This is a genomic window from Methylomonas paludis (genome assembly GCF_018734325.1).
Classification (GTDB): Bacteria; Pseudomonadota; Gammaproteobacteria; order Methylococcales; family Methylomonadaceae; genus Methylomonas; species Methylomonas paludis.
The window spans coordinates 690,712-921,397 of sequence record NZ_CP073754.1 but is presented as its reverse complement, the minus strand read 5'-3'; the positions used below and the strand labels follow the sequence as shown (position 1 = coordinate 921,397).

Annotated in this window: 207 protein-coding genes, 4 tRNA genes, 1 pseudogene and 2 CRISPR repeat arrays (1 of these 214 cut by a window edge); of the genes and pseudogenes, 105 read left to right on the top strand and 107 right to left on the bottom strand. The window is 48.5% G+C overall.

Going from position 1 to position 230,686, the window contains the following annotated elements; genetic code table 11:
* The 7 genes from KEF85_RS04295 to KEF85_RS04265 all read left to right on the top strand — a co-directional run.
* On the top strand, positions 1-124 hold the end of the coding sequence (locus KEF85_RS04295) for a cytochrome D1 domain-containing protein (protein ID WP_215583487.1). 1,049 nt of this gene lie to the left of the window's left edge; only the last 124 of its 1,173 coding nucleotides appear in the window; the start codon falls outside the window, past its left edge; its stop codon occupies positions 122-124.
* A gap of 3 nt (positions 125-127) precedes the next feature.
* Positions 128-583 (top strand): Lrp/AsnC family transcriptional regulator, encoded by a 456-nt coding sequence (locus KEF85_RS04290; RefSeq protein ID WP_215583486.1) that lies wholly within the window; start codon positions 128-130, stop codon positions 581-583.
* Complete coding sequence (gene ahbB, locus KEF85_RS04285; protein WP_215583485.1) at positions 576-1,082, top strand: siroheme decarboxylase subunit beta; 507 nt, start codon at positions 576-578, stop codon at positions 1,080-1,082. Before KEF85_RS04290 ends, ahbB (KEF85_RS04285) begins: the two co-directional genes overlap by 8 nt.
* On the top strand, positions 1,075-1,518 hold the full coding sequence (locus tag KEF85_RS04280; RefSeq protein WP_215583484.1) for an AsnC family transcriptional regulator: 444 nt from the start codon (positions 1,075-1,077) through the stop codon (positions 1,516-1,518). The genes ahbB (KEF85_RS04285) and KEF85_RS04280 overlap by 8 nt, the downstream gene beginning before the upstream one ends.
* Positions 1,518-1,994: a siroheme decarboxylase subunit beta gene (gene ahbB, locus KEF85_RS04275; protein WP_215583483.1), complete on the top strand. Its 477-nt coding sequence runs from the start codon at positions 1,518-1,520 to the stop codon at positions 1,992-1,994. Before KEF85_RS04280 ends, ahbB (KEF85_RS04275) begins: the two co-directional genes overlap by 1 nt.
* A gap of 161 nt (positions 1,995-2,155) precedes the next feature.
* Complete coding sequence (gene nirJ / locus KEF85_RS04270; RefSeq protein ID WP_215583482.1) at positions 2,156-3,319, top strand: heme d1 biosynthesis radical SAM protein NirJ; 1,164 nt, start codon at positions 2,156-2,158, stop codon at positions 3,317-3,319.
* Positions 3,316-3,690, top strand: a complete 375-nt coding sequence (locus tag KEF85_RS04265) for a Dabb family protein (protein ID WP_246535035.1) — start codon at positions 3,316-3,318, stop codon at positions 3,688-3,690. The genes nirJ and KEF85_RS04265 overlap by 4 nt, the downstream gene beginning before the upstream one ends.
* 1,177 nt (positions 3,691-4,867) lie before the next feature.
* Here the strand turns inward: KEF85_RS04265 and KEF85_RS04260 are convergent.
* From KEF85_RS04260 to KEF85_RS04195, 14 genes are all read right to left on the bottom strand, one after another.
* The gene (locus tag KEF85_RS04260) at positions 4,868-6,619 is read right to left on the bottom strand and encodes a GtrA family protein (RefSeq protein ID WP_215583481.1); all 1,752 of its coding nucleotides are present in this window, start codon (positions 6,617-6,619) and stop codon (positions 4,868-4,870) included.
* 88 nt (positions 6,620-6,707) lie between these two features.
* Entirely contained in the window at positions 6,708-7,412 is a 705-nt protein-coding gene (locus tag KEF85_RS04255; protein ID WP_215583480.1) for an HAD family hydrolase, read from the bottom strand.
* Positions 7,409-8,401 carry a UbiA family prenyltransferase gene (locus KEF85_RS04250; RefSeq protein WP_215583479.1) on the bottom strand — a complete coding sequence of 331 codons (993 nt, stop codon included), beginning with the start codon at positions 8,399-8,401 and terminating at the stop codon, positions 7,409-7,411. The genes KEF85_RS04255 and KEF85_RS04250 overlap by 4 nt, the downstream gene beginning before the upstream one ends.
* Positions 8,402-9,043: 642 nt before the next feature.
* Entirely contained in the window at positions 9,044-10,147 is a 1,104-nt protein-coding gene (locus KEF85_RS04245) for a glycosyltransferase family 4 protein (protein ID WP_215583478.1), read from the bottom strand.
* Between the two features lie 725 nt (positions 10,148-10,872).
* Positions 10,873-12,510, bottom strand: a complete 1,638-nt coding sequence (locus KEF85_RS04240; RefSeq protein ID WP_215583477.1) for a lipopolysaccharide biosynthesis protein — start codon at positions 12,508-12,510, stop codon at positions 10,873-10,875.
* Positions 12,507-14,006: a hypothetical protein gene (locus tag KEF85_RS04235; protein WP_215583476.1), complete on the bottom strand. Its 1,500-nt coding sequence runs from the start codon at positions 14,004-14,006 to the stop codon at positions 12,507-12,509. Before KEF85_RS04235 ends, KEF85_RS04240 begins: the two co-directional genes overlap by 4 nt.
* Positions 14,000-14,209 carry a hypothetical protein gene (locus tag KEF85_RS04230; protein ID WP_215583475.1) on the bottom strand — a complete coding sequence of 70 codons (210 nt, stop codon included), beginning with the start codon at positions 14,207-14,209 and terminating at the stop codon, positions 14,000-14,002. Before KEF85_RS04230 ends, KEF85_RS04235 begins: the two co-directional genes overlap by 7 nt.
* Before the next feature lie 95 nt (positions 14,210-14,304).
* Positions 14,305-15,804 (bottom strand): hypothetical protein, encoded by a 1,500-nt coding sequence (locus KEF85_RS04225; protein WP_215583474.1) that lies wholly within the window; start codon positions 15,802-15,804, stop codon positions 14,305-14,307.
* A 16-nt stretch (positions 15,805-15,820) separates the two neighbouring features.
* Positions 15,821-16,828 (bottom strand): thioesterase domain-containing protein, encoded by a 1,008-nt coding sequence (locus KEF85_RS04220; protein WP_215583473.1) that lies wholly within the window; start codon positions 16,826-16,828, stop codon positions 15,821-15,823.
* A 9-nt stretch (positions 16,829-16,837) separates the two neighbouring features.
* A complete protein-coding gene (locus KEF85_RS04215; protein ID WP_215583472.1) occupies positions 16,838-20,131 on the bottom strand; it encodes a non-ribosomal peptide synthetase in 3,294 nt (1,097 codons plus the stop codon).
* Positions 20,132-20,609: 478 nt separating this feature from the next.
* Positions 20,610-21,833 carry a hypothetical protein gene (locus tag KEF85_RS04210; RefSeq protein WP_215583471.1) on the bottom strand — a complete coding sequence of 408 codons (1,224 nt, stop codon included), beginning with the start codon at positions 21,831-21,833 and terminating at the stop codon, positions 20,610-20,612.
* A 137-nt stretch (positions 21,834-21,970) separates the two neighbouring features.
* On the bottom strand, positions 21,971-22,864 hold the full coding sequence (locus tag KEF85_RS04205; protein WP_215583470.1) for a polysaccharide biosynthesis tyrosine autokinase: 894 nt from the start codon (positions 22,862-22,864) through the stop codon (positions 21,971-21,973).
* Positions 22,861-24,324, bottom strand: a complete 1,464-nt coding sequence (epsF, locus tag KEF85_RS04200) for a chain length determinant protein EpsF (protein ID WP_215583469.1) — start codon at positions 24,322-24,324, stop codon at positions 22,861-22,863. The genes KEF85_RS04205 and epsF overlap by 4 nt, the downstream gene beginning before the upstream one ends.
* Positions 24,325-24,350: 26 nt before the next feature.
* Entirely contained in the window at positions 24,351-25,169 is an 819-nt protein-coding gene (locus tag KEF85_RS04195; RefSeq protein WP_215583468.1) for an SLBB domain-containing protein, read from the bottom strand.
* A 1,140-nt stretch (positions 25,170-26,309) separates the two neighbouring features.
* Here KEF85_RS04195 and KEF85_RS04190 point away from each other — a divergent pair.
* The 4 genes from KEF85_RS04190 to KEF85_RS04175 all read left to right on the top strand — a co-directional run bounded on the left by KEF85_RS04190 (position 26,310) and on the right by KEF85_RS04175 (position 33,006).
* On the top strand, positions 26,310-28,505 hold the full coding sequence (locus KEF85_RS04190; RefSeq protein ID WP_215583467.1) for a TonB-dependent receptor: 2,196 nt from the start codon (positions 26,310-26,312) through the stop codon (positions 28,503-28,505).
* 11 nt (positions 28,506-28,516) lie between these two features.
* Entirely contained in the window at positions 28,517-29,428 is a 912-nt protein-coding gene (locus KEF85_RS04185) for a tetratricopeptide repeat protein (protein WP_215583466.1), read from the top strand.
* A 41-nt stretch (positions 29,429-29,469) separates the two neighbouring features.
* Complete coding sequence (locus KEF85_RS04180) at positions 29,470-30,150, top strand: Fe2+-dependent dioxygenase (RefSeq protein ID WP_215583465.1); 681 nt, start codon at positions 29,470-29,472, stop codon at positions 30,148-30,150.
* Positions 30,151-30,927: 777 nt separating this feature from the next.
* Positions 30,928-33,006 carry a multicopper oxidase family protein gene (locus KEF85_RS04175; protein ID WP_215583464.1) on the top strand — a complete coding sequence of 693 codons (2,079 nt, stop codon included), beginning with the start codon at positions 30,928-30,930 and terminating at the stop codon, positions 33,004-33,006.
* Positions 33,007-33,056: 50 nt separating this feature from the next.
* On the opposite strand, the gene KEF85_RS04170 is transcribed toward KEF85_RS04175, so the two are convergent.
* From KEF85_RS04170 to KEF85_RS04135, 9 genes are all read right to left on the bottom strand, one after another.
* Complete coding sequence (locus KEF85_RS04170; protein ID WP_215583463.1) at positions 33,057-33,287, bottom strand: TIGR02647 family protein; 231 nt, start codon at positions 33,285-33,287, stop codon at positions 33,057-33,059.
* Between the two features lie 53 nt (positions 33,288-33,340).
* The gene (locus tag KEF85_RS04165) at positions 33,341-34,417 is read right to left on the bottom strand and encodes an AI-2E family transporter (protein WP_215583462.1); all 1,077 of its coding nucleotides are present in this window, start codon (positions 34,415-34,417) and stop codon (positions 33,341-33,343) included.
* A 5-nt stretch (positions 34,418-34,422) separates the two neighbouring features.
* Positions 34,423-35,067, bottom strand: a complete 645-nt coding sequence (locus KEF85_RS04160) for a DedA family protein (RefSeq protein WP_215583461.1) — start codon at positions 35,065-35,067, stop codon at positions 34,423-34,425.
* A gap of 137 nt (positions 35,068-35,204) precedes the next feature.
* The gene (locus KEF85_RS04155; RefSeq protein WP_215583460.1) at positions 35,205-35,528 is read right to left on the bottom strand and encodes a cold shock domain-containing protein; all 324 of its coding nucleotides are present in this window, start codon (positions 35,526-35,528) and stop codon (positions 35,205-35,207) included.
* A gap of 24 nt (positions 35,529-35,552) precedes the next feature.
* Positions 35,553-35,675 carry a hypothetical protein gene (locus tag KEF85_RS16885; RefSeq protein ID WP_281413683.1) on the bottom strand — a complete coding sequence of 41 codons (123 nt, stop codon included), beginning with the start codon at positions 35,673-35,675 and terminating at the stop codon, positions 35,553-35,555.
* A gap of 49 nt (positions 35,676-35,724) precedes the next feature.
* Positions 35,725-36,084, bottom strand: coding sequence for a hypothetical protein (locus tag KEF85_RS04150; protein ID WP_215583459.1), 360 nt, complete (start codon positions 36,082-36,084; stop codon positions 35,725-35,727).
* A 110-nt stretch (positions 36,085-36,194) separates the two neighbouring features.
* A complete protein-coding gene (locus KEF85_RS04145) occupies positions 36,195-36,602 on the bottom strand; it encodes a ketosteroid isomerase-related protein (RefSeq protein ID WP_215583458.1) in 408 nt (135 codons plus the stop codon).
* Between the two features lie 130 nt (positions 36,603-36,732).
* The gene (gene cobO / locus KEF85_RS04140) at positions 36,733-37,269 is read right to left on the bottom strand and encodes a cob(I)yrinic acid a,c-diamide adenosyltransferase (RefSeq protein ID WP_215583457.1); all 537 of its coding nucleotides are present in this window, start codon (positions 37,267-37,269) and stop codon (positions 36,733-36,735) included.
* Between the two features lie 56 nt (positions 37,270-37,325).
* Positions 37,326-37,673, bottom strand: a complete 348-nt coding sequence (locus KEF85_RS04135) for a hypothetical protein (protein ID WP_215583456.1) — start codon at positions 37,671-37,673, stop codon at positions 37,326-37,328.
* Between the two features lie 161 nt (positions 37,674-37,834).
* On the opposite strand from KEF85_RS04135, the gene KEF85_RS04130 reads away from it, so the two are divergent.
* Complete coding sequence (locus KEF85_RS04130; protein WP_215583455.1) at positions 37,835-38,902, top strand: alkene reductase; 1,068 nt, start codon at positions 37,835-37,837, stop codon at positions 38,900-38,902.
* Positions 38,903-39,533: 631 nt separating this feature from the next.
* On the opposite strand, the gene KEF85_RS04125 is transcribed toward KEF85_RS04130, so the two are convergent.
* The 3 genes from KEF85_RS04125 to KEF85_RS04115 are packed head-to-tail and all read right to left on the bottom strand — an operon-like array spanning position 39,534 to position 42,307.
* Positions 39,534-39,806: a SemiSWEET family sugar transporter gene (locus KEF85_RS04125; RefSeq protein WP_215583454.1), complete on the bottom strand. Its 273-nt coding sequence runs from the start codon at positions 39,804-39,806 to the stop codon at positions 39,534-39,536.
* Between the two features lie 12 nt (positions 39,807-39,818).
* A complete protein-coding gene (locus KEF85_RS04120) occupies positions 39,819-40,007 on the bottom strand; it encodes a hypothetical protein (protein WP_215583453.1) in 189 nt (62 codons plus the stop codon).
* Positions 40,008-40,012: 5 nt separating this feature from the next.
* On the bottom strand, positions 40,013-42,307 hold the full coding sequence (locus KEF85_RS04115) for a DNA translocase FtsK (RefSeq protein ID WP_215583452.1): 2,295 nt from the start codon (positions 42,305-42,307) through the stop codon (positions 40,013-40,015).
* 483 nt (positions 42,308-42,790) lie between these two features.
* On the opposite strand from KEF85_RS04115, the gene trxB reads away from it, so the two are divergent.
* The 3 genes from trxB (at position 42,791) to KEF85_RS04100 (ending at position 45,244) form a co-directional block, all read left to right on the top strand.
* A complete protein-coding gene (gene trxB, locus KEF85_RS04110) occupies positions 42,791-43,747 on the top strand; it encodes a thioredoxin-disulfide reductase (RefSeq protein ID WP_215583451.1) in 957 nt (318 codons plus the stop codon).
* A 106-nt stretch (positions 43,748-43,853) separates the two neighbouring features.
* On the top strand, positions 43,854-44,546 hold the full coding sequence (gene aat, locus KEF85_RS04105) for a leucyl/phenylalanyl-tRNA--protein transferase (protein ID WP_215583450.1): 693 nt from the start codon (positions 43,854-43,856) through the stop codon (positions 44,544-44,546).
* Positions 44,507-45,244 (top strand): arginyltransferase, encoded by a 738-nt coding sequence (locus tag KEF85_RS04100; protein WP_246535034.1) that lies wholly within the window; start codon positions 44,507-44,509, stop codon positions 45,242-45,244. Before aat ends, KEF85_RS04100 begins: the two co-directional genes overlap by 40 nt.
* Positions 45,245-45,248: 4 nt before the next feature.
* On the opposite strand, the gene KEF85_RS04095 is transcribed toward KEF85_RS04100, so the two are convergent.
* Positions 45,249-46,082: an AlbA family DNA-binding domain-containing protein gene (locus KEF85_RS04095; protein ID WP_215583449.1), complete on the bottom strand. Its 834-nt coding sequence runs from the start codon at positions 46,080-46,082 to the stop codon at positions 45,249-45,251.
* A 133-nt stretch (positions 46,083-46,215) separates the two neighbouring features.
* On the opposite strand from KEF85_RS04095, the gene KEF85_RS04090 reads away from it, so the two are divergent.
* The 5 genes from KEF85_RS04090 to KEF85_RS04070 all read left to right on the top strand — a co-directional run bounded on the left by KEF85_RS04090 (position 46,216) and on the right by KEF85_RS04070 (position 47,939).
* The gene (locus tag KEF85_RS04090) at positions 46,216-46,740 is read left to right on the top strand and encodes a DUF4916 domain-containing protein (RefSeq protein WP_215583448.1); all 525 of its coding nucleotides are present in this window, start codon (positions 46,216-46,218) and stop codon (positions 46,738-46,740) included.
* A 670-nt stretch (positions 46,741-47,410) separates the two neighbouring features.
* On the top strand, positions 47,411-47,602 hold the full coding sequence (csrA, locus tag KEF85_RS04085) for a carbon storage regulator CsrA (protein WP_215583447.1): 192 nt from the start codon (positions 47,411-47,413) through the stop codon (positions 47,600-47,602).
* Between the two features lie 11 nt (positions 47,603-47,613).
* Positions 47,614-47,704, top strand: a tRNA-Ser gene (locus tag KEF85_RS04080).
* 65 nt (positions 47,705-47,769) lie between these two features.
* Positions 47,770-47,846 (top strand) — tRNA-Arg (locus tag KEF85_RS04075).
* Positions 47,847-47,863: 17 nt separating this feature from the next.
* Positions 47,864-47,939 (top strand) — tRNA-Asn (locus KEF85_RS04070).
* A gap of 373 nt (positions 47,940-48,312) precedes the next feature.
* On the opposite strand, the gene KEF85_RS04065 is transcribed toward KEF85_RS04070, so the two are convergent.
* On the bottom strand, positions 48,313-48,489 hold the full coding sequence (locus KEF85_RS04065) for a hypothetical protein (RefSeq protein ID WP_215583446.1): 177 nt from the start codon (positions 48,487-48,489) through the stop codon (positions 48,313-48,315).
* 59 nt (positions 48,490-48,548) lie between these two features.
* On the bottom strand, positions 48,549-48,758 hold the full coding sequence (locus KEF85_RS04060) for a hypothetical protein (RefSeq protein ID WP_215583445.1): 210 nt from the start codon (positions 48,756-48,758) through the stop codon (positions 48,549-48,551).
* A gap of 1,760 nt (positions 48,759-50,518) precedes the next feature.
* Here KEF85_RS04060 and KEF85_RS04055 point away from each other — a divergent pair.
* The 4 genes from KEF85_RS04055 to KEF85_RS04040 all read left to right on the top strand — a co-directional run bounded on the left by KEF85_RS04055 (position 50,519) and on the right by KEF85_RS04040 (position 57,598).
* Complete coding sequence (locus KEF85_RS04055; RefSeq protein ID WP_215583444.1) at positions 50,519-51,736, top strand: glycosyltransferase family 4 protein; 1,218 nt, start codon at positions 50,519-50,521, stop codon at positions 51,734-51,736.
* Positions 51,736-52,740 (top strand): NAD-dependent epimerase/dehydratase family protein, encoded by a 1,005-nt coding sequence (locus tag KEF85_RS04050; protein WP_215583443.1) that lies wholly within the window; start codon positions 51,736-51,738, stop codon positions 52,738-52,740. The genes KEF85_RS04055 and KEF85_RS04050 overlap by 1 nt, the downstream gene beginning before the upstream one ends.
* Positions 52,741-53,367: 627 nt before the next feature.
* Entirely contained in the window at positions 53,368-55,020 is a 1,653-nt protein-coding gene (gpmI, locus tag KEF85_RS04045; RefSeq protein ID WP_215583442.1) for a 2,3-bisphosphoglycerate-independent phosphoglycerate mutase, read from the top strand.
* Between the two features lie 532 nt (positions 55,021-55,552).
* Positions 55,553-57,598 (top strand): tetratricopeptide repeat protein, encoded by a 2,046-nt coding sequence (locus KEF85_RS04040; protein WP_215583441.1) that lies wholly within the window; start codon positions 55,553-55,555, stop codon positions 57,596-57,598.
* Here KEF85_RS04040 and KEF85_RS04035 read toward each other — a convergent pair.
* Together KEF85_RS04035 and KEF85_RS04030 are read right to left on the bottom strand one after the other, a co-directional pair.
* Positions 57,559-57,702 (bottom strand): hypothetical protein, encoded by a 144-nt coding sequence (locus tag KEF85_RS04035; RefSeq protein WP_215583440.1) that lies wholly within the window; start codon positions 57,700-57,702, stop codon positions 57,559-57,561. The two genes, KEF85_RS04040 and KEF85_RS04035, sit on opposite strands and share 40 nt — an antisense overlap.
* A 42-nt stretch (positions 57,703-57,744) precedes the next feature.
* A complete protein-coding gene (locus tag KEF85_RS04030; RefSeq protein ID WP_215583439.1) occupies positions 57,745-57,993 on the bottom strand; it encodes a hypothetical protein in 249 nt (82 codons plus the stop codon).
* A 380-nt stretch (positions 57,994-58,373) separates the two neighbouring features.
* Between KEF85_RS04030 and KEF85_RS04025 the strand changes: the two genes are divergently transcribed.
* Positions 58,374-58,919: a heme NO-binding domain-containing protein gene (locus KEF85_RS04025; RefSeq protein WP_215583438.1), complete on the top strand. Its 546-nt coding sequence runs from the start codon at positions 58,374-58,376 to the stop codon at positions 58,917-58,919.
* Positions 58,920-58,924: 5 nt separating this feature from the next.
* Positions 58,925-60,649 carry a response regulator gene (locus tag KEF85_RS04020; protein ID WP_215583437.1) on the top strand — a complete coding sequence of 575 codons (1,725 nt, stop codon included), beginning with the start codon at positions 58,925-58,927 and terminating at the stop codon, positions 60,647-60,649.
* Positions 60,650-60,767: 118 nt separating this feature from the next.
* Here the strand turns inward: KEF85_RS04020 and KEF85_RS04015 are convergent, their stop codons facing one another.
* The gene (locus KEF85_RS04015) at positions 60,768-61,463 is read right to left on the bottom strand and encodes a P-loop NTPase family protein (RefSeq protein WP_215583436.1); all 696 of its coding nucleotides are present in this window, start codon (positions 61,461-61,463) and stop codon (positions 60,768-60,770) included.
* A gap of 229 nt (positions 61,464-61,692) precedes the next feature.
* Here KEF85_RS04015 and KEF85_RS04010 point away from each other — a divergent pair, with 229 nt between their 5' ends.
* Entirely contained in the window at positions 61,693-61,833 is a 141-nt protein-coding gene (locus tag KEF85_RS04010; protein ID WP_215583435.1) for a hypothetical protein, read from the top strand.
* Positions 61,834-61,936: 103 nt separating this feature from the next.
* Complete coding sequence (locus tag KEF85_RS04005; RefSeq protein ID WP_246535033.1) at positions 61,937-62,158, top strand: hypothetical protein; 222 nt, start codon at positions 61,937-61,939, stop codon at positions 62,156-62,158.
* Between the two features lie 149 nt (positions 62,159-62,307).
* Here the strand turns inward: KEF85_RS04005 and KEF85_RS04000 are convergent, their stop codons facing one another.
* From KEF85_RS04000 to KEF85_RS16880, 3 genes are all read right to left on the bottom strand, one after another.
* A complete protein-coding gene (locus KEF85_RS04000) occupies positions 62,308-62,466 on the bottom strand; it encodes a DUF3309 family protein (RefSeq protein WP_246535032.1) in 159 nt (52 codons plus the stop codon).
* A 134-nt stretch (positions 62,467-62,600) separates the two neighbouring features.
* Entirely contained in the window at positions 62,601-63,305 is a 705-nt protein-coding gene (locus KEF85_RS03995) for a DUF3047 domain-containing protein (protein WP_215583434.1), read from the bottom strand.
* 290 nt (positions 63,306-63,595) lie between these two features.
* Positions 63,596-63,727, bottom strand: coding sequence for a hypothetical protein (locus KEF85_RS16880; RefSeq protein ID WP_281413679.1), 132 nt, complete (start codon positions 63,725-63,727; stop codon positions 63,596-63,598).
* Between the two features lie 332 nt (positions 63,728-64,059).
* Here KEF85_RS16880 and KEF85_RS03990 point away from each other — a divergent pair, with 332 nt between their 5' ends.
* From KEF85_RS03990 to KEF85_RS03960, 7 genes are all read left to right on the top strand, one after another.
* Positions 64,060-64,539: a copper resistance protein NlpE gene (locus KEF85_RS03990; RefSeq protein WP_215583433.1), complete on the top strand. Its 480-nt coding sequence runs from the start codon at positions 64,060-64,062 to the stop codon at positions 64,537-64,539.
* Positions 64,540-64,850: 311 nt separating this feature from the next.
* A complete protein-coding gene (locus KEF85_RS03985) occupies positions 64,851-66,104 on the top strand; it encodes an MdtA/MuxA family multidrug efflux RND transporter periplasmic adaptor subunit (protein WP_215583432.1) in 1,254 nt (417 codons plus the stop codon).
* Positions 66,101-69,235: an MdtB/MuxB family multidrug efflux RND transporter permease subunit gene (locus KEF85_RS03980; protein WP_215583431.1), complete on the top strand. Its 3,135-nt coding sequence runs from the start codon at positions 66,101-66,103 to the stop codon at positions 69,233-69,235. Before KEF85_RS03985 ends, KEF85_RS03980 begins: the two co-directional genes overlap by 4 nt.
* The gene (locus KEF85_RS03975; RefSeq protein WP_215583430.1) at positions 69,232-72,324 is read left to right on the top strand and encodes a multidrug efflux RND transporter permease subunit; all 3,093 of its coding nucleotides are present in this window, start codon (positions 69,232-69,234) and stop codon (positions 72,322-72,324) included. Before KEF85_RS03980 ends, KEF85_RS03975 begins: the two co-directional genes overlap by 4 nt.
* Before the next feature lie 69 nt (positions 72,325-72,393).
* Complete coding sequence (locus tag KEF85_RS03970) at positions 72,394-73,335, top strand: histone deacetylase family protein (protein WP_215583429.1); 942 nt, start codon at positions 72,394-72,396, stop codon at positions 73,333-73,335.
* 525 nt (positions 73,336-73,860) lie between these two features.
* On the top strand, positions 73,861-74,955 hold the full coding sequence (locus KEF85_RS03965) for an acyltransferase family protein (protein WP_215583428.1): 1,095 nt from the start codon (positions 73,861-73,863) through the stop codon (positions 74,953-74,955).
* A 1,133-nt stretch (positions 74,956-76,088) separates the two neighbouring features.
* Positions 76,089-77,483, top strand: a complete 1,395-nt coding sequence (locus KEF85_RS03960; RefSeq protein ID WP_215583427.1) for a right-handed parallel beta-helix repeat-containing protein — start codon at positions 76,089-76,091, stop codon at positions 77,481-77,483.
* A gap of 178 nt (positions 77,484-77,661) precedes the next feature.
* Here the strand turns inward: KEF85_RS03960 and KEF85_RS03955 are convergent, their stop codons facing one another.
* Positions 77,662-78,852, bottom strand: coding sequence for a glycosyltransferase family 4 protein (locus KEF85_RS03955; RefSeq protein WP_215583426.1), 1,191 nt, complete (start codon positions 78,850-78,852; stop codon positions 77,662-77,664).
* 515 nt (positions 78,853-79,367) lie between these two features.
* Here KEF85_RS03955 and KEF85_RS03950 point away from each other — a divergent pair.
* A complete protein-coding gene (locus KEF85_RS03950; protein ID WP_215583425.1) occupies positions 79,368-79,547 on the top strand; it encodes a hypothetical protein in 180 nt (59 codons plus the stop codon).
* Position 79,548: 1 nt separating this feature from the next.
* Positions 79,549-80,784: a glycosyltransferase gene (locus tag KEF85_RS03945; protein WP_215583424.1), complete on the top strand. Its 1,236-nt coding sequence runs from the start codon at positions 79,549-79,551 to the stop codon at positions 80,782-80,784.
* Between the two features lie 23 nt (positions 80,785-80,807).
* Here the strand turns inward: KEF85_RS03945 and KEF85_RS03940 are convergent, their stop codons facing one another.
* The 3 genes from KEF85_RS03940 to KEF85_RS03930 form a co-directional block, all read right to left on the bottom strand.
* The gene (locus KEF85_RS03940; protein ID WP_215583423.1) at positions 80,808-81,458 is read right to left on the bottom strand and encodes an HvfX family Cu-binding RiPP maturation protein; all 651 of its coding nucleotides are present in this window, start codon (positions 81,456-81,458) and stop codon (positions 80,808-80,810) included.
* A gap of 207 nt (positions 81,459-81,665) precedes the next feature.
* Entirely contained in the window at positions 81,666-82,715 is a 1,050-nt protein-coding gene (locus KEF85_RS03935; RefSeq protein WP_215583422.1) for a cation diffusion facilitator family transporter, read from the bottom strand.
* 147 nt (positions 82,716-82,862) lie between these two features.
* Positions 82,863-84,332, bottom strand: coding sequence for an NAD(P)H-hydrate dehydratase (locus tag KEF85_RS03930; protein WP_215583421.1), 1,470 nt, complete (start codon positions 84,330-84,332; stop codon positions 82,863-82,865).
* Between the two features lie 50 nt (positions 84,333-84,382).
* On the opposite strand from KEF85_RS03930, the gene queG reads away from it, so the two are divergent.
* Both queG and zwf read left to right on the top strand, forming a co-directional pair.
* Positions 84,383-85,453 carry a tRNA epoxyqueuosine(34) reductase QueG gene (gene queG / locus KEF85_RS03925; RefSeq protein ID WP_215583420.1) on the top strand — a complete coding sequence of 357 codons (1,071 nt, stop codon included), beginning with the start codon at positions 84,383-84,385 and terminating at the stop codon, positions 85,451-85,453.
* Positions 85,454-85,731: 278 nt separating this feature from the next.
* Positions 85,732-87,219: a glucose-6-phosphate dehydrogenase gene (gene zwf, locus KEF85_RS03920; RefSeq protein WP_215583419.1), complete on the top strand. Its 1,488-nt coding sequence runs from the start codon at positions 85,732-85,734 to the stop codon at positions 87,217-87,219.
* A 7-nt stretch (positions 87,220-87,226) separates the two neighbouring features.
* On the opposite strand, the gene KEF85_RS03915 is transcribed toward zwf, so the two are convergent.
* From KEF85_RS03915 to KEF85_RS03880, 8 genes are all read right to left on the bottom strand, one after another.
* On the bottom strand, positions 87,227-87,751 hold the full coding sequence (locus KEF85_RS03915) for a YgjV family protein (RefSeq protein ID WP_215583418.1): 525 nt from the start codon (positions 87,749-87,751) through the stop codon (positions 87,227-87,229).
* A 228-nt stretch (positions 87,752-87,979) separates the two neighbouring features.
* Positions 87,980-88,180 (bottom strand): (Na+)-NQR maturation NqrM, encoded by a 201-nt coding sequence (gene nqrM, locus KEF85_RS03910; RefSeq protein ID WP_215583417.1) that lies wholly within the window; start codon positions 88,178-88,180, stop codon positions 87,980-87,982.
* A 210-nt stretch (positions 88,181-88,390) separates the two neighbouring features.
* A complete protein-coding gene (gene nqrF, locus KEF85_RS03905) occupies positions 88,391-89,611 on the bottom strand; it encodes an NADH:ubiquinone reductase (Na(+)-transporting) subunit F (protein WP_215583416.1) in 1,221 nt (406 codons plus the stop codon).
* Between the two features lie 10 nt (positions 89,612-89,621).
* On the bottom strand, positions 89,622-90,230 hold the full coding sequence (nqrE, locus tag KEF85_RS03900; RefSeq protein ID WP_215583415.1) for an NADH:ubiquinone reductase (Na(+)-transporting) subunit E: 609 nt from the start codon (positions 90,228-90,230) through the stop codon (positions 89,622-89,624).
* Positions 90,230-90,901: an NADH:ubiquinone reductase (Na(+)-transporting) subunit D gene (locus KEF85_RS03895; protein ID WP_215583414.1), complete on the bottom strand. Its 672-nt coding sequence runs from the start codon at positions 90,899-90,901 to the stop codon at positions 90,230-90,232. Before KEF85_RS03895 ends, nqrE begins: the two co-directional genes overlap by 1 nt.
* A gap of 9 nt (positions 90,902-90,910) precedes the next feature.
* Complete coding sequence (locus KEF85_RS03890; protein ID WP_215583413.1) at positions 90,911-91,774, bottom strand: Na(+)-translocating NADH-quinone reductase subunit C; 864 nt, start codon at positions 91,772-91,774, stop codon at positions 90,911-90,913.
* The gene (locus KEF85_RS03885; RefSeq protein WP_215583412.1) at positions 91,767-92,966 is read right to left on the bottom strand and encodes an NADH:ubiquinone reductase (Na(+)-transporting) subunit B; all 1,200 of its coding nucleotides are present in this window, start codon (positions 92,964-92,966) and stop codon (positions 91,767-91,769) included. Before KEF85_RS03885 ends, KEF85_RS03890 begins: the two co-directional genes overlap by 8 nt.
* The gene (locus tag KEF85_RS03880; protein WP_215583411.1) at positions 92,967-94,316 is read right to left on the bottom strand and encodes a Na(+)-translocating NADH-quinone reductase subunit A; all 1,350 of its coding nucleotides are present in this window, start codon (positions 94,314-94,316) and stop codon (positions 92,967-92,969) included.
* A 312-nt stretch (positions 94,317-94,628) separates the two neighbouring features.
* Here KEF85_RS03880 and ispG point away from each other — a divergent pair, with 312 nt between their 5' ends.
* The gene (gene ispG / locus KEF85_RS03875; RefSeq protein ID WP_215583410.1) at positions 94,629-95,849 is read left to right on the top strand and encodes a flavodoxin-dependent (E)-4-hydroxy-3-methylbut-2-enyl-diphosphate synthase; all 1,221 of its coding nucleotides are present in this window, start codon (positions 94,629-94,631) and stop codon (positions 95,847-95,849) included.
* 274 nt (positions 95,850-96,123) lie between these two features.
* On the opposite strand, the gene KEF85_RS03870 is transcribed toward ispG, so the two are convergent.
* The 3 genes from KEF85_RS03870 to KEF85_RS03860 form a co-directional block, all read right to left on the bottom strand.
* The gene (locus KEF85_RS03870; protein ID WP_215583409.1) at positions 96,124-97,296 is read right to left on the bottom strand and encodes an NnrS family protein; all 1,173 of its coding nucleotides are present in this window, start codon (positions 97,294-97,296) and stop codon (positions 96,124-96,126) included.
* Positions 97,289-98,092 (bottom strand): ferritin-like domain-containing protein, encoded by an 804-nt coding sequence (locus KEF85_RS03865; protein WP_215583408.1) that lies wholly within the window; start codon positions 98,090-98,092, stop codon positions 97,289-97,291. Before KEF85_RS03865 ends, KEF85_RS03870 begins: the two co-directional genes overlap by 8 nt.
* A 104-nt stretch (positions 98,093-98,196) precedes the next feature.
* A complete protein-coding gene (locus tag KEF85_RS03860; RefSeq protein ID WP_215583407.1) occupies positions 98,197-98,586 on the bottom strand; it encodes a hypothetical protein in 390 nt (129 codons plus the stop codon).
* A 385-nt stretch (positions 98,587-98,971) separates the two neighbouring features.
* Here KEF85_RS03860 and KEF85_RS03855 point away from each other — a divergent pair, with 385 nt between their 5' ends.
* From KEF85_RS03855 to KEF85_RS03845, 3 genes are all read left to right on the top strand, one after another.
* Complete coding sequence (locus KEF85_RS03855) at positions 98,972-99,358, top strand: VanZ family protein (protein WP_215583406.1); 387 nt, start codon at positions 98,972-98,974, stop codon at positions 99,356-99,358.
* Positions 99,359-99,415: 57 nt separating this feature from the next.
* Positions 99,416-100,747, top strand: coding sequence for an acyltransferase domain-containing protein (locus KEF85_RS03850; protein ID WP_215583405.1), 1,332 nt, complete (start codon positions 99,416-99,418; stop codon positions 100,745-100,747).
* 90 nt (positions 100,748-100,837) lie between these two features.
* Entirely contained in the window at positions 100,838-102,424 is a 1,587-nt protein-coding gene (locus KEF85_RS03845) for a peptide chain release factor 3 (RefSeq protein WP_215583404.1), read from the top strand.
* A 60-nt stretch (positions 102,425-102,484) separates the two neighbouring features.
* Here the strand turns inward: KEF85_RS03845 and KEF85_RS03840 are convergent, their stop codons facing one another.
* From KEF85_RS03840 to hrpA, 3 genes are all read right to left on the bottom strand, one after another.
* Positions 102,485-102,808, bottom strand: a complete 324-nt coding sequence (locus KEF85_RS03840) for a hypothetical protein (protein WP_215583403.1) — start codon at positions 102,806-102,808, stop codon at positions 102,485-102,487.
* 301 nt (positions 102,809-103,109) lie between these two features.
* Entirely contained in the window at positions 103,110-103,820 is a 711-nt protein-coding gene (locus KEF85_RS03835) for a rhomboid family intramembrane serine protease (RefSeq protein WP_215583402.1), read from the bottom strand.
* A gap of 56 nt (positions 103,821-103,876) precedes the next feature.
* On the bottom strand, positions 103,877-107,770 hold the full coding sequence (gene hrpA / locus KEF85_RS03830) for an ATP-dependent RNA helicase HrpA (RefSeq protein WP_215583401.1): 3,894 nt from the start codon (positions 107,768-107,770) through the stop codon (positions 103,877-103,879).
* 340 nt (positions 107,771-108,110) lie between these two features.
* Between hrpA and KEF85_RS03825 the strand changes: the two genes are divergently transcribed.
* Together KEF85_RS03825 and KEF85_RS03820 are read left to right on the top strand one after the other, a co-directional pair.
* On the top strand, positions 108,111-109,382 hold the full coding sequence (locus tag KEF85_RS03825) for a metallophosphoesterase family protein (RefSeq protein WP_215583400.1): 1,272 nt from the start codon (positions 108,111-108,113) through the stop codon (positions 109,380-109,382).
* Between the two features lie 20 nt (positions 109,383-109,402).
* On the top strand, positions 109,403-110,014 hold the full coding sequence (locus tag KEF85_RS03820; RefSeq protein ID WP_215583399.1) for a hypothetical protein: 612 nt from the start codon (positions 109,403-109,405) through the stop codon (positions 110,012-110,014).
* 62 nt (positions 110,015-110,076) lie between these two features.
* Here the strand turns inward: KEF85_RS03820 and argH are convergent, their stop codons facing one another.
* Positions 110,077-111,468: an argininosuccinate lyase gene (gene argH, locus KEF85_RS03815; protein WP_215583398.1), complete on the bottom strand. Its 1,392-nt coding sequence runs from the start codon at positions 111,466-111,468 to the stop codon at positions 110,077-110,079.
* A gap of 130 nt (positions 111,469-111,598) precedes the next feature.
* Here argH and dnaB point away from each other — a divergent pair, with 130 nt between their 5' ends.
* The 3 genes from dnaB (at position 111,599) to KEF85_RS03800 (ending at position 114,252) form a co-directional block, all read left to right on the top strand.
* Positions 111,599-112,990 (top strand): replicative DNA helicase, encoded by a 1,392-nt coding sequence (dnaB, locus tag KEF85_RS03810; RefSeq protein WP_215584992.1) that lies wholly within the window; start codon positions 111,599-111,601, stop codon positions 112,988-112,990.
* Positions 112,990-114,075 carry an alanine racemase gene (alr, locus tag KEF85_RS03805; RefSeq protein ID WP_215583397.1) on the top strand — a complete coding sequence of 362 codons (1,086 nt, stop codon included), beginning with the start codon at positions 112,990-112,992 and terminating at the stop codon, positions 114,073-114,075. The genes dnaB and alr overlap by 1 nt, the downstream gene beginning before the upstream one ends.
* 86 nt (positions 114,076-114,161) lie before the next feature.
* A tRNA-Ser gene (locus tag KEF85_RS03800) sits at positions 114,162-114,252 on the top strand.
* A 170-nt stretch (positions 114,253-114,422) separates the two neighbouring features.
* Here the strand turns inward: KEF85_RS03800 and KEF85_RS03795 are convergent.
* The 6 genes and pseudogenes from KEF85_RS03795 to KEF85_RS03770 all read right to left on the bottom strand — a co-directional run bounded on the left by KEF85_RS03795 (position 114,423) and on the right by KEF85_RS03770 (position 117,915).
* The gene (locus KEF85_RS03795) at positions 114,423-115,712 is read right to left on the bottom strand and encodes a type I restriction enzyme subunit R domain-containing protein (protein ID WP_215583396.1); all 1,290 of its coding nucleotides are present in this window, start codon (positions 115,710-115,712) and stop codon (positions 114,423-114,425) included.
* Positions 115,699-115,911: a hypothetical protein gene (locus tag KEF85_RS03790; RefSeq protein ID WP_215583395.1), complete on the bottom strand. Its 213-nt coding sequence runs from the start codon at positions 115,909-115,911 to the stop codon at positions 115,699-115,701. Before KEF85_RS03790 ends, KEF85_RS03795 begins: the two co-directional genes overlap by 14 nt.
* Positions 115,908-116,150, bottom strand: a pseudogene (locus KEF85_RS03785) (PIN domain-containing protein); the annotation flags it as partial. The pseudogene KEF85_RS03785 and the gene KEF85_RS03790, both read right to left, overlap by 4 nt.
* Before the next feature lie 24 nt (positions 116,151-116,174).
* A complete protein-coding gene (locus KEF85_RS03780; RefSeq protein WP_215583393.1) occupies positions 116,175-116,402 on the bottom strand; it encodes a PIN domain-containing protein in 228 nt (75 codons plus the stop codon).
* A complete protein-coding gene (locus tag KEF85_RS03775; protein WP_215583392.1) occupies positions 116,383-117,453 on the bottom strand; it encodes a helix-turn-helix domain-containing protein in 1,071 nt (356 codons plus the stop codon). Before KEF85_RS03775 ends, KEF85_RS03780 begins: the two co-directional genes overlap by 20 nt.
* Before the next feature lie 42 nt (positions 117,454-117,495).
* Complete coding sequence (locus tag KEF85_RS03770; RefSeq protein ID WP_215583391.1) at positions 117,496-117,915, bottom strand: hypothetical protein; 420 nt, start codon at positions 117,913-117,915, stop codon at positions 117,496-117,498.
* Positions 117,916-118,429: 514 nt separating this feature from the next.
* On the opposite strand from KEF85_RS03770, the gene KEF85_RS03765 reads away from it, so the two are divergent.
* The 3 genes from KEF85_RS03765 to KEF85_RS03760 are packed head-to-tail and all read left to right on the top strand — an operon-like array spanning position 118,430 to position 119,123.
* Complete coding sequence (locus KEF85_RS03765; protein WP_215583390.1) at positions 118,430-118,567, top strand: hypothetical protein; 138 nt, start codon at positions 118,430-118,432, stop codon at positions 118,565-118,567.
* A 2-nt stretch (positions 118,568-118,569) separates the two neighbouring features.
* Positions 118,570-118,779, top strand: a complete 210-nt coding sequence (locus KEF85_RS17035) for a toxin-antitoxin system TumE family protein (protein ID WP_425515589.1) — start codon at positions 118,570-118,572, stop codon at positions 118,777-118,779.
* 5 nt (positions 118,780-118,784) lie between these two features.
* The gene (locus KEF85_RS03760) at positions 118,785-119,123 is read left to right on the top strand and encodes an HVO_A0114 family putative DNA-binding protein (RefSeq protein WP_246535031.1); all 339 of its coding nucleotides are present in this window, start codon (positions 118,785-118,787) and stop codon (positions 119,121-119,123) included.
* Here the strand turns inward: KEF85_RS03760 and KEF85_RS03755 are convergent.
* Complete coding sequence (locus KEF85_RS03755; RefSeq protein WP_215583388.1) at positions 119,107-119,526, bottom strand: tyrosine-type recombinase/integrase; 420 nt, start codon at positions 119,524-119,526, stop codon at positions 119,107-119,109. The two genes, KEF85_RS03760 and KEF85_RS03755, sit on opposite strands and share 17 nt — an antisense overlap.
* Before the next feature lie 545 nt (positions 119,527-120,071).
* Here KEF85_RS03755 and KEF85_RS03750 point away from each other — a divergent pair.
* Complete coding sequence (locus tag KEF85_RS03750) at positions 120,072-120,209, top strand: hypothetical protein (RefSeq protein WP_215583387.1); 138 nt, start codon at positions 120,072-120,074, stop codon at positions 120,207-120,209.
* Positions 120,210-121,194: 985 nt separating this feature from the next.
* On the opposite strand, the gene KEF85_RS03745 is transcribed toward KEF85_RS03750, so the two are convergent.
* Positions 121,195-123,438, bottom strand: a complete 2,244-nt coding sequence (locus KEF85_RS03745; RefSeq protein ID WP_215583386.1) for a heavy metal translocating P-type ATPase — start codon at positions 123,436-123,438, stop codon at positions 121,195-121,197.
* A 59-nt stretch (positions 123,439-123,497) separates the two neighbouring features.
* Complete coding sequence (locus KEF85_RS03740) at positions 123,498-123,707, bottom strand: heavy-metal-associated domain-containing protein (protein WP_215583385.1); 210 nt, start codon at positions 123,705-123,707, stop codon at positions 123,498-123,500.
* A 390-nt stretch (positions 123,708-124,097) separates the two neighbouring features.
* Between KEF85_RS03740 and KEF85_RS03735 the strand changes: the two genes are divergently transcribed.
* Genes KEF85_RS03735 through KEF85_RS03715 form a run of 5 tightly spaced genes read left to right on the top strand, consistent with a single transcriptional unit; the run spans position 124,098 to position 127,625 of the window.
* A complete protein-coding gene (locus KEF85_RS03735; RefSeq protein WP_215583384.1) occupies positions 124,098-125,306 on the top strand; it encodes an EAL and HDOD domain-containing protein in 1,209 nt (402 codons plus the stop codon).
* A gap of 58 nt (positions 125,307-125,364) precedes the next feature.
* Positions 125,365-125,778, top strand: a complete 414-nt coding sequence (locus tag KEF85_RS03730; RefSeq protein WP_215583383.1) for a rhodanese-like domain-containing protein — start codon at positions 125,365-125,367, stop codon at positions 125,776-125,778.
* A gap of 19 nt (positions 125,779-125,797) precedes the next feature.
* Complete coding sequence (gene hflD, locus KEF85_RS03725; protein ID WP_215583382.1) at positions 125,798-126,421, top strand: high frequency lysogenization protein HflD; 624 nt, start codon at positions 125,798-125,800, stop codon at positions 126,419-126,421.
* Between the two features lie 3 nt (positions 126,422-126,424).
* Positions 126,425-127,237 (top strand): bifunctional DNA-formamidopyrimidine glycosylase/DNA-(apurinic or apyrimidinic site) lyase, encoded by an 813-nt coding sequence (gene mutM, locus KEF85_RS03720; protein ID WP_215583381.1) that lies wholly within the window; start codon positions 126,425-126,427, stop codon positions 127,235-127,237.
* 40 nt (positions 127,238-127,277) lie between these two features.
* Positions 127,278-127,625 (top strand): DUF6164 family protein, encoded by a 348-nt coding sequence (locus KEF85_RS03715; RefSeq protein ID WP_215583380.1) that lies wholly within the window; start codon positions 127,278-127,280, stop codon positions 127,623-127,625.
* Between the two features lie 189 nt (positions 127,626-127,814).
* On the opposite strand, the gene KEF85_RS03710 is transcribed toward KEF85_RS03715, so the two are convergent.
* From KEF85_RS03710 to gshA, 6 genes are all read right to left on the bottom strand, one after another.
* A complete protein-coding gene (locus tag KEF85_RS03710) occupies positions 127,815-128,120 on the bottom strand; it encodes a hypothetical protein (protein ID WP_215583379.1) in 306 nt (101 codons plus the stop codon).
* A 127-nt stretch (positions 128,121-128,247) separates the two neighbouring features.
* Positions 128,248-128,439 (bottom strand): zf-HC2 domain-containing protein, encoded by a 192-nt coding sequence (locus KEF85_RS03705; protein WP_215583378.1) that lies wholly within the window; start codon positions 128,437-128,439, stop codon positions 128,248-128,250.
* Positions 128,432-129,019: a sigma-70 family RNA polymerase sigma factor gene (locus KEF85_RS03700; protein ID WP_215583377.1), complete on the bottom strand. Its 588-nt coding sequence runs from the start codon at positions 129,017-129,019 to the stop codon at positions 128,432-128,434. Before KEF85_RS03700 ends, KEF85_RS03705 begins: the two co-directional genes overlap by 8 nt.
* Positions 129,020-129,121: 102 nt before the next feature.
* Entirely contained in the window at positions 129,122-131,419 is a 2,298-nt protein-coding gene (locus KEF85_RS03695; RefSeq protein WP_215583376.1) for a hypothetical protein, read from the bottom strand.
* 409 nt (positions 131,420-131,828) lie between these two features.
* Positions 131,829-132,551 (bottom strand): phosphoadenylyl-sulfate reductase, encoded by a 723-nt coding sequence (locus KEF85_RS03690; protein WP_215583375.1) that lies wholly within the window; start codon positions 132,549-132,551, stop codon positions 131,829-131,831.
* A gap of 5 nt (positions 132,552-132,556) precedes the next feature.
* Entirely contained in the window at positions 132,557-134,143 is a 1,587-nt protein-coding gene (gshA, locus tag KEF85_RS03685) for a glutamate--cysteine ligase (RefSeq protein ID WP_215583374.1), read from the bottom strand.
* Positions 134,144-134,481: 338 nt separating this feature from the next.
* Between gshA and lnt the strand changes: the two genes are divergently transcribed.
* Both lnt and KEF85_RS03675 read left to right on the top strand, forming a co-directional pair.
* Positions 134,482-135,984: an apolipoprotein N-acyltransferase gene (lnt, locus tag KEF85_RS03680; RefSeq protein WP_246535030.1), complete on the top strand. Its 1,503-nt coding sequence runs from the start codon at positions 134,482-134,484 to the stop codon at positions 135,982-135,984.
* 183 nt (positions 135,985-136,167) lie between these two features.
* Positions 136,168-136,878, top strand: coding sequence for a VPLPA-CTERM sorting domain-containing protein (locus KEF85_RS03675; protein WP_215583373.1), 711 nt, complete (start codon positions 136,168-136,170; stop codon positions 136,876-136,878).
* A 53-nt stretch (positions 136,879-136,931) separates the two neighbouring features.
* Here the strand turns inward: KEF85_RS03675 and KEF85_RS03670 are convergent, their stop codons facing one another.
* From KEF85_RS03670 to KEF85_RS03655, 4 genes are read right to left on the bottom strand one after another with little or no spacing between them, the layout of a single operon-like run.
* Positions 136,932-137,828, bottom strand: a complete 897-nt coding sequence (locus KEF85_RS03670; RefSeq protein WP_215583372.1) for a 5'-nucleotidase — start codon at positions 137,826-137,828, stop codon at positions 136,932-136,934.
* A 4-nt stretch (positions 137,829-137,832) separates the two neighbouring features.
* Positions 137,833-139,254: an SPOR domain-containing protein gene (locus KEF85_RS03665; RefSeq protein ID WP_215583371.1), complete on the bottom strand. Its 1,422-nt coding sequence runs from the start codon at positions 139,252-139,254 to the stop codon at positions 137,833-137,835.
* Positions 139,255-139,297: 43 nt separating this feature from the next.
* Entirely contained in the window at positions 139,298-140,026 is a 729-nt protein-coding gene (locus tag KEF85_RS03660) for a class I SAM-dependent methyltransferase (RefSeq protein ID WP_215583370.1), read from the bottom strand.
* The gene (locus KEF85_RS03655; RefSeq protein WP_215583369.1) at positions 140,023-140,328 is read right to left on the bottom strand and encodes a DUF1244 domain-containing protein; all 306 of its coding nucleotides are present in this window, start codon (positions 140,326-140,328) and stop codon (positions 140,023-140,025) included. The genes KEF85_RS03660 and KEF85_RS03655 overlap by 4 nt, the downstream gene beginning before the upstream one ends.
* Positions 140,329-140,833: 505 nt before the next feature.
* On the opposite strand from KEF85_RS03655, the gene KEF85_RS03650 reads away from it, so the two are divergent.
* From KEF85_RS03650 to KEF85_RS03605, 10 genes are all read left to right on the top strand, one after another.
* Positions 140,834-141,376, top strand: coding sequence for a septation protein A (locus KEF85_RS03650; RefSeq protein WP_215583368.1), 543 nt, complete (start codon positions 140,834-140,836; stop codon positions 141,374-141,376).
* Entirely contained in the window at positions 141,376-141,678 is a 303-nt protein-coding gene (locus tag KEF85_RS03645) for a YciI family protein (RefSeq protein ID WP_215583367.1), read from the top strand. Before KEF85_RS03650 ends, KEF85_RS03645 begins: the two co-directional genes overlap by 1 nt.
* Positions 141,675-141,950, top strand: a complete 276-nt coding sequence (locus tag KEF85_RS03640) for a BolA family protein (RefSeq protein ID WP_215583366.1) — start codon at positions 141,675-141,677, stop codon at positions 141,948-141,950. Before KEF85_RS03645 ends, KEF85_RS03640 begins: the two co-directional genes overlap by 4 nt.
* A gap of 3 nt (positions 141,951-141,953) precedes the next feature.
* Positions 141,954-142,889, top strand: a complete 936-nt coding sequence (locus KEF85_RS03635) for a peptidylprolyl isomerase (RefSeq protein ID WP_215583365.1) — start codon at positions 141,954-141,956, stop codon at positions 142,887-142,889.
* A gap of 469 nt (positions 142,890-143,358) precedes the next feature.
* Complete coding sequence (locus KEF85_RS03630) at positions 143,359-143,835, top strand: formate dehydrogenase subunit gamma (RefSeq protein WP_215584988.1); 477 nt, start codon at positions 143,359-143,361, stop codon at positions 143,833-143,835.
* Positions 143,835-145,379, top strand: a complete 1,545-nt coding sequence (locus KEF85_RS03625) for a formate dehydrogenase beta subunit (RefSeq protein WP_215583364.1) — start codon at positions 143,835-143,837, stop codon at positions 145,377-145,379. Before KEF85_RS03630 ends, KEF85_RS03625 begins: the two co-directional genes overlap by 1 nt.
* Before the next feature lie 23 nt (positions 145,380-145,402).
* Positions 145,403-148,258, top strand: a complete 2,856-nt coding sequence (gene fdhF / locus KEF85_RS03620) for a formate dehydrogenase subunit alpha (RefSeq protein ID WP_215583363.1) — start codon at positions 145,403-145,405, stop codon at positions 148,256-148,258.
* A gap of 14 nt (positions 148,259-148,272) precedes the next feature.
* Positions 148,273-149,106: a formate dehydrogenase accessory sulfurtransferase FdhD gene (fdhD, locus tag KEF85_RS03615; RefSeq protein ID WP_215583362.1), complete on the top strand. Its 834-nt coding sequence runs from the start codon at positions 148,273-148,275 to the stop codon at positions 149,104-149,106.
* Between the two features lie 5 nt (positions 149,107-149,111).
* Entirely contained in the window at positions 149,112-149,330 is a 219-nt protein-coding gene (locus KEF85_RS03610; RefSeq protein WP_215583361.1) for a formate dehydrogenase subunit delta, read from the top strand.
* Positions 149,331-149,422: 92 nt separating this feature from the next.
* On the top strand, positions 149,423-149,839 hold the full coding sequence (locus tag KEF85_RS03605; RefSeq protein ID WP_215583360.1) for an MAPEG family protein: 417 nt from the start codon (positions 149,423-149,425) through the stop codon (positions 149,837-149,839).
* Positions 149,840-150,327: 488 nt separating this feature from the next.
* Here the strand turns inward: KEF85_RS03605 and KEF85_RS03600 are convergent, their stop codons facing one another.
* The 4 genes from KEF85_RS03600 to KEF85_RS03585 form a co-directional block, all read right to left on the bottom strand.
* Positions 150,328-150,621, bottom strand: coding sequence for a type II toxin-antitoxin system RelE/ParE family toxin (locus KEF85_RS03600; RefSeq protein ID WP_215583359.1), 294 nt, complete (start codon positions 150,619-150,621; stop codon positions 150,328-150,330).
* Positions 150,609-150,794 (bottom strand): hypothetical protein, encoded by a 186-nt coding sequence (locus KEF85_RS03595; RefSeq protein WP_215583358.1) that lies wholly within the window; start codon positions 150,792-150,794, stop codon positions 150,609-150,611. Before KEF85_RS03595 ends, KEF85_RS03600 begins: the two co-directional genes overlap by 13 nt.
* A gap of 169 nt (positions 150,795-150,963) precedes the next feature.
* On the bottom strand, positions 150,964-151,623 hold the full coding sequence (locus tag KEF85_RS03590; protein WP_215583357.1) for a pyridoxamine 5'-phosphate oxidase family protein: 660 nt from the start codon (positions 151,621-151,623) through the stop codon (positions 150,964-150,966).
* Positions 151,624-151,815: 192 nt separating this feature from the next.
* Positions 151,816-152,217 (bottom strand): winged helix-turn-helix transcriptional regulator, encoded by a 402-nt coding sequence (locus tag KEF85_RS03585; protein ID WP_281413675.1) that lies wholly within the window; start codon positions 152,215-152,217, stop codon positions 151,816-151,818.
* Positions 152,218-152,401: 184 nt separating this feature from the next.
* Here KEF85_RS03585 and KEF85_RS03580 point away from each other — a divergent pair, with 184 nt between their 5' ends.
* Positions 152,402-153,343 carry an NAD(P)-dependent alcohol dehydrogenase gene (locus KEF85_RS03580; RefSeq protein WP_215583356.1) on the top strand — a complete coding sequence of 314 codons (942 nt, stop codon included), beginning with the start codon at positions 152,402-152,404 and terminating at the stop codon, positions 153,341-153,343.
* A 104-nt stretch (positions 153,344-153,447) separates the two neighbouring features.
* A complete protein-coding gene (locus tag KEF85_RS03575; RefSeq protein WP_215583355.1) occupies positions 153,448-153,861 on the top strand; it encodes a DUF4260 family protein in 414 nt (137 codons plus the stop codon).
* Positions 153,862-153,892: 31 nt separating this feature from the next.
* On the opposite strand, the gene KEF85_RS03570 is transcribed toward KEF85_RS03575, so the two are convergent.
* On the bottom strand, positions 153,893-154,390 hold the full coding sequence (locus tag KEF85_RS03570; RefSeq protein ID WP_215583354.1) for a J domain-containing protein: 498 nt from the start codon (positions 154,388-154,390) through the stop codon (positions 153,893-153,895).
* Positions 154,391-154,474: 84 nt separating this feature from the next.
* Between KEF85_RS03570 and mobB the strand changes: the two genes are divergently transcribed.
* The 4 genes from mobB to KEF85_RS03550 all read left to right on the top strand — a co-directional run bounded on the left by mobB (position 154,475) and on the right by KEF85_RS03550 (position 157,881).
* Positions 154,475-154,993: a molybdopterin-guanine dinucleotide biosynthesis protein B gene (gene mobB / locus KEF85_RS03565; RefSeq protein ID WP_215583353.1), complete on the top strand. Its 519-nt coding sequence runs from the start codon at positions 154,475-154,477 to the stop codon at positions 154,991-154,993.
* A gap of 91 nt (positions 154,994-155,084) precedes the next feature.
* Positions 155,085-155,810: an elongation factor-1 alpha gene (locus KEF85_RS03560; protein ID WP_215583352.1), complete on the top strand. Its 726-nt coding sequence runs from the start codon at positions 155,085-155,087 to the stop codon at positions 155,808-155,810.
* Positions 155,811-156,027: 217 nt separating this feature from the next.
* Positions 156,028-156,384 (top strand): acid-shock protein, encoded by a 357-nt coding sequence (locus KEF85_RS03555; protein ID WP_215583351.1) that lies wholly within the window; start codon positions 156,028-156,030, stop codon positions 156,382-156,384.
* 141 nt (positions 156,385-156,525) lie between these two features.
* Positions 156,526-157,881, top strand: coding sequence for a cytochrome C (locus KEF85_RS03550; RefSeq protein ID WP_246535029.1), 1,356 nt, complete (start codon positions 156,526-156,528; stop codon positions 157,879-157,881).
* 88 nt (positions 157,882-157,969) lie between these two features.
* Here KEF85_RS03550 and KEF85_RS03545 read toward each other — a convergent pair whose 3' ends face one another.
* The 3 genes from KEF85_RS03545 to ilvA all read right to left on the bottom strand — a co-directional run bounded on the left by KEF85_RS03545 (position 157,970) and on the right by ilvA (position 162,105).
* A complete protein-coding gene (locus tag KEF85_RS03545) occupies positions 157,970-159,181 on the bottom strand; it encodes an argininosuccinate synthase (protein ID WP_215583350.1) in 1,212 nt (403 codons plus the stop codon).
* Between the two features lie 119 nt (positions 159,182-159,300).
* Positions 159,301-160,563, bottom strand: coding sequence for a lipid IV(A) 3-deoxy-D-manno-octulosonic acid transferase (waaA, locus tag KEF85_RS03540; protein ID WP_343222156.1), 1,263 nt, complete (start codon positions 160,561-160,563; stop codon positions 159,301-159,303).
* Positions 160,564-160,569: 6 nt separating this feature from the next.
* Positions 160,570-162,105 carry a threonine ammonia-lyase, biosynthetic gene (ilvA, locus tag KEF85_RS03535; RefSeq protein WP_215583349.1) on the bottom strand — a complete coding sequence of 512 codons (1,536 nt, stop codon included), beginning with the start codon at positions 162,103-162,105 and terminating at the stop codon, positions 160,570-160,572.
* A 108-nt stretch (positions 162,106-162,213) separates the two neighbouring features.
* On the opposite strand from ilvA, the gene rpiA reads away from it, so the two are divergent.
* Positions 162,214-162,873, top strand: a complete 660-nt coding sequence (gene rpiA / locus KEF85_RS03530; protein ID WP_215583348.1) for a ribose-5-phosphate isomerase RpiA — start codon at positions 162,214-162,216, stop codon at positions 162,871-162,873.
* Between the two features lie 184 nt (positions 162,874-163,057).
* Here rpiA and KEF85_RS03525 read toward each other — a convergent pair whose 3' ends face one another.
* Together KEF85_RS03525 and KEF85_RS03520 are read right to left on the bottom strand one after the other, a co-directional pair.
* Positions 163,058-163,672: a class I SAM-dependent methyltransferase gene (locus KEF85_RS03525; protein ID WP_215583347.1), complete on the bottom strand. Its 615-nt coding sequence runs from the start codon at positions 163,670-163,672 to the stop codon at positions 163,058-163,060.
* Between the two features lie 211 nt (positions 163,673-163,883).
* Positions 163,884-164,621 carry a thermonuclease family protein gene (locus tag KEF85_RS03520; protein WP_215583346.1) on the bottom strand — a complete coding sequence of 246 codons (738 nt, stop codon included), beginning with the start codon at positions 164,619-164,621 and terminating at the stop codon, positions 163,884-163,886.
* 30 nt (positions 164,622-164,651) lie between these two features.
* On the opposite strand from KEF85_RS03520, the gene KEF85_RS03515 reads away from it, so the two are divergent.
* Positions 164,652-165,194 carry a DUF1415 domain-containing protein gene (locus KEF85_RS03515; protein ID WP_215583345.1) on the top strand — a complete coding sequence of 181 codons (543 nt, stop codon included), beginning with the start codon at positions 164,652-164,654 and terminating at the stop codon, positions 165,192-165,194.
* An 81-nt stretch (positions 165,195-165,275) separates the two neighbouring features.
* Here the strand turns inward: KEF85_RS03515 and KEF85_RS03510 are convergent, their stop codons facing one another.
* Positions 165,276-166,394: a J domain-containing protein gene (locus KEF85_RS03510; RefSeq protein ID WP_215583344.1), complete on the bottom strand. Its 1,119-nt coding sequence runs from the start codon at positions 166,392-166,394 to the stop codon at positions 165,276-165,278.
* A gap of 152 nt (positions 166,395-166,546) precedes the next feature.
* Here KEF85_RS03510 and cas6 point away from each other — a divergent pair, with 152 nt between their 5' ends.
* The 16 genes from cas6 to cas2 (KEF85_RS03430) all read left to right on the top strand — a co-directional run bounded on the left by cas6 (position 166,547) and on the right by cas2 (KEF85_RS03430) (position 186,799).
* Positions 166,547-167,536 (top strand): CRISPR system precrRNA processing endoribonuclease RAMP protein Cas6, encoded by a 990-nt coding sequence (gene cas6, locus KEF85_RS03505; RefSeq protein ID WP_215583343.1) that lies wholly within the window; start codon positions 166,547-166,549, stop codon positions 167,534-167,536.
* Entirely contained in the window at positions 167,533-168,648 is a 1,116-nt protein-coding gene (gene csm6 / locus KEF85_RS03500; protein ID WP_215583342.1) for a CRISPR-associated ring nuclease Csm6, read from the top strand. Before cas6 ends, csm6 begins: the two co-directional genes overlap by 4 nt.
* The gene (gene cas10, locus KEF85_RS03495; RefSeq protein WP_215583341.1) at positions 168,645-171,329 is read left to right on the top strand and encodes a type III-A CRISPR-associated protein Cas10/Csm1; all 2,685 of its coding nucleotides are present in this window, start codon (positions 168,645-168,647) and stop codon (positions 171,327-171,329) included. The genes csm6 and cas10 overlap by 4 nt, the downstream gene beginning before the upstream one ends.
* Before the next feature lie 49 nt (positions 171,330-171,378).
* A complete protein-coding gene (gene csm2, locus KEF85_RS03490; protein WP_215583340.1) occupies positions 171,379-171,825 on the top strand; it encodes a type III-A CRISPR-associated protein Csm2 in 447 nt (148 codons plus the stop codon).
* A gap of 10 nt (positions 171,826-171,835) precedes the next feature.
* Positions 171,836-172,558, top strand: a complete 723-nt coding sequence (csm3, locus tag KEF85_RS03485; protein ID WP_215583339.1) for a type III-A CRISPR-associated RAMP protein Csm3 — start codon at positions 171,836-171,838, stop codon at positions 172,556-172,558.
* A complete protein-coding gene (locus KEF85_RS03480) occupies positions 172,558-172,803 on the top strand; it encodes a hypothetical protein (protein ID WP_215583338.1) in 246 nt (81 codons plus the stop codon). Before csm3 ends, KEF85_RS03480 begins: the two co-directional genes overlap by 1 nt.
* Positions 172,800-173,201 carry a type II toxin-antitoxin system tRNA(fMet)-specific endonuclease VapC gene (gene vapC / locus KEF85_RS03475; RefSeq protein WP_215583337.1) on the top strand — a complete coding sequence of 134 codons (402 nt, stop codon included), beginning with the start codon at positions 172,800-172,802 and terminating at the stop codon, positions 173,199-173,201. The genes KEF85_RS03480 and vapC overlap by 4 nt, the downstream gene beginning before the upstream one ends.
* Positions 173,202-174,188 carry a type III-A CRISPR-associated RAMP protein Csm4 gene (gene csm4, locus KEF85_RS03470; RefSeq protein WP_215583336.1) on the top strand — a complete coding sequence of 329 codons (987 nt, stop codon included), beginning with the start codon at positions 173,202-173,204 and terminating at the stop codon, positions 174,186-174,188.
* A complete protein-coding gene (locus KEF85_RS03465) occupies positions 174,185-175,906 on the top strand; it encodes an RAMP superfamily CRISPR-associated protein (protein WP_215583335.1) in 1,722 nt (573 codons plus the stop codon). Before csm4 ends, KEF85_RS03465 begins: the two co-directional genes overlap by 4 nt.
* Positions 175,907-175,940: 34 nt before the next feature.
* Entirely contained in the window at positions 175,941-177,230 is a 1,290-nt protein-coding gene (locus KEF85_RS03460; protein WP_215583334.1) for a TIGR02710 family CRISPR-associated CARF protein, read from the top strand.
* Between the two features lie 5 nt (positions 177,231-177,235).
* Positions 177,236-178,369, top strand: a complete 1,134-nt coding sequence (locus KEF85_RS03455) for a Card1-like endonuclease domain-containing protein (protein ID WP_215583333.1) — start codon at positions 177,236-177,238, stop codon at positions 178,367-178,369.
* Between the two features lie 66 nt (positions 178,370-178,435).
* A CRISPR array of direct repeats spans positions 178,436-178,814; the repeat unit is 37 nt; unit sequence ATTTAAACAAATGACCTTATTAAGAAGGGATTAAGAC.
* Positions 178,815-178,945: 131 nt separating this feature from the next.
* Positions 178,946-180,310 (top strand): IS1380 family transposase, encoded by a 1,365-nt coding sequence (locus tag KEF85_RS03450; protein ID WP_215580090.1) that lies wholly within the window; start codon positions 178,946-178,948, stop codon positions 180,308-180,310.
* A gap of 241 nt (positions 180,311-180,551) precedes the next feature.
* A CRISPR array of direct repeats spans positions 180,552-184,405; the repeat unit is 37 nt; unit sequence ATTTAAACAAATGACCTTATTAAGAAGGGATTAAGAC.
* 96 nt (positions 184,406-184,501) lie between these two features.
* On the top strand, positions 184,502-184,786 hold the full coding sequence (gene cas2, locus KEF85_RS03445) for a CRISPR-associated endonuclease Cas2 (RefSeq protein WP_215583332.1): 285 nt from the start codon (positions 184,502-184,504) through the stop codon (positions 184,784-184,786).
* 3 nt (positions 184,787-184,789) lie between these two features.
* Positions 184,790-185,764 (top strand): CRISPR-associated endonuclease Cas1, encoded by a 975-nt coding sequence (gene cas1, locus KEF85_RS03440; RefSeq protein ID WP_215583331.1) that lies wholly within the window; start codon positions 184,790-184,792, stop codon positions 185,762-185,764.
* On the top strand, positions 185,745-186,485 hold the full coding sequence (locus tag KEF85_RS03435) for a CRISPR-associated endonuclease Cas1 (RefSeq protein WP_215583330.1): 741 nt from the start codon (positions 185,745-185,747) through the stop codon (positions 186,483-186,485). Before cas1 ends, KEF85_RS03435 begins: the two co-directional genes overlap by 20 nt.
* Positions 186,485-186,799: a CRISPR-associated endonuclease Cas2 gene (gene cas2, locus KEF85_RS03430; protein WP_215583329.1), complete on the top strand. Its 315-nt coding sequence runs from the start codon at positions 186,485-186,487 to the stop codon at positions 186,797-186,799. The genes KEF85_RS03435 and cas2 (KEF85_RS03430) overlap by 1 nt, the downstream gene beginning before the upstream one ends.
* Positions 186,800-187,101: 302 nt before the next feature.
* On the opposite strand, the gene KEF85_RS03425 is transcribed toward cas2 (KEF85_RS03430), so the two are convergent.
* From KEF85_RS03425 to KEF85_RS03415, 3 genes are all read right to left on the bottom strand, one after another.
* Positions 187,102-188,217: an acyltransferase family protein gene (locus KEF85_RS03425; RefSeq protein ID WP_215583328.1), complete on the bottom strand. Its 1,116-nt coding sequence runs from the start codon at positions 188,215-188,217 to the stop codon at positions 187,102-187,104.
* Between the two features lie 228 nt (positions 188,218-188,445).
* Positions 188,446-190,299, bottom strand: a complete 1,854-nt coding sequence (locus KEF85_RS03420) for a glycoside hydrolase family 55 protein (protein ID WP_215583327.1) — start codon at positions 190,297-190,299, stop codon at positions 188,446-188,448.
* Between the two features lie 434 nt (positions 190,300-190,733).
* Positions 190,734-191,441, bottom strand: coding sequence for a TPR end-of-group domain-containing protein (locus tag KEF85_RS03415; RefSeq protein ID WP_215583326.1), 708 nt, complete (start codon positions 191,439-191,441; stop codon positions 190,734-190,736).
* A gap of 148 nt (positions 191,442-191,589) precedes the next feature.
* Between KEF85_RS03415 and KEF85_RS03410 the strand changes: the two genes are divergently transcribed.
* Entirely contained in the window at positions 191,590-191,898 is a 309-nt protein-coding gene (locus tag KEF85_RS03410; protein ID WP_215583325.1) for a DUF2288 domain-containing protein, read from the top strand.
* Between the two features lie 165 nt (positions 191,899-192,063).
* Here KEF85_RS03410 and KEF85_RS03405 read toward each other — a convergent pair whose 3' ends face one another.
* A complete protein-coding gene (locus tag KEF85_RS03405) occupies positions 192,064-193,278 on the bottom strand; it encodes an FAD-dependent oxidoreductase (RefSeq protein WP_215583324.1) in 1,215 nt (404 codons plus the stop codon).
* A gap of 390 nt (positions 193,279-193,668) precedes the next feature.
* On the opposite strand from KEF85_RS03405, the gene KEF85_RS03400 reads away from it, so the two are divergent.
* The 3 genes from KEF85_RS03400 to KEF85_RS03390 all read left to right on the top strand — a co-directional run bounded on the left by KEF85_RS03400 (position 193,669) and on the right by KEF85_RS03390 (position 201,673).
* Complete coding sequence (locus KEF85_RS03400) at positions 193,669-199,152, top strand: glutamate synthase-related protein (protein ID WP_215583323.1); 5,484 nt, start codon at positions 193,669-193,671, stop codon at positions 199,150-199,152.
* Between the two features lie 92 nt (positions 199,153-199,244).
* Positions 199,245-200,984: a diflavin oxidoreductase gene (locus tag KEF85_RS03395; protein ID WP_215583322.1), complete on the top strand. Its 1,740-nt coding sequence runs from the start codon at positions 199,245-199,247 to the stop codon at positions 200,982-200,984.
* A gap of 2 nt (positions 200,985-200,986) precedes the next feature.
* Positions 200,987-201,673 carry a M15 family metallopeptidase gene (locus tag KEF85_RS03390; protein ID WP_215583321.1) on the top strand — a complete coding sequence of 229 codons (687 nt, stop codon included), beginning with the start codon at positions 200,987-200,989 and terminating at the stop codon, positions 201,671-201,673.
* Positions 201,674-201,852: 179 nt separating this feature from the next.
* On the opposite strand, the gene smbP is transcribed toward KEF85_RS03390, so the two are convergent.
* The 4 genes from smbP to KEF85_RS03370 form a co-directional block, all read right to left on the bottom strand.
* On the bottom strand, positions 201,853-202,188 hold the full coding sequence (gene smbP, locus KEF85_RS03385; RefSeq protein ID WP_215583320.1) for a small metal-binding protein SmbP: 336 nt from the start codon (positions 202,186-202,188) through the stop codon (positions 201,853-201,855).
* Between the two features lie 163 nt (positions 202,189-202,351).
* Positions 202,352-203,215: a metallophosphoesterase gene (locus KEF85_RS03380; protein WP_215583319.1), complete on the bottom strand. Its 864-nt coding sequence runs from the start codon at positions 203,213-203,215 to the stop codon at positions 202,352-202,354.
* Positions 203,216-203,374: 159 nt separating this feature from the next.
* A complete protein-coding gene (locus tag KEF85_RS03375; protein WP_215583318.1) occupies positions 203,375-204,046 on the bottom strand; it encodes a TSCPD domain-containing protein in 672 nt (223 codons plus the stop codon).
* 11 nt (positions 204,047-204,057) lie between these two features.
* A complete protein-coding gene (locus tag KEF85_RS03370; protein WP_215583317.1) occupies positions 204,058-206,208 on the bottom strand; it encodes an adenosylcobalamin-dependent ribonucleoside-diphosphate reductase in 2,151 nt (716 codons plus the stop codon).
* Positions 206,209-206,680: 472 nt separating this feature from the next.
* Here KEF85_RS03370 and KEF85_RS03365 point away from each other — a divergent pair, with 472 nt between their 5' ends.
* On the top strand, positions 206,681-207,478 hold the full coding sequence (locus KEF85_RS03365; protein WP_215583316.1) for a GntR family transcriptional regulator: 798 nt from the start codon (positions 206,681-206,683) through the stop codon (positions 207,476-207,478).
* Here the strand turns inward: KEF85_RS03365 and KEF85_RS03360 are convergent.
* From KEF85_RS03360 to KEF85_RS03345, 4 genes are all read right to left on the bottom strand, one after another.
* On the bottom strand, positions 207,475-211,695 hold the full coding sequence (locus KEF85_RS03360) for a DEAD/DEAH box helicase (protein ID WP_215583315.1): 4,221 nt from the start codon (positions 211,693-211,695) through the stop codon (positions 207,475-207,477). The two genes, KEF85_RS03365 and KEF85_RS03360, sit on opposite strands and share 4 nt — an antisense overlap.
* 113 nt (positions 211,696-211,808) lie before the next feature.
* Positions 211,809-212,699, bottom strand: coding sequence for a succinate--CoA ligase subunit alpha (gene sucD / locus KEF85_RS03355; protein WP_215583314.1), 891 nt, complete (start codon positions 212,697-212,699; stop codon positions 211,809-211,811).
* Positions 212,700-212,708: 9 nt separating this feature from the next.
* Entirely contained in the window at positions 212,709-213,890 is a 1,182-nt protein-coding gene (locus KEF85_RS03350; protein WP_215583313.1) for a malate--CoA ligase subunit beta, read from the bottom strand.
* An 84-nt stretch (positions 213,891-213,974) separates the two neighbouring features.
* Positions 213,975-214,928 (bottom strand): HpcH/HpaI aldolase/citrate lyase family protein, encoded by a 954-nt coding sequence (locus KEF85_RS03345; protein ID WP_215583312.1) that lies wholly within the window; start codon positions 214,926-214,928, stop codon positions 213,975-213,977.
* Positions 214,929-215,107: 179 nt separating this feature from the next.
* Here KEF85_RS03345 and KEF85_RS03340 point away from each other — a divergent pair, with 179 nt between their 5' ends.
* The 3 genes from KEF85_RS03340 to KEF85_RS03330 all read left to right on the top strand — a co-directional run bounded on the left by KEF85_RS03340 (position 215,108) and on the right by KEF85_RS03330 (position 217,499).
* Positions 215,108-215,314 carry a hypothetical protein gene (locus tag KEF85_RS03340; RefSeq protein WP_215583311.1) on the top strand — a complete coding sequence of 69 codons (207 nt, stop codon included), beginning with the start codon at positions 215,108-215,110 and terminating at the stop codon, positions 215,312-215,314.
* Positions 215,301-216,464: an aminotransferase class V-fold PLP-dependent enzyme gene (locus tag KEF85_RS03335; RefSeq protein WP_215583310.1), complete on the top strand. Its 1,164-nt coding sequence runs from the start codon at positions 215,301-215,303 to the stop codon at positions 216,462-216,464. Before KEF85_RS03340 ends, KEF85_RS03335 begins: the two co-directional genes overlap by 14 nt.
* Before the next feature lie 63 nt (positions 216,465-216,527).
* A complete protein-coding gene (locus tag KEF85_RS03330) occupies positions 216,528-217,499 on the top strand; it encodes a 2-hydroxyacid dehydrogenase (RefSeq protein ID WP_215583309.1) in 972 nt (323 codons plus the stop codon).
* A gap of 364 nt (positions 217,500-217,863) precedes the next feature.
* Here the strand turns inward: KEF85_RS03330 and KEF85_RS03325 are convergent, their stop codons facing one another.
* The 5 genes from KEF85_RS03325 to gap form a co-directional block, all read right to left on the bottom strand.
* On the bottom strand, positions 217,864-218,178 hold the full coding sequence (locus tag KEF85_RS03325; RefSeq protein ID WP_281413706.1) for a type II toxin-antitoxin system VapC family toxin: 315 nt from the start codon (positions 218,176-218,178) through the stop codon (positions 217,864-217,866).
* Between the two features lie 77 nt (positions 218,179-218,255).
* Positions 218,256-218,474: a hypothetical protein gene (locus KEF85_RS03320; protein ID WP_215583308.1), complete on the bottom strand. Its 219-nt coding sequence runs from the start codon at positions 218,472-218,474 to the stop codon at positions 218,256-218,258.
* A 356-nt stretch (positions 218,475-218,830) separates the two neighbouring features.
* Positions 218,831-218,983: a hypothetical protein gene (locus KEF85_RS03315; RefSeq protein WP_215583307.1), complete on the bottom strand. Its 153-nt coding sequence runs from the start codon at positions 218,981-218,983 to the stop codon at positions 218,831-218,833.
* Between the two features lie 69 nt (positions 218,984-219,052).
* Positions 219,053-220,498 carry a pyruvate kinase gene (gene pyk, locus KEF85_RS03310; RefSeq protein ID WP_215583306.1) on the bottom strand — a complete coding sequence of 482 codons (1,446 nt, stop codon included), beginning with the start codon at positions 220,496-220,498 and terminating at the stop codon, positions 219,053-219,055.
* A 9-nt stretch (positions 220,499-220,507) separates the two neighbouring features.
* Positions 220,508-221,521 carry a type I glyceraldehyde-3-phosphate dehydrogenase gene (gene gap / locus KEF85_RS03305; protein ID WP_215583305.1) on the bottom strand — a complete coding sequence of 338 codons (1,014 nt, stop codon included), beginning with the start codon at positions 221,519-221,521 and terminating at the stop codon, positions 220,508-220,510.
* A gap of 15 nt (positions 221,522-221,536) precedes the next feature.
* On the opposite strand from gap, the gene KEF85_RS03300 reads away from it, so the two are divergent.
* Complete coding sequence (locus KEF85_RS03300) at positions 221,537-221,680, top strand: hypothetical protein (RefSeq protein WP_215583304.1); 144 nt, start codon at positions 221,537-221,539, stop codon at positions 221,678-221,680.
* A 123-nt stretch (positions 221,681-221,803) separates the two neighbouring features.
* Here the strand turns inward: KEF85_RS03300 and hemJ are convergent, their stop codons facing one another.
* The 5 genes from hemJ to pyrC form a co-directional block, all read right to left on the bottom strand.
* A complete protein-coding gene (hemJ, locus tag KEF85_RS03295) occupies positions 221,804-222,229 on the bottom strand; it encodes a protoporphyrinogen oxidase HemJ (protein WP_215583303.1) in 426 nt (141 codons plus the stop codon).
* 44 nt (positions 222,230-222,273) lie between these two features.
* Positions 222,274-222,552 (bottom strand): lipid-A-disaccharide synthase N-terminal domain-containing protein, encoded by a 279-nt coding sequence (locus KEF85_RS03290; RefSeq protein WP_215583302.1) that lies wholly within the window; start codon positions 222,550-222,552, stop codon positions 222,274-222,276.
* Positions 222,545-223,270: a glycosyltransferase family 2 protein gene (locus tag KEF85_RS03285; protein ID WP_215583301.1), complete on the bottom strand. Its 726-nt coding sequence runs from the start codon at positions 223,268-223,270 to the stop codon at positions 222,545-222,547. The genes KEF85_RS03290 and KEF85_RS03285 overlap by 8 nt, the downstream gene beginning before the upstream one ends.
* A 175-nt stretch (positions 223,271-223,445) precedes the next feature.
* A complete protein-coding gene (locus KEF85_RS03280) occupies positions 223,446-225,053 on the bottom strand; it encodes an ArnT family glycosyltransferase (protein WP_215583300.1) in 1,608 nt (535 codons plus the stop codon).
* 21 nt (positions 225,054-225,074) lie between these two features.
* Positions 225,075-226,109, bottom strand: coding sequence for a dihydroorotase (gene pyrC, locus KEF85_RS03275; protein WP_215583299.1), 1,035 nt, complete (start codon positions 226,107-226,109; stop codon positions 225,075-225,077).
* Between the two features lie 110 nt (positions 226,110-226,219).
* Between pyrC and KEF85_RS03270 the strand changes: the two genes are divergently transcribed.
* The 3 genes from KEF85_RS03270 (at position 226,220) to nadA (ending at position 229,713) form a co-directional block, all read left to right on the top strand.
* Positions 226,220-226,489, top strand: coding sequence for an FmdB family zinc ribbon protein (locus KEF85_RS03270; RefSeq protein WP_215583298.1), 270 nt, complete (start codon positions 226,220-226,222; stop codon positions 226,487-226,489).
* Positions 226,490-226,698: 209 nt separating this feature from the next.
* Positions 226,699-228,489, top strand: a complete 1,791-nt coding sequence (aspS, locus tag KEF85_RS03265) for an aspartate--tRNA ligase (RefSeq protein WP_215583297.1) — start codon at positions 226,699-226,701, stop codon at positions 228,487-228,489.
* Between the two features lie 126 nt (positions 228,490-228,615).
* A complete protein-coding gene (nadA, locus tag KEF85_RS03260; RefSeq protein ID WP_215583296.1) occupies positions 228,616-229,713 on the top strand; it encodes a quinolinate synthase NadA in 1,098 nt (365 codons plus the stop codon).
* A gap of 12 nt (positions 229,714-229,725) precedes the next feature.
* Here nadA and ylqF read toward each other — a convergent pair whose 3' ends face one another.
* The gene (gene ylqF / locus KEF85_RS03255; RefSeq protein ID WP_215583295.1) at positions 229,726-230,625 is read right to left on the bottom strand and encodes a ribosome biogenesis GTPase YlqF; all 900 of its coding nucleotides are present in this window, start codon (positions 230,623-230,625) and stop codon (positions 229,726-229,728) included.
* Positions 230,626-230,686 lie beyond the last annotated feature (61 nt).

Genomic DNA, 230,686 nt, shown 5'->3' with positions numbered 1-230,686 from the left:
GATCCGGGATGATAACCGGGTGGCGGTTTATGACACTGAAACGCTGAGTGAGATCGGGCAATTGCCGGCTGATAAACCCAGCGGGATTTTTTTTAGTGCCCGTGCCAATCAACTGGGTTTGTAAACCATGCTGCCACCGCTGTACAAACAGTTGCTGAATGATTATCAGCAGGATTTTCCGTTAAGCCCCAGGCCGTATCTGGACATCGCTGAGCAGTTGGGGGTGTCGGAAGCTGAAGTGCTGGCAGCGTTTGAGGCGCTGAGTGAACAGCAGCTGATCAGCCGCATCGGCCCGGTGATTGCGCCAAACAATATAGGCAGCAGTGCGCTGGTGGCGATGCAGGTGCCGCCGCCGGAACTGCAGCGGGTGGCGGATTTGATCAGCCGTTATCCTGAAGTGAATCATAATTATGAACGGGAAAACCGCTTTAATCTGTGGTTTGTGCTGATAGGCCGGGATGCCGATCATTTGCAGGCCTTGCTGGCCGATATTGAGCAGCGCAGCGGGCTGAAAACCATGCCGTTGCCGATGCTGGCGGATTTTTATATCAATCTGGGTTTTGAACTGAATTTGCATGATTGACGCAGTGGATTATCAATTAATTGCCGCCGTGCAGCACGGCCTGCCGATTACGGCCCGGCCTTATGCGGCGATAGCCGCGCAACTGGGCATCGGCGAAACCGAGGTGATCGAACGCTTGCAGGTGTTGCGGCAGTTGGGCCTGATTAAACGCTGGGGGGTGGTGGTGAAGCACCGGCAACTGGGTTATCAGGCTAATGCCATGATAGTGCTGGATGTTCCGGATCAACAGGTGGAAGCACTGGGCCGGCAAATCAGCAGTTATGCTTTTATTAATTTATGTTATCAGCGGCCGCGCCAGGGTGAGCGCTGGCCCTATAATCTGTATTGTATGATCCACGGTAAAAGTCGGGACACGGTGTTGCAGCAATGGGCGGAGCTGGTGACCGGTTGCGGCTTGGGCGGATTTGGCAAAGAAATTTTATTCAGCCGGCGCTGTTTCAAACAACGCGGCGCGGTGTATCAGTCGGCGGCGCAGCAACTGGAGCCGGCACATGGATGAGTTGGACAAGGCGATTATCAATCGCTTGCAAACAGGCCTGCCGATTTGCCCGGCACCTTATGCCCAGGTAGCTGTGGAATTGGGCATAAGCACCGAACTGTTGCTGGAGCGGCTGCAACAGCAGTTGGACAGCGGCTTGTTGACGCGGTTTGGCCCGATGTATCACGCCGAGCAAATGGGCGGCGCGTTGTCGCTGGCGGCCATGCAGGTGCCGGAAGCGCGCTTTGCCGAAGTGACCGATATCGTCAATGCTTTTGTGGAAGTGGCGCATAATTACGCCCGCGAACACAGTCTGAATATGTGGTTTGTGCTGGCTACAGAACGGCCGGAACAGGTTGGCGAGGTATTGGCGGCGATTAGCGCACAAACCGGTTTGACGGTGTTTAATATGCCCAAACTCAATGAATATTATGTGGGTTTGCAACTGGAGGCCTGATGCAGCTTGATGCGATAGACCGGCAGATTATCCAGGCTACTCAAGCCGGGTTGCCATTGGTGGCCGAGCCGTATCTGGCCTTGGCGGAAAGCTTGGGTTTGACGGCTGCCGAGGTGATGCAGCGGCTGACGGCGATGCTGGACGGGGGCGTGATCCGCCGCATCGGTGCGGTGCCGAATCATTACCGGCTGGGCTATAAGCATAATGGTATGACGGTGTGGGATGTGGATGATGCCGAGATCGACAGGTTGGGGGCGGCGGTGGCGGCGCTGAGCTTTGTCAGCCATTGTTACCGGCGGCCCCGGCATTTGCCGGACTGGCCGTATAATCTGTTTGCCATGGTGCATGGCAAGACGGCGGCTGAGGCCGAGGCGCAGGTAGCGCAGATTGCGGTTTTGCTGGGGGCGGATTGTCGGCGGCATGAGGTTTTGTATAGTAGCCGGATTTTGAAGAAGACTGGGTTGAGGTTATCTTGATGGATTGACGTTTTGGGGATAGTTTTGCTTTATTCTGAGGCTAGGCGGGTTACGATGTGCGGGGAGATGTTTGCAATAGTTTGGTTGTGTTACGCACATCTAACCCGCCCTACGGGCTGAATAAAATAACCTGAACCCATTTTCCATTTCCAGGAATTAATATGTTTCGATTAAGCCAGTATATGCGCGAAGTGTTGCACCCTACCCCGCTGACGCCGGCGCGGAAGCCGGCTGGGCCGGTGGTGATCTGGAATTTGATCCGGCGCTGTAATTTAACCTGCAAGCATTGTTATACCACCTCGGCTGATATTGATTTTCCGGGCGAGCTGAGTACGGCGGAAATTTATACGGTGCTGGATGATTTAAAGGCGTTTAAGGTACCGGTACTGATTTTTTCCGGTGGCGAGCCTTTGCTGCATCCGGATATCTTCACGATTTCCCAACGTGCCAAAGATATGGGTTTTTATGTGGCGCTGTCCAGTAACGGGACGCTGATTACGCCGGACAATATCGCCCAAATCGCTGCCATCAATTATCAATATATCGGCGTGAGCCTGGATGGTATGCAGGCTGCGCATGATAAGTTTCGGCAGAAATCCGGCAGTTTTGACGCGGCGCTGGCCGGTATCCGCTTGTGCCGGGAACACGGCATCAAGGCCGGGGTGCGTTATACGCTGACTCAGGACAATGCTGCGGATTTTCCGGCCATGCTGGAACTGATGGATGCTGAGGACATCGACAAGTTTTATTTGTCGCATTTGAATTATGGCGGGCGCGGTTATAAAAATCGCAAGGATGACGCGGCGTTTGTACTGACCCGACAGGTGATGGATGCTTTGTTTGAGCAGGCGCTGCGCTGGGAGCAGCAAGGGCTACAGCGTGAGGTGGTGACGGGTAATAATGATGCGGATGCGGTGTATTTTCTGCATTGGCTGCAACGGCGGTTTCCTGAGCGGGTGGCGCATGTACAGGCCAAGTTGCGGCAATGGGGCGGCAATGCTTCGGGGGTGAATGTGGCTAATATCGATAATCTGGGCTATGTGCATCCAGACACTTTCTGGTGGCATTATTCGCTGGGTAATGTCCGGCAGCGGCCGTTTTCGGCGATCTGGCAGGATGTGTCCGACCCGTTGATGGCGGGGCTGAAGGCTACGCCGCGGCCACTGTTGGGGCGTTGCGGCGCCTGTGCGCATCAAGCGATTTGTAACGGCAATACCAGGGTGCGGGCGCAGCAGTTGACCGGCAGTTTCTGGCAGGAAGATCCGGGCTGTTATTTGACCGATGCCGAGATTGGTTTGCATGAGTTGATAGAGGAGCCGGCATGAGCGTTTTGTTATTAAGTGTGATGCTGTTGTTGTTGAGTGGGCAGGCTTTTGCCGAGCCGTTACAGCATGTGGTGGTGATCTGGCTGAAGCAGCATGGGGATGCGGCGGCGCGCGCCCAGTATATTGAGGCCAGCCGGGGGCTGGCAGCGCTACCGGGGGTGTTGTCTTATCAGGTGGCGGAACCGGCGGTGATCAAGCGGGAACGGCCTAATGCGGCGGTGGATGAGTCGTATGATGTGGCGGTGTCGGCCAGTTTTGCCAGCCGGGCGGCTTATGAGGATTTTTTGAAAAATCCGTTGTATTTGCAGCCGGCTATGCAGGTGTTGAGGCCTTTGGTGGACAGGTATTTGATTTATGATTTTGGCGGGTAGTTGCCCTGTAAAGGCCTGAAAAGTAGAACTATATAGGAGACCACATTGAATTTTTCTGAAGCGTCTATTCTTGATAGCACTCTTTGCATCTTGGCTTGTTTGTTACGGTAGCCAGATTGTTTTGAATACTGACTCGGAAATCACCACGGTAAACTGATTTTTGCCGACCATAAACTGTACGATTTGAAAATCAGCGGCACTTTTAAAATCGCCAATCTGCAATTGCTATTGGAATCCCTGGAAGCCGGATTTTCCATCAAAGCCCAAATTATCGATTCTCAACACGTACGCTTGCAATGATCCCCCCATTCTGATGTGTGAACACCTTTCTGGACACACGGTTCAGCAGCTATTTGCTGCAATTCGTTACGAGTGTAGTGCGGTGGATTGCCTGCGGCGAATCCACCCTACCTGACACCCGCCTTACGAGCGTGGAAAAATGTAAGCTGACTCCATTATTTGGTTGGTTTGGTTCGGGTAGGGATTTTGGTGAGAGCAATGGCCGGACAGGTTTGAAGGTGGTGCGGTGGATTGCCTGCGGCGAATCCACCCTACCTGACACCCGCCTTACGAGCGTGGGAAAATGTAAGCTGACTCCATTATCTGGTTGGTTTGGTTCGGGTAGGGATTTTGGTGAGAGCAAAGGCCGGACCGGTTTGAAGGTGGTGCGGTGGATTGCCTGCGGCGAATCCACCCTACCTGACACCCGCCTTACGAGCGTGGGAAAATGTAAGCTGACTCCATTATCTGGTTGGTTTGGTTCGGGTAGGGCTTTTGGTGAGAGCACAAAGGCCGGACAGGTTTGAAGGTGGTGCGGTGGATTGCCTGCGGCGAATCCACCCTACCTGACACCCGCCTTACGATCGTGGAAAAATGTAAGCTGACTCCATTATTTGGTTGGTTTGGTTCGGGTAGGGATTTTGGTGAGAGCAATGGCCGGACAGGTTTGAAGGTGGTACGGTGGATTGCCTGCGGCGAATCCACCCTACCTGACACCCGCCTTACGAGCTGGGAAAATGTAAGCTGACTCCATTTATTTGGTTGGTTTGGTTCGGGTAGGGCTTTTGGTGAGAGCAATGGCCGGACAGGTTTGAAGGTGGTGCGATGGATTGCCTGCGGCGAATCCACCTTACCTGACACCCGCCTTACGAGCGTGGAAAAATGTAAGCTGACTCCATTATTTCTGACGCCATTTTTGGTCGATGTAGACGGCGCCGATGAGGAGGTAAAGCGGGGTGATGGGTAGCCTGAAGCGGGCGAGGCCGATTGTGCCGCCGGTGGCGGTGAAATAGGCAATACTCACGCTGAACAGGGCTAATATCGCCAACCGGCGTTGTCTGAACAGGGTATAAGATCCCATCAGGAAGGTGGTGTAATTTACCAGCAGCAAAACCAGTACGATCATTCCTGCCACGATTTCCGGCAGGCTCTTGGATTGGAAGAAGGTGGCGATGAGTTGGAACTGGCTCTCGGTGGCAAACATGGCTTCGCCCGGCAGGTGGGTGGGCGGCAAGCCTAGTCGCTTGATGATATCGGCGGTACCCAGATTGGCGTAGGTGTGCAGCACGCCGCTGATCAAGCTTGAGGCGTAAAGCTGGGGGTGGGTTTTTATATACTCGACGGCGATGTGCTGGGCAATGGCTTCGCTGACAAAAGGATTGCGGCTGCCGGTTTCCGAGTGTCCATAGTAGCCTGAATAACCCAACGCTTGGGCTTGTGCCAGGTATGCGGCTGTGATTACCTCGGCGGGCTGATGGGTTTCTTTGGCGCGGGCATAGACTACCTGCCAGAACAGCAGATTCTCACCCTGTACCGATGACAGCTTGACGGTATCGTAGAGTGTGTAATTTCGGTATAGCCACGGGCTGATTGTGATGACAAAGGCCAGCCCGAACAGTAGCGCGTATTTTGTTCTGAGCAGCAGGTTTTTTGTCGGCCACACCAAGGCGCATCCCAATAAAATGACAAAATAATACTGGGAGACTGGCTTGACTAAAGCTGTCAGCGCCAGCAGCAGCCCGGCGGAGAGGAAGCTGCGGCCTTTTCCCAGCTTTAGTGCATACAGGTAATAGTACAGGGCGGCGGCCAGGAGAGCATCATAGAGGCTTTCGCTGTACAGATTGGCGGCCCAAATGATGGCGTTGGCATCAATGGCAAACAACGCAGCGGCAATAATTCCGACCCGACTGGAGAAGAGCAGTTCGCCGATTTTGAAAACGTAATACAGCGTCACTAAATCGACAAATATCTGCGCGAACAAGACCACCCAGGGTTTAGTGCCGAACAATTGGTAGAAGACTGCGATGAAGAATGGATAACCCGGCGTTCTGAAGGTGTCGCCGCAGAAGCTGAAGTGATCGACTATGCATTGTGCGAGACTGTGATAGAGGGGGGAATCGCCGGTCAGGATGCTTTCGGTCTGCACTTGGATATCCCAAGGCCGAAACAGCAGGAACACGGTCAAGCGCAGCACAAAAGCCAACAGGAATATTAGCCATATCCGGTATTTTTTGATGGTATTCATGATTTTCCCCTCATGCTCAATATGGCTGAACGTATAGAGTCTGTTAATAGCGAAATTGCAGAACATGATGACGATGGTTGCCAGCATCTGTGCATAGATATAGGGCATTGACGCTCTCTGGGTCAAGGCCCAGAATAGTGCCGCGTTTACGCCCATCATTAACACGGTGACGATGATATAGCGGAGAAAAACCTGGGCATGTGAGCCTTTGGCTCTAAAGGTCAGGTGATACTGGAACAAGTAGTTAAATACAGTGCCTATGCAAAAACCCAGAGAAGTTGCCAGGGATGGATTGAAGCGATAAATTTCAACCAGGAACGCCAGCACCAGCAGATGGATGAGGGTGGCCAGCCCGCCACCAATAACATAGCGGATAAAGACGCGGAAAGCTGGGCTGATTTTCATTGCTTGATTTTATTATGGTTGATATCTGGCTTATATGCTTAGCCGACGGATCCGGTGATAATGCGGCGCGAACGTGTCGTCAACGGGATCAGCCCGACAGCAGTGGCGCAAACAGGGGATCAGTGTAGCTGGTAAATGTCTGCCAATCCTGGATGGGCTTAGACGACCGGATCAGGGAGCGCACCTCCGCCCGCCGGGCGGCAAGGCCGTCCCGTTCGCTGCGATCGCCGATCAGCACTGTGGTTGCCGCTGTGGCTCCCGCTTGGGTAATCAGAAATTCCAGACCACGCGGGTGCGGCTTAAGCAGCCCAATGCCGTCATCTCCGGCACTGACAACGATATCGGCGCTGAGCCCGAGTGCGGCAAGTTTGGCATGAGCAGGGTAATCGGAAAACACGCCTATGGTTTTGCCCTGGCGTTTCAATCCGGCAAACAGTTCAAGCAAGCCGGGGTAACGGCAGGCGCTGAGATAGGGCAGCGGCCTTTGCTCTATCCATTCGGTAATGATCTCCAGCACTTTTGGCTGCGGGCTGCCTGTGGCGGCGGCGGTTTGGGCGATCAGGAAGGCTTCGAAGTTGACGATTTCCTGTTCGCCCATGCCTTCGCGGAGGTGGCGATAAGTCCTGATCACTGACAGCACACTCAGATCCCGACGCAGAATGGTGTGAAACGCCATATCGCGAGCCATGCGTATTCGCAGCGGGCGTTGATCGTACAGGGTACCATCAACATCAAACACAACCAGATCGATACCGCTCCAGTCGGCCGGATGAATATTTTGTGGAACTGTCATTCGAAAACGATGTACTGCTGTTCAGTAAGGGTCTTGAGGATGGGGATGTCGACCAGGGTGGTGACTATGAACGATGCAATCAGTATGAGCAGCATGATCATCAGGCCGCGCTCACGGAACAGCTTTTCGGGTTTCTGGGCTGAAGATTCTGGATGCATGGCCAATGCCAGATACTGGCTGAAGAAAATTGATATCAAGGGCATCAGCAGGATATATTCAATCCGGTATTTGATCAGGAATATCGCCAGGAAAAAGCTGGACAGCATGGCATACAGGAAACAGGATACGGTCAGGGAAATATCGCTGTACCCGGCGAAGCTGGCCCGATATTGACTTAGCAGTTGCTTGCCGTGTAAGGCCATGATTTCGCGGTACTCGGACAGTCTTTTGGCCGACATCAGAAATGCCCCGCCCAGATAATAGGAGAGCAGGATAGAGGCGGGCGGCAGGGTTGTGGCGTCGATCATGGCCCAGCCTATCATCAGGCGTAGCGGGTTGTTGATGGACTCCGATATTACGTCCAGATAGGTTTTATCCTTCATGCGCAACGGCGGGACGTTGTACACCACACCCTGCAAGGCAAAGATGGCGGCAATCAGAAACATATTTTTGCTGGACAAATAGGCACAACCCAGGCCGATGACCAGGAAAATCAGCCACTCAAGCACTACAATCTCGCCACGTAAGTCGCGCAGTACGGCGGAACGTTGCGACTTGGTCGGATGGTATTTGTCGAAATCCCGGTCTAGCCATTCGTTAATGACGTAGTTGGCAGAGGCGATGCAGATTGCTGTTATCAAGCCAAGGACAATTTGGGTGGCTACGGATTCGGTGTGTATGCCGCGCAGAATATACGCAAACACGATGCCTGGAATGATGAAGATGTGTTTAGTGCTGTGATCGAAGCGCGCAATTGCCAAATAATCGGCAATGGTGGCGTTTTTCTTGGGTACACTTTCACTGCTTCGGCTATTTGACTCTGTCATCATGGGCATCCATAGAAAAAAATTATTGAAAACGGGTGATAGCTTGCGGGCTGGGCTATGGCTAAACAGGCTGTTCCCACGGACTCGATGCAATACAAGGAGCCAGAAAAAGGGTTTCCGTTCTTCAGCCTATTCTATCCACGCGCAATGCTGCGATCAGCTTATCCAGCCTGAAAAAGCCATCGTTTAATGTTGAGCGGCCCGGTTGCGCGAGTTGTCTAATGTTTTAGATGCCTGCTAGGCATAGTTTCCGGCTTCGATTAACAGGAAGGCGGAAGTAATATGTTGGGCAAATCTATAAATTGGTCGGTGTTATTATGATTTTTTTAAGACCATTACCGCTGTGCTTGAATTAGGGTGCTCTGTATATTCCTGAGCTGGGTATATTGCCAAAATGTAAAATCAGCCTAAAGTAGAGCCGGTTTCTGTCATTAAGGCTTTGTTCCGATACAGTAATTATAAATCATTTGTAATTATTCAGGGTAAATTTTGGATGTTCCTTTTTAAACAAGTAGTTAGCTGCGAATGATGCGCTGCGCTGCGTTTAGAGGCTTTGGTGGATTGCCTGGCGGCGAATCCACCCTACCTGATTGGGTTGGATTAGGGCTATGGGGCTTGGCAAGTTAGGTGCTGGGTAGAATAGGCTTAGCAGTAGTTGCTGAGAATATCTTTTGCCAGTTTAGTCCAGCAGTATTGTTCCTGAATCAGCTGCCGGCCCTGTTTGCCCATTGCTGCTGCGGTTTCCGGATTGGCCAGCAAATACAGAACTTGTTGCGCTAAGGCTTCATAATCATTGGGTTCGGCGTATAAGCCGGTTTCTCCGCTGATGACGATGCCTTCGTAAAACAGAAATTTCCATACCGCTACCGGCAGTTGCATGGCCATTGCTTCCAGACAGGTACCGGGCAGGCCTTCGTAATAGGAGGTGGAGGCGTAAACTTTGCTGCGTTGGTAATAATTGATCATTTCGCTAAACGGGGTTTTACCGGCCAGGGTAATATTATCCGGATAAGCGCCCAAATTCTGGTTGACCCAGGCATCGTCGTCACCATAGCCGACGATGACGATTTTGATATCGGGCTGTTTTTGGACCAGTAGTTTGCACAATTCAACCAGGGGCCGGCTGCCTTTACGCCGCTCGATGCGGCCGCAAAACAGTACATCGATATCTTTGCCTACACTGTCGCCCGGGGTAAACAGATTGATGTCCGCACCATTGGGAATCACGGCTATCGGGCCTTTGTAGCCGTAAGCCAGGACTTCCTGGCGGCCTTGTTCAGTTAAGGTAATGACTTTTTGCGCGGAGGCAAAAATGCGCCGCTCCATCCAGGATTTGACGGCCAGGGACAGATTGCTCCATTGGCTCTGGAACAGCTGTTCTTTATAAAAACGGCCCGACATGCCCAGATAGGTGGTGTGGGCGGTAAGCAGCATGGGGATGCTTTTGGGCAGCAGCAAGCCGGGTATCAAGGGCGGGAAGTGGAAGTTGACCCATTGAATTTTGTTGTCGCGATGTAGTTGCAGCAGCAGTTTGCGCACGGCCCAGCCCCAAGTGAACAGACTATAACGGGTGGTGGAAAATGGGATATCAATAATTTCTACCCCCGGATAGGCGCGCGGACTATGAAACTCGTCACCGGTGATCATGTAGATGGGCGGATGGTCGGCAGGCAGATTGGCCAGGAATGAATCCAGGTATCGGGCTATGCCGTGTACACCATAAAACTGAGGGGAAACTATAGCAATCATTCGGCTATCTCATGGTCAGGGCTAAAAAATCGGCTGAATTGGCAGCCGGTTAATATTGTCTCCAGATTTGCTGGGTATTAGAGACTGTTTTGTTATTACTTACTTGGTTTTTTAAACCAGCAGCCAGCTAAGATTGATGCGGTGCTGTACCGAATTTCTACCTTATCATCCGACTATTTATCTGGCGGTTAGTATAAGACTAGCAGCCATTTTAGAATAGGATTCTATATAAAATATAGCAGAGTCAATTTATTTAAAGTTAATAATTCTGCAATGTGGTCGTAAAATTTACGGGCTATGGGTTTGATTACGCTTGGCTGGATTGGGGACGGACTCGCCAAGTTATCTGCTGGGTGTGGCTTTGCTCTACCCAGCCTACGAACTTGGCAAAGTGTTTTTGCGATAGCAAAACGCCGAACGCTTGCGCGGCTGTTTGGTGGATTGCCTGGCGGCGGAGCCACTCTACCTTGATTACGGGCTTATTGTTTTGCGGTGTAATCGCGAAATAATAAGCCTACATCCTCGATTCCGCCTTGCTGCATCGAGGCTACGGGTCTTGCCATCTGCTGGGTGTGGCTTTGCCCTACCCAGCCTACGAACTTGGCAAAGTGTTTTTGCGATAGCAAAACGCCGAACGCTTGCGCGGCTGTTTGGTGGATTGCCTGGCGGCGAATCCACCCTACATTGATTACGGGGCATGGCGGCGGCACCCTGCGGGGATGGTCTTACCAGACAAAAATGTTGCGATGCAGGGCTTTGTTGATTTTTGCCCGCTCTACGGCCTGAAACGGTTTGATCAAATAGCCTATGAATAAAAACAAACCGGCGACCAGAATAGCGGTGACCAGCAGGTATAACCAGGGGTTGGCCGGTGCGGTGTTAAGCAGGCCGGACAGATAATTCAGATCCGGCGGTGTGGGGGCTTGCCGCCAGGCCTGGAAGTTTTCCTGAGTGAGTTGCGGGGCGCTGAGCCAAAGGATTTTGGCTGCGGCGCATAACAGGTAAGTAGAAATGGCGGTGGCAAACAGTCTAAGGTTGCCGGTCAGGTCGGTTTTGTAATCGGCACTGTATGTGATGCTGATCACCAGGATGCTGTTGTACAAGGTTTCGGAGCAGATCATGGCGATAATCACGCTCCACATGCCGAAATTGGATATCAGCAGCCAATAAGCCAGCGGCAGGGTGCAGATGGACACCAGACTGGCCCAGGTACAGACGCTGCTTTTGTGGCAGGCTACCAGCACGGTTTGCAGGATAGGCCGCTGACTCAATGGGATCAGGGTCAACAGTAAACAGGCAAAATACCAGCCGGAGGCTTTGACTTTGCCGCCACTGAGCAGTTCCAGTAATTCGGTACCGGTGAGCCAGATATAGGCCAGGATAGGTAACAGTACAAACAAACTGATTTTACCGACCAGATTGGCGTTAGCGTTTAATTGCTGAATGCTGCCTTCATCACTGACATATGAGGCGATAAGCTTGGGGCGGATCAGGCTGAATAACAGATGGGAAGGCAGATAACGGCAAATCTGACCATATAGATTGAATAGGAAACCGAATATGGCGGTGGCTTCTACGCCTAAAAAGCGTTGAATCAGAAAGATATAGACCTGACGGCTGCAGAGCATGGTGATCAGATGGCTTAAGTACATGTGCAAAGCGGTTTGCCAGATTGTCACCCAGTGCGGCTGCTGCCAACCTTCCTTGCCGGGCTGGTGGCGATTTTTACGCAAAAACACGATCAGGCCATAGAGGGCGCTGATGCTGCCCACTACTGTGCCGGCAAATTCGGCCAGTATGGCGTCATACAGGGTGACCTTGCCCTGGTAAAGCAGAATACCGGCCATGACCAGCAATAACACGATGCTGCGGATCACTTGACTGAATTGGGCATAGCCTTGTTGCAGCAGGGGTTCGAGAATACATTCCTGCAAATTGCGGCGCAAGCCCTCCATGACTAAAACCAGCAGATATAGCCTGGCCAGTTCCAGCAGACTGCTCATATCCAGCAAGGGCAATAACCAGGGCATGGTGAAATACAGGGCCAGCGATCCCAAACTGCTGGACAAGACGATACAGAGTAGGATCCGGCAGACAAATTTAAGCAGTTGAGCACCTTGGGCATGCAGCCGGTATTCCGGGATATAGCGCGAAGTCAACCAGGGTAAACCAAAGGCGATCACGGCCAGGGCAAATTCCAATCCGGCGACAAAGGTCACGTAATAACCGTATTCGGCTATGTCCAGCAACCTCACCAACCAGACCAGGATACCGATGGTGAGCAATGATGAGCTGAGTTTGCCGACCAGGAACTGCAGACCGGATTTTTTTAAGGCTTGATGGGAATAGGCTGTTGCGCTCATAAGGATTCCAAGGTTGATAACTTGTGTTGACGATACATCCAGGCCAGATAGCCAAACATGCCCATAGAAACTATCTGAAATACCACCACTTCAACCAGTCCCAAGGCGTAAACCAGGTGAAACAAGAAGACGATGATGGCAGCCTGAATGGCGGCGGCATCGGCTCTGACCCAGGCCAGACTGGATTGCCGATACAATATTGCCGCCGTGCGCCAGGCGGCGGCATAAATACTTAAATAGAGTAAAAAACCCAGCAGCCCCATTTCCCAGAGCAGAATGGTCACTGCGGTTAAACCGATGCCATAACCGGGGAAACGCATGGCCGAACTACCCCAGGCACTTTTGGGGGCAATATGAGCCGCGCCCAGTCCATTGCCAAAAAACAGCGAGACCGGATCGTGCCAGCCCTGCTGGTCATACCAAAAGGTGATGGCCGTAGTGCGATTCAGGGAATATTCGCCATAGCCGGTTTCGCCGACATTGTATTTCATGGTGTCGGATATCATGGCATCCATCGTCTGGTCGGTGATCTCCATATAAGCCATGCCCAATATCGCGGTGAACAAGGTACCGACCAGCAGTATCATGATGCCGACATGGGGGCGGGCGATAAATTCGCGATAATACAGACCCAAGATCATCAAGGGCAGCATGACGATGACGGCCTTGGTTTCGGCGATCATCAAAGGTGACAATACTACCAGCACCAGCCAAATCATTTTCTGGAAGGTCAGGGTATGCTGCATATAGCGCGACAGCAGAAAACCCACCACGATGACCTGAAAACCCGCCATTTCACCGCTATTGCCGCCACCATCATAGCTGGAACCGAAAGTACCGGCCACCACATCCATAGGCACCATGCCGGGCGAGGAGTTTTGCATACCTTTCCGGATCGGCACCCAGACGATTAATTCAAACAGCGCGAAAGGAAATTGCACCAGCGCACTAAGCATGAAAAAGTTCAGCCAGCTGCGTACCTGTTTTTGCTCGAACGGCAGCCAGCATAACGCAAACATCAGGCCCAGCATCTGAAAATAGCGTTTGAAAGAGGTGGCAAACTGATCGACGGTATAGAAACTGATGATGGATACCACGATGGCATAGACAAAGAACACCAGCGACAGCCAGATAAAGACCGGGGTGTACTGTTTGGCCCGGTCATCGGTGGCTACCCGGTACAAGGCCATGAACAATACCACAAAGCCGAGGATGGATACCCCCCAACCGGCTTTGGTTTCCATACTGCGTAAATACAGAGGTACCAGGCCAATCACCAGGATGCCCAAGGTGAAAATAATCCAGACCATCCAGGCCGGCCGCAATACCAGGAAGGTACCGATCAGCAGCGATGCCACCATGCTGATCATCAGCACATCGCCTTTTGAGGAAATCATGCCGAACATGGTGCCCATACCGATGCTTAACAGGATAATAGCGTAGGTTTTATACCGGTCAAGGATTTCGGCGGAGTGGCGCTGCTTGTATATCAGCATGATACCCGCCAGCCCCGTGCTGAAGCCCGGTCACGAGCCTGATGCAGTCCGGCGAGATGCTGGGCGGTTTGCCGGTTTTTTCCGGGTAATTTCCGCTCGGCAATTTCGGTATCCTGAAATCTGTGTAACCGGCAAGCGTATATCAGGTCATAAGTGTTTGGTGACTGAAGCAGCTGCATTTCAGCAATAGTGTGGGCAGCCATGACAAATACCGATAGTCAGCAGTAATAAACCGAGTTTGCCGGCCAGAACTTAAGGCCGGGGTTGTGCACACTTAAGAGGGGCAAAGGGTTTGTCCTCACCAGGGTTCCAGAGCTGAGCGGATGTGTTGGCGATACATCCAGGCCAGATAGCCAAACATACCCATAGAAACGATCTGGAATACCACCACTTCGACCAGACCCATAGTGTAAAACATGTGAAAAAAGAACACTACGATGGCAGCCTGAATGGCGGCAGCATCGGCTCTGACCCAGGCCAGATGGGATTGTTGATACAAGACTGCCGCCGTGCGCCAGGCGGCGATATAAATGCTCAGGTACAACAAAAAGCCCAGAAAACCCATTTCCCAGAGCAATATGGTGACAGTGGTCAAACCGATGCCGTAACCGGGGAAACGCATGGCCGAACTACCCCAGGCGCCTTTGGGGGCAATATGTGCAGCGCCCAAACCATTGCCAAAAAACAGCGACATCGGATCGTGCCAGCCCTGCTGGTCATACCAAAAGGTGATTGCGGTTGTACGATTCAAAGAATACTCGCCATAACCGGTTTCGCCGACATTATATTTCATGGTGTCGTCTATCATGGCATCCATCGTCTGGTTGGTGATTTCCATATAGGCCATACCCAGTATCGCCGTGAGCAAGGTACCGACCAGCAGTATCATGATGCCGACATGGGGGCGGGCGATAAATTCGCGATAATACAGGCCCAAGATCATCAGGGGCAGCATGACGATGACGGCTTTGGTTTCGGCGATCATCAAAGGCGACAATACCGCCAGCACTAGCCAAATCATTTTCGGGAAGGCCAGGATATTCTGCATATAGCGAGACAGCAGAAAGCCCACCACGATGACCTGAAAAGCCGACATTTCACCGCTGTTACCGCCCCCATCATAGCTGGAACCAAAAGTGCCGGCCACCACATCCATAGGCACCATGCCGGGCGAGGAGTTTTGCATGCCCTTACGGATCGGCACCCAGACCAGTAATTCGAACAAGGCGAAAGGAAATTGCAACAGCGCGCTGATGATGAAAAATTTCAACCAGCTGCGAAACTGCTTTTGCTCAAACGGCAACCAGCATAAGGCAAACATCAGGCCCAACATCTGAAAATAGCGTTTGAAACAGGTGGCAAACTGATCGATGGTATAGAAGCCTATGATGGATACCACGATTGAGTAGACAAAGAACACCAGGGACAGCCAGATAAAAGCCGGGGTATGCTGTTTGGCCCGGTCATCGGTGGCTACCCGGTACAAAGCCATGAACAACACCACGAAACCGAGAATGGATACCCCCCAACCGGCCTTGGTTTCCAGACTGCGTAAATACAAGGGCACCAGGCCTATTACCAGGATGCCCAAGGTAAAAATAATCCAGACCATCCAGGCCGGTCGTAAAACCAGGAAGGTACCGATCAGCAGCGAAGCCATCATGCTGATCATCAGCACATCGCCTTTTGAGGAGATGATGCCAAACATGGCGCCCATCACTGTGCCTAACAGGATGATGGCGTATGTTTTATAACGATCAAAGGTCTGGGCAGATCGATCCTGCTTGTAAATCAGCATGGTGGTTGGGATGTGCTCAGGCTTGGTTATGTGCCGAATTCAGGCATTCATTCAGTTTATCGGCCAGTGAGGCGATATGTTGCTCGGTAAAAATAGCATAGTGTTCGCCGGGAATGAGTTCGACCCGCAAATTTTCGCCCAACAGCTTGCGCCAGGCAAATTCCGGGTCTACATAACGGTGCAGTAAAAACTGTTTAGGCTGGGCGGCCTGGATCAGCGTGACTATTCCTGAATATATTTTGGGCTGATAATGGCGGCGGGCATATTGATCCGGTGCGGGGGCGTAGTCATGGGGGTCGAATACCGGTTTCTCATTGGTCGGCTTGACCCGATTTTGCAGTTTTAGCCATAATTTGCGGATAATTTTCGGGAAGTGTTTGACAATATTGCCCAGCAATGTCGGCCAGGGCAACAGGTATTTATCGTCATCCAGATAAGTATCCAGCAGCCCCAGAAATTTGACTTGCTGACCGCTCTGGGCTAGTTGATAGGCCATTTCATAGGCTATCAGGCCGCCAAAGGAGAACCCCATCAGAAAATAAGGGCCTTGTGGCTGTACCTGGCGGATTTCGCTAATATAATGCGCAGCCAGTTCTTCAACCGTCGGTAGATGAATTTTGGCTTCGGCAGCGCTGGCCGCCATGCCGTAACGTAAAAAATACAGGGGTTGATCCTTACCCAGCCGTTGCGGCAAATCCAGCAAGGAAATGGTATGGATGGAAAACAGCGGCGGCTTGCTGCCCTGAGTTTGAATAGGCACCAGCGAGTACATCTGGACTTGCTGATTTTTAAAAATTTCCACGGCCAGTTCGGCGATGGTCGGAGCCTGGTAAACCCGGCCCAGATTGATTTCCTGGTTAAACTGGTCTTTGATTTCCAGCGTCAATTCCAACGCGGTCAAAGAAAAACCACCCAGATCAAAAAAATTGTCGTGGATACCTACTTCGTCTATTTCCAGCAGGGTTTTCCAAATATCAACCAGCTGATTTTCGACATCGTTGCGAGGGGGGGTGTAGTTAGACATAATCGCTGCTCAAAGAGGATGGTTAACGGCTTTAGCGGAAGCTTGAGCCAGACAGGATTTTAAAGTATCGGCAAGCGTTCCGATATATTGCTCAGAAAAAATAGTGTAATGTTCGCCGGGTATGTTCTGAACCTCCAAACGCTCACCCAAAAATTTACGCCAGGCAACTTCGGGGTCCTTAAAACTGTACAACAGGGTTTGTTTGGAATCTTCAGCCTGAATCAGGGTGACATGGCCTGGATAGATGCCTGGCTTATAACGGCTGCTGGCGTATCTGTCAGGTTCCGGGGCATAGACATAGGGATCGAATACCGGGATTGCTGTGGTGGGCTTTTTGGATTTAAAGCGAGCCAACACGCTTTGCAGTTTGCTGTAAAATTCTTTGCCACTCAGTTTTAAGAGATTGCGCACAAAGCTAGTCCAAGGTAAGCGAGCTTTTTCGGTAGTCAGATAGGTATCCAGCAAGCACAGAAAATCGACTTGCTGACCATTGGCCACCAGTTGACAGGCCATTTCATAGGCGATCAGGCCGCCGAAAGAAAAGCCCATCAAATGGTAAGGGCCTTGCGGCTGCACTTGCTGCATTTCGGCAATATAGTGAGCGGCCAGTTCTTCTACCGAAGGCAAATATATGCTTTCTGTGCCGGCATTAGCCACCATGCCATAACGCAGGAAATACAAGGGCTGATCTTTGCCTAAGCGTTGCGGTAAATCCAACAGGGAAATGGTATGGATGGAAAACAATGGTGGTAGCTTACCCTGAGTTTGGATAGGCGCCAATGAATACCAGGGACTATGCGGCTGACTAAACATATCCACTGCCAGTTCGGCAATGGTGGGTGAGTGATAAATCCGGCCCAGTTCCAGTTCCAGACCAAAATCCTGTTTGATTTCCTGCAACAGGCTGACCGCCAGCAGGGAGTAGCCGCCCATATCAAAAAAATTGTCACGAATGCCGATTTTATCCACACCCAGCACATGCTTCCAGATGCTGACCAAGGTTGTTTCAATTTCATTACGCGGCGGCGCGTAATCTCTGGCATCGCTGTCGGTTGAGGGTTTGGGCAAGGCCTTACGATCCAGTTTACCATTACGGTTGAGTGGTATAGAGTCAATAAACACATAGCTGGCCGGCAGCATATAGGCCGGTAACAGTGGTTTCAGGAACTGATGTAAATCGGCTATGGCTGGGTGCTTGGCCGATTCGGCTATGCAGTAAGCCACCAGACGCTTATCCCCCGGCACCGGCTCATAAACATCGACAACCACCTCACGTAATTGCGGATGTTGGCGCAGCACGGTTTCGATTTCGCCCTGCTCTATGCGAAAGCCGCGTAATTTAATCTGGAAGTCATTACGCCCTAAAAACTCGATATTGCCGTCGGCCAGCCAGCGTCCCAAGTCGCCGGTTTTATACATCCTGGCATTGACATCGCCGCTATAGATGTCGGGCAGGAAGCGTTCGGCAGTTAATTCATCTTGTTGCAAATAACCCCGGCCTACCGGTACCCCGGCAATGTATATTTCACCGCTGACGCCGATCGGCACTAATTGCAGCTGTTGATCCAGTATGTAGATACGGGCGTTGGCGATGGGTTTGCCGATGGGGATGGGCCGGTTACGGTATTGCGCCAAATCGGCCACCGAAAAAACGGTGGCGGTAGCGGTACATTCGGTGGGGCCGTAGCAATTGACAAATGCCGGACGCGGTGCGGGCATTTCTAATAATTTATCCACCAAAATGGATTCGCCGCCCAAATAAACCCGTTGCAAACTTGCCAGTTCGCCATGTTTGGCAGCATCAATCAGGGCATGAAAACCGCTGGGGGTCAAATTGGTGATAGTGACCTGCTGTTTGGCCACCAGTTTAACGATGGCTTGCGGATCAAACGGTTCAGTGGCCAGTACCAGCCGCGCCCCTGACAACAGTGGCCCGAAAATTACCCGTTGTGACAAATCAAAGGCGTATGAGGTGACCAATAGCATGGCATCGCCGGGACCCAGTTCGGTGTGGCTGATATACCAGGGCAGATGATTAAGTAATCCGCGCTGGATAACCCCGGCTTTTTTGGGTTTGCCGGTAGAACCGGAAGTATAGATGGCATAAGCCAAATTTTCTGCGCTTAGGCCCAGGCTGTGCGGATCGGGATTTTCGCCGGTCGCACCTGAGTACGGCCACTGGCTGGCGGCTATGTCCAGGACAGTGGTAGTGCCGGTGATGTTATCGAATAAATCCGCCAGATGGTTGGGTACCAGCAAGGCGATGGGGATGCTGTCGGCCAGAATGAATGCCAAACGGTCTCTGGGGGTTTTGGGATCAATGGGCAAAAAAGCACCGCCGGCTTTCCAGGCAGCCAGCAAGGCCACCAGCATATCCGGAGAGCGCTCGGTGCAGATAGCCACCAGGCTGTCGGGTTTGACGCCGGCAGCTATCAGGCGATGGGCCAGTTGATTGGCGCGGCTGTTAAGTTCGGCATAGCTGACATGCCGGTCGGCAAAGCTGACGGCGATGGCATCCGGAGTACGCGCCACCTGCTGTTCAAATAAAGTCTGTACAAAGCTGTGTTGCGGGTAAGGCTGGGAGGTGTTATTCCATGCTTGCAGTTGCTGTTGTTCAGCTGTGCCGAGTAAAGGTAGATGCTGCGGTAGTGCCGCCGGATTGGCGCAAGCCCCAGCCAGCAGGCGTAAATAATGATCCAGCAACCGGCTGATGGTGGCGGCATCGAATAAGTCAGCGGCATAAATTGCTTTTATGGTTAAGCCTTGTGTCGATTGGCTGAGTTCCAGGCATAGTTCAAATTTGAATTCACCGGCCAGTTGGGTAAAACCGAGCGTGGTATTGAGGCTGAACAATAGGGGCAAATTGGTTAAATCCGCCTGGCTATTGGTGTGACCGGCGGCTTTTTCCAGTTGGATGTCACGCCGGCTTTGCTCTATTTGCAGCAATAAATCGGTAAAGCTGGTCTGAGCGCTGATAAGGCTGGGGATTAAGCTGAGCTTGGCGTACAGTGCCTGCTGATCTTGCAGATCAATGCCGAGCTGATCCGGGGCTACAACCGCCAACAGCAGTTCCGGCTCGCTGGTATAGCGATACAGCAATACCTGAAATCCACTCAGCATGACGCTGAGCAGGCTGACATTTTGTTGCAGACTGAGGGCGGTTAATGCTGCCGTTAAATCGTCAGGCACGACCAGGGACTGACTAGCCGCTTGATAAGCCGGTACGGCAGCACGCGGTCTGTCGGTGGGCAGTACAGCGACTGGGACATCTGTTTGTGATGTAGGCAGTTTTTCTAAAATCATTATTCAATGCTCATCTAAAAGTTCTGGGACATTGTCAGGCAAGCCCGCAGTTTTGTAAATCAGTCTGCACGTTAGTGTTTTTTATTAAGTCGTTGTACAGTCCTGACAGCAGTTATGCAAATTTAAGGCTATGTTGGCGTTAGTCGTTGCGGTTGTAGCGGCTTTCGTTAAATCCCACCTAAACCCCCTTTTGTAAAGGGGGGACTGGGTGGTTAGCTTAAATTAAGGATATTTTTTAAGCAAAAAGCAATATCAATTATTAACGCAAACATAACATTAATTTAAAGTTATGTGATTGTTCAGTGTAAATTCCATTTACCTTGTTTTTACAGGCAGTTAGTTTCTAAATGATGCGCTGCACTGCGTTTAGCACATCCTACAATTACTTCTAGGTTTGCGTTAAAGGCCATCTTTAAATCCCCCCTCCCCTTTTTGCAAAACGGGGGGGACTAGATGGTTAACCGGATTCTGCCGGATTCTAGAATGTGAATTTGGCATTAACCGCACTAATATAATCAGTATAACTCCAATCGCTTATACTGGAATGGCGGTTTTCGGCCGTTAAGGTCAAACCGATTTCAACATTTTTATTTGGCGCGTAAATGGCTTCGGTTTGTAGCTGTGTTACGTTATCCGTCCTGGTACTTGCGGTGCCGATGGTCTGCTGGACAAACGACGGCCCGGTGTAATTATCATGTCGGTTGAGATATTTTGCCTTGAAAGTCAGTTTGTTTTGGGCATTCCATTCCAAACTGGGGCTAATACCTTCTGAAACCACATAACTGCCATAACTGCCTTGCGAGGGATAAACATTTTTCCAGATCATAAAGCTCCAGTGAACTTTGGCGTTTACATCCCATTTGAAGGTTAAGCGGCCTATGGTATCGCTAAAATCCCGCACACTGAAATGGGAGTTTTTGAGTTGGGCCTCGCTTATTTCAGTGATCAAATGTAATTTTTTGGGACTGAGATACCAAAAAGATCTGATGCCTATAGTATCGATAGTATACTTGTTTTCCGCTTCAGTGACATAGTTTGGCCGCCGGTTGACGTTATTGACATAGCTACTAGTATATTCTATGGTTTGGGTATAATTGGTGCCGATCAGATAATTGAGGCTGATCACGGTCTTGGCAATTTGCCGGTCAAAGCTTACCCTTTGCTCATTGCTGTTGGCAGAATCCATAAACTCCATCCCCCCTTTCAGGGTCCAGCGTGGATGCCAGGTATATTTGGCATCGAAGTAAGCATTGTTAAAGGTGATAATGTTTTTTAAGGGTGTCTGATAATATATAAAGCTGTCCAGCACCTGTTGATATCCGTAGCCCATTTCTCCGTATAAGTGTTTGCCGGCCCGCCATTCCATAGACAGTTTATCGTCAGTACCCAGGTAATTTAACGGCTGGTTATTGGCATAGCGATTGTCCCTTACCGAGAAATCGGCATGGATCTTCTGGCGTTTATACGCGTAATCCAGTTTGGTGCCCAGCGTCAACTGGTTTACGATATCGGATCGGCTGGCGCCTGACCAGGTATATGCTCTGTTGTTTTTATCCGGCAGCAGTAATAGATTGCTGTCGAAATAAGATTTTTCGTAGATATAGGGTTGAAAATAATCTCTTTCACCGGCTACGGCCAACCCTGGGTTAGTCAGTTGCAAGCAAAACAATAAGCCGCCGGTTAATGGTATATATTTATTCATCTGGTATTAACTGCTCTATCATTAACAGCCCCCTGTCAACCCGGTGATGACCAGACGCCTATAGGACTACTACACCTGAAAAGGCTGCGGATGAAGTGTTAAACCGCGCCCCGCGCGGCTTGTTGCGCTGGATTGGCTTAAAACTCGTTCAGCACTACTCCTACCAATTTGGCTTGAGCTCCACTAATTTGCTGCTGTAAGATACGCACATCGTTGAGAAAGCTGTGGTGATTACGGCTAGTCAATACCGCCCCTCCGGCGGTGGCAAGTACCGGCTTGAAATCGGCATACAGCAAACCATTGGTGGTATCGATTAATATCACATCGTATTGGGCAGCCAGGGTCTGTAACACCTGCTTGAAGATGGGTTTGGCCAGCAGTTCCTGAGGATTGGGCGGCGGCGCTCCGGTCGGCAATATCGATAGATCGGTAATGTCCGGCAGTTGCTGAATGGCTTGCGCCAGGTCTATACGTCCGGCCAGGGCATCGGCAAAACCATAAGTGCTGCTGAGGCCAAAAATCTCATGCAGTCTGGGCTTACGCAGGTCGGTGTCTATCAGCAGGGTGCGCAAACCCAGTTGGGAAAAACTCACGGCCAGGTTGGCGCAAATAAAGCTGCAGCCGGTGGTCTCGCCCAGACCCAGGAAGGCAAGGGCTTTATTGGCCGGGTCATTGAACCAGTTCTGTAATAGTTCACTGCGTAAGGAACGAAAGGCTTCGGCCTGGGCGCTGAATGGCTGGAAGGCCATTACCAGTTCCTGGCTGTACTGGCTTTGCTGGGGATTTAAATACGGGTAGCCATATTGCTGGGCCAACAGCGGCAAAATTTGGGCTGGCTCCAGCAAACCCAGTTTCACCGCCGCTTCACCAAAAAGCAATCCCTGTTTTTTTTGCAATTGCAGGATGCGATCAATATCCGGCTGTTTGAGGATACCGGCGGCTACCAGTAATTCGCCCAACAGTTTGCGGTTGCCGGCTTGAGCGGGTGATGCCGGCTTAAGCTGATCCGCCGCTTGATTTAGTTCGGTCATGCGTGGCCTTCCTTGCGCGAAATACGGCTTAGCAGTTTGGTGCGCAGCTTTATACCTGCCGCTTGCCAGTTTTTCAGGCTGAAGCCGAGTTTATCGGCCTGCGGCGCTGGAATGATGGTCAACAGGGGCAAATTAAGCTCCTGAATGATATCGTCTTTAGAATGGATTCGTCGGTTGATCATGGCTGACATAAAGCCTATGCCTATGCCTAATAAGCCGCCCAGCACGACGGAGATGGCGATATTCACCGGGATTTTCGGTGAAGCGTGTTTTAGGGGCGGTATGGCGGCATTCAGGACGGAAATGTCGGTGAGGTTGCGTTTACTTTCCAGGCGAATCTGGTTGGCGCGCAAGGTGGTGGAATCCCAGGCGCTACGGGCGCTGACCAAATCCTGGGTTAACAGGTCGTTGGTGTCGCGCTGCTGTTTGAGGGCTATCAAGCGGGCTTTTTGTTCGATCAGGGCATTTCTGAGTTCGGCCTCCATGTCTTTGGCCTGATTGGCTGAATTTATCAGCGAGCTTTGTCTGTTATGGATTTCAGCGTCAATTTTTTGTTGCAGGTTCTGCACCTCGGCCAAAGCATGTTGATAATCCGGGTGATTATGATCCAGGGATTTATCAATTTCGGCCAGGTGTCCGGAAGCTCTGGCCAAATCAGCTTTCAGGCCCTGAATCAAGGGGCTATCCAGCACCTCCGGCAGATCGCCGATTTTTTGATTGGAACGGGCGTTGCTGATCTGGCGGGTGCGGGTCAGACCTTCGTAAGCCCTGGTTTGGGAACCAACCACGGCGGTGGAAAGTTCGGCCAGCCGGCTGAATTCGATATCCAGGGTTTTATCATTGGCTATATAGCCGGTTTGCTGTTGAAAATCGGATAATTTCTTTTGCTGATTTTCCACATTGGCGCGCAATTGTTGAATTTGTTCATCATACCAAACGGATTGCTGGAGAGCCGGGCCTACCGACATTTCCAGATTGGCTTCCATGTAAGCCGCTAAAAAGTTGTTGGTTAAGTCACTGGCAAATTGGGCGCTGTCGCCGGTGCAGGTAACGGAGATGACACTGCTTTCCCGGGAGGGTTTGACATCAATATAGCTATCCAGCAGTTTATCGGCTATCCAGTTATGGATATCGCCCTGACCTTTGGTTGCGGCCCAGTACATTTTGGTGAAACTGGGCATTTCGGCCAGTTTCATCCTCTCCACCACTTTGAGTGCTACGGTGCGGCTTTTGATGATATCGACCTGATTTGCCATGTATCCGGATAATAGCTGCGGATTAAGCACCATGCCGGTAATGGGGTCGGAGTTTTTAATGTTGATGAGTACTGAGGAGTTACCCTGATAACTTTTGGGCATCCGTAAACTGACCACCAAGGCGGTAGATACGGTAATTAAGATAGTAAACAGGATAATGCGGTAGCTGGACTGCAGAATCAGCAGAAATTGGGATGCGCTCATGGATAATATCCAAATTTGTTATCGAATCAGAGCCAGCCTTCCGGAATATAGATGACGTCATTGGGCTGCACAAGTTCGTCTAATTCAACATCCAGGGTTTGAATGTTACCCTGTTTATCCAGACGTTTGAGCTCGACACCCCGTAATGAGCCTCTACTTGTTATTCCACCTGCGGCAGATATGGCGTGCAATACTGTCATATTGGGCTCAAGTTTTATTATACCGGTTTTTAACACTTCGCCATATATGTAGTATTTTTCGGCATCCGGCACATAGATAATATCGCCGGTTAATACCTGGACATTTTTTTCTGACTGTTTGTCCAGTACCGCATTGAGATCTATGGTTATTTTTTGTTCTTGACCATCTATTTTGCGGATTAAATAGGCTTTATTGCCGCCATTGGGGTTAATACCGCCGGCGGTTGCCAGCAAATCGATGACGGTGCTGTATTTATCCAGCACAAATTTGCCGGGTTTGTTGACCTGGCCCAATACGGACACCTGACGGCTGTTGAATTGGGTGATCATCACCGAGACATGGGCATTTTTGATCAATCCCGCATTCTGGTAGGCTGCCTCGATTAAATGACTGGTTTCATCGGTGTTTAATCCGCCGACATTTAATTTGCCTATCATGGGCAAATTGACGGTTCCTGATTCGCTGATACGCACTTCGGAGTTAAGCGCGGGCGATTCGAAAAACTGCACTTTAATAATATCGCCGGCACCTAAGCTGTAATCGTCTTCGGGGCTGGGTTCGGCCAGAGCTGCCCGACAAAAAATACTGATCAGTAATATAGCAATATAGCAGATAGGCAGTCGAGCGGTAGCAAATTTAGTCATGGTATGGGAGGTTGTTGCCGGAATTAACTTTAACTATGTACGAGACTATTTTAAGTTTAGTTTAGCATCAAACTGTTGTTTTAGTCTTTATCTAAAGCAGTCCGGCGCGGCTATTGGGGGGAATTGGTGCCGTTCTGCCTATTTTGCTGTTTTTGGTGTTTGAATTTGGTTCAGGCGGTGGAGGGTGTTGTTGAATTGCGCTGGCCTTGGTTTGATTAAGGCTGCGCGGTGAATTCCTCGATTCCACTGCGTTGCATCGAGGCTACGGGTGGCGATGGCGGGCTGTGTTTGGGTTAATGGTTGGTGGGGCATTGTTGTATTGCGCTGGCCTTGGTTGGATTAAGGCTACGCGGTGAAGCCCTCGATTCCACTGCGTTGCATCGAGGCTACGGGTGGCGATGGCGGGCGGTGTTTGGTTAATGGTTGGTGGGACATTGTTGTATTGCGCTGGCCTTGGTTGGATTAAGGCTACGCGGTGAAGCCCTCGATTCCACTGCGTTGCATCGAGGCTACGGGTGGCGATGGCGGGGGTGTTTGGGTTAATGGTTGGTGGGGCATTGTTATTGCGCTGGCCTTGGTTGGATTAAGGCTGTGCGGCGAATTCCTCGATTCCACTGCGTTGCATCGAGGCTACGGGGTGCGATGATGAAGGCTGTGTTTGCGGGTGTTTTGCGATAGCTAAACACCAAACACCCGCGAAGTTTTGGTGGCTTGCCTGGCGGCGAAGCCACCCTACATGGTGGTCGCTTTGATTAAGGCCATGTTTGCGTTAATGGTTGATTTTGGTTCAGGCGGTGGAGGGTGTTGTTGTATTGCGCTGGCCTTGGTTGGATTAAGGCTGTGCGGTGAATTCCTCGATTCCACTGCGTTGCATCGAGGCTACGGGTGGCGATTGGGCGGACTTTGCCGGCTGGCCTGACGGCGAAGTCGGTCTACATGACTAACTCGCCGACTAATCCGCATATACCTTAGTCTTTATAAGTCTTTTTGCCAAGCTGAATCAGTGAGTTCAATTTTTAGGAAAAATTCCTGAAAAGTTTAACGCGGCTTTACATTGCCAATGATAATCATTATCATTAGCAACAAATGTTTTGCCTGACCTGCTGATGCCTCAGCTTAACCGCTTCCGGAGACTTTACGATGCTGATCAATAGTTACCCTCATAGTAAAAATCGTCATGTTGATGCCGACCACCCGCCTGCCAAGTATATTGGGGCAACTGTGTTCGGCATTGCGGCATCCGGTTGGTTTTCCTCGGCAACGCAGGCGGATGACACGGTATTGCCGGAGGTGAATGTCGAAGAAAGCAGCGGCACGGCTGAAAGTAATAATCTGCGCAAGTTGAATCTGGATTTATATTCGGCGCCGGTTCAGGATATTCCGCAGGCTATAGATGTTATTGATAAGGAGCAAATCCAATCTCAGTCTATCACCCGGCTGCAGGATGCTTTGCGTAATGTGCCGGGCATCACGCTGAATTCCGGTGAAGGCGGTGCGCATGGCGATAATGTCAATCTGCGGGGTTTGGTGGTGCAAAACGGCTTTTTTATGGATGGTTTGCGTGACCCCGGCAACTATACCCGGGATAGTTTTAATCTGGAGTCGGTTGATGTGATCAAAGGCTCTTCATCCGTTCAGTTCGGCTATGGTTCGACGGCCGGGATTGTGAATCAGGAAAGCAAGCTGCCTATCAATACGACGCTGAACTCTTTTGCGCTGAAAGGCGGTACCAATGCTTTGGCGCGCGGTACCGGGGATTTTAATGCGGTGATTAATTCCGGTACCGCTGTGCGTTTGGCGGTGATGGGTGAGCGTTCCAACGTGGCGGATCGGGATGTGGTGTTGAATCAGCGCTTTGGTTTTGCGCCATCCATCAGTTTCGGCATGGATGGCCCCAGCCGCTTAACGCTGAGCTATCTGCATCAGGAAGAGAATAATATTCCTGATTATGGTATTCCGTTTTTGTGGGGGGCGCCGGCTCCGGTGTCGCGCAGTAATTATTATGGCCTGGCTAATTATGACCACACCCAGACTACTACGGATGTGGTAACGGCGAGTTTTGAGCATAGCTTCAGCTCCAAATTCAAGCTGTCCAATACTTTTCGTTACGGCAATTATGGTTTTAATTATCAGGTTACCGCGCCGACTTTGGCGAATGATTTTACGGTGGTGCCTTTACCGGGTACGCCGCTTGACCAAATTATGGTTTATCGGGATCGGCCCAGCAGTTCGGGTACCACGACTTTGCTGGCAGACCGGCTTAATTTGAGCAGCAGTTTCAATACCGGTGGGTTTAAGCATGATCTGGCGACCGGGTTGGGTTTGAGCCGGGAGACTATGAATACTTATCGTTATGACGATCAGGTCAATGATTTGACGCCAACTTCGCTATTAAACCCTAACCCGCAGCAGATTATTAGCGGCGCTCAGCCATTGGTCGGCCAACCCGGTTCGCGGGGCGACGATATCAATGTCTATGCATTGGATACCCTGCATCTGACTGAGCAATGGGATGTGGTGGGAGGGGTAAATTTTGATCACTTTATTTCTAAATTTTACGAGAGCACTTCCGGTAATGGCTATACCGAAACCAATTCTTTGTTCAGTCCACGGGCGGCTTTGGTTTTTAAGCCTGTTGAGACGCAAAGTTATTATTTTTCTTATGGTACTTCCTATAACCCGGCTATTCAGTATTTAACGCTGGCCCCCTCTCACACTGCGCTGACGCCGCAAAAAACCACTAATCTGGAACTGGGCGGCAAGCTGAGTCTGCTAGACGGCAGGCTGTCGCTGAATGCGGCTTTGTTCCAAATTGAGGCCGACAATGTGCGGGTGGCTGATCCTGATGATCCGACTTTGCAGGCAGTGAGTTTTGGTGAGCGTTCCAGAGGCGTGGAACTCACTTTGAATGGTCGGATTAGTCAAAATTGGGAAATCAATACTGGTTACACCCATCTGAATGCCTTGATTGTGAATGGGATTAATGCGGATACCGGTTTGAGTGAAGCCGGGAATAAGGTGCCCAATGTGGCCAGCGACACTTATAACCTGTGGACGACTTATGCGCTACTGGATGAGTTGAAGCTGGGCAGCGGCGTTTATGTGTATGGCCCGCGCTTCGCATCGCCGGATAATTCTGCGCAAATGGCGGGTTATGCGCTGTGGAATATGATGATGTCTTACCAGGTTTCCAGGAATGTTAATCTGCAGTTGAATCTGGATAATGTGCTGAATAAGTATTATTTGCAGAGCGCTTATTATTCCAGCGCCTCGGAAAGTCATGCGGTACCTGGGCCGGGGCGCACCGGCATGCTGACTGTGAATGTGACGTTTTAAGGGGGATCCGTATGCAAAACACTCAGTGTTTACGGCTGCCTGATCTGTATGTCGGCAAGCTGCTGGAGATGAGCGACAGTCAGTTGCGGCAGGTGTTGAGCGACCACCCCAAAGAAGCTTCGGTATGGATACGCATGGCGGCGATGCAGGGTATTACGGCGGCGCAGATCCGTTTGGGGCGAATGTTGCTGGAAGGCCAGGGGCTGAGCAAAAACCCGGCGGCGGCTGTTACCTGGTTTCAACGTGCTGCCGACAGCGGTGATGATGATGCTATCAATATGCTGGGCCGTTGTTACGAAAACGGCTGGGGGGTGATGGTGAATCCTGAGCTGGCTTTTCAGCATTATCTGCGTGCGGCGCAACTGGCTAATGCCTGGGCGCAGTATAACCTGGGCCATTGTTATCTGGATGGTAATGGTACGCAGCGTGATTTGTATCGGGCATTTTTCTGGTATGGCCAGGCGGTGACTCAGGGCCACGGCAGGGCGATGAATTTGCTGGCGCGCTGTTATGAGGAAGGCTGGGGGGTGGCGCGTGATATGAGTATGGCTTATCACTGGTATCAAAAGTCGGCTGAAAGCGGTTATTTTCGCGGTCAGTTCAATTGGGCCAGTGTTTTGGCGGATACCGGACAAACCCAGGCCGCCGCCGAGTGGTTTTTGCAGGCAGCGCGGAACGGTACCCAGAATGTACGCCGAACGGTTGCTAATGTGTTGAGGGCCAGCCGGGATGCCGAACTGCAAGCGTTTGGTTTGACGGCGCTGGAATACTGTTGTGAACACGGTGATGCCCAGGATTGTTATCGCTACGCTCAGGCTTTGCTGACGGCGGGGGCCGGCAAGCCTGAGCTGGATAAGGCGGAATTCTGGCTGCAGCGTGCTGAGGCGCTTAGCCGCGAGTCGGCGAATCTGGCGGCCAGTTAGACTGGTGATGTGCTTATCATTGACTCCAAACTGGGTATTTTATGCTGTTACATATTGAGAAGGTGTTAAACACTGCGGAATTGCAACAGCTTCGGCAGTTGTTTGGGCAGGCTGATTGGGTGGATGGCCGGGTCACTGCCGGTTATCAATCGACTCTGGTGAAGAATAATCTGCAAATTGCGGAACAGTCGCCGTTAGCGGCGGAAATGGGCGCTGTGGTTTTAACGGCTTTGCAGCGTTGTGAGCAATTTTGCAGTGCGGCTTTACCGCGGCGGATTTATCCGCCCTTGTTTAATTGTTATAGCAGTGGGATGAGCTTTGGTTATCACGTGGACAATGCCATACGCGGCAGTGTTAATCCGATCCGCACCGATTTGTCGGTGACTTTGTTTTTGTCTGAACCTGAGGATTATGAGGGTGGTGAATTGGTTATTGCCGATACCTATGGCACGCATCAGGTGAAATTGCCGGCTGGTGATTTGGTGCTGTATCCATCCAGCAGTCTGCACAGGGTGGTGCCGGTGAGGGGCGGGGTGCGCAATGCCTGTTTTTTTTGGTTGCAAAGTATGGTGCGAGATCCGGCGCAGCGTCAGCTTTTATACGATATGGATCAGGCAATTATTGGTTTGCATTGCTGTTTGGCGGATAGTTTGGAGCATCCGGAATTGCTGAGGCTGGCGGCTTGTTATCACAATTTGCTGCGGCAATGGGCGGAGGTGTGAGGGGCATAAGGGGTGGGCATGATGCGCTGCACTGCGTTTAGGACATTCTACTGGTACTGTGGCAATGGGAAGGTGTGAGGCGATATTGGTGCTATTGGCGCGAATCCTCGATTCCGCGTTGCTGCATCGAGGCTACAGGGGCCATCCTGCTGGTACTGTGGCAATGGGAGGATGTGAGGCGATATTGGAGCCAATTGGCTGCGAGTCCTCGATTCCGCGTTGCTGCATCGAGGCTACAGAGGCCATCCTGCTGGTACTGTGGCAATGGGAAGGTGTGAGGCGATATTGGTGCTATTGGCTACGAATCCTCGATTCCGCGTTGCTGCATCGAGGCTACAGGGGCCATCCTGCTGGTAATGTGGCAATGGGAGGGTGTGAGGCGATATTGGTGCTATTGGCTACGAATCCTCGATTCCGCGTTGCTGCATCGAGGCTACAGAGGCCATCCTGCTGGTAATGTGGCAATGGGAGGGTGTGAGGCGATATTGGTGCTATTGGCTACGAATCCTCGATTCCGCGTTGCTGCATCGAGGCTACAGAGGCCATCCTACTGGTACTGTGGCAATGGGAGGGTGTGAGGCGATATTGGTGCTATTGGCGCGAATCCTCGATTCCGCGTTGCTGCATCGAGGCTACAGAGGCCATCCTGCTGGTACTGTGGCAATGGGAGGGTGTGAGGCGATATTGGTGCTATTGGCTGCGAATCCTCGATTCCGCGTTGCTGCATCGAGGCTACTAATGGTTATACCTATTTTTTACATTAATGAGCTGGGATAGATGATGAATAGTTTGCCGAATGTTAAAAAGCGTTTTTTCGGAAAAGTTGGTTTGGTATTGCCGCTTTTAGTGGGTAGTGTGTTGGCTGTTGGGATGGGCGGCCGGTTTGCTGCTGCTGGTGAGTTGACCGATCCGCCGGTTTTTACCAGCGACAGTCAGAGCAGGAGTCTGGATTTGCTGATGATTGCCAAGCCGGCAGCGGTTACGGCTTTGGCGGGGGTGACGGGCTGGGCTTATGAGATTTGTCTGCGCAAATACAGTGCCGGCAATGCCTGTCTGGCCGGCAAAACCAATGCCAATCCTTACGGCGGCGCGCGCTTGCAGCTTAATCCCGGCGATACTTTGAATGTGCATTTTGTCAACCAGTTGCCAAGGATCGTTGATTCTGCCCACAGTGAGGAACCGGGTGGAGAGTTCTTGGCGCAAAATCCGACTAATATTCATACCCACGGCATGCTGGTATCGCCGAATCGGCCCTCCCCTTCGGCCTCCCAGGCTTTATTCGGCGATTCGGTGTTTGTGTTAACGTTTAATTCGGCGAATGGGCCGCCTGAGTTTATGCCTAGTTCGCATGTGCATGGGGATGTGCGGACTGATACGACGGATTATCAGATTAAGATTCCGGCCAGTCATCCTTCCGGTTTGTTCTGGTTTCATCCCCATGCCCACGGTATTTCTTTGAATCAGATTTCGGCGGGTTTATCGGGGATTATTACTATAGGCCAGGTGGATGATTATCTGCCGGGCATGGCGGCTAATATTGGTGTCCGCCATTTAATTCTTAAGGATATTCAGGTTAATGCCGATAAATCTGTGAATGATGAAGAGGATCCTGACTTTTGCACTGTGCCTTCTTCTGTTGCCGGGGTGTGCAATAGTGATACCGGCGGCAAATGGTATTTTACGGTTAATGGCCAATTGAATCCGACTATCTCGGTTAATTCGGCCGGGCAAATTTGGCGGATTACTAATGCTTCCGGCAGTGCTACTTATGAGTTGCAGTTGTCGAAAAGCCGTAATGGTAAATCGGCTGCTAGTGGTGCGATGCCGATTCAGGTGCTGTCGATTGATGGTATCAGCGTGACACCGGCTGCCGGTATTAGTCAAGGGGAGCTGAAACAAATCGGCGGGGCTAAGTTCCGTCCGGTTGCCTGTCCGGGTATTTCGGCCCGAACTCCGGCTGCGGTGTGTGCGACCAGTCTGCATATGATGCCTGCCAGCCGGGCTGAGATATGGGTGGTGAATCGGGATGGACAAGGTAATGTGATCAGGGCTGACGGCAGTCAGGCTATATTTAAATCTGTCGGCTATGCTACGGGGTGGAATGGTGATGAGTGGCCGGCGGTTAATTTGGCGCAGGTCAATTTTTCCGGTAATGCTGCCGGGCGTAGTAGTGCTGCACTTGAGGTGTTTGATCACAAGCATGATGCCGGTGGTTTGCAGTTTAATGCGATTGCTGAAGAATTGGCGGCGGCTAATCAGACGGTGGTTCCGAGCTGGGCGATGGGGGCGGCCTGCAAGCCTTTACCCAGCGGTTGGAAGCGGCGGATTTTCTTTGGCTATCCGCTGAGCAGCAATTTTGGCATTGGCTTTGAGTTGGTGGATGAATATGGGCATGCTGTGCCGGGCAGTTTTCAGGATGTGTCGGCTTTTCCTGATGCGGCTAAGAGTATTTGTTTACCTTTGGCTGGGGGTAATGCACCGGTATATGAACATTGGCAGGTGGTTAATTTGACCGGGGAAGATCATAATTTTCACATTCATCAAACTAAATTCCGGGTTTTGGCTAAGGGCGAAATTGCTGGTTTAAGTGCGGGGGAAAATGTCGGCGGTATTTTGCAGGATAGTGTGCCGGTGCTGACCGGGAACACGGGTTGTGACGGTACGGTGGCGAGTTGGCGCAGCGGCGCTTGTGTAACGGCTCCGGTTGAGGTGGAGATTCCTTTTGCGATTGCGGGTGATTTTGTGTTCCATTGCCATATTTTGGAACATGAGGATGGCGGGATGATGGCAACGGTGCGGGTGGCCAGTTCTGCTGAGGCGCCGATGGTTCCGGCTAATCCGCATCAGCATTTTTAGTTGGCCAACCCGGCTGCGGATTGGGTATTCCGTAGCCGGGTTGGGGCGGCTTATTGCAGGATGGTCAGCACTTTTTGGGTGTGTTCAGCCAGTTCCACGCCGAGGTCGGTCAGATACCCGCCATCGTCCTGGGTAATAATGCCTTTGTCATACAGGCGTTTGGCGGCTGTTATCAGTTCCGGGTCGGCGCTGCTGTGGACTTTGACCCCTTCCTGATGGGAGGCCAGGTTAAACAAGGACAGAAATCTAATTTCGGCCACCAAATCATCATTTAAACGCATATTAAACCTCATTTTTTATTATTGTGAAGCAGTACCCCATCTGGGCTTTTAAGCTATGAGGTACTGTAAAAATGGCTGTCGGTATAACGCTCGTGGATATGCCGCAACAGTACCATTATCACCGATGCCAGCGGTAATGCCAGTAATACGCCTAAAAATCCGAACAGCTGGCCGCAGGCCATGACCGCAAACATGACGGCTACCGGATGCAGGCCTATTTTGTTGCCGACCAGCCAGGGGGTTAAGACCATGCTTTCCAGGCCGTGGCCGACAGCAAATACGATTAACACCGGCATTAGATGCGCGGCGTTTTGATATTGTAATAAGGCGGCGATGCCGGCCAGGCTGATGCCGGTTATTACGCCCATATAGGGCATGAAGCTGATTAAGCCGGCCAGGATGCCGATTAATAAGGCCAGTTCCAGGCCGGTTATCCAGAGGCCGATGCTGTAGATCAGTCCCAGTACCAGCATGACGTAGAATTGTCCGCGCATGAAGGCGCCTAATACTTCGTCTGACTCTTGAGCCAGTTTGCCGATCAGGCCGGTATAGCGACGCGGGAAAAGTTTGTGTATCTGGCGTATCAATTCATCCCAGTCGCGTAACAGGTAGAAGGTTATCACCGGGATTAACACCAGGTTCATTACCCAGCCGATAATGACGGCGCCGGAATGTGATACGGACATGATCAGGTTTTCGGTGACGCCGCCGCCGGTTTGCCAGTGGTTTCTGATCAGGGTTGCCAGTTGGTCGGTCTGGATTGGCCGGATGGCCCGGCCCAGGTATTTTTGCAGCACCGGGATGACGGAGTGGTTTATCCAGGCCAGTGAGGCGGGTAATTTGTCGATAAATTCGCTGATTTGATCTTCGATTGTGGGTATGACGATGATCAATAATCCGGCTATGATTAGAAATAAGCCGATAAATACTACCAGCACGGCCTGGGTGCGGTTGAGCCGATAGCGGCGGTACTGGAGGATTTCCAGGCGATCGACCAGCGGGTCGCCGAGATAGGCTAATCCGGCGGCTATGGCAAATGGCATTAATACCGGGGCTAATTGGTATAACAGCCAGGCCAATACGGCGGTAAAGGTCAGCAACTGCCATTTTTGGGAGTCGTTTAAGTTCACACTGCTTAGCCTTGCTGGCGGGCTTGATTGCGTTTTTCTTTCCAGACTTCAATGATGACCGGTAATACCGATACCAGGACTATGGCCAGGATGACTATTTCAAAGTTTTGTTTGACGATGGGGATATTGCCGAAAAAATAGCCGCCGAATGTGCAAATCAGTACCCAGGCCAGACCGCCGATCAGGTTATAGCTGAGAAAATAGCCGTAAGGCATGTGGCCGATGCCGGCTACGAATGGGGCAAAGGTTCTGACTATCGGCACAAACCGGGCCAGCAAGATGGTTTTGCCGCCATAGGTTTGGTAAAAGCTTTGGGCTTTGTCCAGGTGGTCGCGGTTGACCCAGCTGAGGTTGTAGGCGCGCTGGCCGATATGCCGGCCTATCAGATAGTTGACGGTATCGCCGAGTACGGCTGCGGCTATCAGTAGGGCCAATAGGGTGTATAAGTCCAAGGCGCCCATCGCTACCAGGGCGCCGGCGGCAAACAGCAGGGAGTCGCCGGGTAAAAACGGCATGATGACCAGGCCGGTTTCGATAAAGATCACCAGGAATAGGATGGCGTAACTGAGGGTGCCGTATTCGCTGATGACATTGGTTAGATGTTTGTCGATATGCAGAAAGATGTCGAGCAGATGTTGTAGAAGTTCCATAGCTTACGCCCTGAGTTTAAAGGTTTTAAAAAATTGTCACTATTTTGCCGTAAATCTTTTGTGCAGCGTGGGGTTAGCCTGATTTGGATGCTGAGTAGTTACCCTGAATAAACCATTATCCGGCCGGTTTACCGGTATTATTTTTGTAGATAAGCCGCCACTGCTGCACTGCCGAGTGCCAGGATCAGGGCCGATAACCATAACCACCAGCCGGCAAATGTTTTTGCTTTGGGCTGATATGCTACGCCTTCTATACGTACGTCTATGGCTTTGAATTTGCCTTTTTCATCTTGGCCGACCTGATAATACAGGATGTCGCCGCGATATGGTCTACGCGCCATGCCTTTTAATGATGAGATATGCACAAAAATATCTTTATCGCCGTTGTCGGGTTGGATAAAACCAAAACCTCTGTCGTCTTTCCAGGTTTTCAGCACACCTTTATAAACCGTTTTTGCCATATTTTTGCTCTTTAGTCCAATTTATTAGTCATAGTCTGGGATAGTTACGGCCTGCTGTTGCTGATCCGACTGCTGTTTTACTGATTGTTGCTGTGGTTTAGACACCGGCCCGCCGATTTGGCCGGGGCGATTTTTCGTAAAAATCATGGGTCCGGCAAGCGCCGTTGGCGGCTTGCCGGATGGTGGTGATATGTATCTATTTTTTGTCGATCAATACTTGGTCGTCTATGACTAGCCGGGATACGCCGCCTAATGACAGCAGTAAGGTGCATGAGGCGGTTTTGAAGTTGGAGTCTTTTTCACCTATCCATTCCATGGTGACATAGCTGGTTTTGTCGGTGTCGGTTTTGGATGGGAAGAAGACTTGGGTTCCGGTTTTGTTGAGTATCAGTTTTGGGCATTTTTGGTTGGCCATTTCCTGCATGGCAACCAGGGTGCGGATTTGGGCGGCGGATTCTTTTTCTTCGTTGCTTTGCTGCTTGTTGGCTCCGACCATGATAAAGCCGACGACAAATACACCGATGACGGCGATCATTAGTTTTGTTGCTTCAGTCATTGTTGTTCTCCTGATTATAGTTATTTTCGGCACATCCGAAGGGTATTACCCTTCGGATTCTAAGCGAAACAGTCTGGCTCAGCAATGCGGCAATTCAATCTGGCGAAGATTTACTCTGGATCGACTTGCGCAATCCAGTCGCCAAGGTTGTAGTAGTTGGTGATGCGGGCTACTTTGCCGTCACGAATTTCAAAAAATGCGCCGGCCGGCAGGCGATATTTTTGGCCGTTGGCTTCCGGCAGCCCTTCGTCGGTATTGAGGTATTCACCCAGTACTACAAATTCTGCTGCGGCACGGCTGCCGTCCTGGTTGCTGAGGACGACGATATCTTCCAACTGTTCGCGGTAATGGTGATTCATTTTTTGCATGAATGTGGTGAATGCGGCTTTGCCTACTTCTCGGCCACCCTGGTTGATATCATGGATCACGTCATCGGTGAGCAGGCTGAGAAAGGTGTCCATATCGCCGTTGTTAAACGCTTGATAATATTGTTGGATCAGTTGAGTGGCTTGTGGCATGGTGTTTTTTGGTAAAGTTAAGGTTCATGGTGCTTGAGAGCCGGTATTACATCGCTATGCCCCGGCCTTTATCGGGCCGGCTCTCAGGTTAAGGGCGCAGATTTTGCCAGATACCCGATTTTTTTTCAGCTTAAAATTCTACACCCTGTTCGGCTTTTATGCCGCCATCGAATGCATGTTTAATTTTCTGCATCTCGGTGACGGTGTCGGCTATGGCTATTAATTCCGGCGGGGCGCCGCGGCCGGTCATGACCAGATGTACCCAGGCCGGCTTTTCTTCGCGAATAAATTGGGCGATTTCGGCTCCGCTTAGCCATTGGTAATCACAGCAATAGTTTATTTCATCCAGTACCACCAGGTCGTAAGCGCCGGTGGCGATTTTTTGTTTGCAGAATGCCCAGATGTCCTGAGTGGTTTGGATGTCCTGGGCCGGATTTTTGGTATCCCAGGTAAATCCATCGCCTAAGGCATGCCATTCGATGTTGTCAAAGCGGCTGGCGGCTTTTTGTTCGCCGGTTTGCCATTGGCCTTTGATAAATTGGATGACCAGTACCTTCATGCCCCAGCCGGCGGCCCGGAATACCATGCCGAAGGCGCTGGATGATTTGCCTTTGCCGGTACCGGTGTGTACCAGTACTACGCCGTTACGTCTTTCTTTGCTTTTCATATTTGTTTAAATGGGAGTTTGTCGGAACAGCGGCAGCGACTCCAGTGATGCCGCTGTTACTTTTTTTCCAGTTTTTGCTTGGCGGCATCTATGGTGCTGGTGATGTTTTCGAAGTTTTGCCGGTATTCGTTTTGTTGGCGGTTGGCCGATTCGGCAATAATAGCATTATCGGTGTTGGCTTCTTTGACCAGACATTCGTAATAAATTCTGGCTTGTTGTTGCCATTCGTTGAGGGCTTTGACGCTTTGGTTATAGCTGGACACATCGTGTCCATCTATGCTTGGGGATTGGGGCTTGGTGCCGCAATTGGCCGGGGTCCAGTCTGTGCTGGTCAGGGTGCCGGCCTGGGCAAGCGGATAGGTGGATATCAACATCAGGTTGATGAGTAAAATTGTTGACTTCATGTTTAATCTCCCGCCAACACATGGCAGCAATGGGTTATGATCTGGACGGCTGGTCTGCCGTCAGTGACTGCGGACTATTTTACCTGAGCCGGCAGCATATTTTTAAACACTTGCCGACAGATTGGTATTTCCGGAACCCTAAACCTAAAGGATTAAAAAAGATGACCGATTTATTCACTCCACTTCAGCTTGGCAGCTTAACTATTGCCAATCGGATTCTGATGGCACCTTTGACGCGCACCCGTGCCGATGCCGGCCATGTGCCTAATGCTTTAATGGCTGAATATTACAGTCAGCGCGCCAGTGCCGGTCTGATTATTGCCGAAGCCACTATGGCGATAGCCGGTCATTCGGCGTTCTGGCATGAACCGGGTATTTATTCGACTGAACAGGTTGCCGGGTGGAAACTGACCACGGATGCTGTGCACGCTGCCGGCGGCAAAATATTTTTACAAATCTGGCATGGTGGCCGGGCTTGCCATCCTTTATTGAATGATGGCGCTCAGCCGGTAGCACCCAGCGCTATCGCCATTACTGGTGATGAGGTACATACTCCGCAGGGTAAGCAGCCTTATGTGCTGCCGCGTGAGCTGGATGATGCCGAGTTACCCGGTATTGTGGCGGGCTTTAAGCAGGCGGCCATTAATGCTGAGTTGGCCGGTTTTGATGGCGTGGAAGTTCATGGTGCTAATGGTTATCTACTGGATTCGTTTTTGCGCGATGGCGCCAATAAGCGTAGCGGCCCTTATGGCGGCAGCATTGAAAACCGGGCCAGGTTGTTACTGGAGGTGGTGGAGGCGGTTTCTGAGGTGTGGGGCAGTGACCGGGTGGGGCTGCGGATTTCGCCGCTGAACAGTTTTAACAGTATGATCGATAGCGATCCGCTGGCCTTGGTGAGCTGGCTGGCGGAAACGCTGAATGGCTATGATCTGGCCTATCTGCATGTGATGCGCGGCGATTTTTTTGGTATCCAGCACGGTGATGTGCTGACGCCGATTCGGGAGATTTATCGCGGCACGCTGATTGCAAATATGGGCTATTCTGCGGCGGAAGCCAATCAAGCCTTGGCACAAGGTGGCATTGACGCTGTGGCTTTTGGGGTGAGTTTTCTGGCTAATCCGGATTTGCCGTTGCGGTTTAAAACCGGGGCTGAGTTGAATGCGGCTAAGCCGGAGAGTTTTTATAGTCCGGGGCCGGTGGGTTATACGGATTATGGTTTTTTGAGTTAAAGCTGTGTTGAACTGACTGAAGTGTTTGAATCGCGCCGTTTAAGTTAAGGGGTACTTTGACGTTGAGTGCTTAGCAAGCATTTGCCGCGATTGATGCGCTTCTCTCCGTTCAGCACATCTTATACATGTCTGTATTTAAAGGCAATATTGGTAATATTTGGTTCAAGCTGTACAGGACATTGTTGAATCCCTCGATTCCACTTTGTTGCATTGAGGCTACGGGCCGCGATGACACCGATTATAGTAGCCCGCACGCGGAGTGTTTTCGCGAGAGCTAAACACCAAACAGCCTTTAAGCGTTGGTGGCTTGCCTGGCGGCGAAGCCACCCTACCTGGCTGGTTGGCTTAAGTTGAGGACATTTTGTAAGCAAAAAACCGGGTAATTACTCTGTGTAAGGTTGCTGATCTTTTTAAACAAGTACTTGGCTTCGAATGATGCGCTTCACTATCGTTCAGCACATCCTACTAACACCTGTGCTTTAAAGAGATACTTGGACGCTGAGTAGTCACAAAACCGGCAGCAACTATTAACGCAAACATAACCTTTTTCAAAAAAAAAACCGGTTGCTTGGTTTGAACCTGAGGTAATTTGGTAAACAAAAAGCGGTATCAATTCCGCGTAAACCTAGTCTTATTCTTTGCCGCGCCAGGTGTTGTAGAGTTTGAAGCCGAGGATCAGGGCGGCGAGGACGAAGGTGATGGCGTTGGCGATGATGATGGCTTTGTTGGATAGATAAATGCCGTAAATCAGCCAGAAAAATACGCCGGCGGCGAACATGCTGTACATGCCTAGGGATAAGGCATGGGTTTCGCGGGTTTTGATGGTTTTGACGGCCTGGGGCAGAAATGAGCCGGTGGTGAGGGTCGCAGCCAGATAGCCGATGATTTCGGGCGAGATATCCATAGTTTTTTTATTTTAAAAGTATTGGCGCAAATAATAGCCGGCGGCAAATAATAAGAGTTGCAGGAAGGCCAGCAACCAGAAATAGCCGACAAACATCATGACTTTGACTGGGGTGTCCTGGGCTTTGCCATGAGTGAGATACCAGCCGCCCAATGCGGCCAGTGTGACAATCAGCAAAATACCCTGGATGGCTAACGGCATGTTAATCAGCGTGGCGGCGGTGCGAGCACTTCGCGGGTGCCGTTGGTTTCTGCCGGGCTGACTACGCCGGCGTTTTCCATATCTTCGATGATACGGGCGGCGCGGTTATAGCCGATTTTAAAGCGGCGCTGGACGCTGGAAATTGAGGCTTTGCGGGATTCGGTGACGAATTGCACGGCTTCATCGTACAGGGTGTCGGTTTCGGCGCCATCGCTGTCCGGGCCAAGCACATCACCGGTATCGGTACGTTCCTGGGTTATTTCGTCCAGATAGTTGGTTGGGCCGGTTTTCTTGAGAAATTCGACGACTTGATGGACTTCGTGGTCGTCGACAAAAGCGCCGTGGGCGCGAATGGGGATGCTGGTGCCGGACGGTAAAAACAGCATATCGCCGTTGCCCAGCAGGGTTTCCGCTCCGCCCTGGTCGATAATGGTTCTGGAGTCTATGCGTGAGGATACCTGAAAGGAGATACGGGTGGGTACGTTGGCTTTGATCAGGCCGGTGAGCACATCTACCGAAGGTCTTTGGGTGGCCAGCACTAAATGGATACCGGCGGCTCTGGCTTTCTGGGCCAGCCGGGCAATCAGTTCTTCGACTTTTTTACCCACCACCATCATCATATCGGCCAGTTCGTCGATGACGATGACGATGCTGGGCAAGGTGCTCAGGGTTGGATAATCAGCCGGGGCGATTGGGGTTTCGGCGCGGAACAGCGGATCGCGCACCGGTTTGCCGGCGGCATCGGCTTCTTTGATCACCTGATTGAAACCGGCTATATTGCGTACCCCCAACTTGGACATTAATTTATAACGGCGTTCCATTTCCGCTACCGCCCAGCGCAAGGCGTTTTGGGCATCTTTCATATCGGTAACTACTGGCGTCAGCAGATGGGGGATACCTTCGTAAACTGAGAGTTCCAGCATTTTTGGGTCTATCATGATCAACCGCACGTCTTCGGGCCGGGCTTTATACAGCAGGCTGAGGATCATGGTGTTGATGGCGACCGATTTTCCGGAGCCGGTGGTGCCGGCTACCAGGGCGTGCGGCATTTTGCCCAGATCGGCGACTACCGGATGTCCGGAGATGTCTTTACCCATGGCGATGCTGAGTTTGGATTTGGCATGCTCAAATTCATCGGAGACCAGTAAATCCCGCAAGGACACCATTTCCCGTTCCTGATTGGGAATTTCCAGGCCGATAACGGATTTGCCTTCGATGATTTCGACTATGCGTACGCTGGTGACCGACAGGCCGCGCGCCAGATCTTTGGACAGGCTGCTGATGCGGCTGACTTTTACCCCGGCGGCCAGACGCAGTTCGAAACGGGTAATCACCGGGCCGGGATGCACGGCTTCCACTTCGGCGGAAATGCCGTAGTCGAGCAATACGTCTTCTACCTGACGGGAGATGGCATCCAGTTCCACGGTGGAATAGCGTTTGACTTTTATTTCGCGCTGTTCCAGTAAGGATAGGGGCGGCAAGGCATTGAGATACTCGCTGGGGGTAAAATCTTCAGCCGCTTTGGCCGGTTTGCGGGGGAGTTGGGCTTTGAGTGGCGTTTCTGGCGCAACTGCTTTGACGGCAGCGGGCAAGCGGGTTTTTTTGGGTTTGTCGGGGCTACCGGCTACCGGCGCGGCAGCCCGCTTTTTGCGGTTGTCGGGTGTCTGGTTTGGTTCGCCGGTATAACGGCTATCGGCGGTATTACGCTCGGGTTCCAATAGCCCGAACATGCCCAGCAGGCCTTTGCCTATGCCGTTCATCAAGCCTAACCAGGACAGGCCGGTAAGCAGGGTGATACCGATCATGAACACGGCCAGTATCAACAGATTGGAGCCGGAATTACCCAGCATTTTTGCCAGCAGTTCGCCGACTTCACGGCCTATGATGCCGCCCGGCGTGTCCGGTAAATCGATTTTGTTGCGCAGGAAATACAGATGCAGAAAGAAGATGGCCGAACCGGAAATGATGGTAAAAATAAAGCCGCTCAGACATTGTAATAACCGACCGGCCCGATTTTGCGGTTTGGCCGGATTGTAAATAATCAAGCCCAAACAGAAGATCATGATCGGTATCAGATAGGCGGTAAGCCCCAAAAAGCTGAGCAGAAAATCAGCCAGCCAGGCGCCGAACAGGCCGCAGGCATTATGCAGGCTGTCATAAGTTGGGCTGTGACTCCAGCCTGGATCATGTGAACTGAAGGTCACCAGAGCAAGTACAAAAAACAAGGCTCCGCTGACGGCCATTAGCATTATGATTTCGCGCAAACCTCGCGCCGCTTTTTCTTCAATAACAGCAACCATGGCTATCGGCTCATACTAAAAATAAAACATTGGAAAAACTGGATTATAGATGATAAAGCCGACAAATCACATTAGCCTGGCGAAATTTAGGCGCCTGGCTATCGCGATGCCCCGGCGGTGATTGAGCCGGGCTGAGTTTTGCCCCGGCAGTTTTATCAAGCCGGATAACACCGTATAATTTGCCCAGCTACGGCTTAATACCAAAAAGATGGGACCGGTACTTGTATAGTGCCGACAATGCCACCATTATGCCGGAGAGAATTGATGATTTTGTAATTACTCAGGGTAAGTTTGCTGATGCTTTTTTCAACAAGTAGTTAGCTGCGAATGATGCGCTGCACTGTGTTTAGTTCATTCTACCACTACCTTGAAGGCATACTTGAACACTGAGTAGTTACATCATTTTGTCTTATTTAGCCAAGTGCTGTTACCCTCGTCAGTTTATCTGATAGATCAGCCAACCCGTCTGGAGACACCCAAGCCATGTCCGTCACAAAACATAGCAAGCTTTTGATTTTAGGTTCCGGCCCAGCCGGCTATACTGCAGCGGTGTATGCTGCGCGGGCAAATCTTAATCCGGTGATGATTACCGGGATGCAGCAAGGCGGGCAACTGACCACGACCACTGAAGTTGATAATTGGCCGGGGGATGTTGAAGGGGTGCAGGGGCCGGAACTGATGGAAAGAATGCGTCTGCATGCCGAACGCTTTGCCACTGAGATTATTTTTGATCATATCCATACTGCGGATTTGGCCAACAAGCCTTTTACCTTGACCGGCGACAGCGGGGTTTATACTTGCGATGCCTTGATTATTGCTACCGGTGCCTCGGCCAAATACCTGGGCTTGCCTTCTGAAGAGGATTTTAAAGGCCGTGGGGTATCTGCCTGTGCTACCTGTGACGGGTTTTTCTACCGGAATAAACCGGTGGCGGTGATCGGCGGCGGTAATACCGCGGTTGAGGAAGCGCTGTATCTGGCCAATATTGCTTCGGAAGTGATCGTGGTGCATAGACGCGATAAATTCCGTTCGGAAAAGATTTTATCGGACAAGCTGATTGAAAAATCCAAGACCGGTAATGTGCGGATTGAGTGGAATCACGAGCTGGATGAAGTGCTGGGTGATGCTGGGGGTGTGACTGGTTTGCGTATCAAGAGCACTCAGGACGGCTCGACTCAGGAACTGGATGTGCATGGGGTGTTTATTGCGATTGGTCATACGCCTAATACCGACATTTTTGCCGGCCAGCTGGCGATGCAGCATGGTTATATTGTGGTGCATAGCGGTATACACGGCAATGCGACGGCCACCAGTATCCCAGGCGTGTTTGCCGCAGGGGATGTGATGGATTCGCATTACAAGCAGGCGATTACTTCGGCTGGTGCCGGTTGCATGGCGGCGCTGGATGCCGAGAAATATCTTGATGAGTTAAGTGTGTAGCCGATAGTGCCAGCCCGGCCGGGGCTGGCACTATCGGGTTTTGCCGGCGCTGCCGCCTGAACTGGGCGGCAATCCGGTACTCATCCCAGTCAGGCTGGACTTATTTATGCAAATCAAGGCCCTTGATCCTTTAAGCCCACATCAGGCATTCCCTAACCCTGCCCTGGCCCTGGCTGAACCCAATGGCTTGCTGGCTTACGGGGGCTGTTTGTCGGCCCCCCGCTTGGTTAATGCTTACCGGCAAGGGATTTTCCCTTGGTACAATCCGGGAGAGCCGATTTTATGGTGGTCTCCCAATCCGCGTTTAGTGCTGTTTCCCGATAAACTCAAGGTCTCGCGCAGTTTACAAAAAACCCTGCGTAAACAGCTTTTTGATATTTATTTTGACCGGGATTTTCCGCAAGTGATTCGGGCTTGCGCGGCTCCTCGCCGGGAACAGGCCGGCACCTGGATTATTCCGGAGATGATACAGGCCTTTGAAAATCTGCATAAGCTGGGCTTGGCGCATAGTGTGGAAGCCTGGCAGGATGGGCAATTGGTTGGCGGTTTGTATGGGGTGGCGATCGGTCAGGTGTTTTTTGGCGAGTCGATGTTTCACCGGGAAACCGATGCCTCGAAAGTGGTGTTTGTTAATCTGGTTAAACAGCTGAGTGCCTGGGGTTATCAATTAATCGATTGTCAGGTAAGCAGCGCTCATTTGCTGAGTTTGGGCGCTGAAGAAATTCCACGAGCCCATTTTCAAAATCTGCTGCAGCGCTTGTGCGCTATGAAGCCAGTCAATATGGCCTGGCAGCCGTGACTTCCATCCCTTTATATTTAAGCGCTGAGGCGGCGTGCAGTTATCTGGAGGGGCAAACCAGCCGGGTGATTATGCCGGGCGACGACTTTGCGCTGGACAGCGACATTTATTCCCACCTGATCAATCAGGGGTTTAGACGCAGCGGTAATCAGGTATATAAGCCTTATTGCCAGAGCTGTTGCGCCTGCATACCTACTCGGCTGCCGGTGCGGCAATTTCAGGCGAATCGTCAACAAAAGCGCTGTTTGCAGCGCAATGCTGCGACGCGGACGGTGATCAGGCCGGCTGCGTTTGATATCCGCCATTTTGAGCTTTATCATCGTTACTTGGCCGCCCGGCATCAGCCCGACAGCCCGAATGAATCGAGTCCGGAAACTTTTATGGCGTTTTTTGATAGTGATTGGTGCGATACCTGGTTTGTGGAGTTTTATATTGGCGGCAGACTGGCGGCTGTTGCGGTGGTGGACGCGCTGGATCAGGGCTTATCTGCCGTGTATACGTTTTTTGATCCGGAGTTTGCCGATTACAGCCCTGGGGTTTATGCGGTGCTGTGGCAAATTGAAACCGCTAGAGAGTTGCAACTGGATTATGTTTATCTGGGGTTTTGGCTTAAGGAGTGCCGGAAGATGAGTTATAAAAACCAGTACCAGCCGCTATATGGCCTGATAGCTGAGAACTGGCAAGCCATAGACCGGTAAGGGTTTATTTGCCGCGTTTCCATCTGCCGGCTACATAGGCTAGCGCTTCCTGAATATTGAGCTCTCGGGTACCGCCGCCGCTGCGGGTAAAAAACCGGGGGGTGCCGCCCTGCTCTAAAAATACCGGCCGGCTGGCGGGTGAGACAATGACCCGGCATACTTCTTTATGATCGATGACATGGAACAGGATATGCAGAAACGGGCTTAAATCTGCCCCCAAGCCGTTGGATACTACCGTCATGATCAATTGTTCAAAGCCATCCTGATTGGGTTTTTTCAAGGTTTGATAATCTTTTTCCAAACCTAAAATTTCACCGTTGTCGGCCACACCTATCAAGAGTACACCACCGACGTGGCTGTTTAAAAACCCGGCCAGGGTTTTGAGTATTACGGCCTCCAGGCTACGGTTGGTGCGGACTTCTGAGTAATCCCAGCGTAAGGAAGATTTGAATTCCAGATGAGGCCCCTCCCCTTGGCGAATAATGGAGGGTAAATCTTTGTCGAGTTCAGCTTTGAGATGATCAATTTGTTGCAATTGTTTGTGTGCTATGCGGTATAAAAATAAAAATACTACGCCGAGCATGGCACCTATTTCACCGTAGAACATCAGCAGCATTTTGTTATCGGGTGCGGTCTTGCCGTTAAAAGCACCTACCACTTGGTTGAATACATAGGTAATGGATGACAAGGGATCGGCAGACTGTTCGCGGGCGTAGATATAATCATAACTGGGGGCTAACAGTAGTATACCGATCAAGCCGCCGATAACGGCAGCTGCAACATAGAGTTTGAGTTGTTGCCGCCAAATCTGCAGCATCAGTAATAAAAGTCGTTTCATGCTTGGCTGGGTATCCTTCAGTTTGCGGCTTTCGAGTCTATCGGTTGGTGCCGGGCGGTCAGCCCGCAGCCATGAATTGGTCTGAACGGCTAAATAGTGTAATATCTTTGCGACTATTTTTCATATACTCACGATGTCAAAATCTCCTGCTAAGTCCAGCTATTGGCTGCCTGATGACGAATGGCAAAAGGTGCAGAAATGTCTGCCCATCACCTGTGTCGATATTCTGGCTTTTCGAAAAACCGCTACCGATATCGGTGAAATTGGCTTGATCAAGCGCAACACGCCTCATCAGGGCCGAAAGTGGTGCCTGATAGGCGGGCGTTTGCAATACAATGAAACGTTAATGGCGGCGGTGCAGCGCGAGCTGCTTGAAACGCTGGGCGAGCAGTGCGGGTATAGTTTAACCGGAAACGGTCAGCCGCTGTGGGTTGCCCAATATTTTCCGACCTTGGACTGGGATGAATATCTGGATCCGAGGCAGCATGCCATTAGCTTGATTTATGCGGTGGAATTATCCGGCCAGCTGATTCCGAGTGGTGAAGCGTTTGAATTTGACTGGTTTGCGGTTAAGGATATTGAACAGCATCAAGAAATTGGTTTTGGTCAAAATCGTTTAATCCTTGATTGCGTGGCAGCACTGCGGAAAATTATTTAGGGTGCTGTAGCGACTTGGTCGGACTGTTTGACAAATGCGCCAGTAACATTTTAGGCCAAATCGCCCTGCCCATTTAGTCGGTTTTGGGCCTTTTTTTGGTAATGCGCACCTAGTTTTAAAAAATTTTCAATTGATTTGATGATATTTAAAACGATTTAAATATCAATATATTAAAAAATGGCTTGTGGTTTTTCTGCATTTTTTACGCCGAAGACCGTCATTTTGAGCAAATAGGTTCTTGATACTGGCCGCATGGCATATTATAATTGTCCGAATGAGTCGTATTAGCCGCTTGCTAGTTTGCTTAGCTCAGTGATAGGGGTTTTTCACTAGGGCCGAAGCGTAAAAAACCAGTTTGCGAGCCGTGTTTGACAAAAAGCCTTAACCGCTAGGGCGACCAAAGGGATGCAACGTTTTGTCACCTATTTGTTATCCGTTGATCTGCATTTATTAACCAACGCATTTGAAATATGCGTTATAGGGTTGTGCTTTGTGCTGATTAATGAGCATAATAGACCGGGATTTGTGATTAGACCCGCATTTGGTAGACAAACACACAAGGGCAGAAGCTGAATTAAAGCAGTTTGATCTTCCCTTTTTACAAAAAAAAGAATAGAATTCCAGTTCTGTTTGTGCAGAACCTAGGGCTTTAAAAAAGAAGGGAGATGGTATGCTTATCTTGACTCGTAGAGTAGGGGAAACTCTGATGATTGGTGACGAAGTAACCGTTACTGTTCTCGGAGTAAAAGGGAATCAGGTTCGAATAGGTGTTAACGCTCCGAAGGATGTTTCTGTTCACAGAGAAGAGATATACGAGCGGATTAAGAAAGAACAATCAGAAGCCAATAATTCAGGCATTTGATTTTAGATTTTGGAGAGATGGCCGAGAGGCCGAAGGCGCTCCCCTGCTAAGGGAGTATGGGTCATAAGCCCATCGAGGGTTCGAATCCCTCTCTCTCCGCCACTTACAAAATAGAAAATTTATTTTGACATAGTAAGAAAAAAATAGCATAATAGACGGCTAAATAAGCGCCCGTAGCTCAGCTGGATAGAGTACTCGGCTACGAACCGAGCGGTCGGGAGTTCGAATCTCTCCGGGCGCGCCATTATAGAAAAAAATTATTCCCCTGTAGCTCAGTCGGTAGAGCGGGTGACTGTTAATCACTAGGTCGGCGGTTCGAGCCCGTCCGGGGGAGCCAAAATTTTGAAGGGCTTACAGCAATGTAAGCCCTTTTTTTTGCCTCATGGGCTAGCGGCGGGGCAGCTCATGATAAATAACCATAAACTTTAGAGAAGGTCTATTTTCACATTTATTAGTTTTTATAAACTTCCTGCCGATGGACGATCTTGACAACTTGTATCAACAATATTTGGTCAAAAATAGAATACACCCCCGATAATCATTGATCCGAATCCTGTAGCTGTTCATAGAGCCAACCAGCTTTTTGCACCCTACTGGCCGTGGGTTATCAACCAGTCTTAAAATTTCACTTAAAATCTTTGCCGCCGTTTCCTTTGGCAGATTTGCCAGTTCCTTCTTGGCCTTGCTTTTAATTCCAATCAGGTACTGTGTCATAAACCCAATTCTAGGGCAACCTGTTCAATTGACTCACTTGGATCGTCTTTTCTCTCAGCTATGGCCGCCAAGTCTTCCAGATCTTCCAACAATTCTTCATAGTCGGCAATGGGTAAAATCACTGCTGTTTTGTTACCGATGGAATCAGTAATATATTGTGGTTTTGCGTTCATAAAAAATTACTCCCCGCTTGCGGGCAAGAACACCAGGTTGCTTTATCCGGCATTGTATGCTAGTAGATGTAATCTGCAATCTTAAAAATGGCTTGGCGCATGGTGTTGGCTTCAGTATTGATGTGCCAGGCAATCACATCGCCATCAATTTGGTGATTAGCCACTGTTTTCAGCAATGAGAAGGGTATCATGGCCGCTTCGCCTATGGTCAGGAACGTCCGTTTCAGGTCGTGACTACTGAAAGTAATCCCGGCCAACAACCTGGGCAATTGGTTTTCGTGCTATGTTCATTACCCGGTCTTTTGACTCCCCCGGAAACACGAACCTGCTGCCTCCGGTTATTGTTTGCAGATGCTTTAAATAGGGCCTGAGCGGGGCAATGTAGGTAGTGAAGCCGGCGTGGTTCTTGGTATCCCGCGCAGCTAGGCTATTCTTCTTGAAATCAATTAATCACTAAGTCGGCGGTTCAAGCCGGTCCGGGGGAGCCAAAATTTTGAAGGGCTTACATTTTTATGTGGGGCTTTTTTTGCCTGATGTTTCGGCGAGACAATATAGTCATCATTAGAATTACGTACTTACCAATAATCACCCCCAAAAATAGGCAACCTGTAGATGGCTTAATTCATAATGTTGACACCTATACCTTTTACCGAAAATCCATAATCATTCCGGGCAATCCCGCCGGCCTCTCTTTTCATCAATGATAGCCATACCAGGGGAAGCTGTCCGAGCCGGAGTAATTACCGCCGCCTCGCCCGCACCCAGCTCTGTAACCAATAAAGGGGCTGGAATAGGTGATTGACGTATATATTGAGACTAATGATTGCTTAAGTTTCTTCCTGATACATCACGTCCGGCATTCGGAACCATGTAAACAAACTAGTGCTTGACCAACATTACTTTGCCGGCAACACCAGAGGATGTGCCGACTCTGAAGGCCCGTCGTGCACGATTGATGCTCATCACTACGTTCAGCACATCCAACGCGGTTTCCGTCAAAATAAGATTGGCCGACTAGTAGTAACTTCATAATTTTCTATGCACACATCGCCGTTGAGCTTAGTCTCGCAGATATCTTCAGGCACGGCTCAGAGTAGTAACCAAGCTGCCGATTGTGATATAAAGCTGACCAAATCAATAATCCTATGTTTTAAAAAATCCTTGAGATAAACAGACTGTAAATCCGTTCAATACCATTAATTTTTATTATTCAGCATAAGTTTTGGATGATCCTTTTTAAACAAGTAGTTCGCTTCGAATAATGCGCTGCACTACGTTTAGCACATCATACAACCACCTGTTTTTTAAAGAGATAATGAACACAGAATAGTTGCGATCCAATAGGGTCTTAATTTATTGCATTCGATACAATTGAATAGTTTGTGGATTTGCCTGACAAGAAGACAGCTCGATGGTATCCATTTATAGTGAAGTGCTTGCACTGATCAATAAACCAGCCGTATGTTTTTGGGGATTTAGATTAGTATTTCAGATAACAAGCAGCAAACCAAGCACTTAAGCTTATCGTCTGCCGTTTTCATGTTGGGCTTATAACCCCGCACAGCACGCCAGCAAAGACACGAAATTCACGGCTTTGGGCATTGAACACACTCGCCAGACACGCTGTGCTTGAATAGATTAAAGTGTTTTACAAGCGGGAGCGTTTACATTCAGTCTACGGCTATGTGTCGCGCTTAGATCACCAATTACAGCAAAAAGTTGCTTAAATTTGTGTCTGGAAAAGTGTTGACACATCAGACATTTGAATTGGTTGTAGCGGCCAAGTTGTTTTAAAATCCTGGGATGTCATTGGTATTTATGTCTGATTATAGTAATATAAATTGCGTTTCACGGATCAAACGGTTGAAAAAAACCAACACTCATTACTGACAGAGCCTATCTATAAACAATACTCACCTCGTCATATCAACCACAATAGGAAGCTATATATGAACAGAAATGATATGCCTGCCGGCATGGTTTGTTTAGGCAATCCATGTGTGCCATTTAAGCAACGTGAATTATTAAAATGAAAGTACTGTTACTTTCGCCATTTTTCTTTCCCGAACAAATTTCCACCGGGAAATACAACACTTATTTAGCAGAAGCACTGGTAGCGGCCGGGCACGATGTCACCGTATTTGCATCTCATCCCATTTATCCTAACTGGGTTGCCGAGATTAGCAATGCCACTTTGCCTGGGGTTAACATAATACGCGGTGGTGGTTGGATTAACTACCCGCGTTCTGCCATGTTGCGCCGGGCAATTTTAGAAATATGGTATGCAGGGTTTGCATTGACTAATTATTTCAAGCTTCAGTCGCGGCCAGATATCGTGATTCCTATATTCCCACCTAGCTTATTTTTTATGCTGCTCGATTGGTTGATGCCTCGTAGCGTTTGCCGAGTGGGGATTGTGCATGATCTACAAGGGGTTTACGCCACCAGAATGAGTGGCCGTATCAGTCGGCTCATTAATGGTGCAATTCACTATGTTGAAAAAAAATGTTTCAGCGCGTGTAGTCGGTTGATATTTTCTTCAGCATCTATGGCAAACCGAGCGATTATTGAGTATCAGCTAAATACGGAGATTTGTACTGTTTGCTATCCGTTTGTAGCCATCCAGAGCGCAGTGCAAGACGGTGTCGCGCTGGCAAATGTACTTTTGCCTGATACCTTCAATGTTGTTTATTCCGGTGCCTTGGGCGAGAAGCAAAATCCTGATAGTTTGTTTGCATTTATGAATGAAATTGCAGGTGCGCAGTCTAATGTAACTTGCCATATTTTTTCTGCCGGCCCACTATTTGAGCGTTTGCGCCTTGATAACCAAGGCTCAGCAAAGTGTAAAGTGCAATTTCACGACTTGGTTCCCGCTGAACATTTGACTGAGCTTTATGCTCGCTCTGATGTGCAAATTATTCCACAGGCCTTTGATACATCTGAAGGATCGCTGCCATCTAAGTTACCTAATTTGTTGGCCGCCGGCGTGCCTGTTTTTGCCATCTGCGAACCAGGGAGCGAGTTGGGCATTCTTGTAACAGAAGCTAGTGCCGGCGAGGTTGCCTACACCTGGGATGTCGCCGAGTTGGCTGGTCTTTTTGAATCTTACAGACCTACACTAGTTGCAGAATCTAAGAGTGATCGACGCATTCGATTACAGGCGTTTGTTAAATCGAAATTCAGTATTGATAGTTTAATTGAAAACGTACTGGTTGCGACCAGGAATAAACCAAAAGGTGATAATTGATGTCAAGCAAGTGCGTGATATTTGGCGGTACAGGTTTTATCGGTAGCCACTTTGCGGAATACCTGATTCTCAACGGGTTGGTTGATGAAGTCTATCTGGCCGACATACGGCCTATCCGGCCTTTTTTTTCGTTTGATCAAAACAAAATTCATTACGTTGAGCTTGATGTTCGCAAGCCGATTGATGCGCAGGCATTACCTAGCGATGTAACATTGGTGGCTAACTTTGCTGCAGTGCATCGTGAGCCAGGACATGAGGATTTTGAGTATTACGAAACCAACCTGCATGGTGCTGAAAACGTTTGCGCATGGGCGGAAAAAGTTGGTTGTAAGCAAATCGTTTTTACCAGCAGTATTGCGCCTTACGGCCCTTCGGAATTGACGAAAGATGAGTCCTCAGTACCAGTGCCGGTCAGTGCCTATGGTGGTTCGAAACTAGCCGCTGAAAAGATTCATTTGTGCTGGCAAAACGGTGATTCAGAAAACCGCCGTCTGGTTATTGTCCGACCCGGTGTGGTGTTTGGGCCTGGTGAGGGCGGTAATGTTTCGCGTTTGGTTAAAGCGGTTCTGCATCGCTATTTCATTTACATGGGAAACAGAGATACAAGGAAGGCAGGCGTTTACGTCAAAGAATTGTGTAATGCAATCTGGTGGGTTCTGCAACGACAAGGTACGACGGGAGAGCGGGTTATTCTGTTTAATATGACGATGAATCCTGGGCCATCAATTCAAGATTATGTCGAAACAGTTTGCAAAGTTGCCGGTATAGAGCGCTGGGTGCCGTCCTTGCCTTACTTTTCGTTGTTGGCGACCGCTTATGTGATTGATGCGTTTGCTAAGCCGCTGGGGATTACTCATCCGTTTAGCACAGTTCGTATCAAGAAACTGGTTAATTCTAATATCATCTATCCAGGCTATCTGGTTAACAACAGTTATCCCTATCTGTACACTTTAGAAACGGCTTTTGCTGATTGGAAGCAAAGTTATCCGGAAGAGTGGAGTTAGTTTTTAAAAATCCAATATTATTGGTACAGCTTAGCTCCAGGCTCCGGCGACAGAACCGCGATATTATTGCTGGTTTCTTTTAAACAAGCACTTAGCTTAGAATGAAGGGCTGTACTAGGTTTAGCACATCCTACATTTGAAGCTAAGTTTGTGTTGGGTGTTTTCGTGATAGCAAAACGTTAAACACCCTGCGAAGTTTTGGTGGATTGCCTAGCGGCGAATCCACCCTACTCACTACCCCCTCAAAACCGTGTACCGATGATCCGATCGGTAGCTTAAAACAATTGACGATTGCCGGAGTTGATTGACCTTTCTAATCTACTCTAGATAAAAATAACCGTTTACGAAGCCATGCCTTGGGATGCACCTTGGTTTACCTTATTGGTTGATGTCGAGTTTTATTGAAGAAATGTTCATAGCCTAAACCAAACAACCGTTTGATCACGGCCGTCCCTCGATTCCACTGCGTTTCATCAAGGCTGCGGGTTGCACTGTATCCATCCCCCTACCATATCAATCTTTGCCGGGCCTAGCCAAAAATGTGCGGTTTTTTGGCTTTGCGGTGCGTTGGGGCTATTTAATGTCGTTTATAATTGTGCGCTGAATCAGCTGCATTTGGAGTTTGAAATGATTGAGTTAAAAAAGAGTACGGATTTTGCCGGTCCGGAAGGTCCTGTGGTATTGGTAATTATGGATGGGGTCGGAATTGGTCGGAATCCGGAAAGCGATTTTGTGAAGCAGGCCGAGACTCCTAATTTGAACTGGCTGCACGATAATGCTTTGTATACGGAATTGCGGGCGCATGGCGTTGCGGTTGGTCTGCCGGATGATGGGGATATGGGCAATTCCGAGGTGGGGCATAATGCCATCGGCTGCGGCCGGGTTTTTGAGCAAGGGGCGGCTTTGGTCGGCAAGGCTATTGCTTCTGGGGCCATGTATGCTGCCGGTTCGGTTTGGCAACAATTGGTTGCCAATGTGATTGCCAAATCTTCAACCTTGCATTTTATCGGCCTGTTCTCAGACGGCAATGTGCACTCTAACCTGAATCATTTGGAATCGATGTTACGCACCGCCAAACAACAAGGTGTGAAAAAAGCGCGGATTCATGCCTTGATTGATGGCCGCGATGTGCCACCGACATCGGCACTTGAGTATGTTGAGCGCTTTGATGCCTTCCTGAATGAAATTAATGCGGACGGCAGTGTGGATTATTGCGTGGCTTCTGGCGGCGGACGTATGAATATTACCATGGACCGTTATAACGCCGATTGGGATATGGTGAAGCGCGGTTGGGCGACTCATGTTAAAGCTGAGGGCCGGACTTTTACTTCTATGCAGGAAGCTGTGGAAACCTTCCGGACTGAAAATCCCGGCATTTTGGATCAGGATCTGCCACCGTTTGTGATTGTACGTGACGGTAAACCGGCCGGGCCGATTGTGGATGGCGACAGCGTTATTTTCTTTAATTTCCGCGGCGACCGGGCCTTGGAAATTACTAAAGCTTTTGAAGCGGATGAATTGACCGAGTTTGATCGCGGTACTAAACCGGATGTGCTGTATGCCGGTATGATGCAATATGACGGCGACCTTGATGTGCCGAAACTTTATCTGGTCACGCCGCCGGCGATTGACCGCACCATGAGCGAATATCTATCCAGCGCGGGTGTCACGCAACTGGCTATTTCGGAAACACAGAAGTTTGGTCATATGACTTATTTCTTCAACGGCAATAATTCCGGTAAGTTTGCAACGGAAACCTGGCAGGAAATTGCATCGGATAATTGCCCGTTTGAGGATGCCCCGCGTATGAAAGCCGACGAAATTACCGATGTTGTGGTGCAGGCCATTGAGAGCGGCGCTTATAAGTTTATCCGCCTTAACTTCCCCAATGGCGATATGGTGGGACATACTGGTGTGGTGAGCGCCGTAAAATTGGCGGTTGAAGCGGTTGATGAAAATCTGGGCAAAATTATAGCTGCACTAAAAAAGACCAATGGTATTTTGGTTTGCTCGGCCGATCATGGCAATGCCGATGATATGTATGAATTGGATAAGAAGACTGGTGGGTTGGTGCTGGATAAGCAGGGCCATTATAAATCCAAGACGGCGCATTCTTTGAATCCGGTGCCGGCGATTGTTTATGATCCATCTGGGGCAGCTAAGGCGCACTTGGTTGATGTGCCGAAGGCGGGCATTGCCAGTCTGGCGGCGACCTGTCTGACGCTGTTGGGCTATGAGCCGCCGGCAGATTATGCCGCGAGTTTGGTGAAAGTGGGGTAAATAGCAGAAATCCGGTTTTTGTCTAGCGGATTTAACTTAATCATGGACAAACAAAAAAAGCCTCACATGAAAATGTGGGGCTTTTATATGGTTATGTTGGGGGTTAATGGTTGATTTTGGTTGAGGCGGTACAGGACATGGGTGAATCCCATTGACCTTGCTTTGATTAAGGCTGCGCTGCGAATTCCTCGATTCCACTGCGTTACATCGAGGCTACGGGTCGCGATGACACAGGCTATAGTAACCCGCTGCTGGATTAACGCAAATATAGCTTTTTTTATTGGGAGTTTGGGACTGACCCGCTATAGCCAATAGGTATATCAGTTAAATAAATCTGTCATGTTAATTTGCTAGCATGGGTAACTAGTGGTTGACTAACATTACTTTGACGGCAGCGCATCCTACCCCGTATCCGCCAAAATATGATTGGTCGATTACTAGGATGCGTAATTACCCCCATTAGTTTTGTATTACTCTCTTTGCTTTAAAAATCAAAGTGCTTTGCTTAAATTGCTAATCAATCTGCATTGCTATGCAAACCAAAAAAATCTCAGCCAAACAAGCCGAACGGATTCAACAAGCTTTGATGTTGCATTATGCTGGACGATTTTCGGAAGCTGAAGCGCAATATCGCAATTTGTTAAAACTTTTTCCACAGCATCCGCAATTATTGGCGGGAATGGGTACGCTGGCGCTGCAGCAGGAGAATTATGCCGAAGCGGAAAAATTTTTAAGCAGATCCCTTGCCGTGATGAAACGCCAACCCAATGTGCATTGCAATCTGGGTACCGCATTAGTCAAACTAAACAAATTCGATGCTGCTTTAAGGAATTTTGATCAGGCTATCGCCTTGGACCCCGGCTCTGCGTTAGCCTATAACAATCGGGGTAGTATCTTACATCAGTTACAAAATTTTCAGGCTGCTCTGGGCAACTTTGATGACGCTATTGCTATAGACTCTAATTATGCTGAGGCCTATTATAATCGCGGTTTGGTTCTGGAGGATATGGGCCGGTTTTCTGAAGCGCTGGGCAATTTCCAAAATGCCATCAGTCTGAAACCGGATTACGCCAAGGCTTATTTTAACTTGGGTAATGTGTTAATTAATTTGGATAGAATAGCTGACGCTGTCACTAGTTATGGCTTGGCGCTGAATTATAAACCTGATTATCTGGAAGCCTTTGTGAATCGGGGCAATCTGCTGAAGGATTTGAAACGATTTCCTGAGGCTATTGAGCATTTGCAACAGGCGCTGGCTCTGGATCCCGAATCCGCGATGATTCATTATAATCTGGGCTTGGCTTACTACGATTCATATCAATACGATAAGGCCTTGGGGTATTATGAAACAGCTATAAGCCTGGCGCCTGATCTTGTTGAGGCTTATAACAATTTGGGCCGGGTTCTGCAGCAGTTAAATCAATATCAGGCTGCTTTTGATAATTATGAAACAGCTCTGGCAATTGATCCTCAGGACATCATTGCCATCAATAATCTGGGTACTCTTTACAAAGACATGCAGAAACTTGCTGAAGCTGAAGCCAGTTATCAGCATGCCATTGAGTTAAAACCGGATGATCCGGATGCTTACTGGAATATATCTTTAGTCAAATTGTTAAGCGGTGATTATCTGGAAGGCTGGCGTTTATATGAATGGCGCTGGCAAACTGAGTATAAAAAAGACATTAGCCGTTTCCAGCAACCGGTTTGGCTAGGTGAAGAGAATATCAACGGCAAAACCTTGCTGGTTTACCCGGAACAGGGCTATGGTGACTTTATTCAATTTTGCCGTTATGTGGCGCTTTTACAAGATGCCGGGGCACGGGTTGTGCTTGGTTGCCCCAAACCGCTGTTAAGTTTGCTGACCACAGTTAAAGGCCCGGTTACTCTGATCGAAAAGGGTCAGCAGTTGCCGGATTTTGATCTGCAATGTCCCATCATGAGTTTGCCGCTGGCTTTTCAGACTAGGTTGGAAAACATTCCGACGGCTATCCCCTATCTGTATGCCGATGCTGATAAACAGCAGGGCTGGCAACAGCAGCTTGGCAATGATAAGCGTATTAAAATTGGTTTGGTCTGGTCAGGATCGACTACGCACAAAAACGATTTTAACCGCAGTATCCCGGTGGAACTGCTGGCGCCTTTACTGGCAATGCCTGTTGAATTCCATTGTCTGCAAAAGGAGGTTCGGCCTGAGGATGTTGCAAAAATAGCCGCACTTAGCCAAATGCAGCTTCATCAGGAATCGCTGGAGGACTTTTCCGATACCGCCGCGCTGATTTCAGTGATGGATTTAGTGATAAGCGTTGATACTTCGGTGGCTCACTTGACTGGGGCATTGGGCAAACCGGTGTGGATACTTTTACAATATGCGCCGGATTACAGGTGGCTGCTGCACAAAAACGACAGCCCCTGGTATCCGACAGCAACCTTATTCCGCCAGACTTCACCTGGTGACTGGTCTGAGGTGATCATGGCTCTGATAGCCAGATTATCATCGCCAAACCAGATAACGGAGTTCAAGCCGGCATTACTGCCTCAATCTTCGGACTCTGGCTCTACTACTTTCGGCGGCTGAGCTTCGGCTTTTTCCTGTTTGTTTTCTTTGGCCAGTACGTTCATGACAAAGAATAAGCCACCGACCAGGGTGAACAACATAACCACTTCAAGTACCATTCTCATAATTTACACCACTTGTTGGTTGCAGCGATTGGGTAAGGGTGGCTAACGATGACGAAATCCACCTCTAAATCCCCAGCCGCCAAATCCAAATACCGGCACAGGGACAATTGGGGCCGCTCCGTAGCCGTAACCACCATAGCCATAACCACCATATGGCGCCACACCTGGCGGCGGCATACCGTATGGATATGCCGGTGCAGCGTATGGCGGATATGGCGGTGCGTAGGCTACACACCCGCTCAGAAAAGTTAGGCCGATAATGACGGCAATTGTTTTGATCTTTGTTTTCATGGCTAGTTTGACCAGAAAGCCGGGCTATCAGTTCAATCCAACTCGGCTTATTGTCTATATTATCTGCACATGTCAGGTTAGTGGTTGCCCAACATGACTTTGAGGGAAGCACTAGAGGATGTGCATCACTGCGTTCAGCGCAACCCAACGCCGTATCCGTCAAAATCAGTAAGCAGTAAGGCCTTTACAGCGGTTTTGGCAAACCGGCAATTCAATGTACCCGCATTTTGTTTGGGGACGATTTCAGCAATATCCACACTCAATCCGTTTGGCTTTTTCTGGCTGCTGTATTAGACTTGCTTGCGAGGATTTTTCTGTGCTCAAAAATAAACTTGCCCACTACAGGCTACAACTATAATTAAATCTGCTCAGGTGAACAAATGAAAGGCATAGTATTCACTGAATTCCTTCAGATGGTTGAAGATGTTTTTTCCGCCAATATGGTCGACGATATTATCGATGAAACGAATCCTGCTTCCGGCGGGGCTTATACCAATGTTGGCACTTATGATCATAGAGAGATAGTCAATATGGTTATTGAGCTGTCAAAACGCACCGGCATAGGCGTTAATGAGTTAATCCGCAGCTTTGGCCAACATTTGTTTATGCGATTTACGCTAGGCTATCCGGGGTTTTTTCAGGGCATTGATGACGCTTTTGTATTTTTGTCGGGAATCGAGAATATCATCCATGCCGAAGTGCGCAAACTCTATCCGGATGCTGAATTGCCGCGCTTTGAAACGGAATACTATGATGCAAAAAAATTGATTTTGCTTTATAAATCCTCTCGCCATTTTGAGGATTTGGCGGAAGGCTTGATCCTGGGCTGTATTGATCATTTTAAGCAAAACATCAGTGTACAACGCGAAACTGTGGGGGATGGCGAATCGCGATATGAACGATTTAGTTTAAATCTGCTGGATTGATTGCGATGGAGGATGAAGTTGCACGTCTAAAAAAGCGTCTGGAGCGGGAACGCAGCGCCAGAAATCAGGCAGAGCAACTGCTGGAGAAGATAAGCATTGAACTTTACAACTCTAATCAGGCTCTGAAAATACTGGCAGAAAATCTCGAAAACCAGGTTCAGGAGCGGACTAAAGAACTGGAAAAAGCCCTATACAACGCCGAAACTGCCACTCGGGCCAAAAGTTTATTTTTGGCCAATATGAGCCACGAAATACGCACCCCATTGAATGCCATTCTAGGGCTTAGTTATCTAATTAGACAAGATATCTATGACCCTCAGCAGGTCGGTCAGTTAGACAAAATTATCTCTGCAGCGAAGTATTTGCTGAGCATCATTAATGATGTGCTGGATTTATCGAAAATTGAGGCGGACAGGTTGGAATTGGATCTGGCACCTATGCTGGTGAACACGTCTGTCAGCAATATTTTCGGTATGCTGGAAGAACGGGCAAAAGAGAAAGATCTTGACTTGGTAAGTTTTATTGATCCCAGGCTGGTTAATTTGCCGTTGTTAGGTGATCGTCTGCGCATTGATCAAGTGCTGATAAATTTTCTGAGCAATGCGATTAAGTTTTCTGAGCGTGGCAGGATTAGTTTGCGCATTTTGGTTTGCTCTGTAGAAGATGATAATTTCGTGTTGCGGTTTGAAGTGGAAGACAACGGTGTTGGTATTTCCTTAGACAATCAAAAACGTATTTTCGATGCCTTCGAGCAGGCTGATATTATTACTGCACGCCTGCACGGTGGCACGGGGCTGGGTTTAACCATTTGCCGAAAAATAGCACTGATGATGGACGGTGATATTGGGGTGAATAGTACCCTGGGGCAAGGCAGTACCTTCTGGTTTACCGCAAAATTAAAGCGCAGTTGGGAAAATTATTTATCTCAGGAATTAGCCCAAACAGCGCAACTGCAAGCTGAGTCAAAAATCTTGCTGGTGGAAGATAATAAGATCAACCAAGTGGTTGCCAAAGGTTTATTAAGCAAATGGCAATTACATGTGGATGTGGCCACCGATGGACTACAAGCAGTGCAAATGGTGCAAGCTAACGACGAATACCAGCTGATTTTGATGGATATGCAAATGCCTGTTATGGATGGCTTGGAGGCGACTCGGCATATTCGCCAACTTGATATCGGCCAAACGGTGCCTATTATTGCTTTGACTGCAAATGCCTTTGCGGAAAACAGACAAGCTTGTCTGGCGGCGGGTATGAACGGCTTTATCTCCAAACCTGTTGAACCTGAGAAGCTCCACCAGGAATTAATTCGCTGGTTACCGCTAACCAGCGATTTTGAGAATAAACCGCCGACAACCAAAGAAAAGTCTTATCAACTGCTGAGCATTGATACCGCTCGCGGCTTATCGTATTTTGACGGCGATTGGCTTGAGTATGAGGATATGCTGGCGACTTTCGTTGCTGAATATCGTGACGAAGCCGATAAAATTGCCGCGATGTTTGTTTCTGGCGATTATGCCGCCATTGAACTGACCGCACATTCGATTAAAGGTATTGCTTTGATGTTAGGCATGGAAGTGCTGAGTGATCATGCTAAAACGCTGGAGTTAAATTGCCGAAATTTTACACAAAGCGATAGTCTGAGCTTGGCAATAGATGAACTTAGGCTAGAACTGGGCCAGGTTCTGCACGAAATAGCGGTACTAAATGATATTAGACGGGGTAAATAAGCAATGCCGTTTAGGGCTGCTTGAAGCCTGGAAAGCGATAGATGTGCCTCCTTGCGTCGGCACATCCCATAAGATTAAACTATTGTTTTAAATACATTTGTATTCTGGTGAATAGCATTTAAACACCAACGGCTTCAATCTCGTTATAAACATGGTTTAGCCAGGTTTTTACCCGTTGTCTTTCCAATAAACCCAAACTATTCAGGCTATCGGCATCTTTGTTTTTTGCTGCCCAAAAACTGTAGTTGTTATTGTCAATCTTGGTCATGACTGGAGCATGCAGACGTTTTAGGGTAATCACTTTGGCATTCAGCGCCAGTGCCCGGTCTTTGACACCAGAAAATTCCAGCAAATTGAAGTTGTCATCACGCAACTGGTTTTGCACCAGCACATAATTAAGTTTTAAGCCGAATTGATCGAGTAATTTGTCCAGTAAATCGACACTATCTTTACCGGAATCCATGACATTCCAATAGTTGATAGTTATTCCCAGTTCATCTGCCAATTCCAGTACGCCTGATTCTGCTATCCATTGCGCCAGGGGATGGTGAGTCTGGGCAGCAAGGTCGACCAGAATGCGGTGTTCCGGCAGCTCTGCAGCGGTTTCTATGATGTTATCCAGGCTTTGGTAGCTGTCGATTACCGTTGGGGAGGCGTAGCCCTCATAAAAGCGGAGTAGCGCACCATGCGATTTATCCGTATCAAAACCGACAAAGGGGATTTCATGATCTATCATATATTGCGCCAGCAAACGCGCCACCACTGATTTACCAACTCCGCCTTTTTCACCGCCGATCAGATGAATTGTTGCCATACTAACTCCATTAAGTTAAAAATGATTGTGGTTAAAGATCTGGTGTTAGTCTATCAAACCGCGTTGATAATTTGCCAGTTTCTGCAGAAAAAAGCGGCAAAATTTTCCAGTTGTTGTGCTGTAAAGCCCATAAGGTAAAACCGTGTTACCTGCAAAAACCATGATAAGCTTATGGCCTGAATTTTTTAAACACCAGATCGCTGTTCCAGTACTTCCGGGAGCCTAGTGGTTGACCAACATTACTTTGCCGGCAGCGCCGAAGGATGTGCCGACTTTGCAGGCGCCTGGTGCACGATTGGCGCGCATCACTGCGTTCAGCGCAGCCTACGCTGTATCCGGTACACTAATAGGATTACCTCTAAATGGTTAAGCAATCTTACATAACATTTGACTGACTATGGTTGGTCGATGGTTCGAACCCATCCGAGTGGCAAAATTTTGCAGGGCTTACAGCAACGTTGAGAAAACCCGATATGGTTCCCGAAAAAAGCTATTACCTTACCCGCCTGATGTGCTTGTTGGCTTTGCTGTTGCTGGTACTAATTGAAATACAGCCCATCCCGATTACGACTTTTACGGCCATCTATGTTTTGCTGTTTAGGCCTTACTGGTTTAAAAAGTTGATAGACCGGGTTTATTCAAGCAAGCCGGTACTGGATTTGCCGGGCATCTTCAAAAAACGGAAGGTTGAATAAGGCATGGAATGCTGAACTGGGCAAGCTGGAAACTAACAGGAGGCAGGCCACGCTTTAGCTTTATGCCTAAATCGTAACCTGCCCCCTGATGATATTAAGATGGGCATCAGTGACTAGATTTAACTAGCTGGGTTTAACTTCCTTCTGCTTTAGAGTATGCCTAGCACAGCAAGAACCAATAAAATGGCCATTGCTATACCAACCACTTTAGTTGGCACATATCCCCATTGGCGGCTATGTGACCAAACCGGTAAAACACCTAACAGCATTAGAAATAAAATTGTAAATACAACTGTGGAAATTGCCATGGCCGTACTCCTTTACTATGTGAAAGTGTTGGATAGTGATTAATGCTGTCCACCATGAGCTATTAATGTGACCTTTATAGGCTGACTAAGTTCAGAAATAAATGCCCGGATGTTCCCCTGGGTTTTTGAATTTTTTAGTCTCTGGAGAACCAAATGTCGCCGTAAAAGGCGGAAGCTTGACTATGACTGTTGTCGGTATCGGTCATCAAGGCTACTGCATCGATGTAGCGTATGTCTTCCCCGAACAGTTTTTGCAGATCGGCGCGGACATTGCGTTTTTCTGTATGCCAAACATTTATTGGCGCCTCCGGCCCCCGCAAAGCCAGCATCATGAGTTGTTCTCCAGCATAGGCATTGGGCCAGACGGTTTCCTTGGTGGTATTGCTGGCCCAGACATAATTGATGGCTTTGGTTTGCCAAAATGCCAATCCGCCTTTTACCACGACGTATAGCCTTGCCGCATAATCGTCACCGGCTTTAGTTTGTTCGATCAGTCCATACAGGCGATTGCTGATGCGCCACGACCAATTGATGAACGGGGTTTTTTCCAGATCAATATGCTGTTCTTTAAACATTCCTGAAGCCGAAGCCTGGCTATTTGCTTTCAGTACTGTCAAATCGCCGATTTTTTCCAGTTGGTATTGGGTTTCTCCATCCGCACCTTGCTGCTCCCAGCCGTCAAGCTGGTTACGGCTAAATTCGCCGAGCAGCAATCTGGATTCGGCACCAGCGTTTTCAACCGCCAAAATCAGCAAAAAACCTGTAAGCAAATTTAAGGCGCGACTTAAGTTTTTACAGCGTGTGGTGTACGCAGAATCAAGAAATGGTTCTTGTCTCATTGGGTTTACCTGGAAATTCATGATGGAGCAACTGGGTGCTAAGAGACAAAAGCAGTTAAGTGCCGTGGGTAATTGATCATGATACCAACAGCTAATTGACAATTTGATGTCAATGGTGCTGATTTGTAAATGTTAATATCTCATGCAGCCGACAGCCTCGATGCCGCGTTGCTTTATTCAGGCAACGCGGCATAAATTTTCCGGCTTAAAATTTGAAGTATTTATAGTGTTGTAAGCCTTTGTGTTTGGTCAAAGCCAGTATGACTATTGCGAACTACCGGCACTAACCATTACTTGTCTTTAAATACGTCGCTCATGGTATTTTTTGATTCGTTCTTTGATTTTTTCTCCGCTTTTTTTTCTTTTTGACTCAGTAAGGGTTTTTTCTTGTTTTCTTTATTACTTTTAGGTGCTTTACTCATGGGATTTTCTCCGGGTGACTAATGACATACGGAGCCTAACGCTTTGTGATGCGGCTGTCGGTGCGCCGGGACGCATAGCGGTGAATTTGGGATTCAGCAGTTGACCAAGACTTTGGCAGTGGTTTGGCTATTAGAAGTTTTGGTGGCTTGCCTGGCGGCGAAGCCACTCTACATGGCGGTCTGTTTTATTAACGCAAACTTAAGCTTTTATAAGGTATGATGCTGGCGCTGTACAGTCGGCTGATTTGTTAAATTCTACTAAGATATCCCTGCAAGCAGCACACTGAAATGCCATAATAACAATCAAATTGTCGTTCTGCTGAGGAGCAAAGATGCGAACATTTAGACAAAAATTTATCCCTGCATTCCTAAGCTTGGCTTACCTGGCTATTTTTTCCGCTGGCCGCCCTGTTTTTGCTGAAGCCACTGAAACTAAGAATGCTGAAGCGCATCATGCGCATGGGCATATTGACTGGCCGGGTATTTATAATGGGTTTACTCCCTGTGCCGATTGCATTGGCATAAAAACCACTCTGGCCTTAAACGCCAATGACAGCTATGTGTTGCTGACCAAATTTACCGGGAAGTCTGAACGGGAATTTGTGGAGAAAGGTAAATTTACCTGGAATGATGCCAGCAATATCATCACGCTGACTCCGCGCAACAGCACGACCAGCCAGCAATATTTGGTCGCTGAAAATATGCTGATTCAGTTGGATAACAATGGCAACCGTTTTACCGGCAAGTTGGCTGATCGTTATATTTTGCGTAGAAACGATATCACCCAAACTGCGCCTTCGCATTCACATTAAACCGGCTTGGTTTAATGCTTAGCTTTTTTCTGAATTAGTTTATCCATTACCTAGGTTGACCAACATTACTTTGCGGCAGCGCCAGAGGATGTGCCGACTCTGGGGGCGTATGGTGCGCGATTGATGCGCATCATTGGGTTCAGCGCATCCTCCACGGTATCCGTCAAAATCTTAAGATTGGTACACTACTAAGCCTAACCTGCAAACGTGTCAGCAATCGCTGAGCCGTTTGTGGGCTTCTAAACTTGTTTTTGCTTCTGCGCCACTGGATAGTATCGGAACTAAATTCAGCATGGTTACTCTAAGGATGCATGTCAAAACCTGAACAACACGCTGATAATCACTCCATTACTCCCGGTTTAACACCACGGCGTCCGCTATTCTTCTGGTTAGCGGGGTTTTTAGTGGTTGCCGGTGTCAGTTATTATTTTTACAGCCACGCTGCCGATCAAGTCCACAATCATGAAGGCAAACCGGAAAATCCGCCGGTCAGCGTATCCGTGGCAACCACTCGCCAAGGCGATATGCCGGTTTATTTAAACGGGTTGGGTACGGTAACGGCTTTGCGGACCGTTACCGTGCACTCACGGGTTGATGGGGAACTGATTAAAGTGGCATTTAGCGAAGGCCAATCGGTACGGCCCGGTGATTTACTGGCTGAAATTGATCCCAGACCGTTTCAGGTGCAATTAAAACAGGCTGAAGGCCAGTTGTTGCGCGATCAGGCGCTGCTAAAAAACGCTGAGTTGGATATGCAGCGCTATCAGACGCTGCTGGAGCAGGATTCCATTGCTGCTCAGCAAACCGCTACTCAGGCAGCTTTGGTCAAACAATATCAGGGTACGGTGGAAATGGATCAGGGGCTGGTTGATAATGCCAGGCTGCAATTAAGCTATGCCCATATCACAGCACCTATAGCCGGGCGTATTGGTTTGCGCTTGGTGGATCAAGGTAATATTGTTCATGCTACCGACACTAACGGCATGCTGGTCATTACTCAAACGCAGCCTATCGCGGTGGTATTTACGCTGCCGGAAGACGCTGTTCCCGCCTTGATGAAGCGCTGGCATAAGGACGCTAATATTACTGTCGATGCTTATGACCGCGCCGGTAGTCGCAAACTGGCCAGCGGCAAAGTGCTGGCCATCGACAATCAGATCGACACTACTACCGGCACGCTAAAACTTAAAGCCCAGTTCGACAATTTGGATTCCAGCTTGTTTGCCAATCAATTTGTCAATATCCGCATGCATCTGGATACTTTGACTGCGGTGACCTTGGCGGCAAGCGCCGCGATACAGCGTGGTGTAGACGGCCCGTTTGTTTATGTGGTTAAAGATGATGACAGTATCGCGGTGCGTCAGATTAAAACCGGGACTGTTGATGGTGAAACTGTGGCGATTCTGGAAGGTTTGAGCGCCAATGAAAAGCTGGTAATAGACGGTGCCGACAAACTTCGCGAGGGCAGCCGGGTTAATGTGGTAAAACGGGACAATAAAATCCTGGAAGTACCTTCCCAGCACGATGATCAGTCCGTTAAACACTCAAAACGCTTGCGCTCATGACTGCGGAGGAAGCTGCCGCAACCGGGTTTAACCCTTCCCGCCTGTTTATTCTAAGACCGGTTGCGACTACTTTATTAATGGTGGCCCTGCTTTTGGTGGGTATTCTGGCTTACCGCTTGTTGCCGATTTCCGCCCTGCCCCAAGTTGATTACCCTACTATTCAGGTTACCACGCTTTATCCGGGCGCCAGCCCTGAGGTAATGACGGCAGTGATTACTGCGCCATTGGAGCGGCAGTTTGGGCAAATGCCGGGATTGAAGCAGATGTCTTCCAGCAGTTCCGGCGGCGCATCGATGATTACCCTGCAATTCAATTTAAAACTGGATTTGGATGTCGCCGAACAAACCGTGCAGGCGGCCATTAATGCGGCAAGTAATTTTTTACCGACCGATTTGCCCTTGCCGCCTATTTACAATAAGGTCAATCCGGCAGATGCGCCTATTCTGACTCTGTCCGTCAGTTCCGCCAGCCTGCCTTTGGCGAAAGTGGAGGATTTGATTGATACCCGGCTGGCGCAAAAAATTGCTCAATTTCCCGGCGTGGGTATGGTCAGTATCAGTGGCGGCCAACGCCCGGCTGTGCGTATCCAGGCCAATGATAAAGCTTTGGCGGCTTATGGTTTGAGCTTGGATGATTTACGCACCGCTATTGCCGCCGCCAATGTCAATCAGCCCAAGGGTATGTTTGACGGGCCGTTTCGCTCGGCTATTATTGATAATAACGATCAGTTACGCACCGCTGCTGAATACCGGGATTTGGTGGTCGCTTATCGCAATAACGCTCCGGTGCGTCTGGCTGAAGTGGCGGAAGCCGTGGATTCTGCCGAGAATGTCAAACTGGCGGCCTGGGCCAATAAAACGGCAGCGGTGATTGTGAATATTCAACGCCAGCCCGGTGCTAATGTGATTGCTGTGGTTGATCGGATCAAACATCAATTACCGCAATTACAGTCCGCCCTGCCCTCGGCTATTGTGATTGAACCGCTCACTGATCGAACGGTGACCATCCGCGCTTCGGTACATGATGTGCAGTTTGAACTGATGCTGGCTGTAGCATTGGTGATCATGGTGATCATGCTGTTCTTGCGTAATTTATCGGCGACTATTATTCCCGGCATTGCCGTGCCGCTGTCCTTGATAGGCACGTTTGCGGTGATGTATCTGGCCGGCTTCAGTATTAATAATTTGACTTTGATGGCCTTAACGATTGCCAGCGGTTTTGTGGTGGATGATGCTATTGTGGTGATCGAAAATATTTCCCGTTACATTGAGCGCGGCGACCCGCCGCTGAAAGCGGCGCTGAAGGGTTCTGAGCAAATCGGTTTTACCATTATTTCGCTGACTTTTTCCCTGGTGGCGGTACTGATTCCGCTGTTGTTTATGGGCGATGTGGTGGGGCGTTTGTTTCGCGAGTTTGCTGTGACCCTGGCTGTGGCGATTCTGATATCGGCAGTGGTCTCTTTGACACTGACGCCAATGATGTGTGCCAAAATGCTGCGAGCCAAGCCGGCTACTGCTAAAGCCGACCAACATAGTGATTATTTTGCCGCGGTGATCGCAGCTTATGGCCGCAGCCTGGAATGGGTATTGGCGCGTCAAGGTCTGGTGTTGATGGTGGCCTCCGCGACCCTGCTTATGACGGTGTTGCTGTATATTTATACGCCGAAGGGGTTTTTTCCGGTACAAGACAATGGCCTGATTCAAGGCATCTCTGAAGCGCCCGCCAGTATTTCCTTTAAGGCTATGGCCGATCGTCAAACCAATTTGGCTGAACAAATCCTGCTGGATCCGGCGGTGGAGAGTCTGTCGTCCTTTATCGGGGTTGACGGTAATAATGCTACGTTGAATAGTGGCCGGTTTTTGATTAATTTAAAACCCAAACCACTGCGTCAGGAGTCGGCAGAGGCGGTAATTCAGCGCTTGAAACCGCAACTGGCCAAGGTAGCCGGGATTAATATATTCTTGCAACCGGTACAGGACTTAACTTTAGAAAATCATATCAGCCGCACTCAATTTCAATTCAGCCTGCAATCGGTTGACCTGAATGAACTGGCGGTATGGACTGAGCGGCTGATGGAACATATGCGCTCAGTTCCCCATATCAGTGATGTTGCCAGTGATCTGCAAAATCAGGGCTTACAGGCCTATATTACCATAGACCGCGCCACCGCCAGCCGCCTGGGGGTGACAACTGCGGCTATTGATAATGCTTTGTATAATGCTTATGGTCAGCGGCTGATTTCGACTATCTACACCCAATCCAATCAATACCGGGTGGTGCTGGAAATTAATCCGGCGCTGCAAACCGGCCCGCAAGACTTGGGCCGGTTACGCATCCCCTCCAGTAATGGCAGTCAGGTGTTGTTATCGGAGTTTTCTCAAGTCTCGGAGCGGCAAACCCCGCTGGCGATCAATCATCTTGATCAGTTTCCCGCCGCCACCATTTCTTTTAATTTATTACCCGGCGAATCTCTGGGCAATGCTATTAATGCCATTGAACAGATTAAACAGGATATAGGCGTGCCGCTCAGTGTACAAACCCAATATCAGGGTGCGGCTTTGGCGTTTAATGCTTCTTTGGGGAATACTTTGTGGCTGATCCTGGCCGCCATTGTGTCGGTTTATATTGTACTGGGGGTGTTGTATGAAAGTTTTATTCATCCTTTGACGATACTGTCCACTCTGCCCTCGGCAGGTGTGGGCGCGCTGCTGGCTTTGCTGGCTACCGGTAATGATCTGAACATTATTGCTATTATCGGCATTATTTTGCTGATCGGGATCGTGAAAAAGAATGCCATCATGATGATCGATTTTGCTTTGGATGCTGAGCGCAAACAGGGCTTACCTGCCAGAGAAGCTATTTATCAGGCCTGTCTGCTCAGGTTTCGACCGATTATGATGACGACGATGGCGGCACTATTGGGGGCGCTGCCGTTGATGCTGGGCAGCGGGGTCGGCTCGGAACTGCGCCACCCGCTGGGGATTACTATGGTGGGCGGTTTGTTGTTCAGCCAATTATTAACCTTATATACGACCCCGGTAATTTATCTGTTTCTGGATAAATGGGCTAAAGGTATCTCGGACTCCCCTCAACCAGACCAGGCCAACGATACCCGTACCAGCCTGCCATGAATCTTTCCCAATTGTTCATTTACCGGCCTGTGGCAACGACTTTGTTGACTTTTGCCATTGCGCTTGCCGGTTTTGTGGCTTATTGGCAATTACCGGTGGCACCTTTGCCGCAGGTGGATTTTCCGACCATTTCTGTTTCGGCCGGTTTGCCTGGCGCCAGCCCGGAAACCATGGCGGCGATTATTGCCACCCCGCTGGAACGAGCTTTGGGCCGAATTGCCGGCATCACTGAAATGACTTCGGCCAGTTCGCAGGGTTCGACGCGCATCACGCTGCAATTTGATTTAAATCGTGATATTGACGGCGCAGCCCGTGATGTTCAGGCCGCTATCAATGCCGCCAGCAGTCTATTACCCAGTAATTTGCCCAGCCGGCCTAATTACCGCAAGGTCAATCCGGCTGATTCGCCGATTCTGATTCTGGCTTTGACTTCCGCTACGCTCAGCCGTGGGCAAATTTATGATGCGGCTTCGACTATTCTGGCGCAAAAAATCTCGCAGTTGCCTGGTATTGGCCAGGTCAGTGTCGGCGGCAGTTCTTTACCTGCGGTGCGGGTGGAGTTGAATCCGGCGACTCTGGCTAAATACGATATAGGCTTGGACGATGTGCGGATTGCCATCGCCAATGCCAATGCCAATCGGCCCAAGGGTTATTTGGAGTTGGATGATTTACATTGGCAAATTCATGCCAATGATCAGCTTGATCAGGCCAAGGATTATCTACCGCTAATCGTGGCTTATCGGAATGGCGCCGCCATCCGCATTGCCGATTTGGGTACGGCGGTGGATTCGGTGGAGGATTTACGTAATACCGGCTTGAAAGACAGTCAGCCTTCGGTGTTGTTGATTCTGAATAAACAACCCGGCGCTAATATTATTGAGACGGTAGATGGGGTGAAAGCCATGCTGCCGCAATTGCAGGCTATGATACCGGCAGCCATCGATTTATCCGTGGTGATTGACCGTTCTGCCACTATCAGGGCTTCTGTCAATGAAGTGGAACGCAGCCTGCTGATCTCTATCGGTCTGGTTATTTTGGTGGTGTTATTGTTTTTACGCAATGTCCGCTCCAGTATGATTCCTATCATTGCTGTACCGGTGTCATTGATCGGCTCGTGTTCGGTGATGTATTTATGTGATTACAGCCTGGATAATCTGTCTTTGATGGCGCTGACCATCGCCACTGGTTTTGTGGTGGACGATGCCATTGTGGTACTGGAAAATATCAACCGCCACATCGAAAATGGGGTTAAACCTTTTGCAGCGGCTTTAAAGGGCACAACGGAAGTCGGCTTTACCGTGTTGTCGATGAGTTTGTCGCTAATCGCGGTGTTTATTCCGATATTGCTGATGGGAGGTATCGTTGGCCGCTTGTTTCGTGAATTTGCAGTGACCCTGTCGACTGCGGTACTGGTGTCGCTAATCATTTCGCTATCGGTAACGCCGATGTTATGCGCGCGCTGGTTGCAGCCCACTCAGCAGCGTCAACCCGGCAAAGTTTCAATGTTTTTGGAACAGTTGTTACAAACCATGCTGAATGGCTACCAGCGCAGTTTAAGCTGGGCTTTGCATCATTCCCGCATTATGTTGGGGGTGTTTTTTGCCTGTATTGCTTTAAATATTTATTTGTATTCCATCGTCCCCAAAGGTTTTTTTCCGGTTCAGGATAATGGCCGGCTGAGTGGTACCATACAGGCGGATCAAAGCATTTCCTTTCAGGCTATCCAGAGCAAGCTACAGGAGTTTGCCGGGATTTTGCAAAAAGACCCGGCTGTCATCAATGTGATCGGTTTTGCCGGAGGCGGCCAGAACAGTAATTCCGGGCAGATGTTCGCTACCCTGAAACCACCTGAACAACGTGAGCCGATAGGTGAAGTGATGCGCCGCCTGCGGCAGAAACTGGCGGATGAACCAGGCGCCAGTCTGTTCTTGCAACCGGTACAGGATCTCAGGATAGGCGGTCGCGGTTCTGCCGCCATGTATGAATATACTTTACAGGCTGAGCATTTATCAGAATTACGCGAATGGACACCCAAAATTCTGGCGGCTTTAAGTAATGCGCCGGAACTGACGGATGTGAACAGCAATCAGCAGGATAAAGGTCAACAAGTTTCATTGGTGGTTGACCGGGAAAAGGCCGCCCGGTTCGGGATTAATCAGGCGGCTATAGACACTACGCTGAATAATGCCTTTGGCCAGCGCCAGGTAGCGGTGATTTATCAGGCTTTGAACCAGTATCATGTGGTGATGGAACTGGCACCTGAATATTGGCATAATCCGCAAACCCTGACCCAGCTTTTTGTCGGTTCCACGCCTACCCGCCAGCAAACCACCAGTCAGCAAATTCCGTTGGCCGCTATTGCTCAATTTAAAACCACCAATTCACCTTTAACGGTTAATCATCAAGGTCAATTTGCGGCGGCTACGCTATCCTTTAATTTGAAACCGGGGATATCTCTGTCGGACGCTACTCAATTAATCAGTAAAACCATGCATGATATTGGTGTTCCGGCTTCGGTACGCGGTAGTTACCAGGGTTCGGCCAAGGCTTTTCAGGAGTCGCTGCAAAACCAGCCCTGGCTGATATTGGCTGCCTTGTTCAGTATCTATATTGTGCTGGGCGTTTTGTATGAAAGCTATATCCATCCGCTGACCATTTTATCGACACTGCCTTCAGCCGGTGTGGGTGCGATTTTGGCCTTGCTGATTTGTGATATTGAGTTCAGTATTATTGCGCTGATAGGCGTGATTTTATTGATCGGTATCGTTAAAAAAAATGCCATTATGATGATAGATTTTGCTTTGCATGCTGAACGGGAACAAGGTCTTAGTTCTGAACAAGCTATCTTTACCGCCTGTATGCAACGTTTCCGGCCTATCATGATGACGACTTTAGCCGCTATGCTGGGTGCGGTGCCGCTGGCTTTAAGTTCCGGTTACGGTGCCGAACTGCGCCAACCTTTGGGCATATCCATCGTCGGCGGCCTACTGGTCAGCCAATTGCTGACCTTGTATACGACACCTGTTGTGTATTTGTATCTGGATGGGTTGAGTGCCTGGGGGCGACGGGTTTTCAAGCGGGCGCTATGAGCAATGGCGCTGGATATTAAAGCTATCCATGACCCATTCTGTTTTTGTGCCTAAAGTGAGCCAGTTGCCATGACCACCTTGTACTATAGTCACCCGGATTTTTTAAAGCATAATACTGGCGTCGGCCACCCTGAATGTGCCGACCGGCTGCGGTTTATCGAACGGGCGGTGACCCAAGCCCAGCCTGCCGGTCTGGTCAGAATTCAGCCGGTGGTCGGCGCTGATATTGCTGCCAAACTTGGTTTGATTCATACCCCGGCTATGCTGGAGCAGGTTTTTAACAGTTTCCCGCAAACAGGGCAGGCTTATCTGGATGCCGATACTGTGATTTCGCCGGGCTCTAAGGCTGCGGCTTTGCTAGCCGTGAGTGCTGTATGCGATGCTGTGGATAAAGTATGTAGCGGGGAAGCAAATAATGCTTTTTGTGCGGTACGGCCACCCGGTCATCACGCAGAACCGTCTAGAAGCATGGGGTTTTGTGTGTTTAATAATATAGCCATTGCTGCGGAATACGCCAGAACCCAACGCCAGCTTGACCGGGTGGCAATTGTGGATTTTGATGTGCATCATGGTAACGGCACCCAGGCGGCCTTTGTTCAACAACCTAATATCATGTATGTTTCCAGCCATCAATGGCCGCATTATCCCGGCAGCGGCCAGAGCAGCGAAACCGGCTTGGGCAACATTGTTAATTTGCCGCTGGCAGCCGGCACTACTGGCGATTTGCTACGCCGTCTGTATAGTCAACAGGTGTTTCCGGCTTTGCGCCGATTTAATCCGCAATTATTGTTAATTTCTGCCGGCTTTGACGGTCACCGCTTAGATCCGCTGGCCGATTTGAGGCTGGAAACCGACGATTATGTATGGCTGACCCAACAGCTGATGGCAGTAGCCGCAGATTGTTGCCAGGGTCGTATCGTTTCGGTGCTGGAGGGCGGTTATCATTTACAGGCACTGGCTGATTGTGTAACGGCTCATGTCAGTCAACTTTGCCTAGTGGCTCAAAGTTAAGATTATTGGCTGAACCAGCCTTGGTTTGCGGGAAAAACCAGGCAGAGTTTAAACGATAAGGATCTAAAACTTAAGCTTTATGTAACTATTCAACGGCGTTTTTAGTGATTTGACAAAATGTCTTCGCTGTATCCTATCGCGTTTTTAGGTGAATCTGCTGCGATAATCCTCGATTCCACTCCGTGTCATCGAGGCTACGCTATCTACTTTTCAATAGGGTGAATTGTTACGGCTTTATATTGTTTTTTGCAGCATAAATTAAGCTGAAAAATTTAAATCCTTTAAGTTCAAGCACCTTAATTTATCGGGGTGGTTTATTGTCTGAAATTTGCCCTGGGTCAGTAAATTGACTATCGATTTAAATTACGATTTTGCCGGATAAATTAGCCGGCTTGCTGAGATGGCAACTTGAACCTTGGTGATGAATGTGTTAATTTCATAGACCATGCCTAGCATGCAATAGCAAAGTTTCACTGCACGATTCATCACTGCTTAGCGGTTTTTAGACTTTAAGACATTAACTTTATGAATAAATCAATTTCAAGTGCGATACCTGCTACAAATACTCCTAGAAAAAGTGAGTTTCATATTCCTTCCCTGGACGGTATCCGGACTGTTGCTATCCTGCTGGTTTTTGTCTCACATACTGCTTATGGTCATTATGTGCCGGGTGGTTTAGGGGTGACAATTTTTTTCTTCCTGAGCGGATATTTGATTACCACTTTATTAAGAAAGGAATATATTAAAAATAATAGTATTGATATCAGACATTTTTATTTGCGGCGGTTTTTCAGAATTTGGCCTAACTTTTATTTTGTGCTGCTGATAACCACGGTATTGACTATATATAAAATTCTCCCCGGCGATATTCAATTAATGCCTTTTTTAGCGCAAATATTGCACTATACTAATTACTATACGGCGTTTTATGGCCCTGGCGGCACGGCAATAGGCACCGGCTCTTACTGGTCGCTGGCTGTCGAAGAACACTATTATCTATTATTTCCATTTATTTATATTTCAATGCTCAAACTCAATTTGAGCGCCAAAGTGCAGGCCCTGGTTTTTTTATTTATTTGCCTGGTGATTTTGGCCTGGCGTTATTATCTGGTTAATTATGTTGGAGTAGATATGTTACGTACTTACACTACATCCGACACCAGATTTGATAGTCTGTTATTCGGCTGTATACTTGCCGTCTATAAAAATCCTGTTCTGGATGATATTAGTCGGCATGATTTTAAATTAAAGTATATTCTATTGCCGCTGGGCATACTGCTGCTGATAGTCAGCCTGGTGTTCCGCGGTGAGTCTTTTCGGGAAACCTTTAGATATACCCTACAGTGTATTGCTTTATTTCCGATTTTTATCTCGGCAATACGCTTTTATGACTGGGGCTTTTTTAAGCTGTTAAATTATAAAGCGGTCAGCTTCTTTGGCGTGCTTTCATATTCGTTCTATCTGGAGCATTATGCCATTCTAGGTTATTTTAAACATGAGACCAACTTGCCGCCTTATCTGGCGGCAGTGCTGGGGTTTGGCCTAGCTTGGCTTTTAGCTTATTTAATGCACATTGGCATTGAGAAGCCGTTTAATCGCTTGCGCAAACGTTTCATTTAAGCTTTGTGGCGAACTTTTTTGGCGTACCCGGTTTATCAAACCAACGATCTTGGCGAGGTTAAACCGGGCAAAACAGCCCGGCAATTTGCTCGGAATATTCATGTGTTAGCTAACGTGAGCTGCCAGCTTCCGGGCAAATGTCGCTAAATTTTTGTTGACATACTCAAAAAAGCATTATATAGTCGATTGCAAGATTTACCTTAGCCCTGATTAATACGCACACGTAGCGAGACACAGCTAATCCGGGTAACATAATTCGATTAAAGCCTGGGGCTTAATCGACCTGCCCTCGCAGGGCAAAACTCATGGTGGAGTTTGTTTAACGAGTTAAACTCTCGATTGATAGGCATAATAACTGCCATTAGATTGACCAACCTAGACGCCGGTAACAATGAGTTTCTGGACTCATTAGACAATACCATGGTCAAAAAGAAAATTTAGCACCCGTCTTTACCGACAACAGAAATATACTTACTCAGAACTGCTGGAATAAGAATTTGGGAGAACTTGCCCATTATTACAGCCTATCCAGCAAAGATTTACATCTGGTTTGTAGATTATTTGCCGTACCAACCCAGCCGTATTGACTTGCTTAGCGGTCAAACACTGTCAAATTCTCATGCATAGCTCTTTTTAAATTTTTAAGTTCTGGATTGCCAGTGGTTTACATTGCATTTTCCGCCAAATAAGTTTGGCTTTATGCTCAACACTCACTGTACTTAATATGCGACTATTAAACGGATAAGCCGCCTATATAAAGTTACGCCTACCAGTATCGCTCTTAAAATATCGACTTAAAACCCAAGATAAGCTTAATTAAGCCGGATATTTGACAGTTTAATAAGCAAAATATTTGCCGCCAAGACCTATAAATCCGCGGCCCATTCTAATTTAAGTTTACAAGCAATCGCTGTTTTAGTGCATTCGCTTATGCATAAATAACAAGCCAATCAGAGCCGTTTCTAAAAATAACGACTTTAATTTAAGCCTGGTTTTGTACATAAGCCAATGCGTTTAAAGGCATTAATAAAATAAGCTGGGCACTCTACTTAAATCGATAGCTGACGTTTAAGTTCACTCACACCCATCGCAAAAAACATTAATTCAATTTACGGATGATCTTGGAGGCTGTTATGTTATTTAAATTCCGCAAAAACCATTTTGGGCTTTTTACCGCCATATTGTTACTAGCCGGTACTTTACTGGGTTGTATGCCGCAACTGTCATTAGCAACTTGCTCCACCTATTATGTTGCGACCAATGGCAGTGACAGTAATCCAGGCACGCTGACCAGACCCTGGAAAACTATCGCCACCTCAGGCTATAAAATCAAAGCTTGCGACACTTTATATGTGCGTGGCGGCACCTATAAAGAATATGCGATCAATTTATTGCAAAACAGTACAGCGGCCAATCCGACCCGGGTACTGGCTTACCCAGGCGAATCTCCGGTACTGGATGCCAGCACCCTGACACCCGGCCTTTACGATGCATTTTTCAACCTTAGCGGCCAATACATTGTTGTCTCCGGCTTTGAAGTCCGTAACGGCGGCACCGGCATTTATTTATCCGGCAATTACACCACTGTCAGCAATTTGATAGTACATAATGTGCAGGGCATCGGCATTCTGGCCAAGGGCGATTACAGCGTAGTGCAGAACTGCACCGTGTATCAGACCAGTTTGATACATTACAACTATCTAATCGGTAACGGCGGCAGCGCCATGTGGGGCACCGGTATCAGCGCCGCCCGCAATCCGGTTACAGGCATCACCCAACACGCCACGCTGACCGGCAATACAGTCTACAATGTCTGGGGCGAAGGACTTTCCACCTACGAAGCCAGCGGCACGATTATCAGCAACAACGTGGTGTACGACAACTGGGCGGAAAACACTTATATTTCCGATGCCACCAATGTGATTTTTAAAGACAATCTGGTATACAACACCAATAACAATGTAGTAGGCAAAAAAGCCAATCTGCTGTCTCTGGCGGATGAAGTATCCAGCGTACCGCGCTCTACCAACAACGCGGTGATTAATAATATGTTTCTAAACGGCAACGTCGATCTGTTTTCCTGGACTTTAGTGTCAGGCAGCGGCCTGACCAATGCACTGGTAAGCAACAACACGCTAGTTAATGGCGAACTTAATCTGGGGCCGATTAATCAGGCATCTATTATCCAAAACAACATTATTTATCGCAATGATGGCGGCCCACTGGCCAGCGGCGTTCCGGCCTTATCGTCCAATTTACAATTTGTGGATAATTTGTGGTCAAGCACCCCACCATTTAACTCAGCCTATGATCTGGTCGGCGATCCTGAGCTAGCCTTATCCGGATCAACTGCTGCCGGACAATTGGCCGTCAGTTATTTTACGGTTGATGCCGATAATGACGGTGATGCTCCGGCAGTCGGTACTCAAATTAATACTATCGTTGGTAGCACCTTGATTACCAGCCAAGGCAATAATTTAAATATAGGCGCCTATCTTGTCGATCCGCTGCAATATATTGCTCAGTAATGCGTTCTCATCAGGCTCCAGCCGGTTAACAACCGGCCTGGGGCTCCTCCAATCAATACCAGTTTCAGAATAGTCATCCCGCCTACGGCAATCAGCACTGTCCTGTCAAAGCGATCAACAGTCCTCGACTATACCTGCTCTAATAGATGGAAAACTGTGTACCAACCCGGTCAATCTTTCATACGCTCAATTCAAAATTGTTGTTGAACCCCGGTGTACTCGGTATTGTCGATACCGGCAAAAACCGGCTGGTTTTGGCAACATCCCCATAAACCTGTAAAGTAGCTGCCGCAATATCTGCCCAGTTGTATTTATTATCAACCCAGGCTCTTAATCTGGTTTTAGCAATTGAGTCCTGCGCTGTTTCGGCAAACAGTTCCAGGCGTGCAGTTAAGGCGTTTACATCACCCATTTGATAATAATGGTTTTCGGGAATCCCCACTTCCAGATTAGCCGGTATATTGCTGGCGATGACCGGCAAACCAAAAGATAAGGCTTCCAGCATGGCAATCGGCAAACCTTCGTGTGAAGAGGGCAATACAAACATCCCGGCATGGGTAAACAGTTCTTTCAGCCCTAAACCGCTTTGAAAACCGGTCATTACCACATCAGGGTGACTGGCGGCACTAGTTGTAACCGCTTTGGTGTAAGCATCCGGGTGATCGGAACCACCGACTATTACCAGTTTCCAGCCGGGAAGGCTGCCTTTTTTAAAGGCTTCAATCAAATCCAGATGGCGCTTTTCAGGTACCAGACGGCTGACAGTCAAAATATATTTACCAGCAGTCAAACCAAATTTGTCTAACGCGGTTTCACTGTCTATCAAATCCGGCATTACTACCCCATTAGGTATTAATGTGGATTTTTTGGCGTATTTGTCTTGCACCAGGTTTTTTAAAACCTCCGAAATCACGATACGGCCATTAGACATTTTCATGCCGCAATACTCGCCGGACTTCAGCATGAATTTAGCCAGCTTGCCCCATTTTTGGCGATCATAATCCTGACCGTGATGAGTGACCACTACTCTTAAGCCCAGCATCCGCGCCAAAGGCACCATCAGCGAAGGGCCAACTGCATGAATGTGCAGAATGTCGGGGCGTTTAACTGCCGCGTACAACACACCTAAAAAAGTATGCGTAATCGCTTCCAGTGATTTAGACACCGGCGACCATAAACTGTGGATACGAATCCCGTTCCATTCTTTACGATGTTCGACTGGTTGATAAGGGGAGCGGACGATGACATCCACCCGACAATCCATGTCCTGTAAATACGAGGCCAGATTTTGTACATGAGCTTCAATGCCGCCTTGTACATTTGGTAAACCGCGTAATCCAAGCATCATGACAGATAAAGTGCGTTTCATATTTCCTAACTACCTACCACTATAATTGATAAATAAATATCTTGAACTTACCCAAAAACCATGCCAGAATAACCTTATTAACAATGCAGTTTCGTGCCGAAACAATCCTTCAGCTCTAGACAGCAGACCAATGTTTAATTATCGCATTTTTTACTTTTATATGTCAATTCTTAGCAGCTAAAGCCATGCGACTGACTGAGTATAGCTCAAGCAGAAACACACAGCTTAAGGATAATGCACATATTATGCCAAATAAAACAATCAACCCTATCAATCTCAATAAAATCATAACAAACTGATTTTATTTATCTATTTACCGCACGCCAAGTTCTGAATATTGCTCAGTGAAATTTTGCTTGTGCTTTAGCATGAGTTTTTGCCAGAATTGGCAAAGCGGTTTTAGCATTTTGACAAACCAGATAGCCACTGTGTCAGTCTGGTCTTAGCCGATTTAAACTGGTGGCAACATCAGCTGTCGCTCGAATCGGTAAATTGACCTAGAATAGGGCTAATGGTTGACCGACATTACTTTGACGGCAGCACCAGAGGATGTGCCGACTCTGCTGGTGGATTGTGCGCGATTGATGCGCATCACTGCGTTCAGAAATCCTACGCCGTATCCGGCAAAGCAAGGTTGGTCAACGACTAACGCAGCACAATCAGCAACTGGTTTTAATCAACTGAATAGGCCATAACGTGAGCGACCCTACCCAGCATAAGCCCCTCCATATCCTGTATTTTATTGAAGAATTCTGGCCTACTCATCGACAGGATGTCAGCGCCTTGTTCGGTAAATATCTGCTTAGATATGGTATTCATTGCGATCTGGTAACGGCGGAGGATCCGGCGGCTTCCGGCAAACCATTAAGCCCTTGGCAAAGCGGTGAGTTGTTACTTTGCCGAGTACCGCATAACCGCGCCGGCCAATATGTGGTGAAATTGTGGCATAACCTGAAGTCTTTGCTGACTGCCGATACCAGTAAATATCAGGCTTTACAGGTGCGTGATATGTCTTTGACCGCGTTATTCGGGCTGATTATCGCCAGAATAAAACACCTGCAATTCTACTATTGGCTGTCTTATCCACAGTCGGAAGGTCAGATTGACCGCGCTAAAAAACGCGGGCTAAAAGGCGGGATGCGCTTCTGGTTCCCCTTATTACAAGGTTGGATAGGCAAGTTTTTGCTGTATAAAATTGTGTTGCCGCGTGCCGACCATGTTTTTGTACAAAGCAGACAGATGCGGCTGGACTTGGCGGCTTACGGGATTCCAGTACAGCGCATGACGCCGGTACCGATGGGGGTAGATACTGAGGTAGCCCAAACCGATCAGATTACGGCAGCTACCGATCCGCTCTTGTCCGGTAAACGCGTGGTAGCCTATCTAGGTACCCTGGATAGAGTCAGGCAAATCGAAGTTCTGTTTCAAATGCTGGATAAAATCAAAGCCCAGATACCCAATGTGTTGTTAGTGTTAATCGGCGATACCGAAGATGCGGCTCACCGTGCCTGGCTGCGCGAGGAGGCCGTACGCCTGGGGGTGAATGATTTGATTTTGTGGACCGGTTGGTTGCCCATGACTACCGCATGGTCGTATCTGCGCAGTGCTGATGTGGGTATCTCACCGTTTCCACGGGGTTTCCTGCTGGACAGCGCGTCTCCAACCAAGGCCATAGAATATATGGCTTTGGGTTTACCTGTCGTGGTCAACGACAATCCGGATCAAGCGCAAGTTGTTACTGAAAGCGGTGGTGGTTTGTGTGTGCCGCTTGAGGCAAACGCTTTTGCCGAGGCGGTATTACGCTTGCTGAACGACCCGGCCAAATCTGCGGAAATGGCCCGACTCGGTCAGGAATATGTCAGTAAAGTGCGTAATTATGCCGTATTGGCAAATAACTTGGCTGATCAATATAAACGGTTGCTGTCCAAATAACTCCCTCCGACTTGATGCTGATATTAGTCCGGCTGTCTGAAATAGTGCTGTACCAGCCAGTAATCGGCGCTCAGAAAGCGGCCGCCACCGCTAAAGAATAGTGCCAACAGCATGATGAAGTAGGTGACAGCAAATTCGATCCCGTTGTTCAAGACCACAAAGCTGCCGTGTTCGGTTAACCAGGTGTAATCGCCCTGGTTTTGCAGAATTTCCTGAGCTTGTTGCAGACGCTCGATAGCGGCCTGGGTACGCGGGCTGGCGAAAATTCCGTCGCCACTGGCAATGGCTAACCAACCGTTTTCCAGGTGCACACTGTAGGCGGCAACCAGCATGATGATCATTAAGGGTAGCGTGATCAGCCGGGTGGCAAAACCCAACAATAAAAACAAGGCGCCCAGGGTTTCGCACAATGCGACCAGCAATACCAGTAAATACGGGGCCGGTAAGCCTAAACCGGTTTCGGAGTTGCCGAACCACTCGACAGTTTGACTGAAGTGGCTGAATTTCTGTACCCCGGCCATCCAGAATACCGGCGCCAGATATAAGCGCAGGCAAAGCGGGGCCAGAAACTCTGCTGGTTTAGCCTTGTCGCAGCCGGCCCTGAGCCGGGCGACAATGGCTGGTGTGTGGCTGACGATTAAGGCCCAGGTGGTTTTAATTGTATTTCTATCCATTCCAGTTTCCCCTTCTGCATTTATTTGTTTTATGGTTGCTGCGTGAGATCGCCAGTTGCATTTGTCTGCCGGTGCCATGGTGCATATGTTATACACCTATAGGCGGCTTGGTTATCAAGGAATTATGTTTACGCTTAATTGTGGCATATTCTGCTGCCGGTGGAAATTGTGACTAATCAATAAGCTTGGCTGAATAGACGCCAGGATTCAGCGTTCCAGGCAGGCTTCGCCTACGCAACAGTTTACTTCGACGGTAATGTGTTCCAACTGGGTGAATTTCGCCAGTTTGGCGCGGTAATAGTAAGGTGGCTTGGGGAAGCTGGTAACGATCACGACGATGACACCATAGTGTGCGGCACCGAGGCGCCAGATGTGCAAATCACTGACCCGGCACTCACCATCAGCCTCCAGGGTATTTTGGATGGCCAGTTTATAATCGATATCGACACTTTGATCGAGCAGTACCGGACTGGTTTCTTTGATCAGGCCCCAGGCCCAGATTAAAATAATCACTGCGCCGACAAATCCCATTACTGCATCCAGCCAGTCCCATCCATAATATTTACCGGCCAGCAAGGCGACAATGGCCAACACCGAAGTCAGGGCATCGGCTATCACATGTAAAAAAGCCGCGCGCAAATTGTGATCGTGATGCTTGACCGGATGATGCTCATGCTCATGCTCATGCTCATGCTCATGCTCATGCTCATGCTCATGCTCATGCTCATGATCGTGATCGTGATCGTGATCGTGATCGGCTAGATTATGCCGATGTTCCGGCCGGCCGTGGTGGTGGTCGGCGTGGTGGTCGCTTAATAGCAGCGCACTGAGCAGATTAACCAGCAGACCTACTCCGGCTACCAGGATGGCTTCGTCAAAGCGGATCAGCTCAGGCATGGCTAAACGCATGGCCGACTCCGCTATCATCACTAATGCCACCATCGCCAAGGCGATGGAGCTGGCAAAACCGCCCAGTAGGCTGACTTTGGCGGGACTGAAGGCAAAGGTATGATCTTTGGCGTGAATACGACTATAACGATAAGCAAACAGGGTAATCATAAACGCCAGTACATGAGTGGCCATGTGCCAGCCGTCAGCCATCAAGGCCATGGAATGGTAGTTAAAACCGGCGGCTATTTCGACCAGCATGGTGAAAAAAGTTAACAACAACACCCACTTGGAACGTACCTCTCCTTTGCGGTTGATGCTGACAAAATTATGCGGATGTTGCCAGTTGTTTAGTTGATGTTGATGCATATTTATCCTATGACCTTGGTCTTATCAGTCGTTAATCAGCAGTAAGGGCTATATGATTCCGGTATTTACCCAACAGGAATCCCCCCGCTCAGGCTAAATATACCATTTCATTGCTGAAAGTGGGCGCGGCTAAATTTAAGTTTAATATCAATCCCCAGTATTGACACAAGTACGTAATTCAGCAAATAAATCACTGGCCAGCATGCCACGCTGACCGTACTTGGCCGCACTAATATCGGCAGCTTGCCCATGTATATAGACCGCTTGCTGAGCTGCTTTACTAATCGATAAACCCTGGGCCAGAAAAGCCGTACAGATGCCGGTCAGCACATCTCCCATGCCGCCGCCGGCCATGCCGGGATTACCGGTGGTACCGACACTGGTCTGCTCGGCATCGCGAATCAGGCTGCCGGCACCTTTTAATACACACACACCACCGTAGCGTTGCTGTAAGCTGGTGACGGCCTGATAACGCTCTGCGCCGATAGCGGCGGTAGTGGTGTTGAGTAATCTGGCGGCTTCGCCGGGATGCGGCGTCAATATCCAGTTGTCACGCTGTTGCGGATGTTTAGCCAGAATATTGAGGGCATCTGCATCTACCACCAGCGGTTTGCCGACATTGATGGCCAAATTGAACATGGCTAGCGCCCAGTCATCCTGAGCCAAACCTGGGCCGATGCCGATAACGCTGGCTTTGTTGAGCAAGACTGACAATTCGGCAATAGTTTCGACGCCATGACTCATGATTTCCGGCCTGGTCAGTGGTATCAGATCGGCGTGACTGGCGCGGGTGGCAAGGCTAACCAAGCCGGCTCCGCTACGTAAAGCCGCTTCCGCAGCCAGACGAATAGCACCACTATAACCATGATTACCGCCTATCAGTAACACATGACCAAACTGACCTTTATGCGCACTAGGCCGCCGTGGTGAAAAGCCGGCTTTTTTCAGCAGTTTGGCCGCGACCAGCACATCTGTAAAGGCGGCGCTGGGTACACCCAAGTCTGCACATACAATATCGCCGCAGCAATCGGCAGCCTGACCGGTGAATAAGCCGGGTTTTAGAGCGATAAAACTGAGCGTGACACTGGCTTGCACGGCACTACCCATAATTTGGCCAGTATCGGCATGTAATCCAGAGGGAATATCGACGGCCAAAACCGGGCATGCTGCGCTGTTGATTTGCAGGATAGCATCGGCATAGGCCTGCGTCAGCGGGCGATTAAGGCCGGTGCCTAATAAGGCATCAATGATCAGGGTATCTTCAGCAAGCGGTGCATCCGGCTCAGCCAATTGGCCGTTGGCTTGCTGGTAGGCCTGATAGGCATTCAGGGCCAAGCCTTGCAAGGCGGCGACAGGACTGACGGCATGAACGCTGACCTGAAAACCGGCTTGCAGGGCTAGTCTGGCCGCGACATAGCCATCGCCGGCATTGTTGCCCGCTCCGCAAAAAACGGCAAGCCGGCGCTGTTGCGGCCAGCGTTGCTGAACTTCGGTAAACACGGCTTGTCCGGCCCGCTGCATGAGTTCTGCTGTGGAAATGTCGGCCAGGGTACCAGCCCTGGCTTCCAACTCACGGATCTGTGCAGTTTGATACAGATTTTCCGGTAATGTTTGCATGGCTGGTTTGTGTAAAATGGTGACAGTCTCTCTATTATATTGCAGCCGCCATGCCCACTACCGACAATATTGATTTTAACCAACTGGCCCAGCAGATTAAGCAGTGGGGGCTGGATTTGGGGTTTCAGCAAATCGGCATCAGCGATACCAATTTGACTGAAGCCGAGGGATATTTACAAGACTGGCTGGCAGCCGGCTTCCACGGTGAAATGGCGTATATGGCCAAACATGGTCTGAAACGCAGTCGCCCTGCTCTGCTGGAAATCGGTACCCGTAGTATTATCAGCGCCCGGCTGGATTATCTGCCGACCCCGCAGCCTGACAGTGGGGCGGTGTTAACTGATAAAGCGGCGGCTTTTATTTCCCGATATGCTCTGGGTCGTGATTATCACAAGGTATTGCGTCGGCGCTTGCAAAAACTGGCGGACCAGATCAGCACCGAGGTGGGTGAATTTGGCTATCGGGCGTTTGTGGACAGTGCGCCGGTACTGGAAAAAGCTATTGCCGCCAAAGCCGGACTGGGCTGGATAGGCAAACACAGTAATTTGCTTAATCGCAGTGCCGGCTCCTGGTTTTTTTTAGGTGAGCTTTACACTGACCTGCCCTTACCTGCTGATCAGGCGGTGAGCCAACATTGCGGGGACTGTACAGCCTGTCTGGATATTTGCCCTACTCAGGCTATCGTTGGGCCATATCAAGTCGATGCCCGTTTATGTATTTCCTATTTAACCATCGAACTGCAGGGCAGCATTCCGGAACAGCTGCGGCCTTTAATGGGGAACCGCATCTACGGCTGCGATGATTGTCAATTGATCTGCCCGTGGAACCGGTTTGCAAAGCTCAGCGTGGAAGCCGATTTTAAACCGCGTTATCAATTGGATAGCCGGACTTTGTTAGAGTTGTTTGGCTGGGATGAAGCTGAGTTTTTGCAAAAAACCGAAGGTTCTGCGATACGCCGGATTGGTCATCAGCGCTGGTTACGAAATATCGCTGTGGCGCTGGGCAATGGCCGAGCCGAACCTGAAGTCCTGCAGGCGCTGAGTGAAAAACTGGCGAATACTGACGCTTTGGTGGGCGAACATGTGGACTGGGCTTTGACCCGGTTGCAGGAGCGCATTTAGCAAAGCCGGCGGATTGCCTTGCGGCGAATCCACCCTACCCACTATCAACCGTACTTGGTGACCAGCCCTACCCTGCTAATTATCTTAAGTATGTGGCTTTCGGGTCGGGTTAAATTATCCTTAGCCGCTACCATGCTTGGAAATTGAACCTGACCCCATTTTTCCATCAACCACACTTATTATAATGCTTTTATTTTTCAATAATTTACCTTGCTGAATGCGCTGTTAGTACAGTATGCTCAACTTTCCCTTGGGTTATGAGCTGATTAGGAGCATCTATGACGACTGATTCTTGTACTTATGTGATTTTCGGTGCGACCGGTAATCTGGCTAAATTGAAACTGATTCCGGGTTTTTATCATCTGGAACTGGAAAATAAGCTGCCGGATGATACTCGAATTATTGCTGTTGGCCGACGGCCCTGGGATAAGCAGACCTGGACGGCAGAAGTAAAGCGGTTTCTGATTGAAAAATCCGGTCAGGGCCTGGATGAAACTATTTTTGCCAAATTCAGCGCCAGACTGGAATATCACCGCGGCAATCTGGATGAAGCTGAATGTTATCAAGCTCTGGCAACCAATGTGAATAATCAGCCGCAGTTTTCCAAAAACATGGCGTTTTATCTGGCGATCAGTCCAGGTGACTTTAGTACGGTGATTGAGAATTTGAGTCTGGTGGCTTTATTAAGTGAAGAATACGGCTGGCGGCGGGTGATTATTGAAAAACCCATAGGCTATGACCTGGAAAGCGCCAAGGCTTTACAAAAGCGGCTGGAGCGTCATTTAACCGAGGAGCAGATTTACCGGATTGATCATTATCTGGGTAAAGGCATGGTGCAAAATGTGCTGGTATTCCGCTTTGCCAATGTGATGCTGGAGCCGTTGTGGAACCGAAATTATATTGATCATATTCAGATTACTCATGCTGAGGATATCGGCATCGGCGGGCGTGGTGAATATTACGATGGCGCCGGGGCCATGCGCGATATGCTGCAAAGCCATTTACTGCAATTGTTGACGCTGGTGGCGATGGAACCACCGGTATCCATGGATGCGGAAGGTCTGCGCGATGAAAAAGTGAAAGTACTCAAATCGATTCGGCCTATTCCCAAATCGGCGGTGCACGCTCACGCTTTTCGGGCTCAATACAGCAAGGGTACGGTGAAAGGCGAAAAAGTCGGCGGTTATTTGGACGAGGCTAATATTCCCGGCGACAGTACCACGGAAACCTATGCGGCACTTAAGGTTCTGATCGATAACTGGCGCTGGCGCGGGGTACCGTTTTATTTACGCACCGGCAAACGCTTGGCTGCCGGGCAATCCAGTATTTCCATTTGCTTCCGGCACCCGCCCTTACAGTTTTTCCGGGATACGCCTGTTGATTGTATGAATCCAAATTGGGTGTTGCTGGGTATCCAGCCTGAGGAATGTATCCGCATGGAAATGACGGTTAAGGAACCTGGTTTGGAAATGCGTACCCGCACCACCAGTCTTGATGCCAGTTTTCGTAATGCCGATGAACGCCAGGTTGATGCTTACGAAGATTTGCTGCTGGACGTGATGAAGGGTGACCGTTCGCTGTTTTTAAGATTTGATGAGGTGGAATATGCCTGGCGGATTGTCGATCCTATTCTGCAGTATTGGGCCACTGAGCGGGACTATATTGCCACTTATCCGGCCGGCTCCTGGGGGCCGACTGAAAGCCAGCGTCTGTTTGAAAAAGAGGGACAATTCTGGCGTAATTCCCTGCTGCCGGATAATCAGTAGCTGAAGCTTATGCCCTGTTCAAGGTGCGGATGGTTTTGAGGTTGATCAACATGGCCACGGTTTCGGCTATTAGGGCCGGCCAGGCCTGCCAGCAGTAATCGTTGGCGATCCAGGCCAGACTGGAAACCAATAACGCTATCCGCATGCTGCGGTTATCCAGATAAAACAGGGCAATGCTGGTATTGATTACTGCAAAGCCGGGTAATAAGGAAATATTACCCTGCCAGGACAGCGCGGTGAGCAAGCCAAACACCAGGCTAAACACCATAGCCAAACCGTGCCGACCAGTTCGGCTTAACTTACCGGCGGAAATTAGTGTCCGCAAGGCGGTAGTAGCCATGGTCAGACCGGCAGTGACCGCATCTAACAGTATGTATTGTGCCGCCCAAAGTAATGCGCCTGCCGCAGACCAGTAACGAAAGCTTTGTTGATTAGGCTGGTAATATGCCCGCCATTCGACCAATATCCCAACACTGCCTATCAGGTAGGCCAGAATTTGCGGAGTGAGGAAAGCGGCGAGTTGCTGAGGCATGAGTGGCAGACAACATTGGGAAATTAATTTGGCTTAATTTGCCAAAGTTTATCGACTTTGGAATTGATGACCGACCACGCATCATTGAATTTGGTTTGCAACTTCGGATGATACGTGTGAATGCCTCGATTCCACTTCGTTTCATCGAGGCTACAAGCAGTTGATAGCTGTTTTGGTGGATAGCCTGAGGCGAATCCACCCTAGCTGACTAATGTTGCCCAGATCAGTTTAAATATTGGCTTTCAGTTCGGATTCACCAGCGGCTTGCTGGGCATCCAACTGTTTTCTTTTGTCGCATTTTTCTGTGCAAATACAATTGCCGGTTCCGCCGCATGAGCCTTTGATGGCGTTACGACCAAAGATGACGCCGACTGCCATGATAGCCAGTACCGCCAGCATGACAAAGAAAGTGATGAAAAAATAGGCCATGATGTTCTCCTGTGAATTTTATTCGGTTTTGTCTAGCCGGAGCCAGGCAAAAAGCGGCTGATGTTGTGGCTAAAGTTTGACTTTGTGATAATGCTTAGGCTGTGATCTTTACATTTAGTTTCCATCGCACCCGATTTTTTAACGGCTGAAATAGAAAACGAGGCGTAATCGATTCGATTAGGCCTCGTCTGTTGTCAGCTTTAAGCCGGCTTAGCCGCCAAAGTCGTCCAGCATGATGTTTTCTGGATCGACACCGTTAGCAATCAGCATGTTTATCACTGAGGTGTTCATGATTGGTGGTCCGCACATGTAGTATTCACAATCTTCAGGTGACGGATGCTTTTTAATGAACTCTTCAAACAAGACATTATGGATAAAGCCTGTGTAACCGGTCCAGTTGTCTTCCGGTAGGGCATCGGATAATGCCACATGCCATTCGAAGTTGTCGTTTTCTTTGGCCAGCATATCGAAATCTTCTACGTAGAACATTTCACGTTTACTACGTGCACCATACCAGAATGTCATCTTGCGTTTGGATTTCAGCCGGCGTAATTGGTCGAAGATATGTGAACGCATCGGCGCCATACCTGCACCACCGCCGACGAAGACCATTTCGTTATCAGTGTCTTTGGCGAAAAATTCGCCGTAAGGTCCTGATACGAATACTTTGTCACCTGGCTTCAGGTTAAAAATAAAGGATGACATGATACCTGGCGGTGTGCCTTCCGGCGCTCTAGGCGGCGGTGTGGCAATCCGGACATTGAGCATGATTTCCTTTTCTTCCGGATAGGATGCCATTGAGTAGGCCCGCAAAGTCGGTTCTTTGACTTCAGAGACATAGCGCCACAGATTAAAATTATCCCAATCCGGCCGATATTCTTCAGCAATATTCATATCGGCATACTTGGAAATATGCGGAGGACATTCGATTTGAATGTAACCGCCGGCCCGATAGTTGATGGCTTCTCCTGGTGGTAATTCCAGCACCAGTTCTTTAATAAAGGTAGCCACGTTATCGTTGGATTTAACCGTGCATTCCCATTTTTTCACACCAAATACGCTGTCTTCAACTTCGACATCCATATTTTGTTTGATGGATACCTGACAAGCCAGACGTTCGCCGTGAGCAGCTTCGCGTTTGCTGATGTGAGATAACTCGGTGGGCAAAATATCGCCGCCGCCGCTATGAATTTTGACTTTGCATTGTCCGCAAGTGCCGCCGCCGCCGCAAGCAGAGGAGACAAACAGCTGGTTTTCGGCCAGTGCAGTTAAAAGTTTTGAGCCAACCGGGACGTGGATTTTCTTTTCATGATTGATCAGAACTTCCACATCTCCCGAGGCTACCAGCTTGCTCTTGGCTCCGATGATCAGGAACACCAGCGCAATCACGATAGCCGTGAAGAAAATAACACCTAATGCAATTTCCAGCATTACGATACCCTTATAATTGAATTCCAGAGAAAGCCATGAAGCCCAAAGACATCAGACCAGCTGTAATAAAAGTGATGCCTAGACCTTGTAAGCCCGCCGGAATATCACTGTATTTAAGTTTTTCGCGCACACCCGCCATTACGGTAATGGCCAACGCCCAGCCGAAGCCGCTGCCGATGCCGTAGACCGTACTTTCACCGAAGTTGTAGTCACGTTCTATCATGAACAAACTACCAGCCAGGATGGCGCAGTTGACGGTGATCAGCGGCAAGAAGATACCCAGAGCCTGATACAGGGCCGGGAAAAACTTGTCGAGGATCATTTCCAGGATTTGCACGATAGCGGCAATCATACCGATGCAGCTCAGCAAACTTAAGAAGCTGAGATCCACACCAGTGATGCCCAGCCATTTCAGTGCATCTTCTTTTAACAGGGTTTGATAGATAAAGTTATTGGCTGGAACAGTCAGGGTTTGTACCACCATAACCGCGATGCCTAAACCCATAGCTGTGGAAATTTTCTTGGACACGGCCAAGAAAGTACACATGCCCAGGAAGAAGGACAACGCCAGATTTTCGATGAATACGGCTTTAATAAATAAGCTGATATAAGCTTCCATTAGTGGGCCCCTCCTGCCACGCCATGAGCAATCGGCAGAATTTTAAACTCGTTTTGTTCAACCTGTTTAGGTTTCCATGAGCGGAAGCCCCAGATGATCAGTCCGATTATGAAAAATGCACTGGGCGGCAACAACATCAAGCCATTAGGCACATACCAGCCGCCGTCTTTTACCAACGGCAGTACTTCAAAGCCCAACCATTTGCCGGAACCCAGGGTTTCTCTGAAAGTGGCGACCAGCACCAGAATCAGGCTGTAGCCCAAACCGTTGCCGATACCATCCAAAAAGCTTTGCAGCGGTGGATTTTTCATGGCATAGGCTTCTGCACGCCCCATGACGATACAGTTGGTGATAATCAGACCAACGAACACCGATAGTTTTTTACTGACATCAAACGCAAAAGCGCGCAATAACTGATCGACCACGATAACCAAGGAGGCAATGATGATCATTTGCACAATAATACGGATGCTGCCGGGGATATGTTCCCTAACAAAACTAATCGCGGCACTGGAACAGGCTGTCACCGAAGTGAGAGCCAAGGCCATGATCAGCGAAGTGGACATTTGTGAAGTCACCGCCAGTGCCGAACACACACCCAACACCTGTAAGGTGATGGGGTTGTTATCCACCAAGGGTTCGAATAGTACTTTTTTGGTTTCTTTATCCATAGCTTTCTCCTAACCGTTAGTTCTAATTTTGTTCAGATAAGCAGCAAAACCTTCATTACCCAGCCAATACTGGATCAGATTGCTGACACCACGACTGGTTAAAGTGGCGCCGGCCAGGCCATCAACTTTATTGACGGCATCTGGACGACTTGGATCGACACCGCCTTTGACCAGAGCCAAAACCACTTCACCTTTGTCCGAATAAACTTTTTTACCTTTCCATGTGCCGCGCCAGATGGGGTTTACCACCTCACCGCCCAGGCCCGGAGTTTCAGCTTGATCATACAGGTTAATGCTTTGCACGGTCTGACCATCCGGCTCCAGTGACAGGAAGCCGTACATGGTGGACCACAAGCCGTAACCGCTGACCGGCAGGATGATGGATTGCAACTGGTCACCTTTTTTCACCAGATACACTTTGGCGTATTTGGCTTTGACGCGGATACTGGCGATATCTTTCTCGGGCGGGATAGCTTCGCTCAATTCCGGGTCTTTGGCGGCCTTACGCTGGTCGTATTCATCGACATTCAATGTATCGATGTAATTGCCGGTTTTCAGATCGACCAGTTTGCTTTCGATTCTGTCCTTGAATGTCTGATCGATATTAGTCGTATCATCAAGCAGGTTGGCCACATCCAGGATATTTTTCTTCATATCCAGGGCTTTATTGTGCACTTGCAGCGGCCGCAAGGCCACGGTGGCTAATGATACCAACACCGCGCACACCAAACACAAGGCCAATGCAACATTGACGGTTTTTCTCAGACTGTCATTGCTCAAGGCCAGAATTTCTTGAGCATAAGCCTTGAACTGCTCGTAATACTTGCAGAGCTGTTCGTTATATTTGCAGGTTTTTTTCTCGGCGTTAAGCATGACGTTTGATCCTTCTTCTAATATTTGCCTGAACAACAAAGTAATCAATCAATGGCGCAAACATGTTGGAGAAAAGAATTGCCAGCATCACACCTTCCGGAAAAGCCGGATTGATAACCCTGATGATGATGATCATCACGCCGATCAGCCCACCATATATCCATCTACCGGTATCGGTTGCCGCAGCAGACACCGGATCAGTTGCCATGTAGACGGTACCGAAAGCAAAACCGCCCAGCACCAGATGCCAATACCAGGGAATGGCAAACATGGGGTTGGTATCGCTACCGACGATGTTCAGCAATGTGGAAGCGCTGATCATGCCGATCAATACTCCACCCATAATGCGGTAGGAAGCCACTCTGGTGTAAAGTAAAAATGCCGCACCTAACAGACAAGCCAGGGTTGAGGTTTCACCCATGGAACCGGGAATGAAGCCGAAGAATGCCTGAAACCAGCTAAAGCTGTTTTTGATGGCTTCCAAACCACCCGCCGAAGCCAGTGATAAGGCAGTTGCACCACTGAATCCGTCTACCGGTATCCAGGCGGCGTCGCCTGAGATTGAAGCCGGATAGGCGAAGAACAGAAAGGCCCGGCCGGTTAAAGCGGGATTGAGAAAGTTTTTACCTGTACCGCCGAATACCTCTTTTCCCAGCACGATACCGAAAGAGATACCCAGAGCAACCTGCCATAAAGGCATTTCTGCCGGCAGGATCAGGGTGTACAGCATGGAAGATACCAGAAAGCCTTCGTTGACTTCGTGCTTACGCACGGTAGCAAACAGAACTTCCCAGATGCCGCCTACTGCCAGGGTGGTGATGTAGATCGGGAAGAAATACAACATGCCGTGTACAACACAGGAAAACGGGTTGTACGGGTTATAGCCGAACAAGGCCATAGGCCAACTGCGCCAGCCGTTAATGGTTTCGACACCCAATTGCTGCATGGCCAGATTGGCCTGATAGCCGGTGTTATACCAAGCCATCAAAATACAGAAAAAAGTGGCAATTACCACAAAAGTCATGGTACGTTTCAGATCGTTGCCGTCTCTAACGTGGGTTGTGCCGCGAGTTACATCAGACGGCGTATAGATGAAGGTATCGACCATTTCATAGAGGCCGTAATACTTTTCCAGCTTGCCACCTTTTGTAAAATGCGGCTCTATGCTATCTAAAAAATCTCTAGCCGACATTTATCCTTCCTTCTCAATTTTATTTAAATTAGCTCGGAGTACCGGAGCGAAGTCATGTTTACCTGGGTCTACAAAAGTGAACAGGGAGACATCTTCCTCGCTCAACTCCAGACAACCCAGCGCCTGAGCAACATCGGTATCACCGATGACGATGGCTTTGAGCAATGGGGTAGCCAGAATATCCAACGGCATGACGGCTTCATAAACGCCGACCGGCACAATGGCGCGGTTACTGCCGTTTTTATCGGTAGTTAACGGGAACTGGCGACCATCTTTGCGATCTTTGCTGGATACATAAACGTTCAGCGCTGAATATTTATCCTTACCAGGTACGATCCAGCCGAACAGTTCGCGCTCACGACCTTCTTTAAGGACCGAAACCTGGAGGTTATAGGTACTTAAATAGGCTAATGGGCCGCTGGCTTCATGACCGTACAGCACTGAGCCGGAAATAACCCGGCTTTCAACGCCTTCTTGTAATTCACCGGCAGTGAGTTCCTGCAGATTGGCGCCAACCCGGGTACGAACCAGTCTGGGCTGTTTAACGGTTGGACCAGCCAAAGACACTATACGTTCAACATTCAATTGACCGCTGGTAAACAATGCACCAATGGCGATAACCGCTTGATAGTCGATATGCCAGACAAATTTTTTGATGTTGACCGGCTCAAGGAAATGGATATGGGTGCTGGGCAATCCGGCGGGATGCGGACCACTGAATTCTGCGGTTTCCACAGCAGTGCTGCCGGCAATGTCTGCGCCGGTGGCTTTGCACAAATAGGTTTTTCCACCACTGAGCTTGGAGATGATAGTTAAACCATTGCTGAAATCGTTGGCGCGTTCTTTAATAACCACGACCGGATCGGCAGCCAGAGGCCGAGTATCGATGGCAGTAACAAAAATTGCGTTAGGGGTGGTATTGGTTTCTGGAATTTTGCCGTAGGGCCGGGTGACAAAGCTGGTCCACAAACCGGAATTCAGCAGATTTTCTTTAACTTGCTCCGGGCTAAGATTAATTAGCTGGGATTCGTCATAGCGCGCAAATGTTTCCTGTTCATTCCCCTGTATTTCGATGACTACGGAAAGCAACGCGCGTTTGTCGCCACGATTGATAGCCTTGACCACGCCGGCAGCGGGCGAAGTAAAGTTGACACCTGGATTTTTCTTGTCAGAAAACAGCACCTGGCCCAATTTTACTTTATCGCCTTCCACGACCGACATTTTTGGTTTCAGACCAACATAATCGTCGCCCAACAGGGCTACCGACTGAATGCTGTTACCTTCGGTTATGTTTTGTTCGGGTCTACCCGTGATAGGTAAATCCAAACCTTTTTTAATTGTAAATTGCATAGTAGATACGCCTGCTCTCCAGACAAATTTTCACGAAACAGCCCTAATGAGAACCACTTTACCCAAAGGGCACTTCAAATCATTAACCTGGACATTACATCACAAGTTATCAGCTTTCTCAACGACAATTGCTGCTTGCAGCGCAACAAATTTGGCACTGACAGCCATTCCCAGCCAAGCGCCCAAATGCGGTGCAATAAATCATCGTTTCCAGACAATTTCCTGTTTCGGGCCTATAAAGGTTATAATTTGAATACCTAAGTGATTTACTGGGTATTTTTTCAGACAACTTTGATTTTGTATATATATTCTATGTCCATAAGCTCCAGAAAACAGACACAACAGGTTTTGGTCGGCAACATCAAGGTCGGCGGCGGCGCGCCGATTGTGGTGCAATCCATGACTAATACCGATACTACCGATGTGGCAGGCAGCGTAAAACAGATTATGGAACTATCTACCGCCGGCTCTGAGTTGGTGAGAATCACGGTTAATACCGAAGAAGCCGCCAAGGCGGTGCCGGAGATTGTTAACCGCCTGGAACAACAGGGATTTTCAGTACCTATCATCGGCGATTTTCACTTCAACGGCCACAAATTACTGGAAAAATACCCGGAATGCGCCCAGGCTCTGGCCAAATACCGGATTAATCCCGGCAATGTCGGCAAGGGCAAGGCGCGTGATCCGCAGTTTCAACAAATGATTGAATTTGCCTGCCGCTATGACAAGCCGGTGCGCATAGGTGTGAACGGCGGTAGCCTGGATCAGGCGGTTCTGACCCGCTTGCTGGACGAAAACCGTTTATTAGCCACGCCGAAAGAATTGGCGGCCATTACCCGCGAAGCCATTGTGCTGTCGGCACTGGAAAGCGCTGCTAAAGCCGAGGAATTGGGCCTGGCCAAGAATAAAATTATTTTATCCTGCAAAATCAGCAATGTGCAGGAGTTGATCAGCATTTACCAGGATTTGGCCAGCCGTTGCGATTATGCTTTGCATCTGGGCCTGACTGAAGCCGGTATGGGTTCGAAAGGTATAGTGGCTTCTTCGGCAGCACTGGGTGTGCTGATGCAGCAAGGCATAGGCGATACCATCCGTATTTCGCTGACACCGGAACCCGGCGCGGCCCGCACCAAGGAAGTGATTGTGGCCCAGGAGATTCTGCAAACGATGGGTTTCCGTTCGTTTACGCCTATGGTAATCGCCTGCCCCGGCTGTGGCCGCACCACCAGCGATTATTTTCAGAAGCTGGCCCAGGAAATCCAGACCTTTTTACGCGAGCAAATGCCTACCTGGAAAAATAAATATAAAGGCGTGGAAAACATGGAAGTGGCGGTGATGGGTTGCGTGGTAAACGGCCCCGGCGAAAGTAAAAACGCTAACATCGGAATTAGTCTGCCTGGCACTGGTGAGTCACCGGTGGCACCGGTATTTGAAGACGGCGTAAAAACCGTGACCTTAAAAGGTGACAATATCGCCGCTGAGTTTCATCAGTTGGTGGAACGCTATATTGAGTCTCATTATAGCGCGGAGTAATTTGTTTCCGGCTGCGGGCCTGCTTAGTCAAGCGCCAAGTCGTTAATTTTGATAGCTTGGCTAGTGTGACCAGCTTTACTTTTGACTGCAGCGCCAGAGGATGTGCCGACTCTGGAGACGCATGGTGCGCGATTGATGCGCTTCACTGCGTTCAGCACATCCTACGCCGTATCCGGCAAAATATGGTTGGTCGACTTCTAGTTCTCAGGGGGTTAAAACCGACTAGCTATCAGTCACTGCCAGACATGAATCATGGCTTTACAGCCTTAAAATATCATCCCGGTTGGCCGTCTACTCTGGGCTCGGACAAAATCGGCGCGTAATACAGTCCAAACAGGGAAAACGCCGCCAGCCAGCAATAGCTGGAGATGATGATAAAGCTGCTGTACCAGGCCGGTAACAGGATGGGAAACAGGACTCTGAACACGGCGGCCAGATTAATCAACACGAAGGCCAAGGCGATGATATTGGATACTTTGAGGGCGCGACCGGTGTGGCCCAGGCTGACTCTGGCCATCATGCCCAGGGTCAACACGCCGATACTGCCCAAGGTGAAGGCATGCAGGGCCAGTGAGGGCAACACCAGCGCAAATGCGCTTAAGGCCAGCAGTGCGAAACCTAATATCAGCCAGCCGTAACCGATATAAAGTATCCACAACAAGGGTACATATAATATGCGCCGATCCAGCCAGCCGGAAACGCGCAACAGATTTACGACCACTGCGGCAAATGCAGCCAGGGCCAGTAACCATCCTGACACATCAAAAACCCATAAGCCCAAAGCCAGAGTACTACCCAGCAGCGCCGCCAGATCAAGAAGCGGATTGCGGATACAGATGGCTCCACTCAAACCGCGTTCGGTAAAATAGGGAAATACCCGACCTGCGACAAAGATAATGATCAGAACAGTTAGCGCAGCGGCCAGTTGCAGACCTGTGCTTGCAGTTTGGGCCAAACCCAGGATTTGGGCATGGATCAAACCATTGGCCAGCGCCAAGCCTATTAATATTAAAATAAAGATTAAATTATGCCGGCTATTGCTGCGCAGCAATGGTTGAGCGGCAAAATAGGCCAGCAAGGGTAAAAAACTAAAATCGATCAGCGCAATCAGCCCATCCGGCAATAAGTCGGCATAAAAGGGTACCACCCGGCCATACAGCCATAACAAGGCTAAACCGGCCAATTGGTTTGGCTTAAGGGGCTGCAAGCCAGTCCAGTTTTTGATGGCGGTCAACAGAAATCCGGCGATAACGGCCACGGCGTAACCCAACAACATTTCATGACCATGCCAAATGCTGGCCGGGTAGTAATTATCCAGATGCAAAGCCGAGTTGGTCATCGCACTCCACAAGGCAATCAAGGCCAGTGCCGATAATCCAGCCAGTGCAAAAAAAACTCTGAAGCCCATGGCAAACAGCGGATAATCAAAAACCGGTTTGTTACTCATGCAAATACGCCTCCAGGCTATCGATTTCGTAATGGGTGAAACCGGCGATTATACGCGCATCGCGATTAAATGGGCCTTTGGGTTTACCGATGAAATATCCGCGCAGTAAATTCAAATAAGTCTGTTCTGCATCCAGGCCTTGTTGTCGGGCAAAGTGGTTAAACCAGTATGAGCCGCGTTCGACATGGCCGATTTCATCTTGGTATATCCGGGTAAGGATGGCGGTACCGGCTTGGTCATCCAACTCCTTGAGTTTGGCTATCATGCCTGGGGTGACATCCAGCCCGTGGGCTTCCATGCAGCGCGGCACCACGGCCAGCCGAGCCAGCAGGTTGTCAGCAGTGGCTTCGGCATGGGCCCATAAGCCGCGATGCGCCGGTAAATCGCCGTAATCCAAGCCTAAGCCTAATAAATGCTGGCGCAGTAATTGGAAATGCTGGGCCTCTTCATCAGCAATACGCAGCCAGTCGCCATAAAATTGTTCCGGCAAGCCGCGAAACCGGTAAATGATATCCCAGGCCAGATAGATGGCCATAAATTCGATATGGGCCAGGGCATGAAAAAACGCGGCTCTGCCCGCCGGACTTTCCAGTCTGCGCCGGGGCATTTCCCGTGGCGGTAACAGCAGCGGCGCCTGGGGAAAGCGGGTGGCGCTAATAGCTTGAACTTGGCCGCTATCCTGAAACGTTAATTGACCGGTATCCAGCAATTGTCTGGCCTGATGGCTTACCAGCAGCTTTTGCTCAATATCGTTTTGAAACAGGCATTGCTCGGCAAAGTTGAAGATATTGGCCACTTTGATCTAAACTGGAAAGGGATTTACCGCTGAGTTGATAGGACGGTTGGCACTTTGCGGTAGCCAAATCACTGCAATAAGCTGACTTGGCTGGCTGGGGTGATTTATTTTTTGGTCATGAAAAAATAAATTGACTGGCATTTCAGTACCATTTTTGCGCCGTCTTTTTCGACTGCAGTGCAGGTATCCATTTTAGAGCGGCCAGCGGCGGCTTGTTTGATCAGCTTGCCGTTTTCTATGGAATAATTCAGTATTGCGCGCATTTCGTTGATGCGGGCGTGAGCTTCTGCTTCTTCGGAAACACCTTCCATAGTGCCGTCCTCTCTGAATGTCCATTTGGTATTCTGGCTGCGCCCCTGGCTGCCATCAGCATGCATGGATTCTTTGTCTATTTGCCAGGTACCCAGAATATCGGCACGGGTAAGCGGCACTTCGGCAAATGCCGGGCCCGATAATAACAGCAGAGCCAAACCAGCCGATCGTTTAAATTGCATGTGAGTTCTCTTTTAAGACAGGGTTAAGGTGTTTGATCATTCTACCACATAGACTGTAAAGCTATTTTTAAACCGCTATCGTCGGATCAAGGGTAACTGATCCATGAGCTGGTGTAGATTGTTTTCGCAACAGCAGCACACAAACGTCCTGCTAAGTTTTGGTGGCTTGCCTGACGGTGAATGCAGCTGAGCTGATACCGCTTTGGGATTTATTGTCGGCGACACAAGCAAAAACCTTATAAGCCGTTGTTGTATAAATTAATTATCATTGAAGACTGCCATAGCCAGTGCCGGATTTGCACTCTACAGCTTAGCTAGTGGTTTAAATTATGTTCGATACTTGTTACAGTTACAGGCTGTTGCTTAATCTACCCTAATGATAGCTATGCATAAAAAATTGGATTCTTTGGCTTTAATACTGTTTTGCGGTTTGATTTTCTTTCTATCCGATCAATCCCGGTTACCAACGCCGAACTGGTTTGAAAATGAGGATAAACTCCACCATTATCTTGCTTACGGGGTTATGGGCATCCTGGCCTGGCGGGCTTTCAGGCATATCGGCATCAGCCGGGTTTATGTGTTACTCATCAGCTTTGTTTTTTGCAGCCTATATGGGATTTCTGATGAATGGCACCAATCTTTTGTGGTGGGTAGAAACTCAAGTGCCAATGATTGGCTGGCTGATAATATCGGCGCGGCTACCGGTATTATTTTTTGCTATTGGCGCCATAAACACCGCACTAATAACCAGGTTTTACCGAGTGTATCCTGATATTGCCTGGTACACCAACCAGATATTTAGTCTCTATCCACTAAGACTTATGTGATTTTGGAAAGTTACTTACCACCCACCGAGCCACAACTTGATTATGATGCCCCGGCCAACCAAGTTTGGCCGGTGCTGGTTTCGGCTAATGACGAGGGAGCCCTGACCAGTGCCGAGCGCGATCTGGCCGAGTATTTAACCAGCCACCCCCAAGTTAATCTGTATGATGCCGCCTACCATAGTCTGCTTGGACAGACATGGCACCCGCACCGCACAGTAGTATTTGGCGCATCGACAGCGGAAGTTGCCAAAACCTTGCTGGCTTGTGCCGATGGCACAGCCGACCGGACGCTGGTTGATACCGGTCTGGCCTTAAAGGCGCCCAACGGCGCAGCCTTTATTTATTCCGGTAATGGTTCACAGTGGGCCGGCATGGCTAAAAATCTGCTGGCAGAAGACCCGGTGTTTAAGCGGACTATACGGCAGGTCGATGCGATTTATGCCAATTACACCGATCATTGTTTGGAAACGGAGCTTGCCGGTATCGGCGCAGACCGTTACGCCGCCACGGAAATCGCCCAACCGGCTTTGTTTGCGATACAGGTGGGCATTACCCAGATGCTGCGCAGCAAAGGCCTGATGCCCACGGCGGTGGCTGGACACAGTGTCGGTGAAGTACCAGCCGCCTGGGCAGCCGGGGCCTTATCCCTTGAAGCGGCGGTTGAGATTATTTATCAGCGTAGCCGCTGGCAAAGTGTGACTAAAGGCAGTGGCGCTATGACCGCTGTCCGACTGGATCATCCAGAAGTAATATCATTACTGGAAGCAAGCGGTTTGGTTTCCGCGATTGTCATTGCCGGATTTAACAGTCATCGCGGCGTGACCTTGTCTGGCGATACCGCCGCATTGGCAAAATTTGAGACTTTTTTGACTGGCCAAAATATTGTGCACAGGCGTTTGGCGCTGGATTATGCTTTTCACAGTGCGGCCATGGACCCCATTGAAGCGGGGGTAACATCATCGCTGGCAAACTTGCAGCCTGTTAACGGCCCTATTCCATTTTATTCGACTGTGACCGGCGCTAAACTGGAAACCACCGAACTTGGTGCCGAATATTGGTGGCATAACATTCGCAAGCCGGTGATGTTTAAACAGGCGATTAATCAGATGCTGGCAGACGGACTGAATATCTTTATTGAAATTGGCCCCCATTCGGTATTGCGCAGCTATATTAATGACAGCCTGCATCATGCTGGCCATGAAGGCCGGATTATCAGCACGCTTAATCTGGGCGATGACTATCCTCATAAAGTTTGGGGAGCCTATCGGCAAGCCATGATTGCCGGAGCTGAGTTAGACTGGCCGACTTTATTCCCCGAACCCGGCTGTTTTTAGCCCCGCTATCAAATAGTATCGGCTACACCCTTATTATTTTTAGCAAAAACCGCCATAATAGGGGGTTTTTTATCCCTATCCTTACCTGCCATGACACTCACCGAAATTGCTACCGAGGCTAACCGACGCCGAACTTTTGCGATTATTTCCCATCCGGATGCCGGAAAAACCACGATTACTGAAAAACTGCTGCTGTTTGGCGGCGCCATTCAGCTGGCTGGTTCGGTCAAGGGCCGCAAAGCCGCGCGTCATGCTACTTCGGACTGGATGGAAATGGAGAAGGAGCGCGGGATTTCGGTGACCACTTCGGTGATGCAGTTTGAACATAATGACTGTATTATCAATTTGCTGGACACTCCCGGCCATGAGGACTTTTCTGAGGATACTTATCGAACCCTGACCGCCGTGGATTCCGCATTGATGGTGATCGACGTGGCCAAGGGTGTTGAGGACAGAACCATTAAATTAATGGAAGTGTGCCGTTTACGCGATACACCTATTCTGACTTTTATCAACAAGCTGGACCGGGAAGGCCGGGAACCGATTGAGTTGCTGGACGAGGTGGAAACGGTACTGAAAATTCAGTGTGCACCAATGACCTGGCCGATCGGTATGGGTAAACGCTTTAAAGGGGTTTATCAGTTGTATAAGGATGAGATTTTGCTGTTCAGCCCGCATCATGGCGGCCGGATTGCCAAGGCGGAGATCATCAAGGGTTTAAATAATCCCAAGCTGGATGAATTGCTGGGCGATCAGGCGGAGGAATTGCGTGAGGAAATCGAACTGGTTAAAGGCGCCAGCCATGAGTTTAATCTGCAAAAATATTTGAGCGGTACGCAAACCCCGGTGTTTTTTGGTTCGGCTATTAATAATTTCGGTATTATCGAATTGCTGGATGCGTTTGCCGAATTTGCGCCAGGGCCAAAACCCCGACAGGCCGAACAACGCGAGGTTATACCGACTGAAGAAAAGTTCTCTGGTGTGGTGTTTAAGATTCAGGCCAATATGGACCCGGCACATCGGGACCGGGTGGCTTTTTTACGGATTTGTTCGGGCAAGTTTGATAAGGGCATGAAGCTGAATCATGTGCGTATCGGCAAGAATATCATGGTAGCCAATGCCATCACTTTTCAGGCCGACAGCCGTAAACATGTGGAAGAGGCTTATCCGGGCGATATTATTGGTTTGCACAATCACGGCACCATCCAGGTGGGCGATACCTTTACCCAGGGTGAGGTATTGAAATACGGCGGCATCCCTTATTTTGCCCCGGAATTATTCCGCCGCGTGGTATTAAAAGACCCGTTACGCGCCAAAGCCCTGCAAAAAGGCCTGATTCAGCTGACCGAGGAAGGGGCCACCCAGTTATTCCGGCCTTTGAAAAATAACGATCTGATTCTGGGTGCTGTGGGGGTATTGCAGTTTGATGTGACGGCGCATCGTTTGAAGAGTGAATACAACGTGGAATGTGTGTACGACAATATTGCTATTAATACGGTACGCTGGGTCAGTGCCAAAAATCCGCTTAAGCTGGAGGAGTTTAAGAACAAGGCGTTTGAGAATCTGGCCGAAGACGGCGGCGGTTATCTGGTGTATCTGGCCAATAGCCGGGTTAATCTGCAGTTGACTGAGGAGCGCTGGCCGGATATCAGCTTTAGCGCGACCAGGGAATTGTAAGCTTGCGAGTACAAAAAAGGGGCTTAACGCCCCTTTTTTATTGATGCTTAGGCCGGATGTTTATTTGGCAGCAGCAGCAATTTTATTGAATGCATCTACCCGTTGTTTGCCGGTATCAACCAGTTGCAAACCGTTTTCGATCAGCAGTGATACCAGACCTGGGGTTTGATACACGATTTTACCCAGATAAGCCACTACCGGCACCGCGATGATCGCACCAAACAAGCTGCCGATACCGATTGTTTCCAACAGTTTGGTGATCAGTACTACGATATCCAGCGGCAGCAGTACCAGGGTTCCGAAATAAACCAGTACGATAAAGGTAAACAAGGTGAAGACCACAAATTGCAGGAATCTGACCAGTACAACATTAAGATTTTTCATAAACGATATTTCTCTGAGAAGTGTTTAGCGGTGGGCAGGTGAATCCTGCTGTTTCAAGCCGTGAATTTTAACGGCATTATAAAGAAAACCCTACATCTTTCTCAACTTTCCGGCGCATTTTTATCAGAGCGGTTTAGAACCGCCGGTTTACGGCATTTGTTATGCTAGCCTTGATGAAACTGGGTGGAATCTAAGACATTTGGTCAATTCATTTACAGCCGAGACCTCGATTCGGCGTTGCTGCATCGAGGCTACATTGGATATTTGCCGGTTCCGGTAAAACTAAATAGTAATTTTAACATCAGGGATACAGGTCGGCTTTGTCACCGGGTCTGGCGGCCGGCAAAAACAGGCTGTGTAACAAGGCGCCAGCCACGAAACCGCCGATATGCGCCCACCAGGCGGAACCGGTGGCGGCTATGCCGGTAAATCTGGCGGCGGTGGATACTTCGTCCAGTTGCATAATGACCCAAAAGCCTAAAAAGGCAATGGCGGGGACTTCAAAAAACAGCGGGAAAAACAGGATGGGGACCAGGATGACGACCCGGGCATAGGGGAAGCGGACAAAATATGCCCCCAATACCCCGGCGATGGCGCCGGAAGCCCCCACTACCGGGATGACGAATTGCGGGGTGAAATACCATTGGGTATAGGTGGCCAGCAAGCCGCACAGCAGGTAAAACACGATAAAGCGGCCGTGGCCGAGCAAGTCTTCGATGTTATCGGCAAAAATCCACAAAAAGATCATATTGACGATGATGTGTATCCAGCCGCCATGCAAAAACAAGCTGGTCAGAAACGACAGATAATGATCGGGCGGCAAACCGAAATTGTAGGCCCATTCCGGATTGCTGTAGCGGATCGGCACCATACCGTATAGATAGAGTAAATGCTGGGACACATTGGCCGGCAACAGTAACATCACCAGAAACACGATGATACAGATTGCCATGATAGCCCAGGTGACATAGGGCCGGGTGAGGCAGGGAATGGAGTCTCTGATAGGTATCATGTGGTTTCCCAATCTTGGTGGTGATGTTTTGGCTGAATTTGCAGCCACCTATGCGCTTAGCCGGTTTCGTTCCAAACTTTTTCCAGTCTTTGCACTGAGACCGGAAAAGCGGTTTTCAATTGCTGGGCAAACAAGGATACCCGCAGTTCTTCCAGACTCCAACGAAACAGCTCGCGCTCCGGGTCGGTGAGCCGGGTTTTGGCCTGTTTTTCCACCCGCGCCCAGTAATGCCGGCTCAGACGCTGTAAACCCTGCACATCCGGACTGTCCGGTTTTTGCTTGTCCAGCCGGTATTCTATGGCTGTTAAATAACGCGGCAAAGCCTGGAGTTGCGGCATAGGGGTATGGCGGATAAATCCACTATACACCAGCAGGGCCAACTGGTTTTCCACATCGGCTTTTAAGATGGGATTCAGGCCGGGTTGGCTTAAGCGCCGCTGCACTGTTTGATAGTTTGCCATAATTTCGCTGATTTGCCTGCCGGCCAAACTGGCGGTGCTAACCAGTTGGGATTTTTTGCCGGCCAGGGCGGCTTCGAACTGGCTCTGGCTACGGATATTGGCGGCTTCGACAAATACGCTGCTGAAGATTAAAAACAGAAAATCGGTTTTGAAATCGCCACCGGGCCGCTCCGGCAATAAGCGATGTTTGGCCAGCTGGTTATAGGCCAACTGTAAATTGGCAGGCACGCCGCTGTTTTTGACGATGTATTGGGCATCTTTGCGACAGTGCAATTGAAACAACCGGGTCAGACCCTGAAAATGGGCCAGGGCGGCTTTTTCCTGGGTATCCAGAATTTTTACGCCCACGGTTTCGCCTTCGTCGATAATGGCCGGGAAACCGATAAAGTTTTGGCCGTTTTGGCTAAACTGGCGGGTTTCCGGCAAGTCGTCGAATGCCCAGGCGATGCAGCCGGTGTGATGCAGTTCTTCTGCAGCCAGTTTCTGAAAACTGCTGCCGGCTTTGCTGGCAAACTGCTGTTGTAATTCGGCCAGATTGCGGCCATAGCCGACGGCTTTGCCCTGATCGTCGACCACACGAAAATTCATGCGTAAGTGGGCTGGCAAGGCATCGGGCTGCCACTCATTGAGGGGAATGGCTTCGCCGGTGAGTTTGCGCAAGCGGTTGCCTAGCCATTCATAAAGCGAGCCTTTAAAATCCGGTTCGATTTCCAGGCATTGTTTGGCGGTTTGCGGTACCGGCACGAAATGCTTGCGCAATTGCTTGGGCAAGGCTTTGATCAGCGCCGCCACTTTTTCTTCCAACAATCCTGGTACCAGCCAGTCAAAAGGCATGGTGCGTATCTGGTTGAGCTGGTGTATAGGGATAATGGCTGTGACGCCGTCTTCATCATGACCGGGCTCGAAGCGGTAATGCAGTTCGATAGTCAAATCACCGACTTTTTTGCGATCCGGAAAATCCCAGTCGCTGATTTGATTATCGTCATTACGGGTTAAATCTTGTTTAGTTAAAAACAGATAGTTGGGCTGCTCTCTTTCAATTTGCTTGCGCCATTGATCCAGGGTAATGCCGCTCACTACCTCGGCGGGCAGTTTTTTGTCATAAAAAGTTTGCAGCCATAATTCGTCTTCCACCAGATCCACCCGGCGGCCTTTATGCTGGATATAGCCTACTTCTTCCAGCAGCTTTTCATTGGCTTTAAAAAACGGCGCATTGCTGTGGTAATCGTGATTAACCAGGGCGTGGACGATGAACATTTCCCGCGCGGCTTTGGCATCGACATTTTCGTAGGGCACTTTGCGCTTGGCCTGCAGGGTTAAGCCATATAACAGGGTGCGTTCGTAAACCCCGCTACGGCCGGCATTTTTTTCCCAATGCGGGTCAAAATAATTGCGTTTGATCAGGTGCTGGGCGCAGGCTTCCACCCATTCCGGTTCGATTCTGGCAACGGTGCGGGCGTAAACTTTACTGGTTTCCACCTGTTCGGCGGCCATTATCCATTTGGGGCGCAGCTTGTGCTGACCGGAACCGGGGAAGATGAAAAACTTTAAGCCTCTGGCCCCCAGGTATTCGTATTGTTCATGGCGGAAGCCGATATTGGAGAGTAGTCCGGGCAGTAAGGCACAGTGAATTTGTTCGTAATTGGCCGGGTTTTCGTTGAATTTAAGTTTTAATTCGCCACGCGCCACTTGCATGATCTGGGCATGAATATCAAACCATTCGCGCATGCGTATATAAGACAGAAAGTTGTCCTGGCAGTATTTGCGCAATTTGGAGTTGGACAAATGTTTTTTCTGTTCTTCAAAGGCATTCCAGATATTCAGCAGGCTGAGGAAGTCGGATTCGTCGGCCTTGAACTGGGCGTGTCTGGCTTCGGCTTGCGGCAGTTTGTCGGCAGGTTTCTCACGCGGGTCCTGGATGCTGAGTGCGGAAACGATGATGGCTACTTCGCTGAGTGCACTGAGTTCAGCTGCGGACAGCAGCATTCTGGCCAATTTGGGATCGGTGGGAATTTTGGCGAGTTGCTGGCCGGTGGCGGTTAATTTACCTTGTTTATCCAAGGCGTCGACTTCAAACAGGGCGTTTTTGCCGTCGCGGATCATTTTTTCTTCGGGCGGCTCGATGAATGGAAAATCTTCGATGTCGCCGAGTTTCAGTGCCGCCATTTGCAAGATCACGGCGGATAAATTGGTACGCAGGATTTCCGGTTCGGTAAATTCCGGGCGAGCCAGATAGTCTTCGTGGGCATACAAACGAATACAAATACCTTCCGCTATCCGCCCGCAACGTCCGGCGCGCTGGTTGGCGCTGGCCTGGGAGATGCGTTCTATGGGTAAGCGTTGTATTTTGCTGCGATGACTGTAACGACTGATGCGGGCATGGCCGGAATCAATCACACAGCGGATGCCGGGTACGGTGAGTGAGGTTTCGGCAACATTGGTCGCCAAAACGATGCGTAATTTGCCGCCTTGTGGTTTGAATACCCGTTCCTGTTCGCTGACGCTGAGCTTGGAGTACAGCGGCAGGATGTCGTAACGGTTGCTGTGGTGGTGTTTGCGCAGGGATTCGGTGGTTTCGCGAATCTCATGTTCACCGGTGAGAAATATCAGGATATCGCCGGGTAAGTCGCGATGCAGTTCGTCTACGGCATCCAGTATGGCTTGCTGCAGATCGGCAGCGGTTTCGTCATCTTCTTCAATCAGCTCTATAGGCCTATAACGGACATCGACCGGATAGGTGCGTCCTGACACGTTGACGATGGGGGCGTTATCAAAGTGTTTGGCGAAGCGCTCCGGGTCTATGGTGGCCGAGGTGATGATGACTTTTAAATCAGGACGCTTGGGCAGTAACCATTTCAGATAGCCGAGCAGAAAGTCGATATTCAGACTGCGTTCATGGGCTTCGTCGATGATGATGGTGTCGTACTGGTTCAGATAGGGATCGTTTTGGGATTCGGCCAGCAATATCCCGTCTGTCATCAGCTTAATCAGGGAATTTTCATGGGTTTTGTCATGAAACCGAACTTTATAACCTACGGCTTGACCTATGGACTGGCCCAGCTCTTCGGCAATCCGGTCCGCCACAGTACGGGCCGCGATACGGCGCGGCTGGGTGTGTCCGATCAATCCGGCGACACCCCGGCCAATTTCCAGACAGATTTTTGGTAATTGGGTGGTTTTTCCGGAACCGGTTTCGCCGCAGACGATGGTGACTTGATGTTGTTGAATCAGTGCAGCTATATCGGCTTTTTTTGCAGTGACCGGTAAATCGGGGTAATTGATGAGCGGCACGGCGGCGCGGCGCTGCAGGTAACGGCTGTTGGAGCGTTCGATCTTGGCGGCCAGCCCAGCCAGCAGTTGTTCCGGCTGTTTGGCTTTGGGCAGCTCTGTGCGCAGGCGTTGCAACTGGCGCTTGAACTGGTGCTGATCAGCACTCATACAGTTATCAAGCCGGCCAAAAAGTTGTTGGAGTTGCTGGTGGTAGGACATCTAACAGGTGGCTAAATTGCTTATTATACCTTGTTATAGCGAATTGCCATAAGAGGGCCGACTTATTACGGGATTTAGTTGGCTTCATTTACTCTGCCTAATCTGGACAGCATAGTAAGTTGAAGCATTAAAACTACTTTCTTTGAATATTACATTTTATTGACAAAATAATGACAAAAACATTTATTTAATATTTCGAAAATATTACATTCAATGCAATTAACAGCCATTTATGGTTAATACCACTACTTAGCTTGTTTCATCAAATTGCAATATTGTGAAGTTATTCTCAATTAAGTTATCCAAACCCTATTGACTTAACTTTATTATTGAAACAAATATGAAAACTATTACAAAAACCCTACTGGCTGTTTCTGTTTCAGTAGCCGCCATGATCTATGTTGCACCTGCCCTGGCTTCTGATCCCGTTGTACTGACTTTTTCTACGGTGGGCGATTCCAGACAGGATCCGACTTCGCCTGACAGCACTGCAATTATTGCTAACCAGGTCGGCAAAGGCAGTTGCGCGATTCCTACCGGCACCGGCAGCAACGCCAACCCAGGCTTAACCGGTCAGGATTGCAAATGGTTGCAAAACACTGCTGCCTGGTCTCGCATCATGCGCAGCATCCAGTCTCAAAAAGCCAATCTGCTGTTTTTTAACGGCGACATGATCATGGGTTACGGCAAAGCCGGCGTCCCGGTTGTAACCAGAGGCAACGGTACAGGTGAAACGCCTATTTCCAGTCCGGCTGTGAGTGATATTTTGGGTTCAGACCTGATGCAGTTTTATCAACAATACGGCTTCTGGCGCGGCACGGTGGCTAACCTGATCGAAACCGGCACTTATGTGGTACCGGTTCCAGGCAACCATGAAACCCAATGTAAACGTTGCAGTAAAAAAGCTCAGGTTGAGAACGAACTGGCTTGGCGCGACAATATGGGCGACCTGATTCTGGACACCACCCGTCTGAATAATGCGCTGAGCCCAACCGGTTTAAGCCTGAACACCAGCACCTGGAATGCCAGCAATGCCCCTGGCGTTGCCGACGGCTTAACGACCAGCCAAACTCAATTGAGCTATTCTTTTGATATTGGTGTATCGCATTTTGCCATCATTAACACTGACCCGGTCGGCAAAGACGGCCATGCCCCAACCGCCTGGTTAACCAACGATTTTTCCACTGCTTTTGCTAATGGTTCTAAACACTTCTTCGTGTTTGGTCACAAACCGGCTTTCTATTACTCTTATACCGGCGCCGCAACTCCCGGCACCACTTCTTCTCTGTATGACGCTGATCACACCGCCGGTAATGCTTTCTGGAATTTGATCACCACTTATAACGCCACTTACTTCTCCGGCCATGAGCATATCTATAATGTGTCTCAACCTAACGGCGGCGCATCTTATCAGGTTATCGTCGGCGCCGGCGGCTCACCATTTGAAGATACCGGCAAAACCGGTACTGCACCTACCGACCGTTTGTATTCATGGGCTACTGTGTCTATTACTCAAAGCGGCAAAGCGACTTTGAACACTTATGGTTTTGACGCCACTTTGACCAACCCGGTTGTGAAGCTTGGCAGTTTTACCCTGCCAAACGCACAATAATTGTCTGATCAGGAAAAAACATGAAAACTTTAAATTCTGTATTAAGCCTGACAGTTATGGGACTGGCACTAGCCGGTTCGGCTCAGGCAGATGTACTGGTTAATACCGGCGCGCCAAATTTTACCGGTTTTCCGCTGGCTTTAAACAGTGGCGAATGGCTGGCTGCCGAGTTTACCACTACCCAGGTAGAGGAAATTACCGATATTAATGCTTATATCCAGGCTGACAGCGGCAATCCTGACAATGCCAGTTTCCATATTTCCATTTACGGTAATGCCGGTAGCGCGCCTGATCTGAGCAATCAGTTGTTTAGCCAACAGGCTAGTTATAGTGCTGATGGCTGGAACGGTTTATCCGGCCTGACTACTGTGCTGAATGCCGGCAGTTATTGGGTGGCTTTGGAAGTGAGTGGCAGTGATACTTTGCAGGGTTTGCTGCCGGTTTATGTGGCTAATCCTGCCCAGGGTGTGGCCTGGGACGATCCAAGCACGACCTATGGTTATCACGCTGCCAGCGGCAATGCTTTTAACTTTGGTGTGCAAATCAATGCCGTACCTGTACCAGGCAGTGTGTGGCTGTTTGGTACTGCTTTGCTGGCTTTGGGCCGGTTTGGCAAGCGTAAAGCGGTTTAACTCTTAAACTGTTAAACCATAACGCCGTCTGTCTTTGGGACAGGCGGCGTTTTTTTGTGCGCTTAATCGGCTAAATTTTGTCTGGCCGTGGCAATGGCCTGACGCACGGTATCCGGGGCGGTACCGCCTATGTGTTTACGCGCCGCTACCGAGCCTTCCAGACTTAATACTTCAAACACATCTGCACTGATAGCAGCGGCAAAACCTTGCAGTTCTGCCAGACTGAGTTCGGATAAATCTCTATCGGTGTTCAAACCCAGACGCACTGCCTGCCCTACTACTTCATGAGCATCACGGAAGGCCATGCCTTTGCGCACCAGGTAATCAGCCAGATCGGTGGCGGTGGCGAAGCCGCGTTTGGCGGATTGATACATGTTTTCGCGTTTGGCTCTGATATTGGGCAGCATGTCGGCAAATGCCCGCAGGCTGTTGATCAAGGTGTCTGCGGTATCGAATAAGGGTTCTTTATCTTCCTGATTGTCTTTGTTATAGGCCAGAGGCTGGCTTTTCATCAACATCAGCAATGCCATTAAATGGCCGGTGACGCGACCGGCTTTGCCGCGCACCAGTTCCGGCACATCGGGGTTTTTCTTTTGCGGCATGATGGATGAGCCGGTGCAGAAGGCATCGGGGATGTCGATAAAATTGAATTGGGCGCTGGCCCATAATACCAGTTCTTCGGAGAAGCGCGATAAGTGCACCATCAGTAAGCTGCCGGCTGCGGTAAATTCGATGGCAAAATCCCGGTCGCTGACTGAATCCAGGGAGTTGCTGGAAGGCCGGGTGAAGCCCAGCAATTCGGCAGTCATAAAGCGGTCGATGGGGTAACTGGTGCCGGCCAAGGCGGCTGCGCCCAAGGGCATGATGTTGACGCGTTTACGGCAATCTTGCAGGCGTTCTTTATCGCGACTGAGCATTTCGAACCAGGCCATTAAATGATGGCCAAAGGTTACCGGTTGGGCCACTTGCAAATGGGTAAAGCCGGGCATGATGGTGGCGGCTTCCTGTTCGGCCAGATTGAGCAGCGCCAGTTGCAGGCGGTGCAGTTGCACCAGGATAAGATCTATCTCGGCACGCAGATACAGGCGGATATCGGTGGCGACCTGGTCGTTACGCGAGCGGCCGGTGTGGAGTTTTTTACCGGCAATGCCGATTAAATCGGTGAGGCGTGCTTCGATATTCATGTGCACGTCTTCCTGTTTGATGGACCAGACAAATTCGCCGCGCTGAATTTCTGTGGCTATTTGCGCCAAACCCGTTTGAATATCGGCCAGTTCCTGGGCGGTTAATATGCCGATTTTGTTGAGCATGGCGGCATGAGCCAAGGACCCCTGTATATCTTGCTGCGCCATGCGCTGATCAAAACTGACCGAGGCGGTGAATTCTTCGACAAACGCATCGGTGGCTTCGGCAAAACGGGCGCTGGAGAGTTTTTCGGTGTTAACAGTGGTCATAATCTGGGCTGGAACGCAAAATAAACCGTAATTATACCTTTGTCACCCCGACAATTCAGCCTGCATTCGCCGGCACGTTGTCCGGCAAGCAAGTATAATGACTGATTTGAGTCATTTGCTTTATTCCTCCATGTCCGAAGACTTTTATTTCAGCCCCGATCAAGCCGTCGACGCCCTTAAGGTGCCGCCGCATTCCATTCAGGCGGAACAGTCGGTTTTAGGTGGTTTGATGCTGGATAATCAGACGTGGGATTCGGTAGCCGATAAGGTTAGCGAAACCGATTTTTACCGGCGTGATCACCGGCTGATTTTTCGCGCTATCAGTCAACTGGCAGAGAAACAGGACCCTTTTGATGTTATCACTTTGTCCGAGTTGCTGGATGCCACTGGTGAATTGCAGGATATAGGCGGTCTGGCCTATTTGGGCATGCTGGTCAAGGAAACCCCCAGCGCCGCTAATATTGTGGCTTATGCCAATATTGTCCGCGACCGTTCGGTGCTGCGCCAGTTGATTCATGTCGGTACCGATATTTCCGATTCGGCGTTTAATCCTGATGGCAGGGAAACCGCCGAATTGCTGGAACAGGCCGAACGCCGGGTATTTGAGATTGCGGAGCAGCGTCAGCGTGGTCAGGGTGGTTTTACGCCGATCAAGTCGCTGCTGGCTAAGGCGGTGGATAAAATTGAAACTCTATACGAACTGGATGGCAATATTACCGGGGCCAGCACCGGTTTTACTGATCTGGACGAAAAAACTTCTGGATTGCAACCCGCCGATCTGATTATTGTGGCCGGCCGGCCATCGATGGGTAAAACTACCATCGCCATGAATATGGCAGAGAATGTAGCGCTGAAAAGCGGCAAAGCCGTTGCGGTATTTAGTATGGAGATGCCGGGCGAAGCGCTGGCGATGCGGATGATGTCTTCGCTGGGGCGGATAGACCAACATAAGGTGCGTACCGGTAAGCTGGATGATGATGATTGGCCCAGACTGACTTCTGCCATAAATTTGCTGGCGCAAACCAAGCTGTTTATTGACGACACGCCGGCGCTGTCACCGACCGAAGTGCGTTCGCGTGCGCGCCGCTTAACCCGCGAACACGGCCAGTTGGGCCTGATTGTGCTGGATTATCTGCAGTTGATGCAATCTCCCAGCAGCGGCGAGAATCGGGTACAGCAAATTTCCGATATTTCCCGAGGCTTGAAAGCACTGGCCAAGGAGTTGAATGTGCCGGTGATTGCTTTGTCTCAGCTGAACCGTAACCTGGAACAACGCCCCAATAAGCGCCCGGTAATGTCGGATTTGCGTGAATCCGGCGCGATTGAGCAGGATGCGGATTTGATTATTTTTGTGTACCGGGATGAAGTGTATAACGAGGACAGCCCGGACAAAGGCATAGCCGAAATCATTATCGGTAAACAGCGTAATGGACCATTAGGTACTACCCGGCTGACTTTTCTGGGCCAATTTACCCGATTTGAAAATTTCGCCGGCGATGCGTATCAAGCTGAGGATTATTAATGACACCTGCTGCATACGTGCATCTGGATTTGGCTGCAGCACGGCATAATCTGATCCAGGTTAAACGCTACGCCCCCGGTAATAAAATCATGGCGGTGATAAAAGCCAACGCTTATGGGCATGGCATAACCCGCATGGCCAGAGTGCTGGAGACGGCTGACGCCTTTGCTGTGGCCCGGGTTGATGAAGGTGTGCGCCTGCGCAACGCAGGCTTTAAACAGGCGATTACGGTATTGCAAGGTTTTGTCTGCGCAGAAGAGTTGGAGCTGTTACTGCAACATCAATTGGACAGTGTGGTGCATACGCCGCAGCAAATTGCCATTTTGCAGCAACACACCGGCACCAACAGCCGCTTAAACGTGTGGTTGAAAATGGATACCGGCATGAATCGGCTGGGTTTTAAAGGCCATGATTTTGCTGCCGCTTATCAGCAATTATTGAGTTGTGCGCTGGTACAACAGCCTATCAATCTGATCACCCATTTTGCCAACGCTGATGATTTGCTGGATGATAAAACCCGCCGTCAGATTGAGGTGTTTACCAATGCTATTAAGGACTTTCCCGGTGAGTGCAGTATTGCCAATTCTGCCGGGATTATCGGTTGGCCGCATGTGGTCAGCGGCTGGGTGCGCCCCGGCCTGATGCTATATGGCTGTTCGCCGTTTGCCGGCAAAACCGGTAGCGATTTTGGCCTGAAGCCGATTATGAGCCTGCATTCGCGGCTGATTGCCGTTAAGGATGTGGCTGCCGGCGAAAGTGTTGGCTATAGCGGCCTGTGGCAATGTGATCGCCCTACCCGGCTGGGCGTGATCTCTATTGGCTACGGCGATGGTTATCACCGCCATACTAAAAGCGGCGCGCCGGTGCTGGTTAATGGTCAGCGTGTACCACTGATAGGCCGGGTATCTATGGATATGATTACAGTCGATTTAAACAGCCAGCCCCTGGCTGCACCTGGTGACCCGGTCACTTTATGGGGCGATGCCCTGCCGATAGAAGAAATTGCCCGTTACGCCGACACGATTCCTTATACGCTGCTGTGCGGCATTACCCAGCGGGTAAGGATAGTGGAGCAAAGTGTTTAAGGCATGGGCTGGGCCGCACTGCACAGACAGGGGTCAGCAAAAAAAGCTGGAATAAAAAAATAATTCTGGCATAATGAGCGGCTATTGGAGAGCTGGCTGAGCGGTCGAAAGCGGCGGTCTTGAAAACCGTTGAGGGCTTATACCCCTCCTGGGGTTCGAATCCCTAGCTCTCCGCCATAAATCAAAGGCTTACACCTAAAATCAAACCGGCTTTATGTCGGTTTTTTTATGTCTATAGATGGCGCGCGTCATCCATGTTTGATTAATCTGACTCTATCAAGTTACTGCGTATGATTTCGTAGACCCAACCCAGCATCAAAATTAAATTAAACAATCACGGGCATGAATTAGGCCTGCGCCAAACCGTAGCTCAAGACGGTATGCGCCATCATATCGAAAATCGCCCCATCATCGACATATTCATCTTTATAAAGCTCATCGTTATGTCCACGCTGGATATAAGCTAATTCAATGGATTTACGTATCTCCGGTTTGTACACTTCATTTAGGTAATGCATTCTGTTGATATTACGCTGAATGCTTAACAAGATAGTCTGATCTGCCTGCTTTTCTTCGCAAACTTCACGGATAATCAAGGCCTCTGCATCACTGATGGGATATTTTTCTTTGATCTCGTCTATTGTGGCTTGAATAGATGTTTTTACAACAGGCTGCGGTGTGCGGTTGCCGCCGCCACCAGTACGCGGTTCCTTAATTTCGCCCGCCCGATTTTCACTGACGCCCTTATAGGTCACACTGGCTTTTATCAATTTGACCTTGCCGATTGCCCGCATCAATTCCGACTCGGAACCTTCCTTAATCAATTGCGGCTGGATGAATTCAGCAAATAACACAAATCGTTCAATAGCTTCATCGTATTGATAAAAGCTGCTCAAAAAATTATAAGCTTTAACCAACTTCGCCAGTTCATATACATAAGCTTTACGTTCGGTTAACCCTTCATATTGGAATAAGAAGCGCTGACGGCAACGGTTTACCTCTGTTTGCAAAACCGCATCCTGACCCAGCTTTAATAGCTTTTCAAAGTGGCTGGCGTCGCTATCCGTAAACAGCCCCCGTTCGATAATACCTTGATAAAGCAGAATGACTTTTTGCTCATCAGGCACCGTTGCTTCGTAGGGCGTACCCTTTCGGTATTTATTAAAGGCCTTCAGGATATTGGCCGTATTATTGGTAAAATCGATGACAATCACTTTAGTTTTGCCATCACAACAGCGGTTCAGGCGCGATAAAGTCTGAACGGCGGTTTTATCCATCACCGGCTTATCTAAAAACATGCCCACCAACAACGGCTCATTAAAACCGGTCTGAAACTTACTCGCCACGATCATAATCCGGTAGTCGTCCTGCTTGAACCGCTCTTCAATCAATTCATTGTTGTTTAGTCCATTAAGCTGATGTTCTCTAATTTCCTCATTAGTCTCTCTGTGGGTAAAATCGGAAAACGCATACAACACTTTGTAATTGTATTGATCCGGGTATACTTGATGCTTTTCGGCGATTTTAGCTTTCAGCAACTGGTAATACTTTAAACCGGCAATCCTGGATGAAGCCACTATCATGGCCTTGGCTTTATCGCCTATCAAAGCTTTAATCTGCTCTTCAGCAGATTTCATCCAGGCTGTCCGTGCCATAATTGACCTGTAACCGCGCCAACGCTTCCGCTTGAGTGGCCCTAATAAACGCCAACAGCAGGCTTTCAGCAATATAATGTTCCTTATCGCTGATGTCTTCAGTCTCTAACAGCGTGTAACCTTGAATCGAGTTTAGATAGCGGACAACATGATCTTGAATTTTAGCTTCCGGCCCGGTCATGGCTTAGCCTCTATTGCCAATAAGCGTTTTTCTGCCTCATCCCAGGGCAAGCGTCTACCCTTTTGTTTCATGCTTTGGTAGGCCCGTCTTACTGTTTGACTATCAATCAATTGCTGTGTCAGCATGGCTTCAACTATCCACAAGGTTCCTTTGACAACTACGTTTTCCTGCTCTGCCGCCTGCCTTAAATTTTTATCCCCGGTCAGCAACGGACATTGCTGCTGTTTAGCCAGTACTAAAGCAAAACAATCATAACGGCTCGGTTATGCATATTTTGCCGCCAACACTTCAACTTCAGCCATGGAAGCTGGGTTTAGTTCGCCCAACTGCAAGCCATAGTCTAACAAATAACTATGATCGGCTTCCAACTCATCGACAAACAATAGGTCAGGCACTTGCAGTTGAAACGGCAATTGAAACAGCTCGGCAATCAACCCACCCTCTTCCAAATCGATCAGGATGTTGGCGTCACTAATGAGTAAGCGGCTCAAAGCTTTCTAATATCCGTTGTTGATGAAACGTAGCCACTGGCAGGCCCAATAATTCTGCGGCTTTGGATTCAGTAAAATAATCCTCAGCCAAGGCGCGGTAAACCAGTTGTTTAAACAAAATGGTCTGCTCCGCAGGATAAGGCTGTTTAGGCTCTTTGCTGCGCCAGCCTTTCAAGCTAAACAACTTATAAAGCTGCTGGAAAGTTGTCTGGGTAATAATTTCGCATTGCAAGGCACGAAACAACACGCCCTGCATGCTTAAACCGAATTCATGCTTCAGAAAATACAGTTCATTGATTTCGAGCTGGTGACGGTGCTGGCCTAAGTGTTCGATCAAAGTGGGTTTCGGCAACAAAAAAGCCCCGGCAAAGCGATTGCAGAGCTTTTCTTCCTCAGCCTGCAAATCATTAGTCAAACGATTCTTTAACAATAAATGGCCAAGTTCATGCGCCAGGGTAAAACGCTGACGGTCGCCCGTCCAGTTTGCCCCCACCACGACGACTGGTAGATCGTTGATCGTGGCCGCCAAACCGTCAAATTTATGTGCAGCCTCCACCAGACTGCTGATCACCATGACGCCTTGCGACTCCAGGGTATCTATCATATCCGGGATGCAGCTTAAACCCAGCTTCCAGGCGTCACGCAGTTGTTCTGCCAGGGCTTCCAATTGTTCGGCATCGGTAATCTGTTCCGGCAAAGCAGCAGGCAAAGCAAAATCTTGCACCGGGGACTGTGGATACAAGTTTAACAACTCATGCCAGCGTTCGGCCTGATCGAAAATATCCGCCTGAATTTTATCCAGACTCTTCTGCGGCAAGCTGCTTTTTTTGCGGTATTCAATGCCCTTGATGTTCAGGCTTTGCGGACGGAAAAAATATTCGGTACGCACCCCTAAAATTTTGGCGAGCTTAAGCAACTGTCCGGAAGACGGCGTTTGCAGCTCGTTTTCAAACTTGCTGATAGTGGTATGGCTCAAGTCCGACTGCTCGGCCAAAGCCCGCAAGCCCAAGCCAGCCGCCTTACGTGCGCGTTGTAGACGTTCACCTATCATTTCAAAGCCCCGTCAGGTTTCCATAATTAAAAAAATTATAGGCTATTGTAAACTATTGTCCGCACTTAAGCAGCCTTGAACAGCTTGCAGGCTTTCGGCAGCTACGACCACATAAAACCCTGTCGAGCAAACCAAATTGGGATCATCTATCTCGATGTAGGCAATAGCTTGAAGGTTTGGTCTTACCGAGAAAATAATCGTATCTCCACATGATACTTTTCTCCTTGCTCTAGATGGTGCAGATGCAAACTCAATCTCTTCAATCGCTTGTTCAGAAATGATCCCACGACTATTGACGTTGGAAATCTCAATATATTTCAAAACATAATGACCGGCAGTTTTTGCATCTAATGAGCTTACATTTATGTTGGCAATATCCTTGAGTCTATCGGTTTTCCAGGTCTTGGGAATCGCTCCAATCCACTGAACTCCGCTATCTTGCATAACCGCATAATCCATCACGCCTCAATCCTCCAAGCTTTTCAACAAACTAACTGCTTCCTGCTCTAAGTCCCAAAACTCCTTCAACAAAACAGCGGTAGGTTTGGGGGTTTGATAATGATAAAAATGCTTGTTCGGCAAGATTTCATAACCCAATTGCGGGCTGTCTTCCCAGCGGATAATTGGTACAGAGCCTCAATTTTCAGTTCTATCCAGGTCAGAAAATGTTCTTCAGATAGCGAACATATTAACAGTGGATGGAAAAATGGCTAGATGGGGTTTGATAACCGCTTACCAAAGAACTGATACTAGCCTCTGAATTTTTTGACATTTTGGCAGAGCCGACTGAGAAAGGAAGTATGCGTATTCTTTATCGTCCAAAACCTAGCATTTTCTCTGATTAATTTTCACAACTGCGTGTCAAATTAGCCTCGACACAATTCCCATAGTATTTTTTGCATGACAAGTAAAAAATCAATCAACCAGTCACAGCCAAGTGGTGGACTTTATCATCAGATGATATACTGAACTATGCATGAAGATTCTGGTAATTGAAAATCTTTCAGATCTGGACGACCAGATTCTTGATCAAGGGGGCGGTTACTGGATCAAAACTGAGGCGCAAAGGGTCGAGGTCACTAACGATGTCCGCATGGAATCCGTTATTCGCTGACCTTGCATGAACCTTATGGCAAAAGAATACTTGGCTATGACAATGCCCATGCAATCAAATTACCCAAAAAGTTTAAATATGCAGGACAGCGTCTACCCCAAGATCATAAACATAGACATATCAGTGACCAGGGCGTTCCGTATGAATTTCAGAGCGTTCATCAGTTGTTGCAGGACTTTTTTGAAGAAGTTGACCGGATAAGACAGAGATGAAAATATTGACTATAGGCATTATGTCCCAGGAGCGTATTCGTGAGCGGGTGCAGTCTATCGCCAAGGGCGAATATAAACCTAAACCAACCGATCCCAAAATTTGGTTTACTTCCATGCGCTCTTTAGCTGAAGTTTTGAGCGACGATAACCGCGCGCTCTTGAAAGTTATCCAGGCAGCCAAACCACAATCAATTTCTTCCCTGGCTGAACTTACTGGCCGCAAGACTGGAAATCTTTCCCGAACCCTGAAAACTATGGCCAACTATGGTTTTGTTGAGATGAAGCGCGAGAAAAACCATGTTCGGCCAATAGCCAAAGCGACCGAATTTAAGATTCTGGCTTAACGTTGCAAAACTCTGCCCAATCTGACATCAGTTGGCTACGCTTTTCTAACAGGTCGCCACGATGATAGACGGCTTCCGGCATATTCTTGATGGTGTGCGCCAGCGCCATCTCGATTACCTCATTGGAATAAGCAGTCGTCTCAGCGGCCCAATCACGAAAGGTTGATTGAAAGCCTTGGACGGTAAGGTCATCGCAACCCATACGCTTCAGCAACTGAAGCATAGCCATGTTTGACAACCCTTTTTTCGAACCAGGAAAAATAAATTCATTACATTGAAATTTCTGCATTAATTCCAAAATTTCAATGGCGCGGCTAGATAAAGGTACTCTATGCACCCTATTCACTTTCATGCGTTCGGGGAGTATTGTCCAGACTTTGTTAGGCAGATCGATTTCATTCATAATCGACTTCGGTCAAAACTAAACTGGCTTTCATGCCGGTTTTTTATGCCTCTACCAAAATAATTAGCTTTTTGGTTTGTTATAGGCTTGACGCATGGCATATTTAACCAGCGAGCAAAATATTACGAGGATGTCCCCACTGTTATCCTGAGTTTCCCGATGCTAAGGAACCTCTGATTAATTCGTTATCTCGAATTTCGGTACCAATAAAATCAATGCCTTGCGGATTGGTTTTTCTTGAAAAACTGCATTAATCAGAGGTTCCCTAACATGGAAAAGGTTTAATCCCATTATAGTAATTGGTTGCAAGTTTACACAAGCTGGACATCTTCCGGCAAGTTGGACAATAATTTTGCGTAACGTTAAAAATTACTATCCTGATTAATTTTAGTTTCGATTAAAGCCCGATATTTGCTAAATAGATTGAAATCTGCAGCAATTGCTCGACATAATAAGAACTAAAAACGCTTTGAGGACTAAATATATCAGCCCACCAAGGATGAAAACCCGCAAAAAGTTCGTTTAGTTTTGGAATAAGTAACGACATGCAAAGGTATACAGATCAAGAATTATTAGCTTTACTTGACTCACTGGAATCTGATCGAGTTGAGCGTAAAGAATCTTTCAAGGGTGATGTACCTAAAAAAGCTTTAGCTTTAGCAGGTTTTATCCTGAACTCTTAACGAGAATCGGCATTTACAACTGGTTATATTTGATGGTCATTGGCGTAACTACTTTTGCTGTGTTTAATTGATCCGATACTTTGTTAATCATTAATAGCTCATCGGAAGTTACGGCTTGAGCTTGCAACTCAGTTATACTATTTAGCTAAACTGACTCAATTTTTTGCATCATTTCGCACAGCTGCTTGGTTATAGGTTTCGGTTTCACGCTTGTCATCGGCAATCCGCTGCCGATATTGGGGTAAACGATCATACAGACCAGATCATAAAACGGCGCCAATTCGGTGTACTTGCATTTTTTGAGTAAAAAATAGCCCGGTATCACCGGGCCGAAGGGGCTCAACATCTTTCCTTAGACAGTTTTTATGTAATACATGCGTAGACTTTGCGTTAGATGCAAACTTGACCGGCCGGTAAAGGCCTGAGCTGGAGAGGATGGTCTGCACAAGCCGTAAAAGGCCACGCGCATGAATCAATGACCATACCTTTTATGTTAAGTCCTAATATTAACTCAGCAATATGAAAATGAAGTTAAGCTGATGTGATGATTTAATGACAGACTGGGGCTGGAAATGCCTACTGCTGGGGGTTCTAGTAGTCTGCCAACATTTATTTGGCGAATAAGGCGGAGGATTTTGAAGACAGTAATTTGATGATGCGCGTCAGTGAACAATATTAATCGCAAACGATGCCAGTCAACGGCGCGCGGGGCAACCCGATAAGATGCAACCCATAGCCACAAAGCAGCTGCTGCCAATAAACCGGGTGTGTCTTTTTCATCATAAGATTATTGACGGCAGAACCACTTGTGACTCTGGGCTGCATCTTATCGGGTTGCTTTGGTCTATTTTTAATTAAACCCTATTAGTTTAATGCAAATTACAGGCCACGCCTGTAATTACGCGCGACTGGGGCCTACAACACCTGGATACTGCACACCGGTGGTGCAAATACACCGGGTAACTGGTGGATTTGCTGCACCGCTTTAGCCGACGGGGTTGAGTTTTATCCAGCGCAAGCGATTGGCGTTGCTGACCACGGTGACTGAGGACATGGCCATTGCGGCACCGGCGATCATGGGATTGAGCAGGATGCCAAACAGCGGATACAGCAAGCCTGCCGCCACCGGAATGCCAATAATATTATATATAAAGGCACCCAACAGGTTTTGCTTGATATTTTGTACTGTCAATCGCGAAAGTTGCATGGCTTCAGGCACTTTGAGCAAGGAGCCTTGCAGTAGCACGATATCGGCACTTTCAATGGCCACATCGGTACCGGTACCTATGGCAAAGCCCACTTGAGCTTGGGCCAAGGCCGGGGCATCGTTGATGCCGTCACCCACCATGCCGACGATTTCGCCCTGGGCCTGCAATTCTTTGATGACCAACGCTTTGTCGTGGGGTAATACTTGGGCGCGTACTTCTTCAATGCCGGCCTGGGCGGCGATAGCCTGGGCGGTGATAAGGTTGTCGCCAGTGACCATCAGTACTCGCACACCCTGCTGTTTCAGTAGTTGTACGGCTTGCGCCGAGTCTGGTTTGATGGCATCGGCAACGGCGATGATGCCGATAACGCGCTGGGCATCGGCCAACAGCATGGGAGTTTGGCCGCGCACGGCGAGTTCGGCGAGTTTGGCGTGATAAGCGGAACTGTCTATGCCCTGAGCGCTCATCAGGGCTTGATTGCCAAACCAATAGGCTTGACCGCCAATTTGGCCGCTAATGCCCTGCCCGGCTAAAGCCTGAAACTGGCGAACCTTATCCAGCTTCAAACCTTGGGCAGTGGCTGCGTTAAGAATGGCGGCGGCCAGGGGATGTTCAGAACCGGACTCCAGACTGGCGGCGCGTTGCAATAACTCGGCTTCTGTACCGACTAAAGCGATAATGCTGGCCAGACTGGGCTTGCCTACGGTAACGGTGCCGGTTTTGTCCAGCACCAGACAGCTGAGTTTGCCGGCGGTTTGTAAAGCTTCGCCCTGACGGATCAGGATGCCGATTTGCGCAGCACGACCAACGGCTACCATTACTGAGATGGGGGTAGCCAGACCCAAAGCGCACGGACAGGCGATAACCAGCACTGTCATCGCCGTTACAAAGGCATAACCAATAGCGGGCTGGGGACCAAACAATAGCCAACCGATAAAAGTGAGGGCGGCGATGCCGACCACGCAAGGCACAAACACGGCAGAGATTTGGTCGGCCAGTTTGGCAATCGCGGGTTTGGCGTTCTGGGCCTGGCGCACGCTGTGGATAATTTGAGCCAGGGCGGTATCACGACCGATACGGTTGGCGCTGAACAAAAAAGTGCCTTGCAGGTTAATGGTGCCCGCAGCAACACTGTTACCGGGCAGTTTTTCCACCGGCAGCGATTCGCCGGTGAGCATGGCTTCATCGACGCTGGCATGACCTTCCAACACCATGCCGTCCACCGGAATTTTTTCACCGGGCCGCACTCGTAAGGTTTCGCCCAAACCGACCTGATCGATGGCTATATCGATTTCCTGACCATTACGCAACACCCGTGCGGTACGGGGTTGTAGCCCAATCAGGGCGCGGATGGCGGAGGAGGTTTTACCTCGGGCGCGGGTTTCCAGGGCGTTACCGAGATTGATAAACGCCAGAATGATGGCAGAGGCTTCGAAATAGGCGTGTGCGGATAATGAGGGTAATTGGGCCGAATAATCGATGACGATACAGGAGTAAAACCAGGCCGAGCCGGTACCCAGGGCGATCAGGGTATCCATATTAGCCTGACGGACTTTCAGTAGTTTTACGGCATTGGTGAAAAAATGACCACCTGAGTAATACAATACTGCCAAAGTCAACAAGGCGACTTGACTCCAAAAACGGCTACCGGCAACACTGCCCAGGACCGGAAACCAGTTGAAATGGCCGCCCAGCATTAATGGCACCCCCAAAGCCCCGGCCACAGCGGCTTTTTGGATAAGTTGGCGATAGCGCTGAGTTTCCTGCTCAGCATCGGCACTAGGATCCTCCAGTCCTTCCATGACGGCAGCATCGTAACCGGCAGCCTTGAGTGCCTGTTTCATTAACTCAGGATCGGTCTGACCGTTGACTGTAGCAGAGTGATCGGCAAAATTGATGCTGACTGCGGTAACCCCCGGCAAGGTACGTAATGCGGTATCAACGGCGGTAACACAACCGGCGCAACTCATGCCGAGAATGGAAAGCCGGGTTTCCGGCAGATCGGCCTGGGTTGTATTCATGTCTACTCCGATAATATCTGGTACAGGGCTAGGGTTTTGTGCCCTGATGGGTGACGGTGTTATTTAACGTGGTAACCTGCTGCAGTGATGACATCTTCAATGGCATCAATGTCCGTTTTTTCCGGGTCGTATTCTACAATAACGCTATTTTGTTGGTGTGAAGCCTGTACGGCAATTACGCCGGCCAGTTCACCAAGTTTACTGGTGACATTGGTTTCGCAGCCACCGCATTTCATGCCGGTGACGCTGAGGGTAATCGATGTCGTCATAGTGTTTCTCCTACAGTTAAAAGGACTGACGCCCGAATAATAGGGCTCACGGCCCGCTTGGCGCTGTTGGTTTTGACGTTTAAATCGCCACCAGGTTCCGGGTATAAGGCTGATCCGGTTTAAGTCTGAATTATAGTCGTTTTTATGAAGGACACTTGCATATCATTGTATATGAACTCACACTGCTTACCCCCTAAATTACTTTGGATTGCCTGAGCTGGTTTGTGGCACAATAATAACATTATGAAACAAGCAAATAGTGCTTGAAGCCAGCGTTATCAGGATTCAACTCAGGCTATACTGCTAATCGCTAATATTTGATTAGCACAAGCTCTTTAAGCATGTTATAAAGGTGTGTTTTTTTGTGTTCACGGTTAATTTGTATCCGCCATGACAGCATTTTTTATAGGTCGCCAACAGATATTCGACAGCAAGCTGGAAACGTTTGCTTACGAACTTTTGTTCAGAGGCACTCACTTTGACTTGAGTGCACCTGAAGAGGCTACCCATGCCACAAATCAGGTGATCAGCGATACCATATTGCAGATTGGCCTGAATGAGATCGTTGGGCCGCATAAAGCCTTTATTAATTTTACCGATCAAAATCTGCTGGAAAAAACCCCACTGAATCTGCCTAATGACCGCATAGTCATTGAGGTATTGGAAACTGTGACGGTGAATGATGCGATTATCAACAGTATCCGCGAATTATCGCAGGCCGGTTTTACTATAGCGCTTGACGATTTTGTGCTTAGCGATGCCTGGCTGCCGGTGCTTGAATATGTGGACATTATCAAGATTGATGTGTTGGCCAATGATCTGGATTATACCCGCCGGCAAATTGAACTGCTTAAACCTTATAAATTGCGCTTATTGGCCGAAAAAGTCCAGACCCGTGAAGAATACGAGCTGTTAAAAAGCTGGGGCTGTGAATTGTTTCAGGGCTTTTTCTTTAGTGAACCGCATCTGGTATCCGGGATACGCATGGATGTTGATCATGCATCGGCATTACAACTGCTGGCGGCGGCGAATAAAGCAGATGCCTGTTATGAGGATATCGGCCGCATTATCGGCCGGGATGTGAGTTTAAGCTATAAACTCTTGCACTATATCAATTCCGCGTTTTTTGCCTTGCCGATGGAAATTGAGTCGATTCCCCAAGCCATCAGTTTTCTGGGCTTGAAGGAACTGCAACGCTGGGTCAACATTCTGATGTTGTCTTCCTTATCGGTAAAACCACGCATTGTGCTACAGTTTGCTCTGATTCGGGCCAGAATGTGTGAGCTGCTGGCCCATGAAATGGGTGAAGATGGCGACCGCTATTTTTTGGTGGGGATGTTGTCCAGCGCCGATGCTATCTTAGGGGTGTCTATGGATAGGGCTGTACAGCAACTGCCTTTGACCCAGGAAGTGGCAGAAGCGATTTTGCATAAGTCCGGCAAAACCGGTCAGGTTTTGGAATATGCCATGAGTTATCAACCTTGGGAAGTATCTGCCCACGCTTTTCAAAATATTGATCCGCAACGGGTAGCGGGAATTTATCTGGACAGTATTCTCTGGGCCGGAGCAGTGCTGGGCAATATTGGTTTGAACGGCTAGCAAGATTTTTCTGTCAGCCTTGATTTGTACGGTTCAGTTTTAGACAGGATATTGATATATGGCGCTTAATTCGCTGGTTTTATTGTTTTTGAGTTTTTTTAGCCCCTGGCTGGCCGCCGTAGAGCTTGGTCTGTTATCCCCCGAGCAATTGCAGGTCATGCAGCAAGAACAACATGCTCTGGTGGTGGATGTGCGTACAGCCCCGGAATGGCATAACACTGGGATTATTCCTGATAGCGTCACACTGCAGTCGTTTAATGCTGAAGGCAAGTTTGACGGCCCGCAATGGCTAAGTGCGTTACAAAAACTAAAAGCCAGGCCGGATCAACCGGTAATATTGGTGTGTCGTTCTGGAAATCGTAGCGCCAAAGTGGGTCAATTCCTGTTGGAACAAGGCGTTCCGAATGTTTATCATCTGCAAAACGGCATTCAGGGCTGGATTAAATCCGGTCACGCGGTAAAATCGGAGTGAGCTGCTAAATCATGCCTTTATGTCATTAAATAATTTTAGAAACCAAACCATTGCCTTAGCCGGCTTAACCCAATCCTGCCGACTGGTACACCAGTTGGCGACCACCGGCAACAACGATACCGAAGCGTTTGCTGCCAGTATAGGCAGTGTTCTAAAAATTAATTCCGATAGCGTGCTGGATATCTACGGCGGTGTAACCGGCATCCGTTTTGGCTTGGAACATCTGGAACGACAACTGGCCGGTCAGGTCATGAATAATCCAGAACAGACCCGCTATGCCGCGCAACTGGTCTATCTGCAAAAACGGCTGGCCAAACGTTCCGACCTGTTAAATTTGATCAGTATCGGGGTCAGCAAGGCTCAAGCTCAAGCCGAACATTTTGGGGTGTTGCATGTTAATGTTCAGGCTAATCTGGCTGATGTTTATCAAAACACTATCAGCACTATCCCGCCACGAATTATGGTAGTGGGCGATCAGCAATATTTGAGCAATCAGGCTACTGCCAATAAAATCCGCGCCCTGCTGCTGGCCGGCATTCGCGCCACTTTATTATGGCGGCAATGCGGCGGCAGCCGCTGGAAGCTGTTACTGTTTCGGAAAAAATTGCAGCAAGAGGCCCAAAAACTGCTGGCAGAACTATAAGCCATGCCGGAATTACCTGAAGTAGAAACCAGTCGCGCCGGAATTGCCCCCCATATTGTCGGTAAATCGTTCCGGGAAATCATTATCCGTCAGGCCCGGTTACGCTGGCCAGTACCGCCACTACAAACCACCCTACCCGGCCTGGAATTGTTAAGCGTGGCACGGCGCGGCAAGTATTTACTGCTGGCTACCCAGCCGGGCTGCTTGATTTTGCATCTGGGCATGTCCGGCAATTTACGTATCACTCACCCCGACCACGCGCCCGGCAAACACGATCATATCGATTTTGTATTTGCCGACGATACCGTATTGCGCTTTAACGACCAGCGTAAATTTGGGGCAGTGCTGTGGACGGAAGATGAGCCGCAGCTACATGCTCTGCTGCGCGATCTGGGCCCGGAACCTTTAGGCGCAGATTTTGACGGCGCTTACCTGCTGAGCCGCGCCCAAAAGCGCAGTCTGGCAGTGAAAAGCCTGATTATGGACAGCCATATTGTGGTGGGCGTGGGCAATATTTACGCCAATGAAGCTTTGTTTATGGCGGGGATTGATCCGCTGCGTGCAGCCGGTTCACTGAGCGCTGCTGAATGCGGGCGTCTGGCGGCAGCCATTCGTCAGGTGTTGAGCGCGGCTATTGCCCAGGGCGGTACTACTTTGCGGGATTTTGCCAATGCCGACGGCAAACCCGGTTATTTCAAACAAAGTTTAAATGTGTATGGCCGGGCCGGCCTGGACTGCCTTAATTGTGCCGCACCCATTGAGCTGTTTAAAATTGGTCAGCGTGCCACTTATCGCTGCCGGGTGTGTCAGGTCTGAGTGGCGCAGGCTGTGATTATTTTTTATTTGATTATCTTGTATGGCAATTCTATTTTTTTCTCTACGCGGTGTACCGGAAGACGAAGCCGAAGATGTGCGTGCCATATTGGCCGAACATGAAATTGCTTTTTATGAAACTTCGGCAGGGAATTGGGGGGTATCGATGCCCGCCATCTGGCTATATGACGAAGCTGATCGGGAGAAGATTTTACCCGCATTTAACGATTATCAGGAACAACGGGCTTATACTCAGCGCCGTTTGTATCGCGAAGCCCAGAGCCAACGTAGTTGGGATGCCGGCCTGCTGCTGAGGCGCGGCTTTTATGCCAGTTTGCTGGTGCTGACGGCTTATGTGTCGGTGAAATGGGTGTTTGAGATGGGGTTGTGATAGTTTATTGAGTTTGGTTTCGCACATTACCACCTACATGGACTATTGTTGCCATACACGGCAGTCGATAAATGCGTATAGAATCATGACCCTAACAATCCCTCGTTTTCTTGCCATGGGTAGCCAGTAAGCTTTTAACTCCCCGCTTTGTTAAGACAAGGCGAAGCTCGCCTTGTCTATGATTGCCGCTTATTTTTTACCCGCTGCCCCGCATTTGGCTTCAGGCAATTTGGGGGTTTCGGTTGAGGTTTTTTTGTTGGCTCCGCAGCTGGCTTCCTGGGCTTTGGCGGCTTTGATTTTATCGGCGCCACATTTACCTTCCTGAAGCTTGGCGCTGTCGTCCGTAGTTTCAGCATTCGCATCGGCAAGCAATTGGCGGCTGGTGTCGACCGGGGTCAATTGAAACGGGTTTTCGCCGGCATGGATGCCGGGTGCCATAGCCAATAAGGTGGTCGCCAATGTGCCGCCTAAAGTAAACATGGTTTTTTTGTTCATAAGTATTCTCCAAAATTAATACGGGTCAGGATAAGCAAAATGGCTTATCTGCCTTATTAGTCGGAGCAGGTTGAAAATCCTTACAGTTTTTTTTAATTATTTTTAACTGATTGTGGCGAAAGCAGGTTTATGGCTTGGACTTACCGAGTTGAGCCAGATAGGCTTGGCTGATTTTGCGCATGATCAGGCTATGTTTTTGAAAATTACGGCAGGCACGGCAAATCATTAAATGGCAGCGTACGGCAAAGCGCTCTGACAGGCTTAATTGTTTATCCAGCCCTTTTGATACCAATGCTGAAATTTCGCGGCAACTAGGCATGATTTTTCTCCTGGGGGTTAAACCAGCGTTTTTCCAGACATTCCCGTAATCTGAGTCGAGCTCTATGCATGGTCACCCAGTAATTGGCTTCAGTCAGCGCCGTTTCCTGGCATATTTCGGCAGCTTCCAGCCCCACTAACTCGCGTAACATGAAGACTTTGGCCATCAGTGGCGGCAGGTTTTGCTGACATATTTCGTAGATGGCCCAAAACTCCAGCTGCTTGAATGCCGCTTCCGGGTCGGCCCAAGTTTGCGGTGGATTGGTCCAGTGCCCATCCTCCAGGAAAAAATCATCATCTGCTGCAGAATCTGCATCATGATCATTTCCGGCATAGGCCGGCAGCGGCTCTTCATTCTGATTCCGCCGCCAATGATCGGCAATTTTGTATTTAAGTATGCTGATTAACCAAGTGCGCAAACTGGACTTACCGGCAAAGTCACCGGCAGATTGCAGTGCCGCCAACAGGGTTTCCTGCACTGCGTCCTCAGCGCTGGCCTGATCCTGTAATTGCAGTAGTGCATAGCGGAATAATACCGGGCGCTGTTCTGCCAGCATTTGTCCGGTGATGGCAATAGTCATGATCAGGGCATCCTTAAACTTATTCTAAATCACTGTGATGCAAATGCCGATATTACCCTAACCGGCGACTAAACGACCAGTCACATTTTAAAAGCTTAAGATTTAGGTAAGCAGAGTAAAGTCTGCCGGACTCAGGCTGGCCGGATGGGTATTGGTGCCAATGATGGCGATTTCTACTGCTGCGCCGGGGTTGGATCCGTTAGGATCATAGTAGAGACCGCCGGTGTTGGCATCGTAGTAGAGATAATCGTTGGGGCTGGCAGCGGTAGTGGCATTGCTGAAATGATTACTGTCTATATTGATGCCGGTGAAGGCGGTATAAACAGTTTGGGACAGTTCTAACTGGCCGCTATCCGCTAAAAAACTATTGATAGTGACCGGGTTGCCGGTTAAGGCCTGATCCAGAGAAATTTTAGCGCTTACCAAACTAGTGGTAGCGAGTGGCGCGATTAGGCTAAAGCCTAATATAGAATTGAGGTTGGTGGTTGAACCTGGATTACCCCCGCCCAATAATGGTTGCGAGGCAATAACAGTGAGCGTTTCAGCGGAAATTGCTCCAGCTCCAGTAACCCAGCCGCTCTCGGCGTTGAGATCATAAATGTCCATGCCGCCAGAGCCGCCAAATCCAGTATGATCAATGGCGCCGGCAAACAATTTATCAGCAGCGGCTTTATCACTGGCTGATAACTGGATATTGACCAGATCAGTATTGGGTTTACCCTTGATAACACTGGCGTCTTTTAGAGTATAACTGGTATTGGTGGTGGCATCGGCAATGGTCAGGGCCGACACATGATAAGCTTTGGCGTTGCTGGGCAGATTATTACCGATCAGACTGAGAATACCGCTGCCGGCTTTGTAGATAACATCCGTCAATACAGTCGGCAAACCGCTGACATTGACAGCAAGGGTTTTGATTTTAGCGCCACTGTCACTATCCCAGTTAGCCGTTGCGGCCAGATTATAAGCTTGACCAAGCGGACCTTTGCCGTTATCGCTTAACAAGCTGTTAACGGTGGCTTGATCGGTACTGCTTAAGTTGATGCTAAAACGCTTGGTGCTGAGTTGACTGACGCTGTCGTCGCTGGCGCTAAATGTGTAGCTGCCGTTACCAGTCGTTAAACTGAAGTTAGCCAGAGCAATACCGTTACTGCTGCCGTGATTGGCAAGATGATTACCGGTAATGGTAAACACGCCGGTGGCAGCATCATAACTGACTTTATTCAAGCTGGGCAAAGCCGCTTTTTTGACGGTCAGTGCAGTATCGGCTGCAGCAGCCCCGGCATCCCAGCCGGCAGCGGCGCTGATTTGATAATGAGTGCTGCCATCATTGGCCAATATGCCGTTTTTGTTGAGTAAACCGTCAACCGCTAGTTGGTCGGCACTGGAAAGCTTAATAGTCAGCGCTGTGTCGGCAACCGTTTTGACGATACTATCCTGACTGAGGCTGTATGAATTATTACCGTCACCAGTTATGCTCAGATTGGTAAGCGGGTAATCACTAAGGGCTTTTGTGAAGTTATGGCCGCTGAGACTGAGAACACCAGTGCCGGCATCATAACCGGCATGAGTGATGCTGGGCAGCAGGCCACTGACGGTAACTGCTTTACTGGCAGCGGCACCGCTATCGCTATCCCAATGGGCACTGACAGCCAGTTTATAGGCGTGACCTTGGGAGCTTTTGCCGTTATCGGCAACCAAACTGTTAACTGAGGCCTGGTCGGCGCTGTTCAACTGAATGTAAAAACTGCTGACGTTCCCGGTAGTAATAAAAGACGAAACGGTATCGTTTAGGCTATTGAAAGCATATTTACCGTGAATACCGCTGAAACTGAAATCGGCAACTGCGATACTGGTATTGCTGTTGCCGTGATATGTGAGATGACTGCCGGTAATAGCAAAAACGCCGGTCGCAGCATTATAACTAACCGATGCAATAACAGGCTGATTAAGCTTGGCAACGCTTACATTTGCGACACTGACGGCATTGGCGCCGACTTGCCAACCACTGGCCGCACTCAGACTGTAGGCCACACCGTCAGCGGCATGACTGCCGTTTTTATTCAGTAAACCATCCAGATATTGTTGGTCTGTTTTGGAAACTTGTATGCTAAGACGGGTACTGCCGGGGGTGCCGACCACACTACTGGCACTGCTGAGGGTATAACTGAGCTGATTATCTCCGCTAAAGCTGAGGTCAGTGACAGTGTATGCATTGGCGGCACCTGTGAAATGACTACCAGTTAAGATTAGCAGCCCGGTGTCGGCGTTATAACTGACTTTACTCAATACCGGCTGAGCCGATAAGTCCGCGGTTAATGGACTAACGCTAGTCGCGTTGGCCTGGGAGCTAATAGTTAGGCCGCCTGCTATCAGGTAGGATTGCTTATATGTGGTCATAATTTGACTCTCTATTTATGTCGCTAACAGACCTGTATCGGCCTGATCGTGCCAAATGCTTGGGCTTGGTGCTGATGGCGCTTCGGGCTATGTGTTGGTGATTATGAAGAGTTTCACACTAGCAGCAAAGCTTAGCATATTATCCGAATTTGCAAAACTTTGTGCGGTGATTTATTTAATATATGACAGTTGCCACAAAGTAATGCTGAGCAGCTCAATCAGGAAGCCAGTCTGGTCGTTATTGACCAGACTGGCGCTTTGCTTGTGGTTGACCAACTGGAATTAGGATGTGCCAACTCCTGGAGGCGCATCGTTCGTATTGCTGCCCATCACTGCGTTCAGCGCATCCTACGCCGTATTCGGCAAAATTAAGAATGGTCGACTACTAGGCTAAACGAGGCTTTGACGTTTAATCTTTTAGATTAGCGGCATGTAAACCACATTCTTTTTTGGCGGTATCTTCCCACCACCATCTGCCGGCTCTTTCGTGCTGATTAGGCAAGACCGGACGGGTACAGGGCTGGCAACCTATGCTGATAAAGCCTTGCGCGTGCAGGCTGTTATAGGGCACCTGATAGGCTTCTATATAGTCCCAGACCTGGGCAGAGCTCCAGTTCAGCAGCGGATTAAATTTGTAAATTTTTTGCTCGGCGCTGGAAAAACTGGTGTCAAGCTGAGCTTCGGGTATATCGCTACGAGTATCCAAACTTTGATCTTTACGCTGACCGGTAATCCAGGCATCCAGATTAGCTAATTTCCGCCGCAAAGGTGCTACCTTGCGAATACCGCAACATTCATGATGTCCGTCTTCATAAAAACTGAATAGACCTTTTTGTTTGACAAAACTGTCCAAACTATGAAAATCTGGACTCAACAGCTCGATCTCAATCTGGTAATGTTTGCGTACTTGTTCGATAAATTGGTAAGTTTCTGCATGCAAACGACCGGTATCCAGAGAAAATATTTGAATATCGGGACGGATTTTTACCGCCATATCAATCAAAACCACATCTTCCGCGCCGCTGAAGGAGATGGCAATATTTTCAAAATTTGCTAATGCCGTTTTTAAAATGGTGCGCGGATTTTTACCTTGTAATTCAGCTTGCAGGCTGGCGATGTCGAATGCATTCATAGTCTTTAGGCCTGATTAAAGTATCGGGTGAGGAAGTCATCGAAACTCAAGTTGTCGTTGGCTTCGATATGGGCCTGTTTTCTCAGCGAGGCTACGGCCATATCTTGGAAACGCTGCTGATTCAGTTTATCCAGCGGCTGAGACAGGAACAGTTGTTTGTGTAAAACCGAGGTATCGGTAGCAAAACAACCGAATTCCTGTTGATTATTGCGCATACAGGCCAGAATACGGGCCGATGGCGTTAAGGCGGTATTGGCCACTACCGCCATTTGTTGATGCAGGGCCATTTGGTAGGGGTTGTCTATGGTGCCCTGATCCAGGATGGCACAAATTGGTTGCATGGCCGACAAAATACTGTAGGCCCAATCGTGCAGGCTGATGGCTTTACCGTTTTTATTGAGTTTCAATCCTGGTTTGCGGCCCTGATTGGCCACCAATAATTGGTTGCTGTTGTTAATCTGAAACTCTTCGCTACCCTGGCGGGGGCTATCATGCAGCAGACAGCTGAGTAAAAACGCTTCGATGAATCTGGCTGTACTTTCTTCGATGCCGATGGGATTGAACAGGTTTAAATCCAGGGAACGCATTTCCACATATAAGACACCGCGCCGTTTTAATGCCAAGGTGGGTTTTTCTCCCGATTTGGCGATTTGTTTGGGACGCATGGTGCTGTAAAATTCGTTCTCGATTTGCAGAATATTGGCATTAAGCTGCCGGTAGTCGCCATCAACTTTGACGCCGATTTTTTCATATTCCGGGTAGGGCGTATTGATAGCGGAACTGAGACTTTCGACATAGCCATCAAGTGAATTGTAATTGATTTTAAGATTTGCCTGATTCTTACTCTTATAACCGATATCGCTCATCCGCAGCGAAGTCGCATAAGGGTGATACAGATTGTTTTTATCGAATTCTTCAAACTCCTGCATTAACTGCGGGCGGCTGCTGAAAAAGGATTTACAGATCACCGGAGATGCGCCGAACAGATAAAGTATCAGCCAGCCCTGACGTTGAAAATTCCTGATCAGGCCAAAATAAGCAGACGAAATATAGTCTTCAAGAGTGCTTTCCGTCTCGCTGATTTGGTGCAATAGCGGCCACAATTCTTCTGAAATGGAATAGTTAAAATGGATCCCGGCAATGGCCTGCATGGTGCGGCCATAACGATGCCACAGGCCCTTACGGTAAACATGCTTCATTTTAGCAATATTGGATTTACCGTATTCGGCAATAGGGATACTTAAATCGCCGTCTATCCCGCAAGGCATGCTGGTAGCCAGCAATACTTCATCTGCCAAATGCGGATAGACAAATTGATGGATTTGATGCATATAGGCCAAGGTTTGCTTGATATCGGCAAACGGTGGCGTAATAAACTCCATTAAGGCTTCAGAATAATCGGTAGTGATATAGGCATGAGTCAAAGCCGAGCCTAAGCCTGCCGGATGCGGGGTTTGGGAAATTTTGCAATCGCCGGCAATCCGCAAACTTTCTTTTTCGATTCCTTTTAAGCCCAGACTTAATAAATGCTGCTGATCAAGATCAATAAGCCCTTGCAAAAGTGGAGGTAAAACAGCGTGTTGATAGTTCATTGCTCAGGGTTTGATACCCAATAGTCCATATGCAAAGAAGTCAATTATACGATCAGAGTGGGCTTTTGTTGACTATTTTGCAATTCGTTAGGTACCAAACTGCCGCCCATCTGATATTTTTTTATATAAAACAATAGGCTGCACTTCGATTGAAATACAGTAATACCGACATCAGACTGGCTTTAGAAAAATCTATAAAATGCTATGAAATATTGCAATTGCTCTACCGTTTTGAGTGGCTTATGATAAATATTGATGAAAAATACTTAAGCATTTTTTACCTGGGCGGCGATTTTGCATAATAAAATGGCGAATTGAATTTTAATTGCAGCTAAATAATGACTCCAATATCAATCTGGCGATGGTTATTGCCGGCTCCAGGCGTGGGCGCGCTGTTAACCCTGGCTTTTGCGCCCTATGATTATGGCTATGCAGCAATACCGGCTTTGATGTTTATTTATCGGATCTGGCTGTTACCGACTAAATACCATCCTATTCTGCTATCCTATTTATTTGGTGTCGGTTTATTTGCTGCCGGTATTTGGTGGGTATATATCAGCATTCATGACTTTGGTGGCGCTGATGGCTTGAGTGCTATTGGGCTGACGAGTCTGTTGGTGGGTTTTTGGGCGCTATTTCCGGCGTTGGCCGGATTAGTTGTGGTGCGCCTGATGCGACACTCCCGGCCTGGATGGCGGGTATTTGCTGCGGCTTTTGTGTGGATTAGCGTGGAGTATTTGCGCGGCAATTATTTGCTTAATGGTTTTCCATGGCTGCAAATTGCCTACAGCCAGCTGAATTCGCCGCTGGCGGGTTATGCGCCCTTAGTTGGGGTGTATGGTATCGGTTTTTTATTGGCTGTCTCGGCGTTTATATTAACGGAAGTTTTGCTGACCAAGCTGTCCAGCCGTTATATCTGGCTGATATTGGCCATTTGGGCTGGGGGGCAGTTATTGAAAAATGTGGCATGGACTCAGGCTGCGGGTGAACCGATTAAAATTACATTGGTGCAGGGCAATATCAGTCAAGATCAAAAATGGCAGTCCAATCAACGTCTCACAACCCTGCAACTCTATCGGCATCTGACTGAACAACATTGGGACAGCAAGGTTATCATCTGGCCGGAAACGGCGATTCCGGCATTTTTATCACAAGTGCAAACAGCCTATCTCGACCCCTTGGCGGCAGAAGCCCGGCGGCATGATACTGATCTGGTAGTCAGTATGCCTAGCGGCGGCGAAGGTAATCAATATTTTAATAGTGTGTTGGCATTAAGCGATAAACCAACCTTGTACCACAAAAACCATTTGCTGCCATTTGGGGAATATTTGCCGCTACAACCGCTTTCCGGCTGGGTATTGGACTGGTTAGAAATACCGTTAGGTGATTTTACGGCTGGGGCTGACCGTCAGCCCTTGTTGACGGCCGGTGGTTATGCTTTTGTCACAACTATTTGTTATGAGGATGCCTTTGGCGAGTTGGTGAGCCGCCAGATTGGCGATGCCGGATATATTGTCAATGTGACTAACGATGCCTGGTTTGGTGATTCTGCTCAGGCTTTTCAACATATGCAGATGGCGCAGATGCGGGCTTTGGAGACTGGGCGCTATTTGGTGAGGGTGACCAATACCGGGGTGACCGGTTTTATTGGCCCGGATGGCAAGGTGCGTAGTCAGGCTGCAACATTTACCACCACCACGCTAACTGACACTATTGTGCCGATGAGTGGTATTACGCCTTATTCTCGGTTTGGCGATACGACTGTGTTTGCAGGCTTATTGGCTCTGTTGGGGCTGGCTTATGCAATAAATATGTTAAATAACTCAGATAGAACAAGTTAAATAACATAGTTTTTGATACTCCTGACGGTTAATATTTAATTTAACAACATCAAGATATTGAATTTATTATTAATTTAAATTTAAGCATAGGATTTGCACAAAAAAATCCGAGCCATATGCGGACTATCCTGGTTTGCAGTAGTTTCGGATGTGATCAGTTCTTTTTTAAATGGAGATAATTCAATGAAACGTTTTTTAATGTCCGGCTTGCTGCTGGGCTATCTGCTGTTAGGTATTAATCAGGCTGCACAAGCTCATGTTTCATATACAGATATTAACGGTCTGGTCGGCATAGGCGGTTATGACAGTTTTACCAATTACGGCTGGCAACAAGGCCAAAGCTTTCCTTATGCCACTACTGACGATGTGAACTGGTATAGCTTTACCTTGACCCAAACCTCCGATATCAGCCTGAGCCTGAGCTCTACCGATCTTGGAGACCCATCACAACCGGCTTTGCTGGCACCGGCCTTCAGTTTATATAGCGGCCAATTTGTCACCAATTCATTTGATACCAACCCGATTTACCCATTGGCCTCAGGACAACGCGGCCTGGTGAATACTGCGGCTTCGTTTTCATTAACCACTCAACCCCAAGATGGTGATCCGGTTGCTAATGAGCGCACGGTTAATTTCATCACCAGTGCGTCTGTCAGTCCGGGTGTAGCCGGCACGGCCTCAATTGTTAATCTGCTGCTCGGCCCTGGCAATTATACGATTATTGCCGGCGGCAATAATGCTTATACTGCGGCACAAGACGGTAATAATGTTTATGGCGCCACCTTCAGCTTTAGTGCTGCTGCAGTGCCGGTACCCGGCGCATTTTGGCTGATGGCCAGCGCCTTGGGCGGCTTAACCCTGGCCGGCCGTCGCAAACTGCAAAGCTCGCTTTAATTTTTTTAGTTTTTGGCTGTTTTTGACTCAGGGACGAGTCTGATTGCTTACCCTCAGCTTTGATTCTTGACGCCATGCGGGACGTGAGCTGCCGTTATCTGGTGTAATTCAGCAGACTCGCAATGACCTTTCTGGTCATCGAAGAATATGTCCGCACCAAACGCCTGCAAAAATGGGCCTTTGTCCATCCCACCCAAAAATATGGCCTCGTCGATTCGGATACCCCAGGCCCGCAAAGTTCTGACTACCCGCTCATGCGCGGGGGCAGCCCGAGCAGTGACCAAGGCAGTCCGGATGGGTGCCAGATTCTGCTGATCGAAATGAGTCTGGATACGATGCAAAGCACTGAGAAACCCTTTTAAAGGGCCACCGGGCAGCGGTTGATGGGCATGTTTTCGTTCATTGTCGGTAAAAGCCGCCAGGCCATGCTGTTGGTAGATAGTTTCGGCTTCGTCTGAGAACAGCACAGCATCTCCATCGAAGGCGATGCGTAATTGTTCAGAGGTGTTGGCGGTGGCGCCGGCTATGATAGTGGCGGCGGCGTAGCCGGCTGCCAGGGCTTTCCGGACATCGCCGGCATTTGCCGACAAAAACAAATCAGCGCCGAAGGCCGGGATGTAGGCATAGGGTGATACCCCGCTGGTAAACGCGGCGCGGCTAATCGCCAGCCCGTAATGGTTGATGGAGTTGAAAATACGCAAACCGGTATCGGCACTGTTCTGTGAGAGCAGAATGATTTCTACCAGAGGCTGAGCCGGAAATGCGCTGTTGAGATCCAAAAATTTTTTGACTAGCGCAAAGCCGAAACCGGGGTCGAGTATTTCGTTTTCATGCTCGATTTGATAGCGGCAAAAAGCTTCCATGCCCTGGGTTTCAAAAATATGGTGAGAAGCATCAAGATTGAACAGGGCCCGCGACGAAATGGCCACGATGAGCTTTTGCTGCAACATGGCCTTAATTTTGTGTTGAACTGGCGCGCAACACCAGCACTGAATCCAGATTCAGAGTTTTTTTGACTTTGGCAGCATAGCTGTTGGCATCCGTCTGATTTTTAAAACCATCCACGCTCAAACGATACCAGTTTTCACCTTTGGCCTGAGTTCTACTGACTTTAACTGGTACGCCTTTGCCGGCATATTCGTCGGCAATGCGTTTGGCGTACCAATCCTGCTTAAACGCGACTAGACTTACCGACCAGTTGTCTTCGCTGTTGTCTGTGGGCTTTTTTTCGATTTCCGCCGTTTTTTTTTCAGGCTCGGCCGACTTTTTCTCAGACTTGGCCGGTGAGGCGGTTGTTAGTTGCCCATGCGCTGCAGGTGCTCGGTTTTTTTCTATGGCTGCCAACTTGGTTTCCAAAGCCTGTACTGCCGCATCGGTTTGTTTGTTTTGGCTGCTTAAGCCCGCCAGTTGCTTGCCCAGGCTAAGTGTGGTTTTAGTGGATACGGTTTCGTTTTTTAAGGCTTTATTGAGGTCGGCAACTTGCTCAGTCAGCACTATATCTGCGGCGGTAAGGTCATCAAGTTTTTTTTGCAATGCCGCTTTATCCTCCTGATTGTCTTCACTACTGGTCGGATTACTGAGCAAGGTCTGTAACTGTACCGTGGTTTCATTTAGTGCCGTAATGCGCTGGTCAGCCTGCTGTAAACCATAACCCAGACCCGCAGCAACGGCAATGGCCAGCACGGCCAAACTGTTGGCAAAATATGCCGATTTTACGGTCTGGCGCTGAGTCGGCGGCGCGGATTGGCGCTTGCCGTTATTATATTGCGTCTGGATGATGGCATCGATGTCGCTTTGAAATCTGGCTAATTCAGCTTTATTGGCTTTTTCGGCAAGTTCCTGAGTTAGATGAAGCTGGCGGTTTTGCAAAGCGATAATCTGGCTAGCCAGGGCCGCCAGTTCAGCGCCTTGTTCCAGATCGCCATTATTATCAGTTGTCGATGACGGCGTGCTATGCAAAGGCTTTGCCGATGCTGTCGGGGTGTGAACGGTTAAGCCTGGAGCAGGAAAATCCACCTCTGCAGGCTCTGCGCTGAATTCTGCAATGCCGGCCACTTGGTCTAAAGCATCCAACTCGGGGGTAGTGATTTCTTCTATATTTTCCACCCGGTGCTTGTTATCATCGACATCGGCAAATTCGGCCAAATCTTCGACCAGGGCATCGCTGGTACCAGGACTGAGCTGGATTTCGGCAAAATCCTGATAGGCTTCAGGTTCAGTAAACGGCGGCAGATCATCGTCTATTAACAGCCGGTCTATGACATCCTGATCATCGATATCGCCAACCTGTTTAGCACGGTTAGACTCTAAGGAACTGGTGTCGGTTAAAGAGGTTTTACGGGGTTTGCTGCTAGGGTCTTGGCTGGAATCTTCCATCTCTATACTCGATAGTTTAGGGTTTGCATCAGGGGAATCAGAATTATTTTTCTGCGGTCAGCAGGGCATTAACATCCAGGCGCTGGTGAATCTTGATATGCTGAAAACCAGCGGCAACCATTTGCCGGCGGGCTTCAGCTTCGCGCATGATATAGTTTTCGGACTCGTCACTAAATAAGTGGATAATCCAGTGTTCCAGTAGATCTAGGCGCTGCATATCAGTCAAGACTTTGAAATAGCCTGCTACTTCGTGCTGGGTATTGCGGGTATGGGTGACGATATCGTCCAGGGCATAGCGGTCGCCATTGATAAAGCGGCCACCCGGCACCAGTACCCGATAGGCTTCCTGTAACACCTGAATCCGATAATCTGCCGGAAAATTATGCAAGGTATAGGCCGAGGCTAATACGTCGATACTGGCTGTCGCCAAGTTGCGTAATGCAGTTAAGGCATCAGCGCCGCTAAACCGCAAACGGCCTTGCGCTGACCATTCCTGCAGATTTTGCCGCGCCTGGTTTTGCATGGTGGGTTCGTTATCAACGCTAAGTACGTTGGCATTATCTGCGGCAATCAAGATCGCCAGAGTGGTAATGCCGGTACCGCCGCCTAACTCTACCACTGTCAGGGGTGTATCAGGACGTTGGGTACCAGCCACCTGCTCTGCCACCAGACGGCTCATCTCTATCGCATACGGGCAAATTAGTTTCAACATTTGATAGTCTTGACCGATGATACCGGAAAACATGGCATCGTATTGCTGTGTACTTGTCATGACTGGCGCTTTAAAGCTTGTTTGGCATCGTAACTTGCCAGTTGAGCCGGGGTGGCTTCCAACTGATAAAGATCCTTCCATTCATTGTACGGCATACCATAAATTATTTCTCTGGCTTGTTCGTAATCCAGACTTAGCCCACGCTCCTGGGCTGCAGCGGCATACCATTTGGCCAGACAATTGCGACAAAAGTCGGCCAACAACATTAATTCGATGTTTTGCACTTCCGGGTGCTGGCGCAAATGTTCCAGCAAACGCCGGAAAGCCGCCGCTTCCAATTCAGTGGTGATGTCATTGCTCATCGGGCTTCCTCAAAATTTGATTGATGCGCTTATTTAGGTATCTGTTAAACAATAAACCCATTTTATACCAATTGGCGGCGAAATTTTGCCGAATAGCTCAGCTGGATGAGCTGGACTTGGAGGCGTGAACAGAGCTTGGTGGTGATGGCCGGGCATCCGGCATAGTCATCAACTTAATGGCTTGCCCTGGGGTTGAGTCTGGATTACTTAACCTATTTGCGGTGTTGTTGTATACAATTTAATAGCAAGATCATACAATGCCGGGATATAGCTGATTGGCTATGGGCGTTTTAGCGACGTGGTTTTATTCAATCAGACTTGTGGGCTTAGCTTTAAGTTGTTGTTACAATTAGCCAGGGATTGTTTGCATTCAATTGCTTATTCATACCGGAAAAGGATTTTAGTCTTATTCAAAATCAAGAAAAAACCTCCTACGTCAGTTGCAGACGCTTTAAATTTAGGAATTAATTTTCATCTCTGTCTATCATTTTCCCAGTTATTTACCATGAAGCCATTCTTAGAATTTTTTCCTATTGTCCTGTTTTTTGTTACTTACAAACTGTTCGATATCTATATCGCGACCGGGGTTACTATTGTGGCTACGCTGCTCCAGGTTATTATTTATAAACTGGTATACCGCAAAGTTGAAACCATGCAGTGGATCACCCTGGCCTTAATTGTGGTAATGGGTGGTGCCACTCTGTATTTGCAAGACGAGCAATTTATTAAATGGAAATTGTCAGTGATGGAGTGGTTATTTGGTCTGGCGTTTTTGCTGAGTCAGTTTGTGGGCAAAAAAACCGTGATCGAACGGATGATGGGCCATAATATTGAATTGCCTTTACCGATTTGGAAACGTCTGAACCTGAGCTGGTCGGCCTTTTTTATCAGTATCGGCTTTATCAATTTATATGTGATGAGTCATTACACCACGGATGAATGGGTGAGCTTTAAAACTTTTGGAGTACCGGGTTTGATGCTGATTTTTATCGTGGTGCAAATGGCTTTTCTGTATAAATATGCACCCGGCCCTGAGAGTAAAGAATAATGTTGTACGCGATTATTGGTGAAGACCACCCAAACAGCTTAAACCTGCGTTTGGCAACCCGAACTGCCCACTTGGCCAGACTGCACGCGCTTCAGGATTTGGGCCGGCTGGTTTTGGCCGGGCCGCATCCTGCAATTGATGTAGAAAACCCAGGTGAAGCCGGTTTTACCGGGAGCTTGATTGTTGCCGAATTTGCCAGTCTGGATGCAGCCCAAACCTGGGCGGCGGCCGATCCTTATACGGCTGCGGGCGTTTATGCCCGTGTTACTGTAAAACCTTTTAAACAGGTATTTCCGCAATGACCAGTGAAGTTATCAAAGTAAAACTTAAAGAAGCTTTTAATCCCGACATTATTGAGATTATTGACCAAAGCGCAAGCCACGCTGGACATTCCGGCAATCGAAAAGGTGGCGGTCATTTTTATGTGACTATAGTTGCCGAAAGTTTTGAGGGCCTGTCTTTGGTGAAGCGCCACCAGCTGATTTATCAGGTACTTAATGAGCTGATGAAAGAAGAAATCCATGCACTCAGCATTAATGCTTTAACACCATCCGAAAACTCAACAGGAAATTAAACAATGAAATTAAAACTCATCCCATTGCTTTTGGCCAGCGCAACCATGCTGCCAGGCTGCTTTGAAGACAAAACGAACGATGCTGAAGGTATTCCGCCTGCTCCAGCCGTTACTAAAGAAAATGCCGCTGCTGCCGTGAATGGGGTTTATATTGGCAAAACTACGCTGGAAACCTTGGAAAAGGAATTGGCCCAACGTAGCCAAGGCCAAACTTTGCCTAAAGAACAATTACTGGAAGAATTAATTCAGCGCGAACTACTGATTCAACAAGCCAAACAAAAACATCTGGATAAAACTCCAGAACTGGTTGAACGCTTGAACACAGTCAAAAATTCATTGTTATCGCAAGCGGCAATTCAGGATTACCTGAAAACCAATCCGATTACCGATGAAGATGTTAAAAAAGAATATGATTCGAAAATGGCTAATCTGGGTGCTGAATATAAAGCTCGGCACATTCTGGTGAAAACCGAAGATGAAGCTAAAAAATTGATTGCTGAACTGGAAAAAGGCGCTGACTTTACTGCATTGGCCAAAAAACATTCTATTGATCCTATGGGCTCTGAAGGTGGCGATTTGGGCTGGTTTACGGCTGATCGTATGGTTGCCCCTTTCTCTGAAGCCGTTGTGGCGCTGGAAAACGGCAAATTCACCAAACAACCAGTACAAACTCAGTTCGGCTGGCATGTGATCTTGAGAGAAGATTCCAGAGCCCTGACACCGCCACCGCTGGAAGCTGTTAAAGAGCAAATCCGTTCGCTGTTGCAACGTGAGAAAGTTCAGGCATTTATTGAAAATTTGCGTAAAACCGCGCAAGTTGAAATTCTGCTGCCGCCGGCAGTTGAAGCCAAACCTGAAGCTGAAGCAAAACCGGCTGAAGAAGCTGCACCTGCGGCGGCTCCAGCACCGGCTCCTGCCGAAGAAAAGCCAGCCAAATAATTTTTCCGTTACTTGGCACCTTAATCCGGCAGAATGCTTACCGCCTGGCGCGGTCGGCCCTGCCGGTTTTCGTTTTTGGGGTAGCTGAATCAAGTCTTGAACCACTTGGACCTTACTGGCAAGCAAGCTGTCAACAGTTAATGAAATTAAAAGTGCTCAGCTTGTGGTTTACACAATCCGAGCGTATCTACGCTGAAAACGATTTTGACTGAATGGTTTTGAAAACCCTGAATTTCCAGCTAAAAACCCCATAAAAATAATTATTTAATGCAAACTATTATCATTTATAATAGTTAGATGAAATATTTTTTTGCGCCGAACTTACCCTTAAGCCGCTGATCCAAGCCATTACAACCGGCAATTTGCCGATAAATCATGGCTTATGGGTGCCTGGTCAAATTGCCAAGCCCGGTTTGTTCGTGATTAAATAGCTGCCGCTAAATTTTCGTCATTTTTTACAGAGCCGATGATGCAAGACTATCAAAATCAAAAATCCACAGTGCTGGCTATATTGGATGACCATCTGACCATGCCTGGCAATTTATTGCCTATTCTGCACAGCATTCAGGATACGCTGGGTTATATTCCACCGGCTGCTGTTGCTGACATTGCCAGTGCTTTGTATTTATCGCATGCTGAAGTCCACGGGGTGATCAGTTTCTATCATTATTTCCGGGAAACGCCGCCGGGGCAGCACACTATACATATCTGCCGCGCCGAATCCTGCCAGTCCATGGGTAGCAAGGCTCTGGAAAATCACGCCAAGCAAGCGCTAGGCATTGATTTCCATGAAACCAGTGCGGACGGTAAATTTTCTCTGGAACCGGTCTATTGTCTGGGCAACTGCGGCTGCTCACCGGCTATCACCATTGATAACGCAGTGTATGGCCGAGTCAGCCCGGAACGATTCGATAAACTTTTAGCCTCATATCAAGGTGCCGAATAATGACTCGCTTATTTATTTCCCGTGATTCCACCGCACTATCCCTAGGTGCTGAGCAAGTCGCAACGGCTATTGCAGGCTATGCCGCCAGCAAAGGTCTGGATATTGAGATCGTCCGTAACGGTTCACGCGGGCTGTTCTGGCTGGAGCCTTTAATTGAGGTGGAAACTGCTGAAGGCCGAGTGGCTTATGGGCCAGTACAAGTGGAGGATGTTAATGCCCTACTGGATGCCGGTGTATTGAAAGGAACTGAACATCCTTTGTATCTGGGTAATATTGAGGAATTGCCGTTTTTTAAAAATCAGCAACGCCTGACTTTTGCCAGGGTGGGTTTGACCGACCCGGTCAGCATTAGTGATTACATCAAATATGACGGCTACCGAGGCCTGAAAAACGCACTGGCGCTACAGCCTGCGGAAATTGTTAAACAAGTCAGCGATTCGGGTTTGCGCGGCAGAGGCGGTGCGGCGTTCCCAACCGGGATTAAATGGAATACGGTGCTGAACGCACCCAGCGACCAAAAATATATCGTTTGTAATGCCGACGAGGGTGATTCCGGCACTTTCTCTGACCGGATGATTATGGAAGGCGATCCATTTGTGTTGATTGAAGGCATGACTATCGCAGGCTTGGCGGTTGGCGCAACCCAGGGCTATATCTATCTGCGCGTCGAATATCCGCATGCAGAAATTGCTCTTAATCAGGCCATTGCCGCTGCTTATGAAAACGGTTATTTGGGCGAAAATATTCAAAACAGTGGTAAAACTTTCCACCTGGAAGTACGCCGTGGTGCCGGGGCTTATATCTGCGGCGAGGAAACCTCTTTACTGGAAAGCCTGGAAGGTAAACGCGGCCTGGTGAGATTTAAACCCCCATTACCGGCTATTGTCGGCCTATTCGGTAAACCTACCATAGTCAATAATGTGATTTCGCTAGCTTCTGTGCCTATCATCCTGGATAAGGGCGGTGAATATTACCGCGATTTTGGTACCGGCCGCTCGCGCGGCAGTCTGCCGATCCAACTGGCCGGCAATATCAAGCACTCTGGCTTGTTCGAGGCCGCTTTCGGCATTACCCTGCGGGAAATTCTTTATGATTACGGCGGCGGTTCGGCAACCGGCCGGCCTATCCGCGCAGTGCAGGTGGGTGGCCCGCTTGGCGCTTATCTGCACGCCGACCAATTTGATACGCCGCTGGATTATGAAGCTTTTGCCGCTATTTCTGCAGTATTGGGTCATGGCGGGATAGTGGTGCATGATGAGAGCGTCAATATGGCGGATATGGCCCGTTATGCGATGGAATTTTGCGTTGAAGAATCCTGCGGCAAATGCACACCTTGCCGGATTGGTTCAACACGCGGTGTTGAAGTGATAGACCGAATTGTTGACGGTGTACAGAAAGATAAAAACACGGAATTGTTACGCGATTTATGCAATACCATGACCTTTGGGTCTTTGTGTGCAATGGGCGGCATGACACCTTTCCCGGTGTTAAGCGCGCTGAATCATTTCCCAGAAGACTTTGGCCTCGAAACCACCAAAGCCTAATCGATTAATTAGGAGATAGCTTTATGTCAGCCAATTTTGAAATTGATTATGGAACTCCCGTCAGCTCAGGCCAGGACAAAGTCAGTCTGGAAATCGACGGCCACAAGGTGGTGGTGAATTCCGGCACTTCGGTCTTGCGAGCAGCGGCGGAAGCCGGTATCAGCATCCCGAAACTGTGTGCCACCGATAGCCTGGAGCCTTTTGGTTCGTGCCGGATGTGTCTGGTGCAAATCGATGGTGCGCGTGGTTATCCGGCCTCTTGCACCACACCGGTTGCCGAAGGCATGAAAGTACACACCCAAAACGAAAAGCTGGCGACTATCCGCAAGGGTATTGCCGAGCTGTATATATCTGATCATCCGCTGGACTGCCTGACCTGCGCCGCCAACGGCGATTGCGAACTGCAAGACACAGTAGGCGCGGTGGGTTTGCGTGATGTACGTTATGGCTTTGCCGGCGAAAACCACCTGGGTGCCGACAAAGACACCAGCAATCCTTACTTCAGTTTTGATCCCTCGAAATGTATCGTCTGCTCCCGTTGTGTGCGGGCTTGCGAAGAGGTGCAAGGCACTTTTGCCCTGACTATCTCGGGACGTGGCTTTGAATCGCATGTGTCTCCGGGTCAGGATCAGGCCTTTATGGAATCCGAGTGCGTATCTTGCGGCGCTTGTGTACAAGCCTGCCCGACCGCAACTTTAATGGAAAAATCGGTTATAGATCACGGTCAACCGGAACACAGCACCATTACAACTTGCGCTTATTGCGGCGTGGGCTGTTCTTTCCGCGCCGAAATGAAAGGCGAACAATTGGTGCGCATGGTACCGGACAAAAACGGCGGCGCCAATCATGGTCACTCCTGCGTGAAAGGCCGATTTGCGTTTGGTTACGCCACCCATAAGGACCGCATCACCACCCCGATGATTCGCGACAAAATCAGCGATCCGTGGCGGGTTGTCAGTTGGGAGGAAGCCATCCAGTATGCAGCCAGCCGTCTGAAACAAATTCAGGGCAAATATGGTCGTCATTCCATCGGCGGCATTACCTCATCACGCTGCACCAATGAAGAAACCTTTCTGGTGCAAAAGCTGATCCGCGCTGGTTTCGGCAATAATAATGTGGATACCTGCGCCCGGGTTTGCCATTCTCCTACCGGTTATGGTTTGAAAACCACTTTCGGGGAATCTTCCGGCACCCAGACTTTTGATTCGGTAAAACTGGCCGATGTGATTTTGGTGATCGGCGCTAATCCTACCGATGGTCACCCGGTATTCGGCTCTTTGATGAAACGCCGCCTGCGTGAAGGTGCGAAACTGATAGTCATTGATCCGCGCAGCATTGATCTGGTCAGAAAAAGCCCGCACATCAAGGCTGAATATCATTTGAAACTGCGTCCCGGCACCAATGTGGCGGTTGTCACGGCATTAGCCCATGTGATTGTTACCGAAGGTTTGACTGATGAAGCTTTTGTGAATGAGCGTTGTGATGTGGAGTCTTTCCAAAAATGGAAAACTTTTGTGTCGCTGCCGCAACATTCTCCTGAAGCGATAGCGGAACTCAGTGGGGTTAATCCTGAAGAATTACGTGCTGCCGCCCGTTTATATGCTGAAGCAGGTAATGGCGCGATCTATTATGGCTTGGGCGTCACTGAGCACAGCCAAGGTTCTACTACTGTGATCGGTATCGCCAATTTGGCGATGGCGACCGGCAATATCGGCCGGGAAGGTGTGGGTGTTAATCCGCTGCGCGGCCAGAACAATGTGCAGGGTTCCTGCGATATGGGGTCTTTCCCGCATGAGTTTGTCGGCTACCGGCATGTTTCCGACACCAGCACCCGGGCTTTGTTTGAAACGGCCTGGGGTGTGAAACTGGAATCTGAACCGGGGTTACGGATTCCGAATATGTTTGCTGCCGCAATTGACGGCACTTTTAGAGGCCTGTACGTACAAGGTGAAGATATCGCCCAGTCCGATCCGGATACTCAACATGTGCATCATGCCCTGCGTTCTCTGGACTGCCTGATAGTACAGGATATTTTTCTGAACGAAACGGCAAAATTTGCTCATGTGTTTTTACCGGGCTCTTCCTTCCTGGAGAAAAACGGCACCTTTACCAATGCCGAACGCCGAATTTCGCCAGTACGCAAAGTAATGACTCCATTGGCAGGCAAGGAAGACTGGGAAGTGACTCAGGATCTGGCCAATGCCCTGGGTTATCCGATGCATTACAGTCATCCGTCTGAAATTATGGCGGAAATTGCCAGCCTGACACCGCAATTTGCCGGGGTTAGTTATGAAAAACTGGATGAATTGGGCAGTATTCAATGGCCTTGCAATGATAGTGCGCCGGAAGGTACACCGATTATGCATGCCGATACGTTTGTGCGCGGTAAAGGCCGCTTCCTGAACACTGAGTATATTGCCACACCGGAACGGACTAACCGGGAATATCCATTGATTCTGACCACAGGCCGGATTCTGTCGCAGTACAATGTGGGCGCCCAAACCCGCCGCACCGAGAATGTGGCCTGGCATGACGAAGACCGCCTGGAAATCCATCCGCATGATGCTGAAGTATTGGGTATTGCCGATGGCGACTGGGTTGGGGTAAAAAGCCGTGCCGGTGAAACCGTGATGCATGCCATAATTACCGACCGCATGCAGCCGGGTGTGGTTTATACCACTTTCCATTTCCCTCATTCTGGAGCTAATGTAATTACCACTGACAATTCAGACTGGGCAACCAACTGTCCTGAATATAAAGTAACGGCAGTGCATGTAGCCAAGGTGGCGCAGCCATCAGAATGGCAAGCACAATACCAAAGCTTTAGCGACGATCAGTTGGCTTTACTGGAAAACCGGATTTTCAGTACCGCTGAATAAGGTTTACTCTGTTAATGGATGCTATCAGTGAGTTGGGTTGGGCCAGTTATCGGAAGGCAACTTTTGATTACTGGCGCGGCCCGGATCACACTCAGAAAGAGGACTGTGTTGCCGAAGAAGTGCCGGTAGTGCTGGTATATAACCAGCTGCCGCATGTGGTGATGCTGACCACGCCGCTGAATCTGGAAGATTTTGCGCTGGGCTTCAGCTTGACCGAAGAAATTATTGCTCATCCGGCTGAACTGCAAAGTATCCGGGTGGTGCAACGCTCTAAAGGTGTGGAAGTGCGCATGACTATCCCGGAGCCGCGTTTTGAGCAGTTACACGGCAAAGGCCGCAATATGACAGGCCGCACCGGCTGTGGTTTATGCGGTGCAACTACGCTGGAACAGGCGATCAGACGGCCACGCCCGGTCAAAGCCGGGCTGGCGCTGGATGCCCAGCTGTTAAGCGGAGCCATGACAGCCATGTACCAAAAACAGTCGTTAAATCAATTGACCGGCGCAGTACATGCTGCCGGCTGGTTGACCCCGCAAGGTGTGACTGTGGTCAGGGAAGATGTGGGACGGCATAACGCGCTGGACAAGCTGATTGGCGCCCTGGCCAAAGCTGAAACCAATTTTGAAGCCGGCTGGCTGCTGGTAACCAGCCGCGCCAGTTATGAAATGGTACAGAAAGCCTCCAGTGTCGGCATTACTCTGTTGGCGGCGATTTCTGCGCCCACCGCATTGGCCATTCAGTTGGCCGAAGAATGCGGTCTGACGCTGGTGGGTTTTACCCGCAATGACAATCATGTAATTTATACTCATCCTCATCGTTTAACCCACTATCAAGCCTCAATCGCATAAAACTCATGGATAACAGCAATTTAATCAAAATGGCCAACAACATCGGCGCTTTTTTCAAATCTGAGCCGGACAGAGTATTGGCCATTCAAGGTGTGGAGCAACACATCCGCAATTTTTGGGAGCCACGCATGCGTAAGCAGATTATTGCTTATGTGGAGAAAGGTGATCAGGAATTACTGGATATTGTCGCTGAAGCGGTTAAGCATATTGCCGCTAAGCCTTAGGCTGCCGGATTTTCGAGCTGGCCGAAAAGGCCATTTTCGGCCTATAAGCCCCGATAAACAAGGGAATCAAACCAAGCAAGATGTGAAGCCCTATGACTCAAGAAAGCATTCTGTTGCCGGTTTTTGCATTAGGCGGATTTACTTTTTTTATTTCGCTGTGGATGGCCAAGCTGAGATTTAAGGCTGTCAAGCAGGGTGATCTGAATCGGCGGTACTACGAACTCAACCGCGGCTATGAACCACCTGACTATCTAGTAAAAGTGAGTCGGAATTTTGAGAACTTGCTGGAAATACCGGTGTTGTTTTATGTGGTTGCGCTAATGATCTATATAACAAAACAAACCGACTTTATATATCTCAGCCTGGCATGGTTATATGTCGGCAGCCGTTTTATCCATTCCTATATTCATACCACTTACAATAATGTACGTCATCGCATGATTCCTTTCTTACTGGGCGGCATGATACTTATCGTAATCTGGCTACGACTTTTTGTGGCAATCATTTAATTTACAAACGATGTGGGTATCATCGGCAGAGTTTAACGGATCGGTATTTTTCTTGATTCGGCGGACTCACGAAACAACACTCGCGACATCAGCTTAAAAAGTATGGTCAAACAAAAAATCGATTGTGTCAATATTTTACCGTTTGAATTAAGCTCATCTCACCATGCTTAGCCACATTTTTTATGCTTTTTGGACGATGTCAGTTGGGTAAGCAGCAACTGCCATCGATCAAAATTGTCTCACCGGAAGCCAAAAGTAAAGGGTCGAACTTTGACTGTCGATGCCTGATAAAATCGAAGTTTTACCCCGCTTAATCTTGTCTAAAAATATTCGCTTTTTAGATAGCATCAATGCCGCCTAACAAATCCAGCTCTATATGAAAGACTATGTACACGTGGGGTCAGGCATCAACAATCAAACATTAAACCGAACGTATGGGGTCTAATTGTTGATACCTGATCCTCAACTTAGTATTTAGTGTAATTACATTAGATCAGCAGATCGATATTGAGCGCTCCATGAAATACGCCTAAAATGTCGATTTGCGATTGGTTCTTTATAATATAGGCAATGCGATAATGCCCATATAACAAAATACGGATATCGCCATCAGTTTCCTTTCGATAAAAATGTCCTATTTCAGGATGATCGGCTAGAAGATCAACTTTTTGAAAAATCCCGAATATAACATTTTCAGCAGCCTGTTGTTTATCCTGCGCGATATAGTCGTATATTTCCTTCAGCCATAATTCGGCTTCATCTGTCCAATTTATTTCCGCCATTTAAGCATGCGCTGCTTCATTTCCGCATGAGGGATCATGCGGTTTTGACGGGAATCATCCAACCCTTTTTCAATCATACGTAAAAACGCGAGTTCTCGTAAAATTTCGTCTATACTGCTATCTTCAGGTTGAGCGTTGACAACTGCAGACATTTTTTCTTTGACGTTCATCATTATAAATTTGAAACGCTAGTCATAAAATGGTTCTAAAGTTTAACGGATCGGTATTTTTTCTTGAGTCGGCGGGCTCACGAAACAACACTCGCAACATCACCGTAAAAACTATGGTCAGACAAAAAATCGATTGTGTCAATACTTTTACTGTTTGAATTAAACTGATTCATCAGCCTTGCCCCTGCATCAACAACTCCCCGTATTGTTCCGGCGTGATGGTGCCGCCCATTTGCTCGGCTATATTTTTTGCGGCGGCAGGCAATGCATCCTGGATGGCATCTATGCGCTTCCATTGCGGTTGTGGCGGGGTTTCACAACCAGGCTGGGGCGCATATTTGGAGGTATTTAGCCGGTGGTACTGGTGGATATAGCGCGGACAATTAACAAATATTTCCGTCACCGTAACCCGCACCAGCAATTCCGCGCCCAGAAATGATTCAAGCAGAGTATCGTTTTGCTCAATACTGGCAATGCCATGTACTCTTAATCGATGCGGGTTCTCGAAATCGATAAACAGCATGCCGATCTTATTATTGGCGGTGATGTTGCCCATAGACAGGAACATGCCGTTGCCGTCGTAACTGGGGAAAATCAAAGTGCTACTATCCAGCACCTTGACGAAACCGGGTGCCCCGCCTTTGTAGGAGCAGGTGGGATAGCCACGGTGATCGACCGTGGTGAGAAAGAACATGTCGCGTGATTCAATGAAACTTTGGTGGGGTTCGGGTATTTCGGGCAGCACGATCAGTTCTTGGACTCTATCGGCCAACTGCACGGTATCGAAGGATTGTTGCAAGGCCCGATGCTGTTCTCCATATATATTGCTCATATTATCCTCAGGAAATCTATTTATGGTTAAGATCAGGGGGCAGGATTCGGCAAATCCTATAGCTCCCTACTGCTCAGCGATTTTCGGGTACGGAGAATTAATGCCCACTAACCCGAAACTTTTTTGGCAAGCTTAAACGATACCGAATAGATCACGCTTGTATAAACGTGCGGTATCCAACGCAAAATCGGCTTAACTCAAACCAGTCTCCGGCTTGTTCTGGGCGAATTTTTTTCTAGCAGCTTGCATAGCCGGCCGATTCTCGACAGCCCATTCATAAAGTGACTGCAGCGGTACGATCAAGGTCAGGCCCAATTCCGTCAACTGGTAGTCTACCCGTGGCGGTACGGTGGGATACACGGTGCGCTTCAGCAAGCCGTCTTGCTCCAGCCCTTTAAGTGTTAGGGTAAGCATCCGTTGGGATATACCTTCGACTGCGCGGTGCAATTGGTTGTAGCGCATAGGCCCATGCGACAACACGCCTATCACCATTACGGTCCATTTATCGCCGATCCGAGCCAGGATATCCGCTACCGCCCGGCATTCGCTATGGGATGTTTCTGCCTGACGAACAGATATGTGCGTATCGCTCAAAAAAGTGCCTCCTTGTAGAAAGTTTTATGCGCTGTATCATAGTGTAACGCACAAATTGTTTCTACGAACAATTTGTGTCCTCCTGTCAGCTTGCATTCAGCGCGGCACAGCGGAGATTTTTTTGCTGGCCTGGTGCATAAAATAGGCGACATCCTTGTCATATCAATAAAATCAGAGGCTAACTATGAAACGAATTCAATATTACCGCTACGGCGGCCCTGAAGAAATGCGCCTGGAGACTTATGACTTGCCTGCTCCTGACAGTGACGAAATCTTGGTTCAAGTCAAGGCCAGTTCTATCAATCCCGTGGACTGGAAGATCCGCCAAGGCGCTATGAAGTTGATCAGCGGTGGCCGGATGCCTCGTGCCATGGGGACGGATTTTTCGGGTATCGTGGCTGGCGTGGGCAAAGGCGTAACCCGCTTTAAAGTCGGGGACGAGGTATTTGGCAGCGTTCCTATCAAATCATCCGGGGCCTTTGCGGAACAGCTGATCACTCAGGAGAAGCTGGCCAGCAAAAAACCACCCTCCATTTCTTTTGCAGCCGCAGCAACCCTGCCGATTGCCGGCACAACTGCCTGGCTGGCCCTGGTGCAAAAAGGCGGCTTGCAGGCTGGACAAAATGTGTTTATCAATGGTGCTTATGGTGGCGTGGGACAGGCAGCTATAGACATTGCCAAAAACCTGGGTGCAGTTGTGACTGGCCGGGTTAGCCCCAAATCAATCTCGACTGCTAAAGCCGAGCTAGGTATAGATCAGGTTTTAGACTACACGCAGGCAATTCCTGCCGAGTTACATAAGACATTTGATATCGTCTTCGATTGCAACGGCGGCCTTACTCCGCAACAAGGCGATGCGCTAATCAAGTCTAGCGGGGTGGTCATAGACATCAACCCCAGCCCTTATAAATTGATACGCAGTTTGTATTCGAGACAACACAAATTTGTGTTCGGCAGTATAAATCCGCAAATCCTGGAAAAGCTGGCCGAGCTTGCTGCCGCCGGTAAACTGAGTATTTCTATCGGTCGCACCGCAAAGCTGGCAGAAGCCATAGCTTTGATTACCGATCTTGAAACGGGGCGACGCACTAAAGGTAAAGCTGTCATCATAACGGATGAAGGGTAAGGGTTTGCTGCCCTGCACTGTGTTTGGCACAAACTACAGCTATCTGTTTTTAAATAGCTATTTAGACACTGAGTAGTTACGTTTTTTATAAATCTGGTATCAACATGCTATCTATATTTGAAAAACCGAATTGTTTGTTACGATTGGAAGGCTTGGCTGTATTTATTCTGGCGCTGGCCGGATATAGTCATTTCAGCTTTGGCTGGGGATTATTTTGGTCCACTTTACTGCTGCCTGACTTGGCACTGCTGGGCTACCTGATCAATGCCAGAATTGGCGCGCTGACTTATAATATCACTCATGCCAAAATTTTACCTTGTGCACTGGCCTTGGCGGCCCTGGCCCTTGCTGATGATTTGTTGCTGAGTCTGGCGCTGATCTGGTTCGTGCATATAGGGTTGGACCGTATGTTCGGGTATGGCTTGAAATACCCGGAAGGTTTTAAAATCACTCATCTTGGCGTCATTGGTCAAGCAAGCAATCTTAAGTTGGGGCGTTATTTGCCTTGTACCAAGTAGGAACCGATTTGGTTTAAATTTGCCGATTATGTCAACGGCCCAGCAGCACTTGCTTGGCCAGGTTTATTTGGGCAGCCAGATAATCGGAACCGCCCCGGTCGGGATGCAACCGGGAAATGAGTTTGCGGTGGGCAGCTATAATTTCGGCGCTATTGGCGCCGGGTTTTAAGCCCAGGATCTGCAAAGCCTCTGCCTGACTGAGATTGGCATTACCGGGCCGACCGGCAGATGACTGTTGCTGCCTGCCGGTTTTGGCCGATTGGAATATAGACCAGAGTTTGTGTAAATGCGGCGCATAGCGTAACAATACCGGCAGGGTTCGCAACACAAATGCCACCCCAACCCCCAACCCCGCCAGCAACCAGGTCAGACGACCACTCAGCATTAATATCAGCAATACCGCAAGCACCAGCCACCAGCCGGATTTTTTTAAAACCTGACGCACAACAGCAGCCGGGGTATTTTTAAACCAGTTCAATATCCAGTAAATCAGCAGCAGTATTACTGCAAATAAGAAAATGCGTATCATGACCATCAACCTGTTCAGACTGCTGAGCAGATTACCGTATTATGTCTTAGAATGCCATGTATTGAATGACAGAGCGAATCAGCAATGCCGGATAAATTACCTGCGATACTGGGCTTTGCCGCTTTTAGCGGCACGGGGAAAACGACATTATTAACCGGGTTGTTACCGATTCTACGCCAGCGCGGTTTACGGGTTGGGGTTATCAAGTATAGTCACCATGATTTCGACATAGACCAGCCCGGTAAGGACAGTTACAGGCTGCGGCAAGCCGGGGCTGTTCCGGTATTACTGGTATCGCCTTATCGGCGGGCGCTGATTACTGAATTTACGCCGCCGCGCGCCATCAGTCTGGCGGAAGAACTGGCGGCATTTCCGGGCACGGGCCTGGATTTGATTTTGGTGGAGGGTTTCAGGGATGCGGCTTTTCCGAAAATTGAGCTGCACCGGCCCAGCCTGGGCAAGCCTTTGCTGTATCCTGATGATGCCAATATTATTGCTATTGCCAGTGATGAACCATTGCCGGTGCCTGGGCATGTTAAGCAGCTGGATTTGAATGCAATTGCCCAGATTGCCGATTTTATTGTGCAGCAAACTTTAAGCTAGCAGCTCCACATTTACCAGCAAGTGGCATGAGAAGCCTGAAATCATTGCTGTTGTTAATATATTTTCACCACTCTTTACCAAATGGTATCTCATGATTGCAGACACTCAACTTTCTCAGCTACCCTTGAAGTTTAAGGCCTTGTTCAGCGGCTTTTTGCTGGTGATCGGGGTTGGCTTAATGATGGCTGGCGCCCAAATCATGCTCACCCACGGCATGGCGGACGGTAAGCCCGGATTGTCTTTAAATGACATTATCTACAGTTACTACGGTAACCGTACCAATTCCAAATTGGAAACCATGCTCAAAGGCCCTATGAAAGCGATGGCGCCGGGACAGGTTGGTTTTACCTTAATCCAATGGACGCATGATGGTGCGCCTGCCGAGGATTGGCCGACAAAAATTCAGCCTCTAATTGAAGAGCATTGTGTTGCCTGCCACAACAGTGCGTCAAACCTGCCGGATTTCAGCAAACTGGAAAATGTGCTGAAAGAAACAGCGGTGGATCAGGGCGCCACGATAAATGCGCTTACCCGCGTCTCACATATTCATTTATTCGGCATTGGTTTTATTTTTATGTTTGTCGGCTGGATTTTTGCCTTGGCCGAGTTTCCGCAGCGCTTGCAAGTGTTGCTGATATTCACCCCTTTTGCTTTTCTGGTGCTGGATATTCTGTCCTGGTGGTTGACTAAATATTTTCCGGTATTTGCCTGGCTGACCATGATAGGCGGCATTGGCTATAGTCTGGCCTCCACTATTATGATATTTACGTCTTTAATTCAAATGTGGGTGCCGAAACATTGGTGGTCTGCCGGTTGATTTCCTGATAATAAGCAAAATTACCCAATATTTTCTCCCCAACATTACCTAAAAGGGCTTCGACATGTGGGCTTGCTGACGGCGGCTGCAACCGGCAAGTATAAGTCTGTAGTATGAATAAGCAGTCTCACGCATAACCTTAACAAATATCCGGTAAAATGAGTAAATGCTAGCTGAATCAGCTATCCTTACCATTATTTGTGATGAGATTAATCTTATGAATTTAGCTTCGAATTTCTTTTCCATCAAAACCCTGGGTTTGGCCATGCTGTTATGCGCAATCGGTTCGCCGGCCCTTGCTGAGGTTTTGCCGGCACCGGAACACCCTGGTCATCATAATATCGCCGCAAATTCTGCCGAAGAACATGCTGCAGCAGCTTCTCACCATAAAGATACTGCCGAGTATTACCATGCGCTAGGCCTACACCATGCCTCTTTAGCCAGGGAACATGCCAAACTGGGTCATCATAAGTTGGCGGAACATCATGAGAAATTGGCTAAGCTTTATGAGGCGATTGCCGAAGAACACGCGGCAACCGCCAAAACTCATGAGCATCATCCTGTCGATAAATAAGCAGATCATGTCATGCTAACCCCAATTTTACCAAGCGGCACAACTTGGGGTTTTGAACCTGTCCAGCATTTTTGGCATTAACTGACATAGCTTGACTTAAAAGCTTAACAGCACCAGCCCCTCTCAATACATCTTGTTAATATGGAAAATTTTTTTAAACGCAGTTTTATTCTCCAGTGTGCGCCGATTGCCGGCTTATGGTTGCTGTTCTCGACTGATGCCAACGCCTTGCCCAGCTTTACCAGACAAACCGGAATGGCGTGTACGGCCTGCCATACTCAGGCATTTGGTCCGAACCTCACCCCTTACGGCAGGCAGTTTAAGCTGAATGCCTATACTTGGGGCACTAACAAATCCCAGCTTAGCCGCTTGGGCGGTCAGGTGCAGGGTTCGCTGACCAACACCAAACGCGACGACCCGGCATTTGCCAATAACAGTATCGCTCTGGATCAGGCCTCCTTGTTTTATGGCGGCAAAGTTACCGACTTTATGGGTGCTTTTGTGCAACTGACGTATTCCGGGGTGGGCAATAATTTTGCAGTTGATAACACTGATATCCGCCTGAGTGATGATATTGATTTATTTAATCAGTCGCTGATTTACGGTGTGTCATTTAATAATAACCCTACCGTGCAGGATTTGTGGAATACCACGCCGGGCTGGAGCTTTCCCTATGTTTCCTCGCCATTAGCAGCCACACCCGCAGCCGGCCCCTTGCTGAGCAGTGTCGGCGGCCAGGTGGGCGGGGCTACTTTATACAGCATGATAGCTGACACGGTGTTTGTGGAAGCCGGAGCTTATACCAGTTTTGCCAAAGGCGTACAGCGCAGCTTTGGGCAATGGGATACTTCCAATCCGAATTATTCGGCAAATAGCGGTTCGGTAAAAATTGACGGCGGCGCACCTTACTGGCGCATCGGCTTACAGAAAGAATGGCACGGCCATTATGCTTCGTTAGGACATTTCGGTTTTCGCGCTAATGTTCGCCCGAATGTTACCGTGCCGGGTACTGACCGTTATACCGATCTGGGTGTTGATTTCAACTATCAGTATCTGGCCAACCCCAGACACATTTTTGAAACCAAAGCCAGTTATGTGCGGGAGCAGCAGGAGCTGTGGACCACCAATACCCTTCTGAACGGATCGACCAATTCCAATCAGCAATTGGGCTTTCTGGCTTTAAACGGTTCTTACACATTTCTGCAAACTTACAGTTTTAGTGCCGGATTTAACCATATATACGGTAACTCCGATGCCAAGCTGTATTCCTCTTCGCCGAACCAACGACCCAATTCCGAGTATTTTAGCTTTGAACTGGATTATGTGCCGTTTGGAAAAAAAGCCACGACCGGACTGGATTCATACCTGAATCTGCGTTTTGCCGCACAGTATGTGGCTTATACCCTGTTCGATGGAGCCGTCAAGAATTACGATGGTTCTGGGCGTAACGCCAGTGATAACAATACTTTTTATCTGAATAGCTGGCTGATGTTTTAAAAGAAATACTTTAACGATGAGCTATGCAAGGGAACCTGCCTTTTTATGTTTAAGGCAGGTTCAATCTCTCAATGAAACACAGTGGAAATTAGCGGCGCTTTTTGGCGGCGATACGTAATCTGAGCGCGTTTAATTTGATAAAACCTTCCGCGTCTTTTTGATTATACGCGCCGCCATCTTCTTCGAAAGTGGCGATGTTTTCGTCAAACAAACTATCGGATTCAGAAGCTCTGCCGACCACAGTGACATTGCCTTTGTATAATTTCAGCCTGACTTTGCCATTGACGTGGACTTGTGAGGCATCAATCATGGTTTGCAGCATGGTCCGTTCTGGTGTCCACCAATAACCGTTGTAAATCAGCGAAGCATAGCGGGGCATTAATTCGTCTTTTAAATGAGCTACTTCGCGATCCAGGGTCAAGGATTCGATGGCTCGATGGGCTTTGAGCATGACAGTGCCGGCAGGGGTTTCGTAGCAACCTCTGGATTTCATACCTACATAGCGATTTTCCACAATATCGAGTCGGCCAACGCCATTGGCGCCGGCGACTTTGTTGAGCTGTTCCATCACTTGCGCGGGGCTGTGCGGTACACCGTCGATGGCGACGATATCTCCGCGCTGGAAACTTAATTCCAGATAGGTGGCTTTATCAGGAGCATTTTCCGGCGACACTGTCCAGCGCCACATATCTTCTTCCGGCTCGGCCCAGGGGTCTTCAAGGATGCGGCCTTCGTAAGAAATATGCAGGGAATTGGCGTCCATGGAATAAGGCGAGGCTTTGCCTTTTTTCATTTCCACGGGAATGCCGTGCTGTTCGGCATAGGCCAGCAGTTTTTGCCGGGAGTTCAAATCCCATTCCCGCCAAGGGGCGATGATTTTAATGTCCGGGCGCAAGGCATAAGCGCCCAGTTCAAAACGTACCTGGTCGTTACCTTTGCCGGTAGCGCCGTGAGAGACCGCATCGGCACCGGTTTCGTTGGCGATTTCAATCAGGCGTTTGGCGATCAGTGGCCGGGCAATCGAGGTGCCGAGCAGGTATTCGCCTTCATAAACGGTGTTGGCGCGAAACATCGGAAACACAAAGTCTCTGGCAAATTCTTCACGCAAATCATCGATATAAATTTGTTTAACGCCGGCCGCGGTGGCTTTACCCCGCGCCGGTTCCAGTTCTTCGCCTTGACCGATATCGGCAGTAAATGTCACCACTTCACAATCGTAGACATCCTGCAACCATTTCAGGATGACAGAGGTATCAAGACCGCCGGAATAGGCTAACACTACTTTTTTGACTTCAGACATGATGCGTTTACACCTTCAAAGATTTAATTAACCGAAAATTATACCGTAAAAAAAACCTTGCTTGTGGAGACAAAGTGGATTTGCTGAAACCGGGAAACAATAAGGGGCTGATGCAATCTTTATAGATAAGCGGCCAATAACTCAGTGAGGCGGGTGGTGGCTCCCTGGTTTTGCCGGACAAAGGTTTGAGCGTTGCTGACCAGGGTCTGGCGGTAGCCTGGCTCTTGGTAAAGTTTTAGTAAGGCCAAGGCCAGCGCTGCCGGGTCCTGACATTGTTGGGCGGCGTTGGCGGCAAGCATTTGTTCAGCGATATCCTGGAAGTTAAACATATGTGGACCAAACAGAATGGGGGTACCCACCGCCGCAGGTTCCAGGACATTGTGACCGCCGACCGGCACCAGACTGCCGCCGACAAAAGCGGCATCGGCAGCGGCGTAAAGCATTTTTAATTCGCCGATACTGTCGGCAATATAGACATCACAGGCCGAGGTGATCTGCTGCTGCCGACTGCGCATGACGACTTGCAGATGCTGGGCAAGGCAGAGTTTTTCAACATCGGTAAAGCGCTCGGGATGACGCGGTACAATGAGCAACAGCAGTTCGGGGATACGCTGTTTTAATTGGGCATAGCTGGACAGAATCAAGGCTTCTTCGCCTTGATGACTGCTGGCGATAATCCAGACGAAGCGATTGATGAACAATTGCTGATGTAATTCACGACCGGCCTCTATCACTGCAGCCGGGATGTGCATATCAAATTTAATATTACCCGGCACTTTCAGCTGTTGCGGGCTGGCACCTATGCTCTGAAAGCGTTGACTATCGGCGCTGGTCTGGCAGGCTATCAGGTTGACCTGAGCCAAGGCAGGCTTTAACAAGCCAGGGATTTTTTGGTAAGACGCAGCCGAACGCGGTGATAAACGGGCGTTGACGATGGCGATGGGAATGCGTCTGGCGGCACAGCCGGCATAGAGATTGGGCCAGATTTCCTTTTCCATGATGATGGCGATTCTAGGCTGAAAATGCTGGAAAAACCGGTTGAGGATATAAGGAATGTCGTAAGGCAGGTAGACGTGGGCAACATTGCCGGTTAATACGGTCTGCACCCGTGCCGAGCCGGTGGGCGTAGTGGTGGTAATCAGGAAATCGGCAGCGGGATAGCGCTGTTGCAGGCTATTTAATAAGGCAAAGCCGGCTTCAGCTTCGCCGACCGAGACGGCATGCAGCCAGATGACATGGCGGCGCGGCTGGGTCTGGTAACAGCCCAGCCGTTCACGCCAACGCTGGCGGTATTGGGGGGCTTTAATGCCGCGCCAATATAGCCTTAACAGAATTAGCGGCAATAAAGCACTGAATAATAAGGTATAAAAACGGCGCAACATGCGGAACTAGGGGCGACTGATGACTTCGCCACCGCCGGCAAACAGCTGATAGGCGGGATTACCGGTTTCGGCATGATAGGCCAGCCCCAGTTCGTGCAGGGCTTGCTCAAACAGCTTTACCTCTGCACCAAGTTGCAGACCGATTAAAACTTTGCCAAAAGCCGCACCATGATTGCGGTAGTGAAACAGGCTGATATTCCATTGACTGCCCAAAGCGGTGAGAAACTTCAGCAAAGCACCAGGCCGTTCCGGAAATTGCAGACTGTAAATGCTTTCTTGAAGTTCGCAAGGAGCATGGCCGCCGACCATATAGCGGATGTGATCCTTGGCCAACTCACTGATGGTCATATCGGTGACACTGAATCCTTCGCTGTTAAGCTGATTTATCAATTGCCAGCGATCGGCCTCCACCCCACTACTGGTGATACCAACAAACACCTGGGCCATCTGCTGGTTGAAATAACGGTAATTAAATTCGGTGATGCTGCGTTTACCCAGCATTTTGCAGAACTTTAAAAAACTGCCGGGCAGTTCGGGAATGGCCACCGCCAGCAATATTTCTCGATGTTCACCCACCGAGGTACGTTCCGCCACATAACGCAGCCGGTCAAAATTAATATTGGCGCCACTATCGATGGCGACCAGGGTTTCCTGAACCAGCCCCTGCTGTTCAGCATATTTTTTCAGGCCGGCTACGGCCAAAGCACCGGCAGGTTCGGCCACTGAGCGGGTATCGTCAAAAATATCCTTAATGGCCGCACAAATTTCGTCGGTGCTGACGGTTACTACCTGATCAACATATTGCTGGGCAATACGGAAGGTTTCTGCGCCGATTTGTTTAACCGCCACGCCATCGGCGAACAAGCCGACCTGTTCCAGCACGACCCGGTGACCGGCTATTAAGGCCTGGTTTAAACAATCGGCATCATCCGGCTCTACGGCGATGATTTTGATCTCCGGGCGGACAAATTTGACGTAAGCAGCAATGCCGGCCACCAGACCACCACCACCCACCGGCACAAAAATAGCGTGAATAGGGCCGTTGTGCTGGCGGAGAATTTCCATGCCTACCGTGCCCTGCCCGGCAATGACATCGGGATCATCGTAGGGGTGAATAAAGGTCATGCCTTTTTCAGCGACCAGTTCCTGGGCATGACTGTAGGCATCGTCGTAGGAATCACCATGCAGGACGATTTTGGCGCCTCTGGCTTTAACGGATTTGACTTTAATTTCCGGGGTGGTTTTGGGCATGACGATGAGCGCTTTGATGCCGAGTTTTTTAGCAGCCAGTGCCACGCCCTGAGCGTGATTGCCGGCTGAGGCGGCAATCACGCCATTGGCGGTTTGCTCCGGGCTTAATGAAGCGATTTTGTTATAAGCCCCGCGCAATTTAAAGGAAAATACCGGCTGCAGGTCTTCGCGTTTCAGGTAAACCTGATTGTTTATGCGTTCCGACAGTGTGGGCGCCAAATCCAGCGGCGTTTCTTCGGCCACATCGTAAACTTTTGCCCGCAAAATTTTTTCTATATAGTTGTGTATCATTGTCCTAAAAACTGCTGAGGGATTGGCTTTAATCGGTTATTATCCCATACTATGACCGGTTTATCGCCGTATCAGAATTTTATAAAGAAACCATCAGGACAACCAAAAATGACTCAAGATGAATTAAAAAAACAAGTCGCTCAAGCTGCCCTCAAATATTTGAAAAACGTGCCTATTATCGGCATGGGCACCGGCTCTACCGTGACACATTTAATCAATCTGCTGGCCGATAGTGATTTCAAACACGAAATTGAAGGTGCGGTTTCCAGTTCGATCAAAACCACCGAGCATTTGCAAAAAATCGGCATCCCAGTGCTGGAACTGAACCAAACCGGCGATCTGGATGTGTATGTGGATGGTGCAGACGAAGTCACCCCACATAAAAAAATGCTGAAAGGCGGCGGCGGTGCATTGACCAGAGAAAAAATCATCGGCTCCGCCAGCAGAAAATTTGTTTGTATCGTAGACGAAACCAAAGCAGTTGATGTGTTGGGCAAATTCCCGTTACCTGTGGAAGTATTGCCTTTGGCCCGTAGCTATGTGGCTAGAGAACTGGTAAAACTGGGCGGCCAGCCAGTGTTACGGGAAAATTTTATCAGCGACAATGGCTGTGAAATTTTGGACGTACATAATCTGACCATTCTCGATCCAGTGGCACTGGAACAAACCATCAACAATATTCCTGGCGTGCTGACCAATGGTTTGTTTGCTTTGCGCGGCGCGGATATCGTGTTGATTGGTAAAGGCAGCGAAGTCATTACTCTGTAAGAGCAGCAAAATCCATCGTTAAATACCTGCCAAAAACTTGGTTCTCCCTTGGCTAAAGGGGGAACCAAGCCTACCTGAACCAGCCGACCATTTTTTACCGGGTTTACTGCAAAAAATACTATCCCGTGCCCCAACGAAGCACACCCTATTTAGGCTCATCCGTCACCACCCAACGGGTCAACTACTAGTTTTTACGGCCTTCGACTATAGCGGAATGTGGGGTACGATCCGCCAGTTCCACTGCACTGATGTCGGGAATATCACTATCAAAAGCCGGGCGTACTTGTGCGTTAAACCCCAGTTCGGTGAGAATTTCCACCAGACGTGGATTGTCGTACATGCATTTATGTGGGTACTGAAAATAGGTATTGGCCAGTTTTTTGAGGCCTTGACCGTCAGATCCATAGAGTACACCAAGGTTTTCGATAAAATCATCGGCTTTGGTGTGACCTTGCAAATATTCGTTAACATCATGCTGTAAGTCCGGCACGACTATTCTGATGATACCGTTGGGTTTGAGCACCCGATAGGCTTCGGCCAGAAAACGGCGGCCTTGCTGTTTGGATAAATGCTCCAGAGTATGCGAACTGTACACCACATCGACACTGGCATCCGGCCAAGGAAAGGGTTTGGTTAAATCATGCAGATAGATCTCAGGATGCCAATTCAGATTGAACAGTTTGAATTTTTGGTTGATGGTGCGAAACAACGGAATTTTGAATAATCGGGCACCGAGGGAATAATCGACATTACACCAGCCATCCACTACCTGTGGGCCACAACCTAGATTAAGTTTCATGCCTGGGCTCCTGCTTGATGGCCGAATGATCTGACAAGCACTTCCCTGTCAATTAGCAATAAATCTTCCAATGTATTCATATTATTACCTTTGTTGATTAAAATTTGACCAGCGTGAATGCGCTGGTTATTGTAAGCGATAGCGGCTAAACTCAAGCGACTAATTTCGTAATTTTGGCTATGCCGACTTTATAGTGCGATTTTAGCTTACCTCAGGGCTGAAGCAGTTTGATTTCACCAGGATGACGCAGGAGTATGGTGTAACGATGCCCTGATTTGTGCAGCCAGCCCCGCGCTTCTATGGTTTTACCTAGATAGCTTTGCCAATCCGGAAACAAATCAGCATATTGATGGGCAATTTGCACCGCCACTTGTGGAGAAAACTGTAAGTAAGTGTTTTTATGGTTATGCTTGATGACGGTAATCTGACCGGTGATACGTTTCCAGCCTTGACTGTTATCCGGGTTAATATCGCCATAAGCCAACGGCGCATAAGTGGGATCGGCCCAGATGCCGAGTCGAGCCTGTTCGGCACTTTGTTGGGCAGCCAACAAGGCCGCAGTATGTTTAAGATTGGGTGGAAAGATGCTGACGCTGGCCAAACCGGCTTTGACCAGTTCCAAGTTGATAAAGCGCTGATCAGCACTATAGACATAGGCTAATTGCCGGCCATATTTATCTTGTACCTCGACATCGGTTTCCAGGCTGACGGTTTGCTGTTCCAGCCGTTGTAACCAGTGCTTGGCCTGTTCGCCGCCGGACTGGGCCGGCTTGCCTCTGCCGGCCACTTCCGGGGTATTGATACCCAGGAAACGGACTTTCTGACCGTTGTTGAGTAGAATGGTATCGCCGTCATAGACTTTTTGCACCTGATAAGTGGTAGCTGCTGCGTGGGCCGACATGGGCCACAGCACCAGCAGCAGTATTAAGCGGATTATGATTTTCGGCATGTTTCCTCCTATTGCTTAGCCTTTCCACTCATGAATCATCAACACATCATAACCGCTACCCAACATTGGCTGACAAGCTTTATTATTGCTTATGAAATCTGTCCGTTTGCCCGGCATGTGCATGAACATGATGCGATTCGTTACCGGGTGCTGGACAGCGCTGATGTGGCTGATTGCCTAGCCGAGCTGATAGCAGAGTGCCAGCATCTTGATACAGAACCGGCAACCGAAACGACTTTAGTCATTTTTAGTGCGATTTGTCGGGATTTTGATGATTTTCTGGATGTAACGGCACTGGCGGAACAGTTAATGGTGGATTTGGGCTATGAAGGTATTTATCAATTGGCCAGCTTTCATCCTGACTATTGTTTTGGCGGAGCCGAGCCGGATGATGCCGCTAATGCCACCAATCGTTCGCCTTACCCAATGCTGCATCTGATTCGCGAAGCCAGCATTGAACTGGCTTTGCAAAATTATCCTAACCCGGAGCAGATTCCCGAACGCAATATTGCTTTGTGCCGAGAGCTGGGACTGACGCGTATCCAAGCTTTGTTGGCACAGAGTAGCCGCTAAGTATTCCTAATCACTGTTTGGTTGCTAATTGCGGATTCCGCTAAGACCACATCCTGACAACTTCCAGGATAGACAAAATATTTACCAGTTTTCCCGAAATAAATCATCCATGAACAAATCGTCGATTTCCGGCTGCACCGGGATACGATAAGTTTTCAACCATCTTTTTAGATGATTGGGGTCTTGGAACACGCTAATATCTTTGGTTAAAGTCCGCACATCACGTTGAAGTTGGGCAATATCGCGACGCAGATATTGCAGCAGTTGCTGGGGAGTCAGACCGGCATAAGGCGGCAGTTGCAATTGCATTTTAAAAGGCACACTGATTTGCTCAACTTCCTGCTCCAGTTCGGCCAGTTGCTGCTTGAGAATTTTATTGAAGCTTTTGAGTTTGTCTTCACCGATATTGTTGAGATGGTGCTGATCGATCTGTGCTACCTCTATTTGCAATTCCAGCAGGCCGAGTAAATCTTTTTTGGCGTAGGCAGCATTGACACGCTGCATGATCACGGTTTTGCGCTCCCGCTCCTGTTCATCCTGTTCTCGATCAGGGTGGAGAACGGAACTTAATTTGCGGTAAATATCCCGAATGGAAAGCTTGAGATTTTGCTGTTCTTGTTCTTGCCTGGCTTTCTGTTTGGAGGGTTTGGCAGTGTGCGCGCCGCCCTGTTCGGCTTCAGCCTGAAGTTTTTCCAGGGTTTCGCGGATTTTTTCCGGTGAGGAGGCATCCAGCTCATCGCCCAGATCGACTCCGTACATATCCTGGGCCATGTTTTTCAGAACCTGAGCAGCAAATTCATCGGATTCTTGTAGCATTTCATCGAAATCAACATCGCTGTATTTATCGTGCAGGGCTTTTATCTCAGGATTATCGTCATGTTCCAGTAAATCGGCGGTGATTTCCACCACGATATGGCTGATTTTTTGTTTGTCGAGCTTTTTGAACAGTTTATTCTGATAGGCTTGATCCAGAATCATGACTATTTCCAGGCGTTTTTGATTGTAACTATCGCGCACCTGTTCATACTCGCTGCTAACGATGCGATTGTAATCAGGAATAAAAGCCTGCCAATCCTGCAAGGCGGCTTTTTGCGCGGCAATTTTACCAATCAAGGTATTGAACAGTTTTTGAGCTTTAGACTGCGCGGTTTTGGCAGCCGCTTGCTTAATTTTAATAGGGGCTTGTTTGGCGAAGGTCATGACGGCGGGATGTCAAAGCAGTCTGGGTATGGTTAGGATTATACCATTTTGATAGGTTTAGTTGGCGCATAACCTATCCACATTTATTGACAAGCTTGTCAGCAATCAATTTTACTGTTAGATTCTGGACAATAATAACAAGGAGGTTTTATATGGCTAAAACCAATCAACCCACAATTCCCTTAAAAATCTACCGATTTTATTTTGACACCGGTGAAAAAATTCATCTGCCGGAATATTCAGGCTCAGCTTGGCGAGGCGCATTTGGTCACGCACTAAAACGCACAGTTTGTGTAGTGCGCAACACTCCATGTCAACAATGTTTGTTAAAAAATGCCTGTGCTTACAGCTATATTTTTGAAACTCCGCCTCCCGCCAACACCGAAAAAATGCGCAAATATAACGCCACCCCACATCCAGTGGTATTGCGTTTAACGCAGGGTAGCACCAAGATCAATGACTATTACCAGCTAGATACGGTATTGTTTGGACATGGGCAACGCTATTTTCCTTATATCATTCATGCCTTACAAACAGCAGGGATGAATGGAATAGGTGGGCACCGGCAAATATTCAAACTAGTCCGAATTGCCGAGATTGGACTAGATGATCAAGAAAAATTGGTTTATGAGCGGGGGGAACTATTAGCGCAATCACCTGCCAGCAGTCCTAATGTCCCTGCCATGCCGAATCGGATTGAAATTAGTTTTAATAGCCCGATTCGAATCCAGCAAAACAGCAAAAATGTGGCAGATGCCGGATTTACTTTCGCGGCATTTTTTGGTGCCCTATTACGGCGGATTTCCCTAATCAGTTATTTTCATACCGACAATCCGCTGGACACCGATTTTGCCGGCTTAGTTGTGCGCGCCAAAACCGTCCAGTTCAGCAGTCAAAACTTAAACTGGTACGACTGGACACGTTATTCCTCACGCCAGCAAACGGAGATGCAAATGGGCGGAGTAATCGGAACCGTCGAACTGGACCTGCATGATCTGGAAGAATTTTGGCCCTATCTGTGGTTGGGGCAATTTACTCATGTTGGTAAAGGTACGATGATGGGCATGGGTGCCTATACCATTAAACCGACAAGCTTGCCAGCCCATGAATCGGCAACAAAATCGCTGATAATGCCAACATGACAACTAAACCCCATTCCATACTGCTGGCAGTTACCGGACTAACGCCTCAAGTGGTAACAGAAACCCTGTTTGCACTCTATCAGCAAGGCGCAACCTTGCCTGAGCAAATTCATATTCTCACCACCGCAGAAGGTTCTCAACGCGCCCAATTAACCTTATTAAATGATGGCTGGCTGGCGCGGCTCTACAGCGATTATCAATTACCGCCGGTAAATTTCAGCATTGCCGACATACATGTTCTGGAAAATAGCAACGGTGAGTATTTAACCGACATCCGCAGCCAAACCGATAATCAAGCTATGGCTGATTGTATTACCGAATGGATTAGAACTCTGACCGCAAATCCAGATACTGCTTTGCATGTTTCGATTGCAGGTGGCCGCAAAACCATGGGTTTTTATGCCGGTTACGCATTATCACTATATGGCCGACCACAAGACCGTTTAAGTCATGTGCTGGTTACACCAGAATACGAATCGCATCCGCAGTTTTACTACCCTACCCCCTACTCGCAAGTCATTTATGCAAATGACCCTACACGCAAGCCACTGGACACCCAAAACGCCGAAGTCATGCTGGCCGACATTGCCTTCGTACGACTGCGGCATGGCCTGGATAACGCCCTGCTGGACGGCAAAAGCAGTTTTAGCGCCTCGGTTGCCAAAGCCCAACAGGCCCTTGGCCCGGCAAGTTTACGCGTGAACAGTCATGCCCATGCCCTGGTGGCTCATGGCGTAACCATCAAACTAAGCCCCGCTGATCTGGCATTTTATCTATGGTTGCTTAATCGCCAACACCAAAGCAAGGCAGCCCCCACCTGCCCCTGCGAAGGCGCACCAGAACCTGAATACGCCGCAGCATACTTAATGCAATATTTGTCCTTGAACAACACAACAGGCGGGGTAGATCGAACCCTGATCAACCTGAAAGATGGCATGAGCAAAAGCTTTTTTGAACAGCGAAAATCCCGTATCAATAAAACACTGGAAACTACTTTGGGGCCAGCAGCCAGTGCGTATTTGATCAAGGCTGAAGGTAAACGACCTAAAACTAGTTACCGGATAGGCTTAATAGCAGAACAGATTGAATTTGATAAGGAGAACAGAGGATGAGTATTACCCCATTGCTGGAACAATCCAGCCGTATCGCCCTAGCTGCGTTTTTACATGACTTGGGGAAATTTGCTGAACGCGGCAAAATTTCTAATGACGTAGATACTATCGAAAGTAATAAGCATCTTTATTGTCCCACGCAAAAAAAATTTACAGACGACAAATATGTCCGCTTTACCCATGTCCATGCCGCCTATACCGGTTTGGCAATGGATGTGATAGAAGCGTATATGCCTGACTTAACCGGCATAGATTTTGCGCCGTTCGGTTCATGGAAGACCAAAGAAGCAGACGATTCGTTTATCAACGCCGCCGCCATGCACCATAAGCCGCAAACTTTTCTGCAATGGATAATAGCCACAGCCGACCGGGTGGCATCCGGTTTTGATCGGGAAGAGTTTGAACAATACAACCAAGCCGAAGAAGGCACAGAAACCGGCAAGAATCATTACACAGCCAGACAACTCAGCCTGTTTGAACAAATCCACAAAACCGGGAATAACGCGCAATCGTTTATATACCGCTATCCACTGAAAGCACTTGCCCCGCTGCATATTTTTCCGGCTAAAGCAGCTGATTGTGAAGGCAACGACAAGCAGCAAGCCCAGCAGGAATATTTAAACTTATGGCAAAGTTTTACAGATGCGATAAAACAGATACCCGCTTCGCATCGAAACAACTGGTCGTTATGGCTGGATCACTTTGAAACCTTATGGGGCGTATTTACCCAAGCCATCCCTTCAGCAACGGCATTTAACGTGCGCCCGGATGTTTCTTTGTACGATCATTCTCGTGTGACAGCCGCACTGGCAACCGCTTTATGGCGCTATCATCACGAACGCGGCGAAACTGGTGAAGCAACTGCCCACGCATTAAAAGATCAGCAACAAAGTTGGACAGAAGCCAAATTTTTACTGATACAGGGCGACTTTTTCGGCATCCAAGACTTTATTTTTGCCAGCGGCGGCGAAACCAATAAACGCGCAGCCAAATTATTACGTGGACGTTCGTTTTATGTATCACTGCTTTGTGAATGCGCAGCCTTAAAAGTGCTGGATGCGCTGGATTTACCGGCTACCAGTCAGGTAATCAACGCCGCCGGTAAATTTACCATTGTCGCCCCCAATACGGAGAGCGCCAAAACAATTTTAGGACAAATCCGCAAGGAGCTGGATGACTGGTTTTTAAAACACAGCTGGGGCCAGGCCGGCGTCGGCTTGGCCTGGACTGAAGCCGCCTGTAATGATTTCCGCCGCAAAAACAACAGCGAATCAACTGAAAAGCTTAGCCCATATCGAAAACTAATTAATAAACTGATAGCAGAAATGGAGCTTATTAAATATCAGCGCTTTAATCTATGCGCTGAAGCGCCGCTGGTATTCAATACATTTCTGGACAGTTTCGACAACACCAAAGGCGTCTGTAAAATTGATGGCCGCTCGCCGGCGCAATTGGCAGTTGAAGAAATATTTATCAGTAAGCTTGCCCATGATCAGCTGAAAATAGGCGAATGGTTAACCCGCCATAAACGCATCCTGATTACCCGCAACACCCTGAATCTGAACAGCGAATTAAACATACCAATGTTTGGTTATTGCATCAGTTTTACCGGCGATGAAGATGAAAAAGGCAAATTCGGTGCGGAAGCTAAAAGCGGCAATCTGCTCAGAGCCTGGGACTTTAGCTTGCCGGAATCAGGTGAACAGCCCTTATGGAACGGCTACGCACGGCGTAACATCAACGCTTATGTGCCTATCGCCGACCAAAAGGATCTTACGGAAGAAGCTTGGGGTAAATATGTCAATATTGAAGAACCATTGGAAATTGACGCAACCAAAACCCTAAATCATTTGGCTTGCAGTGACCGTACACGGCTGGAAAAAGACCAATGGCAAGGTATCAGCGCCCTTTCCACATTAAAAGGCGATGTCGATAACTTAGGCCTCATCTTTCAAACCGGACTTGGCAATGATGTTAGTTTCAGTAAAACAGCGGCATTATCCCGACAAATCAATAATTTTTTCACCGTCTATCTGCCCTGGTTATGTAAAACCGAATATCAAGACACATACACCGTGTTTGCCGGTGGCGACGATTTCTTTTTAATCGGCCCCTGGTTTTCACAAATTAAACTGGCCGAGAAAATGCGACAAGCTTTTCAACACTTTGTGGCGGAAAATTCTGAAGTACACTTCTCTGCAGGCATCAGCACTACCAAGCCCGGCTTGCCAATTAAGCAATTAGCTGAATTGGCAGAAACTGCGCTGGAACAGGCCAAAGCGCATAATCCAGAGAATAAGGAAACTCTGCCTAAAAATGCGGTTACCTGTTTTAAGCAGCAAATGTCGTGGGATAAATTTATAGAGCAATTAACTCTGTTACTACCAAAATTACAGGAATTAAATAAAGAAATTAATTTAAGTACCGGATACGTTTATGGCATGCTTAACCTGATCGAAATGGCGGAAAAAGTTGATGAAAAGCCTGAAAAGGCAATATGGTATAGTTATTTTGCATATCGCACAGCTAGGATGCTAGAGAAAAAAAAACAGCTTACCGAAAAACAACGAAAATCTTATCAGGCTGAATTAGCAAAAGAAATTGCCAATGCCGGGATTAAAAAACATGGTGGTAATTACCGAGTAAGTTTGTTTTGCTATCTTTATCAAAAAAGAGATTAAGCAACCTATAAACGCATATTTTTAGTTTAATGATTTAGGAGAATCTTTTATGGCGACAGTACCACAACAACGATATGGTAATGCTTATCGGGGCGGACATGATGAGAAGCCTGAGCCGCTTGATACATCAAAAATTAGGTTTAAAGACATCCATGCTGACTTATTCGATAGCGTGGCTCAAAAAGTGGCTGAAACCATCGCTGATAACAGGAAATCGAATAAGCCTACTCAATTACGCCGTTTTTACAATGAAATTGTGATGTGGGAAAACAAAGCAAGTTTGCAACCAGATAGGTTCGATGAATATTTACCTTTCATTCGTATGATTAACGCAAAAGCAGCTTATGCAAAAGGCAGAACCCTGATAGACGATAATTTTGTCAAATTATTACATGATAGTCTTGATCAAGTTGATAGCGTAAAAACCTTACAGATTTTCAAATTGTTTATGGAAGCCTTTATGGGCTTTTACAAAGAAAAAAGACCAAAAGACTAGGAGAACCCTGATGCAACTTACTAATATTCAAAAGATAACCGGTAAAATTGAAATCCTTAGCGGTTTACATATCGGTAGTGGCAATACTGAAATTCATATCGGCGGTACCGATAACCCGGTGATCAAGAATCCAATTACTCAACAACCTTATATTCCAGGTTCCAGTATAAAAGGCAAAATGCGTAGCTTGCTGGAATGGCAGTTAGGTGTAGTCGGGCAAACAGAAGGTCAGCCCTTAAGTTTTAAACATATTGATGGACTGGACAGCAGGATCCAGATAAAGGCCAAAGACTTGCTAAAACTATTTGGTGGTGCGCCAGATAACAACATTAATAGCCAATTGTTGAAAGAAATTGGTCCAAGTCGTTTAGCGTTTTGGGATTGTAGTCTTGATCCGAAATGGGTACAAATGATGACTAACGACAAAACTTTGCCGCTGACTGAAACCAAAATGGAAAATACCATAGATCGCATTAAAGGCACTGCAGAAAATCCGCGCAATACCGAACGGGTTCCTGCAACCGCCAAATTTGATTTTAATTTGACCCTACGGGTGCATGACAACGAAAATCTGCTGGACAGCATTTTGACCGGATTAAAGCTGCTGGAACTCACCGGATTAGGCGGCTCTGGCTCACGCGGCTACGGCAAAATTATTTTCCGAGAACTGAAGCTGGATGATGAAGACATCCAAACCAGACTTACCAACTTGAAACTGCATGAGGCCGCCTGATGCAACCCATACGCCAAATTTATTACGATGCCCCCAGCACGATAGAAATACCTATAGAGCTGCAACATAAAACTGTGGAAGTGATTCTCTGGCCGCTAGATAAAACCGAAAGCCAACCACGACCTGAAACTGACGCCAATGGCTGGCCGCTGGGATTTTTTGCAGCAACCGCCGGCTGTCTGGCTGGCGACCCTATTGAGCGTGCACCGCAAGGCGATTATGAAAACCGCCTGGAGTTGGAATGAGTTTTTTACTGGATACCAATGTCTGCGTGGTTTATCTTAATCAACCGGACTCTAAAGTCGGCAAACAGTTACTCAGCCGCCACCCACATGATATTGCGGTTTGCTCGGTGGTGAAGTCCGAATTGTTTTATGGCGCTATGAAAAGCCAACGCCCGCAACAAACCCTGGAGAAACAACAGATTTTTTTATCTGCGTTTCATTCCTTGCCGTTTGACGATACAGCTGCGCTGATATTTGGACAAATTCGTGCTGATCTGTATCGACAGGGCAAACCCATAGGGCCTTATGACCTGCAAATTGCGGCAATAGCGTTAGCCAATAATCTGACTTTAGTTACACACAACACCAATGAATTTTCGCGGATTAATGGCTTACAATTGGATGATTGGGAGTTATAAATGGAAACGTACCAAATAATCATCAGCTTGCAATCTGCTTTTGCCACCCTACTCAAGGGAGATACCCTGTTTGGTCAATTATGCTGGGCCATCCGCAATCGGTTTGGTGAAAATCAATTGCATCAGGCCCTAGATGGCTATGTAAATAATCAACCGTTTGCCGTGGTGTCCGACGCCTTTCCGGAAAACTATTTACCCTTGCCCAAATTACCCAGCAATTATTTCATTTTACCGGAGGGCGAAGATCACAAAAGCCTGAAAAAACGCACTTTTCTACCTGAAAATGATTTTCAAAAACCTGTACAGGAATGGCTGCAACACGCAGTAAACCCCAAAAGCATTATTAACACCTTAACAGAACAGCAAAATTCACTTATCCATTTCAACAGCCTTAGCGAATTTCATCCACAAGCGCATAACACCATCAACCGCCAGACCAACACCACCGGCCCAACAGGTTTTGCCCCTTACAGTGTAGAGCAAGAATGGTTTATTCCCGGCTTACGCTGGACAATCTACCTATTGCTGGATACCACGCGCGTAAACGTAGCAGATTGCCGGCAATGCCTAACAGACATCGGCAGCTTTGGGTATGGCAAAGATGCCAGCATCGGTATGGGGAAATTTAAAATTGATGATTTTCAAACAATCCAGTTACCCGCACAGCCAGATGCCAACGCCAGCTTAACGCTAAGCCCCTGCGCACCACAAGGTTTAGACTTTGACGACAAGCATAGCTATTATCAAATTTTTACCCGTTTTGGCCGACATGGCGACATGGCCGCTCAACAGGACGGCAAACCTTTCAAAAACCCGATCTTACTGGCTAATACCGCTGCCGTGTTCGGCGTGGCCCCACCACAATCCGGTTTTATCGGTCAAGGCATAGGCGGCAATGCTCAATTATCCAAAACCCTGCCGACCACGGTGCATCAGGGCTATGCCCCGGTTATGGGGATTAAACTGAATCCCAAGGAAAGTTTATGACCTATTTTTTGCAGAATTACACACTCCACTACACGCCGCTGTCCCCGATTCACATCGGCACTGGCGATAGTTATGAGCCGACTAATTATGTGATAGACGACCAATGTCTATACGAGTTTGACAGTGGCGGCGCTCTGGCGGCTTTAGACGCAACCGCCCGACAGGAATTAGAAAAAATCGTCAGCGGCAAATCCGACGATATACTCAAAGCTGTGCAGGCATTTTTTTACCGGCAGCGTGAAGCCCTAAAACCCTGGGCCAAAAATACCTTACCGGTATTGGATGGGGTGACCAAACTCTATGCAGCCCGAGTCGGCCAAACGGCGAATAAACAAGGCAACGGCGTTCAAATTATCAATAAACTGGAGATAGGCCGCACCGCTTACAACCCCGTGACCAGTCGACCAGTGTTATTCGGCTCCGCCATCAAAGGCGCCTTAAGAACTGCTTTATTAAACGCTGCAAATCAAAACCAGCCGTTGTCAGATAACGCAACTAATTGGTTTAAAATTGATAAATTGGAAAAATTCGAACGTAAAAAATACGAAAAAGAACAAAATAAGCTTTTCCCCCAGCTTAACCAGAAATTATTTAGCAAATTTGAACAAGATCCCCTACGTTTGGTACAAATCAGCGATGCGGCCTGGTGCAGCCAGGATAACTTACCCAGCGCCCAAGTGCAGTTCAGCGTTAATCGTAAAAAAGAACTTAAAAGGGATAAAAACGGCACTGAACTATACAGTAATGCGGAGAAGCAAAATCTTTCTAAATTACTCGAATGCCTACCGGCATGGCGTTACCGGGCGTTTTGCGGCCAGCTTAATCTGCAACAGATCAATATCACCGGACACAACCAGAAGCAACCCAGCGCTGACTTACGCTACACAATCTCGCAAATTGCCAAAACATGCAGCAGTTTTTATTTACCCATTTTGAAAAACGAAATAAAAATACTGCGCGAGCGCGGTTTTTTAGACGATGCTTGGGATAACAGCATTCAGGCGCTACTATCGACAATGGCTATTAAAATGCAGAAAGGCGAAGTGTTTTTATTAAGGGTGGGCCGCCATTCCGGCGCAGAATCGATCACCCTAAACGGCGTACGCCACATCAAAATCATGAAAGGCACACCAGAATATCAGCCTCAAACCAAAACCTTATGGCTGGCCGCCGACCAGCCTCAACAACGCAACGGCTTATTGCCGTTCGGCTGGGTACTGGTAGAGATCTCACCCGGTGATGCCTCTGCTCCAGATTGGACGGAATTAGCTGAATTGTGCGAGCAGCATACTGCTGACGCGCGGCTGTGGGCGGAAAAATTGGCCGCCCACATATCGGATCTGGCTGAAAAACGCGTAACGGCGGCAGATAAGCGCCAACGGGAAGAATCAGAACGATTGGAACGTATAGCAGAAGAAAAGGCAGATGCGGAAAAGAAACGCATTGAAGCACAGGCCGAGCAACGGCGACTTGCCATAATGAGCGACGAACAAAGGCAAATTGAAGTATTAAGACAACTGTTAAGCCAAAAGCAAAACAGCAAAGTGCGCGAACAAATCGGTGGGCCGCTTTATACGGCTTTACGCGCACTGGTGACAAAAGCCAGCGATTGGCCAGATGAAGCTAAAGCCGAGTTATTGGTAGTGGCTAAATTACTTCTTGACTACATTGGGGCGGCAAAAAATGCCAAGGCCAAGGAATTACTCAAAAACTTGTAACTTTGAAAAGAAGTTGGGACAAACACCATATACCATGACCCCTACCATACTCATTTGCACTGTTGGCGGCAGCCATCAGCCCATCGTCAGCGCCATTAACGAAGTACGGCCTGATCATGTGGTGTTTATCTGCACCGATAAAGACCTGGCCAGTGGTCAGCCGGGTTCGAAAGTGCAAATTATCGGCGTGGGTAACTGTATTAAGGCGCAATTTACCGATGCCAAACCCACTTTACCGAATATCCCCACCCAAACCGGATTAAACACAGATCAATACCAAGTTTGCATCAGCATAGCGGACGATCTTGACGCTATCTATCAAACTTGTACCGTCGAATTGCAAACCTTGGCCCAGCGTTTTCCAGGGGCCCATATCATCGCCGACTACACAGGCGGCACTAAATCCATGAGCGCCGGGCTGGTAATGGCGGCACTGGAATGGCCGGAAGTCAAGCTGCAACTGGTCACCGGCAGCCGTGCCGATTTAATTAAAGTTTACGACGGTTCCCAATACAGTGCGCAGGCCAACAGCTCCCAAATCCGGTTTGAGCGACAGATAGCACCGTTTCGGCAGGCCTGGTCGCGTTACGCCTACAGCGAAGCCTATGAAGGCTTGCGGCAAATTACTGCGCCAACCAGCCCAAAGTTACGTAGCCAATATACCCGTTTTCGTGAACTGAGCCGAGCTTTTGCCGAATGGGATAATTTTAATCATCCAATGGCCTTGGATATATTGCAAAAACAGGCCGGTACTTTAAATAATGAGCAAAGGCGCTATATTGGCTGCGCAACGCGGCTTAACGATCTAAACGCCACAAAACAAACCGCAGCCCGATTGCTGGACTTATACCTTAATGCCCAGCGCCGTGCCGCGCAAGGCCGTTATGACGATGCCATCGCCCGGATTTACCGTTTGCTGGAGTGGACTGCGCAATGGCTGTTACTTAGCCAGACCGGTATCGAAACCGCAAACGTGCCGGCAGAGCAGATACCAGCCGGTTTGAGTTTAACCCAAAATAGGGAGGGGCAATGGCAGGCCGCACTTCACAATGCCTGGCAACTGGTGGCGATAAAAACTGATGGGCCGGCGACTGCCTTTTTTAATACCCAAAAGGAAAATCTGCTTCACCACCTCCAAACTCGAAATAGTTCCATATTGGCGCACGGTTTTGCTCCCATCAACCGTCAGGCTTGGGAATCTGTCAATACCTGGATAGAACAGTGCTTTTTACCCGTGTTACTGGCCGAAGCCAAGCAGGCCGGTATCCCCCAATTGCCGCCACAATTACCAAATAATGATGGCCTAAACTTAGTAACCGGTTAACAGAGATGCCTATTACTACCCAGTTAATCCTGATTTCTGAACAACCGATACCTAATCTAACGCCCTTGCTGGATAAGGAACTGCGCCCGGCTAAAGTGATTATGCTGGTCAGCGATAAAATGCAGGCCCAGGCCAATGCTCTGCAAAACATTCTGAAACCCAAAGGCATACAAGTGGAACGCTATCGGGTTACCGACCCCCTCAACATAGAAGCCATGCAGAATCTGATATTGGATATACTGGATGCCTATAAACCCGGTGAAATTGCCTTAAACGCAACCGGGGGGACCAAACCGATGGCAATTGCGGCCTACGATGTGTTTAGAGAATTTAAGCATCCAGTATTTTATGTCCAAGATCAGTTAATCTGGCTATACCCAAAAAATAAACCTCAAGCATTGGCCCAACACCTCAAACTTAAAGACTACCTTTCCGCTTACGGCGCAGATTTGATTAATATGCCCGATCACACTGGCGTCATTGCACCAGTCCACAAATTAACCGAAACTTTGGTGAATAATATGGGCATTTATGCAAATGAACTGGGTACCCTTAATTACCTGGCACTAAAGGCCAAAAACCAGCAACTATGCGTTGAAATCGAAGATGGGCCACAAGCAAGACCACATTTGTGGGACATATTTGATATTTTTGCAGCAGCAGGTTTATGCACAATAAATGGTCACCGATTAACTTTTAGCAATGAAACAGCACGCTTTACGGCTAATGGCGGCTGGCTGGAAAGTTATGCTTATGGCTTATGCTTAAAACTAAAAAAATCCAAAGGTATACAAGATATTGCAAATAACATTACCATTGAGAGGCAATCAGCCTCAGCTAATCCAGTTAAAAATGAAATTGATATCGGCTTAATTTATGCTAATAGCCTGCATATTATTGAGTGTAAAACCAAACGATTTAAAGAGAATAATGATACTGACATTTTATATAAACTGGACAGCTTGCGGGACTTAATGGGCGGCCTGCAAAGCAAGGCCATGCTGGTTAGTTTTAACCGGTTGGAAAAATCCAGTCTAGCCCGTGCCAAAGAACTTAAAATTGAGCTATGCTGTCACAGCGAATTACGCAATTTACACCAACACCTAGAACATTGGCTAAGTAAAAAAGATAACTTTTAAAAAATGAAAAATCCTGTCAACCCAGCATGTAATATATTGATAAAAAAGGAGAAAAAATGCAAAGCTATTTAAACAAATGACCTTATTAAGAAGGGATTAAGACCAACATTGACCGCAATACCCACTGCAACATAACATTTAAACAAATGACCTTATTAAGAAGGGATTAAGACAACCATGCTTTGATGGTTTCGCCGCTTAAATTTAAACAAATGACCTTATTAAGAAGGGATTAAGACAGTTGATTGATCGGCTTAAGTAAAATTATTATTTAAACAAATGACCTTATTAAGAAGGGATTAAGACCGGATCCATTATAGAGATGGTTGACAATGAATATATTTAAACAAATGACCTTATTAAGAAGGGATTAAGACGTAGCACAGAACTTCTTTTCCGTAGGTGCTAATTTAAACAAATGACCTTATTAAGAAGGGATTAAGACCCCTAGCTAGTTGCTTATCCGCGAGTTTCTGTAATATTTAACCTGAATCCGTGTTCAGGCTCGCATAATAACGCATAAGCCAATGATAAATAAGGTATAATATAGACTTTCTGTGTTCACCCAATTTGATTATGGCACGTTTTAAGCTAAAAGAATCCAAGAAGGAACTGACTTCCTATGCCGGGCTGTCGTTAATCGGCCAATGCCTGGAAGCCATCAATGTCGAAGCGGTGGTGGATGGACAAATTCCGGTATCCCAAGGGATTAAGACCTCTGATTTATTGAAAACGATGGTCGGTCTGTTATGTATAGGCAAAAGCGATTTCGAAGCAGTTGAACCGTTTCGTGAGGATCGTTTTTTCAAGAAAGCATTGGATGTACGCAAGGTTCCTGGCAGTGTCTGGCTGCGGCAACGGCTTGATCGTATCAGCGGTAAGCTACTGGAACCGTTGGACGAATGTTCGATTCGACTCATTGAGCGAATACAAGCCCCGATCACACCCCATAAAGGTTACGTCTGCCTGGATTTGGATACCTTCGTCATGGATCAGAGTGGCACCAAGAAGGAAGAGGTCAGCCGAACCTATCAAGGTGTGGATGGTTATACGCCGGTTGCGGCGTATATAGGCAATGAGGGCTGGTGTGTCGGCTTGGAGTTACGCCCCGGTCGCTGGCATTCATCGCTGGAGATTGATTATTTTTTAGAGCGGCTATTTCCTCGCGTTGAGCGTTTGGTTGCACCGACTTTACCGGTACTGCTTCGCAAAGATTCAGGGTTTGATAGCGCCAAGCTGTTGTTTGCCATCGCCGATGAGAAAGTGCGCTGGGCGGCTATGGATCGGTGCTTTGACTACTTGGTCAAATGGAATCCCAGAAAACAGGACAAAACAGCTTGGGTCGAAAAAGCACAAGCAGCCGGAGCCTTTGTTGAAAAACGACCCGGTAAACGGGAAGCGTTAATGACGTTGATCGTAGAACGCGCCTGGAAAAAACAGATTCGTCATTTCAGACTGGTCATACGGGTCATTGAGCGCACCACGAATAAACATGGACAGATGCTGTTGTTGCCGGAGGTAGAACTGGAAGGTTGGTGGACAAGTCTGGAGGAAGCGGAGGAAATGGTCATTGAACGCTATCGCGATCACGGTACACATGAGCAATTCCATTCGGAATTCAAAACCGACCTGGATTTGGAGCGGTTACCCTCAGGTAAGTTTGAGACCAACGACTGCCTGTTGAGAATGGGCATGCTGGCCTATAACTGCTTGCGGCTGATTGGTCAACTGGGCTTGACGGGTCACTTGGCACCGATACGCCATCCTGCAAAACGTCGGCGGTTACGAACCGTGCTGCAAGAAGTCATGTATCGAGCCGCTCAGGTCATCCATAAGGCCCGGCAATGGTGGCTTGATTTGGGGCACGATTCGCCAGTCGCTAAAGTATTCGCTTTTTTGCAGGAGCGATTGGTGGTACAGCCTGGCTTTGCATCGGGATAATCCTGGGAAACAGAAACGGAAACGCAAGGTTTGAGCTGATTCTCAGGATTGAGAAGAGGATTGCTTGTCTGGATGTCTGGTTTTTCACTCGTGGAGAGCGGCAAAGCCGGAGAAACGTGGGATTTTTACCGTCAGGGGGTTGATGGGCGGCAGTTAAGCTGTGATGGGGGAACGTTATTTTTTAAAAAAAGCGTAAAAAACGCAGTGGCTACCCCGTAAACCCAAAGGAACACGGATTCAGGTTTAAACAAATGACCTTATTAAGAAGGGATTAAGACCCATGCATCGTCAGCCATTGGACAATGAGCCGGGATTTAAACAAATGACCTTATTAAGAAGGGATTAAGACCGGTAAACTTTATAGTATCTTGTAACATGATGTGTTATTTAAACAAATGACCTTATTAAGAAGGGATTAAGACATCATATCATCACGACTATTAAATTTACGCTGTTTATTTAAACAAATGACCTTATTAAGAAGGGATTAAGACGGATACAAAACGTATCCACTTTCATACTTTTGCTATTTAAACAAATGACCTTATTAAGAAGGGATTAAGACGCTACTACGCTATCAAGGTTGTGGAACTTGCATTTAAACAAATGACCTTATTAAGAAGGGATTAAGACTCCACTTCCCTTGTAATAGCACTGAGGATCATTTCAATTTAAACAAATGACCTTATTAAGAAGGGATTAAGACCAAATCTGATTTTTTAATAGTGAGTGTTGCCATTATTTAAACAAATGACCTTATTAAGAAGGGATTAAGACTGGCCAACATTGACCGCAATGCGCACTACCAAATATAATTTAAACAAATGACCTTATTAAGAAGGGATTAAGACTTCAGGTAGTTTTTTAATCGCGGTCAAGTTTGAATTTAAACAAATGACCTTATTAAGAAGGGATTAAGACATCCATTTCCCCTTTAGTCAGTTCATCGCTTGTTATTTAAACAAATGACCTTATTAAGAAGGGATTAAGACAAGCCACTATTTCAAAATTAACCTGAGGGTATTATTTAAACAAATGACCTTATTAAGAAGGGATTAAGACGACTCATGCATAACATGGGCCAAATCTGATTTTTTAATTTAAACAAATGACCTTATTAAGAAGGGATTAAGACACCCATTGAGACATTAGCATGGCTGTCAATGTGTATTTAAACAAATGACCTTATTAAGAAGGGATTAAGACGCAATAAGATGGCAATGAGCTTTCCACGCTCACATTTAAACAAATGACCTTATTAAGAAGGGATTAAGACGCACCATCCATTGTTCCATCTACAAGATCATTTAAACAAATGACCTTATTAAGAAGGGATTAAGACTTGCCTAGCTCTTCTAAAGTAGCTAACATCAGTTATTTAAACAAATGACCTTATTAAGAAGGGATTAAGACTCCACTTCCCTCGTGATGGCAGCCAAGATCATCTATTTAAACAAATGACCTTATTAAGAAGGGATTAAGACGTATCTTCACATCATCTTCGGGGATGGAAAGCTATTTAAACAAATGACCTTATTAAGAAGGGATTAAGACCTAAATAGCCAATGAATTCTTCGTTTATGGGTATTTAAACAAATGACCTTATTAAGAAGGGATTAAGACCGAGAAGGGAAAAAGAGTTTCCGCTCCAGCCAATAATTTAAACAAATGACCTTATTAAGAAGGGATTAAGACATTCGTCAACTAATTGACGAATGGTCATTTTTTTATTTAAACAAATGACCTTATTAAGAAGGGATTAAGACCATGTGTCCAACTGCATTGTAAATATAAATTTCATTTAAACAAATGACCTTATTAAGAAGGGATTAAGACAATTACTATTAAAATTGGGGTCACTAAATTGTGCGATTTAAACAAATGACCTTATTAAGAAGGGATTAAGACCGATTCGTTGAGTTCAATTATACTAGCTCAAAAAATTTAAACAAATGACCTTATTAAGAAGGGATTAAGACCCTGCTACTTTGCAGGCACGGTGAACGGAAGATAATTTAAACAAATGACCTTATTAAGAAGGGATTAAGACTGCCATGTTAATTTCCTTTCAAGGTTGGTGTGGTATTTAAACAAATGACCTTATTAAGAAGGGATTAAGACTTAAGCGACGACCCCTTATTTATCTCTACTTTAATTTAAACAAATGACCTTATTAAGAAGGGATTAAGACCATGATCTTCTCCTGTTTAGTTTTAAATTATGAATTTAAACAAATGACCTTATTAAGAAGGGATTAAGACACATATATATTTTCCATTGTTTTTCACCTTTTATTTAAACAAATGACCTTATTAAGAAGGGATTAAGACATTGTTGAAGTTGCTGTGTAGTAGGTGATTGAGTAATTTAAACAAATGACCTTATTAAGAAGGGATTAAGACTGGTATCAGAGGGTTTGCTTATGCTGAATCAAATTTAAACAAATGACCTTATTAAGAAGGGATTAAGACTACTGCAGATAGTTATTCCAGATGGAATAGTTTGGATTTAAACAAATGACCTTATTAAGAAGGGATTAAGACCCAATCCAGGATGTCCGGCTGAAGCTCTCGCTTTGCGATTTAAACAAATGACCTTATTAAGAAGGGATTAAGACCTAAATACGGTTTACATTGTCTGCCGCTAACTGTTATTTAAACAAATGACCTTATTAAGAAGGGATTAAGACGTCCAGGATTTCTTCTTCAATACTTCTCATAAACATTTAAACAAATGACCTTATTAAGAAGGGATTAAGACCTTATCTTCAATTGGTACATTAGGTCGTATTTATTTAAACAAATGACCTTATTAAGAAGGGATTAAGACCTCTCTAACAGAGAATGCATACAGCGGCTGTATATTTAAACAAATGACCTTATTAAGAAGGGATTAAGACACATATATGTTTTCCATGACTCTCTCTCTCTTTTTTATTTAAACAAATGACCTTATTAAGAAGGGATTAAGACGAACTCAATATCGTCAGGCAGGTTTTTTTCTATTTAAACAAATGACCTTATTAAGAAGGGATTAAGACGAGTTTTCATGTTTTTCCCCTTATGCTAAATAAATTTAAACAAATGACCTTATTAAGAAGGGATTAAGACCTCATACTGAGAATAGCGAGTGTCAGTGCTTATTTATTTAAACAAATGACCTTATTAAGAAGGGATTAAGACCGTAATTAGCGGGTGATTCGTCGTTTATTGTTATTTAAACAAATGACCTTATTAAGAAGGGATTAAGACCGCGTGTTGGCAGCGTGACGAACGTAATCGCCATTTAAACAAATGACCTTATTAAGAAGGGATTAAGACTAATTTCAGCGCACAAATTTGTCCGGTCTGAGATTTAAACAAATGACCTTATTAAGAAGGGATTAAGACTTTATATCCATCATTTCAAGCGCTTCAGCGTCCAAATTTAAACAAATGACCTTATTAAGAAGGGATTAAGACTGATATTAATATCAAAATCAGCAACAAAATCGATTTAAACAAATGACCTTATTAAGAAGGGATTAAGACGAATTTTGCTTCGTATTCTATTGCTTCAGCCGCCATTTAAACAAATGACCTTATTAAGAAGGGATTAAGACAAAGCAGCTTCTTCCAGTTTCGCGTCTTCCAAGCATTTAAACAAATGACCTTATTAAGAAGGGATTAAGACACAAAATAGCATGTGCTCGGTGTATGTTTAAATTTAAACAAATGACCTTATTAAGAAGGGATTAAGACGGATAAATTCTCAGCATCAACAACAGCTTGAGCAGATTTAAACAAATGACCTTATTAAGAAGGGATTAAGACAGATGGACGCATACAGTCAACTAAAACCGCAGTTATTTAAACAAATGACCTTATTAAGAAGGGATTAAGACTTCATTTTAATCCCCTAATATAAGTTGAAGTTTTATTTAAACAAATGACCTTATTAAGAAGGGATTAAGACTCATTTTTAGAGTGAATATCAACTACCTCTGTAGATTTAAACAAATGACCTTATTAAGAAGGGATTAAGACTGCTTTTACGGTAAGTTTTCTCAAAACCTTAATATTTAAACAAATGACTTTATTAAGAAGCGATCAAATCAACCGCTCTTGCCAAACTATTCCTGCACAGTACCGCTAAGGTTGACAAGCTTGCGAACTACTGACTTGCGTTGACATTGCGAGTATGTTGTATCCCATGACTAATCGGCAATTATATTTAGCAGCTTACGATATTTCCTGCAATCGGCGTTTGCGTAAAGCGCTTTATGTATTGCGAAGCTATGCGTCAGGCGGTCAGAAGTCTGTATTTGAATGCTTTTTAAGTGCAGCGGAAAAAGCTGATTTACTGGATGCTATTGCCGAAGTTATTAACCCTGAAGAAGATCGTTTTATTTTGCTGGAATTGCAAGGTGCCAAGTATGTCCGTACTTTGGGAAAGGCGGTGTTACCTCAGGATGGTTCGTTTTTTTATGTGGGATAGTTTATGGGCTGTTTATATCTGGATAGAAAAAACTTGGCTTTGAAGCTGGATGGCCAGGCATTGGCTTTGTATGAGGATGGTGACAAAAAAGGTACCGTGCCTTTGCATTTACTGGATAGAGTGGTGATGCGGGGTAATGTGCAGATGGAAAGTCGAATATTGGGCGCTTTGTCGGAACGTAATATTGGTTTATTGGTGCTTTCTGGACGTAATACTGAAGCAACTGCCATACTGTCTAGCCGGTCGCATGGGGATACCATAAGGCGTTTAGGTCAATATAAGTTGAGTATGGCTGATGAATTGCGAGTGCCGCTGGCGCGTTGGCTGGTATTGGTTAAAATACGCGGCCAGCAGCGTTTATTGCGAGAAGCATTGGCGAGACGTGCGGATTTGCGCTTGCCGCTGAAGTCTGCACTGGATACTTTAAGCCACATTATAGGTCAGTTGCGGGAAGATGGTTTTGTGGTGTCACTAGCTAGTTTACGCGGATATGAGGGAGCTGCGGCTGCGGCTTTTTTTGGTGGTTATCAACATTTATTCGCCGGTTCGTTAAATTTTAATGGCCGAAAAAAGCGACCGCCGCCTGATCCGGTTAATGTGTGTTTGTCACTGGGCTATACCTTGCTGCATTACGATGCAGTCAGAGCGTGCCATATTGTAGGTTTGGACTCCATGCTAGGATTTTTTCATGATCTGAGTTTTGGCCGGGAGTCTTTGGCTTGTGATTTGATGGAGCCGTTGAGGCCTGTCGTGGATGGCTGGGTCTGGCACTTATTCCGGGAACGACAGTTAAGGGTAGAACATTTTAGTGATGATAATGGCCGGTGTTTGTTAAATAAAGCCGGAAGGCAGATTTTTTATGCCTATTATGAATCGCAGGCAGCCCCTGCGCGGCGATTGTTACGGCGCTATGCTTATGCACTGGCTAAACGTTATGTTCTGGTTTATGAGGCGGCTGATGCGGCCCTTGTATCTTGAGGGTTGCTCCGGTGGATGCCGGGTGGTGCTGGATGATCCGGCGTTAAGGATAGTGGTGGCGGGTAAGGCAGATCAGTTGTTTCCACTGCCGCGAATTTCGCGAGTGGTGTGCAAAGGGATGGTGGAATGGTCTATGTCGGCTTTACTGGCATGTGCGGATGCCGGCATTAATTTGCTGTTTTTGGAAGCTAATGGTGAGGTGCGGGCACGCTGGCTAGGGCCTGGAGGTGAACGACAATTTTTGGCACAGCGTTTACTGGATTTACTGACACGGGCAGATGGTATCGAACTTTATGGCAACTGGTATTTGTCTATGGAAAAGCTGGCGGTGCGCAGCTTTGCAAGACGGATAGGCATGGCGGATTGGCGGGAGGTTACAGTAATGGAGTTACGGGGCTTGCTGCTGTTAAATTTATCAGCAGATGATAAGCAGGCTGCGAATTTACTGGAAAGCTTTTTGCATAGTGAGTTATTAATTTGGTTGGCCGATGCGGGATTTACCCATCATGAGTCATTACTGGGTGAAAGCTTAAATTTGGCGGCTGATTTTAGCCGGCTGCTGGCGTGGGATTTTTATGTACTGTTATTAATGCGCGGTGGCGATGGCGTACTGACTATGCCGGAATTGGCTGAAATGTTTGAGCTGCGTTCCGAACGGCTTTATACACTGTTTAGAAGCACATTAAGCAAATTACAGCAATTTTTACTGGCGATTAGCTAATGGCTGACAGTGAGTATGGCCTGTATTTGATTGCTTATGATATTGCTAATCCCCGGCGCTTGGGAAAGGTGCATAGGCTGTTAAAAAAACAGGGCTTACCTGTGCAATATTCGGTTTTTACGGTAGTCATGAAGCGGCGTAGACTGTTGGGCTTGCTGGATAATATTGGCAGTTTGATTGCGGTTAAGGAGGATGATGTGCGTTGTTATCGTTTGCCGAGTCGGGCGGCTTGTGTGATGCTGGGACGCCAATATTTTCCTGAGGATGTGCTGTTGTTCAGCAGGGGTGTTAATTTGCTGTTTACCGGCAGTTAGGTGGTTTAGTGTCGTTTGGATGAATTGATTGGACAATAGCTGAAGGAGAAGTGATGCCAGACCTTATCATCCAGCGCCAGCCACAAACCAGCGATACAACAGATTGAATTCGAGGTACTCCACCAACTGTCTTTGGGAATCCGTTGTTCCAATGTCCGATAGCTAAAGAGTTTGTCTTGGGTGATGTCTGCGCTGCGCATAAAATCATTCCGTTGGAATATATAACAAATGCTTGGGCGATTATAAACTCTTTAGCGCTATGATTTCATACAACTTGCCGGGCAAATAAAATCGACAGCCTGTTAATTCTTATTTGATGGCTTTAGGATGATTAATCTCAATAGTTTTATTAATTTGTAGGTGTGTTTTTCTGTTATGAGTGAAAACAAATACGAAAATAAATAAAGAATAATTGAAACAACTGCAAAATACAAATAAGCCATTAATGATGGTTGTTGGAATGATTTTATGTCCAGATATTTTTCTACTAAGGCAACCACTAGAAACATTAATGGATAATGGATCAAATATAATGAATATGAAAAAGAAGCTAATTTCTCGTTTAAGCGATCCAACCACAGCGGGGTTTCCAACCTATAACAACTAGCCAAGGCTAATAAATAGGCCACCCCCAATCCGGAAGCTCTGGCGAATTGAATATACGCAGGCTCCTGTGCAACTACATTATAAACATTATGACTAAGCCGAGAAACCACAAGTACAACTAAAAAAACCCCAACGCCAAAAACGGGATGGGGCTTAGGCAAATTGGAGCCTGCGTAATAAAAAGTCGCAACACCAAGTAACCACACCGGCAGCGATAGATAAATTGAATTGGGCAAAAAAACCAGCAATAAAGCCAACAAAAATAAAGAAATATAGCGGGTCAATCCACTATAAAACAAAATACCAATGGCAAATGCCCATATACAATAGAACCACCACTCATAGGCCAAACTCCATAAAGGATGATTATTACCAAAAACATCTACGATAATGTTTTGTAGCATTGCCAAATTTCCTAAAAGGGTCAATATATCAGTATGACCGCTTACTTCTCCACTCAATTGAAAATAAGTTACCATATGATATATGACTACACCAATCAAAAGGGTGGGAATATACACTATATATATTCTTGAAAATCTATGAATAAAATAATCCTTCAAGCCTAGCGACGCGCCTACTCTAAATTTCTCTAATGTTAAGCCCCCAACCAGCAATCCGCTCACCACAAAAAAAATCGTGACGGCTTCTGAAGCTAAACCAGTAAAAAAATAAAAAGCTTTATCGATTAAATTAGGCTGCGCTACATCTTTTAAATCTGCGAAAACCAAATGACGTACATGTCCAACCAAAACAAGCAATGCAGCAATCCAGCGTGAAGCATTTAAGATAGAAGAAAAACCCTTATTCACTAACCCTCCTGGTGTTTTTTAAAAAAAGCAACTACTCAGCACAAATTTTTATAATGCATTTTAACCAATTACTTTGCTTCGAATCATGCACTGCACTAGGTTTTGCACATCACACTACTTTTTGTTTTGTAAAAAGATAATTGGATACTGAGTAGTTACCAAAATATTACCTTGTTTAATTAGCTAAACAAGCACTGGCTTAAGCTGGTGCACATATCAATTGCCCGTTTATACGGTTGATACATAACATGGCACCCAGTCTGTTCCGGCAACATTTGCTGACCCAGTTGTTAATCTTGACCAACCCAATAATATTCTATTTGACGCCACCACGGGATTGATATTATATATAAAACTGCCTTTTGCCCACGACCCTGTTGTTGGCATTGCGTTATAACTACCGTGATTTATAATTGGATCATTACCGGATGATATATCGCCAAAACAAATTTTTCTGTTTTGCACATCGAAAGAAAGTCTTGTGATATAAGATGATGACGCCAGCCAAAAATTCCATTTTATAAAAAGATCCGTCATATCAATAACTTCTTGGATTCTATTGACACCGTCAATAGCCGCCGTTTCTCTTATAAATGGCGATGAAGTATGCTTAATGTCGCTGGCTGCCGTGTATTGATTATAAGTATAACTGGTATTATCTGAAATAGCCGGGGTGGAGTATCCATTTTGAACACTAAAGCCATTAAGTAGACTGCCAAATGGCTGATAAAACACATAACTAATTGTCCCGCTAAATCGCAGATTGTTAATAGTTACATTTTGAGCAGTCAAACCTGAAGTTGAGCCAAAAATTGATGTTGTTATTGCACTGCCAGACGCCCCGGCCACCACAAATGGATTATTGATTACAATATTTCTATAAGCATCACTTCCGCCATTTCTGTTTTCAAAATAGTGCGTTGTTACAAAATTAGCCCCTAAGCCGCCGGCATTTGACTCCAGCCAGGGCGTATCAAATACATAGTCGCCAAAGAAACCGATTCCACCGCCACCTCCGGGTAATGTTGTTAATTGACGTGTTGTCGCTTCAGTTAAGCATTCAAATAAAACCCCGCGCAGATGATTGCTATTGAGAATAGGCATAGCAAAGTGTCCATGAACGGCTCTATCAATAACAATCCCTTCTTCGCTACCAAAAACATTAAGATTGGCCGAATACCATTGTTGTCCCCCTGGCCCTTGGTATACGCCTACGTCACAATATGAAACCGAAAGATTGATGTATGAATTAAAATCTCCACCATAAGGGCAATTTACACCATAAGCGAAATACTCAACAAGCACATTCTCGATTGTCAGACTGCCACCACCGGAACATCTGATGCCCTGTGATTTGCGGGCGCCGGCTGTTTGCGAGGAAAGGCCAAGCAAAGAAATATTTTCAAAATGAGTACCTATCGGCCCATTAAATATATCAGTTGGTGCTGTTGAAAACGACCCAATATCAAATAAAGGCGAATTTGAGGTGCCTGTGTAATAGATTACCGAAGTATTAACACCTTCACCTTTTATATGAAGGCCATTAAATGTTATTGCTGCAAATGGTGTGGATACAAGATACACCCCATGCGGGAAATATAAGGTAGGCTTATTGGAAAAATCTGGCGGCAAAGGCCCAACTGCGCTGACAGAGGCAATATATGTCAATGCCGCCTGAATAGCCACCGTATCATCGGTTACTCCATTTCCAACTGCACCAAAATCTTTAACACTAACTGCGGCTGAGTTTGGCACAACATTGCCATTGGCATCCAGATAGACTGCTTTCTCAACTGGAATTGAACACAATACGTCTTTAGCACCGGCAGTGAAATTGACCACAGCGCCAAGATTGCTGGAACTGATGACGGTACTGCGGGATAAGGTGCCTGAGCTTACCGTACCTATGCCGTATTCCCACTCGGAGTTGGTGGTGTTTGAAATGAGGTAATAAGTGGTATTGCCACTGCCGATAGCTGACAAAAAGGTCTGATAGCCAGTGACAGCACCACCTAGACTAATTGAGCCTGTTCCTGTTGTTGTACTGCTTTCCCTTACTCGATCTGCAATTACTAAGGCCATAATCAACACTCCTGTTTAATTTCAAATTAAATACCGTTTAATTAATCCATCTATTAAGCCACAATTACTTATTAACAGACCAACTGATTCTATCATGATTTTTATAATACCTTGAAAATTGGCGTTATTACACATTAATGACAACAAATACTCACGAATATACCAGCACAAACTAAAAGGTTTAATAAACCCGGCATTTAAAATATCAGCTGAGTATGAATATTGCCGGACTGGCTAGAATGTCGAGATCGACTTGTTTGGGAGTGTTACCCAGTATGCCGGCAAGAATATCGTGGGCATTAGATCGCATGGGCATGGCACAAAGCATCAGCCGTAATGACAACTGCGGGGAATCAGCTGTTTGGCTTAAGCGCAAAACAATTCTTAAACCAAACCAGCGGCATCAATAAAAAAAGGAGGCTAGCAGGACTTAGTTATTTGGAGTAATAATCAAAGTCTTCGCTTTTTTTCAACTTCATTTTGGGTTCGTAATCTATGTCTACGGCTTCTGTTTTGGTGCTTGCTGCGACTGCCGGTTGAGTGTGCAGATCGGCAATAAATTGTTTGAACCAGTCGGTTTCAATGATACTGGCTAAGTCGGAGTCCTGAAGGATGACCGGCTCGTCTGGCAGACTACCGGTTTGTCTGGCCAGGGTTAAGGCGTTCAGACAGGCGGTTTCGTCACCTTTAAGTGCGTAGATGCAGGCCAGATTGTAGGCAGCGCTGCCTTTCTGGATTTCGCCGGCTGTTTCAAAGAACTGCTCTGCCTTGCTGTATAGTCGCGGTTTTGCTTCCGTAGTGCTAAGCCGAGCCAGTGTCATATAGGCCACACCGCCATCGATAGCCGCACCAAGGTAATGGGGGGCGATGAGCAGACAGAAAGAAAATTTGGATACGGCATCTTCCAAAGTGGCTATAGCCTGCTCGGGATCTTGTTGTTCTGCCTGATGGAGCAGACCGAATCCCCAATAGTACAAGGCTTGGGAAATGGTGAGATTATCGGAGATGACTTTGGCAAAGCCTTGATAAGCCCCCTTGTAGAGTTGTTCAGCCAAACCGGCTTCGCTTTTGCGGGCTTTGCCGATTTGTTTGATGGCGGCATCCAGTGTTGAGCGTTTGGTTAATGAGTTAATGATGGACATACCCTACTCCCGAGAGCTGTTAATATTTTAAAAACTGTTGAATTGGCTGATTGAGGCCGGTTTTTGTGCTTATGGTTATTCAAACGGTTTTCGGTGCGCTAAAATAACTGCCAATCTTACCGCATCCTTTTGATACTGGACAATTTTAATGACTGCTGCTGACATTTCGCTGGAAAAAGCCAAAGTTAATCTAGAAACTTCACGCATCGCCTGGGCGGAGTTATTGCGCTTTTTTGCCGGAGGTCTGGCGGTTGCCGTGAGTGATAAACTGGATCTGGTTGAGGTGGCGTGTGAGTTTGCTGCCGACAATAAAACCCAGGTGGCGAGTTGGCTGGAAACCGGATTGGTGGGATTGGTGAGTGACACCCAAGCTCAAGCCTGGCTGGATGAACAACGCAGCGTCTGGGCTGTGGTGGTAAAGCCCTGGGTTTTGGTACAAGTCGATCTGGCTGGCTAACATTAGCCTGGAAATACAGAGCGCTGGGTTACGATGTGCGGGAAAGTTTTGTCGAAATAAGCGCTATTTGGGAGTACATCTAACCCACCCTACGCGAGGGTGGATATAACTTCACCAGGTGTTGGCGTGGACTCAAAAAACTGTCCACGCAACATCAGATCAGCTTCAGTTCAAGGTTTGACCACGCGCCAGTTTGGGCAAACTGCCTTCCAGGCCCATGGCTTCTTTCATGACTTTGATGCGTAATGGAGTGATGTGCTGGGCAAAACCCAAGCCTATGTTTCTGAGCAGTTTCACCGGCAGAATGTCGTTGCTGAAAAAACGGTAGAACATATCCATCACGGTCATCATTTTCAAATTCTGGTTACGGCGCAGTTTTTCGTATTGCTGCAACACCCCAAGGTCGGCAATGTTTTTACCTTGCTGTTCGGCTTGTATTAATACTTCAGCCAGAGCGGCGGCATCCAGAAAGCCGATATTGACCCCCTGCCCGGCCAGCGGATTGATCATGTGCGCAGCATCGCCGACCAGGGCTACCCCAGGTTTGACGTAATGCTGGGCATGCTGGCGTTTGAGTGGAAAGCTGGTGACGCCGAGGATTTGTTTGATTTCACCCAGGCAGTCCGGAAAAGCCGCAACCAATTCAGCCTGAAGCTGTTGATACGGCAAGGCTTGCAGACGCCGTACTTCATCGGGATTGTGATACCAGACGATAGAGCCGTAGTGGCCGGTGAGCGGTAAAAAAGCCTGAGGACCGCTGGGGAGGAAACGCTGCCAGGTTATATCTTGTTGCGGGTAGGCTGTTTCCAGATAAATCACCAGCGCGTGCTGATTATAATCCCAACTGGTCACACCGATACCGACAGTTTGTCTGAGCCGTGATTGGCCGCCGTCAGCAGCTACCAACAGTTTGGCTTGCAAGGTGCTGCCGTCTGCCAGTTGAATGCTGGAACCCGCTGCCGTATAGTTGATTTTGCTGATAGTTTGCGGCATAAACAGCTGGATATTGCTGAACTGGCCGAGTGTTTCCAGCAAGGCCAACTGGGTAATGCGGTTTTCGACGATATAACCCAACTCAGGATAGGCGATATCATTGCTGTTAAAAGTGGTGTCACCCTGATTTTCCCATACCCGCATGCGCCGAAACGGACAGGCGCGCCGCGCCAGGATGCCCGGCCAGGCTCCTATACTCTCCAGTATTTTTTTGGAGGCAATACTCAAAGCCGAAACTCTCAGATCATGGGGCTGCTCTGCGGAAAACTCGGCTGGAGTCTGCGCTTCAATAACAGCCACCTGTAAATTGCTGCCGCCCAAACAACAGGCGACCGCAGCACCGACCATGCCGCCACCCACAACCACTACATCAAATTCTTGTTGCATACCGATACTTCTTTAAAAGTTTAAAAATAAAGCCGAAATCTATGCATATAACGTATTTAATTTTTTGTATTGTCATGTATGATGAGCCCTACAGACCATTAACACGCTGTTTTTTGATTAAATTACGCAGATGCCCAGCTTCAAACTCGCACAACGATATAAACCTAAGCGATTCGCTGCCATTTTGGATTGCAAGGCATGACAGCGCTTGCTGTGCGTGGTATCATTAGTGAGTTTCGCTAACCGAAAATCACTTAAGACATACGCTGGTTTTAGTCGCCACTAACGTGACTCTAACACGCAGCAGGCAGAAACACCATAAACAGCATGTCTGCCCGGTGACAACCCGGTAGCGTGCATTAAACCGGTACGACAGGATCTGGATAGCTAATGAATAAAACCGCCCAGAAAAACAATGCAACACCCATGCTTTACGATGCCGATTTATCGCAGGATAGCTGCGGGGTTGGTTTTATTACCCGTAAAGACAGCAAGCAAACCCATGATGTGCTGACTTTGTCACATCAGGCGCTTTGTACTATCCCGCATCGTGGCGGCATGAGCGCCGAGGGTATCGGTGACGGCGCCGGAGTGAATATAGACCTGTCCTTAAAATTCTTCCGCAAGATTACCGCCCTGGCCACACTGGAGCTGGGTGATTTTGGCGTAGCCAACTTCTTTTATCCGGAAAATCATTTGCAGTATGATCGGGAAGCCACCGATCTGATCGAAAAACATTTTCTTGAATTTGATTTACCTATTATTAAATGGCGGGATGTGCCGGTTGACGCCAGCAAAATCAATGAAGCTGCCCGCAAAGCCCAATTAAATATCAAACAGGTGATTTTCGGTCGGCCACAGCACTTGAAAACCGCCAAACATGAACTGTTTGAAAGCCATATTCAAAAAGCGCTGTTAGCGATAGAGGCCGCCAGTTTTGTGCGTTCTGAGCTAAGCGGTTTTTATCCGCTGTCCATGAGTTCGCGTACTCAGGTTTACAAAGGCCGCTTGAATTCGGGTGAGGTGATCCCATATTTTGTGGATTTGTACGACACTGACCATGAAATCAGCACGCTGTTTTTCCATACCCGATTTTCCACCAATACCGCGCCGGCCACTACTATGGCCCAACCCTTCCGTTATATGGCACATAACGGCGAGCTGAACACCGATAAGAAAAACCGGCTGAGCGAAAACGCAATCGCCAGACAAAACAACAAGCATTTGGTATTCCCGCGCGGCCAATCGGACTCTGGTCGTCTGGATCAAACCTTGACCCGCCGCATTAATGAAGATGGTCTGGACATAGTCACAGCCATTTTAGCGATGATGCCGCCGGCCTGGGAAAACGACAACTCTCTATCTGAGGAAGTACGGGCGATGCTGGAATATTTCAGCCTGTACGAGGAAAAAAACGATGGTCCGGCCGCGCTGGTTTTCAACGATGGTATCCGGGTTGGCGCTCGCCTGGACAGACTAGGCTTAAGGCCATTACGTTCAGTGGAAACCACCGACTATCTGGCGGTGATGTCGGAAGCAGGTCAAATCGACTTTCCACCTGAAGAAGTATTACGGCGTGGCCGGATTGAAGCCGGCGGTATGGTGTATTTTGATCACAGTACCGGCGAATCTCTGGACAGCCATCAGGTTCTGGAAAAACTGGCTAAAGCCAAAAATTACCAAGCGCTACTTAAAGCACGCTGCATTCATATCCGCGATTTACCAAAAGTTGAATTTGCCGACATCAGCAATGACCACAGTCTGGGTATTAACCAGCGCCATACCGCTTATTCGCTGAATCAGGAAAGTTTTAAATTTCTGCTTGACCCGATCCTGCAAACCGGCTTGGAAAAAGTCACGGCAATGGGTTACGGACTAACTCCTAATGCTTTAAGCGGCTCAGAAGGCGGCATGTTCCGCTATTTCAGCCAGCGTTTTGCTCAGGTGACCAATCCACCGCTGGATTCGCTGCGAGAAAGTGATGGTATGACCTTACGGGTCGCCTTGGGAGCGAAACCTACCTTTTCTGCTGAGCAAAGCCAGCAGTTGATGATAGAAACACCGATTCTGCAACGTACCCAGCTTGAACAAATCCGTCGTCAGGACCGGGTAAAAACGGTGACGCTGGAAATGCTGTACAGCCCGGACTTTGATAGTGCCGCCAAGAATGAGCATGCCCTGGAGCAAGCCGTGCAGTTGGTAGCCGATCAAGTTGCTGCAGCAGCACGTGACAATGTTGGGATTATTATTCTTAGCGATGTCAATATCAGCACCCAACGGGCAGCCATTCCGGCCCTGCTGATGGTAGCTGCCGCCAATCAGCAATTGGTTAAACAGGGTTTACGCTTTAACTCTTCATTGATCATGGAAACCGGCCAAGCTGTCAGTCCCCATGATGTGGCTACCATTCTGGGCTTTGGCGCTTCGGCGATTTGTCCAGTCAGTGTGCATAACCGGGTATTGACCGAATATGCCGATCAAGCTGCACGTGAAAAAGCCTTATACAATTATCAGAAAGGCGTGGAAAAATCGCTGATGAAAACCATGGGCAAATTCGGCCTGTGTACCGCAGAAAGCTATATCGGCGGCGAGTTTTTTGAATCCAATTATCTGGATACTGATGAAGATAATCTGAAACGTTATTTTCCCAATATTCATGCATCGGTAGGCGGCGCCCGTTATACCGATATTGCTGCCAGCGCTACCGAATGGCACCATAAAGCCTTGTCGGTACAGGATGAAAACGATATTCCGTTCCTGGGTCTGTTCAAAGAGCGTCAAGAAGGCGCGGGACATACTTTTGGCAATACTGCAGTACGTGAATATATCAATATGACCGATGAGGCCATTCTGTATATTCCCCAACCGCAGGCCAGCGCGGCCAGCGATACGGCCTATCTGGATTTTGGTTACGAAAAACGTACTCCGGCTCAGATTGACGGTTTTGGTATTACCCCAGCTTACCGCAGCTTCACACATAATCTGTCTCTGGAACGAGCTAAACGACCAGCTGCTTTGCGGGATGTCATGGCATTTCCAGCTGATATCAGCAGCGCTGAAACTCAGGCAGAGTTTGATAAATTGCTGGGTAGCCAGAATCTGCTCGGCAATAATAATTATGTGATTCGCGGCTTGCAGGTCAGCACTGTTGATACCCAGCAGTTCAAAATCCGTTTCAGCGGCCAATCCAGTTCAGCACGCTTACAGGCGCTGGCCGCGCATTTATCCGCACGTTTTGGTGCAGATGCGTTTAAGTTGACTATCGGCACTGATGATCTGAGCGTGACGGTGGCTGATCAGAACAGCCTGGCTTATCAGTATCTTAGCAACATCCTCAGCAGCCGTGAACCTATCGCTCTGGCCAAGGTGCAGCCTGCTCATGAAATTACGGCAAAACTGGCATCCGGCGCGATGAGTCATGGCGCTTTGCTGGCCGAAGCACATGAAGCAGTGGCTCAAGGTACCAATATCGCCGGCGCGATGAGTAACTCCGGGGAAGGCGGTGAACATTCCAGCCGGTTTGGCACCATTCGCTCCAGTAAAATCAAACAATTTGCTTCCGGCCGCTTTGGCGTCTGGGCCGGTTATCTGGCCGATCCTAATCTGGAGGAAATTGAAATCAAAATCGGTCAGGGTGCAAAACCAGGTGAAGGCGGTCAGTTACCGGCGCCAAAAGTGTCGGTTGAAATTGCCGCCTTACGTGGCGGTACACCCAAGGTGGAACTGGTAAGCCCGCCACCGCATCACGACACTTACTCGATTGAGGATTTAGGCCAATTAATTCACGATGCCAAAGCCGCCCGGGTGCGAGTAGTAGTCAAACTGGTGTCTTCTGAAGGCATAGGCACCATCGCGGTGGGTGTGGCGAAAGCCGGCGCAGATGTGATTAACGTGGCCGGCAACACCGGCGGCACCGGCGCGGCAGCGGTGACCAGTCTGAAAAACACTGGGCGTTCGCCGGAAATCGGTATTGCCGAAGTCCATCAGGCATTGGCGGTTAACGGTCTGCGTGACAAGGTGATTTTACGTTGCAGTGCTGCTCATCAAAATGGCGTGGATGTGGTTAAATCAGCTATCCTGGGCGGCGATTCGTTTGAATTCGGCACCACGGCGCTAATGATGCTGCGGTGCGTGATGGCGAAAAACTGTAATATTCGCTGTCCGGCCGGCTTGACCACCGCACATGAAGAGTTTAAAGGTGATCCACGGGTTCTGGCCCAGTATTTTATGAATCTGGCCCACGAAGTTCGGGAAATTCTGGCTGATCTGGGCTATAGCAGTCTACAGGAAATTCGCGGTAAAACCGAGCTGTTACATTTGATTAATCATCCGAATATGATAGGCCAGCTGCATTTGCAAAAACTGCTGACCAAAGTGGCAGTAATTAAAATTGCTGAGCCGGTGTATCTGGAAAAAGATTTTGCCATAGACGATAAAATTTTTGCTAAAGTCAAAACCGAGTTATTTGAGCACAAACGTTCTCAAGTGATTATTGAAGGTCCGGAATTTAAACTGAATAACCGCAATAAATCGGTAGGCGGCCAAACGGCAATCGATGTGGAGCGCTTACTGGCTTACGAATTAAGCCCTGAAGAAATTGCTGCCAACCCGCTGATTTATACCAATCAGCATGGCCGCCGTTATCTGCCGGATGACAGCATTATTGTGCGTACTTATGGTTCAGCCGGACAAAGTTATGCTGCCTTTAATAACGATGGCATGCGCTTGGAACATACCGGTACCTGTAACGATGGCGTGGGCAAAACCGCTTGCGGTGGCGTAATAGTGATCAAATCGCCTGGTGGCGGTTCCAATCTGCCCGGCCAGAATGTGCTGATCGGCAACTTTGCCCTGTTCGGCGCATCTGGCGGCAAGCTGTTTGTCAATGGCGAGGCTGGTGACCGCTTCGCAGTACGTAACTCCGGTGCAATGGCGGTTGTGGAAGGTGTGGGCGATTTTGGCTGCGAATATATGATTAACGGCGCGGTGCTGAATCTGGGCGGATTTGGTAAAGGCTTCTGCACCGGTATGTCCGGCGGTAATGCTTATCAATACGACCCTGATAATCGATTGTCTGGTCTGTATGATGCCAGCTCGGTATCTATTCATAGCGTGAGCGAGGCATCCAGTGCCGCAGCCAGCCATGAACAGTATATTCTGTACATGTTGGAACAGCATATCGAGCATACCGGTTCGGAAAAAGCCAAAGCCATTTTGGCCAACTGGTCGGTTGAACGCCATCATTTCAAATATGCTCTGCCCTTATGGTTGTATAAAACCCAGACTGCGGAATTCCTGAGTCAAACCATGGATCGCAAAGCCATGATAGAAGAGCTGGCTGTCGCGTTTGCTCAGCAGCAAATTGCTCAGATCAAACAGGCTTATCAACATAAAACTGCCTTGTTTGCCGGTGCGATTCCCGGTTATGGGGAAACGGATGGCGAACTGACCCTGAAACTGATCAACAGTTTTGCAGTGATAGACAAAGCCCAACAACTGGCTAAAGAACAATTGCTTAAAGCCGGCATCACTGCCACCGCGGAACAGATAGAAAAGCAAGCTTATCAATTGATCATTGACAGACCGCGCAAGCTTCAAGATGAATTGATCAAGAATATCCGCGAAGCTTACAGCCAATATACGGATGAGCAACTAGCGGCCATGATGGCGGCAAAACGTTTGAGCGATTATAAAACCACTTTAATGCTGCGCGATGTGCAAAGCATTTATTCGATAGGCTCTACGGCCTGGATTATCGAACAGGATAACATCAATCGTGCCGCCTTGGCCGGTGTACCTACAGTGGATAAAAACTTGGCCAGTCTGGAAAGTCTGGCTATCGTTCAAGGCCTGTTGGAAAGCGAGCCAGCCTGATCTGTGTCTTGGGGTGGCAACACCCCCGGCCGGATAGGCATGACTCAAATTTTGTGACTGGACAGTCATAACTGTCTAACCATGGTAATAAAATGAAAGCACCTTTTATCCCAGAAAACGCTCCTTATAGTGATACCCAACGCGCCTGGCTGGCCGGTTTTTTTGCCGGCATGCATAGCCACATGCTGCATAGCGCCAGTAGTGTCAATCAAAGCAATGCCCGTGTCCTGCATATTCTGTACGGCACTCAAACCGGCAATTCTGAATCTCTGGCCAACGATGCTGCTGCCAAAGCCAAAAGTCATGGTTTGCTGCCCATCGTTAAAAGCATGGATAAGGTTGAAATCGGTCAATTGGCTGGTATGGCTTATCTGCTGATTATCACCAGTACTTACGGCGAAGGGGCCATGCCGGATAATGCCGAGCTGCTGTGGGATGCCGCTAATAGCGAAGCTGCGCCGAATCTGGAAGGCATCAATTATTCGGTGCTGGCTTTAGGCGATACCAGTTATGATTTATTCTGTCAGGCCGGTATTGATTGGGATAATCGTTTGCAGGAATTGGGCGCAACGCGTATTTTTGATCGGGTCAATTGTGATGTGGATTTTGAGGCTCCTGCCGCACAATGGCTAAGCGAGGTAATACCGTTAATGGCCGAGGGCGCCGAGACGGTAGCGGTAATTGATACCGATGCACCTGCCGCCAAATCAACTTATAACCGTAAAAATCCGTTTCCGGCCAAATTACAGGTCAACCGGATTTTGACGGCGCTGGATTCTTCCAAAGAAACCCGCCATTACGAAATTTCCATAGCCGGCTCCGATCTGAGTTATGAAGCTGGCGATGCCCTGTGTGTCATACCCAGCAACTGTCCGGATTTGGTCCAAGATATTCTCCAGGCTTTGAACTGCAACGGTGACGAAGAAGAACCTGTGAATGGCGAATTATTAACAGTAGCGGAAGCTTTACGCAGTTATTATGAAATAAAACTGCCTGGCAAAGAGTTTTTGGAAGAAATTGCCAAACGTTCCGGTGATCAGGAACTGAATGCTCTGCTCAACAGCGGCGATAAGGAAAAACTGTCCGCTTATTTATGGGGCCGCGATATTCTGGATTTACTGCTGCAGTTTCCTGGCGCCGAGTTTTCTGCCGCCGAATTTCTGCGTCTGTTAAAACCGCTGCAGCACCGGGCTTATTCGATTTCCTCCAGCGGCAAAAAACATCCTGATACTGTGCACTTGACCGTAGCCAGTGTGCGTTACTCTGGTCATGGCCGCCAGCATAAAGGGGTGTGCTCAACTTATCTGGCCGATCTGGTGACTGCAGATACTGATGTAAAAATATTTTTCTCGCCCAACAGCAATTTCAGAGTACCCAGTGATGACAGCCTGCCGATGATTATGGTCGGCCCCGGCACCGGTATAGCACCATTCCGCGCTTTTTTGCAGGAACGCCAGTTCCGTCAGGCTAGCGGTAAAAACTGGTTGTTTTTTGGTGACCGCAATGCGGCAACCGATTTTATCTATCGCGAAGAAATCGAGACCTTACAGGCTGAAGGCGTGCTGACCAGGCTGGATTTGGCCTTCTCCCGTGACCAGGAACAGAAAATCTATGTCCAGGATCGCATGATAGAACATGGTGCGGAGTTGTATGCCTGGCTGGAACAAGGCGGTTATTTCTTTGTTTGCGGTGACGCTTATCGAATGGCCAAAGACGTTGATCAAGCTCTGCATGAGGTAATCCGCATTCACGGCAAAAAAAGTCTGCTGGAAGCGGTTGAGTATGTCAATCAGCTGAAAAAAGACAAGCGTTACGTCCGCGACGTGTATTAAGCATGACCGCCGCTACCGACGACTGGCGGAAAGTGCCTATCGTTGACAACGGCGAAGCTTTGGTTGATGTACGCCATTATGCGCCGGATAAAATCAGCTCCGGCGCCACTTATTTTGCTTGGCAAATTCCGGGTAGCTTGGCTGAGTGTTATGTGCGCGATTCAGTAGCCCGGCGTTTAGCCCGTGCCGCCCAGCAGTTGCCGAATGATTTGCGCTTGTATGTATTTGACGGCTGGCGACCGGTTACTGTACAACGCTATCTGTTTGATCAGTATCAAGCCGAACTGCACGCCAAACACCCTGATTGGCCGGCCGCTGAGTTGCTGGCGCAAACCCAGATTTTTGTGTCCTTTCCCAATACCGAACCGAGCTGCCCTTCCCCGCATTTAACCGGCGGTGCGGTGGATTTAACCCTAATTGATACCGAAGGCCGCCTGCTGGATATGGGCAGTGCTTTTGATGAATTCAGCTTCCGTTCTCATACCGACTATTTCAGCCGTTTACCCAAGCTAAGCCGGCAGGAGCATCTGCAGCGGGATAACCGCCAATTATTGCTGGACGTGCTGGGCGCACAAGGCTTGAGCAATTACCCGGAAGAATGGTGGCATTTTGATTATGGTAATCAGTTTTGGGCCAGCCGATGCGGGCAGGTTGCGGTTTATGGGGTGGTTGAGTTTGTTGGGTTGTAATTATTCAGCATAAATAATGATGCGCTGCCCTGCGTTTAGCACATCCTACAACTGCCTGTTTTTTAAAGCGATACCTGAATGCTGAGTAGTTATAAGGATACGTTGAACTTGGTAAAATCTAACAGCCGACACCCCAAGATGCCGGCTGTTAGATGCAGTTCTAAAAGTGGCGGGAAGGTTTATTTATTCCCTTCTTGGAGATGGGTCACGGCAGCTTCGGCTGATTTGGTGGCGATAGCAACATGGCCGGTTTTGCCGTGTTGAATAGTTTCGTCCAGCGATTTTACGGCGGCATCCATATGGATTTTGGCTTCGTCCTTGGCGACTGCAGCACCTTGTTTGGCTTGTTCCAGCGCTGTTTGGGCGTATTCGACCAGCAAGGAGACATGACCAGATTTACCGTGCAAAACGGCTTTGTTGGTAGCTTCCAGGGCGGCATCGGCATGGGGTTCTGCAAAGACTCCACTACTGACTGCAAGCAGTAAAAAACTGACTAAATAGATGATTCTTGACATAAGTACCTCCAGCATAATTGTAATTTTTGTATTAGCCGAAAGTCTGCATTAAACTCCGCATCCTAGTGATGGTTAAGACAACAGGCTTTTGTGTATAGACTCCTCTGAATTCATTTATCGGCCTTCATCAGTATTCCATAATTTTTCAGTTTGTAAATAGCCGCTAAGCAAAATCAGCAACAACCGGCCTGGCTTCACTCCACTGCCAATGATCCTTACCTAAAAAATCATGTTTCCAGACATAATTCGGCTGCTGGGTGACGCGAATAAAGCGCAATTTGTCACCACGAATTTGCACGGCGCAAAGCATCCCGGTGTGATAACAGCCGGCATCGACACTGATGCGGTGCGGATAAACACTGGGAATGGTAATGCTATGACCGTGCACTGCGGTGAAGTCGTGTTGCCAGTCACTGCCACCCTGCATAAATGGCGTTCTGATCCACAAAAACTCTTGTTCAGATTGAGCGGCCAGCGGCTTTTGCGGGTCTACCCCGGCGTGAACAAACACATAATTGCCGATACGGTGAATTGCTTGCAGTTTGTTCAAAAATTGGGCCAGATCAGGGCCTAGCGCCTTGGCTATTTTGCTGCTTAAGGTCTGCAATCCGGCCGAGGTATAACGTAAATGCAGATAATCGCTAATCTGTAAATCTCGCAGCGTGGTATCACCGCCGTTTTCATGCCAGCATTCCAGATAATCATCATCCACCCAGGGCTGAAACTTGAGCAGATCGATTAAAAATTGTTCATGATTGCCGCGCAGGAAAATGGTTTCCACATTCTGGTGCGGGCCGGCTTGCAGAATTTCCAGAACTTTTTGGGAGTTCGGGCCACGATCAATATAATCCCCCAGATATATCACTGTATGTTCCAGTTCGGGCTGGGCGGCTATTTCCATAGCGATGACGGCATTGAGAGCGGTTAAGGCCTGATAATGACCGTGAATATCGCCTACGGCAAAGATATTGCGCTGTGCCGGCAAGGTTTGCGGACTGGGCAGCCATTGGCTGCTGGAAAAATACATGATAATGATGGTGTGGATAACTATATATAGTTGTTACTATACAAGTTTTCAGGAAAAGTGCAATTGGCAGGATAATTGCTGGCAGCTAATTGGCTATCGGTTTGGGCTGAAGGACAAAACCCAAACCGTTCAGGCATTATGCGATGCTTAATATCAGCCTTAACCGCATTTGCTGTCACCGCAGTTCAAACAGGTCATGCAGCCGTCCATCAGCACCATAGCCTTGGTACTGCATTTATTACAGAGCACGGCTTTTTCCGGGAAGGATTGCTCATTGCTGTCGCCGTGCAAGGCTTCAAATTCGCGGCGTTTTTCGGCCAGAAACTGTTTCTGGTGATCGGTCATGGCAGTGGGTTTAATCATGCCGATGTGTTTCATATGCGCTTCAATGGCGTAGCCGATTTCTGCGACCAGTGAAGGCATGAATACCCCGCCTTTTTTGAAGTATCCACCGCGCGGATCGAATACGGCTTTTAATTCTTCCACCAGAAAACAGGCGTCTCCGCCTTTACGAAATACTGCCGAGATTACCCTGGTTAATGCCAACACCCACTGAAAATGCTCCATGTTTTTGGAGTTGATGAAGATTTCGTAGGGACGACGCTCTTCATGCGGGGTACCTTGATTCAGCAACATATCGTTGATGGTGATATACAGCGCATGTTCCGATTGCGGGGTTTTGATTTTGTAGGTCGAGCCCAGCAACATTTCCGGGCGCTCGACATTTTCATGCATACTCTCCAGCGATTTTTGCGGTTCCGGAACCGTTGCGGTGTTGTCCTTAGTCAGCACTTTATAGCTGACAATTTTTTGGCTGATTTTATGTGTCATGATGCCCTCGCTTAAAACTTACCGTAATAGCCTTCTTTCAAGGCATCAAACAAATTGGCGGCGCTGTGAATTTCGCCATCGTATTCCACTTCTTCATTGCCCTTCAGTTCCACGACATGGCCGTCTTCCAGGGTGAATTGATATGTAGTGTTTTCCAGATCGGATTCCTTGACCAGTACCCCCTGAAAGGCTTCCGGATTAAAGCGGAAAGTGGTGCAGCCTTTCAGACCTTGTTCGTAAGCGTATTCGTAGATAGTTTTAAAATCTTCATACGGATAGTCGGTTGGTACGTTAGCGGTTTTAGAAATGGAAGAATCTATCCATTTTTGGGCTGCAGCCTGGATATCGACATGCTGTTTGGGGGTGACATCATCAGCGGCAATAAAGTAAGCCGGCAATTGTTGTTCCGGGCGTTCAGTGTACGGGATAGCTTCCGGATTGACCAAGTGCCGGTAGGCCAGCAGTTCATAGGAATAGACGTCGATCTTTTCTTTGGATTTTTTACCTTCGCGGATCACATTACGCGAATAATGGTGGGCAAAACTCGGTTCGATGCCGTTGCTGGCGTTATTGGCCAGTGACAGGGAAATGGTGCCGGTAGGGGCGATGGAGCTATGGTGGGTGAAACGACAGCCTACTTCGGCCAGTTCGCTGACCAATTGCGGTTCCTCCTGAGCAATTTTTTGCATATAGCGGCTGTATTTGGCATGCAAAACTTTGCCGGGCACCTGATCACCCAGTTTATAACCATCTTGAATCATTTCCGGGCGTTTGTGCAGCAGTTCGCCGGTCACGGTAAACAGTTGCTCCATAATTGGAGCCGGGCCTTTTTCCTTAGCCAGTTCCAAACCGGCTTTCCAGCCCTCCACAGCCAGTACTTTGGTGACTTCTTCGGTAAAAGCCAAGGACTCCTGACCACCGTATTGCAATCCCAGCATGGTGATGGTGGAACCCAAACCCAGATAGCCCATACCGTGACGACGTTTGCCAATGATTTCTTCGCGCTGTTTTTCCAGGGGCAGGCCGTTAATTTCGACGACATTGTCCAACATGCGGGTAAATATGCGGATGGTTTTACGGTAGCTGTCCCAATCGAAGCTGGCATCTTTACTGAAGGGCTTTTCGATGAAATGGGTCAGATTGATGGAACCCAGCAGGCAACTGCCATAAGGCGGTAAAGGTTGTTCTCCGCAAGGATTGGTGGCACGAATATGCTCGCAAAACCAGTTATTGTTCATTTCGTTGACTTTGTCGATCAAAATGAAACCAGGCTCGGCATAATCATAAGTGGATGACATGATGATGTCCCACAAACGCCGGGCCGGAATGACTTTGCTGATCCGGCAGGCCACCAGGCCGGCTTCGTTGACCACATAGCCTTTTTTGTTGGGCAGATCGCGCCAGACGATGGTTTTGGTATCATTGAGATCAAGCTGGTCGGCAGCCACTTCCCGGGCGCTAACCGGAAACGACAACGGCCAGGGCTGATTGTTTTTTACTGCTTCGACAAAGCTGCTGGTAATCAGCAGCGACAGATTGAACTGGCGCAAACGGCCGTTTTCGCGTTTGGCGCGAATGAACTCCACCACATCGGGATGGGCGACATCAAAAGTGGCCATTTGGGCACCACGCCGGCCACCCGCTGAAGACACGGTGAAACACATTTTGTCATAAATATCCATAAACGACAGCGGCCCTGAAGTATATGCACCGGCCCCTGATACATAAGCATCTTTGGGGCGCAAGGTAGAAAACTCGTAGCCTATTCCGCAGCCGGCTTTCAGGGTTAATCCAGCTTCGTGAACTTTACCGAGAATATCGTCCATAGAATCTTCGATGATGCCGGACACGGTACAATTGATGGTAGAAGTGGCCGGTTTATGCGCCAGCGCTCCGGCGTTGGAGATAATTCGACCGGCGGGAATAACGCCTTTGCGTAGCGCCCATAAAAATTCTTTATAACATTTGTCCTGCAAGGCTTTGCTAGACTCAACCCCAGCCAAGGCTTTGGCAACCCGCTGATAGGTTTCATCGATATTGGCATCGATGGCTTTGCCGTCCTTGGTTTTTAAGCGATATTTACTGTCCCAGATGTCCAGCGAGGCGCTTTGCAACGGAATTTCAACATTGTTTGGCGTAACGACATGAAGTTTGGCGGTCATTCGGATTCCCTGGGCTATTTAAACATTAAAACCTGCTGCCTAGCCGGAGCGGGCTAAGCTATTGAAGCGTATTGATTAAAAGTCATCATGCGCAACAACACCGCATATAGTATTTTTAAAATATATTAACACAATATATTGTGTTTTTGCCAAGGTTTTTCTCTGTGACCAGCAGAAACTATCAGCACTTATTACAGTTCAATAACTTAGCTTGAAAACTTAAACAAATCGCAATCATGCCTCTCTAATTTACCGGCTCAAGCTGAATAAAAAGACATCAATTAAATCCGGACTAATGTCCAAATCCGCCAAACCAGGATTTAAAACATTTAAGCCATTGATTTTTATTGACTAAATATTATAAAATAAGCATGGTAATATGTAATGTAACTTACACATTTAGCTATGAACTCACCGCTCTACTGATGGTCTGACTTGTTAAGCCAACCCAAGATCAATTAAACACCGAGATATGCTGAATCAAAGCCATCTACCCCACCACACTGAATACCCGCCCAAAGACAGTTCCAGTTTTATCGAGCGCTTAAGGCCCGACCCCGGCGTTTCCGAGCCGGTTTACCAGCAACTGTTGAATCGAATTTCCTGGATGATATTATCCGGTGAAATACCCGAAGGCTTTAGCCTGCCTTCGGAACGTACTTTGGCCGAAGCCCTGAACATTAGCCGCACCACGGTGCGCCGCTGTTATGATGAATTACGCGCTCAGGATCACATCAGCACTCATGGCCGCCTGGGCGTAAAGGTTAAATCACCACCGCGTATCAGCCCACAAATGGGACGTCTGAAGGGTTTTACCGAGGAAATGCGTGAACTGGGTATGCAACCGTCGACGCTGTTGCTGGAAAGAGCTATTGTTCAGGATCGCACGGTATCTTCCCTGTTTGGCCGACCTTCCACTGCCGAATTTTTAAAACTGGTGCGCATTCGCCTGGGCGATGAGATACCGCTATCGCGAGAGTGTGCCTGGTATGACTTGACCCTGGCCCCGGAATTGGCAAATTGGGATGTATCGGGATCGGCCTATGCTTTTTTGCAGGAGCATTGCGGCATTATCCTGACCCATGCCGACCAGAGCATAGAGGCGGTGATGAATAATCAGGTCGAGGCCGAGGCTTTTGGCTTTGATAAACCTGAGCCCTGTTTGTTGTTAAAGCGCAAAACCTATTCGGTCGCCGGGCCGATGGTGGAATATGTGGAAGGTACTTTTCGGGGCGATGCTTATACCTACCGGGTGAAATTGCAAGTTTAGCTTTCCCCACGCATCAAACTCAATAAATCGTCCGCCGATACCTTGGCGCTGATATCTGCGCCATCCAATAAACTATCGGCCAAATCGCGTTTATGGCTGTGCAAGGCCACGATCTTTTCTTCGATAGTGTTTTTGGCTATCATCCGGTAAATGGTGACTGGCCGCAACTGACCCATCCGGTGAGCGCGATCTGAAGCCTGATCTTCCACGGCAGGGTTCCACCAGGGATCCATATGGATGACATAGTCGGCGGCGGTCAGGTTTAAGCCCACACCACCGGCTTTGAGACTGATTAAAAACAGTTCGCCTTCGCCGCGCTGAAAGGCATCGACCCGCAATTGCCGCTCTTTAGCAGGCGTAGAGCCATCCAGATATTGATAGGGGATGCCACGCTGCTCAACATATTCTTTGATCAATTGCAAATGATCGACAAACTGACTGAAGACCAGCGCTTTATGGCGATTATCCAGCAGATCGTCCACAATTTCGGCAAACGCAGCCAGTTTGCTGCTGGGCAGCCCTAAATCAGCATTCACCAGCCGACTATTACAGCAACTACGGCGTAATTTGGTGATGGCAGCCAGAATTTGCAAATGCTTGTGGCCGGGCGGCGCATCAATGCCGGTCAAAATTGCCAGGCTTTCCCGGCGCAGGGCTTCATAAAAAGCGGTTTCTTCGGGGCTTAATTCCACATACACCGGGATTTCGGTACGTGGCGGCAATTCCTGCAACACCTGGGTTTTGGTGCGGCGCAAAATGAAGGGCTGTATCAGTTTTTTAAGCTGGAAACGCGCTTCGGGATTATGATCGCGTTCGATCGGGCCGGCAAAACGTTTCTGGTATTGCTCCAGTGAGCCCAACAGTCCGGGATTGATGAAACGGAACAAATTCCATAATTCACCCAGATGGTTTTCCAGTGGGGTGCCGGTCATGATGATTTTAAACCCGGCCTGCAAATTCATGGCGCCCTGAGAACGGCGGGTGGCAATATTTTTTATGGCTTGGGCTTCATCGAGGATGGCGGTGCTGAAACTAAGCCCGGCCAGCATTTCCGCGACCTGTTCCTGTTGCAGCAAACCATAGCTGCAAATCAGCAAATCAAACGGCGCCAGATTGTCGATCAGGCGCTGGCGGTCGCCACTGCCGAGGACAATGGGATTTAGGGTCGGCGCAAAACGGTGGGCTTCGTTTTCCCAGTTCATGCATACCGAAGTGGGGGCTATGATCAAACTCGGGCCTAGTGGTGCTCGTTCCACCAGCAAAGCCAAACCTTGAACGGTTTTGCCCAGACCCATATCATCGGCCAGGCAAGCTCCCACTCCCCAATAAGCTAGGCGAGCCAGCCAGTTATAGCCGTCAATTTGATAATCACGTAATTCAGCCTGAAAAGTGGATGGCAGTTGCGGCTGGTAGTCGCGGGCGGCCTTTAGGCGTTGGAGATGGGCTTGCCAGTGTTTGTCGGCTTTAATATCGGCCTGTTCCTGCCACTGCTCCAGATTGAGAGCTGCCAGCGGATTAATGCGCAGTTTTTTACCGCTTTGCTCAGTATAAGCTTTGAGCTCTTGAAGCCGGCGGCGAAATTCATCGGTCAATGCCAAGAACTGTCCATCTTTGAGCTGCAGAAAGCGGCTTTGTCCATTATTGAGCAGGCCCAATAACTGCTGAATTTCGACAACGGTATCGTTATTGACTTTTAACTCGCCCTGCAAGGCAAACCAGTCGTTATCCTGTTTGATCTGCATACTAAAACCGGAACCACTACTTTGCCCCAATAAGCGAAACCGTACCCCTTCCGGCCATTCCAGCAGGGACTCGCCTTCGGGCAGAGCCTGGATTTCCAGTAATAGCTCGAGACAGGATTCAGCGCTGTCCAGTAACCAATCGCCGCCGGCATCGCGTTCGGCCTGTTGCAGGATTGGACAGGCGGCCAGGACTCGCTCGGCGCGCTGTTTCTCCAGTTTTAAATCGCGCTTGGCCTGTAGCGGTTTGCCGTCGATTTCGGCCAGCACGCTGATACCGCCCTGCCCCGGCTGAAAATAACTGCCGGCATTGGTAAATGGCCGGGTCAGCAGCGAGACCCGTAAGCCTTCGCCCAGCGGTAACAAGTGGATACGCGGGGTGGAGTCGGCCTGAATTTGGGCGGCACTACCGGCGTTGCCGCCGATATCGGAATGCACAGTCAACAATCCGGAAATACTGGTCAGGGTTTGCAATACTCTGTCTTTGGCGGAGAGCGGTACTTCCAGGCCTTGTGCGCCCAACACCCCGAAGATTCGGTGATGATCGGCATTGAACTCAACTACCCGCCAACGGGTAGGCGTTTCTTTGACTATATAGAACTTTTGCTCATGATAAGGCTGCGGTTCAAGCTGGATTTTGATTTTATCGCCCTTACTGAGCTTTTTTACGTGCAGCTCAACATTGCCTTTTACCACTTCGACCCGCACTTCCGGAGCATCCTGCAGAAACAGCGCCGGATGGCCTATCAAAGCATCCGGGACGCCATTATCAAATTCGAAAAAAGTGCCTTTGCCATACCAACTGGTATCACGATATTCTTTGATATGGGCGCACAGTTTTAAATCCTGCTCGGTGATGTAATCAAAACCAACGGTTTCCTGAGCCAGTCTTTTTAAAGCAATGGCACGTCCGGCGCTCCACTGACCTTTGGCCTGCTGTTTTTGTTCGCGGGGGGATAGGTTAAGCGTGTGATTTTTTTCATCATGACTGACTAGCCACACCAAACGGGTGGCCTTGGTTGGCTGACCGGTATCGGTTTTTTTGTCGGTAACCGGCAAAAACGCCAGGGCATCCAAAGCCAGTTCCCAATCGGGCCGGCTGACAAATAAATCAGCCAGTGCCAGCGGGCGCTGCTCAAAAAACCGGCTTTGCCATTGCTGCCCCCGAATGGGTTCCAGTGTGGAAAAGACTTTGGCCAGTTCGGCGGCCGGCCATAAATAGCCGTTATTGGTCAAATAACTGTAGAGCTGCTGATCTTGCGGGATCACTCGCGTCTGGAAATCAGTTTTGATCCAGAATTTAATCAGCAGTAAAAATACATGCTGTAATAATGGTGCGGTATACAGAGTATCCGGCCCACCACTTTCTCTAAAACCGCTATGTATCCTGTGTGTGACATCAATACCCAGCAATAACTGGCGTTTGGATAAGTCACCCTGTAAAAACTGCAGATAATGGCTGAGATATTGATAAACCCCCGTCCAATAACCGTTGAGCTTAATGGCCTGGTTCAGCAGGGTGGCTAATTTGTTGCGCTGTTTGATATCGGCGTTTTTTAAAATGACCAACGGGTAAAACACCCCGGCTAACCCGTAAAAATATAGATTACGCTGCCCGGATTTTTTGCGCAGCTGAGCCAACGCTGTTTCATACAGATTGATAGCTGCCAAATATTGACCCTGCATGAATACCAGCATGGCGTTCATGGCCAGTAACTCCGGTTCGCTGACACCCAGCAATTGCGGCGGCAAGTCTTGCCATTCACCACGCATGAATTGGAGCTCAAGCACCACTCTGGCCAGGAACCCGGATTCGCGGCCTTCCGGACTTTCCAGGGTCTGTTGCAAAAAATCACTCAACTCGGCATGGCGGTAGCAATAAACTTGCTGATGGATGCCGGCAAAAGCGGCTAATTCGACCAGCAAAACGGGATGATGGCGCCGAAACCAGTCCAGATCCAGTGGATTAAGAAACCAGGCCAGATATAGCTCAATGCGATCGGGTACTTTGCCGGGATAGCGTTCACCCAGCTTGAGGCTGGACTCAACTTGATCGTAATCGCCCCGATAGAAATGGATTCTGACTTCACGTATACATTCTTCAATACTGTGATAGCGGTAATACCCGCCGCCATAACCGCTTTCCCTGATAACCAGTTCGGCATATTTTTCAAACTCGCCGACATCAACCATATGCCTGACTATCAACTCAGCTATGCTGCGTGCGCAGCGGGTGCCGCCCGGCTTGGCGTTTTCCTGGAGCAGGCCTTCTTTGATCAAAGGTTTGATACGCGCTTTGATGGATTCGGCTTTCACCATTTTACTGCCGTCTTTGATACCGAGGCTATACAGGCATTTGCTGAGGCTGGTCAGGGAAATATAGTCGTGATAAACCGCCAGCACTTTGACAATACTTTGCAGTTCAAGCGGCAAGGCCTGAAATTGGGTCAGATGTTTGCTGAGTTGATCGGAATTCATGCCGTGAGTATTCTGTTTAAAGATATCGTCGAGATGACGGCTGAACGGACAAGCCTAACATAATTTAGCAAAAAGCCCACATTAAGCGGGCTTTTCGAAGTAATTAAGCCGTTTTAACCCAATTTTGCCAACACTTTGGCAACGGTCTCCCCCATTGCCGCCGGAGTTGGGGCTATGGTGACACCCAGTTCCTGCAGAATAGCGACTTTTTCTGCGGCCGATTCGCCGCTGGCAGAAATAATGGCCCCGGCATGACCCATGCGCCGACCTTTGGGCGCAGTCAAGCCGGCAATATAAGCCACTAAGGGCTTGCTCATGTGTTCTTTGGCAAACAAACCAGCCTCTACTTCCTGAGGGCCGCCGATTTCGCCTATCATGACCACTACTTTGGTTTCCGGATCGGTTTCAAACTTTTCCAGAATATCGCGGTGTGAGCTGCCGTTAATTGGGTCGCCGCCTATCCCTACCGAGCTGGAGACACCGATACCCAGTGATTTCATCTGATCTGCCGCTTCATAGCCCAGCGTACCGGAACGGCCAACAATACCAACATTGCCGGGGATATAAATATGACCAGGCATAATACCCAGCATGGACTTACCGGGACTGATGGTGCCGGCACAATTGGGGCCGGTGAGCACCATGCGCTGTTCTTTGGGAAAACGGCTCAGGAAAATTTTGACTTTCATCATATCCTGAGTGGGGATTCCATCGGTAATGGCCACACAGTATTTAATGCCGGCTTCAGCGGCTTCCATGATGGAATCGGCAGCGTAAGCCGGCGGTACAAACACGATGCTGGCTTCGGCACCGGCCTGTTCCACTGCTTCGCGGACAGTATTGAACACTGGCCGATCCAGATGTTTTTGCCCACCTTTGCCGGGGGTAATGCCGCCAACCACGTTGGAGCCGTAGTTAATCATGTCTTGAGCATGAAAACTGCCGATTTTGCCGGTAAACCCCTGGACGATAATTCGGGTTTGTTTATCGATAAAAATTGCCATGTGAGTTCCTTAAGCTAGTTTTGCGACGACTTCGTTACGGGCTTGCACGGCTTTTTCGGCAGCTTCCGCCAGGGTATCCGCCATAATGATAGGCAAACCACTGTCTGCGATGATTTTCCGGCCTTGTTCGACATTGGTGCCGGACAGACGTACGATCAAAGGCACTTTCATGTCGATATTTTTTACGGCCTGCACCACACCTTCGGCGATCCAGTCGCAACGGTTGATACCGGCAAAGATATTGACCAGCATGGCTTTGACATTGGCATCCGCCAATACCATGCGAAACGCTTTTTCGGTGCGTTCGGCAGACGCACCGCCGCCGACATCCAGAAAATTGGCCGGTTCGCCGCCGGCCAGTTTGATCATGTCCATAGTGGCCATAGCCAAACCTGCGCCATTGATCATGCAACCGATGTCGCCATCCAATCCAACATAGCTCAGGCCGCGATCAGCCGCCGCCATTTCGCGGGGGTCTTCCTGGGTTTTGTCACGCAATTCGGAAATTCTTTGCCGGCGGAACAGGGCGTTGTCGTCAAAGCCCATTTTGGCATCCAGTGCCACCAGCTCGCCATGCGCTGTCACTACCAACGGATTGATTTCCAGCATATTGGCATCCAGATCACGCATGGCTCTATAACTGCCCTGAATGAGTTTTACGGCGTGCTGGATTTGATCTGCTTCCAGGCCCAAAGCAAAAGCCATTTCGCGGGCCTGAAAGTCCTGAAGGCCGACAGCCGGCTCGATATAAATTTTCTTGATGGCATCCGGATTGGTTTCCGCCAATTCTTCGATATCCATGCCGCCTTGCGCTGAACCCACCATGACGATGCGTTCTTTGGCACGATCGACCAGCAGACTGAAATACAGTTCTTTGGCGATATCGGTGCCGGCTTCGATATACAAACGCAAACAGACTTTTCCGGCGGCACCGGTTTGATGGGTAACCAAACGTCTGCCCAGCAGTTTTTCGGCGGCATCCCAGACTTCGTCGTGGGTTTTGCAGATTTTGATACCACCGGCTTTGCCGCGCGCACCGGAGTGGATTTGGGCTTTGACAACCCAGACATTACCACCGATTTCGCGGGTACGCTGCACGGCATCTTCCGGACTGTAAGCCAGGCCACCGTCGGCAATTTTGACACCGTATTCAGCTAATAACTGTTTGGCTTGATACTCATGAATATCCATCGCATCTCTCTAAATTAATTTTGGAATTCATTAAAAATCTCAGCCCGATGCATAGATCGGACTGAATTTTTGCAACTATGCTGCCTAGCGGCTTTTAGCTGCAATGGCTTCGGCGGCACGCACGATATTATTGGCCATCCGCTCAGAGGCGGCATCTATCAAGCGGCCATCCAGCGCGGCAGCGCCTTTACCCTGGGCAGCGGCTTCCTGCAGGGCAATCAGAATACGCTTGGCTTTGTCAACTTCAGCCGGCGGCGGGGTGAACACTTCATTCGCCAACGCCACTTGAGAAGGATGGATAGCCCATTTACCCTCGCAACCCAGCGCAGCAGCACGACGGGCGGCGGCTTTAAAGCCGTCGGGATCTTTGATGTCGCCAAACGGGCCATCGATAGGCCGCAGGCCATAGGCGCGGCAAGCCACGGTCATACGGCTGATGGCCGCATGCCATTGGTCGCCCGGATAATCGGGGTTAAGACCACCGATATTGACGGTGCGTGCCCGGTTGCTGGCAGCATAGTCGGCCACACCGAAATGCAGAGCTTCCACCCGGCCACCGAGCGCACCCTGTTTGGCGATGTCTTCAACATTGGCCATCCCCAGTGCGGTTTCGATCAGACACTCGATACCGATTTTATTTTTCAAACCTTGTTGCATTTCCAACTGGTTGAGCATGGCTTCCACCATATAAACGTCACCATAGACGCCCACTTTGGGAATGAGCAAGGTGTCGATTTTTGCGCCGGCCTGTTCAACCAGATCCACCACATCGCGCACCATAAATTGCGTATCCAGACCGTTGATACGTACCGACAGGGTAATGCCGTGGCCGGCCCAGTCCAGATCGTTAATGGCCTGAATCACATTTTTGCGGGCCTGCAGCTTGTCATCCGGAGCAACGGCATCTTCCAGATCAAGAAATACGAAGTCTACACCGCTTTTCAGGGCTTTTTCGAACATGTCGGGATTCGACCCTGGCACCGCCAATTCGCAGCGCTGTACACGTTGGGTATTGGCCACATATAGTGTATGACTCATGTATTGGATTCCTATAAATTTAGATTGACTAAAGAGACGCCTGTCCGGCTAAGACAAAACAATCTGACATTTTACTTTTAGAGCCGCTAATGTCAATCTTCCCAATCCAATGAAATTGGCTGTTTGGCTAAAAAACCTGGGTAAAAGCCGGCTGAAACACTTGCCGAATGCAGATAAATATGACAATATCGCTAGGTTTTAATCTGCGTATCCACAGCACTGCCTTATCCGGCAGGCACGCCGAGTGGTCAGCTTTACAGGCCGCCACGTCTCAGCTATGCCGGAAAAGCCTGTGCCAGGTATCATTCCTGTCCGATTTTCCGCTGCTGCCACTGGAACGCAATCAATCTATTTTATTAAAGGAGAAGCCTGATGGCAGGTCGTAATCATTTATTTATCCCCGGTCCCACCAATACCCCGCACGAAGTGCTGAGTGCCATGCACCTGCCGATGGAAGATCACCGTTCACCGATTTTTCCAGACCTGTTCAAACCGATTCTGGCTGATCTGAAAAAAATCTTCCGTACTGAAACCGGCCAATGCTTCGTGTTTCCAGCCACCGGTACTGCCGGCTGGGAAGTGGCGCTGACCAATTGCTTAAACCCCGGCGATAAAGTGCTGATTTACCGGTTTGGCCAGTTCAGTCATTTATGGATTGAAATGGCCAAACGTCTGGGCTTTACTGTTGAATTCCACGAAGTTGAATGGGGCAAAGGCATCCCGCTGGATGACCTGGAAGCACGCCTGAAAGCCGATACCGGCCACGAAATCAAGGCAGTGTTGGCGACACATAACGAAACATCGACTGGCGTTACCAGCGATATCGGCGGGGTGCGCAAAGCCCTGGATGCCGCCAATCACCCGGCACTGCTGTTTGTGGATGGCGTTAGTTCCATTGCCAGCATTGAATTCCGTCATGACGATTGGGGTGTGGACGCAGCGATCAGCGGTTCACAAAAAGGCTTTATGCTGCCGGCCGGTGCGGCGATTCTGGCCTTCAGCCAAAAAGCGTTGGCGGCTGCCAGCACCAGCACTTACCCCCGCGCGTTTTTGTCATTGCAGGATCAGATCAACACCAATAAAGACGGTTATACACCTTATACGCCATCGACACCAATGCTGCACGGTTTACGTAAATCGCTGGAACTGCTACTGGCTGAAGGCATAGACAATATTTACGCCCGTCATCACCGGCTGGCGGAAGGTGTGCGCCGCGCCGTGGCGGCCTGGGGCCTGGAAATCTGCGCCCAACCTGGTTTTGAATCGGATACGGTTACGGCTATTGTAGTACCGGCCGACAAAGATGCCCGCGAAGTCATCAGCATTGCTTTTAAAAAATACAATATTTCTTTGGGTGCTGGTTTGAGTGAAGTCTCCGGCAAAGTATTCCGTATCGGCCATATTGGCGACATGAACGATGTGTCGTTGCTGGGCGCGATTGCCGGCGTGGAAATGGCGCTGCTGGACAGCGGCATAGCCATCCAGCCCGGCAGTGGCGTTGGTGCGGCACTGGAGTATTATCGCGCTACAGCTTAAACCCCTAGTCGGCCAAACCGGGCTATGCTGCCCGGTTTGGCATCTTTACAAGCAGGCAATGTCATGAGCAAACCTAAAGTTCTGATTACCCGCCGCTGGCCGGCCTCTGTTGAAGCCAAGCTGCAAGAGCGCTATGAGCTGACCTTGAATCTTGATGATCACCCCTTCAGCCTTGCCGAATTTCAGGCAGCGCTGCAAAATTACGATGCCGTCTGCCCCACTGTCTGCGACAGCCTTCCTGCGGAAGTGTTGAATGTCGCCAACAAGCGCTGCAAGATTTTGGGCAATTTTGGTGTCGGCTATAACCATATCGACATCAATGCCGCCAAACAGCAGGGCTTGATCGTTACCAACACCCCCGGCGTATTGACCGAAAGTACTGCAGATATTGCCATGACTTTGCTGCTGATGTCGGCGCGGCGCGGCGCGGAAGGCGACCGTCTGGTACGAGCCGGTGGCTGGACAGGCTGGTGTCCTACTCATATGATGAGCAGCGACGTGACCGGTGCCACGCTGGGCCTGATCGGCTTTGGCCGGATTGCCCAGGCGGTAGCCAGAAAAGCCCATCACGGCTTTGGTATGAAAATTCTGTATGTCAAACCCAGTCCGGCGGAACAGGCCATTGTGGATGATTTGCAGGCGGTGCGCTGTGACAGTATCGAAGCCATGCTGCCGCACTGCGATTATGTCTCACTGCACTGCCCCGGCGGCAATGAAACCCGGCATTTAATCAATGCTGAGCGCTTGAGTTTAATGAAACCTAGCGCGCATTTGATCAATACCGCGCGCGGTGATGTGGTGGATAGCTCGGCTTTGATCAAAGTGTTACAGGAAAAAGGCATTGCCGGTGCCGGCCTGGATGTCTACGAAGGTGAACCTAATATCCATCCCGGCTTTTTGAACCTGGAAAATGTCTCGCTATTACCGCATTTAGGCAGCGCGACCATTGCCACCCGCACCGCGATGGGGGAAAAGGTGCTGGCTAATCTGGAGGCGTATTTTGCGGGTGGGGAGTTGCCGGACCGGGTGGTTTAGGGGATATGCACATTTAAGAAGGATTTTTGAGTAAATCCTTTCCGAAAAGCAGTTTTCTGATTTGAGGTAACGCTTTAACCAGTTAGAATTCTAACGGTTGTTCAAATCACAATAAACTCAGAAGGCACTTCCCCACGGCTTATTCAATCCGACCAGTCCTGTTCGTCCTTGCCGCGTCAAACCAGGTGCGGGTCGCGGTTGCGGGGCTCATTAAGCGAATCGGATTTTGCTCTTCTCTGGCCATCCACTGTCTGGTATTCGGCGGCGGGGAGTTTTACGGGTAGCATCGTGGATCAGAGTTGCGATGCTGAGTTGACCGAGGGTGTTTTTTGGGGGGGGTTAGCCATTAATTTAGGCTTGTAATTTAGGCTTGCAAGCGGCAGGATTCGAGTTCTTGGTAATTTGGAAATACGCTATCGACGCTGGCAAGACGGGCTTGATGTTCCAGAGCCGTGGCGATGATCAATCGATCAAAAGGGTCTTTATGGACTGGCGACAACGTGACGGCACGCGCAGCAATGGCTGCTGTCAACGGCAATAACTCCACGCCCGACGGCTCAAGCGCTAGTTGCAGCCAGTCACCGACTGGGCAAGGTAAGTTCAATTTGCCGCGTTGCTGGGCCAGAGCAATTTCAAAACAGGAAACCGGCGAAACAACGACATGATCGGCGGTTTCGATGAGGATGAGCCATTGGTTCGGAAATCGCTGGTACTACTGGCTTATCCACCAAAACCAAATATGGGTGTCCAGCACGATTATTTCAGGCATTCCCAGTCCTCCAGGTCGGAGATGGGGCTGACAATATCGGCTACGGTATTACCTTTGCCGGCAATGGAGACCGGTGGACAGCGCTTGGTTTTAGGTTGGGATTCTTCGAGTATGGTGACGAGGATGCGAGCTGATGCGATTATGGGTGTTTCGCCCAACCATTTGATTTGACCGTGATCTAAGGTTGCTTCGTAACTTTTTAACATACTTACCTCTGCATTATGAGTGCCGTGATTGTCAACCTATCTGTAAAACTGCATTGATCGGTCACTATATTATCGTCCAATCGATAAGCCATCAAGCTGATGCCGTTATTATATAGGCTTCAGAATTCGTAAGGCTGACGCATCTTACTTTGATGGCGCGCAAAATTAGGCTGTTCTGGTCATAACTTGCAGACTGTCGCCCAAGATCATGCGGTTGGTCCAATAGGTAAAGACAAGCCCCCAATGTTTGTGTTGGCAAGTCTATTAATAAGGCTAATCGTAAAGATTTGTGTAGAATATGAACAATAGGCACCATTATTGTGATCGAAAACTATACGCCAGCCACACTCTGCTTTCTATTTTACATTTCCAAATTTTGGGCAGGCGTGTCCTCTATTTACAATCCATTCGACGATTTCTTTTTTGAACGCAAGCATCGCTGTTCCTCCAGAGATAATGGCAACCACGATAGGCATAGCCAAGCCCTCGATTCCGCGTTGCTGCATCAAGGCTACATTGGATTGATTATTGATTGAGACTGGAACAAACTCCCCGGCAGGCCGGGGAGTTTGTCAGGACTAACGGATCGGATCTTCGCCAACAGTGATCACTTTCAGGGAGTTGGTGCCGCCGATATGACCGGTGGCATCGCCTTTGGTGATAATGAAGGAGTCGCCGACATTGACCACACCGCGCGTTTTCAACTTGTCGATGATGTAGTGATTGACATCGGCGTTAGCCATTTTTTCATGGGTAAACGGGATGGGGAACACACCTCTGTATAAAGTGACGCGGCCCAGGGTTTTCTCATGACTACTAAAGGCAAATATCGGAATACCGGAACTGATACGGGACATCCACAAAGTGGTGGAACCAGTTTCAGTTAAGGAAGCAATACCGCTGATTTTAGTGTGATTGGCCAAATACATAGCAGACATGGCTATGCCTTCATCAACCCGGCTGAAGCTATCGGCCATACGGTGTTGAGAAGTGACCACACTCGGTTGTTTTTCAGTTTCCAGACAGATACGCACCATGGCTTCCACCGCTTTAATCGGATGTTTGCCGGAAGCGGTTTCTGCGGACAGCATGATGGCATCGGTGCCGTCGACGATGGCATTGGCCACGTCAAACACTTCGGCGCGAGTCGGGATAGGATTTTCTATCATGGACTCCATCATCTGGGTAGCGGTAATCACCACCCGATTCAGTTCTCTGGAACGTTTGATCAGCAGTTTTTGTGCAGCCGGCAAATTGGCATCGCCAATTTCCACACCCAAATCGCCGCGCGCTACCATAATGGCGTCTGAGGCCAGAATGATCTCGTCGATTACGTCCATAGCTTCGGCACGTTCCACTTTGGCCACCAGACCGGCATAGCAGCCTTCGGCTTCCAGCAGAGCACGGGCTTCTTCCATATCTGCGCCGGTGCGCGGAAATGAAATGGCCACATAATCAGCACTGATGATTGCGATGGTTTTGATGTCTTCTTTGTCTTTTTCGGTTAAAGCCGCCGCCGACAGACCGCCACCCAGCAGGTTGATGCCTTTGTTGTTGGACAGATCACCACCGACAACAACCTTGGTGAATACCCTGGTGTTGTTTTCGACTTTAACCACGTCCAACACTACCCGGCCATCATCAAGCAGCAACCGGGTGCCGGGCCGTACTTCTCTGGCCAAGGGCTCATAGCTGATACCTACCTGAGTGTTGTCACCGTCGGTTTTGCCAAGATTGATATCGAGCGCAAAATCCTGGCCTTCTTCCAGCCAGATTTTGGAGTCTTTAAAACGCTCAATGCGAATTTTGGGACCTTGCAAATCGGCCAGAATGCCAACCCGGCGTCCGGTTTTTTTGCTGAGCTCTCTGACGCGTTCTGCACGATTGATATGATCTTGTGCCGAGCCGTGCGAGAAGTTAAGCCGCACAACATCAATTCCCGCATCGAACAAGCCTTCCAAAACGCCGGGCTTATCGGTGGCAGGCCCTAGCGTAGCCAGGATTTTGGTTCTCTTTAACTGCATGAATACCCTTTATTTGGCGTTGAATAAGGCGACGGTAGTATCGAGCATCCGGTTTGAGAAACCCCACTCGTTATCGTACCAGGACAATACTTTAACAAAGTTGCCGCTGATGACCTTGGTTAAGGACGCTTCGTAAATGGATGAATGCGGATTGTGGTTAAAATCGGAAGAGACCAAAGGCTCGTCATTGATAGCCAGAATGCCTTTAAGCGGACCGGCAGCAGCTGCACGCAGTACGCTGTCGATTTCTTCCTTAGTGGTGTTTCTGGAAGCCTGGAAAGTCAAATCCACAACAGAGACGTTGATAGTCGGTACGCGCATAGCAAAACCATCCAGTTTGCCCAGCATTTCCGGCAGTACCAAACCTACCGCTGCAGCTGCACCGGTTTTGGTAGGAATCATGGATTGAGTTGCAGAACGGGCACGGTGTAAATCGGTATGATAGACGTCAGTCAACACCTGGTCGTTGGTGTAGGAATGGATAGTGGTCATCAAACCATGATCAACACCGATGCTGTCGATTAATGGTTTAACCAGCGGCGCCAAGCAGTTGGTGGTGCAAGAGGCGTTGGAGATGACGGTATCTGACGCTTTCAGAACACTGTCATTAACACCAAAAACGATGGTGGCATCGACATCGTTGCCGCCTGGTGCGGAAATGATGACTTTTTTGGCACCGGCCTGAATATGGGCTGAAGCTTTGGCTTTACTGGTAAAAAAACCGGTACATTCGTGAACAACATCAATGCCTAATTCTGCCCAAGGCAATTTGGACGGATCGCGTTCTGCCAGAACCCGAATTTTGTCGCCATTAACCACGATATAATCACCATCGACGCTAACTTCGAAAGGGAAACGGCCGTGAACGGTATCAAATTTGGTCAAGTGGGCGTTGGTTTTGGAATCGCCTAAATCATTTATCGCCACGATCTGAATTTCATTGGTACGACCTGATTCGTATAAGGCGCGCAGAACGTTGCGACCAATACGACCATATCCGTTAATTGCAACTTTAATTGCCATAGAGTTTTCTCCGAAATGAGTGTGAAAGACTTGTATCGAGATGCGCTGTTCATGTTTCCGGGCGAGCAAAACATAAATTTGTTGCCATTTAGAACCTTGATCTGTGCAGACCGCCGAGACAGTCTACCCATCAAGGAATTTCCGGCTATTATTTTTTAATGGAACCCATAAAATTTGGGGTATTGTAGCAAATCGCAGCCTGCAGCGTCTACCTTAAGCTTAGCCAGTACAGCCAGTTAGCCGAATTTGTCTGGTATAAGCACGACTTTTTCAAGCAATGGGCTAAAACGGTTTAAGTACAGCCAGGAAAACTATAGCCAGTAGGAATAGCACCGGGATTTCATTAATCCAGCGAAAAAATACATGACTGCGGGTGTTTCTGTCATGTTTAAAATCCAGCAGCCATTTCCAGCAATACAAATGGTAAGCCACCAGCAAGGCCAATAGCCCAAGCTTTAAATGCAGCCATAAGCTACCGGAATAAAGTGTCCAGGCATAATCAACCAGCATGTAAACACCAAAGCCCAGGGTTAATATCATGCCTGGCGTCATGATGCCGAAATACAATTTGGACTCCATGACCTTAAAGCGCTCCCGGCTAATGCTGTCATCACTCATGGCGTGATAAACAAACAAACGCGGCAAATAGAATAAACCGGCAAACCAGGTCACCATAAAAATTAAATGTAAGGCTTTTAACCAGAGCATATTACCCTCTTAAATATTATTGTCGGCACCATTTGGTGACTAAGCTATTCGGACAATTCCGGACTGTGATAACGCAAGATCAGATACAGATTGCGAAAATAAATCAGCAAGCCGATGCCTTGCCCAAAAATAAACACCGGATCATTTTTATGGATGGCATAGATAAGTAGGGTAATACCGCCCAGAATACTGAAATACCAGAACAATACCGGTATCACGCTACGCTTTTTACGTTCACTAGCCAACCATTGCACCACAAAGCGCCCCGAAAATAAGGCCTGCCCGAAAAAGCCGAATGCCAGCCACAAACTATCATTATCCACGTGTTACCTCACTCACTACCGGCAAACTATAGCGTTTTTTTAGCCACATCATGCCCAACATATCGACAATGCCGACCAGCAATCTATCCAAAGTACCATAATTGGATTTGCCGAATCTGCGTATGCGGTGATTGACCTTGACCGAAATCACCTCCCCGCCGGTCATTAGCATCAATGCCGGAAGAAACCGATGACAGTGATCAAAATAAGGCAAACTCAAATAGCGGTCACGTCTGAATAACTTCAAACCGCAGCCGGTGTCCGGCGTGTGATCATGTAAAATCGCCTGACGCACACTATTGGCAAATTTGGACGAAAACTGCCGCCAGCCGGTATCATGACGCTGATGCCGAAACCCGGCCAGCATCCACAATTGATCATCATTACGCTGCTGACAAATTTCAATTAGGGCCGGAATATCAGCGGGATCGTTCTGACCGTCACCATCCAGTGTGGCTATCCAACTAAATCGCGCGGCCTGCACACCGCTATGGATAGCTCGACTCTGACCACAGTTATGCCGATGTTTTAAGACTCGCAATGCCGGATAGTTTTGCAGCAGGCTCTGCAACTTGGCCACGGTATCGTCACTACTGCCGTCATCGACAAAAATCATTTCATAACCTTCCAGCGAATTTAATACCTGATCAATCTCCGCTATCAGTGTTTCGACATTTTCGGCTTCATTTCGAACCGGCACTACTACAGAAATTTTCATAAACCCAAAAACTTGAAAAAGCCTTCAATTATAGCAAACGCCCCAATACAAACATTTAATTTTGGCGATGCAGGTGTTAAGCGTTGCAACGACTTCAGCTCCGGCTATTGACTTGATACCGGCCCCCAGGTTCCCGCCTTTAACAGACGGGTGCCTATAAGCACGCCGGATAAAATTACCACAACTTTTGATTTGCCCAGAGCTGCGGACCAGTTAATCGGCCAGCCATTCTGAATACCAGCCAAGATTCTCGATGTGGCTGCAGATAATCAACGGCAGTGGGCTGGTTTTTTTCCAAAGAAATCAGATAACCCTCCGGGTGACGGCGAGCCCATTCAATAATTTCGCTAGCGTTAATGGTTGCCAGGGGCTGACTTAAACGCCCCAGAAAATGCAATTGACCTTGATAATTGCCAATAAACACGCAGGGGATATGTTGTTCGTTCAGGCGTTTTAAATGTTCTGCCGCCGGCCTTAAATCATAAGCCGCGCCGTTATACTGAAAAAAACAGCGAAAACTAATCACAATGGCGACTACTATACTCACCGCCAGATATAGTAAGGAAAGTTTACCGCTAAGGCGCACAATCAAAAATTGCAACACCGCAATGCTAAATACGGCCAGCCCCCAACCGGGCTGAATGGTTTGGGTCCAATGCAGTTTGGATAAGCCCGGCAGATAGGGTAGTAGTATTAACACCAGACCAATACCGGCAACAGCCAGCGGTATAATCTTGTCAACACCGGTATCTGCATGGGCATGGGGCCGGCTGATGATTCTGGCCACCCATAAGGCAAATGCCGGCAACAGTGGAATCAGATAATGTATTTGCTTACTGGGCAATATGGAAAATACGCTAAACCCACCGAGCAACCAGACCAGACAAAACCGAAGGCCGGGATCGGCCCGCCAAGGCACTGTCAGGCTGCTTTGCCAGAGCCGTGACCAGACCAGCCAGGGAAACAAAATCAGCGGCAAAAACAGCACATACCAGTAAAACGGCCGAGCGTGTATCTCGGTGCCTATGGTGCGATCCACAGTCTGATGCCAGAAGATGGCCTGGCCATAATCTGCCCCACCGAATGTGGCGGCCGGGACAGCCCAAGCTAAAGCCAAACCAATACCGGCCAGTAAAGCGCAGGGCAAAGCCAGCCAATTCGGCGCCATTTTGGAATCACCCCGCCAAAAATTCAGCCACAAAGCCACCGGCAGGATGTGCAGCAATACCACCGGGCCTTTGGCCAGCAGGCCCAAACCGATAGCCACAGCCAGATACAGGCTGCCTTTTCCGCTCTGGCCTTGATTAAAGACCAACAGTCCCAACATGGCCAACAGCACGCAATCTGCCAGCAGCATGTCAAACATGGCGGCTGTGGCAAATAAAGTCCAGAGCAGCGTGGCGATTAAAATCCACGGCGTCAGCAAGCCGACTTCAGGCGCATCCGGCCACAATCTATACGCTAATTTACGGCTCAGCCACAGATTGATTAACGCACAGCCGGGGCCAACTAAACGCGGCCACCATTCGTTCAGGCCAAACACCACCCAGCCGCCTTGAATCAACCAAAATAATAAGGGCGGTTTATGGCTGTAGGGCTGGCCGTTTAGATACGGCACCAGGAAGTCGTTGCGCAGCCACATTTCCCAAGCCACACTCAGATAACGGGTTTCATCAATGGGAATAATGCTGCGAAAAACCAGGCTGGTGGTCAATAGCAGCCACAGCGGCCAAATTCCCCAGCCGTACAAACGCTGTCTGGCTGTATCGCTTAGCTTATCCATCAACGGCGGCCAAGCGCTTTATCACGCAACCAGTTGCCAGCTTAAAGATTCACCAGCCAGCAACGGCGTAATGGTATCCGCCCCAAGCGGATAGGCATCCGGCACCCTCCAGGGCTGTTTTTGCAGGGTAATACGTTGGGTGTTACGCGGCAAACCATAAAAATCCGCGCCATAAAAACTGGCAAAGCCTTCCAGTTTATCCAATGCTCCGGCCTGATCAAACACTTCTGCATACAAGGCCAACGCCACCGGCGCGTTATAACAACCGGCGCAACCGCAGGCGGCTTCTTTAAGACCGGTTAAATGTGGCGCACTATCGGTACCGAGAAAAAACTTGGCATTGCCGCTGGTCGCCGCCGCCACCAAGGCCAAACGGTGGGTCTCCCGCTTCAGGATAGGCAAACAATAGAAATGCGGGCGTATCCCGCCGGCCAGCATGGCATTGCGATTAAATTTTAAATGCTGCGGGGTAATCGTGGCGGCAACATTGATATTGGCGGCACTGACAAACTCCACGGCTTGCTGGGTTGTTAAATGTTCCAGAACAATTTTCAGCGCTGGAAATTCTCGGGTAATAGCAGTAAGGTGAGTATCAATAAAGATTTTTTCCCGATCAAATATATCGTAATCGCTGTCTGTGACTTCACCATGCAGCAACAGCGGTACACCCAGCTTTTCCATCTGCGCAAACAGCGGATAAACTTTGTGGATATCAGCAACACCATGCTCAGAATTGGTGGTGGCACCTGCCGGATATAGTTTGAAGCCGTGTACGAATTCTGCAGCAGCCACTGCGGCTATTTCTTCAGCAGAGGTCGCTCCGGTCAGGTATAAAGTCATCAGCGGTTGAAATGTAGCATCAACCGGCAAAGCGTTTAAAATTTCCGCACGATATTGCTGAGCCTGTGCCACAGTAGTCACCGGAGGACGCAGATTAGGCATGACGATGGCGCGACCAAACTGGGCGGCAGAATGCGCCAAAACGGCGTTTAAAACAGAGCCGGTTCTGAGGTGTAAATGCCAATCATCGGGCTGTATAATGCTTATTCTATCCATTAGGGCTACGTTTCTATTAAAATAGTATTTTTATTCTATCACCAAGGGTCTTGAAAAATTAAACATCAACCCTTAGTAAACTGTTATTACGCTTTAATTTGGAGAAGCAGATGCCTATTTACGAATATCAATGCAATGCCTGCGGACACGTGCATGAAGCTTTACAAAAACTGGGCGCAGAACCTTTAGTCATTTGCCCCGCCTGCGATGCAGCTGAATTGAAAAAGAAAATTTCTGCTGCCGGCTTTCGTCTGAAAGGTGCCGGCTGGTACGAAACCGATTTTAAGAGCGGCACCAAAAAGAATGTAGCAGGCGACACGAAACCTGCGGAAACCAGCACCGCCAGCAAAAGTTGCAGCGGTAGTTGCGCTTGCCACTAACTCGTTGTCTATCCATGCGGAATCCGGCAGTTACCGGCTTTTAATGGCCAACTGCCTAGCCTTGCCCTCCGAAACCGGCTTATCGGCACAGCTGAATAGGCTGCGACAGCGCATGAGATTGCCAGACAGACAAATTGGTCTTGCCCAGAAAAATAACCCGGACTGCCTGAACACAGCCCAAAAATCTTCTTACCATCTAGAGAAACATTATGCGTAGCCACAAGTGTGGAGAACTGAACACCCAACATCTTGGTCAAACCGTTGCCTTGTGTGGCTGGGTACACCGCCGCCGTGACCACGGTGGGGTTATTTTTATTGATTTGCGCGACCGTGCCGGCTTGGTTCAGGTGGTGTTTGATCCCGATGCTGCCGACAGTTTTGCCATTGCCGAACATGTCCGTAGCGAATATGTACTCCGTATTGAAGGCATAGTGCGTAATCGCCCGGAAGGTACCCAAAACGCCAATATCGGTACCGGTGAGATTGAAGTGCTGGGTAAGCATATTGAAGTGCTTAATGAATCCGAAACCCCGCCGTTCCCGCTGGAAAGCGATATCGAGGTTAATGAAGAAACCCGGCTCAAGTACCGCTATATCGATTTGCGTCGCACCGTCATGCAACAAAAAATGAAAGTGCGCCGCGATGTCAGCCGTTATCTGCGTCAATTTCTGGATGCTAACGAGTTTTTTGAAATTGAAACACCGTATTTAACCAAAGCCACCCCCGAAGGTGCGCGCGACTATATCGTGCCCAGCCGCACCCATCAAAATGCGTTTTTTGCCTTGCCCCAATCACCGCAGCTCTACAAACAGCTGTTGATGATTGCCGGCATGGATCGCTATTATCAAATCGTGCGCTGCTTCCGCGACGAAGATTTGCGCGCCGATCGCCAGCCGGAATTTACCCAACTGGATATCGAAACCTCGTTCATGAGCGAACAGAACATCATGGATATCATGGAAACCATGATCCGCGGCCTGTTTGCCGATATTATCAATGTCGATCTCGGTGAAAAATTTCCGGTGATTACTTATGCTGAAGCGATGCGCCGCTTTGGCTCTGACCGTCCTGATTTGCGGATTCCGCTGGAACTGGTGGATATTGCCGATGAAATGCGTGAAGTGGATTTCAAGGTATTTTCCGGTCCGGCCAATGATCCGGCAGGCCGGGTGGTGGCATTGCGTCTACCTGAAGGCGGTGATTTAAGCCGCAGCAATATTGATGAATTAACCAAATTTGTCGGCATTTACGGCGCCAAAGGTCTGGCTTATATTAAAGTCAACGATCTCAGTGCCGGCAGCGAAGGCCTGCAATCGCCTATCGTCAAGTTTGCCCCCGATGAAGTCTGGGCCAAAGTCATGGCAAAAGTGGGCGCTCAAAACGGCGATCTGATTTTCTTTGGTGCCGATAAAGCTCACATCGTCAATGAAGCGCTGGGTGCTTTACGGGTAAAACTGGGCCTGGACAGAAATCTGCTGACCGGCGACTGGAAACCATTGTGGGTGGTGGATTTCCCGATGTTCGCCTGGGATGAAAAAGCCCAGCGTTTCAGTGCCATTCACCATCCGTTTACAGCCCCCAGCTGTTCACCCGAAGAATTGCAAGCCACCCCCGGCACGGCATTATCCAGGGCTTATGACTTGGTGCTGAATGGTACTGAAGTGGGCGGCGGTTCCATCCGGATCAATCGCACCGAAATGCAGCAAATTGTGTTCAAAATCCTGGGTATTAGTGAAGCGGAAGCACGGGAAAAATTCGGCTTCCTGCTGGATGCGCTGAAATACGGTGCGCCACCTCACGGAGGGATTGCTTTTGGTCTGGACAGACTGGTGATGTTGATGACAGGCGCCAGCTCGATCCGCGATGTGATAGCCTTCCCAAAAACTCAGACAGCAGCCTGCCCTTTATTCAATGCGCCGGCACCAGTCAGCGAGGAACAATTAAAGGAATTAGGCATCAGACTGCGTAAGCCGGATGGCAAAGACGAAAAAGCTCATTAATTTTTTGTCTGCCGACAGGCTGATATACCGATCCGGCGCACTAACAAGCGCCGGGCCGGTGATGACCACAATTGTCCAGCTGGCTGTGCCAGCCGGTTTTAGTGCTTACTGTGAGAAGGTTAGTCCATGACCACCACTGCTTTACCCATACACGCTTATGCCCTGCTGGATGATGCCGAATGCGATAGCCGCATCAGCGCAGCCAAGGCAAAACTCGGTTCACGCTGTATTATTCTGGGCCATCATTATCAGCGTGATGAAGTTTTTAAACACGCCGATATTTACGGTGATTCACTGAAATTATCCAGGGAAGCGGCCTTATCAGCGGCCGAGTATATTGTATTTTGCGGGGTGCATTTCATGGCGGAAGTGGCCGATATTTTATCGCGCCCCGAGCAAATCGCCATCCTGCCGGACTTGGCTGCCGGTTGCTCTATGGCCGATATGGCCAATAAAGTGAAAGTGCAGCAATGCTGGGAGCAACTGGCGCAAATCATTGACGTGGAAAACACCGTCACGCCAGTAACCTATATCAACTCCGCTGCGGATTTAAAAGGTTTTTGCGGAGAACATGGTGGCATCGTCTGTACTTCCTCTAATGCCGAAAAAATCCTGAACTGGAGCTTTGCCCAACGCGAAAAAGTGTTGTTCTTCCCTGATCAACATCTGGGCCGCAATACCGGGTACCGAATGGGCATCCCACTGGAACAAATGGTGACTTGGGATTTCAATAAACCCCAGGGCGGTCTGAGCGAACAACAGATCCGTGAGGCAAAAATTATTTTATGGAAAGGCTTTTGTTCCGTGCATCAGGCTTTTCAGCCGGAACAGATAGATGATTTCCTGGCACGCTACCCGGAAACCTTGGTGATTTCTCATCCGGAAGCCTGTTTTGAAGTCTGCCAAAAATCCGACTATATCGGCTCCACGGAAACCATTCTAAAAATTGTCCGGGAAGCGCCAGACCATACCCGCTGGCTGGTAGCAACCGAGCTGAATCTGGTCAACCGGCTGAATCAGGAATGTAAAGCTCAGGGCAAGCAGGTGCATTTTATGGCACCCACCTTAAGCATGTGCTCCACTATGTTTCGCACCGATCCCCAGCATTTGGCCTGGGTACTGGAAAATCTGGCAGCCGGCCATGTGGTCAACCGCATCTCAGTCGATACACAAACCGCCAGTTATGCCAAGCAGGCGCTGGACGCTATGCTGAACGCATCCTAACAGCTTATACACTCATTTCCGGGCGGCCTTTCTGGCCGCTTTTTCTTCGCGGGTTGTCGCCAGCTCCATTAATTCCACAACTATCATTTCCGGGGTTTCCAGACTAATAGACCCTAGTCCACCCGCTCTTAATTCGGTCAAAAACAATTTGGCCGCCTTGTTTAGATCAATCTGACGACCGGCACGCAAACAGCCGCGTTTTAAGCCAATTGCCTCCAGCACGGTTAAGGGTTCTCTCGCCAATTCCGGCAATTGATAACGCTGTTGCAACTGATCCGGATAATTTTTTAACAAATATTCCAGCGCAAACAAGGCGATATCATCATATTGAAACGCAGTATCCTTAATCGCCGAGGTAACCGCCAGCCGATAACCGCAATAAGGGCTTTCCAGATTGGGCCATAACACGCCGGGCGTATCCGATAACACAATATTGTTTTTCAGATTAATGCGTTGCTGCTGTTTGGTGACTGCCGGCTCATTACCGGTTTTAGCGATGATGCGACCGGCCAATACATTGATGATGGTGGATTTACCGACATTAGGGATGCCGACGATCATAGTGCGGATCACCTTATTGGCCGCCGCTTTTTCCGGTAACATGCGGGCACATAAATCCAGAATCTGGCGAATCTTGTCGGGGTGCTTGGTGGTAACCGCCAAGGTTTTGACAGCTTGCTCCTGCTCCAGAAAATCTTGCCATAAGCGGGTAATGGCTGGGTCGGCCAGATCGGTTTTGGTTAACACCCGGATGGTGGGCTTGTCACCGCGCAACTTCGCCAACAGCGGATTTTGACTGCTGAACGGAATACGGGCATCCAACACTTCGATCAATAAATCAACATCCGGCAAACTGGATTTGATCTCTTTATTGGCCTTGTGCATATGACCGGGGTACCACTGAATTTGCATTGATTTTTATGGATAGCTGTACAGCTGCGCTTGCGATGCAAGCTTCAGACTAGATTGAATA

Bases quoted from the DNA above. Each gene is read 5' to 3' on its own strand.
- KEF85_RS03790 (WP_215583395.1), bottom strand. From the start codon at position 115,911: ATGACCGGGCCGGAAGCTAAAATTCAAGATCATGTTGTCCGCTATCTA.
- KEF85_RS03300 (WP_215583304.1), top strand. From the start codon at position 221,537: ATGAGTGTGAAAGACTTGTATCGAGATGCGCTGTTCATGTTTCCGGGC.
- KEF85_RS03375 (WP_215583318.1), bottom strand. From the start codon at position 204,046: ATGACACATAAAATCAGCCAAAAAATTGTCAGCTATAAAGTGCTGACT.
- KEF85_RS03395 (WP_215583322.1), top strand. From the start codon at position 199,245: ATGAAAGCACCTTTTATCCCAGAAAACGCTCCTTATAGTGATACCCAA.
- KEF85_RS03390 (WP_215583321.1), top strand. From the start codon at position 200,987: ATGACCGCCGCTACCGACGACTGGCGGAAAGTGCCTATCGTTGACAAC.
- KEF85_RS03670 (WP_215583372.1), bottom strand. From the start codon at position 137,828: ATGTTGCAGCAAAAGCTCATCGTGGCCATTTCGTCGCGGGCCCTGTTC.
- rpiA (WP_215583348.1), top strand. From the start codon at position 162,214: ATGACTCAAGATGAATTAAAAAAACAAGTCGCTCAAGCTGCCCTCAAA.
- KEF85_RS04250 (WP_215583479.1), bottom strand. From the start codon at position 8,401: ATGATGACAGAGTCAAATAGCCGAAGCAGTGAAAGTGTACCCAAGAAA.
- KEF85_RS03755 (WP_215583388.1), bottom strand. From the start codon at position 119,526: ATGAATGAAATCGATCTGCCTAACAAAGTCTGGACAATACTCCCCGAA.
- KEF85_RS03960 (WP_215583427.1), top strand. From the start codon at position 76,089: ATGTTATTTAAATTCCGCAAAAACCATTTTGGGCTTTTTACCGCCATA.
- KEF85_RS03580 (WP_215583356.1), top strand. From the start codon at position 152,402: ATGAAACGAATTCAATATTACCGCTACGGCGGCCCTGAAGAAATGCGC.
- KEF85_RS03745 (WP_215583386.1), bottom strand. From the start codon at position 123,438: ATGAATACAACCCAGGCCGATCTGCCGGAAACCCGGCTTTCCATTCTC.
- KEF85_RS03555 (WP_215583351.1), top strand. From the start codon at position 156,028: ATGAATTTAGCTTCGAATTTCTTTTCCATCAAAACCCTGGGTTTGGCC.
- alr (WP_215583397.1), top strand. From the start codon at position 112,990: ATGACACCTGCTGCATACGTGCATCTGGATTTGGCTGCAGCACGGCAT.
- KEF85_RS03455 (WP_215583333.1), top strand. From the start codon at position 177,236: ATGCCTATTACTACCCAGTTAATCCTGATTTCTGAACAACCGATACCT.
- KEF85_RS03735 (WP_215583384.1), top strand. From the start codon at position 124,098: ATGACAGCATTTTTTATAGGTCGCCAACAGATATTCGACAGCAAGCTG.
- KEF85_RS03690 (WP_215583375.1), bottom strand. From the start codon at position 132,551: ATGAATGCATTCGACATCGCCAGCCTGCAAGCTGAATTACAAGGTAAA.
- KEF85_RS03855 (WP_215583406.1), top strand. From the start codon at position 98,972: ATGCATAAAAAATTGGATTCTTTGGCTTTAATACTGTTTTGCGGTTTG.
- gpmI (WP_215583442.1), top strand. From the start codon at position 53,368: ATGATTGAGTTAAAAAAGAGTACGGATTTTGCCGGTCCGGAAGGTCCT.
- KEF85_RS03570 (WP_215583354.1), bottom strand. From the start codon at position 154,390: ATGATACGCATTTTCTTATTTGCAGTAATACTGCTGCTGATTTACTGG.
- KEF85_RS03795 (WP_215583396.1), bottom strand. From the start codon at position 115,712: ATGAAATCTGCTGAAGAGCAGATTAAAGCTTTGATAGGCGATAAAGCC.
- lnt (WP_246535030.1), top strand. From the start codon at position 134,482: ATGACTCCAATATCAATCTGGCGATGGTTATTGCCGGCTCCAGGCGTG.
- KEF85_RS04220 (WP_215583473.1), bottom strand. From the start codon at position 16,828: ATGTCTAACTACACCCCCCCTCGCAACGATGTCGAAAATCAGCTGGTT.
- KEF85_RS03935 (WP_215583422.1), bottom strand. From the start codon at position 82,715: ATGCATCAACATCAACTAAACAACTGGCAACATCCGCATAATTTTGTC.
- KEF85_RS03645 (WP_215583367.1), top strand. From the start codon at position 141,376: ATGTTGTACGCGATTATTGGTGAAGACCACCCAAACAGCTTAAACCTG.
- KEF85_RS03465 (WP_215583335.1), top strand. From the start codon at position 174,185: ATGACCTATTTTTTGCAGAATTACACACTCCACTACACGCCGCTGTCC.
- KEF85_RS04170 (WP_215583463.1), bottom strand. From the start codon at position 33,287: ATGCGTTTAAATGATGATTTGGTGGCCGAAATTAGATTTCTGTCCTTG.
- nqrF (WP_215583416.1), bottom strand. From the start codon at position 89,611: ATGCTGGAAATTGCATTAGGTGTTATTTTCTTCACGGCTATCGTGATT.
- KEF85_RS03605 (WP_215583360.1), top strand. From the start codon at position 149,423: ATGACTCAAGAAAGCATTCTGTTGCCGGTTTTTGCATTAGGCGGATTT.
- KEF85_RS03665 (WP_215583371.1), bottom strand. From the start codon at position 139,254: ATGGAAGATTCCAGCCAAGACCCTAGCAGCAAACCCCGTAAAACCTCT.
- KEF85_RS03545 (WP_215583350.1), bottom strand. From the start codon at position 159,181: ATGTCTGAAGTCAAAAAAGTAGTGTTAGCCTATTCCGGCGGTCTTGAT.
- KEF85_RS03700 (WP_215583377.1), bottom strand. From the start codon at position 129,019: ATGACTATTGCCATCACCGGACAAATGCTGGCAGAACAGCGCCCGGTA.
- KEF85_RS04065 (WP_215583446.1), bottom strand. From the start codon at position 48,489: ATGAACGCAAAACCACAATATATTACTGATTCCATCGGTAACAAAACA.
- KEF85_RS04280 (WP_215583484.1), top strand. From the start codon at position 1,075: ATGGATGAGTTGGACAAGGCGATTATCAATCGCTTGCAAACAGGCCTG.
- KEF85_RS03525 (WP_215583347.1), bottom strand. From the start codon at position 163,672: ATGAAACTTAATCTAGGTTGTGGCCCACAGGTAGTGGATGGCTGGTGT.
- nqrE (WP_215583415.1), bottom strand. From the start codon at position 90,230: ATGGAAGCTTATATCAGCTTATTTATTAAAGCCGTATTCATCGAAAAT.
- KEF85_RS03380 (WP_215583319.1), bottom strand. From the start codon at position 203,215: ATGTATTTTTCCAGCAGCCAATGGCTGCCCAGTCCGCAAACCTTGCCG.
- KEF85_RS04195 (WP_215583468.1), bottom strand. From the start codon at position 25,169: ATGACTAAATTTGCTACCGCTCGACTGCCTATCTGCTATATTGCTATA.
- KEF85_RS03710 (WP_215583379.1), bottom strand. From the start codon at position 128,120: ATGAACAAAAAAACCATGTTTACTTTAGGCGGCACATTGGCGACCACC.
- dnaB (WP_215584992.1), top strand. From the start codon at position 111,599: ATGTCCGAAGACTTTTATTTCAGCCCCGATCAAGCCGTCGACGCCCTT.
- KEF85_RS03660 (WP_215583370.1), bottom strand. From the start codon at position 140,026: ATGACAAGTACACAGCAATACGATGCCATGTTTTCCGGTATCATCGGT.
- KEF85_RS03970 (WP_215583429.1), top strand. From the start codon at position 72,394: ATGACCACCTTGTACTATAGTCACCCGGATTTTTTAAAGCATAATACT.
- KEF85_RS03590 (WP_215583357.1), bottom strand. From the start codon at position 151,623: ATGAGCAATATATATGGAGAACAGCATCGGGCCTTGCAACAATCCTTC.
- KEF85_RS03860 (WP_215583407.1), bottom strand. From the start codon at position 98,586: ATGCAATTTAAACGATCGGCTGGTTTGGCTCTGCTGTTATTATCGGGC.
- fdhF (WP_215583363.1), top strand. From the start codon at position 145,403: ATGTCAGCCAATTTTGAAATTGATTATGGAACTCCCGTCAGCTCAGGC.
- csm2 (WP_215583340.1), top strand. From the start codon at position 171,379: ATGGCGACAGTACCACAACAACGATATGGTAATGCTTATCGGGGCGGA.
- KEF85_RS04235 (WP_215583476.1), bottom strand. From the start codon at position 14,006: ATGCTGATATACAAGCAGCGCCACTCCGCCGAAATCCTTGACCGGTAT.
- KEF85_RS04000 (WP_246535032.1), bottom strand. From the start codon at position 62,466: ATGGCAATTTCCACAGTTGTATTTACAATTTTATTTCTAATGCTGTTA.
- KEF85_RS04230 (WP_215583475.1), bottom strand. From the start codon at position 14,209: ATGGCTGCCCACACTATTGCTGAAATGCAGCTGCTTCAGTCACCAAAC.
- zwf (WP_215583419.1), top strand. From the start codon at position 85,732: ATGACGACTGATTCTTGTACTTATGTGATTTTCGGTGCGACCGGTAAT.
- mutM (WP_215583381.1), top strand. From the start codon at position 126,425: ATGCCGGAATTACCTGAAGTAGAAACCAGTCGCGCCGGAATTGCCCCC.
- KEF85_RS03880 (WP_215583411.1), bottom strand. From the start codon at position 94,316: ATGCAATTTACAATTAAAAAAGGTTTGGATTTACCTATCACGGGTAGA.
- KEF85_RS03765 (WP_215583390.1), top strand. From the start codon at position 118,430: ATGAAGATTCTGGTAATTGAAAATCTTTCAGATCTGGACGACCAGATT.
- KEF85_RS04090 (WP_215583448.1), top strand. From the start codon at position 46,216: ATGTCAAAATCTCCTGCTAAGTCCAGCTATTGGCTGCCTGATGACGAA.
- KEF85_RS03320 (WP_215583308.1), bottom strand. From the start codon at position 218,474: ATGTTAAAAAGTTACGAAGCAACCTTAGATCACGGTCAAATCAAATGG.
- cas6 (WP_215583343.1), top strand. From the start codon at position 166,547: ATGGCTAAAACCAATCAACCCACAATTCCCTTAAAAATCTACCGATTT.
- KEF85_RS03350 (WP_215583313.1), bottom strand. From the start codon at position 213,890: ATGGATATTCATGAGTATCAAGCCAAACAGTTATTAGCTGAATACGGT.
- KEF85_RS04040 (WP_215583441.1), top strand. From the start codon at position 55,553: ATGCAAACCAAAAAAATCTCAGCCAAACAAGCCGAACGGATTCAACAA.
- KEF85_RS03705 (WP_215583378.1), bottom strand. From the start codon at position 128,439: ATGCCTAGTTGCCGCGAAATTTCAGCATTGGTATCAAAAGGGCTGGAT.
- KEF85_RS04265 (WP_246535035.1), top strand. From the start codon at position 3,316: ATGAGCGTTTTGTTATTAAGTGTGATGCTGTTGTTGTTGAGTGGGCAG.
- cas2 (WP_215583332.1), top strand. From the start codon at position 184,502: ATGACTAATCGGCAATTATATTTAGCAGCTTACGATATTTCCTGCAAT.
- KEF85_RS03285 (WP_215583301.1), bottom strand. From the start codon at position 223,270: ATGAAAATTTCTGTAGTAGTGCCGGTTCGAAATGAAGCCGAAAATGTC.
- KEF85_RS04205 (WP_215583470.1), bottom strand. From the start codon at position 22,864: ATGACCGAACTAAATCAAGCGGCGGATCAGCTTAAGCCGGCATCACCC.
- KEF85_RS03410 (WP_215583325.1), top strand. From the start codon at position 191,590: ATGACTGCTGCTGACATTTCGCTGGAAAAAGCCAAAGTTAATCTAGAA.
- trxB (WP_215583451.1), top strand. From the start codon at position 42,791: ATGTCCGTCACAAAACATAGCAAGCTTTTGATTTTAGGTTCCGGCCCA.
- KEF85_RS03845 (WP_215583404.1), top strand. From the start codon at position 100,838: ATGACACTCACCGAAATTGCTACCGAGGCTAACCGACGCCGAACTTTT.
- KEF85_RS04215 (WP_215583472.1), bottom strand. From the start codon at position 20,131: ATGATTTTAGAAAAACTGCCTACATCACAAACAGATGTCCCAGTCGCT.
- KEF85_RS03435 (WP_215583330.1), top strand. From the start codon at position 185,745: ATGCGGCCCTTGTATCTTGAGGGTTGCTCCGGTGGATGCCGGGTGGTG.
- KEF85_RS03915 (WP_215583418.1), bottom strand. From the start codon at position 87,751: ATGCCTCAGCAACTCGCCGCTTTCCTCACTCCGCAAATTCTGGCCTAC.
- KEF85_RS03600 (WP_215583359.1), bottom strand. From the start codon at position 150,621: ATGGCGGAAATAAATTGGACAGATGAAGCCGAATTATGGCTGAAGGAA.
- KEF85_RS03560 (WP_215583352.1), top strand. From the start codon at position 155,085: ATGATTGCAGACACTCAACTTTCTCAGCTACCCTTGAAGTTTAAGGCC.
- KEF85_RS03520 (WP_215583346.1), bottom strand. From the start codon at position 164,621: ATGCCGAAAATCATAATCCGCTTAATACTGCTGCTGGTGCTGTGGCCC.
- KEF85_RS03335 (WP_215583310.1), top strand. From the start codon at position 215,301: ATGGCAGGTCGTAATCATTTATTTATCCCCGGTCCCACCAATACCCCG.
- argH (WP_215583398.1), bottom strand. From the start codon at position 111,468: ATGACCACTGTTAACACCGAAAAACTCTCCAGCGCCCGTTTTGCCGAA.
- sucD (WP_215583314.1), bottom strand. From the start codon at position 212,699: ATGGCAATTTTTATCGATAAACAAACCCGAATTATCGTCCAGGGGTTT.
- KEF85_RS04240 (WP_215583477.1), bottom strand. From the start codon at position 12,510: ATGAGCGCAACAGCCTATTCCCATCAAGCCTTAAAAAAATCCGGTCTG.
- aat (WP_215583450.1), top strand. From the start codon at position 43,854: ATGCAAATCAAGGCCCTTGATCCTTTAAGCCCACATCAGGCATTCCCT.
- KEF85_RS03975 (WP_215583430.1), top strand. From the start codon at position 69,232: ATGAATCTTTCCCAATTGTTCATTTACCGGCCTGTGGCAACGACTTTG.
- KEF85_RS03360 (WP_215583315.1), bottom strand. From the start codon at position 211,695: ATGAATTCCGATCAACTCAGCAAACATCTGACCCAATTTCAGGCCTTG.
- KEF85_RS03550 (WP_246535029.1), top strand. From the start codon at position 156,526: ATGGAAAATTTTTTTAAACGCAGTTTTATTCTCCAGTGTGCGCCGATT.
- KEF85_RS03990 (WP_215583433.1), top strand. From the start codon at position 64,060: ATGCGAACATTTAGACAAAAATTTATCCCTGCATTCCTAAGCTTGGCT.
- hemJ (WP_215583303.1), bottom strand. From the start codon at position 222,229: ATGCTCTGGTTAAAAGCCTTACATTTAATTTTTATGGTGACCTGGTTT.
- gshA (WP_215583374.1), bottom strand. From the start codon at position 134,143: ATGAACTATCAACACGCTGTTTTACCTCCACTTTTGCAAGGGCTTATT.
- KEF85_RS03835 (WP_215583402.1), bottom strand. From the start codon at position 103,820: ATGATACCTATCAGAGACTCCATTCCCTGCCTCACCCGGCCCTATGTC.
- KEF85_RS04125 (WP_215583454.1), bottom strand. From the start codon at position 39,806: ATGGATATCTCGCCCGAAATCATCGGCTATCTGGCTGCGACCCTCACC.
- KEF85_RS04260 (WP_215583481.1), bottom strand. From the start codon at position 6,619: ATGAAAATCAGCCCAGCTTTCCGCGTCTTTATCCGCTATGTTATTGGT.
- ahbB (WP_215583485.1), top strand. From the start codon at position 576: ATGATTGACGCAGTGGATTATCAATTAATTGCCGCCGTGCAGCACGGC.
- cobO (WP_215583457.1), bottom strand. From the start codon at position 37,269: ATGAAAAGCAAAGAAAGACGTAACGGCGTAGTACTGGTACACACCGGT.
- KEF85_RS16885 (WP_281413683.1), bottom strand. From the start codon at position 35,675: ATGATTTTTACGAAAAATCGCCCCGGCCAAATCGGCGGGCCGGTGTCT.
- KEF85_RS04150 (WP_215583459.1), bottom strand. From the start codon at position 36,084: ATGACTGAAGCAACAAAACTAATGATCGCCGTCATCGGTGTATTTGTC.
- KEF85_RS04245 (WP_215583478.1), bottom strand. From the start codon at position 10,147: ATGATTGCTATAGTTTCCCCTCAGTTTTATGGTGTACACGGCATAGCC.
- KEF85_RS03460 (WP_215583334.1), top strand. From the start codon at position 175,941: ATGACCCCTACCATACTCATTTGCACTGTTGGCGGCAGCCATCAGCCC.
- KEF85_RS03630 (WP_215584988.1), top strand. From the start codon at position 143,359: ATGCAAGACTATCAAAATCAAAAATCCACAGTGCTGGCTATATTGGAT.
- KEF85_RS03415 (WP_215583326.1), bottom strand. From the start codon at position 191,441: ATGTCCATCATTAACTCATTAACCAAACGCTCAACACTGGATGCCGCC.
- ahbB (WP_215583483.1), top strand. From the start codon at position 1,518: ATGCAGCTTGATGCGATAGACCGGCAGATTATCCAGGCTACTCAAGCC.
- KEF85_RS03995 (WP_215583434.1), bottom strand. From the start codon at position 63,305: ATGAGACAAGAACCATTTCTTGATTCTGCGTACACCACACGCTGTAAA.
- KEF85_RS03940 (WP_215583423.1), bottom strand. From the start codon at position 81,458: ATGGATAGAAATACAATTAAAACCACCTGGGCCTTAATCGTCAGCCAC.
- csm3 (WP_215583339.1), top strand. From the start codon at position 171,836: ATGCAACTTACTAATATTCAAAAGATAACCGGTAAAATTGAAATCCTT.
- KEF85_RS03955 (WP_215583426.1), bottom strand. From the start codon at position 78,852: ATGAAACGCACTTTATCTGTCATGATGCTTGGATTACGCGGTTTACCA.
- KEF85_RS03820 (WP_215583399.1), top strand. From the start codon at position 109,403: ATGAAAACTTTAAATTCTGTATTAAGCCTGACAGTTATGGGACTGGCA.
- KEF85_RS04025 (WP_215583438.1), top strand. From the start codon at position 58,374: ATGAAAGGCATAGTATTCACTGAATTCCTTCAGATGGTTGAAGATGTT.
- KEF85_RS03980 (WP_215583431.1), top strand. From the start codon at position 66,101: ATGACTGCGGAGGAAGCTGCCGCAACCGGGTTTAACCCTTCCCGCCTG.
- KEF85_RS04030 (WP_215583439.1), bottom strand. From the start codon at position 57,993: ATGAAAACAAAGATCAAAACAATTGCCGTCATTATCGGCCTAACTTTT.
- KEF85_RS03985 (WP_215583432.1), top strand. From the start codon at position 64,851: ATGTCAAAACCTGAACAACACGCTGATAATCACTCCATTACTCCCGGT.
- KEF85_RS03655 (WP_215583369.1), bottom strand. From the start codon at position 140,328: ATGAGCAATGACATCACCACTGAATTGGAAGCGGCGGCTTTCCGGCGT.
- KEF85_RS03750 (WP_215583387.1), top strand. From the start codon at position 120,072: ATGCAAAGGTATACAGATCAAGAATTATTAGCTTTACTTGACTCACTG.
- smbP (WP_215583320.1), bottom strand. From the start codon at position 202,188: ATGTCAAGAATCATCTATTTAGTCAGTTTTTTACTGCTTGCAGTCAGT.
- KEF85_RS03840 (WP_215583403.1), bottom strand. From the start codon at position 102,808: ATGAAAAATCTTAATGTTGTACTGGTCAGATTCCTGCAATTTGTGGTC.
- KEF85_RS03895 (WP_215583414.1), bottom strand. From the start codon at position 90,901: ATGGATAAAGAAACCAAAAAAGTACTATTCGAACCCTTGGTGGATAAC.
- KEF85_RS03740 (WP_215583385.1), bottom strand. From the start codon at position 123,707: ATGACGACATCGATTACCCTCAGCGTCACCGGCATGAAATGCGGTGGC.
- KEF85_RS04120 (WP_215583453.1), bottom strand. From the start codon at position 40,007: ATGCCGTTAGCCATCCAGGGTATTTTGCTGATTGTCACACTGGCCGCA.
- fdhD (WP_215583362.1), top strand. From the start codon at position 148,273: ATGGATGCTATCAGTGAGTTGGGTTGGGCCAGTTATCGGAAGGCAACT.
- KEF85_RS04180 (WP_215583465.1), top strand. From the start codon at position 29,470: ATGCTGTTACATATTGAGAAGGTGTTAAACACTGCGGAATTGCAACAG.
- KEF85_RS03515 (WP_215583345.1), top strand. From the start codon at position 164,652: ATGAATCATCAACACATCATAACCGCTACCCAACATTGGCTGACAAGC.
- KEF85_RS16880 (WP_281413679.1), bottom strand. From the start codon at position 63,727: ATGAGTAAAGCACCTAAAAGTAATAAAGAAAACAAGAAAAAACCCTTA.
- cas2 (WP_215583329.1), top strand. From the start codon at position 186,485: ATGGCTGACAGTGAGTATGGCCTGTATTTGATTGCTTATGATATTGCT.
- KEF85_RS03340 (WP_215583311.1), top strand. From the start codon at position 215,108: ATGACAATATCGCTAGGTTTTAATCTGCGTATCCACAGCACTGCCTTA.
- KEF85_RS04290 (WP_215583486.1), top strand. From the start codon at position 128: ATGCTGCCACCGCTGTACAAACAGTTGCTGAATGATTATCAGCAGGAT.
- KEF85_RS03330 (WP_215583309.1), top strand. From the start codon at position 216,528: ATGAGCAAACCTAAAGTTCTGATTACCCGCCGCTGGCCGGCCTCTGTT.
- KEF85_RS04190 (WP_215583467.1), top strand. From the start codon at position 26,310: ATGCTGATCAATAGTTACCCTCATAGTAAAAATCGTCATGTTGATGCC.
- KEF85_RS04095 (WP_215583449.1), bottom strand. From the start codon at position 46,082: ATGAAACGACTTTTATTACTGATGCTGCAGATTTGGCGGCAACAACTC.
- KEF85_RS04015 (WP_215583436.1), bottom strand. From the start codon at position 61,463: ATGGCAACAATTCATCTGATCGGCGGTGAAAAAGGCGGAGTTGGTAAA.
- queG (WP_215583420.1), top strand. From the start codon at position 84,383: ATGCCCACTACCGACAATATTGATTTTAACCAACTGGCCCAGCAGATT.
- KEF85_RS03610 (WP_215583361.1), top strand. From the start codon at position 149,112: ATGGATAACAGCAATTTAATCAAAATGGCCAACAACATCGGCGCTTTT.
- KEF85_RS04255 (WP_215583480.1), bottom strand. From the start codon at position 7,412: ATGACAGTTCCACAAAATATTCATCCGGCCGACTGGAGCGGTATCGAT.
- KEF85_RS03715 (WP_215583380.1), top strand. From the start codon at position 127,278: ATGGCAATTCTATTTTTTTCTCTACGCGGTGTACCGGAAGACGAAGCC.
- pyk (WP_215583306.1), bottom strand. From the start codon at position 220,498: ATGCAGTTAAAGAGAACCAAAATCCTGGCTACGCTAGGGCCTGCCACC.
- KEF85_RS04155 (WP_215583460.1), bottom strand. From the start codon at position 35,528: ATGGCAAAAACGGTTTATAAAGGTGTGCTGAAAACCTGGAAAGACGAC.
- KEF85_RS04055 (WP_215583444.1), top strand. From the start codon at position 50,519: ATGAAAGTACTGTTACTTTCGCCATTTTTCTTTCCCGAACAAATTTCC.
- KEF85_RS03450 (WP_215580090.1), top strand. From the start codon at position 178,946: ATGGCACGTTTTAAGCTAAAAGAATCCAAGAAGGAACTGACTTCCTAT.
- KEF85_RS03480 (WP_215583338.1), top strand. From the start codon at position 172,558: ATGCAACCCATACGCCAAATTTATTACGATGCCCCCAGCACGATAGAA.
- nadA (WP_215583296.1), top strand. From the start codon at position 228,616: ATGACCACCACTGCTTTACCCATACACGCTTATGCCCTGCTGGATGAT.
- KEF85_RS03870 (WP_215583409.1), bottom strand. From the start codon at position 97,296: ATGAGTAACAAACCGGTTTTTGATTATCCGCTGTTTGCCATGGGCTTC.
- hrpA (WP_215583401.1), bottom strand. From the start codon at position 107,770: ATGTCCTACCACCAGCAACTCCAACAACTTTTTGGCCGGCTTGATAAC.
- KEF85_RS04050 (WP_215583443.1), top strand. From the start codon at position 51,736: ATGTCAAGCAAGTGCGTGATATTTGGCGGTACAGGTTTTATCGGTAGC.
- epsF (WP_215583469.1), bottom strand. From the start codon at position 24,324: ATGAGCGCATCCCAATTTCTGCTGATTCTGCAGTCCAGCTACCGCATT.
- waaA (WP_343222156.1), bottom strand. From the start codon at position 160,563: ATGTTGCGCCGTTTTTATACCTTATTATTCAGTGCTTTATTGCCGCTA.
- KEF85_RS03625 (WP_215583364.1), top strand. From the start codon at position 143,835: ATGACTCGCTTATTTATTTCCCGTGATTCCACCGCACTATCCCTAGGT.
- KEF85_RS03400 (WP_215583323.1), top strand. From the start codon at position 193,669: ATGAATAAAACCGCCCAGAAAAACAATGCAACACCCATGCTTTACGAT.
- mobB (WP_215583353.1), top strand. From the start codon at position 154,475: ATGCCGGATAAATTACCTGCGATACTGGGCTTTGCCGCTTTTAGCGGC.
- KEF85_RS03885 (WP_215583412.1), bottom strand. From the start codon at position 92,966: ATGTCGGCTAGAGATTTTTTAGATAGCATAGAGCCGCATTTTACAAAA.
- KEF85_RS03775 (WP_215583392.1), bottom strand. From the start codon at position 117,453: ATGATAGGTGAACGTCTACAACGCGCACGTAAGGCGGCTGGCTTGGGC.
- KEF85_RS03650 (WP_215583368.1), top strand. From the start codon at position 140,834: ATGAAGCCATTCTTAGAATTTTTTCCTATTGTCCTGTTTTTTGTTACT.
- KEF85_RS04210 (WP_215583471.1), bottom strand. From the start codon at position 21,833: ATGAATAAATATATACCATTAACCGGCGGCTTATTGTTTTGCTTGCAA.
- KEF85_RS03370 (WP_215583317.1), bottom strand. From the start codon at position 206,208: ATGACCGCCAAACTTCATGTCGTTACGCCAAACAATGTTGAAATTCCG.
- cas10 (WP_215583341.1), top strand. From the start codon at position 168,645: ATGAGTATTACCCCATTGCTGGAACAATCCAGCCGTATCGCCCTAGCT.
- KEF85_RS04160 (WP_215583461.1), bottom strand. From the start codon at position 35,067: ATGGAACTTCTACAACATCTGCTCGACATCTTTCTGCATATCGACAAA.
- KEF85_RS03510 (WP_215583344.1), bottom strand. From the start codon at position 166,394: ATGACCTTCGCCAAACAAGCCCCTATTAAAATTAAGCAAGCGGCTGCC.
- KEF85_RS04225 (WP_215583474.1), bottom strand. From the start codon at position 15,804: ATGCTGATTTACAAGCAGGATCGATCTGCCCAGACCTTTGATCGTTAT.
- KEF85_RS04145 (WP_215583458.1), bottom strand. From the start codon at position 36,602: ATGCCACAAGCCACTCAACTGATCCAACAATATTATCAAGCGTTTAAC.
- KEF85_RS03930 (WP_215583421.1), bottom strand. From the start codon at position 84,332: ATGCAAACATTACCGGAAAATCTGTATCAAACTGCACAGATCCGTGAG.
- KEF85_RS04020 (WP_215583437.1), top strand. From the start codon at position 58,925: ATGGAGGATGAAGTTGCACGTCTAAAAAAGCGTCTGGAGCGGGAACGC.
- cas1 (WP_215583331.1), top strand. From the start codon at position 184,790: ATGGGCTGTTTATATCTGGATAGAAAAAACTTGGCTTTGAAGCTGGAT.
- KEF85_RS04005 (WP_246535033.1), top strand. From the start codon at position 61,937: ATGGTTCCCGAAAAAAGCTATTACCTTACCCGCCTGATGTGCTTGTTG.
- KEF85_RS03730 (WP_215583383.1), top strand. From the start codon at position 125,365: ATGGCGCTTAATTCGCTGGTTTTATTGTTTTTGAGTTTTTTTAGCCCC.
- KEF85_RS03280 (WP_215583300.1), bottom strand. From the start codon at position 225,053: ATGGATAAGCTAAGCGATACAGCCAGACAGCGTTTGTACGGCTGGGGA.
- KEF85_RS04175 (WP_215583464.1), top strand. From the start codon at position 30,928: ATGATGAATAGTTTGCCGAATGTTAAAAAGCGTTTTTTCGGAAAAGTT.
- pyrC (WP_215583299.1), bottom strand. From the start codon at position 226,109: ATGGATAGAATAAGCATTATACAGCCCGATGATTGGCATTTACACCTC.
- KEF85_RS03695 (WP_215583376.1), bottom strand. From the start codon at position 131,419: ATGACCACATATAAGCAATCCTACCTGATAGCAGGCGGCCTAACTATT.
- KEF85_RS03635 (WP_215583365.1), top strand. From the start codon at position 141,954: ATGAAATTAAAACTCATCCCATTGCTTTTGGCCAGCGCAACCATGCTG.
- KEF85_RS03640 (WP_215583366.1), top strand. From the start codon at position 141,675: ATGACCAGTGAAGTTATCAAAGTAAAACTTAAAGAAGCTTTTAATCCC.
- vapC (WP_215583337.1), top strand. From the start codon at position 172,800: ATGAGTTTTTTACTGGATACCAATGTCTGCGTGGTTTATCTTAATCAA.
- ilvA (WP_215583349.1), bottom strand. From the start codon at position 162,105: ATGATACACAACTATATAGAAAAAATTTTGCGGGCAAAAGTTTACGAT.
- gap (WP_215583305.1), bottom strand. From the start codon at position 221,521: ATGGCAATTAAAGTTGCAATTAACGGATATGGTCGTATTGGTCGCAAC.
- KEF85_RS04035 (WP_215583440.1), bottom strand. From the start codon at position 57,702: ATGAGAATGGTACTTGAAGTGGTTATGTTGTTCACCCTGGTCGGTGGC.
- KEF85_RS04135 (WP_215583456.1), bottom strand. From the start codon at position 37,673: ATGAAGTCAACAATTTTACTCATCAACCTGATGTTGATATCCACCTAT.
- nirJ (WP_215583482.1), top strand. From the start codon at position 2,156: ATGTTTCGATTAAGCCAGTATATGCGCGAAGTGTTGCACCCTACCCCG.
- nqrM (WP_215583417.1), bottom strand. From the start codon at position 88,180: ATGGCCTATTTTTTCATCACTTTCTTTGTCATGCTGGCGGTACTGGCT.
- KEF85_RS03675 (WP_215583373.1), top strand. From the start codon at position 136,168: ATGAAACGTTTTTTAATGTCCGGCTTGCTGCTGGGCTATCTGCTGTTA.
- KEF85_RS03825 (WP_215583400.1), top strand. From the start codon at position 108,111: ATGAAAACTATTACAAAAACCCTACTGGCTGTTTCTGTTTCAGTAGCC.
- KEF85_RS03575 (WP_215583355.1), top strand. From the start codon at position 153,448: ATGCTATCTATATTTGAAAAACCGAATTGTTTGTTACGATTGGAAGGC.
- KEF85_RS03420 (WP_215583327.1), bottom strand. From the start codon at position 190,299: ATGGCCTTAGTAATTGCAGATCGAGTAAGGGAAAGCAGTACAACAACA.
- KEF85_RS04115 (WP_215583452.1), bottom strand. From the start codon at position 42,307: ATGGTTGCTGTTATTGAAGAAAAAGCGGCGCGAGGTTTGCGCGAAATC.
- KEF85_RS03965 (WP_215583428.1), top strand. From the start codon at position 73,861: ATGAATAAATCAATTTCAAGTGCGATACCTGCTACAAATACTCCTAGA.
- KEF85_RS03405 (WP_215583324.1), bottom strand. From the start codon at position 193,278: ATGCAACAAGAATTTGATGTAGTGGTTGTGGGTGGCGGCATGGTCGGT.
- KEF85_RS03270 (WP_215583298.1), top strand. From the start codon at position 226,220: ATGCCTATTTACGAATATCAATGCAATGCCTGCGGACACGTGCATGAA.
- aspS (WP_215583297.1), top strand. From the start codon at position 226,699: ATGCGTAGCCACAAGTGTGGAGAACTGAACACCCAACATCTTGGTCAA.
- ispG (WP_215583410.1), top strand. From the start codon at position 94,629: ATGTCCATAAGCTCCAGAAAACAGACACAACAGGTTTTGGTCGGCAAC.
- KEF85_RS03595 (WP_215583358.1), bottom strand. From the start codon at position 150,794: ATGATGAACGTCAAAGAAAAAATGTCTGCAGTTGTCAACGCTCAACCT.
- KEF85_RS03365 (WP_215583316.1), top strand. From the start codon at position 206,681: ATGCTGAATCAAAGCCATCTACCCCACCACACTGAATACCCGCCCAAA.
- KEF85_RS04130 (WP_215583455.1), top strand. From the start codon at position 37,835: ATGACCGATTTATTCACTCCACTTCAGCTTGGCAGCTTAACTATTGCC.
- hflD (WP_215583382.1), top strand. From the start codon at position 125,798: ATGTCATTAAATAATTTTAGAAACCAAACCATTGCCTTAGCCGGCTTA.
- KEF85_RS03890 (WP_215583413.1), bottom strand. From the start codon at position 91,774: ATGCTTAACGCCGAGAAAAAAACCTGCAAATATAACGAACAGCTCTGC.
- csm6 (WP_215583342.1), top strand. From the start codon at position 167,533: ATGACAACTAAACCCCATTCCATACTGCTGGCAGTTACCGGACTAACG.
- KEF85_RS04185 (WP_215583466.1), top strand. From the start codon at position 28,517: ATGCAAAACACTCAGTGTTTACGGCTGCCTGATCTGTATGTCGGCAAG.
- csrA (WP_215583447.1), top strand. From the start codon at position 47,411: ATGCTTATCTTGACTCGTAGAGTAGGGGAAACTCTGATGATTGGTGAC.
- csm4 (WP_215583336.1), top strand. From the start codon at position 173,202: ATGGAAACGTACCAAATAATCATCAGCTTGCAATCTGCTTTTGCCACC.
- KEF85_RS03345 (WP_215583312.1), bottom strand. From the start codon at position 214,928: ATGAGTCATACACTATATGTGGCCAATACCCAACGTGTACAGCGCTGC.
- ylqF (WP_215583295.1), bottom strand. From the start codon at position 230,625: ATGCAAATTCAGTGGTACCCCGGTCATATGCACAAGGCCAATAAAGAG.